Origin of the sequence: Sphingopyxis sp. 22461 (genome assembly GCF_052044915.1) — a bacterium.
In the GTDB taxonomy this organism is placed as follows: domain Bacteria; phylum Pseudomonadota; class Alphaproteobacteria; order Sphingomonadales; family Sphingomonadaceae; genus Sphingopyxis.
The window spans coordinates 52,473-280,142 of record NZ_JBQENY010000005.1 but is presented as its reverse complement, the minus strand read 5'-3'; the positions used below and the strand labels follow the sequence as shown (position 1 = coordinate 280,142).

The 227,670-nt window shown below is 65.0% G+C and carries 201 protein-coding genes, 3 tRNA genes, 1 other RNA gene and 1 pseudogene (2 of these 206 running past the window's edge); 97 read left to right on the top strand and 109 right to left on the bottom strand.

What is annotated here, in order from left to right; genetic code table 11:
- The 7 genes from ACTJI5_RS10790 to ACTJI5_RS10760 form a co-directional block, all read left to right on the top strand.
- A protein-coding gene (locus ACTJI5_RS10790) for a response regulator transcription factor (RefSeq protein ID WP_440860291.1) crosses the window boundary here: on the top strand, nt 1-193 show its final stretch. The gene continues 314 nt to the left of window position 1, outside the view; the window shows 193 of its 507 coding nt (coding positions 315-507); its start codon lies beyond the left edge, outside the window; its stop codon occupies nt 191-193.
- Nucleotides 132-530 (top strand): hypothetical protein, encoded by a 399-nt coding sequence (locus tag ACTJI5_RS10785; RefSeq protein WP_440860290.1) that lies wholly within the window; start codon nt 132-134, stop codon nt 528-530. Before ACTJI5_RS10790 ends, ACTJI5_RS10785 begins: the two co-directional genes overlap by 62 nt.
- Before the next feature lie 43 nt (nt 531-573).
- Nucleotides 574-1,026 (top strand): hypothetical protein, encoded by a 453-nt coding sequence (locus tag ACTJI5_RS10780; protein WP_440860330.1) that lies wholly within the window; start codon nt 574-576, stop codon nt 1,024-1,026.
- A gap of 223 nt (nt 1,027-1,249) precedes the next feature.
- Complete coding sequence (locus ACTJI5_RS10775; RefSeq protein ID WP_440860289.1) at nt 1,250-1,849, top strand: GntR family transcriptional regulator; 600 nt, start codon at nt 1,250-1,252, stop codon at nt 1,847-1,849.
- 134 nt (nt 1,850-1,983) lie between these two features.
- Nucleotides 1,984-2,121, top strand: coding sequence for a hypothetical protein (locus ACTJI5_RS10770; RefSeq protein ID WP_440860288.1), 138 nt, complete (start codon nt 1,984-1,986; stop codon nt 2,119-2,121).
- 48 nt (nt 2,122-2,169) lie between these two features.
- Complete coding sequence (locus ACTJI5_RS10765) at nt 2,170-2,811, top strand: lasso peptide biosynthesis B2 protein (RefSeq protein ID WP_440860287.1); 642 nt, start codon at nt 2,170-2,172, stop codon at nt 2,809-2,811.
- Nucleotides 2,808-4,559: an asparagine synthase-related protein gene (locus tag ACTJI5_RS10760; RefSeq protein WP_440860286.1), complete on the top strand. Its 1,752-nt coding sequence runs from the start codon at nt 2,808-2,810 to the stop codon at nt 4,557-4,559. The genes ACTJI5_RS10765 and ACTJI5_RS10760 overlap by 4 nt, the downstream gene beginning before the upstream one ends.
- Nucleotide 4,560: 1 nt before the next feature.
- Here ACTJI5_RS10760 and ACTJI5_RS10755 read toward each other — a convergent pair whose 3' ends face one another.
- From ACTJI5_RS10755 to ACTJI5_RS10735, 5 genes are all read right to left on the bottom strand, one after another.
- On the bottom strand, nt 4,561-6,546 hold the full coding sequence (locus tag ACTJI5_RS10755; protein WP_440860285.1) for an Atxe2 family lasso peptide isopeptidase: 1,986 nt from the start codon (nt 6,544-6,546) through the stop codon (nt 4,561-4,563).
- 80 nt (nt 6,547-6,626) lie between these two features.
- Complete coding sequence (locus ACTJI5_RS10750) at nt 6,627-9,176, bottom strand: TonB-dependent receptor domain-containing protein (RefSeq protein WP_440860284.1); 2,550 nt, start codon at nt 9,174-9,176, stop codon at nt 6,627-6,629.
- Nucleotides 9,177-9,266: 90 nt separating this feature from the next.
- Nucleotides 9,267-10,277, bottom strand: a complete 1,011-nt coding sequence (locus ACTJI5_RS10745; protein WP_440860283.1) for a FecR family protein — start codon at nt 10,275-10,277, stop codon at nt 9,267-9,269.
- A complete protein-coding gene (locus ACTJI5_RS10740; RefSeq protein WP_440860282.1) occupies nt 10,270-10,818 on the bottom strand; it encodes an RNA polymerase sigma factor in 549 nt (182 codons plus the stop codon). The genes ACTJI5_RS10745 and ACTJI5_RS10740 overlap by 8 nt, the downstream gene beginning before the upstream one ends.
- 337 nt (nt 10,819-11,155) lie before the next feature.
- Nucleotides 11,156-11,650 (bottom strand): sigma factor-like helix-turn-helix DNA-binding protein, encoded by a 495-nt coding sequence (locus ACTJI5_RS10735; protein WP_440860281.1) that lies wholly within the window; start codon nt 11,648-11,650, stop codon nt 11,156-11,158.
- Between the two features lie 208 nt (nt 11,651-11,858).
- Here ACTJI5_RS10735 and ACTJI5_RS10730 point away from each other — a divergent pair, with 208 nt between their 5' ends.
- Complete coding sequence (locus ACTJI5_RS10730; RefSeq protein WP_440860280.1) at nt 11,859-12,059, top strand: helix-turn-helix domain-containing protein; 201 nt, start codon at nt 11,859-11,861, stop codon at nt 12,057-12,059.
- On the opposite strand, the gene ACTJI5_RS10725 is transcribed toward ACTJI5_RS10730, so the two are convergent.
- Complete coding sequence (locus tag ACTJI5_RS10725; protein ID WP_440860279.1) at nt 12,056-13,291, bottom strand: tyrosine-type recombinase/integrase; 1,236 nt, start codon at nt 13,289-13,291, stop codon at nt 12,056-12,058. The genes ACTJI5_RS10730 and ACTJI5_RS10725 overlap by 4 nt on opposite strands.
- A gap of 173 nt (nt 13,292-13,464) precedes the next feature.
- Nucleotides 13,465-13,551: transfer RNA gene (locus ACTJI5_RS10720), tRNA-Leu, on the bottom strand.
- A 201-nt stretch (nt 13,552-13,752) separates the two neighbouring features.
- Between ACTJI5_RS10720 and ACTJI5_RS10715 the strand changes: the two genes are divergently transcribed.
- The 10 genes from ACTJI5_RS10715 to ACTJI5_RS10670 all read left to right on the top strand — a co-directional run bounded on the left by ACTJI5_RS10715 (nt 13,753) and on the right by ACTJI5_RS10670 (nt 25,830).
- Nucleotides 13,753-14,691: a complex I NDUFA9 subunit family protein gene (locus tag ACTJI5_RS10715; RefSeq protein ID WP_440860278.1), complete on the top strand. Its 939-nt coding sequence runs from the start codon at nt 13,753-13,755 to the stop codon at nt 14,689-14,691.
- Nucleotides 14,691-15,491 carry an undecaprenyl-diphosphate phosphatase gene (locus ACTJI5_RS10710; RefSeq protein ID WP_310255420.1) on the top strand — a complete coding sequence of 267 codons (801 nt, stop codon included), beginning with the start codon at nt 14,691-14,693 and terminating at the stop codon, nt 15,489-15,491. Before ACTJI5_RS10715 ends, ACTJI5_RS10710 begins: the two co-directional genes overlap by 1 nt.
- A 157-nt stretch (nt 15,492-15,648) precedes the next feature.
- A complete protein-coding gene (locus tag ACTJI5_RS10705) occupies nt 15,649-17,091 on the top strand; it encodes an NAD(P)-dependent oxidoreductase (protein ID WP_440860277.1) in 1,443 nt (480 codons plus the stop codon).
- A gap of 22 nt (nt 17,092-17,113) precedes the next feature.
- The gene (locus ACTJI5_RS10700) at nt 17,114-18,292 is read left to right on the top strand and encodes a DUF2059 domain-containing protein (protein ID WP_440860276.1); all 1,179 of its coding nucleotides are present in this window, start codon (nt 17,114-17,116) and stop codon (nt 18,290-18,292) included.
- Nucleotides 18,293-18,314: 22 nt separating this feature from the next.
- Nucleotides 18,315-22,844, top strand: a complete 4,530-nt coding sequence (gltB, locus tag ACTJI5_RS10695) for a glutamate synthase large subunit (RefSeq protein ID WP_440860275.1) — start codon at nt 18,315-18,317, stop codon at nt 22,842-22,844.
- Between the two features lie 212 nt (nt 22,845-23,056).
- Nucleotides 23,057-23,482 carry a hypothetical protein gene (locus tag ACTJI5_RS10690; protein ID WP_440860274.1) on the top strand — a complete coding sequence of 142 codons (426 nt, stop codon included), beginning with the start codon at nt 23,057-23,059 and terminating at the stop codon, nt 23,480-23,482.
- 77 nt (nt 23,483-23,559) lie between these two features.
- On the top strand, nt 23,560-24,231 hold the full coding sequence (locus ACTJI5_RS10685) for a glutathione S-transferase family protein (RefSeq protein ID WP_058537165.1): 672 nt from the start codon (nt 23,560-23,562) through the stop codon (nt 24,229-24,231).
- Nucleotides 24,232-24,514: 283 nt separating this feature from the next.
- Nucleotides 24,515-25,012 carry a response regulator transcription factor gene (locus tag ACTJI5_RS10680; protein ID WP_440860273.1) on the top strand — a complete coding sequence of 166 codons (498 nt, stop codon included), beginning with the start codon at nt 24,515-24,517 and terminating at the stop codon, nt 25,010-25,012.
- A 23-nt stretch (nt 25,013-25,035) separates the two neighbouring features.
- Entirely contained in the window at nt 25,036-25,380 is a 345-nt protein-coding gene (locus ACTJI5_RS10675; RefSeq protein ID WP_440860272.1) for a hypothetical protein, read from the top strand.
- Nucleotides 25,381-25,671: 291 nt separating this feature from the next.
- The gene (locus ACTJI5_RS10670; protein ID WP_156419692.1) at nt 25,672-25,830 is read left to right on the top strand and encodes a hypothetical protein; all 159 of its coding nucleotides are present in this window, start codon (nt 25,672-25,674) and stop codon (nt 25,828-25,830) included.
- Here the strand turns inward: ACTJI5_RS10670 and ACTJI5_RS10665 are convergent, their stop codons facing one another.
- Together ACTJI5_RS10665 and ubiG are read right to left on the bottom strand one after the other, a co-directional pair.
- Nucleotides 25,831-26,433 carry a YdeI/OmpD-associated family protein gene (locus ACTJI5_RS10665; protein WP_440860271.1) on the bottom strand — a complete coding sequence of 201 codons (603 nt, stop codon included), beginning with the start codon at nt 26,431-26,433 and terminating at the stop codon, nt 25,831-25,833.
- A complete protein-coding gene (ubiG, locus tag ACTJI5_RS10660; protein ID WP_440860270.1) occupies nt 26,421-27,146 on the bottom strand; it encodes a bifunctional 2-polyprenyl-6-hydroxyphenol methylase/3-demethylubiquinol 3-O-methyltransferase UbiG in 726 nt (241 codons plus the stop codon). Before ubiG ends, ACTJI5_RS10665 begins: the two co-directional genes overlap by 13 nt.
- 160 nt (nt 27,147-27,306) lie before the next feature.
- On the opposite strand from ubiG, the gene ACTJI5_RS10655 reads away from it, so the two are divergent.
- On the top strand, nt 27,307-28,554 hold the full coding sequence (locus ACTJI5_RS10655) for an aspartate kinase (RefSeq protein ID WP_310255408.1): 1,248 nt from the start codon (nt 27,307-27,309) through the stop codon (nt 28,552-28,554).
- Nucleotides 28,555-28,593: 39 nt separating this feature from the next.
- Here ACTJI5_RS10655 and ACTJI5_RS10650 read toward each other — a convergent pair whose 3' ends face one another.
- The gene (locus ACTJI5_RS10650) at nt 28,594-29,214 is read right to left on the bottom strand and encodes an inner membrane-spanning protein YciB (protein ID WP_440860269.1); all 621 of its coding nucleotides are present in this window, start codon (nt 29,212-29,214) and stop codon (nt 28,594-28,596) included.
- 246 nt (nt 29,215-29,460) lie between these two features.
- Nucleotides 29,461-31,662 carry a catalase/peroxidase HPI gene (gene katG, locus ACTJI5_RS10645; protein WP_440860268.1) on the bottom strand — a complete coding sequence of 734 codons (2,202 nt, stop codon included), beginning with the start codon at nt 31,660-31,662 and terminating at the stop codon, nt 29,461-29,463.
- Nucleotides 31,663-32,038: 376 nt separating this feature from the next.
- On the opposite strand from katG, the gene ACTJI5_RS10640 reads away from it, so the two are divergent.
- Nucleotides 32,039-32,194, top strand: coding sequence for a hypothetical protein (locus tag ACTJI5_RS10640; RefSeq protein WP_440860267.1), 156 nt, complete (start codon nt 32,039-32,041; stop codon nt 32,192-32,194).
- Nucleotides 32,195-32,263: 69 nt separating this feature from the next.
- On the opposite strand, the gene ACTJI5_RS10635 is transcribed toward ACTJI5_RS10640, so the two are convergent.
- The gene (locus ACTJI5_RS10635; protein ID WP_440860266.1) at nt 32,264-34,753 is read right to left on the bottom strand and encodes a TonB-dependent receptor; all 2,490 of its coding nucleotides are present in this window, start codon (nt 34,751-34,753) and stop codon (nt 32,264-32,266) included.
- 90 nt (nt 34,754-34,843) lie between these two features.
- On the bottom strand, nt 34,844-35,014 hold the full coding sequence (locus ACTJI5_RS10630; RefSeq protein WP_081940683.1) for a YezD family protein: 171 nt from the start codon (nt 35,012-35,014) through the stop codon (nt 34,844-34,846).
- A 204-nt stretch (nt 35,015-35,218) separates the two neighbouring features.
- Here ACTJI5_RS10630 and ACTJI5_RS10625 point away from each other — a divergent pair, with 204 nt between their 5' ends.
- The 4 genes from ACTJI5_RS10625 to ACTJI5_RS10610 all read left to right on the top strand — a co-directional run bounded on the left by ACTJI5_RS10625 (nt 35,219) and on the right by ACTJI5_RS10610 (nt 39,863).
- Entirely contained in the window at nt 35,219-36,223 is a 1,005-nt protein-coding gene (locus ACTJI5_RS10625) for an NAD(P)H-dependent flavin oxidoreductase (protein ID WP_137893436.1), read from the top strand.
- 31 nt (nt 36,224-36,254) lie between these two features.
- A complete protein-coding gene (locus ACTJI5_RS10620; RefSeq protein ID WP_440860265.1) occupies nt 36,255-36,977 on the top strand; it encodes a hypothetical protein in 723 nt (240 codons plus the stop codon).
- Between the two features lie 87 nt (nt 36,978-37,064).
- Entirely contained in the window at nt 37,065-39,365 is a 2,301-nt protein-coding gene (ptsP, locus tag ACTJI5_RS10615; RefSeq protein ID WP_058537176.1) for a phosphoenolpyruvate--protein phosphotransferase, read from the top strand.
- An 81-nt stretch (nt 39,366-39,446) separates the two neighbouring features.
- Nucleotides 39,447-39,863 (top strand): GFA family protein, encoded by a 417-nt coding sequence (locus tag ACTJI5_RS10610; RefSeq protein WP_137894325.1) that lies wholly within the window; start codon nt 39,447-39,449, stop codon nt 39,861-39,863.
- Here ACTJI5_RS10610 and ACTJI5_RS10605 read toward each other — a convergent pair whose 3' ends face one another.
- The 6 genes from ACTJI5_RS10605 to ACTJI5_RS10580 form a co-directional block, all read right to left on the bottom strand.
- On the bottom strand, nt 39,864-41,285 hold the full coding sequence (locus tag ACTJI5_RS10605) for a serine hydrolase domain-containing protein (RefSeq protein WP_440860264.1): 1,422 nt from the start codon (nt 41,283-41,285) through the stop codon (nt 39,864-39,866).
- Nucleotides 41,215-41,568 (bottom strand): MmcQ/YjbR family DNA-binding protein, encoded by a 354-nt coding sequence (locus ACTJI5_RS10600; RefSeq protein ID WP_440860263.1) that lies wholly within the window; start codon nt 41,566-41,568, stop codon nt 41,215-41,217. The genes ACTJI5_RS10605 and ACTJI5_RS10600 overlap by 71 nt, the downstream gene beginning before the upstream one ends.
- 13 nt (nt 41,569-41,581) lie before the next feature.
- On the bottom strand, nt 41,582-42,328 hold the full coding sequence (locus tag ACTJI5_RS10595) for a hypothetical protein (RefSeq protein ID WP_310255388.1): 747 nt from the start codon (nt 42,326-42,328) through the stop codon (nt 41,582-41,584).
- A 76-nt stretch (nt 42,329-42,404) separates the two neighbouring features.
- Nucleotides 42,405-43,724 carry a replication-associated recombination protein A gene (locus ACTJI5_RS10590; protein WP_156419767.1) on the bottom strand — a complete coding sequence of 440 codons (1,320 nt, stop codon included), beginning with the start codon at nt 43,722-43,724 and terminating at the stop codon, nt 42,405-42,407.
- Between the two features lie 7 nt (nt 43,725-43,731).
- Nucleotides 43,732-44,889 carry a glycosyltransferase family 4 protein gene (locus ACTJI5_RS10585; protein ID WP_058537179.1) on the bottom strand — a complete coding sequence of 386 codons (1,158 nt, stop codon included), beginning with the start codon at nt 44,887-44,889 and terminating at the stop codon, nt 43,732-43,734.
- A 44-nt stretch (nt 44,890-44,933) separates the two neighbouring features.
- Nucleotides 44,934-45,995 (bottom strand): hypothetical protein, encoded by a 1,062-nt coding sequence (locus ACTJI5_RS10580; RefSeq protein ID WP_440860262.1) that lies wholly within the window; start codon nt 45,993-45,995, stop codon nt 44,934-44,936.
- A 176-nt stretch (nt 45,996-46,171) separates the two neighbouring features.
- On the opposite strand from ACTJI5_RS10580, the gene ACTJI5_RS10575 reads away from it, so the two are divergent.
- The gene (locus ACTJI5_RS10575; RefSeq protein ID WP_058537181.1) at nt 46,172-46,891 is read left to right on the top strand and encodes a hypothetical protein; all 720 of its coding nucleotides are present in this window, start codon (nt 46,172-46,174) and stop codon (nt 46,889-46,891) included.
- Nucleotides 46,892-46,900: 9 nt separating this feature from the next.
- Here ACTJI5_RS10575 and ACTJI5_RS10570 read toward each other — a convergent pair whose 3' ends face one another.
- The 3 genes from ACTJI5_RS10570 to ACTJI5_RS10560 all read right to left on the bottom strand — a co-directional run bounded on the left by ACTJI5_RS10570 (nt 46,901) and on the right by ACTJI5_RS10560 (nt 49,469).
- Complete coding sequence (locus ACTJI5_RS10570) at nt 46,901-47,839, bottom strand: hemolysin family protein (RefSeq protein WP_058537182.1); 939 nt, start codon at nt 47,837-47,839, stop codon at nt 46,901-46,903.
- A gap of 18 nt (nt 47,840-47,857) precedes the next feature.
- Nucleotides 47,858-48,364, bottom strand: coding sequence for an rRNA maturation RNase YbeY (gene ybeY / locus ACTJI5_RS10565; protein ID WP_440860261.1), 507 nt, complete (start codon nt 48,362-48,364; stop codon nt 47,858-47,860).
- Nucleotides 48,365-48,530: 166 nt separating this feature from the next.
- On the bottom strand, nt 48,531-49,469 hold the full coding sequence (locus tag ACTJI5_RS10560; RefSeq protein ID WP_440860260.1) for a LysR substrate-binding domain-containing protein: 939 nt from the start codon (nt 49,467-49,469) through the stop codon (nt 48,531-48,533).
- An 88-nt stretch (nt 49,470-49,557) separates the two neighbouring features.
- On the opposite strand from ACTJI5_RS10560, the gene ACTJI5_RS10555 reads away from it, so the two are divergent.
- Genes ACTJI5_RS10555 through ACTJI5_RS10545 form a run of 3 tightly spaced genes read left to right on the top strand, consistent with a single transcriptional unit; the run spans nt 49,558 to nt 52,001 of the window.
- Nucleotides 49,558-50,631, top strand: a complete 1,074-nt coding sequence (locus ACTJI5_RS10555) for a hypothetical protein (RefSeq protein WP_440860259.1) — start codon at nt 49,558-49,560, stop codon at nt 50,629-50,631.
- Between the two features lies 1 nt (nt 50,632).
- Nucleotides 50,633-51,520, top strand: a complete 888-nt coding sequence (locus ACTJI5_RS10550) for a TolB family protein (RefSeq protein ID WP_440860258.1) — start codon at nt 50,633-50,635, stop codon at nt 51,518-51,520.
- Complete coding sequence (locus ACTJI5_RS10545) at nt 51,510-52,001, top strand: anthrone oxygenase family protein (protein WP_440860257.1); 492 nt, start codon at nt 51,510-51,512, stop codon at nt 51,999-52,001. The genes ACTJI5_RS10550 and ACTJI5_RS10545 overlap by 11 nt, the downstream gene beginning before the upstream one ends.
- Before the next feature lie 3 nt (nt 52,002-52,004).
- Here the strand turns inward: ACTJI5_RS10545 and ACTJI5_RS10540 are convergent, their stop codons facing one another.
- Nucleotides 52,005-52,883 carry a sigma-70 family RNA polymerase sigma factor gene (locus ACTJI5_RS10540; protein ID WP_440860256.1) on the bottom strand — a complete coding sequence of 293 codons (879 nt, stop codon included), beginning with the start codon at nt 52,881-52,883 and terminating at the stop codon, nt 52,005-52,007.
- A complete protein-coding gene (locus tag ACTJI5_RS10535; RefSeq protein ID WP_058537189.1) occupies nt 52,883-53,341 on the bottom strand; it encodes a carboxymuconolactone decarboxylase family protein in 459 nt (152 codons plus the stop codon). The genes ACTJI5_RS10540 and ACTJI5_RS10535 overlap by 1 nt, the downstream gene beginning before the upstream one ends.
- Before the next feature lie 138 nt (nt 53,342-53,479).
- On the opposite strand from ACTJI5_RS10535, the gene ACTJI5_RS10530 reads away from it, so the two are divergent.
- Nucleotides 53,480-53,857, top strand: a complete 378-nt coding sequence (locus ACTJI5_RS10530; protein ID WP_058537190.1) for a DoxX family protein — start codon at nt 53,480-53,482, stop codon at nt 53,855-53,857.
- A gap of 193 nt (nt 53,858-54,050) precedes the next feature.
- Here the strand turns inward: ACTJI5_RS10530 and ACTJI5_RS10525 are convergent, their stop codons facing one another.
- The 11 genes from ACTJI5_RS10525 to ACTJI5_RS10475 all read right to left on the bottom strand — a co-directional run bounded on the left by ACTJI5_RS10525 (nt 54,051) and on the right by ACTJI5_RS10475 (nt 64,354).
- Nucleotides 54,051-55,028, bottom strand: coding sequence for a DUF6607 family protein (locus tag ACTJI5_RS10525; protein WP_440860255.1), 978 nt, complete (start codon nt 55,026-55,028; stop codon nt 54,051-54,053).
- 22 nt (nt 55,029-55,050) lie between these two features.
- Complete coding sequence (locus ACTJI5_RS10520; protein WP_440860254.1) at nt 55,051-57,321, bottom strand: TonB-dependent hemoglobin/transferrin/lactoferrin family receptor; 2,271 nt, start codon at nt 57,319-57,321, stop codon at nt 55,051-55,053.
- Nucleotides 57,322-57,675: 354 nt separating this feature from the next.
- Nucleotides 57,676-58,683, bottom strand: coding sequence for a PhoH family protein (locus tag ACTJI5_RS10515; RefSeq protein ID WP_058537192.1), 1,008 nt, complete (start codon nt 58,681-58,683; stop codon nt 57,676-57,678).
- Nucleotides 58,684-58,813: 130 nt separating this feature from the next.
- The gene (gene miaB, locus ACTJI5_RS10510) at nt 58,814-60,163 is read right to left on the bottom strand and encodes a tRNA (N6-isopentenyl adenosine(37)-C2)-methylthiotransferase MiaB (RefSeq protein ID WP_440860253.1); all 1,350 of its coding nucleotides are present in this window, start codon (nt 60,161-60,163) and stop codon (nt 58,814-58,816) included.
- Nucleotides 60,164-60,170: 7 nt separating this feature from the next.
- Nucleotides 60,171-60,959, bottom strand: a complete 789-nt coding sequence (locus tag ACTJI5_RS10505) for a lysophospholipid acyltransferase family protein (RefSeq protein ID WP_440860252.1) — start codon at nt 60,957-60,959, stop codon at nt 60,171-60,173.
- Nucleotides 60,928-61,353 (bottom strand): Fur family transcriptional regulator, encoded by a 426-nt coding sequence (locus ACTJI5_RS10500; RefSeq protein ID WP_056369183.1) that lies wholly within the window; start codon nt 61,351-61,353, stop codon nt 60,928-60,930. Before ACTJI5_RS10500 ends, ACTJI5_RS10505 begins: the two co-directional genes overlap by 32 nt.
- 148 nt (nt 61,354-61,501) lie before the next feature.
- Nucleotides 61,502-61,936, bottom strand: a complete 435-nt coding sequence (locus tag ACTJI5_RS10495) for a MucR family transcriptional regulator (protein WP_058537193.1) — start codon at nt 61,934-61,936, stop codon at nt 61,502-61,504.
- A gap of 109 nt (nt 61,937-62,045) precedes the next feature.
- The gene (locus tag ACTJI5_RS10490) at nt 62,046-62,528 is read right to left on the bottom strand and encodes a GNAT family N-acetyltransferase (RefSeq protein WP_294048487.1); all 483 of its coding nucleotides are present in this window, start codon (nt 62,526-62,528) and stop codon (nt 62,046-62,048) included.
- Nucleotides 62,525-63,142, bottom strand: coding sequence for a tRNA (adenosine(37)-N6)-threonylcarbamoyltransferase complex dimerization subunit type 1 TsaB (tsaB, locus tag ACTJI5_RS10485; protein ID WP_058537195.1), 618 nt, complete (start codon nt 63,140-63,142; stop codon nt 62,525-62,527). Before tsaB ends, ACTJI5_RS10490 begins: the two co-directional genes overlap by 4 nt.
- 17 nt (nt 63,143-63,159) lie before the next feature.
- Nucleotides 63,160-63,753 (bottom strand): malonic semialdehyde reductase, encoded by a 594-nt coding sequence (locus tag ACTJI5_RS10480; RefSeq protein WP_058537196.1) that lies wholly within the window; start codon nt 63,751-63,753, stop codon nt 63,160-63,162.
- A gap of 25 nt (nt 63,754-63,778) precedes the next feature.
- Nucleotides 63,779-64,354, bottom strand: coding sequence for a NifU family protein (locus ACTJI5_RS10475; protein ID WP_058537197.1), 576 nt, complete (start codon nt 64,352-64,354; stop codon nt 63,779-63,781).
- A 63-nt stretch (nt 64,355-64,417) separates the two neighbouring features.
- On the opposite strand from ACTJI5_RS10475, the gene ACTJI5_RS10470 reads away from it, so the two are divergent.
- From ACTJI5_RS10470 to ACTJI5_RS10460, 3 genes are all read left to right on the top strand, one after another.
- A complete protein-coding gene (locus ACTJI5_RS10470) occupies nt 64,418-65,287 on the top strand; it encodes a hypothetical protein (RefSeq protein WP_440860251.1) in 870 nt (289 codons plus the stop codon).
- Nucleotides 65,288-65,364: 77 nt separating this feature from the next.
- Nucleotides 65,365-65,440, top strand: a tRNA-Thr gene (locus ACTJI5_RS10465).
- A 199-nt stretch (nt 65,441-65,639) separates the two neighbouring features.
- The gene (locus ACTJI5_RS10460) at nt 65,640-65,987 is read left to right on the top strand and encodes a RidA family protein (RefSeq protein ID WP_440860250.1); all 348 of its coding nucleotides are present in this window, start codon (nt 65,640-65,642) and stop codon (nt 65,985-65,987) included.
- A 79-nt stretch (nt 65,988-66,066) separates the two neighbouring features.
- Here the strand turns inward: ACTJI5_RS10460 and ACTJI5_RS10455 are convergent, their stop codons facing one another.
- Nucleotides 66,067-68,847, bottom strand: a complete 2,781-nt coding sequence (locus ACTJI5_RS10455) for a TonB-dependent receptor domain-containing protein (protein ID WP_440860249.1) — start codon at nt 68,845-68,847, stop codon at nt 66,067-66,069.
- A 324-nt stretch (nt 68,848-69,171) separates the two neighbouring features.
- Here ACTJI5_RS10455 and ACTJI5_RS10450 point away from each other — a divergent pair, with 324 nt between their 5' ends.
- From ACTJI5_RS10450 to ACTJI5_RS10435, 4 genes are read left to right on the top strand one after another with little or no spacing between them, the layout of a single operon-like run.
- The gene (locus tag ACTJI5_RS10450; protein ID WP_440860248.1) at nt 69,172-70,317 is read left to right on the top strand and encodes a dipeptidase; all 1,146 of its coding nucleotides are present in this window, start codon (nt 69,172-69,174) and stop codon (nt 70,315-70,317) included.
- Nucleotides 70,317-71,357, top strand: a complete 1,041-nt coding sequence (locus ACTJI5_RS10445) for a DUF1611 domain-containing protein (protein ID WP_440860247.1) — start codon at nt 70,317-70,319, stop codon at nt 71,355-71,357. The genes ACTJI5_RS10450 and ACTJI5_RS10445 overlap by 1 nt, the downstream gene beginning before the upstream one ends.
- Nucleotides 71,358-71,392: 35 nt before the next feature.
- The gene (locus ACTJI5_RS10440; protein WP_440860246.1) at nt 71,393-72,877 is read left to right on the top strand and encodes a serine hydrolase domain-containing protein; all 1,485 of its coding nucleotides are present in this window, start codon (nt 71,393-71,395) and stop codon (nt 72,875-72,877) included.
- A 12-nt stretch (nt 72,878-72,889) separates the two neighbouring features.
- Nucleotides 72,890-74,839, top strand: coding sequence for a serine hydrolase domain-containing protein (locus ACTJI5_RS10435; protein ID WP_440860245.1), 1,950 nt, complete (start codon nt 72,890-72,892; stop codon nt 74,837-74,839).
- 42 nt (nt 74,840-74,881) lie between these two features.
- On the opposite strand, the gene ACTJI5_RS10430 is transcribed toward ACTJI5_RS10435, so the two are convergent.
- The 11 genes from ACTJI5_RS10430 to ACTJI5_RS10380 form a co-directional block, all read right to left on the bottom strand.
- Nucleotides 74,882-77,410 carry a beta-glucosidase H gene (locus ACTJI5_RS10430; RefSeq protein WP_440860244.1) on the bottom strand — a complete coding sequence of 843 codons (2,529 nt, stop codon included), beginning with the start codon at nt 77,408-77,410 and terminating at the stop codon, nt 74,882-74,884.
- Complete coding sequence (locus ACTJI5_RS10425) at nt 77,410-77,733, bottom strand: hypothetical protein (protein WP_058537206.1); 324 nt, start codon at nt 77,731-77,733, stop codon at nt 77,410-77,412. Before ACTJI5_RS10425 ends, ACTJI5_RS10430 begins: the two co-directional genes overlap by 1 nt.
- A complete protein-coding gene (locus ACTJI5_RS10420) occupies nt 77,730-79,406 on the bottom strand; it encodes an AMP-binding protein (RefSeq protein ID WP_440860243.1) in 1,677 nt (558 codons plus the stop codon). Before ACTJI5_RS10420 ends, ACTJI5_RS10425 begins: the two co-directional genes overlap by 4 nt.
- On the bottom strand, nt 79,403-81,001 hold the full coding sequence (locus ACTJI5_RS10415) for a tannase/feruloyl esterase family alpha/beta hydrolase (RefSeq protein WP_440860242.1): 1,599 nt from the start codon (nt 80,999-81,001) through the stop codon (nt 79,403-79,405). The genes ACTJI5_RS10420 and ACTJI5_RS10415 overlap by 4 nt, the downstream gene beginning before the upstream one ends.
- Entirely contained in the window at nt 80,998-81,861 is an 864-nt protein-coding gene (locus ACTJI5_RS10410) for an alpha/beta hydrolase (RefSeq protein ID WP_440860241.1), read from the bottom strand. The genes ACTJI5_RS10415 and ACTJI5_RS10410 overlap by 4 nt, the downstream gene beginning before the upstream one ends.
- Nucleotides 81,861-83,324 carry a carboxylesterase/lipase family protein gene (locus ACTJI5_RS10405; protein ID WP_440860240.1) on the bottom strand — a complete coding sequence of 488 codons (1,464 nt, stop codon included), beginning with the start codon at nt 83,322-83,324 and terminating at the stop codon, nt 81,861-81,863. The genes ACTJI5_RS10410 and ACTJI5_RS10405 overlap by 1 nt, the downstream gene beginning before the upstream one ends.
- Complete coding sequence (locus ACTJI5_RS10400; RefSeq protein ID WP_440860239.1) at nt 83,324-86,578, bottom strand: family 78 glycoside hydrolase catalytic domain; 3,255 nt, start codon at nt 86,576-86,578, stop codon at nt 83,324-83,326. Before ACTJI5_RS10400 ends, ACTJI5_RS10405 begins: the two co-directional genes overlap by 1 nt.
- 12 nt (nt 86,579-86,590) lie before the next feature.
- Nucleotides 86,591-89,236 (bottom strand): TonB-dependent receptor domain-containing protein, encoded by a 2,646-nt coding sequence (locus ACTJI5_RS10395; protein ID WP_440860238.1) that lies wholly within the window; start codon nt 89,234-89,236, stop codon nt 86,591-86,593.
- A gap of 211 nt (nt 89,237-89,447) precedes the next feature.
- Nucleotides 89,448-90,233, bottom strand: a complete 786-nt coding sequence (locus tag ACTJI5_RS10390; RefSeq protein WP_058537213.1) for a DeoR/GlpR family DNA-binding transcription regulator — start codon at nt 90,231-90,233, stop codon at nt 89,448-89,450.
- Nucleotides 90,234-90,293: 60 nt separating this feature from the next.
- Nucleotides 90,294-91,589 (bottom strand): L-rhamnose catabolism isomerase, encoded by a 1,296-nt coding sequence (gene rhaI, locus ACTJI5_RS10385; RefSeq protein ID WP_440860237.1) that lies wholly within the window; start codon nt 91,587-91,589, stop codon nt 90,294-90,296.
- Nucleotides 91,590-91,604: 15 nt separating this feature from the next.
- Complete coding sequence (locus ACTJI5_RS10380; RefSeq protein WP_440860236.1) at nt 91,605-93,719, bottom strand: bifunctional rhamnulose-1-phosphate aldolase/short-chain dehydrogenase; 2,115 nt, start codon at nt 93,717-93,719, stop codon at nt 91,605-91,607.
- A gap of 115 nt (nt 93,720-93,834) precedes the next feature.
- Between ACTJI5_RS10380 and ACTJI5_RS10375 the strand changes: the two genes are divergently transcribed.
- The 3 genes from ACTJI5_RS10375 to rhaT are packed head-to-tail and all read left to right on the top strand — an operon-like array spanning nt 93,835 to nt 97,476.
- Complete coding sequence (locus ACTJI5_RS10375; protein WP_440860235.1) at nt 93,835-95,253, top strand: FGGY-family carbohydrate kinase; 1,419 nt, start codon at nt 93,835-93,837, stop codon at nt 95,251-95,253.
- Nucleotides 95,250-96,392, top strand: coding sequence for an FMN-dependent L-lactate dehydrogenase LldD (gene lldD, locus ACTJI5_RS10370; RefSeq protein ID WP_440860234.1), 1,143 nt, complete (start codon nt 95,250-95,252; stop codon nt 96,390-96,392). Before ACTJI5_RS10375 ends, lldD begins: the two co-directional genes overlap by 4 nt.
- 22 nt (nt 96,393-96,414) lie before the next feature.
- A complete protein-coding gene (gene rhaT / locus ACTJI5_RS10365) occupies nt 96,415-97,476 on the top strand; it encodes an L-rhamnose/proton symporter RhaT (protein WP_440860233.1) in 1,062 nt (353 codons plus the stop codon).
- A 6-nt stretch (nt 97,477-97,482) separates the two neighbouring features.
- Here rhaT and ACTJI5_RS10360 read toward each other — a convergent pair whose 3' ends face one another.
- Nucleotides 97,483-98,106, bottom strand: coding sequence for a cation transporter (locus ACTJI5_RS10360; protein ID WP_440860232.1), 624 nt, complete (start codon nt 98,104-98,106; stop codon nt 97,483-97,485).
- A gap of 68 nt (nt 98,107-98,174) precedes the next feature.
- On the opposite strand from ACTJI5_RS10360, the gene ACTJI5_RS10355 reads away from it, so the two are divergent.
- Entirely contained in the window at nt 98,175-98,585 is a 411-nt protein-coding gene (locus ACTJI5_RS10355; RefSeq protein ID WP_056369136.1) for a MerR family transcriptional regulator, read from the top strand.
- Between the two features lie 52 nt (nt 98,586-98,637).
- Here ACTJI5_RS10355 and ssrA read toward each other — a convergent pair.
- Both ssrA and mscL read right to left on the bottom strand, forming a co-directional pair.
- Nucleotides 98,638-98,994: a transfer-messenger RNA gene (ssrA, locus tag ACTJI5_RS10350) on the bottom strand.
- Nucleotides 98,995-99,019: 25 nt separating this feature from the next.
- On the bottom strand, nt 99,020-99,442 hold the full coding sequence (gene mscL / locus ACTJI5_RS10345; protein WP_310255329.1) for a large conductance mechanosensitive channel protein MscL: 423 nt from the start codon (nt 99,440-99,442) through the stop codon (nt 99,020-99,022).
- 142 nt (nt 99,443-99,584) lie between these two features.
- Between mscL and ACTJI5_RS10340 the strand changes: the two genes are divergently transcribed.
- The 4 genes from ACTJI5_RS10340 (at nt 99,585) to ACTJI5_RS10325 (ending at nt 102,382) form a co-directional block, all read left to right on the top strand.
- The gene (locus ACTJI5_RS10340) at nt 99,585-100,181 is read left to right on the top strand and encodes a LemA family protein (RefSeq protein WP_058537221.1); all 597 of its coding nucleotides are present in this window, start codon (nt 99,585-99,587) and stop codon (nt 100,179-100,181) included.
- 7 nt (nt 100,182-100,188) lie between these two features.
- Entirely contained in the window at nt 100,189-101,022 is an 834-nt protein-coding gene (locus ACTJI5_RS10335; protein WP_440860329.1) for a TPM domain-containing protein, read from the top strand.
- A 12-nt stretch (nt 101,023-101,034) separates the two neighbouring features.
- Nucleotides 101,035-101,721 (top strand): TPM domain-containing protein, encoded by a 687-nt coding sequence (locus tag ACTJI5_RS10330; RefSeq protein WP_440860231.1) that lies wholly within the window; start codon nt 101,035-101,037, stop codon nt 101,719-101,721.
- Between the two features lie 112 nt (nt 101,722-101,833).
- A complete protein-coding gene (locus ACTJI5_RS10325) occupies nt 101,834-102,382 on the top strand; it encodes an NUDIX hydrolase (RefSeq protein ID WP_440860230.1) in 549 nt (182 codons plus the stop codon).
- 99 nt (nt 102,383-102,481) lie between these two features.
- Here the strand turns inward: ACTJI5_RS10325 and ACTJI5_RS10320 are convergent, their stop codons facing one another.
- The 5 genes from ACTJI5_RS10320 to carA form a co-directional block, all read right to left on the bottom strand.
- Nucleotides 102,482-103,117 carry a rhomboid family intramembrane serine protease gene (locus tag ACTJI5_RS10320; protein ID WP_058537224.1) on the bottom strand — a complete coding sequence of 212 codons (636 nt, stop codon included), beginning with the start codon at nt 103,115-103,117 and terminating at the stop codon, nt 102,482-102,484.
- Nucleotides 103,118-103,130: 13 nt separating this feature from the next.
- A complete protein-coding gene (greA, locus tag ACTJI5_RS10315; RefSeq protein ID WP_310255326.1) occupies nt 103,131-103,607 on the bottom strand; it encodes a transcription elongation factor GreA in 477 nt (158 codons plus the stop codon).
- 95 nt (nt 103,608-103,702) lie between these two features.
- Nucleotides 103,703-107,023: a carbamoyl-phosphate synthase large subunit gene (gene carB / locus ACTJI5_RS10310; RefSeq protein ID WP_440860229.1), complete on the bottom strand. Its 3,321-nt coding sequence runs from the start codon at nt 107,021-107,023 to the stop codon at nt 103,703-103,705.
- Nucleotides 107,007-107,471, bottom strand: a complete 465-nt coding sequence (locus ACTJI5_RS10305; RefSeq protein ID WP_440860228.1) for a hypothetical protein — start codon at nt 107,469-107,471, stop codon at nt 107,007-107,009. Before ACTJI5_RS10305 ends, carB begins: the two co-directional genes overlap by 17 nt.
- Nucleotides 107,468-108,640, bottom strand: coding sequence for a glutamine-hydrolyzing carbamoyl-phosphate synthase small subunit (gene carA / locus ACTJI5_RS10300; RefSeq protein ID WP_440860227.1), 1,173 nt, complete (start codon nt 108,638-108,640; stop codon nt 107,468-107,470). Before carA ends, ACTJI5_RS10305 begins: the two co-directional genes overlap by 4 nt.
- A 131-nt stretch (nt 108,641-108,771) precedes the next feature.
- Here carA and ACTJI5_RS10295 point away from each other — a divergent pair, with 131 nt between their 5' ends.
- The 7 genes from ACTJI5_RS10295 (at nt 108,772) to ACTJI5_RS10265 (ending at nt 116,411) form a co-directional block, all read left to right on the top strand.
- Complete coding sequence (locus ACTJI5_RS10295; protein WP_037516313.1) at nt 108,772-109,224, top strand: GatB/YqeY domain-containing protein; 453 nt, start codon at nt 108,772-108,774, stop codon at nt 109,222-109,224.
- Nucleotides 109,225-109,328: 104 nt separating this feature from the next.
- Nucleotides 109,329-109,715 carry an endonuclease domain-containing protein gene (locus ACTJI5_RS10290; RefSeq protein ID WP_440860226.1) on the top strand — a complete coding sequence of 129 codons (387 nt, stop codon included), beginning with the start codon at nt 109,329-109,331 and terminating at the stop codon, nt 109,713-109,715.
- Nucleotides 109,716-111,605 carry a DNA primase gene (dnaG, locus tag ACTJI5_RS10285; protein ID WP_440860225.1) on the top strand — a complete coding sequence of 630 codons (1,890 nt, stop codon included), beginning with the start codon at nt 109,716-109,718 and terminating at the stop codon, nt 111,603-111,605.
- Nucleotides 111,606-111,634: 29 nt separating this feature from the next.
- Nucleotides 111,635-113,659: an RNA polymerase sigma factor RpoD gene (gene rpoD / locus ACTJI5_RS10280; protein WP_058537231.1), complete on the top strand. Its 2,025-nt coding sequence runs from the start codon at nt 111,635-111,637 to the stop codon at nt 113,657-113,659.
- 519 nt (nt 113,660-114,178) lie between these two features.
- Nucleotides 114,179-114,469 carry a PspC domain-containing protein gene (locus ACTJI5_RS10275; protein WP_058537232.1) on the top strand — a complete coding sequence of 97 codons (291 nt, stop codon included), beginning with the start codon at nt 114,179-114,181 and terminating at the stop codon, nt 114,467-114,469.
- Between the two features lie 299 nt (nt 114,470-114,768).
- Nucleotides 114,769-115,440 (top strand): DUF6975 family protein, encoded by a 672-nt coding sequence (locus ACTJI5_RS10270; protein ID WP_440860224.1) that lies wholly within the window; start codon nt 114,769-114,771, stop codon nt 115,438-115,440.
- A 125-nt stretch (nt 115,441-115,565) separates the two neighbouring features.
- The gene (locus ACTJI5_RS10265; protein ID WP_294047949.1) at nt 115,566-116,411 is read left to right on the top strand and encodes an AAA family ATPase; all 846 of its coding nucleotides are present in this window, start codon (nt 115,566-115,568) and stop codon (nt 116,409-116,411) included.
- 145 nt (nt 116,412-116,556) lie between these two features.
- Here ACTJI5_RS10265 and ACTJI5_RS10260 read toward each other — a convergent pair whose 3' ends face one another.
- Nucleotides 116,557-117,954, bottom strand: coding sequence for a methyl-accepting chemotaxis protein (locus tag ACTJI5_RS10260; RefSeq protein ID WP_058537234.1), 1,398 nt, complete (start codon nt 117,952-117,954; stop codon nt 116,557-116,559).
- 161 nt (nt 117,955-118,115) lie between these two features.
- Here ACTJI5_RS10260 and ACTJI5_RS10255 point away from each other — a divergent pair, with 161 nt between their 5' ends.
- From ACTJI5_RS10255 to ACTJI5_RS10240, 4 genes are all read left to right on the top strand, one after another.
- A complete protein-coding gene (locus ACTJI5_RS10255; RefSeq protein ID WP_439511137.1) occupies nt 118,116-119,129 on the top strand; it encodes a hypothetical protein in 1,014 nt (337 codons plus the stop codon).
- An 87-nt stretch (nt 119,130-119,216) separates the two neighbouring features.
- The gene (locus ACTJI5_RS10250; RefSeq protein ID WP_058537236.1) at nt 119,217-120,395 is read left to right on the top strand and encodes a vWA domain-containing protein; all 1,179 of its coding nucleotides are present in this window, start codon (nt 119,217-119,219) and stop codon (nt 120,393-120,395) included.
- 31 nt (nt 120,396-120,426) lie between these two features.
- Nucleotides 120,427-121,233 (top strand): lipid II flippase Amj family protein, encoded by an 807-nt coding sequence (locus tag ACTJI5_RS10245; RefSeq protein ID WP_440860223.1) that lies wholly within the window; start codon nt 120,427-120,429, stop codon nt 121,231-121,233.
- Nucleotides 121,226-122,074, top strand: coding sequence for a DUF817 domain-containing protein (locus tag ACTJI5_RS10240; RefSeq protein WP_440860222.1), 849 nt, complete (start codon nt 121,226-121,228; stop codon nt 122,072-122,074). Before ACTJI5_RS10245 ends, ACTJI5_RS10240 begins: the two co-directional genes overlap by 8 nt.
- Here the strand turns inward: ACTJI5_RS10240 and ACTJI5_RS10235 are convergent.
- From ACTJI5_RS10235 to ACTJI5_RS10220, 4 genes are read right to left on the bottom strand one after another with little or no spacing between them, the layout of a single operon-like run.
- Nucleotides 122,071-123,315 (bottom strand): M24 family metallopeptidase, encoded by a 1,245-nt coding sequence (locus ACTJI5_RS10235; RefSeq protein ID WP_440860328.1) that lies wholly within the window; start codon nt 123,313-123,315, stop codon nt 122,071-122,073. The genes ACTJI5_RS10240 and ACTJI5_RS10235 overlap by 4 nt on opposite strands.
- A 16-nt stretch (nt 123,316-123,331) precedes the next feature.
- On the bottom strand, nt 123,332-124,324 hold the full coding sequence (locus tag ACTJI5_RS10230; RefSeq protein ID WP_440860221.1) for a hypothetical protein: 993 nt from the start codon (nt 124,322-124,324) through the stop codon (nt 123,332-123,334).
- A gap of 11 nt (nt 124,325-124,335) precedes the next feature.
- A complete protein-coding gene (locus ACTJI5_RS10225; protein WP_440860220.1) occupies nt 124,336-125,541 on the bottom strand; it encodes an exo-beta-N-acetylmuramidase NamZ family protein in 1,206 nt (401 codons plus the stop codon).
- Nucleotides 125,538-126,086, bottom strand: a complete 549-nt coding sequence (locus tag ACTJI5_RS10220) for a DOMON-like domain-containing protein (RefSeq protein WP_058537240.1) — start codon at nt 126,084-126,086, stop codon at nt 125,538-125,540. The genes ACTJI5_RS10225 and ACTJI5_RS10220 overlap by 4 nt, the downstream gene beginning before the upstream one ends.
- Before the next feature lie 41 nt (nt 126,087-126,127).
- On the opposite strand from ACTJI5_RS10220, the gene tyrS reads away from it, so the two are divergent.
- Both tyrS and ACTJI5_RS10210 read left to right on the top strand, forming a co-directional pair.
- Nucleotides 126,128-127,354, top strand: a complete 1,227-nt coding sequence (gene tyrS / locus ACTJI5_RS10215; protein WP_440860219.1) for a tyrosine--tRNA ligase — start codon at nt 126,128-126,130, stop codon at nt 127,352-127,354.
- A 74-nt stretch (nt 127,355-127,428) separates the two neighbouring features.
- Nucleotides 127,429-127,770 carry a PilZ domain-containing protein gene (locus ACTJI5_RS10210; RefSeq protein ID WP_058537242.1) on the top strand — a complete coding sequence of 114 codons (342 nt, stop codon included), beginning with the start codon at nt 127,429-127,431 and terminating at the stop codon, nt 127,768-127,770.
- A gap of 57 nt (nt 127,771-127,827) precedes the next feature.
- On the opposite strand, the gene recG is transcribed toward ACTJI5_RS10210, so the two are convergent.
- Entirely contained in the window at nt 127,828-129,894 is a 2,067-nt protein-coding gene (gene recG / locus ACTJI5_RS10205) for an ATP-dependent DNA helicase RecG (protein WP_440860218.1), read from the bottom strand.
- Nucleotides 129,895-130,141: 247 nt separating this feature from the next.
- Between recG and ACTJI5_RS10200 the strand changes: the two genes are divergently transcribed.
- Together ACTJI5_RS10200 and mfd are read left to right on the top strand one after the other, a co-directional pair.
- Nucleotides 130,142-130,402 carry a succinate dehydrogenase assembly factor 2 gene (locus ACTJI5_RS10200; RefSeq protein ID WP_058540030.1) on the top strand — a complete coding sequence of 87 codons (261 nt, stop codon included), beginning with the start codon at nt 130,142-130,144 and terminating at the stop codon, nt 130,400-130,402.
- Entirely contained in the window at nt 130,399-133,977 is a 3,579-nt protein-coding gene (gene mfd / locus ACTJI5_RS10195) for a transcription-repair coupling factor (protein ID WP_440860217.1), read from the top strand. Before ACTJI5_RS10200 ends, mfd begins: the two co-directional genes overlap by 4 nt.
- Nucleotides 133,978-134,061: 84 nt before the next feature.
- On the opposite strand, the gene ACTJI5_RS10190 is transcribed toward mfd, so the two are convergent.
- Nucleotides 134,062-135,261 (bottom strand): GGDEF domain-containing phosphodiesterase, encoded by a 1,200-nt coding sequence (locus tag ACTJI5_RS10190; protein WP_440860216.1) that lies wholly within the window; start codon nt 135,259-135,261, stop codon nt 134,062-134,064.
- Between the two features lie 59 nt (nt 135,262-135,320).
- On the opposite strand from ACTJI5_RS10190, the gene moaA reads away from it, so the two are divergent.
- The 3 genes from moaA to ACTJI5_RS10175 all read left to right on the top strand — a co-directional run bounded on the left by moaA (nt 135,321) and on the right by ACTJI5_RS10175 (nt 137,309).
- Nucleotides 135,321-136,337, top strand: coding sequence for a GTP 3',8-cyclase MoaA (gene moaA / locus ACTJI5_RS10185; RefSeq protein WP_440860215.1), 1,017 nt, complete (start codon nt 135,321-135,323; stop codon nt 136,335-136,337).
- Nucleotides 136,338-136,380: 43 nt separating this feature from the next.
- Entirely contained in the window at nt 136,381-137,151 is a 771-nt protein-coding gene (locus tag ACTJI5_RS10180) for an NAD kinase (RefSeq protein WP_310255307.1), read from the top strand.
- An 83-nt stretch (nt 137,152-137,234) separates the two neighbouring features.
- A tRNA-Asn gene (locus tag ACTJI5_RS10175) sits at nt 137,235-137,309 on the top strand.
- Nucleotides 137,310-137,530: 221 nt separating this feature from the next.
- On the opposite strand, the gene ACTJI5_RS10170 is transcribed toward ACTJI5_RS10175, so the two are convergent.
- The 5 genes from ACTJI5_RS10170 to ACTJI5_RS10150 all read right to left on the bottom strand — a co-directional run bounded on the left by ACTJI5_RS10170 (nt 137,531) and on the right by ACTJI5_RS10150 (nt 143,012).
- Nucleotides 137,531-138,556, bottom strand: a complete 1,026-nt coding sequence (locus ACTJI5_RS10170) for an aspartyl protease family protein (protein WP_440860214.1) — start codon at nt 138,554-138,556, stop codon at nt 137,531-137,533.
- Nucleotides 138,557-138,645: 89 nt separating this feature from the next.
- On the bottom strand, nt 138,646-140,157 hold the full coding sequence (locus ACTJI5_RS10165; RefSeq protein ID WP_310255305.1) for a SulP family inorganic anion transporter: 1,512 nt from the start codon (nt 140,155-140,157) through the stop codon (nt 138,646-138,648).
- On the bottom strand, nt 140,157-140,843 hold the full coding sequence (locus tag ACTJI5_RS10160) for a carbonic anhydrase (RefSeq protein ID WP_058537251.1): 687 nt from the start codon (nt 140,841-140,843) through the stop codon (nt 140,157-140,159). The genes ACTJI5_RS10165 and ACTJI5_RS10160 overlap by 1 nt, the downstream gene beginning before the upstream one ends.
- Before the next feature lie 148 nt (nt 140,844-140,991).
- Nucleotides 140,992-142,305, bottom strand: a complete 1,314-nt coding sequence (locus ACTJI5_RS10155) for an ATP-binding protein (RefSeq protein WP_440860213.1) — start codon at nt 142,303-142,305, stop codon at nt 140,992-140,994.
- Nucleotides 142,302-143,012, bottom strand: a complete 711-nt coding sequence (locus ACTJI5_RS10150; RefSeq protein WP_058537252.1) for a response regulator — start codon at nt 143,010-143,012, stop codon at nt 142,302-142,304. Before ACTJI5_RS10150 ends, ACTJI5_RS10155 begins: the two co-directional genes overlap by 4 nt.
- Nucleotides 143,013-143,398: 386 nt before the next feature.
- Between ACTJI5_RS10150 and ACTJI5_RS10145 the strand changes: the two genes are divergently transcribed.
- On the top strand, nt 143,399-144,019 hold the full coding sequence (locus tag ACTJI5_RS10145) for a hypothetical protein (RefSeq protein WP_058800993.1): 621 nt from the start codon (nt 143,399-143,401) through the stop codon (nt 144,017-144,019).
- Between the two features lie 58 nt (nt 144,020-144,077).
- Here ACTJI5_RS10145 and ACTJI5_RS10140 read toward each other — a convergent pair whose 3' ends face one another.
- The 7 genes from ACTJI5_RS10140 to ACTJI5_RS10110 all read right to left on the bottom strand — a co-directional run bounded on the left by ACTJI5_RS10140 (nt 144,078) and on the right by ACTJI5_RS10110 (nt 152,665).
- Nucleotides 144,078-144,644 carry a MarR family winged helix-turn-helix transcriptional regulator gene (locus ACTJI5_RS10140; protein WP_310255303.1) on the bottom strand — a complete coding sequence of 189 codons (567 nt, stop codon included), beginning with the start codon at nt 144,642-144,644 and terminating at the stop codon, nt 144,078-144,080.
- Nucleotides 144,644-145,234 (bottom strand): NADPH-dependent FMN reductase, encoded by a 591-nt coding sequence (locus ACTJI5_RS10135; protein WP_440860212.1) that lies wholly within the window; start codon nt 145,232-145,234, stop codon nt 144,644-144,646. Before ACTJI5_RS10135 ends, ACTJI5_RS10140 begins: the two co-directional genes overlap by 1 nt.
- 18 nt (nt 145,235-145,252) lie before the next feature.
- Complete coding sequence (locus tag ACTJI5_RS10130; RefSeq protein WP_440860211.1) at nt 145,253-147,487, bottom strand: TonB-dependent receptor; 2,235 nt, start codon at nt 147,485-147,487, stop codon at nt 145,253-145,255.
- A gap of 28 nt (nt 147,488-147,515) precedes the next feature.
- Nucleotides 147,516-149,255 carry a sulfatase-like hydrolase/transferase gene (locus ACTJI5_RS10125; protein WP_440860210.1) on the bottom strand — a complete coding sequence of 580 codons (1,740 nt, stop codon included), beginning with the start codon at nt 149,253-149,255 and terminating at the stop codon, nt 147,516-147,518.
- Between the two features lie 102 nt (nt 149,256-149,357).
- Nucleotides 149,358-150,638 carry a hypothetical protein gene (locus tag ACTJI5_RS10120; protein ID WP_440860209.1) on the bottom strand — a complete coding sequence of 427 codons (1,281 nt, stop codon included), beginning with the start codon at nt 150,636-150,638 and terminating at the stop codon, nt 149,358-149,360.
- A gap of 93 nt (nt 150,639-150,731) precedes the next feature.
- Nucleotides 150,732-151,199: a MarR family winged helix-turn-helix transcriptional regulator gene (locus tag ACTJI5_RS10115; RefSeq protein ID WP_440860208.1), complete on the bottom strand. Its 468-nt coding sequence runs from the start codon at nt 151,197-151,199 to the stop codon at nt 150,732-150,734.
- 95 nt (nt 151,200-151,294) lie between these two features.
- Nucleotides 151,295-152,665, bottom strand: coding sequence for a spinster family MFS transporter (locus tag ACTJI5_RS10110; RefSeq protein ID WP_440860207.1), 1,371 nt, complete (start codon nt 152,663-152,665; stop codon nt 151,295-151,297).
- Between the two features lie 146 nt (nt 152,666-152,811).
- On the opposite strand from ACTJI5_RS10110, the gene ACTJI5_RS10105 reads away from it, so the two are divergent.
- Nucleotides 152,812-154,998: a TonB-dependent receptor gene (locus ACTJI5_RS10105; RefSeq protein ID WP_310255298.1), complete on the top strand. Its 2,187-nt coding sequence runs from the start codon at nt 152,812-152,814 to the stop codon at nt 154,996-154,998.
- Nucleotides 154,999-155,064: 66 nt separating this feature from the next.
- A complete protein-coding gene (locus ACTJI5_RS10100) occupies nt 155,065-155,535 on the top strand; it encodes a DUF3237 domain-containing protein (protein WP_336445542.1) in 471 nt (156 codons plus the stop codon).
- A 132-nt stretch (nt 155,536-155,667) separates the two neighbouring features.
- Here ACTJI5_RS10100 and ACTJI5_RS10095 read toward each other — a convergent pair whose 3' ends face one another.
- From ACTJI5_RS10095 to ACTJI5_RS10080, 4 genes are all read right to left on the bottom strand, one after another.
- A complete protein-coding gene (locus tag ACTJI5_RS10095; protein WP_058537262.1) occupies nt 155,668-156,897 on the bottom strand; it encodes an MFS transporter in 1,230 nt (409 codons plus the stop codon).
- Between the two features lie 71 nt (nt 156,898-156,968).
- Nucleotides 156,969-159,332: a TonB-dependent siderophore receptor gene (locus tag ACTJI5_RS10090; protein WP_310255297.1), complete on the bottom strand. Its 2,364-nt coding sequence runs from the start codon at nt 159,330-159,332 to the stop codon at nt 156,969-156,971.
- Complete coding sequence (gene pgmB / locus ACTJI5_RS10085) at nt 159,326-162,301, bottom strand: beta-phosphoglucomutase (protein ID WP_440860206.1); 2,976 nt, start codon at nt 162,299-162,301, stop codon at nt 159,326-159,328. Before pgmB ends, ACTJI5_RS10090 begins: the two co-directional genes overlap by 7 nt.
- A 121-nt stretch (nt 162,302-162,422) precedes the next feature.
- The gene (locus ACTJI5_RS10080; RefSeq protein WP_440860205.1) at nt 162,423-163,421 is read right to left on the bottom strand and encodes a LacI family DNA-binding transcriptional regulator; all 999 of its coding nucleotides are present in this window, start codon (nt 163,419-163,421) and stop codon (nt 162,423-162,425) included.
- Between the two features lie 182 nt (nt 163,422-163,603).
- On the opposite strand from ACTJI5_RS10080, the gene ACTJI5_RS10075 reads away from it, so the two are divergent.
- From ACTJI5_RS10075 to ACTJI5_RS10065, 3 genes are all read left to right on the top strand, one after another.
- Nucleotides 163,604-164,782, top strand: coding sequence for a winged helix-turn-helix domain-containing protein (locus tag ACTJI5_RS10075; RefSeq protein ID WP_440860204.1), 1,179 nt, complete (start codon nt 163,604-163,606; stop codon nt 164,780-164,782).
- Nucleotides 164,783-164,875: 93 nt separating this feature from the next.
- The gene (locus ACTJI5_RS10070; RefSeq protein ID WP_440860203.1) at nt 164,876-165,787 is read left to right on the top strand and encodes a LysR family transcriptional regulator; all 912 of its coding nucleotides are present in this window, start codon (nt 164,876-164,878) and stop codon (nt 165,785-165,787) included.
- A 95-nt stretch (nt 165,788-165,882) separates the two neighbouring features.
- Nucleotides 165,883-167,127, top strand: coding sequence for an acyl-CoA dehydrogenase family protein (locus ACTJI5_RS10065; RefSeq protein ID WP_440860202.1), 1,245 nt, complete (start codon nt 165,883-165,885; stop codon nt 167,125-167,127).
- Between the two features lie 57 nt (nt 167,128-167,184).
- Here the strand turns inward: ACTJI5_RS10065 and ACTJI5_RS10060 are convergent, their stop codons facing one another.
- Nucleotides 167,185-167,589 carry a MarR family winged helix-turn-helix transcriptional regulator gene (locus ACTJI5_RS10060; RefSeq protein WP_440860201.1) on the bottom strand — a complete coding sequence of 135 codons (405 nt, stop codon included), beginning with the start codon at nt 167,587-167,589 and terminating at the stop codon, nt 167,185-167,187.
- Nucleotides 167,590-167,657: 68 nt separating this feature from the next.
- On the opposite strand from ACTJI5_RS10060, the gene ACTJI5_RS10055 reads away from it, so the two are divergent.
- Nucleotides 167,658-169,418 (top strand): chloride channel protein, encoded by a 1,761-nt coding sequence (locus ACTJI5_RS10055; protein ID WP_440860200.1) that lies wholly within the window; start codon nt 167,658-167,660, stop codon nt 169,416-169,418.
- Nucleotides 169,419-169,457: 39 nt separating this feature from the next.
- On the opposite strand, the gene ACTJI5_RS10050 is transcribed toward ACTJI5_RS10055, so the two are convergent.
- The 5 genes from ACTJI5_RS10050 to ACTJI5_RS10030 all read right to left on the bottom strand — a co-directional run bounded on the left by ACTJI5_RS10050 (nt 169,458) and on the right by ACTJI5_RS10030 (nt 176,301).
- Nucleotides 169,458-170,816, bottom strand: coding sequence for a hypothetical protein (locus tag ACTJI5_RS10050; RefSeq protein ID WP_440860199.1), 1,359 nt, complete (start codon nt 170,814-170,816; stop codon nt 169,458-169,460).
- Between the two features lie 12 nt (nt 170,817-170,828).
- Nucleotides 170,829-173,006, bottom strand: coding sequence for a GumC family protein (locus ACTJI5_RS10045; protein WP_440860198.1), 2,178 nt, complete (start codon nt 173,004-173,006; stop codon nt 170,829-170,831).
- A gap of 1 nt (nt 173,007) precedes the next feature.
- On the bottom strand, nt 173,008-173,865 hold the full coding sequence (gene galU, locus ACTJI5_RS10040) for a UTP--glucose-1-phosphate uridylyltransferase GalU (RefSeq protein ID WP_058537270.1): 858 nt from the start codon (nt 173,863-173,865) through the stop codon (nt 173,008-173,010).
- A gap of 157 nt (nt 173,866-174,022) precedes the next feature.
- A complete protein-coding gene (locus ACTJI5_RS10035; protein WP_440860197.1) occupies nt 174,023-174,961 on the bottom strand; it encodes a hypothetical protein in 939 nt (312 codons plus the stop codon).
- Between the two features lie 68 nt (nt 174,962-175,029).
- Nucleotides 175,030-176,301, bottom strand: coding sequence for an aldehyde dehydrogenase family protein (locus ACTJI5_RS10030; protein ID WP_440860196.1), 1,272 nt, complete (start codon nt 176,299-176,301; stop codon nt 175,030-175,032).
- Between the two features lie 312 nt (nt 176,302-176,613).
- Here ACTJI5_RS10030 and ACTJI5_RS10025 point away from each other — a divergent pair, with 312 nt between their 5' ends.
- Genes ACTJI5_RS10025 through ACTJI5_RS10015 form a run of 3 tightly spaced genes read left to right on the top strand, consistent with a single transcriptional unit; the run spans nt 176,614 to nt 180,204 of the window.
- A complete protein-coding gene (locus tag ACTJI5_RS10025) occupies nt 176,614-177,966 on the top strand; it encodes a UDP-glucose dehydrogenase family protein (protein WP_440860195.1) in 1,353 nt (450 codons plus the stop codon).
- Nucleotides 177,963-178,976, top strand: a complete 1,014-nt coding sequence (locus ACTJI5_RS10020) for an NAD-dependent epimerase/dehydratase family protein (protein WP_310255284.1) — start codon at nt 177,963-177,965, stop codon at nt 178,974-178,976. The genes ACTJI5_RS10025 and ACTJI5_RS10020 overlap by 4 nt, the downstream gene beginning before the upstream one ends.
- A 37-nt stretch (nt 178,977-179,013) precedes the next feature.
- A complete protein-coding gene (locus tag ACTJI5_RS10015) occupies nt 179,014-180,204 on the top strand; it encodes a glycosyltransferase family 4 protein (protein ID WP_440860194.1) in 1,191 nt (396 codons plus the stop codon).
- Here the strand turns inward: ACTJI5_RS10015 and ACTJI5_RS10010 are convergent.
- Both ACTJI5_RS10010 and ACTJI5_RS10005 read right to left on the bottom strand, forming a co-directional pair.
- Nucleotides 180,201-180,479, bottom strand: coding sequence for a hypothetical protein (locus tag ACTJI5_RS10010; RefSeq protein WP_440860193.1), 279 nt, complete (start codon nt 180,477-180,479; stop codon nt 180,201-180,203). The two genes, ACTJI5_RS10015 and ACTJI5_RS10010, sit on opposite strands and share 4 nt — an antisense overlap.
- A gap of 15 nt (nt 180,480-180,494) precedes the next feature.
- Complete coding sequence (locus ACTJI5_RS10005; RefSeq protein WP_440860192.1) at nt 180,495-181,655, bottom strand: acyltransferase family protein; 1,161 nt, start codon at nt 181,653-181,655, stop codon at nt 180,495-180,497.
- Nucleotides 181,656-181,841: 186 nt separating this feature from the next.
- Between ACTJI5_RS10005 and ACTJI5_RS10000 the strand changes: the two genes are divergently transcribed.
- The 3 genes from ACTJI5_RS10000 to ACTJI5_RS09990 are packed head-to-tail and all read left to right on the top strand — an operon-like array spanning nt 181,842 to nt 184,308.
- On the top strand, nt 181,842-183,023 hold the full coding sequence (locus tag ACTJI5_RS10000) for a glycosyltransferase (RefSeq protein WP_440860191.1): 1,182 nt from the start codon (nt 181,842-181,844) through the stop codon (nt 183,021-183,023).
- Nucleotides 183,020-183,583, top strand: coding sequence for a polysaccharide biosynthesis/export family protein (locus ACTJI5_RS09995; protein WP_058537279.1), 564 nt, complete (start codon nt 183,020-183,022; stop codon nt 183,581-183,583). Before ACTJI5_RS10000 ends, ACTJI5_RS09995 begins: the two co-directional genes overlap by 4 nt.
- Nucleotides 183,583-184,308: a serine acetyltransferase gene (locus tag ACTJI5_RS09990; RefSeq protein WP_440860190.1), complete on the top strand. Its 726-nt coding sequence runs from the start codon at nt 183,583-183,585 to the stop codon at nt 184,306-184,308. Before ACTJI5_RS09995 ends, ACTJI5_RS09990 begins: the two co-directional genes overlap by 1 nt.
- 7 nt (nt 184,309-184,315) lie before the next feature.
- Here ACTJI5_RS09990 and ACTJI5_RS09985 read toward each other — a convergent pair whose 3' ends face one another.
- From ACTJI5_RS09985 to ACTJI5_RS09970, 4 genes are read right to left on the bottom strand one after another with little or no spacing between them, the layout of a single operon-like run.
- The gene (locus ACTJI5_RS09985) at nt 184,316-185,614 is read right to left on the bottom strand and encodes an outer membrane beta-barrel protein (RefSeq protein ID WP_440860189.1); all 1,299 of its coding nucleotides are present in this window, start codon (nt 185,612-185,614) and stop codon (nt 184,316-184,318) included.
- Nucleotides 185,611-186,528 (bottom strand): endonuclease/exonuclease/phosphatase family protein, encoded by a 918-nt coding sequence (locus ACTJI5_RS09980; RefSeq protein WP_440860188.1) that lies wholly within the window; start codon nt 186,526-186,528, stop codon nt 185,611-185,613. Before ACTJI5_RS09980 ends, ACTJI5_RS09985 begins: the two co-directional genes overlap by 4 nt.
- Nucleotides 186,525-187,490, bottom strand: coding sequence for a glycosyltransferase family 2 protein (locus ACTJI5_RS09975; RefSeq protein WP_440860187.1), 966 nt, complete (start codon nt 187,488-187,490; stop codon nt 186,525-186,527). The genes ACTJI5_RS09980 and ACTJI5_RS09975 overlap by 4 nt, the downstream gene beginning before the upstream one ends.
- Nucleotides 187,490-188,359 (bottom strand): glycosyltransferase, encoded by an 870-nt coding sequence (locus ACTJI5_RS09970; RefSeq protein WP_440860186.1) that lies wholly within the window; start codon nt 188,357-188,359, stop codon nt 187,490-187,492. The genes ACTJI5_RS09975 and ACTJI5_RS09970 overlap by 1 nt, the downstream gene beginning before the upstream one ends.
- 223 nt (nt 188,360-188,582) lie before the next feature.
- Here ACTJI5_RS09970 and ACTJI5_RS09965 point away from each other — a divergent pair, with 223 nt between their 5' ends.
- Genes ACTJI5_RS09965 through ACTJI5_RS09955 form a run of 3 tightly spaced genes read left to right on the top strand, consistent with a single transcriptional unit; the run spans nt 188,583 to nt 191,810 of the window.
- Nucleotides 188,583-189,344, top strand: coding sequence for a glycosyltransferase family 25 protein (locus ACTJI5_RS09965; RefSeq protein WP_440860185.1), 762 nt, complete (start codon nt 188,583-188,585; stop codon nt 189,342-189,344).
- Nucleotides 189,334-190,815, top strand: coding sequence for a lipopolysaccharide biosynthesis protein (locus tag ACTJI5_RS09960; protein WP_440860184.1), 1,482 nt, complete (start codon nt 189,334-189,336; stop codon nt 190,813-190,815). The genes ACTJI5_RS09965 and ACTJI5_RS09960 overlap by 11 nt, the downstream gene beginning before the upstream one ends.
- Nucleotides 190,812-191,810 carry a polysaccharide pyruvyl transferase family protein gene (locus tag ACTJI5_RS09955; protein WP_440860183.1) on the top strand — a complete coding sequence of 333 codons (999 nt, stop codon included), beginning with the start codon at nt 190,812-190,814 and terminating at the stop codon, nt 191,808-191,810. The genes ACTJI5_RS09960 and ACTJI5_RS09955 overlap by 4 nt, the downstream gene beginning before the upstream one ends.
- A 21-nt stretch (nt 191,811-191,831) precedes the next feature.
- Here ACTJI5_RS09955 and ACTJI5_RS09950 read toward each other — a convergent pair whose 3' ends face one another.
- The 9 genes from ACTJI5_RS09950 to kdpF form a co-directional block, all read right to left on the bottom strand.
- Nucleotides 191,832-193,220, bottom strand: coding sequence for an exopolysaccharide biosynthesis polyprenyl glycosylphosphotransferase (locus tag ACTJI5_RS09950; protein ID WP_310255272.1), 1,389 nt, complete (start codon nt 193,218-193,220; stop codon nt 191,832-191,834).
- A 184-nt stretch (nt 193,221-193,404) separates the two neighbouring features.
- Nucleotides 193,405-194,223, bottom strand: a complete 819-nt coding sequence (locus tag ACTJI5_RS09945) for a TorF family putative porin (RefSeq protein ID WP_440860182.1) — start codon at nt 194,221-194,223, stop codon at nt 193,405-193,407.
- Nucleotides 194,224-194,339: 116 nt separating this feature from the next.
- On the bottom strand, nt 194,340-194,684 hold the full coding sequence (locus tag ACTJI5_RS09940) for a hypothetical protein (protein WP_440860181.1): 345 nt from the start codon (nt 194,682-194,684) through the stop codon (nt 194,340-194,342).
- Nucleotides 194,685-195,027: 343 nt separating this feature from the next.
- Nucleotides 195,028-195,741 carry a response regulator gene (locus ACTJI5_RS09935; RefSeq protein ID WP_440860180.1) on the bottom strand — a complete coding sequence of 238 codons (714 nt, stop codon included), beginning with the start codon at nt 195,739-195,741 and terminating at the stop codon, nt 195,028-195,030.
- Nucleotides 195,738-198,407, bottom strand: a complete 2,670-nt coding sequence (locus tag ACTJI5_RS09930; RefSeq protein ID WP_440860179.1) for a DUF4118 domain-containing protein — start codon at nt 198,405-198,407, stop codon at nt 195,738-195,740. The genes ACTJI5_RS09935 and ACTJI5_RS09930 overlap by 4 nt, the downstream gene beginning before the upstream one ends.
- A complete protein-coding gene (gene kdpC / locus ACTJI5_RS09925) occupies nt 198,404-198,994 on the bottom strand; it encodes a potassium-transporting ATPase subunit KdpC (protein ID WP_440860178.1) in 591 nt (196 codons plus the stop codon). Before kdpC ends, ACTJI5_RS09930 begins: the two co-directional genes overlap by 4 nt.
- 10 nt (nt 198,995-199,004) lie before the next feature.
- Nucleotides 199,005-201,041 carry a potassium-transporting ATPase subunit KdpB gene (gene kdpB, locus ACTJI5_RS09920; protein WP_440860177.1) on the bottom strand — a complete coding sequence of 679 codons (2,037 nt, stop codon included), beginning with the start codon at nt 201,039-201,041 and terminating at the stop codon, nt 199,005-199,007.
- Nucleotides 201,042-201,053: 12 nt separating this feature from the next.
- Nucleotides 201,054-202,757 (bottom strand): potassium-transporting ATPase subunit KdpA, encoded by a 1,704-nt coding sequence (kdpA, locus tag ACTJI5_RS09915; protein ID WP_440860176.1) that lies wholly within the window; start codon nt 202,755-202,757, stop codon nt 201,054-201,056.
- 13 nt (nt 202,758-202,770) lie between these two features.
- Nucleotides 202,771-202,860 (bottom strand): K(+)-transporting ATPase subunit F, encoded by a 90-nt coding sequence (gene kdpF / locus ACTJI5_RS09910; protein WP_039576313.1) that lies wholly within the window; start codon nt 202,858-202,860, stop codon nt 202,771-202,773.
- Between the two features lie 387 nt (nt 202,861-203,247).
- On the opposite strand from kdpF, the gene ACTJI5_RS09905 reads away from it, so the two are divergent.
- From ACTJI5_RS09905 to lysA, 4 genes and pseudogenes are all read left to right on the top strand, one after another.
- The gene (locus ACTJI5_RS09905) at nt 203,248-203,514 is read left to right on the top strand and encodes a hypothetical protein (RefSeq protein WP_440860175.1); all 267 of its coding nucleotides are present in this window, start codon (nt 203,248-203,250) and stop codon (nt 203,512-203,514) included.
- 243 nt (nt 203,515-203,757) lie between these two features.
- Complete coding sequence (locus ACTJI5_RS09900; RefSeq protein WP_440860174.1) at nt 203,758-204,039, top strand: hypothetical protein; 282 nt, start codon at nt 203,758-203,760, stop codon at nt 204,037-204,039.
- Entirely contained in the window at nt 204,036-204,290 is a 255-nt protein-coding gene (locus tag ACTJI5_RS09895) for a hypothetical protein (protein WP_310255261.1), read from the top strand. Before ACTJI5_RS09900 ends, ACTJI5_RS09895 begins: the two co-directional genes overlap by 4 nt.
- A gap of 26 nt (nt 204,291-204,316) precedes the next feature.
- Nucleotides 204,317-205,593: pseudogene (lysA, locus tag ACTJI5_RS09890) on the top strand (diaminopimelate decarboxylase).
- 3 nt (nt 205,594-205,596) lie between these two features.
- On the opposite strand, the gene ACTJI5_RS09885 reads toward lysA, so the two are convergent.
- Both ACTJI5_RS09885 and ACTJI5_RS09880 read right to left on the bottom strand, forming a co-directional pair.
- Nucleotides 205,597-206,274 carry a UTRA domain-containing protein gene (locus ACTJI5_RS09885; RefSeq protein WP_058537297.1) on the bottom strand — a complete coding sequence of 226 codons (678 nt, stop codon included), beginning with the start codon at nt 206,272-206,274 and terminating at the stop codon, nt 205,597-205,599.
- Nucleotides 206,271-207,620 (bottom strand): formimidoylglutamate deiminase, encoded by a 1,350-nt coding sequence (locus ACTJI5_RS09880; RefSeq protein WP_440860327.1) that lies wholly within the window; start codon nt 207,618-207,620, stop codon nt 206,271-206,273. Before ACTJI5_RS09880 ends, ACTJI5_RS09885 begins: the two co-directional genes overlap by 4 nt.
- 29 nt (nt 207,621-207,649) lie before the next feature.
- Between ACTJI5_RS09880 and hutI the strand changes: the two genes are divergently transcribed.
- From hutI to ACTJI5_RS09830, 10 genes are all read left to right on the top strand, one after another.
- Nucleotides 207,650-208,861, top strand: coding sequence for an imidazolonepropionase (gene hutI / locus ACTJI5_RS09875; RefSeq protein WP_440860173.1), 1,212 nt, complete (start codon nt 207,650-207,652; stop codon nt 208,859-208,861).
- Nucleotides 208,858-210,378: a histidine ammonia-lyase gene (gene hutH / locus ACTJI5_RS09870; RefSeq protein ID WP_440860172.1), complete on the top strand. Its 1,521-nt coding sequence runs from the start codon at nt 208,858-208,860 to the stop codon at nt 210,376-210,378. Before hutI ends, hutH begins: the two co-directional genes overlap by 4 nt.
- Nucleotides 210,378-211,181 (top strand): N-formylglutamate deformylase, encoded by an 804-nt coding sequence (gene hutG / locus ACTJI5_RS09865; RefSeq protein ID WP_440860171.1) that lies wholly within the window; start codon nt 210,378-210,380, stop codon nt 211,179-211,181. Before hutH ends, hutG begins: the two co-directional genes overlap by 1 nt.
- Nucleotides 211,178-212,857: a urocanate hydratase gene (hutU, locus tag ACTJI5_RS09860; protein WP_440860170.1), complete on the top strand. Its 1,680-nt coding sequence runs from the start codon at nt 211,178-211,180 to the stop codon at nt 212,855-212,857. Before hutG ends, hutU begins: the two co-directional genes overlap by 4 nt.
- Nucleotides 212,858-212,932: 75 nt before the next feature.
- Nucleotides 212,933-214,096 carry an acyl-CoA dehydrogenase family protein gene (locus ACTJI5_RS09855; RefSeq protein ID WP_440860169.1) on the top strand — a complete coding sequence of 388 codons (1,164 nt, stop codon included), beginning with the start codon at nt 212,933-212,935 and terminating at the stop codon, nt 214,094-214,096.
- Nucleotides 214,097-214,100: 4 nt separating this feature from the next.
- Entirely contained in the window at nt 214,101-214,937 is an 837-nt protein-coding gene (locus ACTJI5_RS09850; RefSeq protein ID WP_440860168.1) for an FAS1-like dehydratase domain-containing protein, read from the top strand.
- A 202-nt stretch (nt 214,938-215,139) separates the two neighbouring features.
- Entirely contained in the window at nt 215,140-215,670 is a 531-nt protein-coding gene (locus tag ACTJI5_RS09845; protein ID WP_037516455.1) for a hypothetical protein, read from the top strand.
- An 82-nt stretch (nt 215,671-215,752) separates the two neighbouring features.
- On the top strand, nt 215,753-216,160 hold the full coding sequence (locus ACTJI5_RS09840; protein WP_440860167.1) for a hypothetical protein: 408 nt from the start codon (nt 215,753-215,755) through the stop codon (nt 216,158-216,160).
- Between the two features lie 7 nt (nt 216,161-216,167).
- A complete protein-coding gene (locus ACTJI5_RS09835; RefSeq protein ID WP_310255250.1) occupies nt 216,168-216,902 on the top strand; it encodes a C39 family peptidase in 735 nt (244 codons plus the stop codon).
- An 8-nt stretch (nt 216,903-216,910) separates the two neighbouring features.
- Nucleotides 216,911-217,477, top strand: a complete 567-nt coding sequence (locus ACTJI5_RS09830) for a hypothetical protein (RefSeq protein ID WP_058537307.1) — start codon at nt 216,911-216,913, stop codon at nt 217,475-217,477.
- 104 nt (nt 217,478-217,581) lie between these two features.
- Here ACTJI5_RS09830 and ACTJI5_RS09825 read toward each other — a convergent pair whose 3' ends face one another.
- Together ACTJI5_RS09825 and ACTJI5_RS09820 are read right to left on the bottom strand one after the other, a co-directional pair.
- Complete coding sequence (locus ACTJI5_RS09825; RefSeq protein ID WP_440860166.1) at nt 217,582-219,018, bottom strand: hypothetical protein; 1,437 nt, start codon at nt 219,016-219,018, stop codon at nt 217,582-217,584.
- Entirely contained in the window at nt 219,015-219,695 is a 681-nt protein-coding gene (locus tag ACTJI5_RS09820) for a helix-turn-helix domain-containing protein (RefSeq protein WP_058537309.1), read from the bottom strand. Before ACTJI5_RS09820 ends, ACTJI5_RS09825 begins: the two co-directional genes overlap by 4 nt.
- Nucleotides 219,696-220,053: 358 nt before the next feature.
- Between ACTJI5_RS09820 and ACTJI5_RS09815 the strand changes: the two genes are divergently transcribed.
- A complete protein-coding gene (locus ACTJI5_RS09815) occupies nt 220,054-220,320 on the top strand; it encodes a response regulator transcription factor (protein ID WP_052187702.1) in 267 nt (88 codons plus the stop codon).
- A gap of 133 nt (nt 220,321-220,453) precedes the next feature.
- On the opposite strand, the gene ACTJI5_RS09810 is transcribed toward ACTJI5_RS09815, so the two are convergent.
- From ACTJI5_RS09810 to ACTJI5_RS09800, 3 genes are all read right to left on the bottom strand, one after another.
- The gene (locus ACTJI5_RS09810; protein WP_058537310.1) at nt 220,454-220,825 is read right to left on the bottom strand and encodes a PRC-barrel domain-containing protein; all 372 of its coding nucleotides are present in this window, start codon (nt 220,823-220,825) and stop codon (nt 220,454-220,456) included.
- A gap of 269 nt (nt 220,826-221,094) precedes the next feature.
- Nucleotides 221,095-221,700: a cytochrome b gene (locus ACTJI5_RS09805; RefSeq protein WP_440860165.1), complete on the bottom strand. Its 606-nt coding sequence runs from the start codon at nt 221,698-221,700 to the stop codon at nt 221,095-221,097.
- A gap of 86 nt (nt 221,701-221,786) precedes the next feature.
- Complete coding sequence (locus ACTJI5_RS09800) at nt 221,787-222,062, bottom strand: hypothetical protein (RefSeq protein WP_310255246.1); 276 nt, start codon at nt 222,060-222,062, stop codon at nt 221,787-221,789.
- 218 nt (nt 222,063-222,280) lie between these two features.
- Between ACTJI5_RS09800 and ACTJI5_RS09795 the strand changes: the two genes are divergently transcribed.
- The 3 genes from ACTJI5_RS09795 to ACTJI5_RS09785 all read left to right on the top strand — a co-directional run bounded on the left by ACTJI5_RS09795 (nt 222,281) and on the right by ACTJI5_RS09785 (nt 224,126).
- Nucleotides 222,281-222,550, top strand: a complete 270-nt coding sequence (locus ACTJI5_RS09795) for a hypothetical protein (protein ID WP_058537314.1) — start codon at nt 222,281-222,283, stop codon at nt 222,548-222,550.
- Between the two features lie 19 nt (nt 222,551-222,569).
- A complete protein-coding gene (locus ACTJI5_RS09790) occupies nt 222,570-223,688 on the top strand; it encodes a glycosidase (protein ID WP_440860164.1) in 1,119 nt (372 codons plus the stop codon).
- Nucleotides 223,689-223,844: 156 nt separating this feature from the next.
- Nucleotides 223,845-224,126 carry a hypothetical protein gene (locus ACTJI5_RS09785; protein ID WP_440860163.1) on the top strand — a complete coding sequence of 94 codons (282 nt, stop codon included), beginning with the start codon at nt 223,845-223,847 and terminating at the stop codon, nt 224,124-224,126.
- On the opposite strand, the gene ACTJI5_RS09780 is transcribed toward ACTJI5_RS09785, so the two are convergent.
- Both ACTJI5_RS09780 and ACTJI5_RS09775 read right to left on the bottom strand, forming a co-directional pair.
- Nucleotides 224,106-225,413, bottom strand: a complete 1,308-nt coding sequence (locus ACTJI5_RS09780) for a glycoside hydrolase family 130 protein (RefSeq protein WP_440860162.1) — start codon at nt 225,411-225,413, stop codon at nt 224,106-224,108. The genes ACTJI5_RS09785 and ACTJI5_RS09780 overlap by 21 nt on opposite strands.
- On the bottom strand, nt 225,367-225,717 hold the full coding sequence (locus ACTJI5_RS09775; RefSeq protein WP_440860161.1) for a hypothetical protein: 351 nt from the start codon (nt 225,715-225,717) through the stop codon (nt 225,367-225,369). Before ACTJI5_RS09775 ends, ACTJI5_RS09780 begins: the two co-directional genes overlap by 47 nt.
- Before the next feature lie 178 nt (nt 225,718-225,895).
- On the opposite strand from ACTJI5_RS09775, the gene ACTJI5_RS09770 reads away from it, so the two are divergent.
- Entirely contained in the window at nt 225,896-227,107 is a 1,212-nt protein-coding gene (locus ACTJI5_RS09770) for a GGDEF domain-containing protein (protein ID WP_310255241.1), read from the top strand.
- 85 nt (nt 227,108-227,192) lie between these two features.
- Here the strand turns inward: ACTJI5_RS09770 and ACTJI5_RS09765 are convergent, their stop codons facing one another.
- Nucleotides 227,193-227,670, bottom strand: the 3' portion of a protein-coding gene (locus ACTJI5_RS09765; RefSeq protein ID WP_439511066.1) for a 2-dehydro-3-deoxy-6-phosphogalactonate aldolase. Its footprint extends 140 nt past the window's final position; 478 of the gene's 618 nt are visible here — the last part of the coding sequence; its start codon lies off the right edge, out of view; the stop codon is at nt 227,193-227,195.

Below are 227,670 nucleotides of genomic sequence, written 5' to 3'. Positions count from 1 at the left end.
GTCACCGGAGAAGGCGGAAAACCCGGCCCGGTCCTGGGCTAGGTTGCTTCCGCTACGAACTATGGGAGTATCTGCAAATGACCTCAGCCCGTACCTCCGCTATTTCTGGCTCGTCCTCATTGCGATCGCACTTGCAACCGGCTTCGGCATGCTCGCCGTCGGGCTCGAAGTCCTCTCCAGGTTTCTCGGATAGCGGTGCGGTCGATGACGTCCGCGTCAAGGACCTCACCGAAGCCCTCTTCGGATACGAAAAGCTGCTGCAACAGATTTTCGCCGAAGGCGGACGGCTCGCGACTGCAGCGATCGAGGCGCAAACGCATCAGAATCTGTCGCCGCTGGTAGGTCATCAAATATTGTCGGCCATCACCAACGCCCAACTGTCGGTCACCGGAGCGCTCGGCTATATGGCTGAAGGACATCGGCAGCTCGAAGTGCTCGCGCAGAAGCTGGGTATCGATCCCCAGGCATTCGGGGATGTCGTCAAGCGCCCGAACGCAAAAGGTGCGGCGCCGCTCGAACTGGCGGCCTGATCCGTAAGATGCTCGACTGCTCGTGATCGTCATATTGGCATTTATGATCCTGCTCTTCCTCGCCTCTGGCTATGCGCAGTGGCGAGGAGGCGCTCCCGAAAAGCTTGCCGCAGCCTGCATGGTTGTCGCAATGCTCGGAACCTTTTGGGCGGGATTGAGCAGTCCATCCTATCGAGACGTTCAATGGGATATGCTGTTGATTGATTTCGGCCTCTTGGTGGCGCTTTCGGTTCTTGCAGGAGTTGCCGATCGATTCTGGCCGATCTGGCTGGCCGCCTTTCAGCTAGTCGCTGTGGCGGCTCATGGCGTCAGCGCGTATAATCCTAATATATTGCCCGTGGCTTACTGGTGGATCGTAGGGAAGATATCTTATCCGATGGTCGCAATCCTGGCGATCGGGACAAGGCGACATCATCGCCGAACGCGCTACGGCCTTCAGGAATACGCTTGGACGTATCAGCGGCATCGTGCCGCATCATTACGCGTGCAAGGGTGAGCGCCATATCCCGCTTAACCTGCCCGCTATGATTTTTACGTCTCTCGAACGGCTTCATGCTGAAGGCCAATATAGATGAACCCAGCGGTGAACGGCAGGCCGGGAGTTCAGAGCGCCCCAGTCGATCACGGGGTCGCGCAATAAGCGCCGATTGAGGAAGCTCGGCTCAAAGCTTTCCACAACTCTCCGGCACCAACGGCACGCCCGAACTGGAGTTTGAAACATGAGTGCAGACCATGGGCTGAGCGAACGGGCCTATACGAGCCTCAAATTCGATCTTATCGAAGGCCGGCTCCCGGCGGGGCGGATCAACATCGGGCAGCTTGCTGATCGATATTCCACGAGCACGACACCGATCCGGGAGGCGATGCTGCGTCTGGTTGGAGAATCGCTGCTCGATATGCCATCGGCTGGCGGCTTCGAAATACGCGCGCTGGACGAGGCGGCGGTTCGGCATCTCTATGTCCTGAGCCAATATGTCATGCTGAACGCAGCCGCCTGCCGGAGCCGCGTCCTGGTCGATCATGACTTCGAGGAAGAATCTATTGCCGGCGCCCCACCGGCGATCGAGTTGCTCTTCGACTCGCTTGCCAAAGGGACGCAGAACGCGGTCCTCGCGATTTTCGTTCGCAATCTCAACGATCGAATGCGTCGAATTCGACGCGCGGAAGAAGGTAAATTGAACGGATTGGGTCGAGAGTTCAGCACGCTACGTCGCCAAATCGAACATGGAAACAGACAGTCAATCAGGCGGTCCGTGATCGCCTATCACCGCCGGCGTATCCGGAATATCACTGAAATCATGAGCGCAATTCCTTGCTGACGCCGGCATATATTCCCAGATTGATGGCTCGGTTCATATATATAGGACAAGATCAGGAACATATATGTTTGGATATATGCTCAACTCCGGAGATTCTTTCCGTGCTGCAATAGAGCGGCAGAAAGGAGACTCTCATGGAGAAGGAACTGAACTATAGCGACGACGAGATGATCGATCTCGGCGCGATCACCGACGAGACGCACGGCTCGATCGACGGCTTCGATTCCGATGGGCTGCAGAAGCGGCTCGTTCTCGGCTTCCTCATCGACTGATGCGTTGGCGGGCGGTCAATGCACCGACCGCCCGCCCTTCACCGATCGATGTCTGCGAATCTTGCCCCTTGGATTTCCTATTGCAAGGTCGAGGATTGCACGATCATTCTCGATGTCCGCGCAAATCGCTATTTCATGGCTACCGAAGCTCTAGCCCGCGCCCTCGAAAATTCTGAGCATTCGGCGTTGCCTGGCAACTTGCGAGACAATTTCTTGCGGTCGGACGAGGCACACCAAAGCTATAGCACCGCCTGCGGCAATATCCCTGCGGCATTGGAACATTCGGCAGAGGCGGGTCCGACCTCCCCGGCCATGCCATCGATACTGACGGCAATCGCTATTATCCTCTCGATGCGCTTTCAATTGCGAGCCTTTAGTCTCGATCGGAATTTACAGAAGGTACAGCGGAACAATCGAGAATGTCTCGAAGGGAAGTCGGGCGGAAATCTGGGAGATTTGATTTCCGCATTCGAATGCGCCGAACGCTTGACTGTGGAACGAGACCGCTGCCTGCTTCGTTCGCTCGCGCTGCAATCCTTTCTTGCGAAATACGGACATGTCAGCGCTCTGGTGTTCGGCGTACGTCTCCACCCATTTCGCGCGCATTGCTGGCTTCAGCAAGATGCCACTGTCCTGAACGACACGATTGAGGTGATCGGTTCATTCCAAGCGTTGCGGACCGTTGCATGACGGCCGACTATGTGGCGATCTATTCGAGCACCTGTGGCCGCCATGAGGAACTCAGGAGAGCCGCCGCGCTGCTAAAAAAGTCGGCGCTGTCGACAGTCTTCGAAAGTGACCAGTTGCATGTTCTGGCCAGCCAAAAATATGAAACAAACTTGCTGCCGGACAAATCCGGGATCGTCATCGGCGATATTTTCCGCAGGTCCTTTCCATCGAAAGCATTCGACGGTACCGCGGAGGCAGCTTCGACTATTCTGATTTCGCTGCGCGCAGGCCGCTTGATCGATGACTATTGGGGTTCCTATGTCGTTTTCGACGTGCCGGATGGGGGTGAACATGCCTGCATCCGATCGCCCTTTGGGAGCGTGAATGCCTATGCTCTCGAATCCGATGGGATGGTCTATCTGGGATCGGACGCGGCAACAATTCTAATGCTAGCTGGTAGGCAGCGATCGATCGATTGGGAGACGGTCGCAAAACACGTCATCTGGGATGATTATTCCCACGAGCGCACCTGTCTAAATGGCGTCGAAGAACTTCGCTGTGGCGAGAGTGCGGTGCTGAGCCGGCTAGCTGAGAGCAGGACTTATAATTGGAGTCCGTGGAAATTCACCGCTCTTAGCGGTGCCATCAAGGATCGATCGGAGGCCATCGACCTAGTTCGTCGAGAGATTCTCAGATGCGTCAGCAATAGAATTGAGAAAGGCCGGGCGTACGCGATGGACCTATCGGGCGGGCTGGATTCCTCGATAATCGCCGCAGCGGCAATGATATACGGCCGGGATATCTCTGCGATCACGATGTATTTCGCCAACACGGAGGGCGACGAGCGCGATTTTGCCCGAAGCGTCGCGAATCTCCATCGCATTCCTCTCAGTGAAATTTCTCCCGACCCAGAGAAATTGGATATTCGCTGCCCGGCGAAGCTCCACTTGCCGAGACCTCACGGGAGATCCTTTGTCCAGGAGACTGACAGGTTGTCGCTTGAGCTTGCTGCATCCCAATCAATATCTGCTTTCGTAAACGGTCAGGGTGGGGATGCCGTATTTTGCCATCTTCAAAGCTCTGCTCCGGCAGTAGACGCTCTGCGGTCCGGCGACGCGGGCCCCGGTTTCATCGGCACAGCCTTTGAACTCGCCAGGGCAGCACAATGCAATGTTTGGGAGGTCGTGCAGAAGAGTTTGGCGAAGATGATCCGCGGCAAGCCAATCAATCATTGGAACGGGGATGTGTCCTTTATCTCTCATGACGCGCGCGAGTTGGAGCTCGACGGTTCGGCTCCGTGGCCGAGCGCGGATTACCGTCCCATGCCTGGCAAAGTCGAACAGGTGCACGGACTATATAATAGCTGCTACAACATGAACGGATATCGACGATCGGACACGCTCAAAGGGGTGTTCCCGCTTCTTTCTCAGCCCCTCGTGGAGGCTTGCCTTCGCGTGCCGAGCTGGACTTGGATCGGGCATGGTCGCAATAGACTGGTAGCACGACAGGCAATGGCGCCGGATCTCCCGCCAAAAGTTGCTTGGCGAATTTCCAAAGGAGGCCTGGGAGCGTTGCAACGACGATTGCTACGCAGGCAACGCGTCATCGCACGCGAAATGTTGATGGACGGTTTGCTCGGCCGAAACGGAATTATCGATCGAGACTTAATCGACGCCGAACTGAAAAGCGACCTTTCCTATCAGCACACCCAAATTGTACGGCTGCTACGCCTCTGCGATGTGGAGGCATGGTGCTCGGGAGCACCGTGATTTAGGATTGGCACGAAGGCATCTTCTCGCCTTTCCAGCGGTTCAGCTCGTCGAGTGTTCGAAGATAGATAGCACTCCGATGCGCCGGCTGCCATTTGACGTGATACTCGTCGGGGAAGATATACATGGCAATATCGCGTCCGTGCTCGCGCAGCGCCGAGACTGCGGCAAGGGCGGCCCTCGCCTCCCGATCGGCCGTCTGGATGACGATGCGCGCACAAATCGCATCGGCATTCATCGCAAGGCTCACGCGCCGCCAGCTCTCCTGGTAATCAGCGGACGGGAGGGGATATTCGTTCCGCTTCAGGAAATCGATATAAGCAGGGCCGACGGCCGTCTCGAGGATCGATGGATCTTCACAGCATGTGCTCAGAAGCGCGAGACCGAAGCGACGGGAGTGAATCAAGGCATAGGTCGCCGTCGAGCCGCCGTCGCTCAAGCCCGTGATTGCCAGATGATCTGTATCGATGGGATATCGGGAGACGACCAGATCAAGACCTTTCATCAGGGCGTCGTGAACGAACGCCCGATCCTTCCATTCGACCATCAGGTCCCGCACAGAGAAGGGACGCCCTGCTCGCATCATCTGAAAACGATAGCTTGGCGGGCGATTGAAACTGAGAACTGCGAAGCCCTGTGCCGCCATAGCCTGAACCGGGTATTCGTCACCCGTTCCACCCCGGAGGAAGCCTCGGCTATTATATTGCACCACGACCAGCGGAAACTTCTCACCGCCCTTCATTGAAGTCGGCAGGATAAGATCTCCAAAGACTTCGGTCCCATGCTCATTGGTCCAGTGGAGCCTGGTGACGCCAGCTAAGACTAGGTTATCCCATTCGGGATTGAGATCGATAAGACTCGTCAGGCCTCCCGTTTCTGGGTCGACCTCGACAATATCGCGAGGATTCAGCGACGTTTCGCGACCACATATCAGCCGCGCGCCCGCATCACACCCCCCGATTGCGTCGTCGACCACGCGGAGCTTTTGAATCTGTCCGGCCTCAACATCCCAGCGATAAATAGCTGTCTGCGAGTTTGCGAAGCCTTCGCGGCGTACGAAAATTACAATATTCCCGCGCGAAAGCATCCATGCTCCCGCTATGCCCTTACATGATGGATCTACGCACGGAATGTCGCGGCCATGGATCCGCGCTCGCAATGCGCTTTGACCGCCGTACCCAGGCTCGGTTTCGATAATGACACCTGAAGCGGGCTTGGTCGAAACGAGGTCTACGATCGCCTCTGTATTCCCGTCTTCAAGAACCCGGATCTGACTTACGCGATTGTGAATCTGCCCCCGTGGATAAGGGTGCAACTCGGCAACCATCCAGAATCTATCATCGTATAGGAAGCCTTTCTTCCCTTCTTCCGCGATGCCGGCGCGAGCTGCCCGAAGTTGCTCGTCACGAGCATATTCCAGGATTGCGCTTGGCTTCCATTTGAACTCGACGACATCAGCGGCGCTATCGGTTAGGGCCCGCGCAGCGCCACCCTTTGGTGACACGATCCACAGGCGCGTGACGCCTTCATCGCGCCGAAGGAAGGCTATCCATCGTCCATCCGGCGACCATCGGGGCGTCAAAGGCACAGGCGTACCTGCCGGAAAGCCGTTGAGGCCGTATAACTCAAATGATCCGCGAGCGAACTCCCCTCCTTCGTCGAGAAGTTCCGGTGCGCTGTTTTCCGCCGCCAGCGAAAAGAGCATCAGTCCCTGACAATAAGAGTTGCTGGACGGCTCAGCTTGTCGGACTTGGACCGCAAGATGCTGACCGTCCGGCGACAATGCGAAGCCGGGAGCTCCGGACTCGAATATCTCGCTACCTCCAAAGTCGCGAAGTCGTATCAGATCATTCGTTATCACCGTGCGTTTCGGGGCGATGACCCGTTCGGGGATTTGCAGGGATTGGCAGGATGGCCGATTGACGCGGGCGACGGACGTATCAACAGTTTTACCGGCAGCCTGAACGATGCCGCCGGCAAATATCATGCATGCGAGTGCAGTCACGCGAGCTAGGCGAAGCGCCCCCGACAGGTTTTGCCGACAAAGGCCGATCGACCGGACCGGCATCAAAACACCTTTGACAGCGAGAGCGCCAGAAAACGTCCCATCGGTGAATAGTTGGTGGAATCATAAGGTTCGCTGTAGGGTGCGGCAGCGAGATAAGGCGGGCGTTCGTTGAACAGATTTTCCGCGACAAGCCCAATGCGCAGCCCATCAAGCCAAGGAGTAGAACTCCCGATCTTGTAACTGATGGAAGCGTCTGCGGTTATCATCGCGCTTCCACGAGATTCGATCGCCGTGCGTCGGTCGTCGACGCCGCCAATGTAATTGAGATAGGCGAATATCTGGAGAGCCTGCCCTTCCCATCCGACACTGCCACGTCCGCGAAAATGGGGCGGGTTCCAGATAGACCCAGCCAGATCAAAATAGCCCAGATTGGAGTTATTCTTCTGCTTGCTATGCAGCCAGCTCAGGTTGGCCGCACCGACCAGCGCACCGTCATTCAGTTCGTGCCGATATCTTACGGTGGCGTCGATCCCGGATATCTTCTGCACGGCCACGTTACGGTTGTGATTGTCGATGAAATAGAGAACCCGTGACGGATCGACCGGATTCCCCGTGTAGTTTGTGAACCCTGATCCGGCGTCCTCGATCGCCGAGCGTATCTGTCCTGTGGCAGGATTTCGCGTCACATAGTCTGCGTGAATGGAATTTAAGGCGTCGGAAAAATTGCCGATCGGGGTGATCACGCGGTCGCGATATTTGACGCGAAAAACTGTGATTTCCGCCGTCAGTCCGGGAACTGTCGCCGGATGCAAAGCCAGCGATCCTGAAACGCTCGTTGCACGCTCCGGCTTTAGAGAGTCCGACCCGCCGGAAACCACTAAGCCGGTCGCACCAGGAGAGGTACTTCCACCCGTGAAATAGCTTGCCGGCAGGAGATACGCACGCCGGGGCTGAAATTGCATCGCGAGCGCCGGTGCCTTGAATGATCGGCCCCACGAGAACTTCAGATCGACCCAGTTGTCGGGCGAATAGACGATGCCGAGCTTAGGCGTGCTCACGCTGCCGATCTGTTTGTAGTCATCCAGTCGAGCCGCTGCGGTGGCAACGAGGGAATGGATACCCGGAACCTCGTTCAGGACCGAGAAGAGAGGGATCTGGAGTTCCCCGAAGAGGAAACGGTCGGTTTGGCTTCCCCCATAGGACGACGTATCCCCGCGAACATCAAAACGATTCCGACGGTAGCCGCCTCCCAGAACGGTCCTTAGCTGGCCGCCGGGAAGCGTAAACAATGCCCCTTCCGCGTACGCTTCCACCGCCCGCAACGAGTGGCAATAGCAGGCCGTTTCGCGCGAGAGTTCCACGCCGCCGAGGAAGGCACCGGCGACCAGATCGGTCTGGGTACGTGCGTAGGTCGCGGATAGGCTCAACCTCCAATCGCCGGCGATGGGCGTCTCGAACGTCGGTGTTACGGATAGAGAGCGGTCTTCTGCATCACTGGTGCTCAGGCCACCGTAAATACCGAAGCGGGCAGCCTGACGCCGCGCGGCGAATGTCCCGTCGATGGTGAGCCGAGCGTCGCTCCCGACCTGTTGCGACGCGCTAGCGACAATGGAGTGGGTGCTTTGCCCGCGTATCAGTTGATAAGGGTCGCCCAAGTCTTCGGTATAGGATCGGTCTTTCGCCTCGACCTTGGCGTTGCGCCGATAGCCGTATGCGACGATGATGTTTCCGGTTTGCCATTCGCTTCCTGCGACCGCCTGATATTGCTGACTAAGCCCGCCACCGTCGGTCGCGCCGCCGACACGGGCATTGAGCGCCAAGCCTTCGAACGACCGGCGAAGGATGACATTCACGACGCCCGCTACGGCGTCCGAGCCATAGAGTGCCGACGAACCGTCGGGCACGACATCGATCCGCTCGATTGCCTCAATCGGGATCGCCGAAATGTCGATTCCCTGAGCAAGGCCGCCGAATGAAAGCCTGTGCCCGTTGAGCAGAGTGAGCGTGGCGTCTGCGCCGAGCCCCCGCAGATTGACGGCGGAACCGCCAGTGACGTTTTGATTTCCGATCCCGCCCGAGGATGCACCGAGACCAACGCCGGGGTTCTGGCCCCCGCTAAAATTCTGCGGCACGGATCGCAAAACCGCGCCCAGGTCGCCAAACCCCGCTTGCTGAATTTCTTCGCGTTCGATCTTGATTTCGGGCGAGGCGATGCGCGCGCCCTTGACGCGCGACCCCGTTACCGTGATGACCTGTTCCGACGTCTCGCCGTGATCACCCTCGCGAGATGCCTTGGCCCGAACGATCACAATCGCGCTTTTCGTGAACTGCGCGCGGAGACCGGAACCTTCTACTAGCCGATTGACCGCCTCCTCAGGCGTGAAATTTCCCACCAGAGGCGGTGCTTTGCGCCCTTCGACTGCTTTTCTATCGAAGACAATGGTCTTGCCAGAATTCCGGCGGACGGCGTCCAGCGAGGATCCCAGATCCTGGGCCGGCAGATCATAGTTGGCGGTGCTGACGATTTCCGCGGCGCTGACCGATGCGAATGGCGCAAAACTGGCGGTCGCGGCGAGCATGAAGCCCGCCACGCTGGAACGATACTGCATGGGCTCTCCCCCTGATGGTGGCGGGGCTTATTTCGCCGGCGCCTACAAGGGGTGAGCGTTTCGTGACATGCGAAGGGTAGTCGGGACGCACTAATTCCGAGGATGGCTCAAAATGATGTGGTTGTCCTGGCGGGTTAGCTGCAGATCATATAGCTTTGCCAGGTTGTCAGCGAGCATCTCAGGGTTGTCCGCCTCGTTTAGCCCCGACACCATACGACGCTCGATGACCGGATCTTCCAAGATGATCTGGATCGTTGACCGACTATTCGCCGCGGCGATGACATCCATTACGCGCGTATCCCGCCCCCCGATCTTGGCATCCGTCCAATCGGACTCTTGCTCGTGCTTCCGGACGGTAGCCAAGTTGCCAGAACCTTCGCTCGTATAGCGAAGCTCGTCGCCCGGTTCGAGCCGGACCGTTCCGGCTTTCCCGGACGTTTGAGGTCGTCGCACATCAACTGCGCCGCGCAGAAGATGAATCTCCACAGTAGTGGCATCACGATAGGCGACGTCGAAGACGGTCCCGACGGCGACGATCTCGCTATCGCCGGCATTGACAATAAACGGCCGGGTTTCGTGGGCGACATCGAACCGAGCGCGGCCGCGCGCTAGCCGAAGCCGACGGTCGTTCGAACGAAACCAGGCCCGGATCGAAGTGTCGCTGTCCAAGGTCAGGCGGGATCCATCTGGAAGTAAAACCTCGCGTATTTCGCCGGGGGCCGTATAATATTCCAGCGATGCCTCGGGCTGGTTCTGCGCGATTTGCGTTGCGTCAGACCAGAGGACCGGCGCCCCGCTCATCCGCCACGCAACGAAACCGATGAGCGCCACGCATCCGATGGCCGCGATCCATATCCGCTTTGCGGTACCTCGCACCGGTTTCGGCGGCGGCAGATTTTCCCAGTCGACGCGTTTTCCTGCGGAATGGAGGCTGGCGATACGATTGTAGGTCGCGCGGTGAAGCGCGCCGCGTGCGAGCCATCGCTTAAACTCCCGCTCGTCATCCTCACTCACATTCTCATCATTCATGATGACGAACCATTCGCCGGCCTCCCGGCGGAGCTGATCTTGCTCAAAGCGGTGATGGTGCGTTTCAGCCATTGGCATTCACCCTGTGGTCGAGATAAAGCAGTGCCTTCTTCATATGATATTTGACACCGTCGACGGAGATATCGAGCTTCTCCGCGATTTCCTGATAAGTCAGTTCTTCCTGGCGATGTAGCCGGAATACGTCTCGCGTCCGCGATGGAAGCTCGGAAAGCGCCTCTTCGTAGCGCCGCATAAAGTCCGACGCTTCCATCATCCATTCCTGTTCGGGATCAACGCATAGCTCGTAGGCTTCGTCGACCGGAACATGGTTTGCCCGATCATGGGCGCGGGGACGATGTGTGCGCTCCCACAGAATGCCGCGGGCGATTGTGCGGAGATAGGCTGCAGGCGTCCGTAGCCTACTCTTTGGTTGCGCCTCGACGAAGCTGACAAATGTGTCCTGAACAAGGTCGTGCACCTCATCTTGATTCCGGATCGATCGGCGTATGAAGCGTGCGAGGCGCGGCGCTTCCGACCGAAATAACCGGTCGATCAGCCTATCGTTTTCGGAAGATTCCGGCACAGGAGAGCGATCATCGTCGGATCGGTTCATGCCATGACGTCCGTTGCAGAACGCCTTGGGCGCAGAAACAAGGATTGGCTATGTCGTGACATGAGATAGAAGCCGATCAGCAAAGCATGACGCAGCATTGCCCTGTGCGGGCCAATTGCGTAGCGATGTGACGGCCGACCCGGATAGTCGGGCGCATGTAGATCAGGAGATGAAAACTCTCATCTCCTACGCCTATCATGGCGGGCCAACCGGCGGCATGCAATAGTGAACTTCCAGCGAGGAAGCGTCCTCGAACTCCGTTGGCCGAAGCTGGACCAGGCGCAGCGACAACCAGGATGAAATTCATGGCTTGTCCTTCCTGCATGACCGAGCCACGTCAGACATTGGGCGAGGCGTGATTGTTCGGCTGGATATTCAGGGCCCGGTCGAGCGTGACGAGAGCCGCGGCGAGTTCGAGGCGGACCGCGTCCTCGGAAATCGCAAGCTGCGCCGCGATCGAGGGATAATCGAGGCAATCACGGCAGTGCAATGTGAACACTTCGCGAGCTAATAGCGGCAGCTCGGCAATGGCGGCCGCGAGGTGTTCGGGGTCGATACCGGGGGGAATTTCATCGCCAATGCTCACCCCTACCTCGGGCGTCCAGCTGCGCACGAGGGTCTCCATGAGCTTTATTGGGGCGGCGCTATCGGCCTCGACGTTGAGTATCGCTTGTACGCGTGCGAGAAGTTCGCGGCGTCGCCGCCGGCGGCCGAAACCGCCAACCAATCTGGCATCGTCGATGAGTTGATGGCGCAGATCTTTGAGCAGCGCGTATAGATGGGCGGGTCCCATTGATAAATCCTTGGCTGGAGCCGAGATCCGGCGGCGCATCGCCCGCCTCCCTCAGTTCCCCCCATCCACCTCCTCTCCACAAATCTCGAATTAGGCAGCGGCACGTCGATGCCTGCCGAAGGTAAGATCATTCCCTCATCGTTGTTTGCATGACGGCGAAGGGAAATATTGATCGGGTCGGATGCACAGATAGATACCAGGCTGGGTCCACCACCGCGAAGAACGCCATCGAACGAAGGCATGATCGATGCCAGACCCGTTTCCCAATCAGCCAGAAGCGATTTCGATCGAACCATTGACGGTCCGGATTTCTACCGCCGTCCAGCTCACCGGCATCAGTAGATCCAGGATTTACGAATTGATTGAATCGGGCGACCTTGAGACCGTCAAGGTCGGCCGATCCACGCTCATTCCCTATAAGAGCCTTAAGGCGCTCACTCGAACCTAGCTGCTCGAACCGCTGCTCCTCCGAAATTCTGGGCGAAGGATTTGCGCGCCATCGCGCAATTGGTCGAGATAATCGGACCAATGCTGCATCATGCGAACCCGCTCCTCCCAATATTCGCCGCGCGTGTAAGTACGCCTCACCATCGAGGTGTCGAGATGCGCGAGCTGCCTTTCGATCGCATCCGGGTTCCAGATGCCCATCTCGTTGAGGAGCGTCGCAGCCGTTGCCCGGAACCCATGCGCGGTCATCTCGTCACGGCTATAGCCAAGCCGGCGGAGCGCGGCGCTGACGGTATTTTCCGACATGCAACGAAGAGGGGTCCGGAACGAAGGGAATAGATACTGCCCATGGCCAGTCAGCGCATGGAGTTCCTCGAGAATGCTCAGAACTTGTCGCGATAGCGGCACGCGGTGCGGACGGCGCATTTTCATCTTCTCCGCCGAGAGCGACCAGATGGCCGTTTCGGTTTCGATCTCCTTCCATTCGGCTTTGCGCAGCTCTCCAGGGCGGACGAACAGATGCGGTGACAATCGAAGCGCGATCGCGGTGATTTCGTGCCCCGCATAGCCGTCGATCGCACGCAATAACGCACCAGCATCCTTCGGAGTCGTCACCGCAGCGTGATGCTTGACCTTCGGCGTGGTCAGCGCGCCGCGCAGATCTGCCGCAACATCGCGGTCCATTCTGGCAGTAGCGATCGCGTAACGGAACACCCTGCTAAGCACGCTCCGCATTCGCCGCGCGCTCTCATAGCGTCCTGTGGCCTCTACCTTGCGTAGCACGGCCAAGGCTTCCTGCGGCGTGATCTCGGAGATCGGGCGGTTGCCGATCATCGGATTCGCTATCCCGAGCAGCCAGCGGATCTTGCGGAGCGTTACCGGCGATCGCTCCTCACGTTCATTTTTCGCTGTCCATTCTTCAGCGATCGCTTTGAAGCTGTTGTCGGCGGCAATTTTCCGCGTAATACGTGCAACGCGCTTCTCTGCCGCAGGGTCGATCCCGCCAGCCACCTTCTTGCGAGCGGCATCGCGCAAGCCGCGGGCGTCGGCAATTCCGACCTCGGGCCATGAACCGAAATAGAGAGTTTTCTGCCGGCCAAGGTGGCGGTAGTTCATTCGCCAGAGTTTTGATCCATTTGGCTGGACGACGAGGTACAAGGCTTCAGAATCGGCCATTTTATAAGCCTTTTCCATAGGCTTGGCGTTGGAAATCTGGATGTGGGTCAGCGACATGATGGTTCTACCTTCAAGGGGCTGAACGGAACCATCAAAAAGACCATCAAAGCTGATGGTATGCTGATGGTTCCGGGTGGATCAGCCCGGATTCCATTCAGCGATTCTCATCGAAAATATGCTGTAAAACCAGCCGCTTGCTGGACTTCCCCGGACGTCGCCGGAAAAGTCTCTGGTGCCCAGAAGAGGACTCGAACCTCCACGACCTTGCGATCGCCAGCACCTGAAGCTGGTGCGTCTACCAATTCCGCCATCTGGGCACGGGGTAGGAGCGGGCGCTTAGCGGCGCGTATGTCGGCTTGTCAACCGCATCGGACGAGCCGAGGTGCATTTTATCGCAAAGCCGTCGGTTTCGCGTCACAATGCCGTCCTCGCCCCTTGCTCCCCTCTCCGCTTCGCGGCATGGGGAAGGCCGTCGGCGCGCCCCGCGCCATCCAGAGAATCGATCACAGGCGGACGACATGCAGAAACTCGACGGGCAATTGATCACGGTATTGGGGGGCGGCGGCTTCCTCGGCCGCTATGTCGTGCAGCGCCTGCTCGCGCGCGGCGCACGCGTCCGCATCGCGCAGCGCGAACCGCGCGCCGCGACCTTCCTGAAACCGCTCGGCGGTCTCGGCCAGACACAGTTCGTGGCATGCGATGTCCGCGATCCCGCCAGCGCCCTCCGCGCCGTGCAGGGCAGCGACGCCGTCATCAACCTCGTCGGCGCGTTCGGCGACATGCAGGCGGTGCAGGCCGACGGCGCCGGCCATGTTGCCGCGGCCGCCAAGGCTGCGGGCGCCGGCGCGCTCGTCCATGTCTCGGCGATCGGCGCCGATCCCGAAAGCGCCTCGGCGTACGGCCGCAGCAAGGGCGACGGCGAAGCGGCGGTTCGCGCGGCCTTTGCCGACGCCGCAATCCTGCGCCCGTCGATCCTGTTCGGCCGCGAGGACCATTTCATCAACCGCTTCGCGGGGATGATGCGCATGGCGCCGGTCGTTCCGGTTATCGCGCCGAATGCGAAGTTCCAGCCGGTCTATGTCGGCGACGTCGCCGATGCGGTGGTCGCGGCGCTGGGCGATGGCGCCACGGGCAAGACTTTCGAACTCGGCGGGCCACAGGTGCTGACGATGGGTGAGCTGCTGCGCTGGGTCGCCGATGCGACCGGCCGCTCGCCCTTGTTCGTCGACGTGCCCGATTTCGTCGCCTCGTCGCTCGCGAGCGGCTTCGGCTGGGCGCCCGGCGCGCCGATCACCAAGGATCAGTGGCTGATGCTCCAGCGTGACAATATCGTTGCCGAGGGCGCCGTGGGGCTGGCCGAGCTCGGCGTCACGCCGACCTCGCTCGCCTCGGTCACCGAGGGCTGGCTCGTCCAATATCGCCGCCATGGGCGTTTCGCCGCGGTCGCTTCGCGATAATGGGCATCTGGCTGACCGCAATCATCCTCGGCATCGTCGAGGGTTTGACCGAGTTTTTGCCCGTCTCCTCGACGGGCCACCTCATCCTCGCTACCGAATTGCTCGGCTACGACGCCGCGCGCTGGGCGATCTTCAACATCGCGATCCAGCCGGGGGCGATTCTTGCGATCGTCGTCCTGTACCGGAAACTGTTCTGGGAGATGTTCACCGGGTTTTTCCGGCGCGATCCCGTGGCGATCGCCTTTGTGCGTAACCTGCTGCTCGCCTTTTTCCCCGCGGTGATCCTCGGCCTCGCCTTTGGCGATTATATCGAGCTGCTGCTCGAAAATGCCGTCGTCGTCGCCTGGGCGCTGATCATCGGCGGCTTTGCCATCCTGCTCGTCGAGCGTTTCGCCAAGACGACGGACGTCGGCGGCGTCGCGAATGTGTCGGCGCGGCAATCGATGCTCGTCGGGCTGGTCCAGTGCATCGCGATGATCCCGGGCGTCAGCCGCTCGGGCGCGACGATCCTCGGTGCGATGTCGTTCGGGGTCGACCGCAAGACCGCCGCCGAGTTCAGCTTCTTTCTCGCGCTCCCGACGCTGACCGGCGCGACCGTGCTCCAGCTGTTCAAGCACCGCGACGCGATCACGACCAACGACCTCAGCCTGATCGCGGTGGGCTCGCTCGTCTCGTTCGTCGTCGCCTGGGCGGTGATCAAGGCGTTCCTCGCGGTCGTCACGCGTTACGGCTTTGCCCCCTTCGCCTGGTATCGAATCATCGCGGGCGTCGCGGCGCTGATCTGGCTCGGCATGAGATAGGGCCGATACGGTATCAATTGACGAAAGATAATTGCGCGAACCTATTTTGGGGAAAAATCACCCTCCTTTTAGGTTAGTAATACTGTCCTAACTTGCAATTTGGTCGTGACAGGCCAATTTTGCCCATGCAATTCGCCTATCCAGAAGAGGATATTGCATGGCTTCCGATCGCATGCTCCAGTTTGTGGAGCGTGAACAATCCTATCCGGACAAGCGCTCCGCCGAAGAACGCGCGCGCGACTTTCGCGAGATCGCCGAGCGCTACGCCGCGCCCGACGCCGACGCACAGGCGGCGCGCTGCTCGCAGTGCGGCGTGCCCTATTGCTCGGTGCACTGCCCGCTCCACAATCACATTCCCGACTGGCTGCGCCTGACCGCCGAGGGGCGGCTGCGCGAAGCCTATGAGCTCAGCAACGCAACCTCGACGATGCCCGAGATCTGCGGCCGCATCTGCCCGCAGGATCGCCTGTGCGAAGGCAATTGCGTGATCGAATTCTCGGGCCATGGCGCGGTGACTATCGGCAGCGTCGAGAAATATATCACCGACACCGCCTGGGCCGAGGGCTGGGTCGAGCCGCTGCACGCGGGCGCCGCGACCGGCCAGTCGGTCGGCGTCATCGGCGCCGGGCCCGCAGGCCTCACAGCCGCCGAATATCTGCGCGCCGCGGGGCACGAGGTCCATGTCTATGATCGCCACGACCGCGCCGGCGGGCTGCTCACCTATGGCATCCCCGGCTTCAAGCTGGAGAAGGATGTCGTGATGCGCCGCATCGACCGGCTGGTCGAGGGCGGCATTCATTTCCACCTCGGCTTCGCGGTCGGCGAAGACGCGACGCTCGATGCACTGCGCCAGAAGCATGACGCGATCCTGATCGCGACCGGCGTTTACAAGGCGCGCGAGATCAACGTGCCGGGCAATGCCGCCGACGGCGTGATCGCGGCGCTCGACTATCTGATCGCGTCGAACCGCAAGAGCTTTGGCGACACCGTCCCGGCGTTCGACGACGGTCGCCTCGATGCGAAAGACAAGCATGTCGTTGTCATCGGCGGCGGCGACACCGCGATGGACTGCGTCCGCACCGCGGTGCGCCAGGGCGCGAAGTCGGTGAAGTGCCTCTATCGCCGCGACCGCGAGAATATGCCGGGGTCGCAGCGCGAGGTCGCGAACGCCGAAGAAGAAGGCGTGGAATTCGTCTGGCTCTCCGCCCCCGAAAGCTTCACCGCCGACAAGCATGTGAAAGAGGTCGCGGTTGCGGGCATGCGCCTCGGCGCGCCCGACGCGAGCGGGCGCCGCAGCCCCGAAGCCGACCCCGGCCGCAAGTTCGACGTGCCCGCCGACATGGTGATCAAGGCGCTGGGCTTCGACCCCGAGGAGCTGCCGCACCTGTTCGGCTCGCCCGACCTGTCGGTCACGCGCTGGGGCACTTTGCGCGTCGATCACCAGACGATGATGACCAGCCTGCCCGGTGTTTTCGCGGCGGGCGACATCGTGCGCGGTGCCAGCCTGGTCGTCTGGGGCATCCGCGACGGACGCGACGTCAGCGAACAGATGGCAAAGTGGTTGAAAGCCAAAGCGAAAAGCGAAAAGAAGGCGGCATGACCAACAGGGAAGGAAATATATGATGCCGTCGTTCCAATCGATCCTGCTTGCCGGTGCTGCCGCGATGCTGCCGCTGGGCGCATCCGCCCATGCCGCGCAGAAGGAAGCGCCGGTCGCCGAGGTCGTCGCGGCGCCCGTCGAGGATGAGACCGCCGCCCCGTACGACAGCGAAGCCGCTGCCGCCGAGGCCAAGGCGAAGATGCAGAAGGAAATGGACGAGGCGATCGCCCTCGTCGAAAAAATGTTCGACACGAGCAGCCTGCCGCCGATCGACCCTGCCCGCCTGACGCTCGCAGAGCAGACGACCGCCGCGCTGATCCCCGCCGGCAGCATCGAGAAGATGGTCGACAATCTCTACGGCAAGATGTTCAAGACGATCATGGGCGAGTTCGGCGGCCAGTCGGACCTGATGCTCTCGATCCAGACCGGCGTCGAAAGCGAACAGATCGCCAAGCTCGACGAAGCGACGAAGGCCAAGGTCGCCGACATGTTCGACCCGCACCGCAAGGAACGCGAAGACCAGATCACCAAGGTGATCAAGCCGCTGATCAGCGAAGTGCTGGGCGACATGGAACCGCCGATGCGGAGCGGCCTCGCCAAAGCCTATGCGCGCAAGTTCACCGGCGCGCAGCTCACCGACATCAACGGCTTCCTCGCGACGCCCACCGGCACACTCTACGCCAATGAATGGATGGCGCTGCAGGCCGATCCCGAGGTGATGCTCGCGGTAATCAAGGCGGTGCCGCCGCTGATCACCAAATTCATCGACCGCGCGCCCGAACTCGAGAAGGATTTCAAGGATCTGCCGAAGGAAAAGCAGCTCTCCGACTTCGACGACAAGGAACTCGCCAAGCTTGCCAAGCTGATGAAGGTCGATGTGAAGCTGCTGAAGGAACAGCGCGACCAGTGGAACAGCGCGACCGACGATGCCGTCGAAGCGACCGAGGCGGTCGCGGTTGAAGCTGCCGACGATTATGCTGTCGATGCGGCTGCCGATGTGGCGACTGCAGCTGCCGCCGCCGAAGCCGTGGACGCTGCGGTCGTTGACCCCGCCTACGACCGCGGCAACTGGTCGGCCGCCGACCTGAAGCGCGTCGAGGAACTCGAAACCGCTTACGAAAACGCCTCGCTCGCCGCGCAGCAAGCCGCCGAGGAAGCGGAGGCGAATGCGAGCAAGCGTTCAAAACTGCCCAACAACTAGACACCTACCCGTCAGGACGACAATGATGACCCACTATCCCACCCCCGATCACGCGCGGCTCGAAGCCGAAGGCATGTATCGCCCCGACATGGAATCCGATGCCTGCGGCGTCGGCATGGTCGCGGCGACCGACGGCAAGCCGTCGCGCCGCGTCGTCGAGGCGGCGATCGAAGCCTTGCGCGCCGTCTGGCACCGCGGCGCGGTCGACGCCGACGGCAAGACCGGGGATGGGGCGGGCATCCACGTCGACCTGCCCGTCCGCTTCTTCGACGATGCGATCGCAGCATCAGGCCACAAGGTGCGCCCGAACCGTCTCGCCGTCGGCATGGTCTTCCTGCCGCGCACCGACTTGGGCGCGCAGGAAGAATGCCGCACGATCGTCGAGGCCGAGATCATCGACGCGGGCTTCACCATCTACGGCTGGCGCCAGGTGCCCGTCGACGTCTCGGTGATCGGCGACAAGGCGCAGCGCACGCGCCCCGAGATCGAGCAGATCATGATCGCGGGCCCCCTGCCCGACGAACAGTCGATCGCCGAGTTCGAAAAGCAGCTCTATCTCGTCCGCCGCCGGATCGAGAAAAAGGTCATCGCGGCGCAGATCGCCGACTTCTATATCTGCAGCCTGTCGGCGCGCTCGATCATCTACAAGGGCCTGTTCCTCGCGGAAAGCCTTGCGGACTTTTATCCCGACCTCACGAACAAGCTGTTCGAGAGCCGCGTCGCGATCTTCCACCAGCGCTATTCGACGAACACCTTCCCGCAATGGTGGCTGGCGCAGCCGTTCCGCTGCCTTGCGCATAATGGCGAGATCAACACGATCCGCGGCAACAAGAACTGGATGAAGAGCCACGAGATCAAGATGGCGAGCCTCGCGTTCGGCGAGCATTCGGAAGACATCAAGCCGGTGATCCCTGCCGGCGCGTCGGACACCGCTGCGCTCGACGCGGTGTTCGAGGCGCTGTGCCGCGCCGGCCGCGACGCGCCGACCGCGAAGCTGATCCTCGTCCCCGAGGCGTGGACGACCGAATGCGACGTCCCCGACAACCACCGCGCGATGTACTCCTACCTCGCCAGCGTGATGGAGCCGTGGGACGGCCCTGCCGCGCTCGCGATGACCGACGGCCGCTGGGCGGTCGCGGGCATGGACCGCAACGCGCTGCGCCCGCTGCGCTATACGCTCACCGCCGACAATCTGCTCGTCGTCGGCTCCGAAAGCGGCATGGTGCTGCTCCCCGAGGCGAGCATCCGCAAGAAGGGCCGCCTCGGCCCCGGCCAGATGATCGCGGTCGATCTCGACGACGGCACGCTCTACGAAGACCTCGCGATCAAAGACAAGATCGCCGACGCGCAGGATTATCGCTCGCGCGTCAAGGGTTTCCGCACGATGGCCGACTTGCCGAAGGGCGGTAAGGCGAGCCTGCCGCAATGGGACCGGAGCGAACTGCTGCGCCGTCAGGTCGCCGCCGGGCTGACCATGGAGGACATGGAACTGATCCTCTCGCCGATGGTCGAGGACGCCAAGGAAGCGATCGGCTCGATGGGCGACGATACGCCGCTCGCGGTCATCTCCGACAAGCCGCGCCACGTCGCGCAATTCTTCCGCCAGAATTTCAGCCAGGTCACCAACCCGCCGATCGACAGCCTGCGCGAACGGCATGTGATGAGCCTGAAGACGCGCTTTGCCAACCTCGCGAACATCCTCGACGAGAAAGGCCAGAGCGACCACGTCCTCGTGATCGACAGCCCCGTGCTCGTCGGCGACGACTGGGATCGCCTCCGCGCCTATTTCGGCGATGCGGTCGCCGACATCGACTGCACCTTCGCCGCGGGCGGCGATGCGTCGACGCTGCGCGAGGCGATCGCGCGCGTTCGCCGCGAGGCCGAGGATGCGGTGCGTGCGGGACGCTCCGAACTGTTCCTGAGCGACCAGTCGATCGGCGAAGGCCGCGTCGGCATGGCGATGGTCCTCGCCGCCGCCGCAGTCCACACGCATCTCGTCCGCAAGGGACTGCGAAGCTACGCCTCGATCAACGTCCGTTCGGCCGAGGTTCTGGACACCCACGCCTTCGCGGTGCTCGTCGGCGTCGGCGCGACGACCGTCCACGCTTATCTGACCGAAGCGGCGATCGCCGACCGTCAGGCGCGCGGGCTGTTCGGCGAGCTGAGCCTCGACGACTGCCGCCTGCGTTTCCGCAAGGCGATCGACGACGGGCTGCTCAAGATCCTCGCCAAAATGGGGATCGCGGTGATCTCCTCCTATCGCGGCGGCTATAATTTCGAGGCGGTCGGCCTGTCGCGCGCGCTCGTCAACGACCTGTTCCCCGGCATGCCGGCAAAGATCTCGGGCGAGGGCTATCAGTCGCTCTTCATCAACGCGACCGACAAGCATAGCGCGGCGTTCGACAAGCGCGTCACCACGCTGCCGATCGGCGGTTTCTATCGCCAGCGCGCGGGCGGCGAGGCGCATGCCTATTCGGCGCAGCTGATGCATTTGCTCCAGACCGCGGTCGCGACCGACAGCTATTCGACCTATCTGCAATTCGCGCGCGGCGTCGCCGACCTGCCGCCGATCTATCTGCGCGACCTGATGGAGTTCAACTATCCGGCGCAAGGCGTCGCGCTCGACAGCGTCGAGGCGATCACCGAGATCCGCAAGCGCTTTGTCACCCCCGGCATGTCGCTCGGCGCATTGTCGCCCGAGGCGCATGAAACGCTCGCGATCGCGATGAACCGCATCGGCGCGAAAGCCGTGTCGGGGGAAGGCGGCGAAGCGAGCGAACGCTATCGCCCCTATGCGAACGGCGACAACGCCAACAGCAACATCAAGCAGATCGCGAGCGGCCGCTTCGGCGTCACCGCCGAATATCTCGGCGCGTGCGACGAGATCGAGATCAAGGTCGCACAAGGCGCCAAGCCCGGCGAAGGCGGCCAGCTTCCGGGCTTCAAGGTCACCGAATTCATCGCGCGCCTGCGTCATGCGACGCCGGGCGTGACGCTGATCAGCCCGCCGCCGCACCACGACATCTATTCGATCGAGGATCTGGCGCAGCTTATCTATGACCTGAAGCAGATCAACCCCAAGGCGCGCGTCTGCGTCAAGCTCGTCAGCTCGGCGGGCATCGGCACCGTCGCGGCGGGCGTCGCCAAGGCGCACGCCGACGTCATCCTCGTCGCCGGCAACACCGGCGGCACCGGCGCCTCGCCGCAAACCAGCGTCAAATACGCCGGCACGCCGTGGGAAATGGGCCTGTCCGAAGTCAATCAGGTCCTCACCCTCAACGGCCTGCGCCACCGCATCCGCCTCCGCACCGACGGCGGGCTCAAGACCGGGCGCGACATCGTGATCGCCGCGATCCTGGGCGCCGAGGAATATGGCATCGGGACGCTCAGCCTCGTCGCGATGGGCTGCATCATGGTGCGCCAGTGCCATTCGAACACCTGCCCCGTCGGCGTCTGCACGCAGGACGAGAAGCTGCGCCAGAAGTTCACCGGCTCGCCCGAGAAGGTCATCAACCTGATGACCTTCATCGCCGAGGAGGTGCGCGAAATCCTCGCGAAGCTCGGCTGCCGCAGCCTCGACGAGGTGATCGGCCGCACCGAATTGCTGCGTCAGGTCAGCCGCGGCGCCGAACATCTCGACGACCTCGACCTGAACCCGATCCTCGCCAAGGTCGACGCCCCCGACGATCAGCGCCGTTCGCAAGGCCCGAGCTTCCGCAACCCGGTGCCCGACAGCCTCGACGCGCAGATCCTCAATGACGCGAAGCCCCTGTTCGAGCGTGGCGAGCGCATGCAGCTCACCTACAACGTCCGCAACACGCACCGCGCCGTCGGCACGCGACTATCGGCCGAGGTCACCGCGCGCTTCGGAATGAAGGGGCTCGCCGACAATCATGTGCAGGTGCGCCTGCGCGGCACCGCGGGCCAGTCCTTGGGCGCTTTCCTGTGCCAGGGCATCACGCTCGAAGTGTTCGGCGACGCGAACGACTATGTCGGCAAGGGCCTCTCGGGCGGCCGCATCGTCGTGCGCCCGACCGTGTCGAGCCCGCTCGTCAGCCAGCACAACAGCATCATCGGCAACACCGTGCTCTATGGCGCGACCGCGGGGACGTTGCTCGCGGCCGGTCAGGCGGGCGAGCGCTTTGCGGTCCGCAACTCGGGCGCAAAGGTCGTCGTCGAGGGCTGCGGCGCCAATGGCTGCGAATATATGACCGGCGGCACCGCGGTGATCCTCGGCCCTGTCGGGTCGAACTTCGGCGCGGGCATGACCGGCGGTATGGCGTTCATCCTCGACACCGACGGCCAGTTCGAACGCCGCGCCAACGCCGAATCGATCGTTTGGCAACGGATCGACAGCGCGCATTGGGAAGCAACCTTGCGCGAACTCGTTGAGGATCATGCCCAGGCGACGGGCAGCAAATGGTCGAGCGAAGTCCTCGCCGACTGGGACCGCTGGCGGGACCAGTTCTGGCAGATCTGCCCGAAGGAAATGCTGACCCGCCTCGCGCATCCGCTGAGCGATGCCGAAGCTGAGGTGGTGGCGGCCGAGTAATATCCGTCGCCCCCGCGAAGGCGGGGGCCGCTGTCGGCTTGTCACGACACCGCGGTTCAGCCCCCGCCTTCGCGGGGGCGACGGATCATATTGTTTTGTCGCGCGTGCAATACGTTTCACCGCATCACCGGGCGCGTTCACCCCAGCGAAAGCGTCGCTTCCCTATAACCGCCGCTTTGCTGAACCCTTGCGTCCTTCGAAAGGATGGAGCCATGACCCGTTTCACGCTGATCGCCCTTCCCCTGCTCGCGCTCGCCGCGCCGCTGCCGGCGGCCGCCAATGAAATGCAGGGCGCCGTTGCGACGCTCAACGACCCCGTGACGCAGGACCGGATGGCCGACACGATCACGGCGATGGTGGGCGCGCTGATGCAGATGCAGGTTGGCCCGCTCGCGAAAGCCGTCGCGCAGATCGATCCCGAATCCGACGCCGCCTATATCCCGCCCGACGCCACGCTCGGCGAGGTGACCGGCCGCGACCCCGAATATGCCGAGCGCATGGGCGCCGACGTCCGCGCGAGCACGCGCATGGCCGGGCACGCCGCCTCGGCGCTCGCGGCTTATGCGCCGGTGCTCAAGGACATGGCGCGCGACTTCGCGGCGCAATGGGAACGCGAGCGCGAGGCATCGCGCCGCTGACGCTTAATCCACAATCGCTGGGCCGGCGCGCGCCATAGGCGTTGCGCGCGGCGCCCCGCTGCCGCTATGCCGGGGACATGTGGCAACTCTATCAATTCCCGCTCTGTCCCTTTTCGCGCAAGGTTCGCCTTTTGCTGGGCGAAAAGGGCGTCGGTTATGAATTGGTGCGCGAATCGCCGTGGGAGCGCCGCGACGAGTTCATCGATCTGAACCCGGCGGGGCGCACCCCGGTGATGGTCGATCAGGCGCGCGGCCAGGTGCTGATGGACAGCATGGCGATCGCCGAATATTTCGAGGAAACCGTCGAAGGCAAGGCGATGATCAACGGCACCGCGGCGAACCGCGCCGAGATCCGCCGGCTGACGTCGTGGTTCGATCATGACTTCTATTATGAAGTCACCGGCCCCCTGCTGTTCGAACGCATGCAAAAGCGCATCGTCCACCGCCAGCCGCCCGACGGCGGCGCGCTGCGCGAGGCGATGAAGGCGGCGAACAACCATCTCGATTATGTCGATTACCTCATCGACCACCGCACCTGGCTCGCCGGCGCGACGATGAGCCTCGCCGACCTGACCGCCGCGGCGCATATCTCGGTCGCCGACTATCTTGGCGGGATCGACTGGACGGGGCACGAACAGACGAAGGGCTGGTATTCGGGGCTGAAATCGCGCCCGAGTTTTCGGCCATTGCTGGCAGAGCGGATGGAGATCGTAACGCCGCCGAAATATTATGAGGATGTGGATTTTTAAATCCGCAGCTGCCCCCCTTTCTCTAACCCACATCCTGAACGACCGGGTAATGGCGGGTGCAGTCGGCGCCACCCGACTGGACAGTAAGCAGCCATTGGCACGCCCCCGCACCCAATGACCCTCCGGAGCTATGGCAAATCCGCCGTGTCGTTCTGCGTACCGAATTGACGCAACAAAGATCGTTACACCATTGGCACCAATTACCCGGCCAATCTGCCTAGGCGGCATTAAGCATAGGTACTAGGCTCGGCCATCGCCCCACGACTCAGCAATTGAATCCAAAGTGAAGCAGAATTTTCCTTTGCCGCCCGAAGCCGCCGCTCTGGCCGCGCGCCTTAGCGGACGTCAACGTGAATGCCTGATACTTGTCAGAAATGGCCTTACTTCCAAAGAGATCGGGCGCTTGCTGTCGCTTGCTCCGTCGACGGTCGACAATCATCTGAACGCGGCGACCGAAAGGCTTGGCTGTTCATCGCGCGCCATCGCAGCTCAAATCCTGGAGATGGCGGAGCAATTTGGCGATCAATCCCACATCGGGAACGAAACAAAAACCAGCAGCAATGAATCAGAACATTCCGGCGATATGACCGCTCATCCAAGGCCGCGGCGCAGCTATTTTCTACCGCCGTTTGGAGGCTCGCCGAATGAGGAAACGGCGGCGCGCCGGATTACACATATCGGCTTGATAGCAATTGCCGCCACAATGGCGTTCGCCGCCATCACAATAACCGTTGCGGGGGTAATTGAGCTGTTCAGTAGCATTTTTCGGAAGCATCCATGACCAATCGATGGAGGAGGCATGTGATGCACAAGATAGAACAAGGGGTCGGGACCGTGGTTGCAGCGGATACGCGGACAACGATGGCGTCGGTGGATGCCACCTATCTCGCCCAAGCCCGGATGGCGGCCAGCATCGTCGAAGCAGCCACGGCCTCCGATCTGCCGGCAGGCGCGACGCAAGAATTGCTGGAAGCGGTGACCGACAGCATGACACAAGTCGTGGCGGGCCGAACCAAACTGATTAAGGCTCTTAGCCAGCTTCAGCAGATACAGAGCAAGAGCAATCTGCGGGAAGTCGGCTTCGGCTGCCCCGGCGGCCTCCCGAGCCAAGCGTCCCTGGCGGCGCAGAACGAACAGATCACGCCTTAGATTCAACGGGATTCAATGATACAAGCATTATTCTACTTCTACCTTCTATCTACGCTCGCCATATCATCGATTTTCGGTGAAACTGTCGAGCGTAGATTCTGCTTATATCTATTGATTTCATCAATAATAACCCATGCCATTCAAGCAAATTTTCCCTTTCCTTCCTACCTTTATTATATCATTCCGATCGATGCTTCGATTTTCACATACTCGCTCTACCTTGCATTAACGAGAAATCGCTTTTGGCCCATTTGGTTTGCCGGCTTTCTAGTGGTCGGTATGGCGGCGTCGGTGAGCATATTGGTTTTCCGTAACCTCAACCCGTTCATCGTGTTCGCGGCCAGTGCCTTCTGGTCGCTGCCAGCGCTCGCCTGCATGGCCTATGGAACCTATCGCGACGGACAACGACGCACGAAGCCCTCCCCCGCATTCAGCAGGGTGATCGATTAACTAGCAGCCCTTATATTTCCAGTTCCGGTCCTTGCCCTCGGCGACCTGCGCGACGATCGTTTCGATGCGTTTGACGCGCGTTTCCTCGCGCTTCGCCTCGAGCACCCATTCGATATAATCGCGCCGCTTGCCGGGCGAGAAGGCGTCCCAATGGCCTTGCGCCGCGGTATTGGCCTTCAGCGCCGTGCCGAGATCGGCCGGCAGATCGAGCGCCGCCTTGGGCTTCGGCGCCGGGCGTTTCGGCTTGCCCCCGGCACAGAGCGCCGCCGCCTTGGCTATGAATGCTGCCATCTCCGTGTCGGAGGGCAGGTCGGCCAGCGAGGCCAGCCGTCCCATGCTGCCCATCGCCCCGGTATCGCGCGGCGATCCGGTGACCTCCTCGTCGCGCCAGAAACCGAAGGTCGCATGGCCCTTGAACGCCGCCATGCCCGCGAGATTTTGCCCCTTCAGCACGAAGGCCGGCACGCCCCATTTCAGCGTCTCTTCGGCGCCCGGGGCGTATTTGTGGACCAGTTCGCGAAGGTGATTGAGGATCGGCTGCGCGAAGGGCTGCGCCTTCGCGATATAGGCATCGACGCGCGGGTCGCGGGTCAGCCCGGCCACCGTGCCGCGACCAGATAGTTGAGCGCCTCGCTGCCGCCGAGCTTGAAGCCCTTGGCAGGCGACGGCGACAGGCCGGTGCGGTCGACGACCTCCAGCCCCGCGTCTTCGAGCAGCTTCGTCAGTTCCTCGGGCTTCAGAAACTGATCCCAGTCGTGCGTCCCGCGCGGCACTGCGCCGACGCGCTCCGCCGCCTCGACGAGCAGCAGCTTTGACAGCATCGTGCGATTGGGGGTCGACAGGATCATCAGCCCGCCGGGCGCGAGCCGCGCCGCGAGTTCGCCGATAAAGGCGGCCGGATCGGTGACATGCTCGACGACTTCCATCGAGGTGACGAGGTCGAAGGTCGCGGGCGCCAGCGCAGCGAGTTCGCCGGCAAAATAGCTGATCGACAGCCCCTGCCCCGTCGCATGATCGCGCGCGGCAGCGATATTTTCCGGTGCCGCATCGACACCCGTCACCTTGGCGCCCATCCGCGCCAGCGGTTCGGCAAGCAGTCCCGCTCCGCACCCGACATCAATCGCGCTGCGCCCGGCAAGCGCATAACGCTCGCGCGCATCGACATGCCAATGCGCGTCGATCTGATCGCGAATATAGGCAAGCCGCACCGGGTTGAGCTTGTGCAGCATCGCCGACGAGCCGTGCGGGTCCCACCAGTCGGCGGCGAGCGCACCGAAATGGGCGGCTTCGTGCGGGTTGATCGTGGCGGCACTCATGCCCCGCGATGTGGCACCGTGCCTCGCGCCATGCAAGAAATTCTATCGCGCGCATACGATGCCGGCCTTGCCATCGCCCGCCCCCTTGCCTAACAGCGCGAGCGCCGCAGAAATGCTCGGAAAAGTTGCGGCCGAAACCAGATTGAGAAAGCGGGGCGACATGGCGCGGATCGTGATGAAATTCGGGGGCACGTCGATGGCGGGCACCGAGCGGATTCGCACCGTGGCGAAACTCGTCGCGCGCGAAGTCGCCAACGGTAACGAGGTCGCGGTCGTCGTCTCGGCGATGGCGGGCGAAACCGACCGGCTTGTGGGTTTCTGCCGCGAGGCGAACCCGCGCTACGACCCCGCCGAATATGACGTCGTCGTCGCCGCGGGCGAACAGATCACCTCGGGGCTGCTCGCACTCACCTTGCAAGCCATGGGCACCCCCGCGCGCAGCTGGCTCGGCTGGCAGCTCCCGATCCGCACCGAAGAAGCCCACGCCCGCGCGCGCATCACCGACATCGACACCGGCGCGCTCGGCGCCGCGATGGCGAAGGGCGAGGTCGCGGTGATCCCGGGCTTCCAGGGCCTGATGGACGACGGCCGCGTCTCGACGCTCGGCCGCGGTGGGTCGGACACGAGTGCGGTCGCGGTGGCGGCGGCGCTCAAGGCCGATCGCTGCGACATCTACACCGACGTCGACGGCGTCTACACGACCGACCCGCGCATCGTCGCGCGTGCGCGCAAGCTCGACTATGTGACCTATGAGGAAATGCTCGAACTCGCGAGCGTCGGCGCCAAAGTGCTCCAGACGCGCTCGGTCGGGCTCGCGATGAAAGAGGGCGTGCGCGTGCAGGTGCTCTCGAGCTTCGTCGAGGGCGACGAGGCTCCCAAAAAAGGCACGATGATCGTCAGCGACGAGGAAATAGAGGAACATCAGATGGAACGGCAGCTGATCACCGGCATCGCCCACGACAAGAATGAAGCGAAGATCATCGTCACGCGCGTGCCCGACAAGCCGGGCGCGGTCGCGAACATCTTCGGCCCGCTCGCCGCGGCCGGGATCAACGTCGACATGATCATCCAGAACGTCGGCCGCGAAAAGGGCGAGACCGACGTGACCTTCACCGTTCCCGCCATCGACCTCATCCGCTCGATCGACCTGCTCGAAGCCGCGAAGGACAAGATCGGCTTCAACCGCATCATCAGCGACGACAAGGTCGCGAAAATCAGCGTCGTCGGCGTCGGGATGAAGAGCCACGCCGGTGTCGCGAGCACGATGTTCCGCGCGCTGGCCGACCGCGGCATCAACATCCAGGCGATCTCGACCAGCGAGATCAAGGTCAGCGTGCTGATCGACGAGGATGAAACCGAACTCGCGGTGCGCGTCCTCCACACCGCTTACGGGCTCGACGCCGAGTAATAGGTTACGTCGCCCCAGCGAAAGCGGGAGCCGCTGTCGTCATTCCACGCCGCCAGCGATCCCGGCTTTCGCTGGGATGACGGGCGAAATGTGCTGCAGCTCGCCGCCCGCGCGGCGGCGCAGCCGCGCCTGCCCGATGAAATGCACCACCGCGATGTGGACCGCGAACAGCCCGAACTTCGATGCCAGCGGGAAAATCCCGATGAACAGCGGCCACCATGCGGTGAAGAAGAGCGCGATGACGAGGTTCAGCCCCGCGCTCGTGAACATCAACGCCGCCCAGATCATTCCGAACCTGTCCATCACATCGCCGACCAGCGCCAGCTGTTCGGGCAGAATATAACGATTGAGCCAGCCCTTGCGGAGCATCACCGACCCGACGATCAGATAGACGATCGTCGGCTTGGCCATCACGAAGCGCGGGTCACCGGTAAAGAGCGTCGCCGCAGCGGTGAAGAGCACCGAGGCCAGGCTGATCCATTGCAGCGCCGCGACTTTCTTGCCACGCACCAATTCATAACCGACGACCGCGAGAGCAACGACGGTGCCCGCAATCGTCGCGGGCACGATCCCCGCACCGGCGACCAGCAGCACCGCAAAGACGAGCACGCCGAGCGAGTCGAACAGCATCGGTCCGAGAGCGTAGAGCAAGGTTTTCATCCGCCTGTCCTTTCCGACTCAATGTTATCGACGTAAACATTGGTTGCAGATCGCGTCGGCGTCAAGGATAAATTGACATTGTTAACATTGCTTGCGGTGAAACGCCGCGTTGCGTCGATCAGCTGCGGAGCCGCACCCTCACCCAAAAAAGAAAGACCCGCCCCCGGGCCCATGTCCCCGGGGGCGGGCCGCGACCCGTCGTCTTGTACGGCCGCCGCTGTCNGCGGGGACAGCGGCGCCAGAAGATCAGGCGAGGTCGAAACGGTCGGCGTTCATCACCTTGGTCCAGGCTTTGACGAAGTCCTTCACGAACTTCTCTTCATGGCCGGTCTCGGCATAGACCTCGGCGACCGCGCGCAGTTCGGCGTTGGAGCCGAAGATCAGGTCGGCGCGGGTGGCGCGCCACGTCTCGCCGCCGCCCTTGCGGTCGGTCGCGACATATTCCTGATCGTCCGAGCCGTCGACGGCCTTCCACACATTGGTCATGTCGAGCAGGTTGACGAAGAAGTCGTTCGTCAGCTGGCCCGACCGCTTGGTGAAATGGCCATGCCCGCGCTCGCCGTGATTGGCGCCGAGCACGCGCAGCCCGCCGATCAGCACGATCATTTCGGGCACTGACAGGCCGAGCAGCGAGGCGCGATCGAGCATCATCTCCTCGACCTTCACCGCCAGCTTCTTCTTGCCGAGATAGTTGCGGAAGGCGTCAGCCTCGGGCTCCATCACCGCGAAGCTGTCGGCGTCGGTCTGCTCGTCGGTCGCATCGCCGCGGCCGCCGGTGAAGGGCACCGCGACGCTAAAGCCCGCATGCTTGATCGCCTTTTCAAGCCCGACGACGCCGCCGAGCACGATCGCATCGGCGATCGACAGATTGCCGCGCAGCCCGTCGAGCGTATCCAGCACCTTGGCGAGCATGGCAGGTTCGTTGACCTCCCAATCCTTTTGCGGCGCGAGCCGGACGCGCGCGCCGTTGGCGCCGCCGCGGAAGTCGGACTTGCGATAGGTGCTCGCCGACGCCCAGGCGGTCTTGATCAGCTGGCTGACGGTCAGGCCGCTGTTGGCGATCTTGTCCTTCACCGCCGCAACATCGACGTCCGATGGACGGGTGCCCGCGGGGATCGGGTCCTGCCAGATCAGGTCCTCGGCGGGCACTTCGGGGCCGAGGTAACGGATCTTGGGTCCCATGTCGCGGTGGGTCAGCTTGAACCAGGCGCGCGCGAAGGCATCCCGGAACGCGTCATGGTCGTCGCGGAATTTTTCGCTGATCTTGCGGTACGCCGGATCGCGCTTTAGCGCCATGTCGGCGGTCGTCATCATCGTCGGGACCTTGATGTTCGGATCCCAGGCCGCGGGGGCCATATCCTCTTCCTTCTGGCCGATCGGCTGCCACTGGTTGGCGCCCGCCGGCGACTGCACCAGTTCGTAATCATAGTCGAACAGCAGGCGGAAGAAATTGTCGGTCCATTTGTCGGGCGTGTTCGTCCACGCGCCTTCGAGGCCGCTGGTGACGGTATGTTCGCCGATGCCCCCGCTCTCATGGCCGCTGACCCAGCCAAAGCCTTGCGCGGCGAGATCGCCGCCCGAGGGCGCGGCGCCGAGCAGCGACGCGTCGCCGTTGCCGTGCGCCTTGCCAAAGGTATGGCCGCCCGCGGTCAGCGCGACGGTTTCCTCGTCGTTCATCGCCATCCGCGCGAAGGTTTCCTTCATGTCGCGCGCCATGCCTTCATTGTCGTGCGAATTGCCCTGCGGCCCTTCAGGATTGACGTAGATCAGGCCCATCTGGATCGCGGCGAGCGGGCCTTCGATCTCGTGCATGCCATGTTCGGGGGAGATGCGCGTCTGCACGCCCTGGTTCACCCATTTGTCTTCGCTGCCCCAATAAATGTCGCGCTCGGGCTCGAACACGTCGGCGCGGCCGCCGCCGAAGCCGAACACCGGGCCGCCCATGCTTTCGATCGCGACATTGCCGGCGAGGATGAACAGGTCGGCCCAGCTGATCTTGTTGCCGTATTTCTGCTTGATCGGCCACAGCAAGCGGCGCGCCTTGTCGAGATTGCCATTGTCGGGCCAGCTGTCGAGCGGCGCAAAGCGCTGTTGCCCGCTGTTCGCGCCGCCGCGGCCGTCGGCGGTGCGATAGGTGCCCGCGGCGTGCCACGCCATGCGGATGAAGAAGGGTCCATAATGGCCATAGTCGGCCGGCCACCAAGGCTGGCTATCGGTCATCAGCGCGGTCAGGTCGGCCTTCAGCGCCTGATAGTCGAGCGACTTGAACGCCGCGGCATAATCGAAATCGTCGCCCAGCGGGTTCGACGAACCATTGGGGTTGAGGATCTCGGTCGCCAGCATCTCGGGCCACCAGTCCTTGTTGGTGCGGCCGAGCAGCGCACGCGCGCCGCCGGGCTGGTGAACCGGGCAGCCGCCCGCGGGATCGATGGGGGTGGGGTCGTTCATGCAGTCTCTCCTTTTATGGTTTGGGCCTTTTTGGTTTGGGAATGCTGACGCGGCCGGATGACCGGCGCATGACGAGCCGACGACTTCAAGGTCGCCGGGTGGTTTCGGCGCAGGCAAGCACCGAGTCGGTCACACCATCCTTTCGCTCTGACCAGGGGAGGATAGGCCGCGCCGGCCAATCGACCTAAACGAATAAGGTGAATTCAGTGATTGAGTGGTCCGATTACAACGCCGCAGCCGCGAAGATGTTCGCTGGCCTTGTCGCGCAACCGCCACGGCCGGGCGAAAATGCGACGAGTGGTGGAACATCGGCTTGGTGGGGCGGGTTGAACCAATGCCGCATGACTATGTTTTGCGCGGCAAAAGGAGATGGAAAGTGGCTAACACCCCCAACCAGCCGAATGAAAAGAAACCGCAGGCGGACCGCGACGAAGAGCAGCGCCGCCAGCAACAGCAGCAGGGCGGCCAAGACCGCCAGCCCGGCAGCGACCAGCGTCCCGATCAGGGCCGCCAGAACCCGCAGCAGCGCTGACACAGGCTGCATGAGAAAGGGGCGGCCCGCGGGCCGCCCCTTTTCATTTGGGCGCTGATAATTGGAGACTCAGAAGCTCGCCTTGATCGTCCCGCCCCACGTCCGCGGGTCGCCCGGCAGGCCGACGATCAAACCGGTGTTGCCCGGCCCGACGCTTAGCTGGTCGAGATATTTCTTGTCGAACGCGTTGCGGACCCAGCCAAAGATGTCGATGCCGTTCTCGGTGCGGAAACCCGCGCGGAAGTTCGACAGCGAATAGCCCTCGATCCAGGTGTAGGCCGACGGCGACGGGTTCGACGAGAAGCGCGACCGGTAGCTGCCGTCATATCCCAGATAAAATTGGCCATCCTGCCCGAACAGCTTCGATTCGGCGTTCGCTTCGGCCCCGAAAGAAAAAGCCCATTTCGACACGCCCGGCAGGCGCTGGCCCGAAATGTCGCAATTCGCGGGGCTGAGCCCCGGCCGGCCGGGCGCACCCGGCGTCTGCCCCGCGCCGACGGTGGTGCCGCCCGAAAGTTCGGGGGGGCACGGCGCGTCGACGAAGCGCTTGTATTTGGCGTCGGTGTAGGCGCCGTTGACATAGGAACGGAACCGTTCGCTCGGCCGCGCCGAAAAGTCGAACTCGACGCCTTGCGTCCGCACCTTGCCCGCATTGGCGAGATAGCCGCGCAGCACCCCGAACTGGCCATTGTTCACATTGGCCTGATAATTTTTGATGTCGGTGCGGAAGGCGGTGAGATTCAGCGTCACCTCGCGGTCGAGGAATTCGGCTTTCACGCCCGCTTCATAATGGTTGACCGATTCGGGCTTCACCGTTGCCGCGTCGAGGATCGGGTTGTTCGCGGCGTCGCTCGGTACGCCATTCTGGTTGATGCCGCCCGATTTGAACGTCTTGGCATAGGTGGCGTAAAACAGCAGATCCTGCGTCGCCTTGTACGTCGCGGTCAGGTCATAGCTGAAGTTCCAGTCGCTGAACGACGGCGATATTTCCTGCGGCGCGAATACGCCGAGCCGCGCGACGGTGATCGCGTCGGTCGGACCGAAAACGACGGGGGTGCCATCGCCCGCAAAAACGCGGCGCTGATAGAATCCGTCCTTCTTGTCATAGTTCAGGCGAACGCCCGGCTGGATCGTGAACTGGTCGGTGACCTTCCAGCTGACCTGACCGAACAGCGCCGCACTGGTGTTCTTCAGATATTGGGTGTTGATCGCGGTCAGCCCGTTCAGCACCGCCGGATTGTTGGCGAGCGCGCTGGTCGGGTTGAGCGTCCAGCGGCTCGACGCCGGGCCGTGCGCCTCGGTGCCCTGCGTGTCGATGCGCTGGTAATAATAGAAGCCGCCGAGCACGAAATCGAAGCGGTCGCCGGTGTAATTGTAACGCAATTCCTGCGTATACTGGTCCTGCTGCGACGGGTTTTGCGACTTGGTGACGATCGGCAGGCCCGTGAAATCGCGGTCGTTTTCGGGCTGCCAGTCCCAATAACGCCATGCGGTGACCGAGGTCAGCGTGCCGGGGCCGATGTCCCATTTGACGCGCAGCGCGGCGCCGCCGATCTCGTTGCCGGCATTGAGGTTCGCGTCGAGGTCGGTCAGCCGGTCATAGGGATTGGTGCTGGGCACCACATAGCCCTGCGCCGCCGCGAGCGCGGCATATTGACGGTTCAGCGGACGCTGCGTCGCGCCGGTACGGACGAATACCGAACTGCAGCACACCGCGTCCTGCTTGTTCCAGTCGCCGGAAAGGGTAACGCTGAGGTCGTCGTTCGGCTGCCACAGCAATTGCCCGCGAATGCCGATATTGTCCTGGCTCTGGGTCCAACGGTCGCTGGTGACGTTATAGATCGTGCCGCGGCGGCTGGTCGACGACACCGCGATGCGCGCCGCAAGCGTGTCCGACAGCGGGCCCGAGATCGCGGCCTTCGCCTGTTTGAAATTGAAATTGCCGATGCTGACCTCGGCCTTGCCCTCGAAATCGAAGGTCGGCTGGTTGGTCGTGATGTTGATCGCGCCGGCCGTGGTGTTCTTGCCATAAAGCGTGCCCTGCGGCCCGCGCAGCACCTCGATCTGCGCGACATCGAGGAAGTCGAAGGTCGAAGAGGCGACCCGCGAATAATAGACGTCGTCGACATAGATGCCGACGCCCTGTTCGATCCCGTCGTTGGTCAGGCCGAACGGGGCACCGATGCCGCGGATGTTGACCGCCGTGTTGCGCGGGTTCGACGAGTAGAATTGCAGGGTCGGCGCCAGCTGGGTCAGGCGGCCGACGTTGAAGCTGCCCGTATTGTCGATCTGTTCGCCCGCGACGACCGAGATGGCGATCGGGACGTCCTGCGCGGTTTCCTGGCGGCGGCGTGCGGTGACGATGATTTCGCCGCCATAGCTGCCGCCCTCGGCCTGCGCTGCGGCATCGTCAGCGGCCGCCGACGTTGCCGCCCCGGCATCGTCGGACGCCGCAGCCTCATGCGCCGCGGCGGGCGTCGCGGCGCACGCGAGCAAGAAGGACAAGGTAAGCGACGAGGCCCGCACGCGGCGGCGGACCGAAGGATATTTCGCAGTCATGGGTCATTTCCTGTTGCAAAGAAATCACCACATCCGGCGGTCCGGTCTGCGGCAAGTGGGGACGCATGTCCCCTTTGGGAGCTCAAAAATTCAGTTGGGGTAGCGGTGCCGCTCGGTCACATCGACCTGCACAAGACGGCCCTCATGCACGGTCAGCTGGATCGCACCGAACTTCAGCTTGTCGAGTGCTTCGAGCACGGTCTGAATGGCGCGCGGCACGTCTTCGGAGCCGCCTTTGGCGACTTCGTTGATAGCGCTCATGATATTTCCTTTCCCTCGTGGATTCGCCGGCCAAGCATATGCCAAGTAATTTAGTAGACAATGATTGATTTGCTTTCTGCGCCGAAAGGTTGGGTTGTTGCGCCAAACGGACCGCGGCGAACGGATTCAAGTGTGCGACAGGCGGACCGGCGCAACGACGCTAGGGATTGCGCGCGAGTCCCAGTGCTGGCAAAGGCTGGCTCAATGAGCAAAATTAACGATCTGATGGCCCGCGGAACCGAGCTTCTCGGCAGCGACTACGCCATTCTCTGCGGTGCGATGAGCTGGGTTTCCGAACGCCATCTGGTCAGCGCGATCAGCAATGCCGGCGGGTTCGGCGTGATCGCGTGCGGCGCGATGACGCCCGAGCTTCTCGACACCGAAATCGCGGCGACCAAGGCGCTGGCAAAGCGCAATTTCGGCGTCAACCTGATCACGATGCACCCGCAGCTCTTCGAACTGATCGACGTGTGCGCGAAGCATAAGGTCGGCCATGTCGTGCTCGCGGGCGGGTTGCCGCCCAAAGGCAGCCTCGAGGCGATCAAGGCATCGGGCGCGAAGGTCATCTGTTTCGCCCCGACGCTCGCGCTCGCGAAGAAGCTCGTCCGTTCGGGCGTCGATGCGCTGGTGATCGAGGGGATGGAGGCCGGCGGCCATATCGGCCCGGTGTCGACGAGCGTGCTGGCGCAGGAAATCCTGCCCACCCTGGCCGATGAGGTTCCGGTCTTTGTCGCGGGCGGGATCGGCCGCGGCGAAGCGATCGCCGCCTATCTGGAGATGGGCGCATCGGGGGTCCAGCTCGGCACACGCTTCGTCTGCGCGACCGAGAGCATCGCGCATCCCAATTTCAAAAAGGCGTTCATGCGCGCGTCGGCGCGCGAAGCCATCGCGAGCGTCCAGATCGACCCGCGCCTGCCCGTGATTCCGGTCCGCGCGCTCAAGAATGCGGGGACCGAAGCCTTCACCGCCAAGCAGCGCGAAGTCGCGAACAAGCTCGACAAGGGCGACGTCGACATGATGGAAGCGCAGCTTGAAATCGAGCATTATTGGGCGGGCGCGCTGCGCCGCGCGGTGATCGACGGCGACGTCGAAAATGGTTCGTTAATGGCAGGGCAATCTGTCGGTATGGTATCCGAAGAAGAGAGCGCCGCAGCAATCGTCGCATCTCTGGTGCAACAGGCCGAAGCGGCGTTGCACGCTCGGGGTTGATCCCGCATAATATGCGGATGGGGAGTGGGTCATGAATTTGTCGCGTAAGATCATCGTAGCCGGTCTGCTGGCGAGCGTCGCCGCCTGTGCGCCGAAGCCCCCGCCGCCTCCCCCGCCCCCGCCGCCGCCCGTCGCGGTCGTCATCCCGCCGCGGCCGATGCCGCCGGGCAATGCTGCAGTGACGCAGATACTGCCCGGCCGCGGGATCGACGGGCGCTTCGTCACCGCGAACAGCGGCGTGACCGGCGACCGTGCCTTCTGGCAGCTCAAGATCGGCCTCAACGTCGCCGCCATCGGCTGCCGCGGGCTCGAGGAAACGACGCTTATTTCGGCGTACAACAACATCATCAAGACGCACGGCAAGGTGATCAAGTCGACCGAGAAGAGCGTCATCACCCAGCTCGGCAAGGAAAATAAGAACAACGGCATCGCGCCGCGCGACCGCCTGTCGACGCAGCTGTTCAACTATTTCGCGCAGCCGCCGGCGCAGCGCGGTTTCTGCGCGCGCGCCAACGAGATCGCGCAGGTCGTGTCGTCGACCCCGACCGCGCAGCTCGTCGAACAGGCACCCGCACATCTCGCGCGGCTCGACGAGCCGTTCAACGAATTTTATCAGGCCTATGCCCAGTATCAGGTCGACGCCGTCGCGTGGGATGCGAAATATGCGCCGAGGCCGGCGATCATGAACATCCCGGCGCCAGTATCGCCGGTCGGACCGACCGCTTCCGTGACTGTTCCGCCGGGTAACCACTGACGCCGGCTTCGAACGGCATCGGAATCAATTCGACAATCGCGCGCGGGGTATTGGCGCGCACCGCATCCTTCTGTTAGCAGGATTGCGATGACCAACGCCCCGCCACCGCCCTCGTCGGCCGCCCAGTCGGCGCGCACCATCCTGACCCGGTTGCACGAGGTCATGGCATCGCGTTCCAATGCGCAGGGCAAGCTCAATCAGGTCGTCGGCATTATCGGCGAATGCCTCGATAGCGAGGTCTGTTCGATCTACCTGCTGCGCGATGGCGCGCTCGAACTTTATGCGACCCGGGGGCTGAAGCAGGAGGCGGTGCACGTCACGCGCCTCGGCCTTGGCGAAGGGCTGGTCGGCATGATCGCCGACCAGATCGAGACGCTGAACCTCGACGAAGCCGCCGCGCACCCCGACTTTTCCTATCGCCCCGAAACCGGCGAAGAATTGTTCCACAGCTTTGCCGGCGTGCCGATCATCCGCCGCGAGCGCGCGGTCGGCGTGCTGTGCGTCCAGCACAGCGATCCGCGCCGGTATGACGATATCGAGATCGAAACGCTGCAGACGGTCGCGATGGTGCTGTCCGAACTGATCGCCAACGCCGACCTGGTCGATACCGCCGCGCGCACCGACGCCGCCGCCGCCGATCAGTCGGCGCAGCGACTGAACGGCCAGAAGCTGGTCGACGGCATGGGCGCCGGGGTCGCGGTGTTCCACCAGCCGCGCATCACGATCGAGCACACCGTCGCCGACGATACCGAGGCCGAACGACACCGCGTCTATGCCGCGTTCGACAAGATGCGCGAGCAGATCGACCGCATGGCGAGCTCGGCCGATTTCGGCGTCGGCGGCGAGCATGAGGAGGTCATCGAGACCTACAAGATGTTCGCCTATGACGAGGGATGGTCGCGCCGGATCAACGAGGCGATCGACAGCGGCCTGACCGCCGAGGCGGCGATCGAACGCGTCCAGCAGCGCACCCGCATGCGGATGCGCCAGATCGACGATCCGCTGCTGCGCGACCGCATGCACGATCTGGAAGATCTGTCGAACCGGCTGATCCGCATCGTGTCGGGGCAGATGGGCACCGCGGCGCAGATGGGCGGACTGCGGCAGGATTCGATCCTGATCGCGCGCAACCTCGGCCCCGCCGAGCTGCTCGAATATGACCGCCGCCGCCTGAAGGGTGTCGTGCTCGAGGAAGGATCGCTGACGGCGCACGTGATCATCGTCGCGCGCGCGATGGGGGTGCCGGTGATCGGCCGCGTCGCCGACGTGCGCGCGTCGATCCGCGAAGGCGATCTGCTGCTGCTCGATTCGGCGGCGGGATCGGTGCACGTCCGGCCGACGCAGGCGGTGCAGGATGCGTTCGACGCCAAGCTGGAGATTTCGCAAAAGCGCCGCGCCAACCTCGCGTCGCTGCGCGATCTGCCCGCGGTCACCAAGGACGGCGTACCGATCGAGTTGATGATCAACGCGGGCCTCCGCGAAGACGTCGCCGCGCTCGACCTGACCGGCGCGCGCGGGATCGGGCTGTTCCGTACCGAATTCCAGTTCCTTGTGTCGGCAACCTTGCCCTCGCGCGACCGCCAGCAGCGGCTCTATCGCGACGTGCTCGACGCCGCCGGCGACCGGCCGGTGATCTTTCGCACCGTCGACATCGGCGGCGACAAGGCGCTGCCCTATATGAATGTCGAGGGCAGCGCGCAGGAAGAAAATCCGGCGATGGGCTGGCGCGCGCTGCGCCTGGCGCTCGAGCGCGAAGGACTGCTGAAGGTCCAGGCGCGCGCACTCATGGAGGCGGCCGCGGGGCGCACGCTCAACGTCATGTTCCCGATGGTGTCCGAACCCTGGGAATATGAGGCCGCGCGCAACCTGTTCGTCGGCCAGCGGGCGTGGCTTGCAAGCCACAACAAGAAATTGCCGGTCGCGATCCGCTATGGTGCGATGCTCGAAGTGCCGGGCCTGCTCGAAACGCTCGACCTGATGCTGCCGCACCTCGACTTCCTGTCGGTCGGCACCAACGACCTGACGCAGTTCCTGTTCGCCGCCGACCGCGCGCACCCGCGGCTCGCCGAACGCTATGACTGGCTGTCGCCAACGGTCATGCGTTACCTCGCGCGCGTCGTGCGGACGGTTTCGGGATCGAAGGTCGCGCTCGGCGTGTGCGGCGAAATGGGCGGCCGCCCGCTCGAGGCGATGGCGCTGCTCGGCGTCGGCATCGAACGCCTGTCGATCACCCCCGCCGGCGTCGGCCCGGTGAAGGCGATGATCCGCTCGCTCGACCTCGGCGCGCTGCGCGCCGACATGGCGGCGATCCTGGCCCAGCCGTCATCCGACCCGCGCGGCCAGTATCAGGCATGGGCGCAGCAGCATCAGGTCGATCTGGGCGATTAAGCCGATTTTGGCCGGCACCGCCATTGTCACGGCGCATATGTTTATGTTATGTTCTCCACTCGATTCCTCGAGGAGAGAGTGATGAGCGAGCAAGCCCCCCGTGCCAGCGGCCAATGCCATTGCGGCGCGATCCGCTATTCGATGACCACCGCGGTCCAGCATCATGCGCTGTGCCATTGCAGCGACTGCCGCCGCCATTCGGGCGCACCGCTCGTCGGCTGGGCGCTCGTCGGAAACGATGAGATCGAGATCGATGGCACGGCGAAGGTCTACGCCTCGTCCGAGCATGGCCGCCGCCATTTCTGCGCCGATTGCGGCACCGGGCTCTTCTATTCGAACGAGGCGATCTTTCCGGGCCAGATCGACGTGCAGACGGCGACGCTCGACGATCCCGACCTCATCCCCGCGCAGGCGCAGATCCAGACCGCCGAGCGCATCGGCTGGATGGAAAAGCTGAACGACCTGCCCGCGTTCGAGCGCTACCCGCCCTTCGAATAATCAGCTGTCGGCGGCGACGACCGCCTTGACGAGCTTTGCGATGTCGAGCCGGGTCTTGTCGTCGTCATAACCCTGCCGCACGATCACCAGTTCGCGCGACGGGATGACGATGACATATTGGCCGCGGTTGCCAAAGCCGCCGAAGGCATCGGCGGGCACGCCCTCCGACTTATTGAGCAGCCAGAAGCCCGCACCATAGCCGAACGCGCCGTCGGGCTGCGGCCCGCTGGGCGTCGTGACGAAGCGGCGCCAGTCGGCGGGGAGCAGGCGCTCGCCCTGCCACATCCCGTCGTTCTGATAAAGGAGGCCAAGCCGCGCGAGGTCGCGCGCCGTCGTCCACACCTGGCTCGACAGGATATAGTCGCCATCCTTGTCATGTTCGACGAAGGTGCGCGTCATGCCGAGCCGGTCGAAGAAGGCGGCGGGGTCGAGCGGCGTACCCGCCTTTTGCAGCGCCGCCTTCAGCGACAGCGTCGCGAGCAGCGTGTCGTTGTTCGCATAGCGATAATGCGTGTTCGGCGGATTGAGCAGCGGCCATTGCGTGGTCCACTGGCGCACCGAAGCGCCGCCCATATAGATGGCATCGCTGCGGTTGCCCGCGGTGTCGCTGATGAGGCCGCTCGCCATACGCATCAGCTGTTCGGTGGTGATCGCCGCGCGCGGATCGCCCGGCGACTGCCATTCGGCGATCAACGCGGGCTTCGTCACGTCGATCGCGCCTTGCTGCACCGCATGGCCGATCAAGGTCGCGGCCATCGATTTGGCGACCGAGAAAGTGCGCTGCGCGGTGTGGATATCGTGCCCGCCCCAATAATGTTCGAATGCGATCCGGCCGCTCTTGACGATCAGCAGCGAACTGGTGCGGCCGCCGAAACTGTCGATGTTTGTGGCCGTGTCGGCGAACCGGCTCTTGCCCTTCGGCGCCGGCCGGCGCGCATCCTTGTCGCCGATCGGCCACGGCCGGGCGTCGAGGTCAGCGCGGCGGTCGGTGGCGGGCATCGCCGCCGGCTGCGCGCCGATCGGCAGGGTGACGCAGCCCTCGCGCCCGCTCCATTCCGCGATCCGCGGCGGCATGTCGTCGCGATAGCGCACGCTCACCCGCTTCGCCCCGGCGTCGACATCGGCCTTCAGCGCACGGACATCGGCCTCGATCTCGGGGTAGATGCCGGTGAGTTCGTCGCGTTCGATCGCCTCGACCGGTTTGCCCGCGCCGTTCCACAAGGACGAGCAGACGAAGGCCGCGCGATAGCCCGCCGCCCATGCGCGGTTCAGCTCGGCATTGGGTTTCGGCGCCTGCGCCGCTGCGGGCACGGCACCGGCAAGGAGCGCAGCGCCGAGGACGCGCAGCAGGTCAGGGGCGATCGCCGAAAGCCTGCCGCTGCGCTTTCTTTGCGCGATCCCACCAGGCCCGGCGGATGACATCGGCGACGCGATCGGGATCGTCCGATCCGAAGCGGACGAGCAGCGCATGCCAGCCTTCATAATGGGGTGTTTGCCAGAAGGTGTCGGGATCGGTTTCAAGCAGGATTTCCTTTTCGTCGGGCTTGCACATCACGGCGAAGCTGCCGGACTCGCGCCCCGGCGAGGCGAGCGCCTTGCTGTTGAGCTTCGGACAGGGGGTGCCATAAAAGGAAAGCATTTCGACATCGGGAAGCGCACACGCGAACGCGACCACATCGTCCCAGCTGTCGAAAGTCAGCGCCATATCCCGGTGCAGATCAGTCTTCCAATGTCCCGGCGGTGACCTCTATGTCGCGCCCCAGTGGCTGCATGGGCTGGAAGCGAAGGCGCGTCAACACCAGCCGGTCGCCCTGAATATCGAGATCGTAGAAGGCGTTGCCGCCGCGCGGGCAGCACTCGCCGTCGCCGTCGCGCGCCACAGGCACCAAAGCAAACATCTCATCGAAGGCGAATTGCGCCGGACCGCGGAGCCAATAGCCCGTCGGCAGCAGCTTGCCGCCCTGCTCCGACCAGTCCGACAGGTCGACGCGGCGCCATCTGGGAGCAGCGGCGTCGCTGACGAACAGCGCATCGGCGTTGCCGCCGCCGCTGCCGGCGAGCGTGCCGCCGACATGGATCAGCCGGCGCTTGCCATCGTCCACCACCAGATCGGGCGTCCCGATCGATCCCGAGCTTTCGGCGAACCCCGCAAGCGCCGCCTTCCCTGCCTTGTCCTGCGACAGCAGCACAAGCATCCGCGCCTGCGGCCCGTCGCGCGGCGCGAGGAGCATTTTCTGCCAGAGCAAGCTGGTGCCGGGATCGCGGCCGTTGATCCGTCCGCTCGCTTCGACGCTGCATTTCCCGCCGAAGTCGTAGAGGCATCGCTGCGCGATATTGGTGACGCGCGCGCGGGTCAGCGCGATCTTCGCCGTCACCTCCGCGGCGGTGCATTTGGTTTCAATCGTGCCGCCTGGACAGGACAGGATCGGTGTCGCTGCAGCGGCAAGGACAAGCGCCAATGCCATGATGACTACCCCAGTTCCGGCGCGACCCGACTTGTCCCAAAACTATACTCATGCGCCCATCGAGGCAAGGCCGGCGTCAGCCCTTCGCGCGGCGCCGTTCGTCCCACCAGGCGAGGCGTTCGGCGATCCGCTTTTCGAAACCGCGGTCGACGGGGCGATAGAAATCGGCCGGCGCCATATCGTCGGGCCAATAATTGTCGCCCGAAAAGCCGTCGGGCGCATCATGGTCGTAGCTGTAGCCCTCACCATAACCCAAGTCTTTCATCAGCTTGGTCGGGGCGTTGAGGATATTGGCGGGCGGCGCGAGGCTGCCGGTTTCGCGTGCCGCCGCCCATGCCGCTTTCTGTGCCGCATAGGCGGCGTTCGACTTGGGCGCCGTCGCGCAATAGAGGCACGCCTGCACGATCGCGAGTTCGCCTTCGGGCGAGCCGAGGAACTGATAGGCATCCTTGGCGGCGAGGCACTGTACCAGCGCTTGCGGGTCGGCGAGGCCAATATCTTCGCTCGCGAAGCGGACGATCCGGCGCAGGACATAAAGCGGCTCCTCGCCCGCGACGAGCATGCGCGCGAGCCAATAGAGCGACGCCTGCGGGTCCGATCCGCGCAGCGCCTTATGCAGCGCCGAGATCAGATTATAATGGCCGTCGCGATCCTTGTCGTAGACGGGCATGCGGCGATGCAGGAACTGCGCGAGTTCGGCAGGGTCGAGCGGCGCATCGATCGCCGTCGCGAACAAGGTTTCGACCTGGTTGAGCAGGAAGCGGCCGTCGCCATCGGCGCTGGAGATCAACGCCGCTCTGGCGTCGTCGGTGACGGGAAGGCTGCGCCTGACCTCGGCCTCGGCGCGCTCGACCAGCGTTGCCAGCGCCTCTTCACCCAAACGGCCCAGCACCAGCACCTGCGCCCGCGACAGCAGCGCCGCATTGAGCGCGAAGCTCGGGTTCTCGGTCGTCGCGCCGACGAGCACGACGGTGCCGCGTTCGACATAGGGCAGGAAGCCGTCCTGTTGCGCGCGATTGAAGCGATGAATCTCGTCGACGAACAGCAGGGTGCGCTTGCCCGCCGCTGCCATCTTCTCTGCATCGGCAAAGGCTTGCCGGAGGTCGGCGACGCCCGAGAAGACCGCCGACAGCGGCGCAAAGCGCATACCGACGGCTTCGGCGAGCAGCCGCGCGATCGTCGTCTTACCCGTGCCCGGCGGACCCCAAAGGATGATCGACGACAATTGGCCCGCCGCGACCATACGGCCGATCGCGCCTTCGGGACCGGTCAGATGTTCCTGCCCGACGACATCGGCGAGCGTGCGGGGTCGCAGTCGCTCGGCGAGCGGCACGGGCCCGGTAGCGGCGCCTTCGCGCTGCGCCGGTGCATCCTCGCCGAACAGGTCCCCGGCCATCGGACGCTCAGCTCCGGCGCCGCTGTTTCTGGCGGATCAGGCGGATATAGGTGTCGGCGACCGCCTGGTTGATCGCATCCCACTGATAGGAGCCGCTTTCGAGCACCGCCGCCGCGCCATGTTCGGCGCGCAGCTGGATATCGCGGCAATAGCGCTCGAGATGGTCGGCGAAGCTCGTGATCGAGCCGGGCGCGACGAGGTAACCGGTCTGCCCATGCTTGACGATGCTGGCGCTGCCGGTCGCGCGCGCCGCGACGACGGGCAGGCCGCACGCCATCGCTTCGAGGGTCACATTGCCGAACGTCTCGGTCACCGACGGGTTGAAGAAAATGTCGCACGAGGCGAGCGCATGCGCGAGATCGGCGCCGCCCTGGAAGCCGACGAAATTGGCGTTGGGCAGGCGCGATTCGAACCATTCGCCGGCGGGACCCTCGCCGATCACGACAACCTTGTGCGGCACGCCGCGCCGCTGAAGCACGTCGATGGCGTCGGCAAAGACGTCGAGCCCTTTTTCCATCACCAGCCTGCCGAGGAAGGCGATCGCGGGCACATCGTCTTCGATCCCGAGCGAGCGGCGCCATGCCATGTCGCGGCGGGCGGGATTGAAAACCGACTGCTCGACGCCGCGGGTCCAGATGCCAATGTCGTAGTTCATCCGCTGTTCGCGCAGCACCTGCGCAAAGCTTTCGGACGGCGCGATCAGCGCATCGCATTTGCGGTAAAGCTTGCGCAGCCAGGCGACCATAACGGGTTCGAGGAACGACAGATTATAATAGCGGACATAGGTTTCAAAGCGCGTGTGCACCGAACAGGCGACCGGCAGCCGCCGGCGCCGCGCCCACGCCGCCGCCTGCCGCGCGACGCGGTCGGGACTGGAGATATGGACGATATTGGGCGCGAAATTGACGATGTCTTCGCGGACACGCGACGAAAAAGACACCGGAACGCGATATTCGCTGCGGCCCGGAATCGCGATCGACGGCACGCTGACCAGATCGCCCGTCGGCTCGAAAGCGGGGTGGGCGACGGTCGGCGAATAGACGCGCACCGCGGCGCCATGGTCCTGAAGATAGCCGACCAGACGGTTCAGCGCCTTGTTCGCGCCGTCGGTGGTCATATTATAATTGCCGCTGAACAGGGCGATGCGAAGGTCGGAGACGTCCATCGCGCCTGCGCTAATCCCCTTGCGGTGCAAACGCAACGCCGCCGTCAGGCCATGATGCTATAGGGTTCGCCCGGTTTCGAACGGCACATGCGTTTCGAGACGCGCGTCTCTTCGCCCTCGACAATGGCAATGTCGGTGATCGACAGGCATTTGCTGCCATTGGGCTCGGTGTTGAGCGCGGTGATCGTCGATGATCCCGCCACGCCTTCGCGCGTCGGGCTCGTCCAGTTGGCGGTCGCGCCGACCTCTTCCTTTTTCGTGACCGCCACGGTCGCCTCGGCGGCGACTTTCTGCTCTTTTTCGTCGAGCTGGCAGGCGATTTCGGCGACGAGCACTGCGCCGACCAGTCCCGACACAAGCGTACCCACGCCCTTGAGCCCCACGGCGCTGCCCGCGACGCCGCCGAGCAGCCCGCCCAGCGCGCCGCCCCGCTTGCGCGCCTTCTTGCATTTCGGATCGGGGGCGTCGCTGCTGGCGCGCTTCGTCTCGTCGCTTTTCTTTTTGGACGGCGCCCCTGTGGCTTCGGGCGCGGCGACTTTGACGGCGGAGGCGGGAACCGGATAGCCGTTGCAGCCGGTGTTGAAGCAGAACCGGTCGGCCAGATAGGCGCGATCGGTCTGATACTGCGCCTCCAGCCCGCGATAGGCGGCGAGGTTCGCGCCCTCGGGATCGGAGGCGGCGTGTTCCGCCATCACGGCTTTATAGAAACGGTCCTGGGTCGCCGGAGAATAGCGCATATTGCCCCCGACCCTGGCCGTATAAAGCGACGACAACGCATTTTGATAGACGATCATCGCCTCGCGATACGGAAGCATCTTTTGCGTATAATAGGTGTCGATCGCCGCCGTGCAGCGGTTGATCGCAGCCGCTTTGTCGAACGGCGCGTCGATCTTTTTATAATCCTCGCGGCACCTGGGGTAGCTGCGTGTGTCGAGCACAGGTCGATCGGGGAGAGCGGGCAGTGCAGGTTCGGCGACCGGCGCCGGGACAAAGGCCTTGTCGCCTTCGCTCGGCGCGCTTTGCCAGGCCGCGGCGACAGCGCTGCTCGACAGCAGCACCAAAAAAATGGCGCCGATCCCTGACCGATATCGCAGTTTTGCCCGCATATCTGACTCCCATCCCTTGTCTCCAAGGCTAAGCCCGAATGGACGGCCTCACAAGCGGGGTCAATGACGCGGATCACACCGCCAAATGCCCATGCCGTGATATTGTTTTGGCCGTGGCGATGACATAGCATGATCGCATCTGCGGTTAGGGGTCCGCCTTATGTGGGGATGATCGTATGAACCATTGGATCAAATCGGTCACAGCGCTTGTCGGGGCGCTCGTATGCACCGCCGCGACGCCGCCCGGCATGGACCCCGACAATCCGACCTGCCCCGCCAATCCCAGCTGGTCGGACTATAAGACGATGGTACTGACCCCGTTCCAGCGCAGCGGCGAAACCGTGCTGCTGGCCGAGGGCCGCGTCGATAGCGAGCTTCCGGCGCGGCTCGAAAAGGTGCTGACCGACAATCCGTCGATCAGCGAAATCTGGATCCGGTCGCCGGGCGGGGATGCGCGCGCCGGCAATGCCGCGGGATTGCTGATCCGCAAGTTCAGCAAGGAGCGCCAGATGGTGACCCGCATTCCGTCGGGGTGGACTTGTTTCAGCGCGTGCAATTTCGTCTTCATGGGCGGCCGCGCGCGCACGATCGACCCGGGCGGATATTTCATGGTCCATATGTTCACGATGACCGGCGACAAGAACGCCATTCAGTCGAGCGTCGCGATGGGCGCCGAGTCCACCACCGAGCTGATCAGCGACGTCGAGCGGGAGGCGGCGCTGATGGCGACCGAGGATAACGACCTGCTCATCCGCCTCGATGTCTCGCGCGACCTGCTGTCCGATATCATGTACCGGCAGAAAGCGATCGCGACCGGGGAAGACCGGTCGACACGGCGATGCCTGACGCGGAAAGAGGCGCTCAAATATAATGTGGTCAACATCGATCCGGATTAGCGGAAGAACCTAGTCCCCGGTTTCCGACGGCGCTTCCAGATCGACGACCACCGGCGGGTGGAGGCGCAGGCGGTGGACGCGGCGCTCGTCGGCCTCGATGACCTCGATGCGCCAGCCGCTCGGGTGGACGAGGATTTCGCCGACCTCGGGGACATGGCCCGCGAGCACGGCGGCGAGGCCGCCCAGCGTGTCGACATCTTCCTCGATCTCGGCGAGCCGCGGGTCGATCGCCTCGCCGACGTCGTCGAGCTCGGCGCGCGCGTCGGCTTCCCAGCAACCGCCCTCGCCCGGCGCGAACAGCGCGGTTGGCTCGTCGTCATGCTCGTCCTCGATCTCGCCCACGATTTCCTCGACCAGATCCTCGATCGTCAGCAGCCCCTCGGTGCCCGAATATTCGTCGATGACGATCGCCAGATGCGTACGTTTCGCGCGCATTTCGGCGAGCAGGTCGAGCACGCCCATCGATTGCGGGACGTAAAGCGGCTGGCGAATGAGGTCGAGCAAGGGCGGCGGGGTGCGCCCTTCGGCGAGCACCGCGAACACGTCCTTGACGTGGATCATGCCGACGACTTCGTCGAGATTCTCGCGGTAGACCGGCAGGCGGCTGTGCCCGGCTTCGGCGAAGGACGCGACGATCTCGGCAAAGCTCGCGCTTTCGGGGATCGCGATGATGTCGGCGCGCGGCACCGCGACATCGTCGACGGTCTGTTCGCCGAAGTGGAGCAGGTTGCGCAGCATCTTGCGCTCGATCTGCGACAGGTCGCCGACGACGCTGCTGCCGCGCCGTTCCTGCCCCTCTTCCTCGGCCTCGTCGATGACCTCTTCGATCTGCTCGCGCAGCGACGGTTCCTTGTCGCCGCCGAACAACAGATTCTTCAGCCCGGACAATAGTCCGGGTCTACTACTGTCCTCTTCCGATCGGCTCGAAGATCCCTGGTCGTCGGGCATGTGCGTGTCGTTTCCCTGCTAGTCGAGTTCCGCATATGGATTGGCGATGCCCAGCGATGCAAGCGCTTTCACCTCAAGCGCCTCCATCGCCACGGCTGAGTGATCGTCCATATGGTCGTAACCGACGAGATGCAGCGTGCCGTGGACGATCAGATGCGTCGCGTGATCGGGAAGCGAAATCCCCTTCTCCTCCGCCTCGCGCGCGCAGGTTTCGCGCGCGAGCACGATGTCGCCGAGCAGGATTTCGCCATCGTCGCTGTTCGCGAGGCTTTCGAGCAGATCCTCCTGGACCTGCGGAAAGGAGAGAACGTTGGTCGGCTTGTCCTTGCCGCGAAAATCGCGGTTGAGCGTGTGGACCTCCGCATCGTCGGTCAGCCGCACCGACACCTCGACGAGCGGCGCGGCGTCGGCAAGCTCGGCATAGGGCGTCAGCGCGAGCGCGGCGGCGACCGCCTCGCCCGCCCGCACCTCCCAGTCGAGCGGATCGGGCCACGGCGTCGCGGCGTGGGTTTCGACGCTCAGCATCGGATCGGCTCGGCGCAAAAATCGGCAGAAAACTGGGTAACTTCACACTGGAATCGCATATATTGTCCGGGAGACGGGGCGCCAACGGCGCGAATGGGGCAAGGGCGTGTCATCGCCGCCACGCTATCGCGCCACGATTTTGTAGGACAGCGATATTTGCTCATGGTCACGGCTCAAGGATGATTGCATCGCTGATATGGGTCTGCGCAGCCGCCACCTCGGCGGTCGCCGCTTCTGCTAGCCAATCGCGAAAGTGCGCGATCTTTTGGCTCTGCAGCCGCGCGACGGGATAGACGAACCAGAAGGCGCGGCCGTCGCCCGCGACGAGGTCGTGCGCGGGCACGAGGCGGCCGGCGGCGATTTCGTCGCGGAACAGGATCGGCGAGCCGATCGCGATCCCGTGCCCCGCGATCGCGGCGGCGATATCCATATGCTCGGCGGCGAGGCTGGTGCCGAAGCGGTCGGGTGGCGGCCCCGGGGCGACGCCGAGCGCGCGATACCACAGTCCCCACCAGTCGGGCCGGCCGAGCAGCGGGACAGCGAGCGCTTTGCCCGGATTCTCCAGCCCGGCGGCCGCGACCTTCAGTGCGGGCGCGCAAAGCGGCATGAACAGGACGGGGAACAATCGGACGCTTCTGAGGCCGCGCCAGTCGCCGAGACCGTGGCGGATCGCGGCGTCGAAACGGCCATCGCCGAGCGCCTGCGGCTCGGCCGAGAGTTCGAGTTCGATCGCGATGTCGGGATGGCGCGCGCGGAACAGCCCAAGCCGCGGGGTGAGCCAGCTCGTCCCGAAGGTCGGGAGCGTCGTCAGCGACAGCCGTGCCTCGTCCCGGTCCTGCGCCTTTACGAAGCTCGCATGCAGCGCCGCGAAGGCGGCCGTCGCCTCGCGCGCGATCGCGGCGCCGGCGGCGGTCAGCACGACCTTGTGCGGATGACGGACGAACAGATGCAGCCCGGTCTGCTGTTCGAGCTGGCGGACATGGTAGCTGACCGACGCGGCGGTGGTGCCGAGTTCCTGCGCGGCGCGGGCAAAGCTTTCGAGCCGCGCAGCGGCTTCGAAGGCGCGGATCGAGGGCAAGGGCGGAAGCTTGTCGGTGCGAACCATAAATATGACTTAGCCTCTACAGCCATTCTTCGCATCCTCAAAGCGTCGCGCGCGGAGCAGACCAAGCCACCCATTCGCTGGAGGCCCGATGACCCATCTTCCCACTTCGCTCGACCGCCGCCGCCTGATCGAAACGATGATCCTCGCCGGTGGCGCGGCGGCTTTCGGCGCGCCCGCATGGGGGCACGACGCGCATCATCGCGACTGGCAATGGCTGGTCGGCAATTGGGACGTCTGGCACCGGCGGCTCAAGGAACGGCTCGCGGGCAGCGACGACTGGGCCGAATTCGGCGGCAGGAGCGCGTGCTGGCTGACGCTGGGTGGGCTCGGGACGATCGACGACAATATCCTCGATTTGCCGGACGGCGAATATCGCGGCTTCACCATCCGCGCCTTCGACCCCGCGACGCGGCGATGGGCGATCTGGTGGGTCGACGGCCGCAACCCGACGCATATCGACCCGCCCGTGATCGGACGGTTCGACGGCAACGAAGGCGTCTTTACGGGGCACGACACGTTCAAGGGACAGGAGATCGCCGTCCGCTTCCGCTGGCACGAGGTCCACGGCCCGCGCCCGCATTGGGACCAGGGGTTTTCGACCGACGGCGGCAAAACGTGGGAGATCAACTGGCGCAACTATTTTACCCGCACCGGCGCAACGCCAAAGCCATTGCCGATGCTCGCGGAAAAGGCGCCAAATGCGGACGACTTCGCTTTTCTCGTCGGCGCATGGAAAGTCAGGCACCGCAAGCTGAAGACGCGGCTCGCCGGAAGCCGCGACTGGATCGATTTCGACGGGACGCTGGTGAACTGGCCCGTGCTCGGCGGGCGCGGTAACGTCGGCGACAATGTGATGAACTTTCCCGGCGCGCCGTTCCGCGGGGTCGGCATCCGCACGCTCGATCCGGCGACGGGCGAATGGCTGAGCTGGTGGCTCGACGGGCGCAGTCCGACGAGCATCGCGCCGCCGGTGCGCGGCGGCTTTGCGGGCGGGGTCGGCACCTTTATCGGCGACGACAGTTTCGAGGGGCGGCCGATCAAGACGCGCGTTTTATGGTCGCGCATCACCGCGACCTCGGCGCGCTGGGAGCAGGCATCGTCGGCCGACGGCGGCCAGAGCTGGGAGACCAACTGGATCAGCGATTTCGAACGGACGGCGTGAGATGGCGGCATTTGCCCTCGCGCTTTCGCTGCTCGCCGCGGCGCCCGCGGTCGAGATCGTCGTCGAGGCCGAGCTGTTCGCGCCGGGGATCGCCTCGACCGGTCATTCGGACATTCGCCTGACGATCAGCCCCGACGGTCGAACCGCTTTGTGGTTCAGCCGCGACCGGCCCGGCGGGCCCGGCGGCTACGACATCTGGATCGCACGCCGCGAGGGAAACGAGTGGGCGCCCGCGACGCCGGTTTCGTTCAATTCGCCGGGGCGCGATTTCGACCCCGCTTTCTCGCGCGACGGACGCTTCGTCTATTTCTGTTCGGACCGGCCCGGCGGGATGGGCAAGGATGACCTCTACCGCGTTGCCGTGACCGCAAAGGGGTTCGGCACGCCCGAAAATCTGGGGCCGCAGGTCAATAGCGCGGCGAACGAATATGCGCCGATGCTGTCGCCCGACGGCCGGCGGCTGCTGTTTTCGAGCGACCGGCCGGGCGGCGCGGGGCGCCACGACCTTTACACCGCGCAACCGAAAGCGCGCGGCTTTGCCGCCGCCGTGCCGCTGCCCGGCGCAATCAACACCCCCGCCGACGAATTCGACGCGAGCTTTCTCGCCGACAGCCGGACCTTGGTCTTCGCGCGCGCGCCGAGCATGAAGGACGATCGCATCGACCTGTTCGCCGCGACATCGCAGAGTGGCCGCTACGGTGCGGGAATGATATTACCCCTCGCGGTGAACGATCCGGTCAAGGACAGTTATGGGCCGATGCTCGACTGGTCGGCACCGGACCGGCTGACCTTTTCGAGCCAGCGGGGAGGAGCGCAATCGATGGAATTGTACCGCATCACCTATCGCCTTGTATCGAAGAAGATTTCGGGAGGGCAGCATGGCCGATAATCTTTTGACCGGCCTCAGCTTCGCCGCCGCGGGCGGCGCGGCGCTGGTCGGCGGGGTCTTCTTCGGCTTTTCCAGCTTCATCATGGCCGGGCTTGGACGGCTCGCGCCCGAGCAGGGCGCGAGTGCGATGAATTCGATCAACGTCACGGTGATCAACCCGGCCTTCATGACCGCATTGTTCGGCACCGGGCTGCTGTGCCTGATCGCGGCGGCGATGGCGCTGGGATCGCTCGGTTCGCTCGACGGCAAGCTGATCCTCGCCGCGGCGCTGCTCTATGTCATCGGCTGCGACGGGGTCACGATGGCGCTGAACGTCCCGCTCAACAATGCGCTCGCCAGGGCGCCGGTCGGCACGCCCGAGGGCGCGGCGCTGTGGACGCGTTATCTCAAGGATTGGACCTTCTGGAACTCGGTCCGCACCGCGGCGAGCTTTGCCGCCGCGATCCTGTTCGTCGCCGCGGGGGTATGCCGCGCCGCCTGAGCTTCAGTGCATGTGCTTGAGCTTGTCGGGGTTGCGCATGACATAAATGGCGGTGACCTTGCCGTCGGCAATCTCGAGCGCGGTGGTCTGGAGCTCGCCATCGGCCTCGCGCGTGACGAAGCCCGGCAGGCCGTTGATCATTCCGGCGTGGACGAGCGTCGAGCCATATTTGCCGAAGAGCACCGCAAGGCTGCGGTGCAGTTTCAGCACGATGTCGTATCCGATTACCGGTCCCATCGCGGCGGGGCGCTTGCCGCCGCCATCGGCCCACATGCCGACATCGGCGGCGAGCAGCGCGCCGAGCGCGCCCATATCGCCGCTGCGCGAGGCCGCGAAAAAGGCGTTGGCGATCTGCAGCCCCTGCTCTTTCTCGAGCTTGTAGCGCGGGCGCGCGTCGCGGACGTGGGTGCGCGCGCGCGCCGCGAGCTGGCGCGTCGCGGCGGGATCGCGGTCGATCGTCTTCGCGACCTCGTCATACTCGACGCCGAAGACGTCGTGCAGAAGGAACGCGGCGCGCTCCAAGGGGGAGAGCCGTTCGAGCGCGAGCATCAGCGGCAGTGTGACGTCGTCCGCTTCCTCCTCCTCGACCAGCGGGTCGGGGAGCCAGGGGCCGACATAGGTCTCGCGCTGGTTTCGCGCCGACTTGATCTGGTCGAGGCAGAGCCGCGTCACGGTGCGGCGGAGGAACGCCGCGGGCTCGCGCACCGCATCGCGGTCGGCGGCGAGCCAGCGGATGAAGGCATCCTGCACCACATCCTCGGCGTCGGCGACCGAGCCGAGCATGCGGTACGCGACGCGCGTGAGCAGCGGACGCAGCGGGTCGAAACTCGCCGCCGCGTCCGCCGCCGCACCGGTGTCGCCGTGGATGCCTTCGGGGGTCATCAGGCGGCCTTCGCGGGCGCGCCGCCTTCGTACCAGAGGTCGAAGCCGACCGCGATGCGGTTCCAGCCATTGATGACGTTGATCATCACGGTCAGGTTCATCTGTTCCTCCGCCGTGAAATGCTCGTCGAGCGCCGCGTGCGCTTCCTTTTGCGTGTGTGCTTGCGAAAGACGGGTCAAGGCGTCGGTCCACGCGAGCGCGGCGCGCTCGCGCGGCGTATAAACCGGGGCGTCGGCCCATGCCGCGAGCAGATAGATGCGCTGCTCGGTCTCGCCCTTCGCGCGCGCGTCGGCGGTGTGCATGTTGATGCAGTTGGCGCAGCCGTTGAGGATCGACGAGCGGATCTTCACCAGCTCGATCAGGCTCGTCTCAAGGCTTTTTTCGGCCGCGAGGCTGACCGCCATCCACTGCTTCATGAGCTGCGGCGAGGCGGCGAAGGGGTCGGTTACCTTGGTCATGTCATGTCTCCTTTAAGGGGTTGTACCGACATGACGAGACAGGATCGGCGCGTGTGACATGATATGCGAAAAAAATTCGCACCGGACGGAAAATCGGTTAGCCTGCCCGCCTCGACAATCGGAATGAGGGGGAAAATCATGAAGTTTCTCGATGGTTTCGGCGAACAGGCCTATGCATTGCTGCGCATCGTCGCGGGCCTGTTGTTCATGGCGCATGGCGTGCAGAAATTCTTCAATTTCCCGGTCAAGTTCCCGATGGAACTCACCCCGATGCTGCAAGCCGCTGGGGCGATCGAGCTGATCGCGGGCGGCCTGATCGTCATCGGCCTGTTCACTCGCCCCGCGGCCTTCATCGCGAGCGGCATGGCGGCTGTCGGCTATTGGACCGCACACGCAACGCAAGGGCTTTATCCGATCGTCAATGGCGGCGAGACGATCATCCTCTACTGCTTCATCTTCCTGTTCATCGCGACGCGCGGCGCGGGGATTTGGAGTGTCGACGGCGCGAGGAAATAGAGGTTCCATCATTATCTCGCGGCCACTAGTTGCAGATCCTATTTATCGTCACCCCGGATCAAGTCCGGGGTGACGAACGAAAATGAAGCAACGTCCGCTTCCCATCCCTTTGCTGTCTCACCGCCCACACAACAAAATAGGGGGCGGCCCTTTCGGACCGCCCCCAGTTTCGGGCTTCACATGGTGAAGGTCGTCAAAGCTTGCGTGTGTTCGTTTCGATCAGCTTCTTCGCCTCGGCGATCGCCTTGGCGGTGGTCAGCTTCTTTTCCTGGATGTCGTCGGCCATTTCGAGCAGGCGGCCGCTGATCACGGTGCCGGTATCGGCCTTTTCGTCGATCGCGATGCCGCCCTTGGCCGCCGCGACGCGGTCCCATTCGGCGCGCACGGCGGCCCAATAATCCCTGGTCGCGGCCCAATAATCGTCGGCCGCCTTCACGTCATATTGGTCATATTTGATATAGGTGTTGAGGACATATTCCTGAACGATCGGCACCAGCTTGCCGTCCTTCGTCCCCATCTTGGTGTTGTCCTGCCAGTGGACCCAGCCATCGGGCGAGGGCTGGTGGCGGTTGATCGACAGGTAGCGGTCATAGACCGGATTGCGCACGGCATCGCGGCGCGCGAGCGGGCGCCAGGTCCAGTTCGAGCGCCAGCGGCGGACACCGCCCTGCGTTTCGAACTGGCCCCAGCCGCCGTAACGCGGGCTGTCGTCGACCTGATAGACCGTCTGCGACCAGCGGCCGGTGCGCATCTTTTCAGGCACATCTTCCCACGTCCAAGCATTGCGGTCGGAGTAGATCAGCACCTTCGCGGGTTCATATTCCCAGTCCTGCCGCCAATGCTTGATGATCATGCTCTTGTCGTCGTCGCCGGTGATGACGAGCATATGCTGCAGGCTGATCTTGCGGCCGCTATCCTCGATCACGCGCACGACCTCGTTGCCGCCCGAGCGCTTGGGTTCGAGAACCTCGTACGCCGGATCCCAGCGCGTCGATTCCTGCATGTTGAAGCTGACGCGGTAGTTGCCCGCCATCGCGAGGATGTCGGCGCGGTCCTGCTCGAAATTGGCGGCGGCGGCCTCGGCGGCGATCGGCGGATGCGCCGAGGCGGCGACGGGGAGCGCGGCGGAGAGCAGCAACAGGCTGGCGGCGATCTTGCGATATGTTTTCATCGGTGCAGTCCTTCTTTCTGTTTTAAAAGCGGAAGCTCAGCGACACGCTCGCGTTGCGGCCGGGCTGGGTGTAGGCGTCGGCGCTCGCCGGGACGGTGGGCGCGGTTGCCGTTCCGCCCATCGCGAGGCCGCGCACATCGCTCCACCAGCTGTATTTCTTGTCGAGGATGTTGAAGACACCCGCGCGCAGCGTGAGCGCATCCATCACGCGCACGAACGCCGTCGCGTCGAGGATCGTGAAAGCATCGGGGCGGAAGCATGTGGGGGTGCAAAGCCCCGTCGTGCGCGACGCTTCCTTGCGGCCCGCGTGCGTCATAATGATCTGGCCGCCGAAGCGACCCGACGATTCCCGATAGCCGACGCCGGCGACGAGCTTGAGCGGATCGATTGACGACAGCGGCGACCGCACGCCGTCGGGGTCGATGATGTCCCCCTTCGCATAGGATAGGGCGAGCGTCGTATACAGGCCGGACGACGCTCGCCCCTCGAACCGCGCCTCGGCCCCTTTGACCCGGACGCGATCGAGATTCACGAATTGATAGAGGATGGGGTTGGCGATCGTGCCGGTGCCGCCGACCTGTTCCTGGCTGATGAAATCCTTGTACCGCGCCGAAAAGGCCGTGACGTCGAGGCTGACCGCATCGTTCGAGAAGCGCACACCGCCCTCGAAGCTTTCGCTACGCTCGGGTCCGAGGTCGGGGTTGGGAAGCGTGCGGTACGAGAAGAAGGGCGAAGTGAGGTTTTCGAAGAACTGGTTCACCTGCCCCGGCTCGGGCGCCTTGAAGCCGGTCGCATAATTGGCGAACAACCGGACATCGTCGGTAATTTTCCACACCGCGCCGAACTTGGGCGAGACGCGCGAGCCGTCCTGCTTGGCGCCGCGGAACGTCGGCAGCAGCGGGTCGTTGTCGGGCGACAGGTCGTACCAGTCGAAACGCAGCGCCGGGTAGAGCAGCAAGCGGCCGTCGGCGATCGCGATCTCGTCGCCGACGAACAGTCCCGCGCGCGTGAAGTCGGTGCTCGGGAAGGCGCGGGTGGGATAGGTTTCGCCCGCCGGCGGGACGGTGCCGCCGCGAAGGCCGCGCTGGCGCGTCTGGCTGATGTCGCCGCCAAAGACGAGACGGTGCGTGATCGCACCCGTCGCGAAATCGGCGCGCGCGTCGGCCGAGGCGCCAAAGACGCGGTTCTCGAAGGTGTTGAGGCGCGTGCGGTCGGCCGACGGGGTGCGGTCTTCCTCGGTATATTGGCGATCCTCGCCGTCCTGCCAGTAGAGCGCGACGCGCGCGAAATCGATCGCCCCCTCGCCTTCCCAGCTCCAGTCGAGCGAGACGCGCTTGCGCGTCCCGGTGTCGAAGCCTTCGAGGCGGTCGACGGTCGCGCCGAGCCCGTTCGGGCCGAGGCCGCTGAGCCCGTTGGTATAGAGGCGCGTGTCGAGATATTCGCCGGTCAGGCGCAGCTTGTGGCCGTTGGCGGGGTCGTAGACGATGCGCGCGAGCGCGGCGTCCGAGCGTCCGTCCTGCGGGTTGGCGCGCGTGCGCGACGCGCCGATGCCGTTCGCCGTGCCGAGGCTGCCCTGGTTCTCCAGCTCCTTGTAATCGCGGCGCGTATAGGCCGCCATCACCGACCAGTCGCGGCTGCGCCCCGCGAGGATCGCGGTTTCGCTGAATTCCTCGTCGGCGCTGTTATAGCCGGCGCGGAGCAGGCCGCCGATGCTCTTGCCGGGTTCGAGGAAGTCGGCGGGGTCGGAGGTGATGAAGCTGACCGCGCCGGCAAGGCCGTCGCTGCCATAAAGCGCCGACGACGGGCCGCGCAGGATCTCGACCGATTTGACGAGGCCGAGGTCGACATAGTCGCCGCGCCCCGATGCCTGTGCGCCGAAGCTGAAGCCGTCGGGAACGCGGACGCCGTCGACCTGGATCAGCACGCGGTTGCCGCCGATGCCGCGGATGTTGAAGCTGTCGTTACCTGCACGGCCGGTGGCGCCGAGTGCGGCGCCGAAGCGCGCGGGCTGGCGCTGGACGCTGACGCCGGGTTCGAAGCGGACGAGGTCGCGGATGTCGGTGACCATCTCGTCGGCGATCTGCTCGTCGCTCTTCACGGTGACGGTGACCGGGACGTCTTCGGCCTTCACCGCGGTGCGCGTCGCGGTGACGACGATGCGATTCTTGAGCGACACCCAATATTCGCCGTCATTGTCCTGCGCGAAGGCCGGCGAAGCCGTCGCGGCGAGCGCGAGGCCCAGCGCGCTGCCTGCGGCAAGGCGGGATATCGACGGCAAATTTCGGATGTTCAATTTTCTTCCCCTGATTGATTGCGACTGACTCGCAATAGCGGTCGTCTAGGCGGGGAATTTCAGAGGGTCAATATGCTATTGAGAATCGTTCTCGAAAATTAGCAGCAGGTGGCAGCGCGCGACGATCCGACCGCAAGTGCCGTGAACGCGGAAACAAGCTCGGAATGATGAAAGGCGGGCAGCGACCGGGAGCGCTCCATCACTCATCGTCACCCCGGACTTGATCCGGGGTCCCGCTTGAGGTCAAAGACAATGAGTGCGTCAAAAAAGCGGGATCCCGGATCAAGTCCGGGATGACGAAGGGGAATCAAGTAACGTCCGCTTCCGACCCCAAAGCCGACGCTGTTCCGCGCGCTAAGCCCCCGGCCCTTCATAGGCATCGACGATCCGCCCGACGATCGGGTGGCGAACGACGTCGGCGCTGGTGAAATAGCTGACGTTGATGCCCTCCAGCCCTTCGAGCCGGCCGACCGCGTCGGCGAGGCCCGAGGTTGCGGGGATCGGCAAGTCGACCTGCTTGGGGTCGCCGCAGACCACCATGCGGCTGTTCATGCCGAAGCGGGTGAGGAACATCTTCATCTGCGGGATCGTCGTGTTCTGCGCCTCGTCGAGGATGATGAAGGCGTCGGCGAGCGTGCGCCCGCGCATGAAGGCGAGCGGCGCGATCTCGATCTCGCCTGACGCAATACGGCGCTCGACCTGCTCGGCGGGCAGGCAGTCGTGGAGCGCGTCGTAGAGCGGGCGGAGGTACGGATCGACCTTTTCCTTCATGTCGCCGGGAAGGAAGCCGAGCTTTTCGCCCGCTTCCACCGCGGGGCGCGACAGGATGAGGCGCTGGACGCTGCCGGTAATCAGCTGCGCAACCGCCTGCGCAACCGCGAGATAGGTCTTGCCGGTGCCCGCGGGGCCGAGCGCGAAAATCACGTCGTCGCGGGCGAGCGCCTGCATATAGGGCACCTGCGACGGCGCGCGCGGGACGATCGTCTTTTTGCGCGTGCGGATCATGATCGGCGGCGCTTCGTCCTTGTCGTGGCGGATGATGCCCGCGAGCGTCGGCTGCGCCGACATCGCGATCACCCCGTCGACCAGGCCGGTGTCGACCTCCTGCCCCTGTTCGATCCGATTGTAGAGTTCGGTGAGCACGTCGCGCGCGCGCGCCGCGGCCTCGGCCTCGCCCTCGATCTGCACGCGGTTGCCGCGCGCCGAGATATAGACGCCGAGGCGGTTTTCGATCGCGACGAGGTTGCGGTCGAATTCGCCGAAGAGGATGCCCAAAAGCTGCGTTCGCTCAAATTCCGCCGTCAGTCGGACGCGGTCGCCGGGTTCGGCGGGGGCGGAGGCGGTCAGCGGGCGTTTGGACATATAAGCAAGGCTCCTTCGATCGACGACATGACTGTAGCCCCGTCAAGGCGGGAGTCCATGACTTGCGGGCTGCAAATAGGACGGAAGGAGACGGAGTGTGTCTTCGGGGAGACAGCTTCCGTCCTGCCCACTAGGCGACCTCTTCCATCAGCGCTTCGGCGCCAACGCTGTTGGCACCGGCCGACGTGATCCGCACGTCGATCATATCGCCGATCTTGAGCCCCGGCGCGATGACATGCACCGACTGGAGCCAGGGCGACTTGCCGATCAGCTGGCCGTCGAGCTTGCCCTTGCGCTCGAGGAGCAGACGCGTGGTGCGACCGACGGTCGCTTCGTTGAACGCCTGCTGCTGTTCGTTGAGCAGCGCCTGGAGGCGTTGGAGGCGCTCGTTGAGCACCGCTTCGTCGATCTGATCGTCCATCGTCGCGGCGGGGGTGCCGGGGCGGCGCGAATATTTGAAGCTGTACGCCATCGCATAATTGGTGGCGCGGACGATATCGAGCGTCGCCTCGAAATCGGCGTCGGTCTCGCCGGGGAAGCCGACGATGAAGTCGCCCGAGATCGCGATGTCGGGGCGCACCGCGCGGACGCGTTCGATGATCTTGAGATAGCTTTCGACCGAATGGCTGCGGTTCATCGCGGCGAGGATGCGGTCGCTGCCCGCCTGCACCGGCAGGTGGAGAAAGGGCATCAGCTTGTCGATCTCGCCATGCGCGGCGATCAGCCCGTCGGTCATGTCGTTGGGGTGGCTGGTCGTGTAGCGGATGCGCTCTAACCCGTCCTCGCGCGCGAGTTCGCGGATCAGCCCGTCGAGGCCGATCACCCGGCCCTTGTCGTCCTCGCCGTCCCATGCGTTGACGTTCTGGCCGAGCAAGGTGATTTCGCGCACCCCGCCCGCGACCAGCGCGCGCGCCTCGGCGATCAGGTCGGCGAACGGCCGGCTGATCTCGGCGCCGCGCGTGTAGGGCACGACGCAATAGGTGCAGAATTTGTCGCAGCCTTCCTGGACGGTCAGGAAAGCGGTCGGGCGCTGCCCGCCCGCACGTTTGGGCAGCGCGCCGAACTTGCTCTCGGCGGGCATGTCGAGGTCGACGGCTTTTTCGCCGCGCGCGGCGCGGGCGATCAGGTCGGGAAGGCGGTGATATGCCTGCGGACCGACGACGACATCGACGGTCGGAGCGCGGCGTGCGATTTCGGCGCCCTCGGCCTGTGCGACGCAGCCGGCGACCGCGATCGTCGGGCGGCTGCCGTCGGCGCGCTTCAGCCGGCCAATGTCCGAATAGACTTTCTCGGCCGCCTTTTCGCGGATGTGACAGGTGTTGAGCACGACGAGGTCGGCGTCCGCGCCGTCGGCGGCGGCGACATAGCCTTCGGCGCCCAGCATCTCGGCCATGCGCTCGCCGTCATAGACGTTCATCTGGCAGCCGAAGGATTTGACGTGAAAAGTCTTTTGAGGACTTGGGGGAGAGTCGGATTTCATCGGCGCGCTATAGGCGATGCGGCGCGCCGGCGGAAGACCGCGCAATTTCCTCCGCAATCGAGGCGCGCGCGGCCTCGGCGAGCAGCTTGCGGTCGCCCTCGACGATATCGGGCAAGGGATCGAGATAGTGGATCGTCAGGTGGACCGGGCGCTTGCGCGCGAGCAGCCGCTTGAAATTGTCGAGCCCCGATTCGGGATCGAGCCAGGCGATATCGTTCGCCTCATGCCCGTAATCGAGAAACACCGGCTGCACGCGCAGGTTCGGAGGCGTCGGGATCACCGCCTGGAACAACGAGGCGCGGAAGGGCAGCAGGCCGTCGCCCGGCCCCGTCGTGCCTTCGGGGAAGAGCGTCACCGGGCGGCCGCGCGCGAGCGCACCCCGCAGCTCGTTCGCCTGATTGTGGATTTCGCGCCGCGCCTCGCGCTGGACATAGACGGTGTGGTTCTGGTCGGCGAGCCAGCCGACGAGCGGGGTTTCACCGACCTCGGCCTTCGACACGAACGCCGAGCGCGCGGCGCCGCCGAGCGCGAGAATGTCGAGCCAGCTCACATGGTTCGACACGAACAGGACGTTGCGCCGGAGCCGCGTGCCCGTCGTGCGGATGCGCAGCCCTGCGATCCAGCCGACGGCGTTGAGGAAGGCCATCACCATCGGCGACGGGCGCCGGGCGGCGCGGTAGAGGAGGTGCGGGACGATCAGGAAAAGCAGCGTCAGCACCATCAAGGCGAGACGGGCGACCGTCCGCCAGGTGATCGAGGCGCGATCAGTCGCGCTTGCGATCGATGGCGACACCATAAAGCTCCATGCGATGGTCGACGAGGCGGAAGCCCAGCCGTTCGGCGATCACCTTTTGCAACGCCTCAAGCTCGGGATCGACGAATTCGATCACCTTGCCCGTTTCGACGTCGATCAGATGATCGTGATGCGCCTCGGGCGCGGCTTCGTAGCGCGAGCGGCCGTCGCCGAAATCGTGGCGGTCGAGGATGCCCGCCTCTTCGAACAGGCGGACGGTGCGGTAGACAGTGGCGATCGAAATGCCGCTGTCGACCTTTGACGCGCGCTCATACAGCGTCTCGACGTCGGGATGATCCTCCGAATCCGAAATGACGCGCGCAATGATGCGGCGCTGCTCGGTGATACGGAGCCCCTTTTCGTGGCACAATGCTTCGAGATCGATATTGCCGGACATGCTTGCCTTTCCTGCAGATGCAGCCGTGTCTGTCTTTGTTACAAACTGTATAGGCACGCCCCGCGGATAGGACAAGGGCGGCACCCCTACGACGCCGCCCTTCCCTGCTCCGGATGGAGCGATTTATCTTAGGCCCTGACCCTAAGGTTCAGACCTTGGGCTTGCGCTTGCGCCCGCCGCCGCGGCCCTTGGTGCCGAGGCCGATTTCCTTGGCCAGCGCGCGGCGCTTTTCGGCATAGTTCGGCGCGACCATCGGATAGTCGGCGGGCAGGCCCCACTTTGCGCGATAATCGTCGGGGGTCATGCCATAATGCGTCATCAGGTGGCGGCGCAGCATTTTGAGCTTTTTGCCGTCCTCGAGACAGACGATGAAGTCGGGCTTGACCGAGGTACGGATCGACACCGCCGGCACCAGCTTTTCCTCGACGACCGGTTCGCTGCCGAGACCCGACAAGGCGGCGTGAACATTATTTATCAAAATGGAGAGATCCGAAATCGCGACGCTGTTGTTGCTGACATGTGCGGCGACGATGTCAGCGGTAAGCGTAACGAGCATCTCGTTGGTATCGGCTTGGTCGGACATGAGACTATTCCTTGATTCTTATTACCCAGAAGACATGCCGGCGAATATTGGATTTGTTCTTCCGCCAGCCAGAATACTGCCACTTTGGATGGAATTCCGCAATGACCGATCAGTCCGCCTTTTCACCGCGTGCCGACCGGCGCATCGTAATTGCGTCGCGAACCACCCCATCATTACCGCGGTAATAGGCCGGCCGTCGGCCGCACTCTGCAAAACCTGCGCTCTCATAGAGATGAACCGCGTCATTATCGGCGCGCATTTCAAGAAAATAGTCTTCGGCACCCTGTTCGGCGGCCCATGCCCGCCAGTCGTCGATCAGTAATGCACCGATACCGCGGCCGCGAAACTGCGGGTCGACCGCGAGCAATAATAATTCGCTTTCGGGCCCGGCGATGCGCGCCGCCGAGAAACCGCACGCGTGATCGCCGTCCCACGCGAGGCACACGCGCGCCGAGGGCAGCGCGAACAAGGTCAAAAGCTGCGCGCCGCTCCACGCTTCGCCATAGGCGGGCTCGAACGCGGCCTCCATCACGCGCATCACCGCGGCGAGATCGCCGACGCGGGCGGTGGCGAGGCGGATGGCGCCACTCATGCCGGCGCCATCGGCTTGGCATCGGGCGCGCGGCCGTAAATCGGGCTGGGCCCATCGATCAGCAAAGCGGGCGGCAACCGCAGGAAGGCGCGCGCGTCGGGCAGCGCCGCCAGCGCGCGTCCGGTGCCGCGGCGCGCGACAAAGGGCTCGGCGCGATTGCCGACGACCAGTTCGTCGCCGATCAGGACGGCGTCGTCGGGCAGCAGCGAGCGAATCTCGCCGCGCGGCGTCAGGTCCGCCGCGAACGGCTGGACGAAGTATTGGCCGTGGCCGCCCTCCATCACCACCAGCGCGCCGCCGGCGGCTGCGATCTCGTCGGCGGCGCCGGCCGCAACCAGCGCGAGCGTCGAAAAGCCATGCACCGGCACCTGCCACCCGAGCGCCAGCGCACGCGCCGCCGCAACGCCGATCCGGACCCCGGCAAAGCTGCCCGGGCCGCATCCCGCGACGATGACGTCGGCGCGGCCGCCGCCTGCAAGTTCGGCGATCAGCGGAACCAGCCGTTCGGCGTGGCCGCGGCCGATCACCTCGTGACGATGGTCGACGACCGCCCCGGCCTCCAGCAGCGCCACCGAACAGGCTTCGCTCGCCGAATCGATGACCAGATACCGCATCGAGGCAGGATGCTCGCTCAGACGATGCGGTTGAAGCGGGCGAAATCGGGGCGCGGGCTGCGATCGAAGATCGTTGCCGCATCGCCATAGCCGAGGGTCGAGATGAAGTTGCTCTTCACATTCGGCTGGTCGGCAAAGAAGGCCTCGTCCACCCCGGCGTTGTTGAACCCCGACATCGGCCCGGTATCGAGCCCGAGCGCGCGCGCCGCGAGGATGAAATAGGCGCCCTGGAGGGTGGCATTGCGGAAAGCGGTCGTCTGCGCCAGCGCCTCGTTGCCCGCGAACCAGCTGCGCGCGTCGGTATGCGGGAAGAATTCGGGCAGATTTTCGTAAAATTCATTGTCGCTCGCGATGATCGCGGTGACCGGCGCCTTCCGGATCTTTTCCTCGTTCCCCGGTATCGCGTGCGCGGCGAGCTTCGCCTTCGCTTCGTCGGTCACGCACCAGACGATCCGCGCCGGCAGGCTGTTGGCGCTGGTCGGGCCGAACTTCACCAGATCCCAGATCGCATGCAGCTGCGTCTCCGAAACGGGCTTGTCGAGATAGCCGTTATAGGTGCGCGCGGTACGAAACAGCTGGTCGAGAGCGCTGTCGGAAAGCGGCTCGCTCATGGGCATCTCCTGAAATGATTTTTGATCAGACGGCGTGGACTGCCGTTACCTCAGGCACATAATGTTTCAAGAGGGACTCGATGCCATTCTTGAGCGTCGCGGTCGAGGACGGGCATCCCGCACACGCGCCCTGCATCTTCAGATACACATTGCCCTTGTCGAAACCGCGATAGACGATGTCGCCGCCGTCGTTGGCGACCGCGGGGCGGACGCGCGTTTCGATCAGTTCCTTGATCTGCTCGATGATGTCGGCGTCGGCGGGATCGTCGGCAAAACCGGCCTCATCCTCGGGCGGCACCGAAAAACCCGCGCTTGCGGCGTTGAACAGCGGCACGTCGGCGAGGAAGTGATCCATCACGATGCCGAGCACGTCGGGCTTTGCATCGGCCCATTCGGCGCCGGGCGCGATCGTCACCGACACGAAATCGCGGCCGAAAAAGACCCCCGTCACGTCGCCAAGCGAGAAAAGCGCGCTGGCGAGCGGCGACGCCTCGGCCTCTTCGGGGCTGGCAAAGTCGCGGGTTCCCGCCTCCATTACCGCCCGGCCGGGCAGGAATTTGAGCGTCGCGGGATTGGGCGTCGATTCGGTTTCGATCAGCATGGGGTGCATGTGGGGCCGAGCGAGGCTTTGTGCAAGACGACATGGATGCGCTAAGGCGCGGCGATGCGTCCTTTCACCCATTTTGCCGCGCTCGACTGGTCGGGCGCACGCGGCCCGCGCCAGCGCGGGATCGCCCTGGCGGTCGCGAGCGGCAGCGCGGCGCCCGCGCTGGTGCGGCCGGGGCATATCTGGTCGCGGAGCGAAATTCTCGAATGGCTGGAGGGTGTTGCGGCGGCGGGCGAGAATATGCTGATCGGTTTCGACTTTTCGGCCGCCTTCGCCTTTGCCGACCATGGCGCCTATTTCCCCGGCTGGGCGGAGAGCCCGGCCGACATGCGCACGCTGTGGGCACTCGTCGAACGGCTGGCGGGCGGCGATCCGCATTATGAAGCGGGGGGATTTCTGGCGCACGCCGAGGCGCGGCGGCATTTCCGGCAGCGCGGCGAGGCGGGCGACCTGTTCGAAGCGGGCGCCGGGCGGCTGCGCGTCGTCGAGCATCACCAGCGCGCGACGAAGCAGGCGGCGAGCGTCAGCAATTTCAACCTCGTCGGTGCGGCGCAGGTCGGCAAGGCCAGCCTGTCGGGCATGCGCCTGCTCCACCGGCTGTCGCGCCGCATCCCGTTGTGGCCCGGCGATCCGGTGCCGGGAGCGGGTCCGATGCTGGTCGAAATCTACACCAGCCTGGCCGCGCGCGCGGCCGGGCTGCCCCCGGGGCGCAGCAAGATCCGCGACGGCGCGGCGCTCGATGCGGCGCTCGCGGCGCTGGGCTCGCCGCCGTGCCGGTTGACAGGGCCGGTCAGCGACCATGCGAGCGACGCGCTGCTGACCGCCGCCTGGCTGCGCGCGATCGCCGGCGACGCCGCCCCCTGGTCGCCGTCGCCGCTGCCGGACCGCCTTGCGCGAACCGAGGGCTGGACCTTTGGCATCATCTGACGATTTCCTGCTTGCCGCATTTTCCCAACGTCGGATGTTTCCATCCGGCCGAAAAATGCTAAGGGGCGGTCAGCCGTGCCGGCTTAGCTCAGTTGGTAGAGCACCTGATTTGTAATCAGGGGGCCACGGGTTCGAATCCTGTAGCCGGCACCATCAGCATATTTCAGTGCCTTCAGAAGCGCCGTACAGGCGCCGCCGGTGCGCGACGCGACGGCACCGTGCGCACGATCAAATTGCCGAAGCGGCCCTGACCTGTCATCCGCCCCTCGGCGAGCTGGCGCGGAATCACTTTCCCGGCGGCCGCCTCACAGCCATGATTTCATTTTACCCGACCCCACCGAAGGAGATTTATATGAGCATCGAACGCCTGCATTCGGGCCCGCGCATGAGCCAGGCCGTGATCCATGGCGGCATCGTTTATCTTGCCGGCCAGGTTGGCGCACCGGGCGAGGACGCGACCGCGCAAACGCACGCCATTCTCGCATCGATCGACGAATTGCTCGCCGAGGCCGGCACCGACCGGTCGCACCTGCTCACGGCCATGGTCTGGTTGGCCGATATGGCCGATTTCGCCGCCATGAACGTGGTTTGGGAAGAATGGATTGGCGGCGCCAATGCGCCGACGCGGGCGACCGGCGAAGTTCGTCTGGCAACCCCCGATTACCGGGTGGAAATCATCGTCACCGCCGCCCGGCCCTGACGCAGAAACTTCTCGAGGCAGTCGAAGCAAGGCCGGGACTGCGTGGCGTTGCTTCGAACTGCCCCGAAAACGGATCCGATTAGAAATCGACCCGCGCGCCGACGGTGAAGTAGCGGCCGACGACGTCGTACAGCGTGCTGTTGACGGTGATGAGCGGGGGATCGCGGTCGAACACATTGTTCACATTGCCGAACAGCATGAAGCGATCGTCGATCTTGAACCGCGCGCCGAGGTCGACATAGGTCCGCGAGGCGATCTTGTTGTTGATCAGCGTCGTGCGCGTCCGGTCAAAATTGCCGCCATCGACGTACCGCGCGCGGATGTCGAACCCGACATTGTCATCCTCATAGGTCGCGCTGAGCGTCCCGCGCCATTTCGGCGTCGCGCGCAGCACCGAATCGCCGACATCGCCGGCGGTCTCGACGCGCGTAACGCCGGTATCGAACACCAGCTTGTCGACATAGGTCGCCAGCGCGCGGATGCGCAGGCTGCCCGGCAGGCCCGCACTGACGTTCGACAGGTTGACGACATAGGATGCCTCCATGTCGAGCCCGCTCGTCTCGAAGCTCGCGATATTCTGCTGGGTGGCGGCCACCTGCGTAACCGTCCCCGTCGCATCACGCGTGATGCTGTCGCAGGCGGATGTGACCCCGCGCGAGCACAAGAGCGTGAGGTTCGATCCGTTCAGCGCCGTGACCGCACCGTCGATCTTGATCTTGTAATAATCGACCGAAGCGCTGAAGCCGCGCAGGAAGGACGGCGAATATGTTGCGCCGATGGCCGTCGTATAGCTCACTTCGGGCACCAGATTGGGATTGCCGCCGGTGAATGTCGTCACGGTCGAGGGCTGCGGATTATAGGCGGGGTTGGCCGCGGCGCGCCCGGCCCTGTCCTGATCGTTGAGCGGCCCGATGTTGATCGCGCGGAGCGCAAACAATTCGCCGATGCCCGGCGAGCGAATGTCGCGCGAGCGCGTTGCGCGCAGCAGCAGGTCGCCAAACAGCCGCGCGGTGCCGCCGGCTTTCCACGTCCAGATGCCGCCGCTGGTGCTGTAATCCGAATAGCGTGCCGCGCCGCTCAGGTCGATTTCGACCGCATTTTCGAGTTTGAGCAGCGGGAACAGGACTTCGCCGAACGCTTCCTTGACGTTGAACCCGCCCGAGGTGGGCGTCGAAAAGACGAGAATGCCGAAGTTGCTGGCGTTCGCGATCGTGAAATCATCGCGCGACGAGATCTGTTCTTCCCAGCGTGCCTCGGCGCCGATCGCGACGGTCACCGGGCCGGCCCACAAGGAGAAGAGATCGCCCTGCACTTCGGCGCCCACCGAATCGAGCTTGGTGGTGCCGAACGATTGCTGCGCCCCCGTGACATAGTCGCGCGCTTCGGGCGACGCGTTCAATGCGCCGAAGGGGTTGAGCGGGCGGCACGCCGGATCGTCATTCGCCGGGTTGGCGTCGGCATTGATCGCGCAGACGATTTGCCCGCCGCTCGACACCGCGTTGATCGCGTTGCTGAACTGCCGGACCAGCCGAGAGTTGCCCATCGACTGTTCGCTCTCGACCTCGCCATGGCTGTACCAGGCCTTGTAGCGGAAGCCGTTGCCGAACGTGCCGTCGACGCCAATCGCGCCTTCCTTGCTGACCCGCTCGCCGCGGAACTGCAGTTGAAGGATGTCGTTGAAATAGCGGCCGAAGGTAAAGCTCGTCTCGCCCGCGGCAGCGAGCCGGTCGCGGACCGCGGTCGACAGATAGGGGTTGTTCGCCTGGATCGTCAGATACGGCAGACCAAGCGCCCCGCCGACCGTATAGTCGCCGAAGAAGGGCGCGTTCGACAGCGAGCGCGCATAGCTGCCGTCGACCCAGAAGGTCGCGTCGCCGACCTCATAGCTCAGCCGGGCGTAGGTGCTCAGCCGTTCGAAAGGCGAGGAGACGGGAATCGTATCATAGAGGTTGATGCCGTCCGCGCCGCCGACCATCCGCAGCGGGAAAGCGCCCGCGCCGACGCTCGTACCGCGACCGAAAGCGCGCAGCGTGCCGTCGGCGTTGAACGTCTGTCCCGCGAGCACGCCGCTGGTGATCAGGCCGCCCAGCGTGACATTGCCGAAGTTCACATCGCGGACCAGTTCCGACCCCGTGCCCGACGGAATGAAATCGGGGCTGTTGAGGTTCGGGCGCGTGCTGCGGTTGATTACGCCGCTGTCTTTGACATATTCGCCGCCGATGATGAAATGGCCGCGCCCGTCGGCGAAGCCGGTGCCGAATTTCGCGTCGAAACCATAGCGGAACCCATCGCCGCGCGACGAAACGCCAACATTGCCGCCGATCGACAGCCCGTCATAATCCTTGTCGAGCAGGATGTTGACGACGCCCGCGACCGCGCCGGAGCCCCAGGCGGCCGAGGCGCCGCCGGTCACGACCTCGACGCGCTCGACCAGATTTGTCGGGATGAAGTTCAGATTGCCCTCGCCGACGAAGCGGCGGCCGTCGAGCAGCACCAGCGTGCGGTTCGAACCGAGGCCGCGCATGTCGACGGGCGCGGTGCCGGTCGAGGTGTTGCCGTTCGACACGGTCGGCGTCGTGGTGGGGCGGATTTGCGGCAGGTCGTTCAGCACCTGCTGGATGTTCGGACGCGCGCCGAGGCGCAATTCATCCTCGCCGATCACCGTCGTGGGGGTCGGCTGATCGAAACCGGCGCGCGCGATACGCGATCCGGTGACGAGGATTTCCTCATCGGCGGTGGCCTCGGTCTCGGCGACGGTTTGCGCCGCGGCCGGCACCGCGAGCCATAATCCGGCCGCCAACGCCGCAATGCTGCTGCCGCGCGCGAGCCGGTAACCGAGCTTATCACTGTCCTTACGCATCTCATCCACCCCTTTGTGCTGAGCCGCTCGATGGCGGCCCTTTTTGGTTCCCCCCATGGAAGCTGCCACAATGTCCTATTTAGGACAATATATTTCTTTTGAGAGAAAATAGGCTCATAACTGCCATTCGCCCCCCTGACGCCCGTCGGCCGCGGGTGTCGAATCGGGCCGAAAATCGGGAAGACGGCGGTGCGGCTATGGCACACACGCTCGCCGCTCACTTGGAACGCGAAGAGGTTTTTCAGGATTCGAAAGCGATGGATTGACGAAGCCCTGTCAGGATAATATCGTCCTAATCAGAAAATCAAAAATAGACAGGGGATGATGATGCTATTTTCTCGACGGCAGGCGATTTGCGCCGCGGGCGCGGCGCTCGCTACTCCCCTCGCCGCGCCTTATGTCGCGCGCGCGAATATCCAGATCAGCCCCTTCACGAACCGCGCCTATTCGAAGCACGCGATCGAGCTGGTCCAGCGTGCGGTCGTCGTCGACATGCTCGCGCCGATCAAGATCGACTTCGACCCCAGCTATTACACCAAGGCGCTGAGCGAAAAGGAAACCGCTGACTTTCGCGCCAGCGGCATCAACGCCATCCACCACGCGGTCGGCATCGGCGGCCCGACGGCGAAGGAACAGGCGCTCAGCTTCTTCGCGATCTGGGGCAATTTCGTCGCGCGCAACAGCCATGTCTTCACCGGCGTCGACAAATTCGCCGACATCCTGCGCGCCAAAAAGGACGGCAAGGTCGCGGTGATCATGGGATTGCAGAACGCCGACCATTTCAACCGCCCCGCCGACGTCAAGACCTTCTACGAAATCGGCCAGCGCTGTGCGCAGCTCACCTATAATTCGCAGAACCGCATCGGATCGGGATCGACCGAGCGCGTCGATGGCGGCGTCAGCGATTTCGGCGTCGAGATCATCAAGGCGATGAACGAGGTCGGCATGCTGGTCGATGTGTCGCACAGCGGCGACCGCACCACCCTGGATGCAATCGAGATTTCGCCCAAGCCGATCGCGATCACGCACAGCAATTGCCGCGCACTGATCGATCACCCGCGCGTCAAGACCGACGAGGCGATCAAGGCGCTCGCCGCCAAGGGCGGGGTGATGGGCATCACGGGGGTGCGCAATTTCGTGAGCAAGACCGACCCGACGACGATCGTGAACTATGTCGACCATATCGACCATGTCGTGAAGCTCGTGGGGATCGACCATGTCGGCGTCGGCACCGATTCCGACCTCTATGGCTATGACGACACCTCGCCCGAAATGAACAAGATGCTGCGCGGCGCCTATAAGGACAGCTACGCCTTTCGCGAGAAGATCGACGTCGACGGGTTCGATCATCCGCTCAAGATGTTCGACCTGACCGAAGAACTGCTGCGCCGCAAATATTCCGATGCGAATATCCTTGCGGTGCTCGGCGGCAATTTCCAGCGCCTCCTGACCGCGACGTGGGGCGGTTGATGAACGCGCTGACCGACCGCCTCGCGGGCGCGCTTGTTCTGCCGCAACCCTATGTGCTGTTCCTTGGCGACACGACGATCCCGGGTTTCGCAAAGACCGCCTTCGGGCTGAAGGACTGGGCGCCCGACAAATGTGTCGGCGAGCTGCGGCTGCCGGGCGCCACGGTCACCACCGGGCTGGAGGCGCTCACCGCCGCCGAAGCCCATGCGCGCGGAGCGCGGGCGCTGGTGATCGGCGTCGCCAATCTGGGCGGCGTGATCCCCGCGAACTGGCGCGCGTCGCTGGTCGAGGCGCTGGAGGCGGGGCTCGACCTGATCGCGGGCATGCACATGCGCCTTTCCGATATCCCCGAACTCGCCGAAGCCGCGCACCGGCTCGGCCGCCAGCTGATCGACGTGCGCGTGCCGCCGCCACAGATCCCGGTTGGCACCGGGCGCAAGCGCAGCGGCAAGCGGTTGCTGACCGTCGGCACCGACTGCGCACTCGGCAAGAAATATACCGCGCTGGCGCTGCACCGCGCCTTCATGGCGCGCGGCATCGACAGCGATTTCCGCGCGAGCGGCCAGACGGGCATCATGATCGCGGGCGGCGGCATCGCGATGGACGCCGTCGTCTCCGATTTCGAAGCGGGCGCGGCCGAGCTGTTGTCGCCCGACGCGCCCGCGGACCACTGGGACGTGATCGAGGGCCAGGGCGCGCTGACCCACCCATCCTATGCCGCGGTGTCGCTCGGCCTGCTCCACGGCAGCCAGCCCGATGTCTTCGTCGTCTGCCACGAGCCGGGCCGTACCGAGATGCTCGGCACCGCGGGCTATACGCTGACCAGCGTCGAGGAGATCGTCGAGCTCACGATGTTGCTCGGCCGGCGGACCAATCCCGCGATCCGATGCGGAGGCTTTGCTTTCAACACCTCGGCGCTGGGCGAAGCGGCGGCAACCGAGCTGATGGCGCGCGAGAGCGTGCGGCTCGGCTTGCCGGTCGCCGATCCGATCCGCGGCGGACCCGCATTCGACGCACTAGTCGACAGCTGCCTCGCATGACCGGCGCGATATCCACCGATTTTACGGAGACTTGCATGACCCGTTTTCCGGCCCTGCGCCGCACCGCATTCGCCGCCGCGCTGCTCGGCTCGATCGCCCTGCCCTCCGCCGCCGTGGCGCAGGCCGCCGCCGAAACCAGCTACAGCATCCCGCAGGACCGGATCGGCGGGCTCGCCGATTTCGTCGATGGCGTGATGGCGCAGCAGATCGCGACGCGCGAGGTCGCGGGTGCGGTGGTCACCGTCGTCTATCGCGACAAGGTCCTTTTTTCCCGCGGTTACGGCTTTGCCGATATCGACAAGGGCATCGCGGTCGACGGGCAGCAGACTTTGTTCCGGCCGGGGTCGGTGTCGAAGATGTTCACCTGGAGCGCGCTGCTGCAACAGGTCGAGACGGGCCGCGTCGATCTCGACGCCGATGTGAACACATATCTCGATTTCAAAATCCCAGAGTTTGAGGGCAAGCCGATCCGCGTGCGCGACCTCTTGTCGCACACGCCGGGGATGAGCGACGTCGGCGGGCTGACTGCGCCGACGCCCGACAAGATTCAACCCTATGTCGAATGGATGAAGACGCATATCCCGGTGCGCCATTGGGCCCCGGGGACCGAGACCTCCTATTCGAACTATGGCTCGGTTCTCGCCGGCTATATCGTCGAGCGCGTGTCGGGCGAAGCCTTTCCCGACTATGTCGAAAAGCATATCTTCGCGCCGCTCGGCATGAGCTCGACCACCTTTCGCGAACCGTTGCCCGCCGCGCTCGCGCCGCGCATGGCGTCGGGCTATCAGGTCAAGGACGGGCGGCTGGTCGCCGACCCGTTCGAGCTGTTCAGCCCGGTGATGCCCGCGGGATCGGGAACGAGCAGCGGCCCCGACATGGCACGTTTCATGATGGCGATGATGAACGGCGGCGCGCTCGGCAAGGCGCGCATCCTGAAACCCGCCTCGGTTAAGCTGCTGATGACCAATTCGGTCGCCAACGCCCCCGGCCTGCCCGGCATGGCGCACGGCTTTTTCGTCGTCCGCGAAAAAGGCCCGCGCATGGTCGGGCATGGCGGCAACACCGGCGATTTCCATTCGAACATGATTTTGGCGCCCGAGGCGGGGCTGGGCTTCTTCATCTCCGAGACCGGCGGCGAGGGCAGCTATGGCGGGCGCACCGAACTGACCGAGGCACTCATCGGCCGGCTGTTCCCCGTCGCCCCAGCCCCGCGCGTCGCTGCGCCCGCGAACGAAACATTGCCGCTCGGCGCCTATCGCGTGAACCGGCGCGACTATGCGCGCGCGCCCGATCCCGAGCGCGACCTGAAGATCGCCGCGGCGGGCCCGAATGCCGTCACCGTCACCAACGACGGGAAAACCACCTATTGGGAACGTATCGGCCCGATGCGGTTCGAACAGGCGACCGGCGCCCGCGCCGGCGGCCCTTATGAGCAATTACTATTCCATGGCGCCGAGGGGCGCTGGCGCCTGTCCTTCACGTCACAACCGCATGTTCTCTATCATTTCGTTCAGCCCTGAGGAGAAGCCATCATGAAGCTGTTGATCGCCCTCGCGCTCTCCTGCGCGCCCGTCGCTGCCCTTGCACAGACCGTCGCGGCCGATACGCCCGGCAAGCTCGCCAGCGGCGTGCAATATGTCCAGCCCAAGGACTGGACCGCGTCGAAGCAGGGCCCCGCGCTCGTCTTCACCTCGCCCGAAGGTGACCTGCGCATCGTCGTCGCCGAGATCGGAACCGCCGCCGATGCCGCGGATGCGGCCGCCAAGGCGTGGGCGGTCATCCGTCCGGGCGCCGTGCCGACGCAGCGCACCAGCACCGCCGCGCCCCCGGCCGACGGCTGGGACGAACGCGTGAGCTTCGCCTATGAAACGCTGCCGACCGAGCGCGCCGCGCGCTCCGCATCCGCGCTGCGCAAGGGCAGTGCCTGGACCGTGCTGATCGTCGACGGGTCGGCGGGCACCGCCGCCAAGCGGTCCGCCGCGATGTCGGTGGTTTCGCAGGGGCTGCGCCCCGCGGGTTTCCAGAAGGAAAGCTTCGCCGGCAAGACCGCGCACGAACTCACCCCCGAGCGCGTCAAGCTGCTCACCGACTTTGTCGAGGCGAGCCGTCAGGAGCTTGAGGTTCCCGGGGTCGGCTTCGCGCTGATCGATGACGGCAAAGTGCTGTGGCAGGGCGGCTTCGGCGTCCGCGCGCTCGGCTCGCCCGAAAAGGTCGACGAGCACACCAAGTTCATGATCGCCTCGAACACCAAGGGGATGACCACGCTGCTCCTCTCGACGCTCGCCGACGAGGGCAAGCTGCGCTGGGACGAGAAGGTCGTCGATCTCTATCCCGCGTTCCGCCTCGGCAACGACGAGGTCACCAAGTCGGTGCTCGTCAAGCATCTGATCTGCGCGTGCACCGGCCTGCCGCGCAAGGACTTCAGCTTCATCCTCGCCGACAAGGGGCAGCCGGCTGCCGACACCTTCAAGCAGCTCGCCGCGACGATGCCGACGAGCAAGTTCGGCGACCTGTTCCAGTATAACAACCAGCTCGCCTCGGCGGCGGGCTATGTCGGCGGGCACATCCTCTATCCGAAGATGGAGTTCGGCGCCGCCTATGACCGCGCGATGGAAGAAAAGGTCTTCAAACCGCTCGGCATGAAGGACAGCAGCTTCGATTATGCCGAGGGCATGGCGGGCAATTGGGCGGCGCCGCACGGCCTCGACATCGACGGCAAGGTGACCTTGATGTCGAACGACTTCAACTGGTCGCCCTATCCTTATCGTCCCGCGGGCGCGGCCTTCTCAACCACCGCCGACATGGTGCGCTATGTCCAGCTCGAACTCGGCAAGGGCATGCTCGACGGCAAGCGCGTGGTGAGCGAAAAGAACCTGCTCGCGCGGCGCGAGAAGGGCGTACAGGTCGGACCCGACAGCTGGTACGGCATGGGCCTGTTCCAGCGCGACGCCTTGGGGGTGCAGGTCGTCACCCATGGCGGGACGCTTTTGGGCTATCACAGCACCTGGTTTGCGCTTCCCGAGTCGGGCGTCGGCATGGTGATCCTGACCAACAGCGATCCGGGCGCGTCGATGCTGGCGCCGACACTCCGCCGCCTGCTCGAAATACTCTATGACGGCCAGCCCGAGGCGGCGCGCGACATCACTGCGGCGGCGACGCGGATCAAGGCGCAGGCCACGGCAAAGCGCGAGCGGCTGACCTATCCGGGCGACCCCGCGGTGCTCGCCAATCTTGCAGGCCATTATCGCGATCCGTCGGTGGGTCAGATCACGGTCAGCGAGAAGAACGGCCAGAAATGGATCAAGGCGGGCTTCGTCGAGGGGCCGATCGCGACGCGCAAGAATGCCGACGGCAGCATGTCGATCATCTCGGTCGGCCCCGGCAATATCGGCGTCGATGCGCTGGTCGGCACCAAGGATGGCAAGCGCACGCTAAACATCAACGACGGCCAGCAGACCCAATATCTCTACGTTGAGGACTGACCATCAGGGAGATTTCCGCATGGCCCGGCCGCGGAAATCTCCTCAATCGGCCGTCACGTCGATCTCGCGTTGCTGGCGAATATCGGCCGAGGACGATCCGGCCATGATCCGGTAACGGCCGGGGACGACGCGCCACTGGCCGCGTTCGGCGTCGAATTGCGAAAAGGCGCGGGGGTCGAGCGTCACGTTGACCGTCCGGCGGGCGCCGGGCGCGAGATCGACCTTGGCAAAGCCGCGCAGCGCGATCGGCGGATCGCCGGCGCCGGGCGCGAGCGGTGCGACATAGATCTGCACCACTTCCTTGCCGGCGCGCTTGCCGGTGTTGCGTAGCGTGAGCTTCGCCGAAACGGCGTCGCCGCCCTTAGCGCGCGCGGGGGCCGACAGCGCCGAATAGCCGAAGCTGGTGTAGCTGAGCCCGTGGCCGAAGGCGAAAAGCGGCGTCACGCCCTTCGCGACATGGCCGCGGTAGCCGACGAGCAGCCCCTCGGAATAAGGCGTCTTGGCGCCCTTGAGGTTGATCATATCGTCCTCGGTCCGCACCGGGAAGGTGACGGGCAGCTTGCCCGACGGATTGACCTTGCCCGTCAGCACGTTCGCGAGCGCCGCTGCGCCGCCCTCGCCCGGCAACCACATGTCGACGATCGCCGGTGCCTTGTCGGACCAGGGCATCGTCATCGCGGCGCCGGCGTTGACGACGACGGCGGTCTTCGGATTGGCGGCGAGGATCGCGTCGACGAGCTTGTTCTGGTCGCCCGGCAGGTCGAGCGAGGTACGGTCATAGCCCTCGCCCTCGGTTGTCGAGGAGGAGCCGACGAACACCAGCGCCGCATCGGCGCCGCGCGCGGCGGCGACTGCCTCGTCGAACGAGGGCAGCGGCTCGCGAATGCCGAAACTCAGATATTCGTACGGGGTCTGGCCGTTCACATAATCGAGCCGGATCGGGTAGCTCCGCCCCGCTTCGAGTTGGACCGACACCGTCCGGCGCGGGATCGGGAAGCCGAGCACGTCGCGGATGTCGGGCTTCGATGCGCTCGCCTTGCTGAGCACCGTCTTGCCGTCGAGCGTGATCGTCGCATTGCCGGTGCCGCGCGTGCTGAATTCATAGGTGCCGCTCTTGTCGGGCCAGAACAGCCCTTCCCAGCGGAACGCCGCATAACCTGTCACCTGCGGCCCGGCGATGTTGCCGCTGATCCGCTTCAAAAAGCTCGTCGCGGTTTCGCGCTTCACTGGCTCGCCGCTCATATCGGCGTTGGCGTAATAGGTCGCCGCGAGGCCGGTGACGCTGCGGTCGTTGCCGGGGCTGAACAGCTTGGCGTTCGCGCCTGGCGGGGTCTCTTCATTGTCGACGCCGCGCGCATAGTCGATCTTCACACCCGGCAGTGCTGCCTTGAGCGCGGCAAGCGGCGTGCTCGTTTCGAACGGCACGACGGCTGAGCTGCCGCCGCCCTGAATGCGAACGACGTCGGCGTTGGGGCCGATCACCGCGAGCGATTTGATCGACGCCGGCAGAGGGAGGACGCCGCTGTTCTTGAGCAGGACGATCGCCTCTTCCGCAGCGCTCTGCGCGAGCGCGGCATTGCGCGGCATCTGTTCGGCGACCGGACGCGCGACACCGCGTTCGATCGCGCCGCTGCGGACGATCAGGCGCACCATGCGGCGCGCATTGTCGTCGAGCTGCGCCGCCGTGACCTTGCCCTCCTCGACCGCCTTCTTGAGCTTCGGCCCGAAATGGTTCGGCGGCCCCGGCATTTCGAGGTCCATGCCGGCGTTGACGGTGGTCGCGGTCGAATGGACCGCGCCCCAGTCGGAGACGACAAAGCCTTTATAGCCCCATTCACTCTTGAGCAGGTCGGTGAGCAGCCAGCGGTTCTCGGCCGCGTGGGTGCCGTTGATCTTGTTGTACGCCGCCATCACCGACCAGGGATCGCCCTGTTTGATCACGGTCTCGAACGCCGGGAGGTAGATTTCGCGCAGCGTGCGCGGGTCGACCACCGAATCGACGATGAAGCGGTTGGTTTCCTGATTGTTCGCGGCGAAATGCTTGAGCGAAACGCCGATGCCCGCGCCCTGCGCGCCCTTCACATAGCCGAGCCCGATCTGGCCCGCGAGATACGGGTCTTCGGAATAGGTTTCGAAATTGCGGCCCCAGCGCGGGGTGCGCACGATGTTGACCGTCGGCGCGAGCAGCACGTCGGCGCCATGCGCGAGCGTTTCCTTGCCGATCGCCGCGCCGACCTTCGCCGTAAGATCGGGGTTCCACGTCGCCGCCATCGCGACGCCGACGGGGAAGACCGTCGCGGGCTTGCCCTCGGGCGAGCGCACCCCGGTCGGCCCGTCGGTCATGCGGATCGAGGGGATGCCGAGCCGCGGAATCGGGTTCAGCGTCATCGAGCTTTCGCCCGCGAGCAGCAGGATCTTTTCGTCCTGCGTCAGCCGCGCCATCAGGTCGTCGACGCGCGCTTCGAGCGGCGCCGATTTGTCCTTGTAGATCATATCCTGCGCCTGTGCGCCGGACAGCGCCACCGTGGAAGACAGCAAGCTTGCCGCCAGATAGGCTGTCCGGCTCTTCATCACTTGATCTCCGCCAGATCCTTGGCGGTCGCGGCGAGCATCTCGTCGGTGATCTTGCCGTTCGAATAGGGCTGGAGCTGCGTCAGGCTGATCGCCTTGAACATCTCATATTCGGGCAATGCGATCATACCGGGGAAATGCTTTTCGATCACCGCCTTGCCCTTTTCGTCGGCGACGATGTCCTGCAGCGGGGTGTCGAGGTTGAATTTCGCGTCGCTTGCTGGCGCAGCCGGTGCGGGCGCTGCGGGCGCAGGCGCGGGGGTCGCCTGGGCAAAAGCGGGGGCGGCGGCCATCAGCGCCGCAACAAATATGGCAGTTTTCATTGTGCTTCTTCCTTTCCGAGATCGGCGACCATCGCCTCTCTGATCAGATATTTCTGGACTTTTCCCGTCACCGTGGTGGGGAATTCACCGACGATACGCACGTAGCGCGGGACTTTATAGTGGGCGATCTGGCCGCGGCAGAACTCGCGTATATCGTCCGGGCTGACATCCGCGCCGGGCTTCAAACGCACCCATGCGCACAGTTCCTCGCCCATGCGCTCGTCGGGGATGCCGACCACCGCGACATCCTCGACCGCGGGGTGGCGATAGAGATAATCCTCGACCTCGCGCGGGTAGATATTCTCGCCGCCGCGGATCACCATGTCCTTGAGGCGGCCGACAATATTGCCGTAACCTTCGGCATCGATCGTCGCGAGGTCGCCCGAGTGCATCCAACCGTCGGCGTCGATCGAATCCGCGGTGCGTTCGGGCTCGTCCCAATAGCCGATCATCACCGAATAGCCGCGCGTGCAAAGCTCGCCCGGTTCGCCCGAGGGGACGATGTTGCCGCCCGCATCGACGATCTTGCATTCGAGGTGCGGCTGCACCCGGCCGATCGAGCCGACGCGGCGCTCGAACGGATCGTCGGGCGCGGTCTGGAAGCTTACCGGGCTGGTTTCGGTCATCCCGTATGCGATCGTCACATCGCGCATGTTGAGCCGCTCGACGACCTGCCGCATCAGCGGCTCGGGGCAGATCGCGCCCGCCATGCAGCCGGTGCGCAGCGACGAGACGTCGAAGCGGTCGAAATCGGGATGCGCGAGCACCGCGATGAACATCGTCGGCACGCCATAGAGCGACGTACAACGCTCGGCCTCGACCGCGCGCAGCACCGCTTCGGGGTCGAAACCCTCGGACGGATAGATCATCGCGGCGCCGTGGGTGATGCTGGCGAGGTTGCCCATCACCATGCCGAAGCAGTGATAGAGCGGCACCGGGATGCAGATGCGGTCGCCCTGCCCCAGCCCCTGCGTGCGGCCGACGAAATAGCCGTTGTTGAGGATGTTGCGATGGCTGAGCGTCGCGCCCTTGGGCAGGCCGGTGGTGCCGCTGGTGAACTGGATGTTGATCGCGTCGTTGGGGTCGAGCGTCGGCCCGATCGCGGCGAGGCGCTGGCGGTCGGCGTCGGTCGCCAGCCCCGCCGCATCGTCGAAGCGCAGCCAGCCCGCACGCGCGTCCGCACCGATCAGGATCAGCGAGCGCAGCGTCGGCAGGCGCGCGGCGCGAAGCTCGCCCGGCGTGCTCGCGGCAACTTCGGGCGCGAGCTCTTCGATCATCGCCGGATAGTCGCTCGTCTTGAAGCTGGTAGCCGCGACCAGCGCCGACAGCCCGACCTTGTTGATCGTATATTCGACTTCGGAGAGGCGATAGGCGGGATTGATCGTGACGAGGATCAGCCCGGCGCGCGCCGCGGCGAACTGGGTCAGCGTCCATTCGACGCAATTGGGCGCCCATATGCCGATCCGGTCGCCGGGATTGAGACCGAGCGCGAGCAGCCCCGCCGCGAAGGCGTCGGATCGTTCGAGCAGTTCGGCGAAATTCCAGCTTATGCCCTGCGTGACCGAAACGAGCGCGTCGCGGTCGCCCCAGCGTTCGGCTGCGAGCGCGAGCGCGTCGCCGATTGTGTGTTCGATCAACGGGGGTTCGGTTGCTCCGTGAACATGGCTCGTCATTTTCCGGGTGCCTCGCATGTAAAGCTCGCCGCATCGTCGGTCGAACCCTTACTGTCCCATTTCGCGACCTTGGGGAATGCACAGAGCGGCCGCGTCCGCCCGGCCTTGGCGGGGAGGCCGATATAGGCGAACAGGTCATTGTCATATTTGGTCGCGATGATGCGTTCGGGCGCGGGTCCGCCCTGCCGCCAACCATCGAGCGCCGCCAGCGGGTCGAAGTTGTTCGGTCCCGGTCCGCCAAGACAGTGCGACATGCCGGGAACCATGAACAGGCGCACCGAGGTCGCTGCCGCGCGCGGGTTCGCCGCGACGAGACGCTCATAATAATCGACGGTGTTCTGCGCCGGAATCCCGGCGTCATTCCAGCCGTGGTACAGGATCAGCTTGCCGCCGCGCTTGTAGAAGGCGCCGAGGTCGGTGCGGTCGGCGTCGAGATCGCCGCCGACGCGCCCTTTCGCCAGCGCATAGTCGCGATCGAGGTTGAAGTCGGAGAGCTGCCACTCGGGATTGGCGTGCACGAAATAACGGAAAAAGGCGGTGCCGAACTTTACATGCTGCGACGTCTTGCCGGTCAGCCATTGCGACCAGGTGCCGGCTTCGGCCTCGGCGCCGGGCGCAAAGCCGGGGTAGAAGCTTTTGCCATCGGCGCTTTTCGCGCCCTCGTAGAACAGCTTCGCGGTCGCGACTTCGCCCGGCGTCAGGCAATCGGCGTCCTCGCCGCCCTTGCACGCGAGCTTCGCGGGATCGAAATGGCACGCGCGCGGGTCGTCGATCACACCGTCCTTCACGCCGTCGAGCGCGTCGCACTGGCCGAGCGACGCCGTTTGGAGCAGCTTGAGCTTGGCCATGGACAGGTCGCCGCCGGGCTTGCCCGCCGCGACGGCATTGTTCGCAAAGGCGCTTGCCATGCGCGTCCACGGCATCGCCGGCGCGCCGGCAATGATCGCGTCATAATCGGCGGGGTAACGTTGCGCGAGCGTCAGCGCCTGCCGCCCGCCGTCCGAACAGCCGTGGAAATAGCTCGCGGCGAGCGGGTTTTCATAAAAGGCCGCGATCACCTGCTTGGCGGTCTCCGCGCCGACATGGTTCGCGCGCCAGCCATAGTCGCGGATCTTTTCGGGCGCGTTCAGCGCCCAGCTCGCGTCGACGTCGGCTTCGCTCACATGCCCCATGTCTGTGCCGACCGCGGCATAGCCCTTTTGCACCGCGCCGCGCATCAGCAGCGACGGCAGCAGCATGTTCGCACCGAACCCGCCATTGCCCGCGCCGAGCAGCTTGCCGTTCCAGCCCGCGCGTTCGGGCAGCCAGACCTCGACCTTGATCGACGATCCGGGCACCGGCGACAGCGTCGCCTGCACGCGGCAGAACGCGGCGGGTGCAGGAAGGCCGGGTTTGCCGGCCTCCAAATTGACCATCGCGCCGCCCGCAAGCGAGGTCGCGGCATCGACCTTGCCGTCCTTCAGCGCAAGGCCGTTCAAAGCTTCGCAGCTGCCGACCTTTTGGGCGGCGGGCGTCGGCGCCGGAGCGGGTTCGTTCGCGGTGCAAGCCGCGAGCAGCGATCCGCCAGCGAGCAGGAGGAATGATGCGGCCCTCATTTGCCGACGAGTCCCTGCCCGCGCATCCAGTCGGCCATCGCGTCGGTCCACGCGTCGCTCGGTTTGCCGCTCTTCTTCATGCCGAAACCATGGCCTCCGCTCTCGTATGTGACGATCGTGCTGCTCGCGCCCGCGCCCTTCCACGCTGCCGCAAGGCGGACGCTATCGGCATATGCCAGCTTGTCGTCCTTCGCCGCCGCGACGAACAGCGGCGGCGCCTTCTTCGGCACCGCGATCGCGTCGGGCAGCAGGCCGGGATAGATGGCGATTGCGAAATCGGGGCGGCTCGCGGGCTTGTTTGCCGCGAGCGTCCACACCGTCACCGCGCCGCCCGCCGAAAACCCCATCAGCCCGACGCGATTCGGTTTGATGCCATAGCGACCGGCATTCTTGCGCACCCACTTCACCGCATTCTCGCCGTCGGCGGTCGCGAGCGGGCGCAGCGGCTCGACCGCGGTGCGCAAGGAGGGGAGATTGGCGAGGTAACGCATCATCTGGAGCGGAAAATCGGCGCCGGTTTCGAGCAGGCGATATTTGAGCACGAAGGCGGTGACGCCCTGGCTGTTCAGCCATTTGGCAACCGCCTCGCCCTCATTGTCGATCGACAGCATGTGAAAGCCGCCGCCGGGCGCGACGATCACCGCGGTGCCGTTGGGCTTTTCGGCGACATAGGGGGTGAGCGTCGCGTCGGACACATTGCGCACGATCGTGCCGAACGGCCCTGTTTCGCGCACCTCCTTCGAGGTCGCGGGCACCGGGTCCGAAGAGAGGCGGATCACCTCCCACGCGCAGGCGGGGATTGCGACGATGGCAAGCGCACCGGCGATGGCGGAGGAGAGGCGCATGGTGATGACTTTCATTATTTTCCGTCCCGTGCGGCAGCGATGGCGGTCAGCGCGGGCGTGGTTGCGGCCGCCATTGCGGTTGTCTCGATCCCCATCGACAGCAGTTGCGGCGCCGCGGGATTGAGCCGCGACCAAGTGGGCAGCCCGCTGCCGTTCGGATCGCCGGTCTTCGCGAAATTGGTCCAGTAATCGCCGAGCTGCTTCGCCGTGGCACGGTCGGCGGCAGTCGCATCGGCGGGCAGGTTGCCGAACTGGAACGCGACATCCGACGCATGCACCGCGCCGACACCGGGTTTGCGCTGGCCCTCGGCGACATAGCCGAAACGATAGAGGAAGGTCGGCACCCCGGCGCGGGCCTGCAGCAGACCAAAGGTGAGCGCGGGTTCGGCAAAGATCGCGTCGCCGCCCAGCCGCCGGTTCGCCTCGTCTTCGCTCGCATAAGCCGCCTTTACGGTTGCGGCAGCAGCACCCAGCGCCTTTTCGACCGGGCCGTTGACCATTGCGCGGAACGGCGCGGGGATGAAGCCGAGTTCGTCGTCGTTGCTGCCGATGATATAGGGGATGCGCGCCTGCTTGCCCTCGGCAAAGATCGTCTCGGCACCTGCGGGAACGATCGTCCCGTCGGTCATCGGCCCCGAATAGCGATCCTCTTCCTTGCTCATCAGAGCGAGGCTGCCGAGAACCTTGTCGGCGGGCAGCGCGCGTAACGCTGCAGCGTCCACGGCGCCCGCCCGCGTGCCGAATGCCTGCCCTTTCGCTTGTGCATCAACCAGCGTCGGCCAGTCGTCGCGGCCGCCTCCCGACGCGACGATGGCGCGTGCGAACAAGCCCTTTGCAGCGGGCGACGCCATCAGGCGCGACACCGACTCCCCGCCAGCGCTTTCACCGAAGATCGTGACCTTCGCCGGATCGCCGCCGAATGCGGCGATGTTGCGCTGAACCCATTTGAGCGCAGCGATCTGGTCCATCAGCCCCCAATTGCCGTCCTGCCCCAGCGCGGGATGCGCAAAAAAGCCGAAGCGGCCGAGGCGGTAGTTGAAGCTGACGATCACGACGTCGCGCTCCGCGAGCAGGCTGCCGTCGGTTTCAGGCAGCGTGCCCGATCCGCCGACGAAGCCGCCGCCATGAATCCAGACCATCACCGGCAGCTTGGCGCCCTTGGCGGGTTTCGGGGTCCAGACGTTGAGCGTCAGGCAATCCTCGCTCATCGGCCGCGATCCGGGCTGGATGCCCGGCAGCGGATTTTGCATGCAGTCGGGGCCGTAGCTCGCCACCTCGCGCGGTGTGCTCCACGGCTGGACCGGCGCGGGTGCGCTCCAGCGAAGGGCGCCAACCGGGGGGGCGGCATAAGGAATGCCCTGGAACGCCGCGACGCCTTCGGTAGTCGCACCCACGACGGCGCCACCATCGATCGCCACCTGCTGCGCAGCGACCGGCGACGCAAAAAGTGCAGCCGAAACCAATATGCCGCGGATCATTATTTGCCTCCGGTGGTGAAGATGAAACGGCCGGGGCCGGTGCGATAAAGAGCATAGCCCTCGTCCTCACGCAGCCGCTGGGCGCCCACAGGCGGAACCATGGTTCCGAAGCGCGTGGGCACCCAAATCTCGCCCGTCGTGTTCGCCGGCACTTCGGCGGTCAGCGTCAGCTTGCCCGCATCGACCTTCCAGCCCGAAAAGGCGCGGCCATGGATCGTGTCCATCGCGGCTTCGGCACTGGCGAGCCCGTCGGGGATCGCAGGCTTGATCAGCACGACCTTGTACCCCGGCGCGCCCGGCCGCAGCCCGGCAAGCCGCTGGCGCATCCAGTCGGCGATCGAGGCGAAATAATGATGGTCGCGCGAGCGGCTGTTCAGGCTCCACGTCTCGAACATCGTCTTGTGGCCGTTCTTGATCCACCAGCCCCAGCTCGGCTCGTCGGTGCGCGTCGCGACCCGGTAGGCGAGGTTCGCATGGCCATAATCGCTGAGGATTTCGAGCAGGTAGCGCGCGCCATAGACGCCGGTGCGCAGCCCCTGTTTGTCGACATCGCGCGCGATAGTGTCGGCGACGCCCTGCTCGCGGCCCGGCGGCACCATGCCGAACGCGAGCGGCAGGATATTCTGCACCTGCGTCGGCGGACCCGCGACGCCCTTGGTCTCGACGGTGCGATACCAGCCGTTCGTCGCATCCCAATAACGCGTGTTGTACGCGGTCCGGATATCCTCGGCGAGCTTCGTGTACCGTGCCGCATCGTCGGCCTTTCCGACGATCGCCGACGATTTGGCGAGCAGGTCGGCCTGATGGAAGAAATAGGCCGTGGTCACCGCATCGATCCCGCCGCCGCGCGCGTTGCTGTAATCCATCCCGCCCGCCGACGCCCATTCGGAGAGCCCCGCCGAACGCTGGAAATCGGGCGCCTTGATGAAGGTCGCGGTATAATCGACGAGACGGCGCTGCATGTCCTGATTGTCGGCGAGGATGCGCGTGTCGCCATAGGTGGTGTAAAGTTCCCACGGCAGGATCATGGCTGCGGCATCCCACGGCGTCGTCGGCCCCCAGATCACATTCCAGCCCGGCGTGTTTTCATAGCCATAGAAAGGCGTCGTCGGCGCGATTTCGGGCACCTCACCCTTCTCCGACTGCGCATCGCGGAAATCGGCGAGCCACTTCGTCCAGACGCGCGCGATGTCGAGGCTGCGCGCCGCCGCGCCCGCCGACGCCTGTGCATCGCCGCTCCAGCCGTTCTTCTCGTAAGTCGGCGTGTCGGTCTGGAACCCGTGGAGATTGTTGAGGATCGACGCGATCGCAGCAAAATCGATCTGATTCAGCAGCGGATCGGCGCTCGCAAAGCTGCCGGTGCGCGCGACCGCCGAATGGACGATACGGGCGGTCAGCGCGCCCTCACCCGGTGTGCCCGGGAACCCGTCGACCTGTACATAGCGAAAGCCGCGGTAGCCGAAGCGCGGTTCCCATTGCTCGGCACCCTTGCCCGCGAGCGTGTAGCGGTCGGTCTGGAGCTGCGCATCGATCAGGCCCGCGGCGGGGACGACCCTGCCGTCCTCGGCGACGCGCTCGCTCGCCACCATCGACACGGTGAGCCCGCGCGGACCGCTGACCTTGAGCACCGGCCAGCCCGCGACGATGCGGCCGAAGTCATAGACGTGGACGCCGGGGGCGACTTCCTTGACGGCCACGGGGGCGATATTCTCGACCGGTTCGATCGCTTCGGAGTTGGCGGCGACAAGCTGCCCCGCCGGTCCTGCAACAACCGGCGCAGCCTGCCATTTGCGGTCGCGGAAGCCTGCGCGGTCCCAGCCCGCCGGCACCAGTCGCGCGTCATAACGTTCGCCGCGATGGACCGAGTCACCCAGCGTCGGGCCGGACAGGGTACGCCAGCTGCCGTCGGTCGCGATCGTCTCGCGGGTGCCGTCGGTGTAGGTGACTTCGAGCTGCGCCTTGAGCGCGGGTTCGGCGTGCCAGGGCGCCGCGTGGAAATACCATTCGTTCGGATCGGTCAGCCCGTACCAGCCGCGCCCGAGTTCGGCGCCGAGCACATTCTCGCCGCGGCGCAGCAGGCTGGTGACGTCGAGGGCATAACCGAGAACGCGCTTGTCATAGGCGGTGAACCCCGCACCGAGCGACGAGCCGACGACACTGCCGTTGACCGACAGGCGCGGCATGCCCGCGCCCGCATAATAGAGCCGCGCGCTGCCCACCGGCTTCGCCAGACGAAAGGCGCGCCGGACGAGCGGCGCGGGCGCTTCGATCGGGAGCACGAGATCGACCCCCGGAACGCCGCTGGCGACGACGAGCCCGTCCCTCGACACGCTGCCGCCGGAAAAGGGATTGTCGCCGCCCGCGAAATCATAGGCGACTGCGGGGCTTTGGGTGCCCGATACCCGGACGGCGTGAATTGTAGCGGCGCCGGCCTCCTTGCCCGCAAAGCCTATCGTGCCATGCTTGTGCGCGTCATTGTCGACCGTCGCGACAACCGCGCCGTCGATGCGTGTGACGATATGCCCGCCCTCGGCGCGGATCGACAGCGCGATGCGTCGTCCTTTCAGGGGCGCCGTGAGCTTGACCTGCCCCAGCCGCTCCATCTTGATCGCCGAGCTCATCCCGCCCGGATAGCGGCGGATAGTCTGGATCAGTTCGGGCCCGTTCTTGTCGTCGGCGAGCGTCCAGACATAGGCGTCGCCATAGGTTTTGCCGTTGGGCAGCGCGCGGAACAATATGTCGACGCTCTTGCCGGTCAGCGTCAGATCGGCGTCGAGGGTCAGGTCGCCCCAGTCATGGTCGCGGCGCGCGGGTCCCGAAATCCATTGGGCCTGCCAGTCGGATGCGCCGAGCAGTCCCATTTCCCACCAGGCGGGCGCGCTCCATCCGGTGACCTTCCCATCGGCGTCCCACACCTGCACCTGCCACCAATAGCGTTGGCGCGATGCGAGCGCGGGCCCGGCATAGGCGATCTGGACATTGTCCGCCGAGGTGACCTTATCGCTGTCCCAGAGCGGCGCGCGCTCGAGATCGGCTTCCGACGTCGCGACGCGGATGCGGTATGCGCTCTGCCGCGCCACCGGCGAGCGCCACGCGAGACGCGGCGCGGCGGTGTCGAGGCCCAGCGGCGCCGCGGCATATTCGGTCCGCAGCTCCGCCGGCGCCTGATCGGCGGCATAGAGCGGTGTCGCCACCAGACCTGCCGCCGCGAGCACGCCCAATAGCAGGCTTCGCAGACTTCCGATCAGCGGCAACACCCTACTCCCTTAAAATTTGGTACGGATACCGAACGACACGAGCCGGCCCAGCGTGCTGCCATTGGTATAGCCCGCCGCATTGTTGAAGTAAGGCGGATCCTGGTCAAAGACATTGTCGACGTTCAGCGTCAGCAGCGTGTTTGCGAGCATATCGCCCAGATCATAGCTGAAGAAGAGATCGACCGTGTCGAACGCCGAGATGCGCGTCTGCGGCGGGAGGCCAATGATCGGATAGCCGCTGCGATGGTTGAGCGACGCGCGCGCGGTGAAATCGCCGACCGTCGCGCCGAGCCCCGCGGTAAAGAGGAAGCGGCCCGTCCCGTTCTTGAGATCGTCGTTGACCGGGCCGCCCTGCACCACCTGCGTCTCGCGATTGAGCAGATAGCTGCCGGTGAAATTCGCATGGATCGAGCCGAAGCCGGTCGGGCGATTATAGGCGAGGTTGAAGTCGATGCCGTCGACGTTCACTGCGCCGAGGTTCGCACGCTGCGCGAGGAAGAGCACATAGGGCGAGCTGATCGCGAACAAGGTCGCGAGGTTCGGCACGCCGTCGACGCGGAGGTTCCCCGCCGCCGCCTGCGCCTGTGCGAGCGTCGGGTTGAGGATGAAGAAATCCGCATAGGCAGGCGTCGTGAACAGCAAGGGCGACGTGAACGGCGGGACCGCGATCGCGTCCTTGAACTTCACGTTGAAATAGGTCGCGCTGGCGACGAAGCCTTCGAGCCCCGCGGGCTTGAGATCGAAGCCGAGCGACCAGGTGTCCGCGGTTTCGGGCTTCAGATTGGCATTGCCGCCGGCGATCGCGATCGTCGGGCGTAGCGCGTCGAAGGGCGAGCTGTTCGGCGCGCGGAACGGGCTGAACGGCAGCACTTGCACGCGCGCATCGACCGAATTGCCGAGGTCGGCAAGGCTCGGCGCATGGAACGACGTGCCGTAATTGCCGCGGATCGTCAGCGCCTCGAACGGGCGCCAGGTCACGCCGATCTTGGGATTGGTCGTGCTGCCGACGTCGCTGTAATCGTCGTAGCGGACCGATCCCGACAGTTCGAGGCTGTAGAAGCCCGGGGTGCGGTTGTCGGCGCCGAAGATCGGGATGAGCAATTCGCCGAACAGCGATTTGACGTTACGCGCCGCATAGGCGTTCGAGCCGGTGACCGCAGTTTCGGGGCCGCTGCCGGTGAACGAGCGGATATTCTCATAATGGTATTCGCCGCCGACCGCGAGACGCACGTCGCCGCCGGGCATCGCAAACAGCGGGCCGTCGAGCACGACGCGCCCTTCGGCGAGTTCCTGCGTCGCTTCGCCATAATTGACGAAATCGTCGATCGCCGCGAGCACCGCGGGCGACGTCGCCGAGAGATTATAGGGGTTGAGCGCGGTTGCTGTCGTTCGGCCCGCGAGCGCGATCGTCGCCGCGGTCGAATTGAACGAGCGCTCGGTCGATTCATTCTCGCTGCGTCCGAAGTTGGCCATCGTGCGCAGCTGCCAGCCGCCGCCGAGCTCGAAATCGAAGCTGGGGGTGATGCCATAGGAGGTGAAGCTCGACGGGCTGTCGTTGCTCGGCCCGAAGACATCGTCGAATGCGAAGGCGACGCTGTGCGCGAGCTCGGTCCCGATCGGGCGGAAGAAGGGGTTCGCGGCGGTGATCGCCCCGCTCATGCTGCTCTGCGCGCTGCGGTGCAGCGTGTCGCGCTTCGACCAATAGGCGGAGAGCTTGAACGCAACCGAATCGCTGAGATCCTGCGTCAGTCCGGCGAAGACGCTGTGGCGTTCCTCGCGCGGATAGATCGCCGCATAATCGGTCTGGTCGCAGCGATTGACCCCCGGCGCGCGGCCCGGAAGCGCATAGGTCGTCGTGCCCACCGTGATGTTGGCGAGCGCGCAGGCGGTGCTGCGGAAATCGCCGCCGCCGCGGTCGGTCTGGTTCGCGGTCGCATAATCGCGGTCGAGCCCGATCAAGTCGTCGTGCCACGCATAGGAATAGGAAATATAGGCCGAACCCGAACCCCAATCCTTGCCCGCAATGACGCTGGCGTCGATCGTCTGGTAATTTTTGGCAAAGCCATAGCGCGCGTTGACGCCGATGCCGTCATAACGATCGCGCGTGATGAAGTTGATCACGCCGCCGATCGCGTCGGAACCATAGATCGACGAACCGCCGTCGGGGATAACATCGACGCGCTTGATCACGTCGGGCGGGATGACCGAGGGATCGAAGCTCGTCTGCAGGATGCCCGCACCGACCATCCGGTGGCCATCGACGAGCACGAGCGTCGTCGAGCCGCCACTGTTGCCGAGGTTGCGGATATTGGGGCGCACGATCGGATTGCCGAAATTGCCGAGCCCCGCCGGGATCGTCCCGAAATTGCCGACCTGCGGGATCGAGGCGAGCAGGTCGTTTGCCGACGCGGCGCCCGAGGCGACAACATCGGCTTCGCTGACCGCGACGACATTGGTGCCGACCGGCGCGACGCCGCGCAGCAGGGTGCCGGTGACGACAATGTCGGCATCGGCCGGAGCGTCGGAATCGGCCTCCTGCGCATGGGCGCTCGCTGCGCCGAACAGCGTACCCGCGCACGCCAGTACCGAAATGCCCCGCCGCCACGCGTTCCGCCGCGCAGCAAAATCCAGACCCGCCGTCGTCATCGCCTTCATCGCATCCTCCCTGCACTCGCCCTCGCGAGTTGTCCCTTTTGACGGAGGTGCCTGTCCGGCCATCTTGTTCCTCCGATGCCACGCTTCGGTGAGCGTTTCTGCATCACTGCTCATTATTTGTCTTTATCAATCACGTCAACGATCAAATTCAATCATTCGAACCCGAACGCCACGGCGGGGCCGCGGTTTTGGTTCGGAGGCTTTGGGAATTTCAGGCGATGATGACGCGGATACCGGCGGCTTCCATCATCGCGACATGGTGCGGTTCGATTCCGGAGTCGGTGACGACGACGTCGATCTCGTCGAGCGAGCAAACGACATTGCCCGAGGGGCCCGAAAATTTGGAACTGTCGACCAGCACGATGATCTCGTCGGCGCGCTCGATCAGGCGGCGCTCGGCGGCGACGAGAATGACATCGGCCTGCATCAGCCCGGCGGGGCCCATCGACGCCGCGCCCATGAACAGCTTGGGCGCGTGAAAGCGCGGCATGCCGTCGTCGCCGGCCGCCGACAGGACGATATTCTGTTCGCGAAACACCTGCCCCGAGGGAACGAGGATGCGCGTTGTCGGCTGCGGCAGCAGCGCGCTGACGATATGGAGCGAGTTGGTCAGCACCTGCAGCGCGAGGCCGTCGAGATGCGGGCACATCTGGAGCGTCGTCGAGCCGCCGTCGATCATCACGCCCTCGCCGGGGATGCAGAGCCCCGCTGCCGCGCGTCCGATCGCTTCCTTCGCGGCGCGATTGCGGCCGATATTTTCGTGAAAGGGAATGCCCGACAGGCCGTCTTCGGACCCAGTCGGCGAAGCGCTCCCTCCTCCGATGCGCTTCGCCCCGCCGCGCACGCGCGTGATCACACCCGCTTCTTCGAGCCGGTCGAGATCGCGGCGAATGGTCGCGGGTGACGCGGCAACGCGGCTTTCGAGATCGCGGAACGAGACGAAACCGCTCTCGCCCAGGCTGTCGAGGATCATTTTTTCGCGTTCGGCTGCGTGCATTTGGGCCCCTGTCTCTATGCCTCTATTTGACGGGAGCTGCGCCGAGTTGCAATCGAATGATTAGACAATCCCCGCCGTGGTCCCCGCTGCCCGCCGTTCCTGCGCCTTGCGATCCCGCCAGCCGCTCGCACGATAAGCCGCGATCGTGTCGATCGCCCCGCCCGCTTCGGCGCGCGCCGCCGCGAGGATCGGGGTGACGTCGGTGCGGTACGCGGCACGCAGCGCCTGAAACGCCATCATCGTGTCATTCGCTTCCTGCGCGGCGAGCAAAGCCTCGCGGTCGACGAGCAGCGCCTTGGCATAGGCCGCGACGATCGCTTCGGCCGACGAAAGCATGGACTCGATCGGGTCGGTGACATTGTGCGACTGGTCGATCATGTACGCGGGGCAAAAATCGCCGCGCGGGTTCATCTCGGCCTCGATCAGCTCGTTGAAGACGAGGAACAGCTGGTGCGGGTTGATCGATCCGCTGTCGAGATCGTCGTCGCCGTACTTGCTGTCGTTGAAGTGGAATCCGCCAAGCTTGCCGAAGCGATGTAGCCGCGCGACGATCTGCTCGATGTTCACGTTCGGCGCATGATGGCCAAGATCGACGAGGCACTTCGCCTTGTCGCCAAGCTCCTGCGCGACGAGGATCGAGCTGCCCCAGTCCGAAATCACGGTCGAATAGAAGGCGGGTTCGAACATCTTGTGCTCGATCAGCATCCGCCAGTCGGCGGGCAGCGCGGCATAGACTTCCGCCGCCGCATCGAGATAGCGATCGAGGCTCCGGCCGAGATCCTGTTGCCCCGGGAAATTGGTGCCGTCGCCGACCCACACCGTCAGGTCGGTGACGCCGAGCTGCTTGCCGATCTCGATACATTCGATGTTATGCGCGACCGCCTGATCGCGCACCTCGGCGCGGGTCGAGGAGAGCGAGCCCGTGGCATAGCTCTCCGCCTGTCCCGGCTGGTCCTGGAATGTATTGCTGTTCACCGCGTCGAAACCGAGGCCAAGCGCCGCGGCTTCTTCGCGCAAACCGCGATAGTCGCTGACCTTGTCCCACGGGAAATGCGGGCTGACGCGCGGCGTGGCGCGGCCGAGCTGCTGGATCACCGCGCAATCCTCAAGCTTCTCGTGGATGTTCGTCGGCTCGCCCGGAATCGGGAATTTGGCGAAACGCGTGCCGCCGCGACCCGCGCCCCAGCTCGGCACCGCGACCGAGAAGCCCGCGACCTTCGCCTTCACACCATCGATGTCGATCCCGCGGCGGCCAAGCTGGCGGCCCAGGCTGCCATAATCATCGTCGAGCGCGTCGGTCAGACCGGCGTTCAGCCGCTCGATGTCATCCTGTGCGAGCGGCAGGTCGCCAGCCATAAAACTCTCCGTACCTTAGCGTGTGAATGCTTGCGCGTTGCCCGCGTCGACGTTGATCATGTTGCCGGTCGACTTTGCCGACATATCGCTGCTGAGGAAATAGACGGCTTCGGCGACATCCTCGGGCAGCACGTCGCGCTTGAGCATCGAGCGGTTGCGATAATGTTCCTCAAGCTCGCTGCCCGAATCAATCCCGTGCGCGCCCGCGCGCTCGCGGCGCCAGTCGCCGTCCCAGATGCGCGATCCCTTGATCACCGCGTCGGGATTGACCGTGTTGACGCGGATCCCGAACGGCGCGCCTTCGAGCGCAAGGCAGCGCGCGAGGTGCAGCGCCGCCGCCTTCGCCGAAGCATAGGCCGACGCATTGGTCGCCGCGGCAATGCCGTTCTTCGACCCGATGAAGACGATCGAACCGCTGCCTTGCGCCTTCATCAGCGGGAAGGCCGCGCGCGCGGTGAGGAAATAGCCCTGCGCGAGCACGTCGTAATTGCGCTGCCACAGCTCGAGCGTCGTGTCCTCGATCGGCGCCGACGAGGCGATCCCGGCATTGGCGACGAGAATATCGAGCCCGCCAAATTCGCGCGCGCACGCCGCGAACGCCGCCGCCACCTGCGCCTCATCGGTCACGTCGCACACCGCCGAGCGGATGCGGTCGCGGCCAAAGCGGCCTTCGAGTTCGTGCGCCGCCTTCGCCAGCGCATCGGCGTCGCGGTCGACGAGCAGCACGCACGCATCGTCGGCGGCAAGCCGCTCGGCGGTCGCTGCGCCGATGCCGCCCGCGCCGCCGGTGACGAGCGCGATGCGCCCCGCGAGCGGCTTCGGCTTGGGCATGCGCTGGAGCTTCGCTTCCTCGAGCAGCCAATATTCGATGTCGAACGCTTCCTGTTCGTCGAGCCCGACATAGGCGCCGATCGCCTCGGCGCCGCGCATCACGTTGATCGCGTTCGCGTAGAATTCGCCCGCGAGCCGCGCGGTCGTCTTGTCGCCGGCAAAGGTCATGCGGCCGATGCCGGGGACGAGCACGACCACGGGATTGGGATCGCGCATCGCGGGCGAATTGGGACGCGCGCAGCGCTGGTAATAGGCGGCATAGTCGGCGCGATATGCCTCGATCCGTTCGGCGAGATAGGCGCTGTCTTCGATCCGCGCCGGGTCGAGCACGAGCGGCGCGATCTTGGTGCGCAGGAAATGGTCGGGGCACGAGGTGCCGATCGCGGCGAGCTTCGCAAAGTCGCGGCTGCAGGTGAATTCGAGCGTTTCGGCATCGTCGGCAAAATGCCCGACGCGGCGGCCACCCATCAGCCCGCGGAGCAACGGCATCAACTTCGCCGCGGCGGATGCGCGGTCGGCGGCGGAGCGCGGCGGTGCGACCTCGCCGCCAAACGCTGGCCCCCCGGCCAGTTTTGCGTTCAGATAATTCGCCGCGTCGGTGATCAGCGCGATGGTGTTGTCATAGCAGGCCTTGGCGCTGTCGCCCCAGCAGATGATGCCATGCCCGGCGAGCATCACGCCGCGGAGGCCCGGATGCGCGGCGACATAATCGCGCAGTTTCAGCCCGAGATCGAAGCCCGGGCGCTGCCAGGGCAGCCAGCCGACCGCGCCGCCCCAGATCGCCTTGGTCGCAGCCTCGCCTTCGCTCGATGCGGCGAGCGCGATGATCGCGTCGGGATGGACATGATCGACATGCGCGAAGGGCAGATAAGAGTGGAGCGGCGTATCGATCGACGCCGCGCGCGGATTGAGCGCGAAGGTGCAATGCGGCAGATAGCCGACCATTTCGTCCTCATGGTCGAGCCCGCGATAAAGTTTTTCGAGGCCGAGCAGCCTGTCCTGATAGAGCGTCGAAAACCCGTCGAGCTTCATCGAACCGATATCGCCGCCCGAACCCTTGACCCACAGGACGGGGACGGTTTCGCCGGTCAGCGGATCGCGCGCTTCGAGCTTGGCCGAGGTGTTGCCGCCGCCGAAATTGGTGACGGTGAGGTCCGAACCAAGGCGGTTCGAGCGATAGAGGAGCAGATCTTCGGGCGCCTTCCCCCGCGCCTCTTCGTCCGACCAGCGATTCGCCGGAATGGCGAACAGCAGCGCGGCGGCGTTGGATCGGGGCGTGACGTCCATAAGATCGGGCATGAAGGAAACTCGTTGTTTCGACTATGCGAGGATGTGTATCGAAATCGCTGGCGCTCTGCAATCAGTTTCGATAAAGTTCGATCAAATTCGGTCGCAACGAAGCAAAGGGAGAGGGATGAAGGGTCGCGCAACCATAGTCCTCGATAGCGGGAAAACCTTGGCAAAGCTGAGCCTTTGGTCCGCCGATGGCGTGATGATCGAACGCCGCGTCCGCGCCAATGCGAGCATCGAAACGAGCGCCTATCTCGCGCTCGACGCCGCGGGGATCGAAGCCTGGGTCGCCGAGGTGCTGCGCGACTTTGCCAGGCTGGCCGATGTCGGCGCGGTCATCCCCGTCGGGCATGGCGCCGCGGCGGCGATCATCCGCGGCGACCGCCTCGCCTGCCCGCCGGTCGATTATGAAGATGCAATGCCCGCGGACCTGCGGGTACAGTATGAAGCCGAGCGCGGTACGTTTTCGGACAGCGGCTCGCCTTGCCTGCCTGACGGCCTGAACCTCGGCGCGCAAATCTTCCGGCTCGAGGCGCTCGACCCCGATCTTGCGCACGGCACGCAGATCCTGCCTTGGGCGCAATATTGGAGCTGGCTGCTCTGCGGCGTCGCGGCGTCGGAGGTGACCAGCCTCGGCTGTCACACCGACCTCTGGAACCCGCTGACCGGCACGGCTTCGGCGCTAGCCGAACGGCGCGGCTGGGCCGCGCGGCTCGCGCCACTGCGCGGAGCGGGCGAGGTGCTCGGCACGCTAACACCCGCATGGGTCCGGCGCACCGGCCTTCCCGCCGACACCGAAGTCCATTGCGGGCTGCACGATTCGAACGCCGCGCTGCTCGCGGCGCGCGGCTTTGCCGAGATTGCCGACAGGGAATCGACGGTGCTATCGACGGGCACCTGGTTCGTTGCGATGCGATCGCCCAAGGACGCGGCGTCGATCGATACAAGCGGCCTCGACGAGGCGCGCGACTGCCTGATCAATGTCGATGCGTTCGGCAAACCGATCCCGTCGGCGCGCTTCATGGGCGGGCGCGAGATCGAGACGCTGATCGGGCTCGACACGCGGCAGATCGATATCGCGCCCGACCAGCCCGCGCTGCTCGCGGCGCTTCCCGATGTGCTGGCAAGCGGCGCGATGGTGTTGCCGACCTTCGCGCCGGGCTTCGGCCCCTTTCCGCACGGACGCGGGCGATGGATCGCGAGGCCCGACGATCACGCCGCACGCCGCGCCGCGGTGTCGCTTTATGCCGCGCTGGTCACCGACGCGTCGCTGGGCCTGATCGGCACCCGCGAACGGCTGCTGATCGAAGGGCGCTTTGCCGAGGGTCAGGTTTTCGTGCGCGCGCTCGCGGCGCTGCGGCCTGACCTGCGCATCTATATCGGCAAGGCGCACAACGATGTGTCCTATGGTGCGCTCCGCCTGATCGATGCCGCGCTGCCGCCGGCCGAACCGCTCGAACTGGTGGCGCCGCTCGACGTCGATCTTGCGCCCTATCGCGACCGTTGGCGACGCGAAGCCGAACGGGTGGAAGAAGCCGCGTGAGACCTGCATCGATCGGCGATTATCGCGAAGCCGCGCGGCGGCGCCTGCCGCATTTCCTGTTCGAATATTTTGACGGCGGCTCCTATGCCGAGCGCACATTGCGCGCGAATATCGAGGATCTGCAGGATATTTCGCTCCGCCAGCGGGTGCTGAACGACGTCTCGGCGATCGACCTGTCGACCAGCCTGTTCGGCCAGCAACTCGCGATGCCGGTTGCGCTCGGCCCGATCGGCCTCGTCGGCATGGCGGCGCGGCGCGGCGAGGTGCAGGCGGCGCGCGCGGCGGCAGCGAAGGGCGTGCCGTTTACGCTGTCGACCGTTTCGGCCTGCTCGCTCGCCGAGGTCGCGCGGGGCTCGTCGGCGCCCTTCTGGTTCCAGCTCTATATGGTGCGCGACCGCGGCTTCATGCGGTCGCTGCTTGACGAGGCGAGCGCCGCGCACTGCCCGGTGCTGGCGTTCACCGTCGACATGCCGCTGCCCGGCGCGCGTTATCGCGATGTCCGTTCGGGGCTTTCGGGCGCCGCGAACTGGCGCGGACAGGCGCGGCGTGTGGGTCAGGCCATGGCCCGCCCCGGCTGGGCATGGGACGTGGGGCTCAACGGCCGCCCGCACCAGCTTGGCAATGTCGCGCCTTTGCTCGGTCCCAAATCGGGGCTCGAGGATTTCCTCGGCTGGATGAAGGATAATTTCGATCCGCGCGTGACGTGGGCCGACCTCGATTTCGTGCGCTCGCACTGGAAAGGGCCGATCGTCGTCAAGGGCATTCTCGACGCCGACGACGCACGCCGCGCTGCGGAGGCCGGGGTCGACGGGATCATCGTGTCGAACCATGGCGGGCGCCAACTCGACGGGGTGCCGTCGGTCGCGCGTGCGCTGCCCGCGATCGCCGATGCGGTCGGCGACCGGCTGACGGTGCTGGCCGACGGCGGGGTACGATCGGGGCTCGACGTCGTGCGCATGCTCGCGCTCGGAGCGCGAGGCGTGCTGCTCGGCCGCGCATGGGCGTTTGCGCTGGCCGCGGACGGCGAACGCGGCGTCCGTCATGTGCTCGACCTGATCGAGGCCGAAATGCGCGTCGCGATGGCGCTTACCGGGGTGACCGGGGTGGACAGGATCGGGCCGGAGACATTAGCCGCCTGACGGTTATGAGGGGAGAAGAAGGATGGATGCGAACCCGCTGCTTGGCGTGTTTTTTCACTGGCTGGGCGGGCTGTCGTCGGCGAGCTTCTATGTGCCGTACAAGCGCATCCGTGCCTGGTCGTGGGAGATTTTCTGGATCACCGGCGGCATCTTTTCGTGGCTCATCGCGCCCTGGCTGTTCGCGTCGATCCAGACGCATGACCTGATCGGCGTGCTCAGCCGCACGCCCGGCGATATCTGGTTCTGGTGCTGGTTCTGGGGCGCGATGTGGGGGCTTGGCGGGCTGACCTTCGGGCTCACGATGCGCTACCTCGGCCTCTCGCTCGGCATGGCTGTGGCGCTCGGACTGACGACGGTGATCGGCACGATGGGACCGCCGATCTTTCGCGGCACCTTGGGCGAGCTGTTCGCGACGAGCAGCGGGCAGACGGTGTTCCTTGGCATCGCGATCACGCTTGTAGGGATTGTCATTGTCGCGCAGGCGGGGCGGCGCAAGGAACGCGAGATGGGCGCGACGATCGCCGAGGCCGACAAGTCCGAGTTCAACCTGCGCAAAGGCCTCGCGATCGCGGTCTTCTCGGGCATCATGTCGGGCTGTTTCGCCTGGGGCCTCGACGCCGGCGCGCCGATCCGCGAGCTGACGCTCAAGGCCGGGACCGATCCGCTATGGCAGGGACTGCCCGTGCTCTGCGTCGTGCTGCTCGGCGGGCTGACGACCAACCTGATCTGGTGCGGCATATTGATCGCGCGCAACCGCAGCGTGCGCCAGTTCGCCGGCGAGGCCGCGCCCGGCGCGACCGAAAAGCCGCCGCTGGCGCTCAACTATGGCCTCGCCGCGCTCGGCGGCACGCTCTGGTATTTCCAGTTCTTTTTCTACACGATGGGCGAAAGCCAGATGGGGCGCTTCGGCTTTTCGAGCTGGACGCTCCACATGGCGAGCATCATCCTTTTCTCGACGCTCTGGGGCTTTGCGCTCAAGGAATGGGCGCCCGCGGGCCAGCGCACGCGCGCGCTGGTGTGGCTGGGGATCGCGGTGCTGATGGCCTCGACCGTCGTGATCGGGCTCGGCAACAGCCTCGCCTGACCCCTCCTAGGCAGGCATGGCGGCGAGTTCGCCGCGCGCCTGCCGGAACACCTCGACGCTGCCCCAGATCGCGAGCGCGGCCATGATCGCCGCGACCGCGAGATCGGGCCAGCTTTTCCCGGTGCCGAAAACGCCGAGCGCCGCGCCCATCACCGCGATATTGCCGATTGCGTCGTTGCGCGAGCATATCCACACCGAGCGCATGTTCGCGTCGCCGGTGCGGTAGCGATAGAGCATCAGCGCCACCACGACATTGGCGGCGAGCGCGAGCGCGCCGATCAGCCCCATGGTTTCGGCGTGCGGCGCCGAGCCGCTGACGAAACCCCAGACCGCCGATCCGAACACCCATAGCCCGAAGACCAGCATCGTCCCCGCCTTCAGCAACGCGGCGCGCGCGCGCCAGGCGAGCGCCATGCCAGCGACGCCGAGGCTGATCGCATAATTGGCGCTGTCGCCGAGGAAATCGAGCGCGTCGGCCTGCAGCGCGCGCGAATCCGCCGCGACGCCCGCGACGATTTCGACGCCGAACATCGCGGCGTTGATGATGAGCGCGATCCAAAGGATACGCCGCCATGTGGGGTCATTGAGTGCGGTCTTGCCGCTTTTGCCGGCACAGCATTGATCGGCCACGTCGAAAGCTCCTGTTATCTTCGAGTCGGCACCCTATATGCACCCCGTAGCAACTACAGGGTCAAGCGATGAAAATCGGCGAACTGTCGCGGGCGACCGGGACCAATATCGAAACCATCCGCTATTACGAGCGCATCGGGCTGCTTCCCGCGCCCGATCGCACCGCTGCGAATTATCGCAGCTATGGCGATGCGCACCGGTCGCGGCTCAGCTTCGTGCGCCATTCGCGCGATCTGGGGTTTACGATTGAGGAAATCCGCTCACTGCTCGACCTGTCGGACGATCCGGCGCGCGACTGCAGCGAGGCCGACCGGATCGCTACGCGGCATCTGGAACAGGTGGAGGAAAAGATCGCGCAGCTTACGCTGCTTCGCGATGAGCTCACGCGCATCGTCGGGCGCTGCCGCGGGGGTGTTGCCGCCGATTGCCGCGTGATCGAGGCGCTCGGCGACCATAGCCACTGCGAAAGCGCACACTGATTTGGGAAAATAAGGTGGGACGATTCTGTTGCCCGGCTCGTCCCCAGCCGCTGGTATCCGATTCTGTTGCCCGGTTCGGTCCGAACCGCGTTCTATTTGTCTAACCTTAGGCCGTGAGGCTTATCGGTTAGGCAGCCAGAGCGAGTGCTTCGTTATCGTTAGCACCTATTGGTTTTGAGCCTTGAACGGGTTACTCAGCCCGGGCAAAAATATCGTCTTTGAACACACGTCGATCCTGGTTCGGCCCCGTCAGAAACCCGCGCGCCCATCAAAGAAACGCGGGTTTGTGGTGGAGCCGCCGGGTACTGCCCCCGGGTCCGCTGTGTCTATTCCACGACACCATTTATCACCATAGCCGGCCGAAACCGGCACGAGTGATATAGGGTGCCCGCGCGCCGATGGAAAGGGCGCGCGTGCAATTCATCGTGGATAGGTCACGCCTTCTTTCTCAGCTCGTCGCGGATTTCGGTAAGGATATCAATCTCGGTCGGGCCGGCAGGCGCCTCCTCGGCCGGCTTGATGAATTTGGCCGCTTGCCGCACCAGCAGGAACACCACGAAGGCGAGCAGGATGAAATTGATCACCGCGGTGACGAAGCTGCCGAGCGCCATCACATTCGCGCCCGTCGCCTTCGCCGCGGCCAACGTCATGCCCGCAGCCACCTTGTCGCCGCCCGACAGCACCAGATATTGATTGGTGAAATCGACCCCGCCGCCGGTGACGAAGCCGATGAAGGGCATCAGCACATCGTCGGTCAGCGACTTGACGATCGTCCCGAACGCCGCACCGATGATCACACCGACGGCCAGCCCCATCACATTGCCCTGGTTCAGGAATGCCTTGAAATCCTTGATCATGTACCAACCCCTTTGGTCGCTGCGCCTGTCATTCCAGACTGCATGACACGATTATCCGCGTCAATGATTGCGGGGTGCGAAGCGTCTTACTATATTAAACCAGTTGGCGCGGCGCCCTGCCGCGCGGAGGGAGTGTCCGACCATGACTTTGCGTTCCGCCCGTTGGTTGATTGTGCCCGTTGCCGCGATGTCGCTGTCCGCTTGCGGCATCAACAGCGTTCCCACCAAGGAAGAAGCCGCCAAAGCCAAGTGGGCGAATGTCGAAGCCGCGTATCAGCGCCGCGCCGACCTGATCCCCAATCTCGTCGAAACCGCCAAGGGTGCCTCGCAGATCGAGCAGTCGACGCTCGAAGGCGTGATCCAGGCGCGCGCCTCGGCGACGCAGGTCAAGCTCAGCACCGACGACCTCGAAGATCCCGCGAAGGTGCAGGCGTTCCAGCAAGCGCAGGGCAATGTGTCCGGCGCGCTCGGCCGCCTTCTTGCCACGGTCGAAGCCTACCCCGACCTCAAGAGCCAGGCGCGCTTCGCCGACCTGATGACCCAGCTTGAGGGCACCGAAAACCGGATCAACGTCTCGGTTCAGGATTATAATGGCGCGGTGCAGGATTATAACACGACGATCCGCACCTTCCCCGACATCATCGGCGCCAAGATCGTCCATGGCGCGCAGCCGATGACCCCCTACAAGGCGATCACGCCGAACGCCAACCAGGCGCCGAAGGTCGATTTCGGCAAATAAGGTGGCCCTGACCGCCCTTTTGCGTCCACTGGTAACAGCGGCCCTGACCGGGCTGCTGGTACTGGCGGGACCCGCCGCCGCGCAGACCTTTCCCAAGCTCGCGGGCAATCCGGTCGTCGATCAGGCTGACATCATCCCGGCGGCCGAGGAAGCGGCGCTCAACACGCAACTCCTCGAACTCGAGAAGACGACGGGGCACCAGCTTGTCGTCGCGACGGTCAGCGACCTCGAAGGCAATGATGTTTCGGAATATGGCTACAAGCTGGGCCGCGCCTGGGGGATCGGCGACGAAGCGAAGGACGACGGCGTCGTTTTCCTGATCGCGCCGAACGAGCGGCGGATGAATATCGCGGTCGGCCTCGGGCTCGAACCGGTGCTGACCGACGCGCTGTCGGGGCGGATCATCCGTGACGTCGTGACGCCAAAATTCAAGGCGGGCGACATGCCCGGCGGCATCCAGGATGGCGTCAATGCGATCGCGCAGCAGATCCAGCTGCCGCCCGAAGAGGCCGCGGCGCGGGCGGCCGCGGCGGATTCCGCCGAACGCGACCGCGCCAACGACGGCAATTTCGGCGGGCTTTTCTTCGTCGGCTTCATCATCCTGATCTTCTTCGTCCTGCCGATGCTCTCGCGCCTCGGGCGGCGGGGCAAGAAGCGGGGCAAGGGCCGGCCATGGGATGCGCCGATCATCATCTGGGGCGGCGGCGACGACGACCATTGGGGCGGCGGTGGCTGGGGCGGTGGCGGCGGTTCGTCATGGGGCGGCGGGGGCGGCGGCTTTGGCGGCTTCTCGGGCGGCGGCGGCTCCTTCGGGGGCGGCGGCGCCTCGGGCGGCTGGTAGGGGACGCAAGATATGCCACATAAAGTCAGCCATGTGAGCGAGGCCGATCACGACATCGTGACCGCGGCGGTCGCCGCGGCCGAGGCGCACACCAGCGGTGAGATCGTCACCGTCGTCGCGGCGAAGTCGAACGATTATGACGATGTCGCGCTCGTCTGGGCGAGCGTCATCGCGTTCATCGCGATGTCGGTGATCGCGCTGTTCCCCGAATTCTACCGCGGCGTGTACGACCGCCTGACCGGCGGCTGGGGGCACGATCTCACCGCCAATCAGTGGCTTGGAACGGTGATTGCCGTCGGCGTGCTCAAATGGATCGGCATGTGGCTGATATTGCTGTGGCGCCCCTTGCGGATGGCGCTGACCCCCCGCGCGATCAAGGCGCAGCGCGTCCGCGCGCGCGCGATCGACCTGTTCAAGGTCGGCACCGAGGCCAAGACGCTCGGCCGCACCGGCGTCCTCCTCTACCTCAGCCTGAAAGAGCATCGCGCCGACATCGTCGCCGACGAAGCGATCGCCGCGAAAGTCACCCCCGAAATCTGGGGCAATGCGATGGCCGCGCTGATCGAGCGCGTGCGCGTCGGCAAGCCCGGCGAAGGCATGGCCGAGGCGGTGCGCCAGATGGGCATCGTGCTCGCCGAACATTTCCCCAAGGGCGATGAAAATCCCAACGAACTTCCCGACCGCCTGATCGAGATTTAATCCCATCGTCATTGCGAGGGCCGAAGGCGCGTGGCAATCCAGAGCGGTGCAAGGCCGCTCTGGATTGCTTCCCCCGGCCTTCGCCGGGGTCACAATGACGATAAGGACAGATATGACCCGCCCCTCCCCCGACGCCCCCATCGAGACGCGATGGGAAGGCCGCTTCATCTCCGTCAAGCAGCAGGGGACGTGGGAATATGTCTCGCGCGCCCGCGGCATCCACGCCGCGGTGATCCTCGCGATCGACGAGGGCGCCGACGGCCGCCACGTCATCCTCGTCGAACAATATCGCGTGCCGCTAAAGGTGAATTGCCTTGAGCTGCCCGCAGGGCTGGTCGGCGACGACACCGCCGGCGAGGCATCGGAGATCGCGGCGCAGCGCGAACTCGAAGAAGAGACCGGCTATCGCGCCGACCATTGGCGTGTCGTCGGCGAATTCTACAGCTCGCCAGGCATGGTCAGCGAAAGCTTCACCTTGCTGATCGCGACCGGATTGACGAAGATAAGCGAAGGCGGCGGGGTCGATGGGGAGGATATCATCGTCCACCGTGTCCCGCTGAACAGCGTCGCCGATTTCGTCGCGGCAAAGCGCGCCGAAGGCTGCGGGATCGATGTACGCGTCGCGATGCTGCTGGCGGGCGGATTGCTGGGGAACCTCTAACCCGTTCGTGTCGAGCGAAGTCGAGACACCCCTCAGCCTTGCGCTACCCCGAGGGGCATCTCGACTTCGCTCGATGCGAACGGGATCTTTTGGAGAAAGCTAGCGCGCCCCGAAACGCCAGCGCAGCAACGGGCGCGCAAGCAGCAATCCGGCAAGGAACCCGCCGACATGCGCCCAGATCGCGACCGCGCCAAAACCGCCGCCGCCGGCGAAACCAAGCAGCAGCTGAAGCCCGATCCACGCCGCAGCGAGCCATAAAGCGCGCACCCAATGCCCCGGGATCGGTCCGATCGCGGGCGCCTGCGAGCGGCTGAAGATCAGCGCGTACACCGCGATCAGCGCCGAGATCGCGCCGCTGGCGCCGATCATCGGCACCGCCGACTGCGGGTCGGAAAGAAATTGCGCGAGCGCGCCGCCATAGGCGCCGGCGAGCAGCACCACCGCCATCGCCTTCGCCCCGAGCGGCGCTTCGAGCTGGCGCCCGATGAACAGCAGCACGATGACGTTGAAGACGATGTGCAGCACCCCGCCGTGCAGCAGGGCCGACGTCAGCGGGGTCAGGATGAAGGGCACCATCGTCCCCGGCGGAAGGATCAGCTCGTTACCGAAACGCGCAGGGATAAACCCCGCGCGCACGATCGCGTCGACCTGAAATCCCGTGATCGACAGCAGGACAAAGACGATGACGCAGACGAGCGCATAGCCCGTGACCAGCGGCGCTTCGTGCGGCTTCATCGTCAAAAACCCATCAGATGAATTCGATTTTCTTCACCAGATAATATTTATCGCCCGCGGGCACGGTGACTTCGATCTCGTCGTCGACGCGGCGGCCGATCAGCGCACGGCCGAGCGGCGAATTATAGCTGATCTTGCCATCCTTGGCGTCCGCCTCGGCCTGACCGACGATCTGATACTTCACCGGCTTGTCGTCCTCGTCGGCGAGCGTGACGGTCGCGCCGAACACGATGCGGTCGCCCGACAGCATCGTCGGGTCGATCACCTGCGCGCGCGACAATTTGTCTTCGAGGTCGCCGATCGTCGCTTCGACCTGGCCCTGACGCTCCTTCGCGGCGTGATATTCGGCATTTTCCGAAAGGTCGCCATGCGCGCGCGCTTCCTCGATCGCATCGACGATCAGCGGTCGCTCGGCTTTGAGCGCGGTGAGCTGCGTGCTCAGCTTCTCATAGCCTTCTGCCAGCATCGGCACCTTTTCAACGCTTGCCATTATCCTGTTGTCCTTCGTCAATAATCCAGCGCCAGCGAAGTTTCGCCGGGCGGCTGCGCCGCTGATCCGTCAATGTCGGGGGGTGGAGCGGTGGTTCAATAATAGTCCTGAAGCGGCTTCACTTCAAGAGAGTGCGAGCGGAGCGCCCCGATCGCCTGCGTCGATGCATCACTCGCAGCAGCCGTCGTGTAGTAGGCGATATCGGCCGCCAACGCCGACGCGCGGATCGATTGCGAGTCCTGCAGGCTCTGCCAGCCTTCGGTCGTGTTGAAGATCAGCTGGACGTCGCCATCCTTGATCCGGTCGACGATATGCGGGCGGCCTTCGGCAACCTTGTTGACGCGCTCGACCTCGATGCCCTGCTCGATCAGATAGTCGGCGGTGCCGCCGGTCGCGATCACCTTCCAGCCCCAGTCGGTCAGCTGCTTCACCGCGCCGATGATGCGCGGCTTGTCGCTGTCCTTGACCGACACGAAGACGCGGCCCTCGGTCGGCAGGCGGTCGCCCGCGCCGAGCTGCGCCTTGGCAAAGGCAAGGTTGAAATTGCTGTCGATTCCCATGACTTCGCCGGTGGACTTCATCTCAGGACTCAGCACGGGATCGGTGCCGGGGAAGCGCGCGAAGGGGAAGACCGCTTCCTTCACCGCGACATGCGCGATGTCGCGGTTGATCTTCGGCAGGTCGGCGAGTTTTTCGCCCGCCATCACGCGCGCCGCGATCTTGGCGATCGGCGAACCGACGGCCTTGGCAACGAAGGGCACCGTGCGGCTGGCGCGCGGGTTGACCTCGATCAGATAAACCTCGTCGCCCTTGACCGCGAACTGGATGTTCATCAGCCCGCGGACTTCGAGCGCGCGCGCCAGCGCTTCGGTCTGGCGCTCGATTTCGGCGACGATGTCGGCCGACAGGCTGTACGGCGGGATCGAGCAGGCGCTGTCGCCCGAATGAACCCCGGCTTCCTCGATATGCTGGAGCACGCCCGCGACGACGACGTCAGTGCCGTCGCACAAAGCATCGACGTCGACCTCGATCGCGTCGCGCAGATAGCGGTCGATCAGAACGGGGCTGTCGCCCGACACCTGCACCGCGGTCTCGATATAATTTTCGAGCTGCGCCTGATCGTCGACGATCTCCATCGCGCGGCCGCCAAGCACATAGCTCGGGCGCGTCAGCACCGGATAACCGATGCGCGCCGCGACCGCCACGGCTTCCTCGCGGCTGCGCGCGATGCCGTTTTCGGGCTGTTTCAGGCCGAGCTTGTTAACCAGCGCCGCGAACCGCTCGCGGTCTTCGGCGAGGTCGATCGCGTCGGGCGAGGTGCCGAGGATCGGGATACCTGCGTCCGAAAGCGCCTGCGCGAGCTTCAGCGGCGTCTGCCCGCCGAACTGGACGATCACCCCGACGAGTTCGCCCTTCGACATTTCGACGTGGAGGATTTCGAGGACGTCCTCGGCGGTCAGCGGCTCGAAATAGAGGCGGTCCGACGTGTCATAATCGGTCGAAACCGTCTCCGGGTTGCAGTTGATCATGATCGTTTCATAGCCCGCCTCTTCGAGCGCGAAGCAGGCGTGGCAGCAGCAATAGTCGAACTCGATCCCCTGCCCGATCCGGTTCGGACCACCGCCGAGAATGACGACCTTTTTGCGGTCGCTCGGGTTCGCCTCGCACTCGGGCTCGCCGAAGGTCGGGGCTTCGTAGGTCGAATAAAGATACGGCGTCTTTGCAGCGAATTCGGCGGCGCAGGTGTCGATCGTCTTGAACACCGGACGCACGCCGAGCTTGTGGCGCAGCGCGCGCACTTCGGCCTCGGTGACGCCGCCGGTCATCGCCTTCACCGCTTCGTGGATCAGGCCCGAACCGCGCGCAGTCGCGCGCTTCGAGCCGGGGCGCAGGTTCGCCGACTGGAGCGCGAGATAGGCGAGGCGCTTGTCGGAGAAGCCCATGGCTTTGAGTTTGCGGAGCCCTTCGGCGTCGCGCGGCAGGCCGTTTTCGCACACATCCTGTTCGGCAGCCACGATCTCGGCGATGCGTTCGAGGAACCACATGTCGTAACCCGCGACGCGGTTGATCTCGGTGAGCGGAAGCCCCTCGCGGATCGCCTGCGCGGCGTTGAGCAGCCGGTCGGGGGTGCGCTTCGCGAGTTCGCTGCGGAGCTGGTCGTGCGTCGCACCCTTGAGGCGGTCGACGAAGTTGAAGCCGCTAAGACCCGTCTCCAGCCCGCGCAGCGCCTTTTGCAAAGACTCATGGATCGTGCGGCCGATCGCCATGACCTCGCCGACCGACTTCATCGCGGTCGACAGCGTCGCCTCGGCGCCCTTGAACTTTTCAAAGGCGAAGCGCGGGATCTTGGTGACGACATAGTCGATCGTCGGCTCGAACGACGCGGGGGTGACCCCGGTGATGTCGTTCATGATCTCGTCGAGCGTGTAGCCGACCGCGAGCTTCGCAGCGACCTTGGCGATCGGGAAGCCCGTCGCCTTCGACGCGAGCGCTGACGAACGCGACACGCGCGGGTTCATCTCGATCACGATCAGGCGGCCGTCCTTGGGATTGACCGCGAACTGGACGTTCGACCCGCCCGTTTCGACCCCGATCTCGCGCAGCACCGCGATGCTCGCGTTGCGCATGATCTGATATTCCTTGTCGGTCAGCGTCAGCGCCGGCGCGACGGTGATCGAATCGCCCGTGTGGACGCCCATGGGATCGACATTTTCGATCGAGCAGATGATGATGCAATTGTCCTTGCGGTCGCGCACCACCTCCATCTCATATTCTTTCCAGCCGAGGAGCGATTCCTCGATCAGGACTTCGGTGGTCGGCGAGGCGATCAGGCCGCCGCGGACGATATGTTCGAATTCCTCGCGGTTATACGCGATGCCGCCGCCGGTGCCGCCCATGGTAAAGCTGGGGCGGATGATCGACGGCAGGCCGGTGCGTTCGAGCACCGCGAACGCCTCGTCGAGCGTGTGCGCAATGCCCGAGCGCGCACTTTCCAGCCCGATCTTGTCCATCGCGTCGCGGAACTTGATCCGGTCCTCGGCCTTGTCGATCGCCTCGGCATCGGCGCCGATCATCTCGACGCCATATTTCTCCAGCGTCCCGTCGTTGAACAACGCCAGCGCGGTGTTGAGCGCGGTCTGTCCGCCCATCGTCGGCAGCACCGCGTCGGGGCGTTCCTTCGCGATGATCTTCGCGACGATCTCGGGCGTGATCGGCTCCACGTACGTCGCGTCGGCGAGGTCGGGATCGGTCATGATCGTCGCCGGGTTGGAGTTGACGAGGACGATGCGATAGCCCTCCTCCTTCAGCGCCTTGATCGCCTGCGTCCCCGAATAGTCGAACTCGCACGCCTGACCGATAACGATCGGGCCGGCGCCGATGACGAGGATGGATTGGATGTCAGTTCTTTTGGGCATACAAACTCTTAAAAGATGAGGAATCTACATCGGCAACCCGACCAATTCCGGCACCAAATGAAAATGAAACAGTTTTCCGAACGCAATCAACAAGTTCGAAATCGTTGAGCTTTCGAATTGGGTTATTCGTTTTTACGGGAACGGAAACATATTCGTGATGAGTCCAACCGTGATCGACTAAGAATCTTGCCTCGCCGCATCTCGACAAAGCCTGAAGCAGCAGATCAGCAGATCCGACTTTTAGCAAAGCATCGTCGGTCGCCACGGCTCCCTTTATTGGTCCGCCAGACAAATCCTCGATCCAAAAGGTAAGAAGGTCATTCCCGCTATCAAACGCCTTGTCGTATTTTGCGATGTTGTCGTCCCTCGTCGCCTTTTCCGCAGCCGGCGCGCAGCCAGCCAAGACGACTGGAAAAACAGCAAGCTGAAGAGGCGCAGCAAGCCTCACTTCAGCCCACCAACAAACTTCTCGAACAGATAGAAGCTGTCCTGCGGCCCCGGGCTCGCCTCGGGGTGATATTGCACACTGAATGCGTTCTTGCCCGTGATCGCGATGCCGCAGTTCGATCCGTCGAACAGGCTCTTGTGCGTCTCGACCACGCCGGCGGGCAGCGTCGCGGCGTCGACCGCGAAGCCGTGGTTCATGCTGGTGATCTCGACGACGCCATCTTCCGCACGCTGCACCGGATGGTTCGCGCCGCGATGGCCCTGATGCATCTTCACCGTCTTCGCGCCCGCCGCGATGCCCAGCATCTGGTGACCGAGGCAGATGCCGAAGATCGGCACGTCGCGCTCGAGCAGCCCCCGGATCACCGGCACCGCATAGTCGCCCGTCGCCGCGGGGTCGCCGGGACCGTTCGAGAGGAACACGCCCGCGGGTTTGTGCCCCAGCACCTCGTCGAGGCTCGCGGTCGCGGGCACCACGGTGACGCGCGCGCCGGCTTTCACGAGGTTGCGGAAGATATTGTCCTTCGCGCCATAGTCGATCGCGACGACATGCGGCCGCTCGCCGCCTTCTTCGGTCGCATAGCCATGGCCCAGCGTCCACGCGCCGCCGGTCCAGTCGCCGGTGTCGGTGCGGCTGACCGCCTTCGCAAGGTCCATGCCCTCAAGCCCCGCCCACCCGCGCGCCTTGGCGAGCAGCTCGTCCACGTCGAACTTGCCGTCGGGGCTATGCGCGATCACGCCGTTCGGCGCACCCGCATCGCGGATGCGGCGCGTCAGCGCGCGCGTGTCGATGCCCGCAAGCCCGATGACTCCCTGTTCGATCATCCACTCGGGCAAGGTCTGCACACTGCGGAAGTTGCTGGGTTGCGTCGGCAGCTCGCGCGTGATGGCGCCAAGCGCGCCATGCACGCCGCGCTCCATATCCTCGGGGTTCGCGCCGACATTGCCGATGTGCGGGAAGGTGAAGGTGACGATCTGCCCCGCGTAGGAGGGGTCGGTCAGGATTTCCTGATAGCCCGTCATCGACGTGTTGAAACAAATCTCGCCCACCGCGGCGCCCGCAGCGCCATAGCCGACGCCCCACAGGATCGTGCCATCGGCAAGGACGAGGACGCCAGTCGCGCCAGATGGCTGGCTTTTGGGCGCGGCAGAGGGGTTGGCAGGTGCCATTCAACATGCTCCGGACGGGGGGCTAAACGGCCGACCAAGTAGGAGGCAAAAAAGTGATTCACAAGCTATCGGATTAGGAAACTTCTCGCTAGAGAGGGCCTTTCCGAAATTTGCAGCGCATGGGGACACGCATGATTCGTGACGACATCAAGGCTGCGCAGGTCGCCGCGATGAAAGCCGGCGACAAGGCGCGGCTCGGCACCATCCGGCTGATGCTGGCCAAGATCAAGGACAAGGACATCGAGCTCCGCACCGGCACCGCGCCGGCCGACGACGATGTGCTCGTCACCGACGTGCTCCAGAAAATGGTCAAGCAGCGCCGCGAATCGATCACCATGTACGAACAGGGCGGCCGCCAGGAACTCGCCGACATCGAGGCGGCCGAAGTCGTCGTGATCGAGGATTTCCTGCCCGCGCAGCTTAGCGACGATGAGGCGACGGCGGCGATCAAGGCGATCGTGGTGGAGCTTGGCGCCGAGAGCCTGAAGGATATGGGCAAGGTAATGGCGGCGGTGAAGGACCGGCTTGGGAGCCAGCTCGATATGAGCAAGGCGAGCGGGTGGGTTAAGGCGGCGCTCTCCTGAGACATGCCCTCCCCTAACCCCTCCCGCAAGCGGGAGGGGGACTGGTCGGCCGCGAGCGTATATTTTCCCCTCCCGCTTGCGGGAGGGGTCGGGGGAGGGTCTGTTTGGACAAGGGCTACAAACGACCGACGATGCGCTCCCGCGAGCTGAGGCTGAACGCCACTGACGCGGAACGGAAGCTTTGGGCCCAGCTCAGCGCTCGCAAGATAGCCGGTGTCCGCTTCAATCGCCAATTTCCGATCGGCCCGTTCATTTGCGATTTCGTCTCGCGGTCGGTCAAACTCGTCATCGAAGTCGATGGCGGGCAACACGCGGTTGATGTAGAAAAAGACCAAGCCCGCACGGCCTATTTGGAAGCACAGGGATATCGAGTGATCCGGTTCTGGAACAATGATGTGCTGGACCGGATCGAGGGCGTCGTGAGCGAGATCGAGGCTGATCTGGAAACATGCCCTCCCCCGACCCCTCCCATAAATGGGAGGGGAGTTTAAGTGACCCTCACCCCGCAATGGCTGGACGAATTGCGATCGCGGATCACGCTGTCGACCCTCATCGGGCGGACGGTGAAGGTCACGCGTGCGGGCCGCGAATACAAAGCCTGCTGCCCCTTCCATAACGAGAAGACCCCCAGCTTCACGATCAACGACGAAAAGGGCTTCTATCACTGCTTCGGCTGCTCGGCGCATGGCGATGCGATCCGCTGGATGACCGACCAGCGCGGCCTCAGCTTCATGGACGCGGTGAAGGAGCTTGCCGCCGAGGCCGGGATGGAGGTCCCCGCCGCCGACCCGCGCGCCGCGAAAAAGGCCGAGGAGGCTGCCAGCCTGCGCGATGTCGTGCAGGGCGCCGCCGACTGGTTCACGCAGCAGCTCGGCAGCAGCAACGGCGCCCCCGCGCGCGAATATCTGGCCAAGCGCGGGATTTCGGAGACGACGCGCAAAGCCTTCGGTTTCGGCCTCGCGCCCGAGAGCCGCAGCGCGCTGAAAGAGGCGCTCAAGAAATTTCCGACCGCGATGCTCGTCGAATCGGGGATGCTGATCGCGGTCGACGACAAGGAACCCTACGACCGTTTCCGTGGCCGCCTGATGATCCCGATCCGCGATGCGCGCGGGCGCGTGATCGCGTTCGGCGGGCGCATATTGGGCGACGGCGAGCCCAAATATCTGAACTCGCCCGACACGCCGCTCTTCGACAAGGGCCGCGTCCTCTATAATCTCGACAAAGCGAGCCCGGCGTCACGGCAGACGAACCGGATCATAGTCGTCGAAGGCTATATGGACGTGATCGCACTCGCCGAGGCGGGGATCGCCGACGCCGTCGCACCGCTCGGCACCGCGCTGACCGAGGCGCAGCTTGGGCTGATCTGGCGGATGGTGCCGGTGCCGGTGCTGTGTTTCGACGGCGATGCCGCGGGGCAGAAGGCGGCGATGCGCGCCGCGATGCGCGCGCTGCCCCTGCTCCGCCCGGGCTTCAGCCTTGCCTTCGCAACGCTGCCGGCGGGGCAGGATCCCGACGATATCGTGCGTGCGCGCGGTGCGGAGGGGTTCAACGCGATCCTGAGCGAAACGCAGCCGCTCGTCGAGCGCCTCTGGGCGCATGAGGTCGCGGCGGGGCCGCTCGCGACCCCCGAGGAACGCGCCGCGCTCAAGACGCGCCTCCTCGCGCATGCCGATGCAATCGAGGACGCCGACGTCCGCCACCATTATCGCGAGGCGTTCCGCGAGCGGCTCGATATGCTGTTCGCGCGCAAACAGCCCGAGCGCGCGCAGCGCCAGCCATGGACGCCGAATCCGCCGCGCGGGGGCGGCAATCGCCGCTTTGGTCCCGACCCGCGATTGCAACCTCCGGCCGACGAGACGCGTTCCATCGGGCAGGCCGGGATTTCGGCGCCTTATGTCGCGGCGTTGATCGGCGGATTGCTGCGTTACCCCGAAGCGCTTCGGCGCAACGAGGAGGCGCTGACGCGGCTGCCGGTGAGCGATTCAGGCGACGCCGAACTGCTCGGCGTAATGCTTGACAGCGCAATGCGTCAGGAAGGGCTTGATTGCGAGGGGTTGCTTGCCATATTGGAGCCAATGAAAGTGTATAATAGGGCGATGACATTGCTCAGAGCCGACGGAATGCACTTCTCGTTCAATCGCAGGCTGGAAAGCAAGGAAGAGGCCGCAGCGGCGCGGGAAACGGCGCTTCGCGACCTTGACGAATATATCGGCGTGCTGGTGACCCAGCCCGAAATCCGGGAGCGGCTTGCCGAAGCCACCGCGGATTTCCAGCGCACGATGGACGACGAAGGATTCGCGCGGCAGCAGAAGCTGTCCGCCATGGATAAAGAATTGACCCGCCGCCTGGCTGCGCTGTCCGAAGACAGCAACCAGAGCTGAACGATTACGCCCTTAGGCAGGAACCACGAATGGCCACCAAAAGCACCGCCGACACCGATACCGACACCGACAGCCCGCTGATCGACCTCAACGAGGCCGACGTCAAAAAGCTGATCGCGCGCGGCAAGAAGCGCGGTTACCTGACCTATGACGAGCTGAATGCGGCGCTGCCGCAGGACGAGATGTCGTCCGAGCAGATCGAGGATATCATGTCGGCGATCTCCGACATGGGCATCAACATCGTCGAAAGCGACGAGGATGTGCAGGAAGAGGCCGACCAGGAGCCCGACGACGAAGTCGACGTCAGCGCCGGCACCGGTTCGGTTTCGAACCCCGCGATCGAAAAGAAGAAGGAAACGGTCGATCGCACCGACGATCCCGTTCGCATGTACCTGCGCGAAATGGGCGCGGTCGAATTGCTCAGCCGCGAAGGCGAAATCGCGATCGCGAAGCGCATCGAGGCCGGCCGCGACACGATGATCCTCGGGCTTTGCGAAAGCCCGCTGACCTTCAACGCGATCATCGACTGGTCGACCGCGCTGAACAATGGCGACATGCAGCTGCGCGAGATCGTCGACCTCGAAGCGATGCTGTCGAAGGACCCGGCGCCCGAGAATCTTGAGGAAGAAGGCGCCGACGACAACGGCGAAATCAGTGAGAAGACCGCCGGCGTTTCGTTCAAGGACGAGGACGAGGTCGAGGAAGAACCCGCGGCCGACGGCGACGACGAGGATGGCGAAGGCTCATCGGGCAAGCGCGAAAGCTTCGAAGAGGATGAGGAAGACAACACCCTCAGCCTCGCGGCGATGGAAGAGCTGCTGAAGCCCGACGCGCTCGAAAAGTTCGCGAACATCACCAAGAGCTTCAAGGCCTTCTCGAAGCTGCAGGAAGCGCGCCTCGAAGCGCTCTCGGGCGGCGAGGAATTCCCCGCGGCGTCGGAAAAGAAGTACCACAAGCTGCGCGAGGAACTCACCGCGCAGGTCGAGAGCGTGCAGTTCCACGGCACCAAGATCGAATATCTCGTCGACCAGCTCTACAGCTATAACCGCCGTCTGACCGCACTCGGCGGCCAGATGCTGCGCCTCGCCGAGCGCCACAAGGTGCCGCGCAAGTCGTTCCTCGACAATTATGTCGGGCGCGAGCTCGAAGAAAACTGGATCGAGAGCGTCAGCGGGCTCGACAAGAAATGGGCCGCCTTCGCCGAGAATGAAGCCGGCGCGGTCGACCGCATTCGCATCGAGATTTCGGAAATCGCGCAAGCCGCGGGCATGAGCCTGACCGAATTCCGCCGCGTCGTGAACATGGTCCAGAAGGGCGAGCGCGAAGCGCGCATCGCCAAGAAGGAAATGGTCGAGGCGAATTTGCGCCTCGTGATTTCGATCGCCAAGAAGTACACGAACCGCGGCCTGCAGTTCCTCGACCTGATCCAGGAAGGCAATATCGGCCTGATGAAGGCGGTCGATAAGTTCGAGTATCGCCGCGGCTACAAATTCTCGACCTATGCGACCTGGTGGATTCGTCAGGCGATCACCCGCTCGATCGCCGATCAGGCGCGCACGATCCGCATCCCGGTCCATATGATCGAGACGATCAACAAGCTGGTCCGGTGCAGCCGCCAGTTCCTCCATGAGAGCGGCCGCGAGCCGACCCCGGAGGAAATGGCCGAGCGTCTGTCGATGCCGCTCGAAAAGGTCCGCAAGGTGATGAAGATCGCCAAGGAGCCGATCAGCCTCGAAACGCCGATCGGCGACGAGGAAGACAGCCACCTCGGCGATTTCATCGAGGACAAAAATGCGGTCATCCCCGTCGACGCCGCGGTGCAGTCGAACCTCAAGGAAACGGTCACGCGAGTTCTGGCGTCGCTTACGCCGCGTGAGGAGCGCGTGCTTCGCATGCGCTTCGGCATCGGGATGAACACCGATCACACGCTGGAGGAAGTCGGCCAGCAGTTCAGCGTGACGCGCGAACGCATCCGCCAGATCGAGGCGAAGGCGCTCCGCAAGCTGAAGCACCCGTCGCGCAGCCGCAAGATGCGCAGCTTCCTCGACCAGTAAGGCCGAAGACGGCGAAATTTGAGGGGCGGTCCGGTAACGGGCCGCCCCTTTTCCATGCCTTTGCGAGATTGGAAGCCGTCGCTGCTTCACCTCCTTCGTCATCCCGGACTTGATCCGGGATCCCGCTTTTTGAGCCACCGACTGGCTTCGACTTCAAGCTGGACCCCGGATCAAGTCCGGGGTGACGATGATTGATAAGTCCCTTCAGGTTGAGACCAGCCACGCCCAAATGCTGCGCTGCACAATTTTTTTGCTCCTTGATCTTTTAATCTTCATATTTGCCCACCAGATAGCGCTCGTTACGCGATGCGGGGGCTTCATCAGCCGTTCAGGCGCCACCCATCAAATGGCAATCATTCCCACAAGATGGGATTGATTCACGATCCAGAGCAGGCCGCCCAACGCGGCTGATATAAAAAAGCTCGGAAATCTGGGGCTCGCAAAAATTGGCACGACCTTTGCGATGCATTCGGCATCGGCGCGGGGCAGTGCCTGCAGCCAAAGGGAAAGACAAAAAAGATGGAAAACGAAACCACCAACCTCTTCCGCCGCCGCGATACCTTCTTCGGTATCTGCGAGGCCGTTGGCCAGGATTTTGGCTTCAACCCGCTGTGGCTGCGCCTCGCCTTCGTCGCGCCGCTCTTCTTCTTCCCGGTCCAGACCTTCATCGGCTATTTCGCCCTTGGCCTGGTCGTCCTTGCATCGCGCCTGATCTTCCCCGCCAAGGCGGCGGTCCAGCCCGCGCCGAACGCGATCGACGTCGCCGCGCCGCAGGCTGAAAAAGCCGGGGAACTCGCCCTCGCAGCTTAAGCGGAACGGCCGGACGCTCTCTCCCTCCAAGTCCGGCCAACCCCGTCCTTTATGGCGTCCACTGGCGCCATAGATGGGACCGGCAAGCTTCTCCCCGGGGCTTGCCGGTCCCTTTGCTTTTTTGTTCCCGATTGCCTTGATCCCCGAGCGCTTTTGTCCCCGGCTGGAACAAACATGGGCAAATCGGAGGCAAATCAATCGCCGCGCATAAACGCGTCGTTTACGACGTTGATCTATGACCGATCGCTGTAATTCCATTGGCTTGGGCTCCGGCGCCCCGCCACAGCGAGGATCAAGCCTTGAGCCAGTCGCCCCAGCCCAAAGCACAGACGCGCGGCGTCGCCGAATTGCTCGATGCGCTGGTCGCCAGCGACGGCACCGGCGCGCATCCGCACGTCCGCTCGGGCGCACTGTCGAGCGGGCCCGAAGCGATGCGCAACCTCGCCGACGCGGTGCATTTTCTCTGCCTGCTCCACGGCCGTTATCCCGGCGTGATCGACAATGCCGCGCGCAAGGCGGTCGACCCCGCGTCGCGCCGGTGGATGGGCGAAGCGGCCGACGCTTTCGTCCAGGAACGCGCCTTCCTGACCAAGATCGCCTCGGCGGTCGGCCCGGTGCCGAGCACCCAGGGGCAGGCGCAGTGCGAAGCCGCGGTCGCCGCGCAGCGCAAGGCGATCGACATGCTCGCCGAGTCGGACCGCCACGGCTGCGCGCTGGGCGCCGCGATCGCGCTGACGCTCGACTGGCGGACGATCCGCGTCCTGCTCGACATCAGCGCGCTGCGGCTCGACCTCAGCCCACCGACCTGCACCCTCCCCGACCTCCGCGACACCGCGCGGCTCGCGGCCACGGTCGCCGATACCCCAGCGGTCGAGCGCGCAATGGTGTTCGGTGCGCAGCAGCTGATCACCCAGCACAGCGGCCTGTGGGACCTGATGGCCGTGCGGGCGGCAAGCCGGGCGCATCCGTAAATAACGAGCAACTCGACGCGATAAGTCCCCCCTCCCGCAAGCGGGAGGGGAGAAGAAGCGTCCGCTTGCACCCTCCCCCTCGCCCCGCTATGCCAGCTTGACGTTCACGTTAAGGGAAAGAGCCGATGCGTTTCGAAGGCACCAGCGCCTATATCGCCACCGACGACCTGAAGGTCGCGGTCAACGCCGCGACCTTGCTGCGCCGCCCCTTGCTCGTGAAGGGCGAACCCGGCACCGGCAAGACCGTGCTCGCCGAAGAAATCGCCAAGGCCTTCGACGCGCCGCTGATCACCTGGAACATCAAGTCGACCACCAAGGCGCAGCAGGGCCTGTACGAATATGACGCGGTCGCGCGCCTGCGCGACGGCCAGCTCGGCGAAGAGCGCGTCCACGACATCCGCAACTATATCCGCAAGGGCAAATTGTGGGAGGCATTCACGTCGCCCAAGCTCCCCGTGCTGCTGATCGACGAGATCGACAAGGCCGACATCGAATTCCCGAACGACCTGCTCCAGGAACTCGATCGCATGGCCTTCCATGTCTATGAGACCGACGAGACGGTGACCGCGAAGGAACGCCCGATCGTCGTCATCACCTCGAACAATGAAAAGGAACTGCCCGACGCTTTCCTGCGCCGCTGTTTCTTCCACTATATCAAATTCCCCGACCGCGACACGATGGCCGAAATCGTCGACGTCCATTTCCCGGGCATCCAGAAGACGCTGGTCAGCCGCGCGATGGACATCTTCTACGAAGTCCGCGACGTCCCGGGGCTCAAGAAAAAGCCGTCGACGAGCGAGCTGATCGACTGGCTGAAGCTGCTGCTCAACGAGGATATGCCGCTCGAAGTCCTGCAGAACCGCGACGTCGGCAAGGCGATCCCGCCGCTCCATGGCGCGCTGCTCAAGAATGAGCAGGATGTCATGCTGTTCGAAAAGCTGGCGTTTATGGCGCGCCGTCAGGGTAGCTGATTCTTGTCCTCCCTGTGGCGAAGCCATGGGGAGGTGGCAGCGCGAAGCGCTGACGGAGGGGCCAATGGCGCACCGTCGCGGCCCCTCCACCATCCGCTTCGCGGACGGTCCCCCTCCCCATCGCTTCGCGACAGGGAGGATCTAATTAAAGCTGATACGCCACCTCGACGTCGCCCCAGCGGCGGCCGTTGATGATCGCGGGCATATAGACGTTGCGCACGGTCACATAATTGATGCCGTCGCCTTCCTGCCGATAGACCGTCATGAAAAAGGGCGCGGTGCTGCGCTTCGCCGCGGCGTCGACCCCGTCATAGAGGATGCGGCCGTTGCGGCAATGCGCGGTGTCATGCTCAAGTTCGCCGGTCGGCGCGCGCGAGCATTCGGTGATATGCGTCGGCAGAAAGCCGTTCATGTCGCCCGCCGACGACATCTTGATCTCGGGATGCTGCGCCACGATGCGGTCGAACAGCGGGCGCCAGTGCGCGTCGGCCCAGTCGCAGAGTGACGTGCGAAAACGTTCGGGGTTCGAATTCGGCACGCGCACATAATCGGTGTCGAACAGCTGCTCCATCGACAGTTCGCCATGTGCGACCGCACGTTCGGCCAGCCCGACGAATTCGTCGCGCACCTTCGCCGCCAGGGCGACGATCGCCGAATCCTGAGGGGAGACGCCCGCCGAGATCACCGCGTTGAACATGCGGTTCGACACATGCTCCATCGACAGGATCGAATCGCGCGTGCCGACCAAAGTCGAACTGTTATCGCGCACCGAGGTGACGACGCCGTCGAGCGCCTCGCGCACCTTCGCGCCATTCGCATGCACCATCGCGCTCGATTGCGCGATACGGTCGCTCTGGTCGTCGAGCAGCGCGACGAGGTGCGTCGCGTCGTGGAGCGCGTCGGTGATCGTCTCGAACTGCGCCTCGGCGCGGCTCGACTGTTCGACCCCCGACTGGATTTCGGTCACGAGCCCGCTCGCTTCAGCGGCGAGGCTGCCGATGCTGCGGCGGATCTCGTCGGTCGCGCCGCGCGTGTTCTGCGCCAGCTTCTTCACCTCGGCGGCAACGACCGCAAAGGTGCGGCCGGCATCGCCGGCGCGCTCGGCCTCGATCGCGGCGTTCAAAGCGAGCATGTTCGTGGTCTTGGCGATCTGTTCGATCGACTGGCTGACCTGCTGCACCTGTTCCATCACCGCGGCGAAATTGGTGACATGCGTGCCAAGCCGCGCGACAAGGTCGATCACCGAACGGAATTCGGAGACCGCGGCGTTGACGCGCTCGGCGCCGGTGTCGAGCTGTTCGCACGCGCGCGCCGAGAGCAATTTGGCCTCGTCGGTCGAATCGGCGATCTGGCGCTGGTCGGCCTCGAGGCTGACGACATATTCCTCGAGCCGGCCGAGTTCGGCGATCTGGCGATCCATCTGATCGGTCGCCCGCTCGATGCGCCCCGCGGCGTCGCTGCACCCGACGGCAAGCTCGCCGCAGTCGCTTGCGACCGACTGGTCGAGTATCTGCGCCGCCGGATTGATCGGATCATATTTCATTGGCTTGCCCACGTCCCTGAATGATCGAGGAGATATGGCGGACAATGGTTAACGCGGCGTCAATTTCGCGGCCCCGATCGCGGGATCGAAGGCGCATTGCACACCGCCCGGCGACGCGTTACGCCTTCGGACGGGCTGTTGGGGAATACGGGGGGAATATCATGCGTCTTTGGCCGGTTCTGGCGGCGGTCGCCGCAATATCCGCGCTGCCCGCAGGGGCGCAGGAAATGGTCGGCGGACATCGCATCATCCGTACCGCGGACCCCGCAATCTGGTCGGGCAGCGAAACGAGCGGGCCGATCACCCATATCGCGACGGGCACCGTCTTTTCCGAAAGCATCGACGGCTTTCAGCGCACCAGCCTTATGGCGGTCGACAATGGCAATGACGTCATGCTGCATTATCGGCTGAAGCGCGAAGCGGCCTCGACCGAGATTTCGGCGTTCCTGTTCCAGCGTGGCGATCTTGCCGAGCATCGGCTGAAGGGGGCGATTGCCTCGCTCGGCCATGGCCGCGACGTGATGACATTTCTGTGGGCCGATGGCCCCTTCGATATCGAAGCACCGCAGAAGCTGCGGGGCTTCAAGGCCACCTACAAGGTCGGCATCGGCGGCGACACCCTGCTCGAATATCTCTATTTCTTCGAATTGGGGAAATGGACCGCGAAAGTGCGAGCGACGCTCCCGGCATCGAAGGAACCCGCCGAGGAGGGCCAGATCGACGCCTTCGTCCGCGCGCTTCCCTGGGCATCGATCCTCGCCGCGAACGGCGCCTGCAACGGTTCGGCCTGCGACGGTGAGCAGGCAATGCCCTTCAACAACCATATGGCAGAGATGTTCCTGACGAAGATCGTCGCGAGCGGTCAGGGCAAGGCGTTGCTGGGCGATGCGGCGGAGCCCATTTATGCGCGCGAAGCGGGCGGTAAACGCTGGACGCTCTATCCGCTCGACGAAAAGATAGCACCGTTGTTCGCGGAGGCATTCGGCCGGATTTCCGCGCGCGCGCCGCTTTATAGCCTGTCGTGGTCGGCGAAGAAGGAAAGCGGCGTCGTCCGCTTCTTTGCTGGCAAACCCAACGAAGAAGCATTCGCCGCGACGGTCGACGGCCTCGTCGCGCATCCCGAGACATCGGCCTTCATCGCGCCGGCCGATGCGGCCGCCTACGCGCCCGATTGAGGTTCGGGCCGATATTCATCGGCGGGGACAGCTTTACGTTCACGTAAAGTGATTGCACGCGCCGCGCGAACGCGATACGCCTACCCCATGTTTTTCGGCTTTCTCGACGAGCTTCGCGCCGCGGGCATTCCCGCCAGCCTGAAAGAGCATCTGATGCTGCTGGAGGCGCTCGACCGCGAGGTGATCGATCGCAGCCCCGAGCAATTCTATTACCTCAGCCGCGCGATCTATGTGAAGGACGAGGGCCTGCTCGACCGTTTCGACCAGGTGTTCAACAAGGTCTTCAAGGGCATCATCTCGGACTATGGCCAGAACCCGGTCGACGTCCCCGCCGACTGGCTGAAAGCGGTTGCCGAGAAATTCCTGACGCCCGAGGAAATGGCCGCGATCGAGTCGCTCGGCGACTGGGACAAGATCATGGAGACGCTGAAAGAGCGGCTCGAAGAACAGCAGAAGCGCCACGAAGGCGGCAGCAAGTGGATCGGCACCGGCGGCACCTCGCCCTTCGGCAATTCGGGCTATAACCCCGAGGGCGTCCGCATCGGCGGCGAGAGCAAGCACAAGCGCGCACTGAAGGTCTGGGAAAAGCGCGAGTTCCAGAATCTCGACAACACCAAGGAGCTCGGCACCCGCAACATCAAGATCGCGCTGCGCCGCCTGCGCAAATTCGCGCGCGAGGGCGCGGCGGACGAGCTCGACATCCCGGGCACGATCGACGGCACCGCGCGGCAGGGCTGGCTCGACATCAAGATGCGCCCCGAACGGCGCAATGCGGTCAAACTGCTGCTCTTCCTCGACGTCGGCGGATCGATGGACCCGTTCATCAAGCTCTGCGAGGAATTGTTCAGCGCCGCGACCACCGAATTCAAGAATCTCGAATTCTTCTATTTCCACAACTGCCCGTACGAAGGCGTGTGGAAGGATAACAAGCGCCGCTGGTCCGAACGCCATCAGATGTGGGATATCCTCCACAAATATGGCCATGATTATAAAGTGATCTTCGTCGGCGACGCGTCGATGAGCGCTTATGAGATCACCCATCCGGGCGGCAGCGTCGAACATTTCAACGAGGAATCGGGCGCGGTCTGGCTCCAGCGGATCACCCATGTCTATCCGGCCGCGGTGTGGCTGAACCCGGTGCCCGAGGCGCATTGGGGATACACCCAGTCGGTGAAGCTGATCAAACAGCTGATGAACGACCGCATGTACCCGCTCAGCCTCGCCGGGCTGGACGATGCGATGCGCGAGCTGACGCGAAAGCATTGACGCGGCGTGGGCGGGGTGTAGGGGCGCGAAGATGATCGATCTCCCCCTCGTCACCATCCTGCTCCTCACCGGCTTCATCAACCTGATCGGCGCGCTTGCCTATGCCGCGCGCATTGCCGGGGTCCGCACGCGGCGCATCGCGATGTCGTTCGCGCTGTTCAACATCCTCGTGCTCTTCTCGCGCACCTCGAACAGCTTCCTCGGCCCTTTCCTCGCCAAGCGCATCGAGACGCGCATCCACGACGGCAGCGGCGCCCAGCTCTTCATCGACATGCAGCTCGTGCTCGCGGCGGCGAGCGTCGCGACCTTGGTCGGCATCCTGCTGGTGCCCACCGGGCAGCGGATGTTTGCGGTGGCGATCGGCTGGTATCAGAACAACCGATCAACGACGAAGCTTGCGCTCAAGGCCGCGAGCCCGAGCGGCCTGCGCACATTGGGCCGCTCGCTGACCCTCCCCAGCCTGTCGCACCTCAAGAGCTGGCGCATGCCCAAGGGGATTGGCTGGGGCGTCCTCATCGCGAACTGCCTCGCGCAATCCTTGCTCGCGGTCGGCGTCGTCGCGTCGCTTTACGCCGGCTATCTCGCTCCCGAATTTCGCGTCACCGCGTCGCAGCTCTCGGCGCTGATCAACGGCTTTGCGACGATCCTTCTGTTTGCCTTCATCGACCCGCAATTGTCGGTGATGACCGACGATGCGGTCGAGGGCAAAGTCGACGAGGCCGATTTCCGCCGCGCGATCACGCTGATCTCGCTGAGCCGCCTCGCGGGCACGGTCCTGGCGCAGGCGCTGCTGCTGCCCGCCGCGCTGCTGATCGCTTACGTCGCCGTGCATGTCTGACACGCAGCGCGGCCACAGCCGCTTCCATGCCGTCCGAGCGCGGCTGGAGGCGTTGGCGGTCACACCGGGGCCGCGCGGCTGGTTTCTCGAATTTCTCGTCTTCGGCTTCAAGCAGGGATGGGCATGCCTGTTCGGCGCGCTGATGCTTGCGCTGCTGCTCGGCACGCATCTTTTCTGGCCCGATGACGCGCCGCTCCACCGCTATGACGCGATCACGATCGGCGCCGTGCTGATCCAGCTCGGCATGCTCGCCTTCCGGCTCGAGACGCCGAAGGAAGCGCTCGTCATTCTGATCTTCCACATCGTCGGCACGGTGATGGAATTGTTCAAGACCGCCGCGGGATCGTGGCAATATCCCGAGGCGAGCCTGCTCCACATCGGCGCCGTCCCGCTCTTCTCGGGCTTCATGTATGCCGCGGTCGGCAGCTATATCGCGCGCGTCTGGCGCATCTTCGATTTCCGCTACACCGGCTATCCGCCCGTTTGGGCGAGCTATGCGCTGGCGGCGGCGATCTACGTCAATTTCTTCGCGCACCATTGGGTATACGACATCCGCTGGTTCCTTTTCGCCGCGACCGCGCTGCTATTCTGGCGCTGTCAGGTGTGGTTCCGCCCGCTCCACATCCACCGCCGCATGCCGTTGCTCGTCGGCTGGGGGCTCGTCGCGCTGTTCATCTGGTTCGCCGAAAATATCGGCACCTTCGCGCGCGCCTGGACCTATCCGAGCCAGAACGACGGCTGGCACATGGTCGGCGTCGAAAAGCTCGGCAGCTGGTATCTGCTGATGATCATTTCGTTCGTGCTCGTCAGCCTCGTCCAGCGGCCGAGGGCGCCCGATTAACCGAACGGCTTGTCGATCGACGGCGGCGGCTCGCTGAACCACTTGGGTCCGCTGTCGGTCATATAGAAACAGTCCTCGAGCCGGATGCCGAACTCGCCGGGGATATAGATGCCGGGCTCGTTCGAGAAACACATGCCGGGCGCGAGCTTTGTCGTCTCGCCGCGCACCAGATTGACCGGCTCGTGCCCGTCGAGCCCGATCCCGTGACCGGTGCGGTGCGAGGTGCCCGGAAGCTTATAGCCGGGGCCCCAGCCGAGGCTCTCATAATAGGCGCGCACCGCGTCATCGACCTGCCCCGCGGGCGTGCCGAGCTTTGCTGCGGCGAAGGCGACGTCCTGCCCCTTGCGCATCTGGTCCCATACCTGCCGCTGGCGCGCGCTCGCCTTGCCGTAAACGAAGCTGCGCGAGATGTCGGATTGATAGCCATGGACGGTGGCGCCGCAGTCCATCAGCACGACCTCGCCGTTCTTCACCGCCTGCGGCTTGCCCGACCCGTGCGGATAGGCACTCGCCTCGCCGAGCAGGATCAGCTCGAACTCGCTCTTGCCGCCAAGCGCGATGGTCGCGGCCTTCATGATCGCCCCGATGTCGGACGGCGTCATCCCCGCCTCGACGCGCGGCGCGGTGTGGCGATAGGCGGCGAGCGTGATGTCGGCGGCGATCTGCATCAGCGCGATTTCGGCGGGCGACTTGTGCATCCGGCATCCGCGCACGACGGGCGCGCCGTTGACGACGGTCGCCTGCGGCATCGCTTTCTCGAGGCCATCGACGGCGAAATAGCGCACCGTTTCCTCGACGCCGATCTTTCCTTTGGCCAGCCCGCGCTTGCCGAGCCAGGCGGCGACCGCGGCGAGCGGATTCTCATCCTCGTTCCACGTCAGCACCTCGGCCTCAACGCCCAGGCTCTCACGCACCGACGGTTCTTCGAAAAAGGGCGTCACGATCGCGACCTCACCCTCGCGCGTCAGCACCGCGGCGGTCAGCCGCTCGCTGCGCCACCATTCGACCCCGGTGAAATAGATGAGGCTCGACCCCGGCTCGATCAACAGCGCGCCGATGTCGTTCGCGCGCATCAACTCCTTCGCCTTGGCGATCCGCGCCACACGCTCGGCCTTGCCGATCGGCACTGCCTTGGCGGCGAGATTGGGAAGGCCGGCCGTATCGGCGGCGAACGCCGGCGCGGGCAAAGTCGCCGCCAGTCCGCCGATCGCCGCGGTGCCCAGAAATTGCCGTCGCTGCATCATTGCTTTCTCTCCGTCAGTTTCGGGGCGTCATGGGTATACTTAAGGGCGGCGGCAATTTTTCATTGATGCGCTGCATCTCTTCGCTGCGGCTATCACTATATTGCCTCATCAGGTCTTGGCAGAACCGCCGGGCGGTCTCCGTCCCGAGCAGGCCCGGCTCTGCCACGATATCGGCCCATGACAGTCCATCGGCAACGCACATCAGGTCCTGGAAGTCCCGCGCGTAAATTCCGTCGGAAAAATAGGCAAACAATCGTCCGCGCCGCGTCGCAACGACCGATGCGGTCTCGTTATCCTCGATCAACGGTATCGCCCACGTCACAACATCCCCGGCTTTCATCATCTTCGCCGACGCCGCAACGGCATCGTAGGGCCGATATGCCGAGCCTTTCGGCCGAACTTCCCGGATCAGCGTAACGCTGACACCGCCTGCCGAAACCTTGTCTTCGACGATATAGTCCGGCCTTGCCTTGCGGTTTTTCCACTCATCCAGCAGGGCCAACTGGTCGGCCGGCGGCAACTTGCAATCGAGGTCCGGCATATACATACGCGCCCAGACGAACCCCGGCGCGATCGGCCCGCCCGGAAGCCGGTCCCATCGCATTTCCATTCGGCACACATCGATCTCGATCCGGCCATTATTGTAATCGTCCAGCGATACATAATGGCCATAAGGCACGGCGTAGAACACACCCTTGCGGGGTGTCACCGCGCCAATGATGGTCCGCGGGCGCGCAGGGTTGGCAGGAAAAACGGTATAAACGCCGACATGAGGCTGATATTTTGAGTCGCGCGCTTCTTCTGCTGCCCGTTTCCGCAGCAGGCCGACGACATCACGATGGGATTGCTTCAGACGCTCGATATCGGTCCCGCCGGGGAACGGCAGCGTAATGATCTCACGCTCGACGAAGGATGCGGCTGACGGCTCGGCCGCGCAGCTTGCGATCGGGAATGCAAGGGCAATGCTGATCGCAGCCGCCAAGCTTCGCCGCCAGATCGTCAGCATTTGTTCGCCCCTCAATAAATCAGCAAATCCGCGATCTCTTCGCGCCACGCCGCCTCGTCGGGCAGCGCCAGCGCGTCGAGATCGCCCGCATCTGCACCCGCATCGTCGACCCACTCGCGCAGGCCCGGTCCGCCGTTGATCACGTCGATCGCGAGCACATCGTCGGTATATTCATATTTGAAATCCTTGCCACGCCAGATCGGATAGTCCGGATAGAGGCTGCGGATCGCCTTGAATCCCAGCGCCTGCACGCGCCACGGCTGGAACGCATCGTCATCGTACCACGGCCCGTCGGCATGGATATGCACGCCGCTATTGAGCTGGCCGACATGCTTGTGAAAGGTTGGCTGGAACCAGATGTCGCGCAGCTTGCATCCGCCGAGCCATTGCGGCGCGAGGCGCTGCATTTCGGCAATCACCGCCTTGGCGTCGATATCGGGCGCGCCGAACAGCTCGAGCGGACGGGTCGTGCCCCTGCCCTCGCTCAAGGTCGCGCCCTCGACCATCACCGTGCCGGCATAGGCGCGCGCCATGTTGACGTTCGCGGCGTTCGGGCTGGGGTTGATCCACACGCGGTCGGTGGGCCAGCCGAAGCCGGGGCCTTTCGGGTCCCACCCCTCCATCTCGATGACGCGATAATCGACATCGAGCCCGAAGTGGCGGATGAACCAGTGCCCGATCTCGCCCATCGTGAGGCCATGACGCATCACCATCGGCCCCGCGCCGACGAAGCTTTCCCAGCCGGGCAGAAGCCGCGTGCCTTCGACCGGGCGCCCCGCGGGGTTCGGCCGGTCGAGCACCCACACCGCCTTGCCATGCTGCGCCGCGGCTTCGAGGATGTAGAGCAAGGTCGTTACATAGGTGTAGATGCGGCAGCCGAGATCCTGCAGGTCGACGAGCATCACGTCGAACGTGTGCATCGACTGACCCGACGGGCGCCGCACCTCGCCATAGAGGCTGAACACCGGCATGCCATAGGTCGGATCGGTGAAGTCGGGCGACTCCATCATATTGTCTTGAAGGTCGCCGCGAACGCCATGCTGCGGCCCGAACACTGCGGTGATGTCGAGCCCCGAGGCAACGAGCGCATCGACGCTGTGCGTCAGGTCGGCGGTGACCGAAGCGGGGTGCGCGAGCAGCGCGACGCGCTGGCCTTCGAGCGGTTTGCGAAGCGCCGGATCGGCGAGCAGGCGGTCGATACCGAAGTGAACAGTCATGCCGCGTCGGGTGCCCCAAGCGTGAGCGCAAAGCAATCGGGATGATGGAAGTCGGGCTTGCCCGGCGGATGCGCGAGCGCCCAATAGCTTTTGGTGCCGTCAAGCTCCTCGATCACTGCCGACAGCGCCAATTTTGCGCCATTGTCGGGAAAAATGCCGGGCTCGACGCGCAGCGCATAGCTTTGATCGCCCTTCTCGGCCGCCATTTCCCAGGGCGCAAGGTCGTCGGTGCGGAGCAGCGAGCGATAATCGTCGAACTGGTAACAGGCCCAGCGGCCGTCGGGCGAATAGTTGAACTCGGTATAATCGGGCTCGCCCTCTTCGGTCAGGAATGCCTCGAAGCAAGTGCTTTCCCACAGGCCATCGGTCGCGCTGTCGGCGATGACGAGTTCGCCCTGCCCGTCGGGCAGCACCAGCGCGGCGATCGCGCCATCGACGATGAAGCGCAGCGCAAAACCGTCCTCGAACGACAGCGAGACCTCGACCGCGACGGCGCGCACGGCCTTTCCCGGGGTGCCGGGGTGACAGATCAATTCCCTGCGCATGCTATCCAAATATCAAACCCCATGCTAAGCGCCCGCCCGCTATGACCAGTTACAAATCCGACCTGCTGCGCCTGCTCGACGAGCGAGGCTATATCCATCAGACGACCGACGCGGAAGGGCTCGATGCGCTCGCCGCCAAACAAGTCGTCCCGGGATATATCGGCTTCGACGCGACGGCGCCCAGCCTGCATGTCGGCAGCCTCGTCCAGATCATGATGCTGCGCCGCCTGCAACAGACGGGGCACAAGCCCGTCGTGCTGATGGGCGGCGGGACGACGCGGATCGGCGACCCCACGGGCCGCGACGAAAGCCGCAAGATGCTGTCGGACGAAACGATCGCGGCGAACATCGCGTCGATCTTCAGCATCTTTCAGCAATTCCTCAGCTTCGGCGACGGGCCGACCGACGCGGTGATGGTCGACAATCAGGACTGGCTCGGCCAGCTCGGCTATATCGAGCTGCTGCAGGAAGTCGGCACCCACTTCACGATCAACCGCATGATGACCTTCGATTCGGTCAAGCTGCGGCTCGAGCGCGAACAGCCGATGACCTTCCTCGAATTCAATTACATGATCCTGCAGGGCTATGATTTCCGTCATCTGTCGAAGGACAGGGGCGTGCGGCTGCAGATGGGCGGATCCGACCAGTGGGGCAATATCGTCAACGGCATGGAGCTGGGCCGCCGCATGGATGGCGCCGACCTTTACGGCCTGACGACTCCGCTGCTGACCACCGCGGCGGGCGCCAAAATGGGCAAAACCGCCGCCGGCGCGGTGTGGCTTAATCCCGAACAACTGTCCCATTTTGACTATTGGCAATATTGGCGCAACTGCGACGACCGCGACGTCGGCAAGTTCCTCAAGCTCTTCACCGACCTGCCGCTCGACGAGATCGCGCGGCTCGAAGCGCTCGAGGGCGCGGAGATCAACGAGGCCAAGAAGATCCTCGCGAACGAAGCGACCGCGATGTGCCGCGGCACCGACGCCGCAAAGGCCGCCGCCGAGACAGCGACGCAAACCTTTGAAAAGGGGCAGATCGGCGGCGACCTTCCGCAAGCCGTCGCGCCCGCCGAGGGGATCAGCGTCGTCGATGCGCTGCGCGAACTGGGCTTCGCCGGCTCGAACAAGGAAGCGCGCCGCAAGCTCGACGAAGGCGCGGTGAAGGTCGATGGCGTCGTCATTCGCGACCCGCAGCACCTGATCGTGCCCAGCGCGGACCCCGTTCCGCTGAGCCTCGGATCAAAAAGACATGGCCTTGTGACCCGCTAGGGCGCAGGGAAGCGTTTACGACTTCTTCAGCAATCGGATGGATCGTCATGGCCAAATCAACAAGGTCCACGAATATGCGCAAGATTGACACGAGCAAGGCCCATTATGTCGGCCTCGACCAGCGGATCGCTCCGCGTAGCGACGTCTATTGCCGCCTGCCCTTCGTCATGCCCGACGGACGGCAGGAAATGTGCACCTGCGTCAACATCAGCGCCGACGGTATGCTGATGCGCTTCGAACGCGGACTGGAGATCGGCGATCTCGTCGTTTTCCGCATGCCGATCATCGGCCGCACCTCGGCGAAGGTCGTCTGGTCGCTCGCCGGCAAGACGGGTGTGCAGTTCGACAAGTCGATCTCGGTCGAAGATTATCTGCCGATGATCCGCGCCATGGGTGCACGGGGCGACGTCAACTAAGAACATTGCAAGCAGCGGCACGTTCTTCCCCCCCTCCCGCAAGCGGGAGGGGGGCCATCAACCACTCCGCAGCAGCGGCACCGCCGCGTCGCGCTCGAACAGATAGAGGCAGAGCCGCACCGCTTCCGCGCGCGCGCCATCCATCCCGCCGTCGCGTTCGACGAACAGCCGCGCGTCGTCGTGCGCGACGGGCAGCAGCCGCACCAGCTGTTCGGGGGTTGCCAGCCGGTAGTCGGCATCGCCCGACTGTTTGAGCCCGAGCAGTTCGCCGCCGCCGCGCAGCTCGAGATCCTTTTCGGCAATCACGAAACCGTCGTTCGTATCGCGCATCAACGCGAGCCGCTCGCGCGCGGTTTCGGACAGATTTTGCGAGCGCAGCAGCAGGCACACCGATTTCGCGGTGCCGCGCCCGACCCGGCCGCGCAGCTGATGGAGCTGCGCGAGCCCGAAATTCTCGGCATGCTCGACGATCATCAGGCTGGCGGCGGGCACATCGACCCCGACCTCGATCACTGTGGTCGCAACGAGGACGCCGATTTCGCCCGCCTGGAAACGCGCCATGACGGCATCCTTTTCGGGCCCCTTCATCCTCCCATGGACGAGTCCGACGCGATGCTCGCCGAGCCGCGCGCACAACAAGGCGGCGCGCTCCTCGGCCGCCGCGAGTTCGCTGACCTCGCTCTCGGCGACGAGCGGACACACCCAATAGGCCTGCGCGCCGCTCGCGAGATGGCGGTCGAGGCCGTCGACGACGTCGTCGAGCCGGTCGAGCGAAATGACGCGCGTATCGACCGGGGTGCGCCCCGGTGGCATCTCGTCGATCTGTGACACGTCCATCTCGCCATGATTTGCGAGCTGCAGCGTGCGCGGGATCGGCGTCGCGGTCATCACCAGCAGATGCGGCGGACGCGCCGCCTTTTGCGTGAGCATCAGCCGCTGCGCGACGCCGAAGCGATGCTGTTCGTCGACGACGACGAGCGCGAGATCCCTGTAGGTCACCGCCTGCTGGAAGATCGCGTGGGTGCCAACGAGGATATCGATGCTGCCGTCGGCGAGGCCCATCAACGTCGATTCGCGCGCCTTGCCCTTGTCCCGCCCGGTGAGGATCGCGAGGTTGACGGGCAAGCCGCCAAGCATCCGCTGCAACGTCGCAAAATGCTGGCGCGCCAAAATCTCCGTCGGCGCGAGCAGTGCCGCCTGCGTCCCCGCCTCGACCGCCGCGAGCATCGCGCGCAGCGCGACGAGCGTCTTGCCCGACCCGACATCGCCCTGCAGCATGCGCAGCATCGGCGTGTCCTGCGCCATATCGCCCGCAATCTCGCGCCCGACGCGCTCCTGCGCGCCCGTAAGCCCAAAGGGCAGCTTCAGCGCATCGGTCAGCCTGCCATCGCCGACGATCGGGCGGCCCTTGCGCGTCCTGAGGCCCTGGCGGATCAGCATCAGCGCGACCTGGCTTGCGAAAATCTCGTCATAGGCGAGCCGGTCGCGCGCCGCCTCGTCGCGCGGGCTCGCGTGCGCACGCTCCATCGCTTCTCGCCACGCGGGCCAATTCCGGCTGGCAAGCAAGGGCGTGTCGATCCATTCGGCGAGTTCAGGCCGTCGTTCGAGCGCGACCTGCCCCAGCTGCGACAGCCGCGCGTTGGTGAGGCCCTCTGTCAATGGATAGACGGGCTCGTGCTCGGCGATGCCCGCCTCGTCGCCGGGCTCGACGACCTGATCGGGATGCACGATCTGACGCATCTCGCCATAAAGGTCGAGCCGGCCCGACACCCGGCGCTTCTCGCCCAAGGGAAAGAGCTTGCGCGCGAGCCCCGACGTGCGCCCGAAATAGACGAGGCGGACATGATCGCCCGCATCGTCGAACGCTTCGACCCCGAACGGCGCGCGCGGGCTACGGCCGGCGCGGTAATCCTGCGCGGTCAGCTCGACGATGATCGTCTGCCCCGCCTGCGCCTGATCGAGCCGATCGACCGGAAAGCGCGAGATCAATCCCGTCGGCAAATGGAACAGCACATCGACGACGCGCTCCAGCCCCAGCCGCGTCAGCGGCTTGGCAAGCTGCGGCCCGACGCCTTTCAGGTCGGTGAGCGCGGCAAAGAGCGGATTGAGTATCTCGGGTCGCATGATCGTGCAGGGTATCTAGCGCGAGCCTTTCCAACTTGCACCTCTCCTCTCCCCTTGCGGGAGAGGAAAGCGAGACTTGCCCCGGACCTGTCCGGGGCTTAGTCGCAGCCGGAGAGGGGTATGCGCTTGCAAAGCAAGCGCGCGCTCGCCATGCGAGCGCTTCACCCTCTTCCAACTTCGCCTAGCCGCTATCGCGACAAGGCTCCGTATCCTTCTCCCGTCAAGGGAGAAGGGAAAAGAGAACCAGATGCAAGACCGCCTCAAACGCTTGAAATTCCGTGCCTGGCACCGTGGCACGCGCGAGGCCGATTATATGATCGGCGGCTTTTTCGACCGCTATTCGGCCGAATGGAGCGAAGCGGAACTCAGCTGGTACGAAGCCGTTGTCGAGGAAGACGACGTCGACATCATGGCGTGGGCGCTCGGCACGGGTCAGCCGCCCGCGCATCTCGACCGACCGGAGATGATCGCCGCGATGCGCCGCCTGGACTATATCCCGCTGCCATGACGATGCCCGCCGCCGACATTTTTGCCGCCATCGGATCGGCGTCGGCGCCGCTGACACTGGCGCGCGCGGCCGACGGCTTCCTGCCGCTGCTGCTCGCCGATCTGGCGCGGGCAAGTGATAAACGCGTCCTCTATGTCGCGACCGACGATACCGCGATGCAGGCGATTGCCGACGCCGCGCCCTTCTTTGCGCCCGACCTGATCGTCCATCGCTTTCCGGCATGGGATTGCCTTCCCTACGACCGCGCGGGGCCGTCGATGCGCGTCAGCGCCGACCGGCTTGCGACGCTGTCCGCGCTGCAACAGCCCGCCAAGCGCGGCGAACTGATCCTCACTACCGTCGCCGCGATCACCCAGCGCACCCTCACCCCCTTCCGTATCCGCCAGCTCGCGACGACGCTCGCCGCGGGGCAGCGGATCGACCGCGACGCGCTCGCCGAACTGCTCGTCTCGAACGGCTTCAGCCGCGTCGACACCGTCGCCGACCAGGGCGAGTTCGCGGTGCGCGGCGGCATCCTCGACCTGTTTCCCGCGGGCGAAGAGACAGGGCTCCGCGTCGATTTCTTCGGCGACGAGATCGAGAGCATCCGCCGCTTCGACCCCGCCGACCAGCGCAGCCTCGGCCCCGCCAAGGCGCTGCAACTGCTCCCCGCGTCCGAAACCCTGCTCGACGAGGCGACGATCAAGCGTTTCCGCTCGGCGTATCGCGACCTGTTCGGCGGGCAGTCGACGGGCGATCCGCTCTATCAGGCGGTCAGCGACGGGCGGCGGCAGGCGGGGATGGACCATTGGCTGCCGCTGTTCGAGGAACGGCTCGCGACCTTGTTCGATCATATCGATCCCGCGACCCCCGTCCTTCGCGGCCACCGCACCGAGGCCACCGCCGAGACACGCTTCGCGGCGATCGCGGACTATCATGCGAACCGCGTCGCCGCCGAACGCGAGTCGCCGGGCAGCTATCGCCCGCTGGCGCCCGAGACGCTGTATCTGACCGAGGAGGAATGGGCCGGGGCCTCTTCGGACCGGCCGATCCATATCGTCACCCCCTTCGATGTCCCGCCCGCCGCGACGGTCGTCGATCTCGAAACCTTTGCCGCGCGCGATTTCACCCCCGAGCGCACTGCCGATCTCAACGTCTACGACAAGGTCGCCGATCATCTGTCGGACGAGCGCCGCAAGGGGCGGCGCACGATCATCGCCAGCTATTCGGGCGGCGCGCGCGAACGCCTGTCGGGGTTGCTGCGCGACCATGGCGTCACTTCGCTGGTCCAGGTCGAAACGTGGCAGGAGGCGCTGGGCGTATCTTCTCCCCTCCCGCTTGCGGGAGGGGTCGGGGGAGGGCCTGTTGCGAAGCGCGCCGACGAAACAAGCCCTCCCCTAGCCCCTCCCGCAAGCGGGAGGGGAACAAGTGTCGCGATGGTCGTCCTCCCCCTCGATCACGGTTTCGCATCGGACGCGATCAGCCTGCTCACCGAACAGGACATTCTCGGCGAACGCCTCGTCCGCCGTCAGAAACGCCGCAAGAGCGCCGACGCCTTCCTCGCCGAACTCGCGACGCTCAGCGTGGGCGACCTTGTCGTCCACCTCGACCACGGCATCGGGCGCTACGAGGGACTGACCCAGATCCCCGTCGGGAGCAGCCCGCACGATTGCGTCGCGCTCACTTATTCGGGCGGCGACAAGCTCTACGTCCCGGTAGAAAATCTCGACGTCCTCTCGCGCTACGGCGGCGAGAGCGACGGCGTCGGCCTCGACAAGCTCGGCGGCGAGGCGTGGCAGCGCCGCAAGGCGCGGATGAAGGAGCGTATCCGCGAGATCGCGGGCGAACTGCTCGCGACCGCGGCGCAGCGCGCGCTACGCTCGGGCGAATTGCTCGCGCAGGACGCCGCCTATCCCGCCTTCGCCGACCGCTTCCCCTATCAGGAAACCGACGATCAGGACCGCGCGATCGGCGACGTGCTCGCCGACATGGCGTCTGGCCGCCCGATGGACCGGCTCGTCTGCGGCGATGTCGGGTTCGGCAAGACCGAGGTTGCGCTCCGCGCCGCGTTCGTCGCGGCGATGGCGGGGGTGCAGGTCGCGGTGGTCGTGCCGACGACGTTGCTCGCGCGCCAGCATTACACCAATTTCTGCGAGCGCTTCAAAGGCTTCCCGGTCAACATCGGCCGCCTCTCGCGCCTCGTTCCAGCGGGTGAAGCGCAGAAGACGCGCGACGGGCTCGAAAGCGGTCATATCGACATCGTCGTCGGCACCCATGCGGTGATCGCGAAATCGGTCGAGTTCAAGAATCTCGGCCTCGTCATCGTCGACGAGGAACAGCGCTTCGGCGTCGTTCACAAGGAGCGGCTGAAGCAGCTCAAGACCGACGTCCATGTCCTGACCCTCACCGCGACCCCGATCCCGCGCACGCTGCAGATGGCAATGTCGGGCCTTCGCGAACTCAGCGTGATCCAGACCCCGCCGGTCGACCGCCTCGCGGTGCGTACCTATGTCGCACCGTGGGATCCGGTCGTGCTCCGCGAAGCCTTGCTGCGCGAACATGACCGCGGCGGACAGAGCTTCTTCGTCGTCCCGCGGATCAAGGATCTGCCCGATATCGAGGAATTTTTGCGCAACCGGGTGCCCGAAATCAAATATGTCGTTGCGCATGGCCAGATGACACCGACCGAGGTCGAGGACCGGATGAGCGCCTTTTACGACCGCAAATATGATGTCTTGCTGTCGACCACGATCGTCGAAAGCGGGCTCGACATCCCGAGTGCCAACACGCTGATCATCCACCGCGCCGACCGCTTTGGTCTCGCGCAGCTCTATCAGCTGCGCGGGCGCGTCGGACGGGCGAAGACGCGCGCCTATGCCTATCTCACGACCCCCGAACATGGCGCGATCACCGACACCGCCGAAAAGCGGCTCAAGCTGCTTGGCGATCTCGACACCCTCGGCGCGGGCTTCCAGCTCGCGAGCCACGATCTCGACATTCGCGGCGCGGGCAATCTCGTCGGCGACGAACAGTCGGGGCATATTCGCGAGGTCGGCTTCGAACTCTATCAATCGATGCTCGAAGAGGCGATCCTCGTCGCCAAGGCCGAGGGCGCCGGAAAGCTGCCGCCGCGTGAAGCGCTGTCGCCGGTCATCACCGTCGATGCCCCGATCCTGATCCCCGAGGATTATGTCCCCGACCTGCCGCTGCGCATGGCGCTCTATCGCCGCCTGAACGATGCGCAGGATCGCCCGGCGCTCGATGCGTTCGCGGCCGAGATGATCGACCGCTTCGGCCCGCTGCCGCCCGAGACCGCGAACCTCGTCCAGCTGATGGAAATCAAGGCGAACGCCAAGCTCGCGGGCATCGCCAAGCTCGACGTGGGCACCAAGGGCGCGCTCGTCAGCTTCCACGGCGACCAGTTCGCCAACGTCCCGGGGCTGATCGCCTATGTCGAGCGGCTGAAGGGCCGTGCGCGCATCCGCCCCGACAACAAGCTGTCGATCAGCGGCGATTGGGTCAGCACCGGCGCACGCCTCAACGGCGCGCTGCAGCTATCGAAAGGTTTGGGGAAACTGGCGAGACAAGTGGCTTGATCGTCGCCCCTGCGAAGGCAGGGGCCGCTGGCAACCTTGCGCCAAGCCGGTAGCGGCCCCTGCCTTCGCAGGGGCGACGTGTTTCTATGCTTCCATCAACTCCAGCAACTGATCCGCCGGCACCGGCCCCGACTTCAAAAATCCCTGCCAGGTCGCAACCCCCAACTCGGTCAATCGGGCGAGCTGGCGCTCATTCTCGATCCCCTCGGCGACCACGAGCAGCCCCAGCGCGCGCGCAAGGTCGACAATCGCGCGCACGACGATGCGGTCGCGGTCGCTGCCGTCGATCGTGCGGGTAAAGCCGCTGTCGATCTTGAGATAATCGATCGGCAGCCGCGCGAGCAGCGACAGGCTGGAATAGCCGGTGCCGAAATCGTCGATCGCGACCGCGACGCCCAGCGCACGGATCTGCGCCAGCTGGTCGGCGGCGCTGGCGGGGTCGCTCAGCATCGCCTGTTCGGTCAGTTCGAGCGTCAGCCGGTCGGGGTCGATCTTTGCCGCCTTTGCCATCGCGGCGAAGCGGCCGGCAAATTCGGGGTCGCCGAGATCGGCGGCGGTGATGTTGAGCGACACGCGCAGCTTCGCGAGCGCCTTGGGCCACGCCGCCATTTCGGCGAGCGCAACGCGGTGCGCATGTTCGGTAAGCTCGCATTCGAGCCGCGCCGCGCGTGCGGCAGTCACCAGCGGCCCGGCGCCGAGCAGGCCGAGTTCGGGATGCTGCCAGCGCAGCAACGCCTCGACCCCGGTCATCTCCCCGGTCGCGACGTCATATTGCGGCTGGTAATGGATCACGACCTCGTTCTGCGACAGCGCGGCGTGGACCATCACCCCGTCACGGGCGGACGCCGGCCGCGCCAGCTGGTCGCCCGCAGCACGCAATTGTTCGGCGACCGAATCATCGCGCGTGATCAGCGCCGCGGCGATGCGGATCGACAGGCGGCCGTTCGGATCGCCGACGATCGGTTCGGCCAGCGCGACGTGGAGCGCGCGCTCCTGCGCGCGGAGGGCGCCGAGCGACATCGGTGTCGACGGGACGATCAGGAAGCGCGGGCCGTCGAGCCGGTCGACGCACGACCCCTGCCCGAATTCGTCGCTCGCGAAATTTTCGAGCCGCCGCCCGATCTCGTCGAGCACCGAATCGCCCGTTGCCGTCCCCGCGCTGTTGTTGATGCGCGCCATCTGGTCGACCTGGACCAGGATGACGCCCGCGTCGGCATCATAGCGCGTGTGCAGGGCTTCGAGTTTGCGGGCGCAGGCGGAAAGGGAGTCGGACAGGCGATTCATCGCATTCCTCTAGCAGGCTTTGCTTGCCAAGTTCCTGCCTTTTGCATCAATATAGGCGCGTGGCTGCCACATTTTCCCATAGCGCTGCGCCCGCGGCGCCGCTCATCGACGGACATGGCCGTCGGATCAGCTATTTACGGCTTTCGGTCACCGATCGCTGCGACCTGCGCTGCCGTTATTGCATGGCCGAGGACATGACCTTCCTGCCCAAATCGGCGGTGCTCAGCATAGAGGAAATGGGCGAAATCGCCGAGCGCTTCGTTGCGCGGGGCATCCGCCGCATCCGCCTGACCGGCGGCGAGCCGCTGGTTCGGCGCGGGATCGATACGCTCGCGATGCGATTGGGGGCGATGATCGGCCACGGCCTCGACGAACTGACGCTCACCACCAACGCGATGCGGCTCGCCGAGCATGCGCCGATGCTGGCCGCGGCGGGGGTGCGCCGCATCAATGTCAGTCTCGACACGCTCGACCCCGCCGCCTTTCGCCACATCACCCGCGTTGGCGACCTTGCCGTCGCGCTCGGCGGGATCGATGCGGCGCGCGCCGCGGGGCTGGCGGTCAAGATCAACATGGTCGCGCTCGCCGGACTCAACGAAGATCATCTCGTCCCCATGCTCGATTATTGCGCCGCGACCGGCTGCGACCTGACGCTGATCGAAACGATGCCGCTCGGCGAGGTCGAGGGCGACCGCAGCGATCATTATATCCCGCTTCACCAGTTCATCGCGCCGCTTCGCGAAGCGCGCGCCATCTATCCGGTCGACAAGCGCACCGGCGGTCCCGCGCGCTATTTCGCGGTCGAGAACAGCCCCGTGACCCTCGGGCTGATCACGCCGCTCAGCGACAATTTCTGCGCGACGTGCAACCGCATCCGCCTGACCGTTGAGGGCCGCGTCTATATGTGCCTTGGCCAGGACGATCATGTCGACCTGCGCGCCGCCTTGCGCGACGGCGGCGACGTCGATGGGTTGATTGATGCGGCATTGGCTGGCAAACCCCGCGCGCATGACTTCCATATCGATGGAAAGTCCAAACCGGCGGTCGCGCGTCATATGAGTGCAACGGGCGGCTGACAGGCAGCCCCGTTTTCTGAAGACACGGGGGAACCGGACCAATATGCATCGCAAGATTGCGCTCGTCGCATCGAACGCGCCCGCCGCCATGGAAGCGGAAGCCGAGCTGCGTCCGCTCTACGACTTTGTGGAGCTAGCCGAGGCCGACCTGCTGATCGCGCTCGGCGGCGACGGCTTCCTGCTCCACATGCTGCACCAGCTGCTCGACCAGCGCCGCAGCATGCCCGTTTTCGGCATGAACCGCGGCACGATCGGGTTCCTGATGAACGAGTTCCGGATCGAGGGGCTGGTCGACCGCCTCGCCGCCGCGCGCCCCTTCCTGATTCATCCCTTGTCGGGCGACATCACGACGATCAGCGGCGAGCGCCACATATTGCCCGCGATCAACGAGATTTCGCTGCTGCGCGAAACGCGCCAGGCGGCGAAGCTCGAGGTGATGATCAACGAAAAGACGATGTTGGAGGAACTGGCGTGCGACGGCGTGCTCGTGGCGACCCCGGCGGGATCGACCGCCTATAACCTCAGCGCCAACGGCCCCATCCTGCCGCTCGAATCCGAAATGCTGGCGCTGACGCCGATCAGCCCCTTCCGTCCGCGGCGCTGGCGCGGTGCGCTGGTCCCCGAATCGACGAGCATCCGCTTCAACGTCCGCGAAGCCGCGAAACGCCCGGTCAGCGCGGTCGCCGACCAGCGCGAGATCCGCGATGTGAAGACGGTTTTGGTCACCACCGACCGCAGCCGGCCGCTGACTTTGCTGTTCGATCCCGACCAGGGCCTCGACGAACGCATCGCGATGGAACAATTTATCGTCTGAGAGTCACAAAAGGCCATAAAAGCCCCTTGATAAAGTTGTCGGTTGGCGGCAAAGGGGCCGCCTTGTCCGCTTCGGCGGCGTGTTCCTCGGTAGCTCAGCGGTAGAGCAATCGACTGTTAATCGATCGGTCGTAGGTTCGAATCCTACCCGGGGAGCCATTTCTTTCCAGACATACGAAAGCCTACGCCAAAGCACTCTTGCTTTGCGCGACGTTCGCCGACAGCCCCCCGTACTCCGGGGCAGCGATGAAAAGAGCCTCAACTCTTATCGCAGAGCAAAATATCGTAGGTCGCCTCCGCACCGTAAGGGAAAATCGACTTCGCATAACCGCCAGCGCGCCCGCGATTTCGGCCCGCCGGGAAGAAAGCGGCGCGGCCAATCAATAATAATCCTCGAGAACCAATTCCACGTCGTCTTTGGCAAGCATCGAGAGCGCATAGCGTGTCCCTGGCGGTCGCTTGCCGAGATTGCGGTGGCTCTGGACGCTGCCCGGGCCGACCTGCTCGTCGTTGATTGCGACAATGCTGTCTCCTTCATGGAGGCCTGCTTTTGCTGCCGGGCTGTCTTTGGCCACGTGGATGACTTGCAGGTGATCGCCCGCGTGAAGCACGCTGAGCCCGGACGCGTCTCGCACAAATGGCCTCTTCGATCGGCTTGCCCGAACCAGCTGCATCCGGGCGCGCCCGAAAGCCAGACGACAACGAAAGCGCATGAGAAGCGGAAGGCCCATTATCATGGGCGCAGCGAAACGCCAGACGGGTGGAACCGCGAAGGGCACGTCATGGAGAACGACGTCGCCCACACGCAAGCTTTCCAAACGGCCGAGCTGGCTGATAGCGACGCCTTCGACCCCGAGGCTTGCGCTGGAACCTCGCCTCATGCCGCCGAACAGATCATTTGCCTCGACATATTCGGGGTCGACGTAGAGCGGCGTCGAGCAGCCCAGATCGATGATCGCTGCGGCCTCCAAACCCTCCTTCGGCGAGATGGTGGTGCAGAACAGCCCGTCGGCCGTCTGCACCACCGGCAGCCAGTGATTTATGTTATCGCCGCCATTGGTCCAAAACCGGAGCGCGGCCCGATCGGGGTCTATCTCGACCATGTTGCGTACAAAGAATTCTTGCCCGAGCACCAGTTCGATCGACATTCGTGCCGCGCGCGCCATCGGTGCCAGATCGAGTATCAAGGCTGACGTCGTGAGCAAATGCTCGGCGCCAGCCTCGATGCGTAACGGTCCGGTCACTCTGGCTACGGTCTCTCGTGTGAGCGCCGTAACGCGATGATCCCGCACGCCATGCAGCCGATGGCGAGCCGCAAAGCCAGCATCCACCGCGGAGCGGGTGGCGCCGCTGTCAAGAACCGCTCTCGTTTCGACGCCGCGGATCTTAACCGGGAGAGTCAGCAACGAATCCTCCCCGTTCCCGCATGCTACCCATTTTCCAGGGGGTGCCTCGCCTTCTCGCTCCGGTACGGCACGCGCTGGCGAGGCACCGATCATGCCGCGGCCGCCAGTCGTTCGAGCCTTCCCGTTGCACCCTGGAGTTCGACAATGAGGCCCGAGCTACGCCGCCGCTTGATCCACTCTTCGAGCATTTCGGCGCAGGTATGGTCGATGTGCTTCAGCCGTTCGACATTGAGTTTCAGTCGTCCCGCCGCCGGGAGGTCATCGAGGAGCGCGGTCAGCTTGGGCAGCGCAACGAAGGTCGCTGTGCCGTCGAGCACGATCTCCCGCGTCTCACCCTCTTGCCGCTGATCGGTGCGCAGGCGCAGCCTCCGGACGTGCGGCGCGAGTTCGAGCGTCGACAGCGCCAGACCCACGAGCACGCCGGTCAGCAGATCGGTCGTCACGACCATCAGGAACGTGCCCGCCCAGATCAGCGCGGGAAGCGGGCCATAGCGGTCGAACAGATGCCTTACATGATCGAGGCTGACGAGCTTGACGCCGGTGACGACGAGCACACCGGCAAGCGCCGCCATCGGGATTTCGCGCAGAAGCCAGGGCAGCAGCGCGACGAACCCGAGGATCCACACACCGTGCAGGATCGTCGAAAGCCGCGTGACGCCGCCAGCCTGCACATTGGCCGAGCTGCGCACGATCACGCCGGTCATCGGAAGCGCGCCAGCGACGCCGCAGAGCAGATTGCCGATACCTTGCGCGCGCAGTTCCTTGTTGTAGTTTGTCCGCACGCCGTCGTGCATCCGATCCACCGCCGCTGCGGAGAGCAATGTCTCGGCGCTTGCGATAAAGGCGATCGCAACCGCCGTGGCGATCAGCGTGGGCTCGGCAAAACGCTGCAGCATGCCCGCATCGGGTAGAGCAATCGCGCCGACGATCGATTGCGGAACATCGACGCGGATAACCTCGAGCCCGAAACCATAGGCGACCAGAGTGGCAGCCACCACGCCAATGAGTGCGCCGGGCACGAGGCGCAGGCTCTGCGGACGCACGCGTTCCCACCCCAGCATCGCCGCTATCGTCAGCACGCCCACAGCGAAGGCGGCCAGCGCTCCGCCACCGGGCGTGAGCCCAAGGATGCGGCCGGGCATCGCCACGAGATTGTCGATCCCACCGGGAAGCGGCTTGGCATCGAACAGAACATGGAATTGGCCGAGCACGATCAACAGGCCAATGCCCGCGAGCATTCCGTGAACGACGGCGGGCGAGATTGCGCGAAACCAGCCGCCGAGCCGGAAAACGCCGGCCGCGATCTGGATGAGCCCGGCGAGAACGAGGATCGGACCAAGGGCCGAAAGCCCCTGGTCGCGCACGATTTCGAAGACGATAACGGCCAGTCCGGCCGCCGGCCCGCTCACCTGAAGCGGAGATCCGGCAAGCGCACCGACGACAATACCGCCGATAATTCCGGTTATCAGCCCTTTCTCGGGCGGCACTCCCGAGGCGATCGCGATCCCCATGCACAATGGCATCGCAACCAGAAATACGACGATCGACGCGGTCAAATCGCGCGAAAAGGTCTTGCCGAGTGACGGCACGGCGACGTTCATCACACCGCTTCCGCGAAATCGGCGGCGCGCCGCGAGGCATGCGGCAGAGCGACGGGCAGCGGAGCGTCCTCGCGCAGCGGCATGAAACGGCCGGTCGCTCCGTCCAGGCCGAGTATGCAGCCGGCATGAATATCGACGAACCAGCCGTGCAGCGCGATTTCCCCGCGCGCGAGACCCGCCGCCACCGCGGGATGCGTGCGCAGATGGGCAAGCTGAATGACCACATTTTCGAGCGAGACCGCGCGGATTCGCTGGATGTCGTTCATCGCCGGATAACTATCGGTCACAACCTTGTGCGCGGCGTGCGAATGACGCAGCCATGCCGCGACATTCGGCATGCTACTCAGGTCCTGATTGACGGCCAGCGCCTTCATCGCGCCGCAATCCGAGTGCCCGCACACGATGATGTCTCGAACGCCAAGCGCGGCGACCGCATATTCGACGGTCGAAGAGACACCGCCATTTTGCGTGGCGAAGGGAGGCACGATGTTGCCCGCGTTGCGGCACACGAACAGATCGCCAGGCTCGGCCTGCATGATATGCTCCGGGACGATGCGCGAGTCCGCGCAGGATATCATCAGCGCCTTCGGACTTTGTCCGTCGCTGGCGAGACGTCCATAGAGTGTGCTTTGATTGGGAAAAGTTTGCTTTTCGAAAGAAAAGACGCGACCGATCAGCTCGTTCACCGAGGGGACTCCTTGATTGGCGCCGAAGGGAGAGGCGGCGCGAACCCGGAGTTAGGCCCCGAACTTTGCTGCGACGCAGCAATTGTGTAAGCAAATGTTTCCGCTTGTAAGGAAGTGTTTCCGCTTGTAAGGAAGTGTTTCCGCCCGCTCAGCCTAGCGGAATATCAATCTCGGCGCGCAGCCCGCCTGTTGGCCGGTTCGACAGACGCAGCATGCCGCCCTCCCGGTGCGCAACGCGCCGCGCGATCGGGATTCCCAATCCCAACCCGAGCGTATCGCGGCTCCGCGCAAGGTCCAGCCGGACGAAGGGTTCGAGCACATGCTCCAGTTCATCTTCGGGAATGCCCGGGCCGTCGTCCTCGACGCAGAGGACGACCCGGCCATCCTCCGTTCGAATACTGACCTGCGCCCCGCCGGCATATTTGATCGCATTCTCAACGAGATTGGACAGAGCGCGTTTGAGCGCCAACGGACGCACGACGATCTCGAGATGGTCCGGTCCTTGATAGGCCGCCAGATCGCCCATGTCCGAAGCATCGTCGACGATTGTCGCCGCCAAGACCGCTATGTCCGTCTGTACGGGCTTTTCAGGATCGCTGTCGCCGCCATAGAAAGCGAGGAGCGAAGCCACCATCGCTTCCATTTCGCCGACGTCCTTCTCGATCGAAAGGCGCAAAAACGGATCGTCGATTGCCTCGGTGCGAAGCTGCAACCTTGCGAGCGGCGTGCGCAAGTCGTGGCCGACAGAGGCCAGCGCCTCCGTGCGATCGGTGATCAGCTGATGGATGCGCGCCTGCATTTCGTTGAAGGCGGCGATCACGCGCCGGATTTCCGATACGCCGACCTCGGGAAGAACCACGGCGTCGCCTTCGCCGATCCGTACCGCGGCGCGCGCGAGCATTCGCATCGGGGAGAGCACGCGGCGCATGAGCAGTCCGCCGATGAGGATCAGTGCGATCGCGGGCACCAGCGCCAACAGGAACCGGTTGATCCGCAGCCGCGAGGGATCGACGAGCTGCGTCGCCTTGAACTCCAGCGAGCTTCCGTCGGCAAGCGACAGCTGGCCGGTGACCTTGCCGTTACGTCCCGGCTCCTTCAGATGCAGGCGCAAATTCTCATGCCCCAGAGCTGGCTCCCATCCGATGATCTGCATGCGCATTTCGTTCAGCGGCGCCGCCATTGGCATGAGCGGGAGGCTGGTAGGATGCCATTCGACGATGAAGGTTTCGCTCGACAGGCGGGCCGCGAGGGCCGGGCGTTCGCTGCGCGGGCTCGCGTTCAGCAAACGGCTGGCAGCGGCGAGATGCTCGGCCACGCGGTGCGCCTCATCCTCTTCGACGCGCAACTGCCCCGCGCGCTCGTGAAGGAAGGTGCTGACGATGAATTCGATCGTAATCGCCAATAGCAGGATCAGAAAGATCCGCCCGACCAGCCCGAGCGACGGCCGCATGGCGTCGGTCACCGACGCGACACTTCGACGTTGAACATATAGCCGACGCCGCGAACAGTGATGATCGGCGCGCTCGCATCCTTGTGCGAAAGCTTGCGCCGCAAGCGGCTGACCAGCACATCGACGCTGCGATCCGAAGCGTCGCCGAGCCGCGTTCGCGACAGTTCGATCAACCGTTCACGGGCAATCACACGTTGAGGGTTCTCCAGAAAGCTAGACAACAGATCAAACTCTGCACCCGTCAACTCGACGATCGCGCCCGTCGGAGAATGCAGCTCGCGCCTCGAAAAATTGACTATCCAGCCAGCAAATTCAGCGACCTGCTGCCCGCCTTTTCCATGCTGACGGTCCAGACGCCCACGGCGAAGCACGGCACGCACGCGAGCGGTCAGCTCGCGGGTGCTGAATGGCTTGGCGAGATAATCGTCGGCACCCAGTTCGAGCCCGACGATTCGATCGGTCTCGCCGCCTTTTGCGCTCACGAAGATGATAGGCACTTCGCTCTGCTGGCGAAGCTGACGGCAGAGATCGAGGCCGCTGGTCCCGGGCAGCATGACGTCGAGCAGCACAAGATCGACGGCCCCGACATCCAGCGCCAGCCACATTTCGGGAGCGGAAGCTGCAGGCCGGACTTGATAGCCATTTTGCTGAAGCGCGCGAGCCGTAAGCGTGCGCAAGGCGGGATCGTCCTCAACGATCAAAATTGTGGAGGCAGTCATTGGGAAATATACGCCGTTCGTTCGTAGTCTCTGGTGATGAAAGCCCGGAGGGCAAATGGTCAGGCGACCCGCCAGCTCCAGATAGGGACGACGCGCCGCCCTTCCAGTGCGCGCGTGAGCGCAGAAACATTTTCTTACAACATACCCGGCACGCGCCCGTGCTTCGCGACAACGAGATTTGGGCCTGTTGACAAGACAGACGGTCGGCAGCGGGAGAGCAGAGGTTGCGGAAAAATTCGATCGAGCTGCTTGATGGCTGAGACCACCCGCGCAGTTCAGCAATGTTTCCTTACGTTGGCGACACCTGAGTGCATTGTTCGGCCGGTATTTGCTCGAGCCATGGCGGCGTCCCCCGCCGGTTTCATGGTTTTCAAGGAGTTTCACTCGTGCGTTTTTCCAGCCTGACCCTTGGCGTGGTCGCAGTTGTCCTGGCTTCGCCCGCGGTGGCGAACGCTCCCGCGGTGCCGAGACAGCTCGCGAAGATGGATGCGGAAGCGTTCCGCTCCAAAGCCACGATCGACGATGACGATCTGGAGTTCGCAACAATTATCTCGACCCGTAACGGTTTTCGCAAAGAACGGCGCTTGAATGGCTCGACCTCGTTCGACAGCCATGTCGAAGCCCATGTCGACAAACGCACCGGCGAAACCCGGTTCGAGGTGCACCAGTCCCTGCGCTATTGGGGCTCGCAGCGTCTCTATGATACGGTCCACTTCGCGGATCGCGATGGCAACCTCGTGGCACAGCGGCTCGATCACGCGCGGCGCGGCGACGACACCATGTGCCCGAACAGCGACTTCAACGGCGATTGCGCGCTGACGATGAAGCTGGTCTTCTCGGTCGACGAGACCCAGCTCAGGGCCGCCATGACCCGCGCGGAAGGCTGGGATCTCAAATTCAAGGGGCGGCCGAATGGCCGAGACGACCTCCGGATCCGGATCGTTCCGGCCGAGATCGAAGGGCTATTGCTTGCCGTCGACGACTATCGCGCGACGTTGTCGGCTTAGGTCAGCGATTGATCGGCAAGCCGATCCCTCCACCGCACGGGCGTTCCGCCGAATAAGATTAACTCGGCAGCGCTTCCCGCGAAGTTATCACTTCGTGCGCACTTCGCGATTGCCCTCTGTCGATCTGCTTGGGGTGAGGAACGATTCGCCGACTGTCTTGAAGCTCGGGATCGGCGGAAGCGAGATTGTCGATCACATGGAACAGCAGTCGCCTGAGGGTCTCGACTTCGGTATCCGATAAATTTTGGGTGGCAAGCGCCTGGATTTCGGCGGTCCTCGGCATGAGCAGCTTTTCCAGACGCCTGGCATGCGGAGTCAGATGAACCAGTATTTCACGCCGGTCGCGGCGGTTGACGGCGCGGCGCACCAAACCCGCCCGTTCCAGCGCGCGGAGCGTAACCGCAGTCGTCGCATCGCGCATCGCGAGCCGGCGGCTGAGTTCGCGCTGACTGATCCCGTCGTCGCTCCAAAGTTGGCGGAGGAACGTCCATTGACCCGAGGATATGTCATATTCGCGGGTGTGCTGCTCGCGTAGCCGGGAAAAGGAGCGGAAGATCAGGCGAGCGAGATAGCCGAGGCTGTCATCGAAAGCCCAGTAATTCCCGGCAGGCAGCCGCTCGCTCATCATTTCCCTTCGACCGCTTCGTGGCGGACCGCACCTGCCACCGTGTCGACCAGTTCATCCAGCAGGGTCCGAAGGAGGGGATCGGCGAGCTTGCCGGTCGCGTCGAACGCGCGATGGGCGTGCGGCACGCTGAGCTGTTCGGGCACCACCCAGGCGTTCACGGTGGTCAGAATCTGGCGAAGCTGGGACAGGCCACGCAACCCTCCGAACGGGCTCGATGACGCCGACAGCAGCGCGAAAGGCTTGCGGCGAAAGGCGCCATAGGCCTGCGCCGCCTCGCCTTCCCCCGGACAGGAAATCCAGTCGAGCGCGTTCTTCAGCATCGCGGTGACCGAGCCATTATGCTCGGGGCTCGCGATGATCACGGCGTCATGGCGCCGGAACATCGCCTTGAGCGCCAACGCCTCGGGCACCTCGTCGATCGACAGCGCTTCGGCGCCGAACAGCGGCAGGCGATAGTCCGCCAGCGACAGGCGCGTCGCGGGCAGCCCGCGATCGCGCGCCGCCTGCACCGCGCAGCCGATCAGCTTCTCGTTGAGCGAGCCCGGGCGAATGCCCCCGGCGAGCAGCAAGAGTTCGGGCCGGCCCATCCTGCCCCCTCCCTGCGATCAGAAATCGAGCGACAATTGCAGGGTCACCGTCCGCGGCGATCCGACGAGCGCCATGTGGCTGTTGCCGCCGAATACCGGAGTATTGAATCCCTGGCTGGTGGTGACCTTGTTGGTGAGGTTGCGGCCCACCAGCGCGAGTTCCCATCGGCCGTCTTCGCGGCCCACCGCCAGCCGAGCGTCATATTTGGTGAAAGCGGGCTGCGAGTTGAGCGGACTCATGTCAGGCTGGAAGAAGGAACGCGACTGATAGTTCGCCGAGACATTGCCGAGCACATATAGGCTGCCGGACACCGGATATTTGGCCTCGATGAACGCATTACCCGTCCATTCGGGCGCGCGGACAAGGCGAACCCCCGCCAGATTATTGGTTCGCGGGTTACACGTCGCCGGTGCATTATAGAGGCAGGCGCCGCCCGGATAATCCTTGTAGTGGGCATCCAGATACCCAAAACTGCCGCCGACGCGCCAATGGTCGCCGAGGCCGATATTCGCGTCCATCTCGACCCCTTGGGCGATCGCCGACGCGGCGTTGCCGGTGATGAAGGCGGTGCCATTATATTCGGACACCTGCAGGTCGGCGAAATTGGTGCGGAACAGCGCGACGTTGAATTGCCCCTTGCCGCCCAGGAAGCGGAATTTCCCGCCGAGCTCCCATGACCTCGCCCGTTCGGAATCATATTGGAAGGTCGCGACGCCGCTTTGGATGTTGAAAAGGAGCAGCGCATCGTTCGACACGAAACCGCCGCCCTTGGTGCCCGTCGCATAGCTGAGGTACACATAGGCATCGCGCGAAAATTCGTACCGGATGCGCGCCGAATAATCCCACAGGCTCTCCTTGCGCGTTTCGGTCAGATCATAGGGCAGATAGGTCGGCGGAAAGACGCCGATATTGCTCGAGATCGCGTTGCCCACGCGGCGTTCCTTCGAATAGCGCAGGCTGCCGCTGAGCATGATCCGCTCGCTGACCGGCACCTCGACCGACACAAAGGGCGACCAGGATTCGCCGGTCTGGTTGAACTGACGGAGCGACAGGCCGTTGAGCGGGGCGGGAAATCCCGCGCTTGCTGCGTTGAAGGTCGACGCCTGCTGGATGTGCAAATCGGTGTCGATATAGGTCAGCCCGGCGATAAAGGCGCCATCGTCGCCGATCGGGTGCTGCGCGCGCACTTCCTGAAACAGCGAATTGGACTGTTCGGTGATGTCCGATTCCAAAAAGGTCAGCGGACCGTCATAGTCCATATTCACGCCGCCCTTCAGCTCCTGCCAGGCGGTAACCGACGTAAAGCGCCAGTCGCCGGCATCGAGGTTCATCGTCAGCTGCGCCATCGTCGTTTTGGTGTCGTCATATTCGGGATTGGTCCCCGCGGACGCGCGGCGGAACGACGGATATTCGGGGACGTTGGCACCCGAATTGCGCACCTTGTTGCAAAGGAAGCAGCTCGCATCGCCGATATAATTGAACACCAGCGCGCCGCCATCGACGCGGTTCGACGAATGCTCGACCTTGACCAGCGCCTCGAAATCGTCGCTCGGCTCCCACAGGATCTGGCCGCGCACCGCTTCATAGCGGGATCCGAATTCGTCGCGGCCGGTCAGCGTATTTTTCATATAGTCGCCGATCGCGCCGGCGCGTCCGGTCAGGCGGACACTGATCGTGTCCGATACGGGTCCCGACACCGCGCCGTCGAGGTTCCAGCCGCCTTGCTCGACCTCACCGCTCGCGCGGGCGAAGCCCTCGAACTCGCGCGTCGGGCGGCGCGTGACGACGCTGATCGCACCCGCGTTGGTATTCTTGCCGAACAGCGCGCCTTGCGGCCCGCGCACGATCTCGACGCGCTGGATATCGAGCAGCGGGTTTTGGAAGGCGCGCGAACGGCTGAGATAGACCCCGTCGATGAACAGCCCGACCGACTGCTCGAACGACAGATTGCCCGTCCCGGCGCCAAGGCCGCGCATCGTGATCGCGAAATTGCCATTGGTGCGGTCGATCTGGAGGTTGGGGACGCTATCGGCGACATCGTCGAACAACAGCGTGCCCTTTTCCTCGAGCTGTTTACCACCGACCACCGCGACCGATATCGGCACTTCCTGCAGCGTCTGCTCGCGGCGGGTCGCGGTGACGATGATCGTCTGGTCATCGCGCGCGCTGGCGCCGTCTGCCGCCGCCTCCTGCGCAAAGGCCGGTGTTCCGAGGGCGAGCGCCATCGCGCCGCCGCAAAGCAGTGTTTTCATTTTCATAGTCCCTCTCCCAAGGTGACGGTCAGGCGAGTTTCAGCGTCTCATATTGTGTGGCCGGACCCGGATATTCGGCGCCCTTGTCCTCGCCAACCTCGGCTTCGATCAGCTTGTTGGTCTTGGCATTCAGGCGTTCGATGAGCGATTTGTGGGCGTCCGGTCGCCAGGCGAGATTGTCGATCTCGTCGGGGTCGGCCGCCGTGTCATAGAGTTCGAGGTCGTTATGGGCGACGAGGTCGTCCCAGCGCTTCGGCATATGATGCTGCGCGGGCGCGAAATAGCGTGCGAATTTGTAGCGGCCGTCGTGGACGCCGCGGTGCAGGCGGCGCAACATCAGGTCGTTTTCGGGCAGCGGTTTCGTCTCGGCGACGCCGGACGGCACGTCGGGGGCGTTCCACCCGTAGCGCACGGCATAGTTGAAGAGGATCCCGGCCTCGTCACGTCTTGTCCGCGCGGTGGACGCAGCGATCGCCGCCGACAGGTCGTGACCGACGAGCTTCGGTTGCATGTCGCGCCGCGCGCCCTCGTCGACCCCCGCGAGCGACAGCATCGTCGGGACCAGGTCGACCGCGCTGCCCAGCGCATGCGTCGAACGCCCGCCGGGAAGGTCGGGGTGGACGACGATCAACGGGACACCGACATCCTCCTTGTAGATCGTACCGCCCTTCTGCCGCATCCCGTGCGCGCCCGCGCGTTCGCCATGATCGGACGTGAAGACGATGACCGTATTATCCAGCTGGCCCGTGGCGACGAGGGCGTCGAACACCGTCTGCATGTGGCGGTCGACGTCGCGGATGCAGTTGAAATAATAATTCTGGTTGCGGCGCCAGACGTCCTCGTCCGAATGCCGCATCCGGCCATAGAAGGCCCCCGAACTGGCGTTGATCGCGGCGTGGGCGCGCGGCTTGCGCGACAGGTCGTCGGCATGGAAGCTGCGCGGCAGCGGGAAGTTCCAGTCGCGACCATAGATCGGGTCGCCCGGCGCGGCGAGCAGCGGCGCGACAAGGTTCGGCCGTACTCGCGTCGCCTCCCCCTCGCCGCTCGGATCATAGAACATGATGTCGTGCGGATTGACGAAATTGACCGCCATGAACCAGGGCGCGTCGCCCTCATCATCGGCAAAGCTACGAAGCTGGCCGGCGGCCTCGGCGGCGGTCACCCCGTCGCTCATAAAGCCTTCCCACGACAGCCCCTCGCGCTCGCCGTTGAAATTATAGCCCGAAAAACCGAAGGGCTCGAGGACGTCGCTGGTGTTCGGGAATATCCCGCCGGCGACGCCGCGCAGGTTCAGCCCTTCGTTGATGTTCGAAAGGTGCCATTTGCCCTTGTAGGTCGTGCGATAACCGGCGCGGCGCAACATCGTCCCGATCGTCGGGATTTGCGGACTGAGCTCTGGGTGCGGGGGCGAGTTGGGGTTGGCATAGACGCCGCTATGCTGCGTGTGCAGCCCGGTATAGATGTTCGAGCGCGACGGGCCGCACGGCGTCGTGTTCACATGGAAGCGATCGAAGAGAATGCCGCGTTCGCGCAACCAGTCGTGCGCGGGCAGCGGCAGGCCGGCGGGAATGTCGGCGAGCGCCCGTTCCTGGTCGTTGACCACCAAGAGGATGTTCGGGCGGCCGCCGCGCCGCTTCGGGTCCGCCCGCACCGGCGCGGCGCGTTCGGCGGCGGCAGCCCCCGTCGCGCTTGCGCCCTGCACCGCCGCCAGGGCCGCAGCGCCTGCGGCGAGCAATGTCCGCCGGTCGATCTCTCCCATATCGCGCATCCCGCACCTCCCATAGCCGGTCGTGCCGAAGTTTCTTAGTATACTAAGATCATGGCAGGCGAAAAATATTTGTCAAGTTGCTTGCGCAAATTTTCACCGATTTCAAAAGACCGGGGTGTTGGGAGGCAAGCCGATCAGCGACCGTCCGAGCAGTTCGGTCGCGCCGTCGAAGTCGTAGACGACGTGGCTGGCCATCACATTGACGTCGCGTAGCGCGCGCTGGAGCGGGCTGCTGGTCATATGCGCGCTCGACCCCGCGCCTTCGACCAGCAGCCGGATCGCGTCGCGGCACAGATCCATCGCGAGCGCGACCTGTGCGCGGAGCGCGATGCGGTCCTCGTTGCTCACCAGCCCGTCTCCGGCCGCTTCGGTCAGTGCGACATTGCGCCGCCCGACCTCGCGCAGGATCATTTCGGCGGTCTGCGTCTTCGCCGCGGCTTCGCCGAGCCGCATATGCGCCGAAGCCTTTTCGTTCTGCTTGACGGTGGTGCCGAGCATGGTGCGAACCCCGATGCGTTCGCGGAAATGATCGACCGCCGACCGGGCGACGCCGACCGCGCCGATGGCCGCGGTGATCGCGAGGAAGGGCGTCATCGGCATCCGGTAAACCGGATTGTGCGCGTGGATCTTTGCGCCGGGCGCGCAGCCCATGCGCATTTCGCCCATGTCCATCACGCGATGTTCGGGGACGAAGACGTCTTCGCAGCGGATGTCGTTGCTGCCCGTGCCGATCATCCCGTCGACATGCCAGGTGTCGAGCACCTCGATCTCGTCCGCCGGCAACGCCAGGAAAAGCTGGCGCGGTGGGTTTTCGCCGGGAATCATGCCGGTCACCATCACCCAGTCGGCGTGCATGACGCCCGTACCCCATTTCCACCGGCCCGTCAGGCGATAGCCGCCGTCGACGGGCTGGGCGACGCCCGGCGGGTTGGTCGCGCCCGGTGCGATGACATAGGGAAAGGCGCCGCCGAAAGTCTCTTCCTGCAGCTTTTCGGGGAATTGCGCGAGCATCCAGTTATGCTCGACGCAAAAAGCGGTGACCCAGCCGGTCGAACCGCAGCCCTCGGCGATCGGCAGCATCGCGTCGATGAAACTGTCGATGTCGAACTCCAGCCCACCGTAGCGCCGCGGCACGAAGTGATAGAAGACGCCGGTCCGGCGGATCGCGTCCCAGACCGCATCGACGGGACGACGCAACTGCTCGCATTCGAGCGCGTGCGCCGCGACGAGCGGCTTGAGCGCGGTCGTGCGGCGCACCAGTTCCCCGGGCGTCAGTGCCGCGAGTTCCTCGCGCGACAGCCAGTCGCCGCCTTTCGGAATCCGGCGATCGGCGAAAGACTCGGCGGCGTCCTCCGCCCGGCGCGTTTGAACGGCGATATTCATGACATCCTTTCTCCCGGCAGCCGGAATCGGCTTATGCGGCCAGAGTAGACCGCTGAGAAATAATGTCAAGAAACTTAACTAAATTGACAAGACCTAGGCTGTAGGCCCCTCGGGCCCTTCGAGCGCTCCGGGCGGCACGCGCGGCGGATCGCCCCAGTCCATGCGCATCGCGTCGCGAAGGCCGTGATAGGCGGGCAGGCCGATCCGTTCGACGAGTTTGACTTCGAGATATTGCAAGGCCTTGGCGGCGGCGCGGCGGGTGTCGTTCGCCTGTTCGGCGAAACGGACGATCCGCGCGCGCCGGTCGGCGGGATCGGGGACGAGTTCGACGATGCCACGCGCCTCAAGCTCGCTGAGCATCAGGCTGATCGCCTGCCGTGTGACGCCGAGATTGCGGGCGATGCGCGTCGCGCGATGTTCGCCCGCCGATATGTTCGCGATCAACATCGACTGCGCGCGGCTGACATTGGGAATGCCGGCCTCCTTGAGCGCCGCCTGCAGCGCCTCGTCAAACCAGTAGACGGCGCTCAGCAGGTTCATCATCAGGAACGGGCTATCCATCGTCGTCTTCCTTTTGGCCGCGGGGCGGGCCTGTCATAAGGTCCGCCACGATCTCCGCGCAATCCGCAGCGGCATGGAGCCCGGTCCGGTCAGGGTCAACCGGCGTCCGTCATTTTGGCGAGATCGCGCGCGAAAGCCGAAAAGCCCGCAGTGAGGATGATCGCCGCGAGCGGCAGCGCGATGCCCGTCACCAGCGCAATCGAATAGCGCAGTGCGCCGTCGTCGCCGAACAGATGATCGGTGAGCAAAGCCATCAGCATCGGCCCGAAACCGAGCCCGACAAGGTTGACGACAAAGAAATAGAGCGCGGTGACGCGCGCGCGATATTCGTTCGGCGTGATGAACTGCAACGCCACCGTTCCGACGCCGTGCATCGTCAGCATCGGAAAGGCGAGCGCGAGCATGACGAAGGCAAGCGTCGCATCCGGCATCAGCGTCGCCGCGAGCAAGGGCGGCCCGCCAAGCAGGATCGACAGCCGCATCACGCGCAGATGCGCATCGGCGACCCCTTTTGCGAACAGCCGGTCGGCGAGCGTCCCACCCGCCACCAGCCCCGCCGCGCCGCCTGTTGCCATGATGATACCAAACCACAGGCCGGCTTGCGCCACGTCCATGCCATAGGTGCGGGCGAAGAAGGTCGGCACCCATGCGATCACACCGTACATGACGAGCCCGATCAGCGACATGCCCGCAAACAGCGCCCCGAGCGCGGCACGATGTGCCTTCAGATGCGCGAGGAAGCCGGGCGCCGCGGCACCCTGCGATCCGGCCTGCACCAGCCCCCGCCGCAGCGGCTCGCGGATCGTCAGGAGCAGCAGACAGATCAGCAGTCCCGGCGCCGCGACCCACATGAAGATCGTCCGCCACGCCTCGACCGGGCCGAACAGCGGCAGCTCTATCATCGGCTCCGCGAGCACCGCCTGGACGACAAAGGCGCCGAGGATCATCGCGACTCCCGAGCCGAGCGGCACACCAATCGAATAGACGGCCATCGCGCGAGCGAGCCGGTCGCGCGGGAAGGTGTCGCTGAGCATCGAATAGGCGGCGGGCGAAAGCGCCGCTTCGCCGACCCCGACCCCCATGCGCGTGAGGAACAAGGTCGCATAGCTTCCGGCGAAGCCGCACGCTGCGGTCATAACGCTCCACAGCGCCACGCCCGACACAATCAGGTTCCGGCGGTTCCACCGGTCGGCGATCCACGCGATCGGAAGGCCTAGCACGGTATAGAAGAGCGCGAAGGCGAGCCCGATGAGCAGGCTGACTTCGGTATCCGAAATGTTCAGTGCGGCACGGATCGGCGCGACGAGCAGGCTGAGGATCATCCGGTCGACGAAGGACAGCGTATAGGCGAGCAGCAGGACGCCGACGACGTACCAGCTATAGGCGGGGCGCGGCCAGCCCGGCTCTGCATCCGCTTCCCCGCCCAGTTCGCCTTGCGGCGCGCCTGTCGCGATCTTCGTCGCCATCGATCCTGTCCTCCCGATCGCCGCTCGCTCTTGCACCGCAAGCCGGCCTGTTATATAGAAACAGTTACTTAGTAAACTAAGTAAATTGCCGACCGAGTCAAGCATGATCGGGACGCACGAAAAAACAACGTGTTGGGAGACGCGATATGACAAATTTCGGAAGGAAGCAGTCCATCCTCTTCTTGGCCGGCGCGGCGATCGCCGCGCTGCCCGCGGCCGCCGCGGCGCAGGACGCCACCGATGACACGAGCGGCGACATCATCGTCACCGCGCAGCGACAGGAACAGCGGCTTCAGGACGTCCCGGTCTCGGTCACCGCGTTCGGCGCCGAGCAGCTTCGCGACAACAGCATCGAAACGGTGCAGGACATCGCGATCCGCACTCCGGGCCTTGCGGTCAGCGCGGTCGACCCGATCAACACCAACTTCGCGATGCGCGGCATCGGCAGCGCGCCGGGCATCAGCCAGAACGCCGGCGGCGATCCCTCGGTCGTCGTCTTCATCGACGGCGTCTATGCGGGACGCGGCGGCACCCCCGACCTCGACGCGCTCGACCTCGAACGCGTCGAGGTGCTGCGCGGACCGCAGGGCACCTTGTTCGGCAAGAATGCGATCGGCGGCCTGGTCCAGTTCATCAGCCGCAAGCCGACCGATGAGGAAAGCTTCTTTTTCGAGGGCACCTACGGCAATTACGACCGCGTCGGCGTGATCGCGCGCGGCAATATGGCGCTGACCGATAAGGTGTATCTGTCGGCAGGGCTGTCGCACAAGCAGCGCGACGGCTTCGAATATAATGAGACGACGGGCAATGACGTCAACGACCTCAACCTGACGACGGGCCGCGTTGCGCTGCGTTTCGTGCCCACCGACACGCTCGACATCATCCTGCGCGCCGACATCGCGCGTCAGGACCAGAAGGGCAATCCACGCCACAATAATTGCGACACCAGCTTTCAGGGCGGCATCCACTGCGTCGGCATCAACCCCGATCCACGCGTCGTGAACGCCTATATCGACGGCGAGGTCAAACGGACGATCCAGACCTATTCGGCCGAAGCTAACCTCGACCTGCCGTTCGGGACGCTGACCTCGCTCACTGCGCTCCGCAAGGTGAAGTTCAATTTCGTCACCCCCTTCTTCAGCAACCCGGTCAACCCGCCGGCGCAGATCGAATCGACGAGTTTCGGCGAGGAGGACAACAGCCAGTTCAGCCAGGAACTGCGCCTGTCCTTCGACGCTTGGGGCGGACGCCTGAAGGGCCAGACGGGCGTCTATTTCCTGAAGGAGAATAACGACCGCGTCGAAGGGCAGATTCAGGATTTCCCGAGCCCCGCCAATTCGGGGATCGGCATCTATCCGCAGTCGGTCAATGCGCGCAGCGTCGCGATTTTCGGGCAGGTCGATGTCGAGATCGTCCCCTCGCTGACCGCAACGGTCGGCGCGCGCATGACATGGGAGCGCAAGAGCGGCCGTTTCGCGGGCTTCAAGGCCGACAGTGGACCCGGCCTGCCGCCGCCGCTCGGATCGCTCGCCGGCTATGACGTGACCGGCAAGAAGAGCTGGAAAGCTTTCACGCCGCGTTTCGCGCTCAACTGGAAGGCGACCGACGACGTGCTGCTCTATGCCTCGGTCGCGCGCGGCTACAAGAGCGGCGGCTTTCAGGGGTTGTCGGGCACCGCCGCGGGCGCCTCGACTCCTTATGATCCCGAATTCGCCTGGGGCTATGAGGTCGGCGCAAAGACCGATTGGCTCGACCGGCGCCTGCGGCTCAACGTCGCGGCGTTCCGTACCGACTATTCGGACCTCCAGGTCTCGCAGCTCGTCCCGCTGTGCTGCGTCGTCGTCAGCAACGCGGCGAAGGCGCGGATCAAGGGGATCGAGGTCGAAGCCGTCGCGCGGCCGTTCGAGGGATTCCAAATCGACGGCAGCTATGCGTATCTCGATGCGAAGTTCACCGAATATACGATTCCGGGTCTGAACTATACCGGCAACCAGCTGCCGCGCTCGCCGAAGAACAAGTTCAACATCGGCGGCCAGTTCGAAACCCCGGTCGGCGACCTGTCGGCGAAGCTGCGCGTCGATTACAGCTGGGTCGACGACGCGTTTTTCGAGGCATCGAACATTCCGCAGCAGCTCTGGCCTTCGCACGATAATCTGGATGCGCGCCTTTCGCTTTCGGGGCCGGGCGATCGCTGGGAAGTCTCGCTGTGGGGCAAGAATCTGACCGACGAGCTGACGCCGACTTACGTCACCTATTTCGGCCCCTTCCGCCAGATTCTGACGCCTTACGCGCCGCCGCGCACCTATGGCGTAACGGTCGCATTCAAGATCTGACCCGCGGGCGCGGCGGCACCCCTTTCNCGCCGCGCCCGCTCGCCTGCACTAGAGAGAGGATGACCGATGGAAGAACCCCGTTTCCGCTACCTCTGTTCGTACAGAGCCAGCTTCACCGAGCCGCAGCAGATGATCGGCAAGGCGCATTTCGGGCGCCGGATGATCGCCGCGCTGACCGGCGGCGAAGTCGAGGGCGAGCGGCTGCACGGCCGCGTGATGCCAAGCGGCGGCGACTGGGCGACGATCGACGACAATGACACGCTGCGGCTCGACGCGCGCATCACGATGGAAACGCACGATGGCGCCTTGATCTATGTCTCCTATCGCGGCGTGCTGCGCCCGCTTTCGGCCGCGCACAAACATGCGCGGAACGGCGGCCCGCGGACGCCGGAGGAAAAGGCCGAAGTCTATTTCCGCACCACCCCGATGTTCGAGACCGGGGACGAGCGCTATCTATGGCTCAACGACATCGTCGCCGTCGGGCTCGGCGCCAGCATCGGCGGCGCGGTACGCTACGATGTGTTCGAGCTGCTTTAAGAGGGTCCGATCGCCGGCGAACCGGACTTCCGGGAGCGCATAGCGGACATCGGAATCGCTCGCAGGAAAACGCAGGCCGCCGCTCTCGGTGTACCCAATCGGTTGGCGACCATGGCTCGCCTTCCTCTGGAATCAGGCTTCTATGACCTGGATCCTGCGGCGGAGCAAAAAGAGCCCGCCAGCAAGCATCGCCGTCGGGACAAGCATCAGCGTGAACGCGGTGCGCCCGTCGAGATGCGCGAAGATGGCGCCGGTAATGACCGATCCGGTCGTCCCGCCGAGCGCCGAGAAGACGACGACGAGCCCCATCAGCGACGGGTGCTGGCGATTGGGCATGGCGCTCAGCATCACCGAGATGATCGTTGGATAGACCGGCGCCAGCGCGATGCCGATCAGCGGAAAGAGGAAGGCCGCGATCGGCGCGTCGCCCCACCTATGGATCGCCCCGGGAGCGAGGCCGTCGGCAAGCGGCAGCACGAGGATGATCAGCGCCGCAAGCGATGCGAGGCAGACGTTCAGTACCGGATACCAGTCGAAGCGCGCCATCACCGCGCCCGCGCCGAAGCGTCCGATCGCCAGGCACGCGGCGAACAGGCTCGCCGCCTGCACGCTCATCTGCGCGGGCAGATGCAGCACCTCGTTGTTGAAGGTCGGGAGCCAGCTCTGGATTCCCTGCTCGATCAGCACGAACAGAAAGGCGCAGGCGACGAAGACCAGCACCAGCGGCAGCGCCGCGAGCTTGAGCATCGCGACGAACGGTGGCCCCTCGCTTGCGGCCGCTTCTTCGCCCTCGTGCGTGCGATGTTCGTCGACCCGCGCTGTGAGTAACAGCGCGAGCGCCAGTGCCGTAATCGCGCCGAGCACCCAATAGGCGTTCAGCCAGCGGAGGCCGGTCGGATCGATGAAGGCGCTGAACACCCAATAGGAGGAGAGAACGCCGACCATGAACATGCCTTCGATCAGGCTGGTCAGGCTGGCGTGCTTTCGCGGGCTGTCGGTGACGAGGCCGATCATCGAGTAGACGACGACCTTGGCAACCGCAAAGGCCGCGCCGACCATCGCGAAGTGGAGCTGCGCGGCGCCGAAGCTGCCGACCAGCGGCATGACGATACAGCCGGCGATCGCGAGGATGAGCGCGCCGATCAGCGCGTTGCGAAGGCCAAGACGCGGCAGATAGCTCGCGGTCACGAACGACACGACCGCGATCGTGATGTCCTTGAACCCCTCTAGCGTGCTCGCCTGCGGCTTGGTGACATCGAAACTGGAAATCGACTGAAGGATCACGGTCCCGACGCTGTTGAGCAGCATCGCAAAGGCGACGTAAGTCAGGATCAGTGCTGCGATCAGTCGAGTGCGCGCCATCAGCCGTCCTTAGCAGAAAAAAGGGGGGTGGCCGCGAAGAGGCCGCGGCCACCCAGGGAGGGATGATCCTTTTAGAATTTATACGCGGCGCTGAAGCGGAACGACCGGCCGAGGATCGGGCGCGCGTTGACGACTTCGCCCCCCGCCTGCCCCAGGGTGCGCGGATCGCCTTCGGTCAGCCCGACCTTGTCGGTCAGATTGTCGGCGGTCACGGCGAACTGCAACGCCTCGTTGACGTCGACCGTCACCCCCGCATCGATCTTGAAATAATGCGGCAGCGACTGGGTGTTCGCGGTGTCGGAGAAGCGGTCGCCGACATAGCTGAAGGTCGAATAGAGCGAGACCTTGCTATTGTCGCCGAACTCGATGTCGTACGACGGCGTCACGCGCCACTGCCACTTCGGCTGGCGTTGCACGCGATTGCCGCTGAGGTCGATCGTCCCGCCGCCCGCGAAGAAATCGCGGTATTTCGCATCGAGCCAGGTGCCCGAGAAGGCGATGGCGAAATTGTCGATCGGACGGATCTGCCCTTCGAGTTCGATCCCGGTGCTGCGCGCGCCGCCGATGTCGGCAACCGGCGCGCCATTCTGGATCACCGTCGTCACCAGCCCCTTGAACTTGGTATGGAACAGCGTGGCATAGAGCGACACGAGGTCGGTGCGGACCTTTACCCCGCCCTCGAAATTATCGACGCGCGGCGACACGAAAATCCCGTCGCGCAGATTGTCGAAGAAGGGGTTCGTGTTGCCGCGGTTGTAGCGGGCATAGACGCCGACCGACGACGAGACGTCATAGTTGAGTCCCGCGGTCCACGACCAGGCGCCCTTCTTGTACGCGATGTTGCGGAAGGTGCCGTTGAGCACCGCCGTGCCGTTGTTATACAGCGTATTGGGGTTGTTATCGGTGTCGACCGAGCTGTTGTTCTCGATCGTGCCCGTCGCCTTGTAATTCTGGTAGCGCAGCCCGGCGTCGAAGCGCAGTTCGGGCGTGATCTGGAATTCGTCGACCGCATAAAAGGCATATTCGCGGCCGTCATAGGCGGCGTTGACGTTGAAGAACGACCCTTGGGTAAAGCCGTTGCTCGACGCGACCTGGCCGTTGGCGAGCGTCAGGTTGAGCAGACGGCCGTGATTTTCGGCGGTCAGCAGGTGGACGTTGCCGAGGTTCCACTGATCGTCCGACGAGAAGTCCGAATAATAGGCGCCAACGGTGAACTTGTTGTTGCCGCTTTCCCATTCGACCGCGAGGTCGTTGGTGAAATCCTCGATCTGCTTGCGCACGATCCACGTGCCTGCGCGGATCACCTGCTGCGTGCCGGCGACCGCCTGCCCGCCGTTGACATAGGTCAGGCTGCCCACCGTGCTGCCGAGCGAGGCGGCATAGGCGTTCGCCGTCGTCGCGGTGCTGGCGGGGACGAGGCCGGTCGTGTCGGCATCGCCCTTCAGATAGCTCGCGCGGTAGCGCAGCTGGAAACCCTCACCGATCTCGTAATCGAAATTGGTGCCGAGGTTGATCAGCTTTGCGCCGCGGCCGTCGGCAAGGTCTGCGCGCGTCCCGTCGGGAAGCGTGCTGAGCCGCGTTTCGGGACCCGCGAGCACCCCGGTGCCGGGATCGATATTGCCGAATTGGCGCACCTTGTTGCCGTCGCGGATCACCGGGATCGGCAGCAGCCATTGGCCGCGATCATTGAGGTAGCGCGCGAAGACGAGGATCGAACCCTTGTCGAGATCGTGGCGGATATTGCCGGTGATCTGGCCGCCCTTTTCGGCGGTGAAGCCCGGGCTGCGAATACCCTCGCCACTCGAATAATAGCCGCCGACCATGAAGCTGGTATTTTCGCCGAGCGGTCCCGACAGCAGCATGTCGCCGCGCAGGTCGCCATAGTCGGTGATGCTCGCCTTCACGAGCCCCTCGAAATCGCGCCCGCCTTCCTTCTGGACGAAGTTGACGGTGAGGCCGGGCTGGCCGCTGCCGAACAGCGCGCCGGTGCCGCCGCGAACCGCCTCGACGCGCTCGATCGTCTCGTCGATGCGGATCAGCTGGGTGTTTTCGAGGAACGACAAGGTCGGGGGCGAGAAGAAGGGAACGCCCTGCACCATCAGCGTGACGAATTCGGCGTCGCCACCCGACGGATAGCCGCGCACGAAGATGTTGGCGCCATTCTGGCCGCCCGAGCTTTCGGCCGACACGCCGGGGATGACCTTGAACAGGTCGGCGGTGCTGTTCGGCGCGGCGCGATCGATCGCGTCCGAATTGATGCTGGTGATCGCGAACGCCGCATCCTGGCGATTGACCCCGCCGCCGGCGGTGCCGGTGACGATGATCTCTTCATTGGCCGCAGCCGCGTCGTCGGGTTGAGGCGCTTCCTGGGCGAAAGCCGTGGCCGGCAGCGCGATCAGCGCAATCGACGATAGCAAATAGGTTCGTTTCAACATGGCATATCCTCCACTTTACCTGTTCTGATTGAAAGGCGTCCGCGCGCCGCCGCTTCCTGTTCTGCTGACAGGATCCGGCCGGGCGTCAGATCGCCTATGGCGGTGACGTTGATCTCGGCATCGGGCAGCGCCTCTTCCGACCCGATGCCAATGGCCACCATGCCCGCCGCATGGATGGCCGAAATTCCCGCTTGGGCGTCTTCGATCCCGACGCATTGGTTCGCGGCGAGGCCCATGCCGTCGGCGCAGGCCAGAAAGATGTCGGGCGCCGGCTTGCCGTGCGCGACCGCACCCGCGTCGGCGATGAAATCGAACTGGTCGGCAATACCAAGCAGTCGCACGACGTCACCGGCGTTGCGGCTCGCCGACGCAAGGCCGATTTTCAGCCCGGCGCCGCGCAGCTCGGCGAGCAGGCCGGTGACGCCCGCGAAAAGATTCGCGGGCGAATAATCGGCCAGCCGCGCACGATAGAGCGCATTCTTTTCCGCCAGCATCGCGTCGAACACCCCGGCGTCGACCGCGGCGCCGGCTTGATCAAGGATCAGCCGCAGCGACCCCGCGCGGTCGACCCCCTTCAATCGCTCGTTCACCGCGCGATCGAAAGCAAAGCCATATGTGTCGGCGAGCGCTTGCCACGCCTGATAATGATCCTCGGCGGTGTCGGTCAGCACGCCATCGAGGTCGAAGATCGCACCTTTCACCGTCGGCCGCGCCAGCGTCGAGGGGGCCGCGCCGACGCGCAGCGGGCGCCCGTGATCGAGAATGTCGAGCGGCGCCCCCGACAACAGACGATAGGTGCAGCCCACAGCGTCGACCGCAAGCTCGATCACGCTGCCGCGCCATTGCAGGCGGAAGCGGTATCCTTTCCAGGCCGACGGAAGCGTTGGCGCAAAAGCCGGCACCGGTCCGTCGAGCCGCAATCCGCCCCATCCCTGCGCCAAGACCAGCCAACTTCCCGCCAGCGCGGCCATATGGAGGCCGTGCGAGGTGTTGCCGTGGCGATCCTCGAGATCGACGAACGCGCATTCGCGCATGAAATCGAGCGCCGCCGCCTCTTCACCGAGCCGTGCCGCGCTGATCGCGAAAGACACCGACGAGAGCGTCGAATCATGCGTCGTGACGCGGCCATAATAGTCGAGGTTGCGCCGCTGCCGCGACACCGGCATCGACAGGAGGTCCATCGCCATCGCCTGGACGACATTGCCCTGCTTCGCCACCTGATGCCGGAACAGGATCATCGGATGATATCGCATCAGCAGCGGTCCGTCGTGACCGCGCGTTTTCAGCCCGGGCAATTCGGGGCGCCCCAGAAAGGCGTCGTCCTGCGGATTGATCCCGAGCATCGCGTCGACCGGCAGCCACATCGCGTCCGCCGCCTTGCGCCACGTCGCGATCTCGTCGTCGTCGAGACCGATCGCGCCCGCCAGCGCCGCGAGATCGTTCCGCGCACGCAGCCAGTCCGCCGTTTCGGCGGCATAGCCGAGGTGCCGGCGCGCGATCGCGTTGGTGTAGAAATCATTGTCGACGAGCGCCGAATATTCGTCGGGCCCGGTCACGCCATGGATGCAGAAGGCGCCGCCGCGCCGCGCATCGAACGCGCCGATCTCGATCCACATGCGCGCGGTTTCGAACAGCATTTCGGCCGCGCGCGCGCGAAATTCCTCATCGCCCGTCGCCGCGACATAGAGCGCGAGCGCATAGGCGATGTCGCCATTGATATGATATTGCGCCGATCCCGTCGGATAGTGCGACGAACATTCGTCACCCGCGATCGTCCGCCACGGATAGAGCGCGCCGCGCGCATGGCCGAGCGCCTTTGCATGCGCCCGCGCGCGGTCGAGCTTGCCGATGCGATAGGCGAGCAAGGTCCGCGCCTTGCCCGGCGCCTGCAGCGCGAGCACCGGCAGCATGAAGGTTTCGGCGTCCCAAAAATAATGGCCCTCATAGCCCTCGCCGGTCAGCCCCTTGGCGCCGATGCTATGGCCCGGATCGCGGCTCGCCGACTGATGGAGCTGGAACAGGTCGAACCGCAGCGCCGCGGTCATCGCCTCGTCGCCGTCGATCGCCAACGCAGCGCCGTCCCACAGCACGCGAACAGCATCGCGCTGCGCTTTGGCGATCGTGTCGAAATCGGCCTCCGTGCTGTCCAACGCGGCCAGATCGACCGAGCGGCCGCGCGCCGAAGCGAGCGCAACCACCCGGTCGATGGTCAGGGTGCCGCCGGCGACCAGCGCGCCGCGCACTTCATGCCCCATATCGACCGCCGCAACGTCGGCGGCGGGACAGGCGACATGCTGGCGATAGGCGAGCTCGACGGCATCCTGCGCGAACCGCGTGACCGAGGGCGGGTCGCCCGGCAGCGAAGGCATAGTGCGCCAAGCCGGCCGCAGCCGCGCCGAAATGCGCGGGTCGTCGGCTTCGGCGCCGCCCGTTCCCGCGCTTTCGATACCGTAGGTCAGCGACAGTTCGAACGCGCCGCCGAAATCGAGCGGCCGGATGCGGATGCGCGAGGCGACGGCGGCGGCGCCGGCGAGCGGGACGATGCGATCGGCCGCGATTTCGAGGGTTCGGCCATTTTCAAGGCGCCAGCGCGACGCGCGGCGCAGCTGGCCCGAAGCGAAATCAAGCGCGCTTTCGGTGTCGACGAGTTCGGCCGTACCGAAATCGACCGGCGCGCCATCGATATGGAGGCGCAGCAGCACCGGGCTGGGGCATGCGATCCGCGTATCGGTCGCGGTCGCGTAACCGGGAAAGCTTTCATGATAGGCGATCGGCCGGCGGACATAGGCGTCCGGAAGATAGGCGCAGGGCATCGCCGCGCATTCGTCGATCACCCCTTCGACGCCGACCAGCCCGTTGGCGAGCGCGAAGAGCGCATGCGCCTGCGCACCGGTCGCCGACGCACCGCGCCGGACGAGCCGCATCGCTTCGGGGGAATGTTCGATAGTCGCCACGCCGTCCTCACCCATGGCGAAGACTCCTCGGCCCTCGCTCTCGATCGTTGGTTTCCCTCAAAATGGTATCGATGTCAAGATATCGATACCATTTTGAGGGAAACCGACGGCGTATCGCAATGGAAGCGCGGTTATCCTAGCTTTCGCGGATGATCAGCGCGACGGGCATCGCGCGCGACGCAACGGCCTTCCCGGCCACTTTGTCGAGAACCTTTTGCGCCAGCAATTCGCCCCCGACGCCCCAGTCCTGTCGGATGCTCGTGAGGCGCGGCGAAAAAAGAGCCGCGCCCGGCGAATCGTCGAATCCGACGACCGACACATCGCCGGGAACCGCATGGCCCCGCGCCTGCAACGCCTCGATCGCGCCCATCGCAATCGCGTCGCTGCTTGCAAAGATGCCATCGAAATCGAGGCTTTGCCCATCGAGCAGCGGCGCCACCGCCTCGCGGCCGGCCGTGAGCGTGAAGGCGCAGGGAATATTGCCGGCGATGATCGCGTCCGAACCCGCGAGCCCCGCTTCGAACCCTCTCAGCCGATCCTCGGCCTCGCCATGTTCGGCATCGCCGAGGAACAGGAGGCGGCGGCATCCGCGGCCAAGCAGATATTCGGCCGCCAGGCGCCCGCCCTCGCGATTGTCGCTGCCGACGACGATCCGTTCGGGCGGGCCATGTTCGGCGCCCCAGACCACATAGGGCAGCCCGGTCGCCTCGATGACGGCCGCGGCGTCGTCATGCACCCCCTGCCCGAGCAGGATCACGCCGTCGGCCGACGGCGGCGCTTCCGAAAACAGGTCGATGGTGGTGAGCACCATATTCTGCCCCGCCGCGGTCAGTTCCTGGAGGATGCCGCCGAGCAGCAACAACGGATAGGGCTCGCTCATCAGTCGCTCGTGCGACGGCGTCATTTCGATCACGACCGCGATCGTCCGCGTGCGCTGTTGCCGCAGGTTGCGCGCCGACACATTGAGCCGGTACCCCATGCGCTCGGCCGTCTCGCGGATCAGCGTGCGCGTGCTGTCTTTGACCGTCGAATGGTTCGACAGCGCGCGCGAAACGGTGATTTTCGCGACACCCAGTTCGCGAGCCACATCCGCCATCGTCGGCCGCGCGCCGTCGTTGGGCTTTCCTTTACTCACCCGCAGCATCGCATGGTGACGGATGGCGAGAATCGATGCGCTGAGCCATAGCGCACCCCTAACGCCCGACGGCCGGCTTTCACAAGCCGCTTCGCAGTCGGGGGCATCTGTGTCGGGTCGCCATCCCGGCTGTGCATCCATGACGGTTGACGCTCCCCGCAGCTGGCGCCAAGCCTCCGCAAGTGACGATCACCTTCTCTCTCAAGGAAGCGCGCCGGATCGCGCTCGCCGCGCAGGGTTTCGGCGTCCGTCGCCCCGAACAGCCGACGGCCCTCCATTTGCGCAAATCGCTGGGCCGCCTGGGGCTCTTCCAGATCGATAGCGTCAACGTTCTGGCGCGCGCGCACTATCTTCCCGCCTTCTCGCGGCTCGGCGGCTATGATCGGACTTTGCTCGAGCGCGATGCCTGGGGCCCGACCCGCGAGCGGCGCCTGTTCGAATATTGGGCGCATGAGGCCTCGCTGCTTCCGCTCGACCTTCATCCGCTGCTGCGTTGGCGGATGGCGCGCGCCGAGCGGGGCGAGATCGGCTATCAGGCCTTGAAGCGTTTTGCGACCGAGCACCGCCCCGAAGCACGGGCCGTGCTCGACCGGATCACCGCCGAAGGGCCGCTGGCGGCCGCCGATTTCGAGAATGGGTCGAGCAAAAGTGGCTGGTGGGAATGGAGCCACACCAAGCACGCCCTAGAATTTCTGTTCTGGTCGGGCAGCATCACCACCGCGACGCGCCGCGGCAGCTTTGCGCGGGTCTATGACCTGCCCGAGCGCGTGTTGCCCAAAGCGGTTCTCGACCTGCCCACCCCCGATGCCGCAGGCGCGCAGCGCGCATTGATCGAACGGAGCGCCCGCGCGCTCGGCGTCGCGACCGCTTCGGATTTGCGCGACTATTATCGCCTGAAGCCCGACGAAGCCGATCATGCGATCGCTGCCGAGGCTGAGGAGGGCGTCCTGATCCCCACGCGGATCGAAGGCTGGAGCCAGAAGGTCTGGCTACACCGCGACGCCCGCCTTCCCCGCCGCGTGAGCGGCGCAGCGCTGCTCGCCCCGTTCGACCCGCTGATCTGGGAGCGCAGCCGCACCGAGCGCCTGTTCGGCTTCCGCTACCGCATCGAAATCTATGTTCCGCAGGACAAGCGCACCCACGGCTATTACGTCCTGCCCTTCCTGATGGACGACGCGCTGGTGGCGCGCGTCGATCTCAAGGCCGACCGCCAGGCCGGCGTCCTGCTTGCGCACCGCATCACCCTCGAACCGGGCGCTCCCGCCGAAACCCTCGAGCGTCTCGCGATCGAACTCGACCGGATGGCGGCATGGCTTGGCCTGGACGGCGTCCGGATAGGCATGACGGTCGCATCATCCTGAGCAGGAGGGCGGCCGCACCCGCGGGTTCACTTCCGCATCATTAGTGATTAGGCCGATAATCCGTCACACGCCGATTTCGCAGAGGAGGACGTCTTGCGGCAGCTCGCCAGATTCGATCTCAACCTGCTGCGGATATTCGACGCGATCTTCGTCAAGGGCGGCGTGTCGGCGGCGGCGCGCCACCTGAACCTGTCGCAGCCGGCGATCAGCCATGCGCTGACGCGGTTACGAGCGCAGTTCGACGACCCGCTGTTCGTGCGGCAAGGCAATGGGCTGGTCCCCACCCCGGCAGCGCGCGCGATCGCGGGGCCGGTGCGCGAGGCGTTGCGCGGGCTCGACGCCGCGCTCGATGCCGCCGCGTCGTTCGACCCCGCCGAGGCGACGCGCGAGTTCCGCATCGGGGTGCGCCTGTCGGGCGAGATGCCGCGCTTCTCCTCGCTCGTCGCGCGCGTGCGGCGCGAAGCCCCGCATGTCGCACTCGCGAGCGTGACCTTCCGCCGCCGCGACCTCGTGATGATGCTCGCGAGCGGCGATCTCGACCTCGCGCTCGACGTCGCGCTACCCGCCGACGACCGGCTCCAGCGCCATTATCTCGGGACCGAGCCCATCGTTGTCGTCGCGCGCAAGGGGCATCCGCGCGTCGACGGTGCGATCGACCTCGATACCTATCTCGCGCTCGAACATATCATCGCGACCTCGCGGCCCTACGGCCCGGGGATCGAGGACATCGCGCTCGGCCGCATGGGCCTCGCCCGGCGCGTCGCGGTGCGCTGCCAGCACGCGATCACCGCGTGGCAGATCGTCGCCACATCCGACATGCTGTTTTCGCTGCCGCGCTCGCACGCCGAAGTGCTGGGCGCGATGTGGCCGATGCAGCTCGTCGATCTGCCGCTGCCGGTCGAGCAAGGCGGAAGTTATCTTTACTGGCATCAGGCGGCGCAGGTCGATCCGGGGCTTGGCTGGCTGCGTATAATCATCGCCGACGAGCTCGCGCAGCCCGCATAGTCATTCGTCTTGCGAATATCCCATATTCGATCCTATCATTTTCCTTGATGACATGGCGCGGCTAGACTGCGGGCGAAACCCAGCGGAGGATTGCCATGACCGAGATCGAACTCGAAGCCGAACTCAACGACCTCAGGATGTCGAAGGAAGCGCAGCCGCTGTTCGACGCGGTCAAGCGCCATATCGCCGAGAATGTCGATCCGATCACCGAGGAATTCTTCCGCCTCGGCGAAGGCCGCGCCGATCGCTGGAGCTGGGCGCCGGGCCAGCTCGAACTGCTCGAAGGCGCGAAGGACAAGGCGAAGGCCGCGGGCCTGTGGAACTTCTTCCTCCCGCACGGCGACACCGGCACCCCGCTCAGCAACCTCGACTATGCCTATATCGCCGCCGAACTCGGCAAGTCGCCGCTCGCATCGGAATCATTGAACTGCTCGGCACCCGACACGGGCAATATGGAAGTGCTCGAAATGGTCGGCACGCCCGAGCAGAAGGAGCGCTGGCTGAAACCGCTTTTGAATGGCGAAATCCGTTCGGCCTATGTGATGACCGAGCCCGACGTTGCCTCATCCGACGCGAGCAACCTCGAAACGAGCGCGGTGCTCGACGGCGATGAATGGGTCATCAACGGCGAGAAATATTTCATCAGCGGTGCCGGCGATCCGCGCTGCAAGATATTGATCTGCATGGTGAACACCAACCCCGAAGCGGCGCGGAAGGCGCAGCATTCGCAGATTCTCGTGCCGATGGACACGCCCGGCGTACAGGTGCTCGGCCCGATGCACGTCTTCGGTGCCGACCACGCGCCGCAGGGGCATATGCACATGCGCTTCGACAATGTCCGCGTGCCCAAGGACAATATCCTGCTCGGCGAGGGCCGCGGGTTCGAGATCTCGCAGATGCGCCTCGGGCCGGGTCGTATCCATCACTGCATGCGCACGATCGGCAAGGCCGAACGCGCGCTCGATCTGATGGTCAAGCGCGGCAATTCACGCACCGCCTTTGGCCGCCAGATCTCGCAGCTCGGCAAGAATCTGGAAGTGATCGCGCGCGCGCGGATCGAGATCGAGGCGATGCGCCTGATCGTGCTCAAGGCGGCGAAGGCGATGGACCTGCTTGGCAACCGCGAAGCGCGCGTCTGGGTGAGCATGGCGAAGGCGATGGTGCCCGAACGGACGTGCCAGATCATCGATCAGGCGATCCAGATCCACGGCGCGACCGGCATCTCGCAATGGACCCCGCTCGCCGATCTTTACGCCGATGTGCGCCACCTGCGCTTCGCCGACGGTCCTGACGAGGTTCATTATATGGTGGTCGGCCGCGAGGAACTGGGGCGGCACTGACGAACGGACATTCGCCGGACGCCTGCCGATGTCATGCATCGGCAGGCGTTTCCATGCTCATGTCAATCGCGTGAGATGCTCGACGAGCAAGGGCTGGAGTCGGCGAATCTCTTCGCGGTGCACCGCGGACAGATCGGACAATATTCCGGTTGCGTGCGCCGTGAGCCTGAGCAGCGCGCGCCGCCGATCCGACGGCGCGGCCTCGCGCCGAACCAGCCCGAGCGTTTCGAGCCGATCGATCAGTCCCGACGCCGTATGCGGCTTCACGATCAGGCGCTGCGCCACATATCCCACCGTCGTATCATCGGGATCGGCCGCGCGGATCGCCAGCAACGCCTGATGCTGTTGCGGCGTCAGCCCCGCTTCCGCCGCTTTCGCTTCGCTGAAAACCTGGAAGCGCCGTAGCGCAAACCGGAATTCGGCGAGCGCAGCATAGTCGGTGTCGCTCAAGTCGGACGTCATGAAATCCTCGGGTTGAATTATATCGCGTTGCGATATAATTGGCCATCCCCAATCGAATGAGGCATTGTGTGAACCTTCACCCTGCACGAGCGATCGCCGGCCATCAACTGGCCGACCACAGCGTCGATCGCCGAATGATCCTTCTATCCTGCATGGCGCCGGTCGTCGGGACGGGCGGCGCGTTCGGCGCCTGGCTTTTGCTGAAGTCGATTGCGATCGCCACGAACGCCTTCTGGTTCGGCCGCCTTTCGGCGCAGGAAACCGAAATATCGGATTCAACGGTCGGCTTGGCGATCGTGCTGATTCCCGTGATCGGCAGCCTGATCATCGGCGTGATGGCACGCTTCGGCTCCGAAAAGATCAGGGGGCACGGCATTCCCGAAGCGATCGAGACGATCTTGTTCGGCGACAGCCGGCTGTCGCCGAAGGTCGCGGTCCTCAAACCGGTATCGGCGGCGATCTCGATCGGAAGCGGCGGGCCGTTCGGTGCCGAGGGGCCGATCATCATGACGGGGGGCGCCATCGGCTCGCTGTTTGCGCAATGCTTCCGGCTGAGCGCGGCGGAACGCAAGACGCTGCTCGTGGCCGGCGCCGCCGCCGGGATGACCGCCATATTCGGCACGCCGATGGCGGCGATCCTGCTGGCGGTCGAGATTCTCCTGTTTGAATGGAAGCCAAGAAGCTTTGTCCCGGTCGTCGTCAGCGTGCTGGTCGCCGCGGCATGGAGACCCGAGCTGATCGGCGACGGCCCGATGTTTCCGGCCACCTGGCCGCTGCCCGGGTCCGGGTGGACTGTCGCTGCCGCCGCCGGAATCGGCGTGGTCGTGGGATTGCAGGCGGCGCTCCTGTCGAGCCTCCTCTACCGGATCGAGGATCTGTTTCATCGCCTTCCCGTCCACTGGATGTGGTGGCCGGCGATCGGCGCGGTCGTCGTCGGCGTCGGCGGACTGATCGATTCGCGGGTTCTGGGCGCAGGCTATTCCAACATCCAGTCGCTCGTCGATGGCACGATGGTCGTGCGGGCCGCGATCATATTGCTGGTCGTCAAGGCGGCCGTCTGGCTCGTCGCCCTGGGCTCCGGAACATCGGGCGGGGTCCTTGCCCCGCTTCTCATCCTCGGCGGCGCCACGGGCTATATCGCGGGCTTCTGGCTGCCGGGCCCGGCCGGATTCTGGGCGATGATCGGCATGGCGGGGATCATGAGCGGCGCGATGCGCGCGCCGATTACCGGCGCATTGTTCGCGGCCGAACTGACCGGACGGTTCGACGCGCTTCCCGCCGTGATCGCGGCATCGGGATTGGCCTATGCGGTCAGCGTCCTCTGCATGCGGCGCTCGATCCTCACCGAGAAGATCGCCCGCCGCGGCCGGCATATATTGCAGGAATATACGGTCGATCCGCTCGATTCGCAGCAGGCGCGCGAGCTCATGACGCCCGAGCCCGCAACCTTGCCCGCGGATATGACGGTCGAGGCGGCCTTGCGCTTTTTCACCGAAAAGGCGGTCCACCGCAGTTACCCGGTCGTTGACGCCGATGGGCGGCTGGTCGGGCTGGCATCGCGATCGGACGCGCTGCGATGGAAAATCGGCGCATTCGACGAAGAGGTCACGCTTGCCGAAACCCTTTCCGACGCGTCCCAGACCGTCGCCTACCCCGAGACGCCCTGCGGCGCGATCGCCGACCTCATCGTCGAAACGGGCGTCGCGCGCGTGCCGATCGTCGATCCCGAAACGCACAAGGTCGTCGGCATCCTCTCGCGGCAGGATCTCTTGAAAGCCCGAAGGGCACAGCGAACCTCCGAAACCCGGCGGACGCGGTTCGGCCGATAAAGGCCGCCTGACGGCTCCAACGTAGCGGTGGTGCTGCCTTTAGGGGCCGGCCGACAGCGGTCGCCGCGCCTCGGCGGCGCGCAGCGGCCGTGGTCGCGGCGCCGCACGGGCGGCATAGATGGTGTAGCCGCAGAGCAGCCCGTAGAGCGCCAGTCCCTCGACCTGCCAGAAGGGCATCGTCGCCATGTTGAGCAGGAAGAAGGCGAAATGCGCCGCGAGCAGCTTGAAGCGCTCGCCGTGCGCCGAAGCCGCCGCGGCGAACATCACCGTCCACAGCGCGATCATCGCCGCCACGCCGAACCAGCCAAGTTCGTAGAGCGTCGCGATCAGCGTGTTGTGCGGATAGACTTTGAACACGCCTTCCCAGCTCTCCGGCCCGAGGCCGAACAGATGCTGGAGCGGCGTGCCCGCGGCCCAGGCATAGATATAGCTGCTCCAGATCAGCGGCCGGCCGGACATCACCTGCCGTTCGAGCAGGTCGAAATCGCGCGGTGGTTTGATCAGCCCGGCAGGGTCCGCGAGGAAGGCGGCGAGGTCCGCGAAGCTCGCGCTGTACGACAAGGCCGCGACCGAGACGAGCAGCACGCCCGCAACCATCGCGGTCACCGCCATCGATGCGCGCTGGTCGCGCCGCACGCTCAGCGTCAGCCCGCTCAGGAAGGCGGCCAGCGCAAGCGGTGCGAACGCGAGGATCGTCGTGCGGTAACCCGCGAGCAGGATGCCGACCAATGTCGCGAGCAGGAAGGCCACGCGCACCGCACGCGGCGCCGATTTGGCGAAGCAACCGACCAGAAACCCCGTCATCATCGCGACCGAGAAGGCCGCCTCGTGGTTATAGCCGCCGATCCACACCAGCCCGTCGCCATCCTCCGACCCTTTGGGCAGATTGAGCGCCAGCGACAGCGCCTGAAAGACGAGCAAGGGCAGGAACGAAACCATCGCCCAGCTCAGGAACCGCGCGTCGGGATCGCTGCGCAGCGCCTGGAACACCGCGATCATGATGACGATCATATAGGCATATTTGACCGCCACGTTGATCCCGCCGGCCGCATCGCCATTGAGCGCGGCGCTGAACAGCGCGAGCACGACCAGCGCGTAGACGGGCAGCAGCCATTTGAGCGCCAGATTGGCCGGCCGCACCACAAAGAGCAGCCCGAACCCGGTCACCCCGATCGACAGCAGGGCATTGCCCGAAAGCCCGCCCGCGATCGGCTGGAACATATAAAGGTGATAGGCGCCGGCGGTGTAGCGCATCCACAGCGCCACCACGACGAACGCACCCGCGACGCTGCCCGCCCGCCGCGCCGCGATGACGAGCGCGACGAGCAGCACCGCCGTCACCGGCAGCAAAATGCCGAGCCCGAACGCCGGGCCGTAAGGTAGCGCCTGCGCGGTCACGGCGCCGCCTGATCAATCCGCATAATAAGGACGGTATGCCTTCAGGAAGGTGCCGCCATCTTCATAACCGGCCCGCTCCTGCTCGCCCACGTCGACCAGCGTCAGCACCGCGCCCAGCATCTCGGCGTGGACATCGTACAGCCGCCGCAGCGCGACCGACGCCGCCTTGGTCGGCGTCTTGCGCCAGCGCACGAGGAACACCACACCGTCGGCCATGCTCGCGATCACGCGCGCCTCGTCGACCGGCAGCACCGGCGGCGTGTCGAGGATCACGAGGTCGTAGCGCCCGCGCACTTCCTCGATCAGCTCGGCGAGCCGCGGACTCTCGGTCAGCCCGACGCCCTTGGAATCGAGCCGCTGCGGCAACAGGAAGGCGCCCGACATGCTATCCTTGACGATCGCCTGTTCCAGCGTCGCCTGCCCCGCCAGCACCTCGTCGAGCCCCAGCTTTACATTGTCGGTGAACTGCCGGCTGGACGCGCGCCGCCGTGCGTCGGCGTCGATCAGCAGCACCTTGCCGCCCGCCGCCGCGACCGCACGGGCCAGCCCCATCGCGGTGGTGGTCTTGCCTTCGCCCGGCACCGCCGAGGTGATCGCGACGACGCGGATCGGGCCCGCCGCCTCGGCGAACTGGATCGAGGTGCGGAGCGTGCGGAAGGCTTCGGCATAGGTCGATTGCGGCCGCTTGAGTAGGAGTTCCGCCGGCGGCGCCGGCGGACCCAGCTTGCGATAGCCGGGCAGCGTGTTCGCGTCGGGGATCGATGCAAGCGTCGACAGCCCCAGCGACTCCTCGATCGCATCGCTCGTCTCGATGCCGCGTTCGAGCAGCTGGAGCAGGACAACGAGCAGCACGCCGATACCCAGCCCGCCGACCACGGCCATCGCCGCATAGATCAGCATGTTGGGCGAACTCGGCGCGCCGGGAACGCGCGCGCGGCTGACGATATAGGCATCGCTGCGCTCCAGCCCCGATTGCGCGACCGTCTGGCGATAGCGATCGAGGAACGCCTGATAGAGCGTCCGCGCCGATTCGGCGTTACGCTCCAGCTCGTTCAGCCGCACCGACGCCGCATTGTCGCTGGCGAGCTTGCCCTCGGACTGCGCCACCGAACCCGCGAGCGATCCCGCGCGCTGGTTGGCGATGCTCGCCTGGATCGCAACGTTGGAGACGATGCGCTGCACCTCGGCCGCGATTTGCTGATCGGCGACGCGGAGCTGGCTCTGCGCGCGGACGAGATCGGGATGCCGCGGGCCATAGCGTTTTTCCAGCGCCCCAACCTCGCGCGCCACCTCGGCGCGCTGGGCGCGCAGCTGGCTGACCACCGGTGAATCGAGCGAATCGCCAAGCTCCTCGCCGGTTCGGCCGCCGCTCAGCTGCGCGCGCGCGGCCGAAAGGCGCGCCTGCGCCGCGGCATTTTCGGCCTTGGCTTGGGCAAGCTGGGTCGACAGCCCCGACAGCTCCTGCTGCGTCACGCTGCTCGCTTCGGAGACCGCGAAAAGATTGTGCGCGGCGCGATAATCGGCGACTGCGCGCTCGGCACCGACCACTTGCGCGCGAAGATCCTGAAGCCGTTGCTCCAGAAACCCGCGCGCGCGATGCGTCGCCTCGGTCTTCGATCCGACTTGCCCCGATACGTAATCGTCGACCAGCGCATTGGCGATCTGCGCCGACTGCACCGGCGTGGCGCCCTCGAACGAAACGCTGATCGCATAGGAGAGCCCGTCGCGCTTCACCGTCAGCCCGTTCAGCAGCGTACCGATCGCGCGCTGGCGCCCGATCAGGTCGGGCTGCGCCGTCGGCTGGCCCTGTCCGGCCGCCTCGTTGAACGCCGGGTCGCGTTCGAGCTTCAGCCGATCGACCACCCGCCCGATGAGTTCGGGCGAGCGCAAGACCTGCACCTCGGTATCGACCGCCGCCGAATCGGGATCGGTCGTCGGGATCACCGAATCGACCTTGATCACCTGCTCGGCCGTCCGCTCAAGCGCGACCTGCGCGGTGGCGAGGTAGCGCGGTTCGGCGGCGAGATAGGCGGCCGCGGCGATGACGATCGCCGCGGCCATCGCCGCACATAAGATCATCCATCGCCGGCGCAGCACGCCGCCGACCCGGCGCAGGTCGATCAGTGCGCCGCGATCGACCTCAGGGTCCGCTTCCCGGCCGCGCGGTATGTGCCGTGACACTGCGTCCATATTATGCGGCAGCCAGGAACGCGCGCACCGCGGGCGCGATGTCGGGACGGGCGAGCGCGAGCGCGAGCGTCGCGGTCACAAAGCCGCTCTTGTCGCCGCAATCATAGCGCTTGCCCTGAAAGGTGACGCCGTGGAACGGCTGCTGGCCGATCATCCGCGCCAGCGCATCGGTGAGCTGGATCTCGCCGCCCGCGCCTTCCTCCTGATTGCTGAGGACGTTCATCACCTCGGGCTGGAGGATGTAGCGGCCGATGACGGCAAGCCGCGACGGCGCGACGTCCGGAGCCGGCTTCTCGACCAGCCCCCGGACCTCGGTGATCGCTCCCGAGCTCGTGCCCGGCGTGACGATGCCATATTTATGCGTGTCCTCCGCCGCGACTTCCTCGGTGCAGATCAGATTGCCGCCGAGGTCGGCATAGGCCTCGACCATCTGCTTGAGGCAGCCGGGTTCGCCGACCATCAGATCGTCGGGCAGCAGCACCGCGAAGGGCTCGTCGCCGACGAGGCGGCGGGCGCACCATACGGCATGGCCCAGCCCGAGGGGCTCCTGCTGCCGCACGATGTTGATGTCGCCCGGCGGGGGGCGGGTGCCGTCCAGCGCGGCGAGCGACTTGCCGCGCCGGGCCATCGCTTCCTCAAGCTCGAAGGCATGATCGAAATGATCCTCGATCAGGCTCTTGCCGCGGCTGGTCACGAAAATGAACTGCTCGATGCCCGCCTCGCGGGCCTCATCGACCGCATATTGGATGAGCGGCCGATCGACGACCGGCAGCATTTCCTTGGGCATCGACTTGGTCGCCGGAAGGAACCGGGTTCCAAGGCCGCCGATGGGGAACACGGCCTTGCGTATTTTTCGCATCTTTTCACCCTTTTCTGGTCGCTGGGTTCCCCCCCAATTAACCAGCATTGGATCGGCGGGCACGATCGCCGCGTGCTGCCGAGGAGCGACCTGCGCCTTTACGCTGCATTGCAGCAAGAGCCCGGCGTCGAAACGTGTCCAAAGTGCGCCAAGCCATTCAGAGCTTGGGCGGTGTCCCGGCAAAGGACACTCCGCCCGGCACCGATCCCCCGCCACGCGAGCGGACCAGCGGTGTGCCCGGCGGCACCTGGATATCGTGCGAACCGATGATGATTTTCGCTGGCCCGTGGTGCACGTCAAATATCGGCCAGCCCCGGTCGCTCTTCACCACCAGATGCTCGATATGGATGACCAGCGGCTCTCCCGCGCCTTTCGCCGCCATGATCGTGAAATGGTTGGTGTCGCCGATCCCGCCGATCTTGACCGGATCGAGACTGCTGAGCCGCGTCGCGCGGATGCTCGACCAGAGCCGGAAGTTACGCGCGTTGCGGCCGCTGACGCAGTCGTCGAGCAAAGTCTCGGTCGACTTCAGGTCGAATCCGCCGTCGCTATTGTCCCACGCGGCGCATTGGCGAAACAACATCCGCGCATTGCCCCGCTCGGTCGAGAAACCGTCGCCATTCCAATATTGCCTGGCCTTGCGCTGCCATTGAAAACCACGCATCGAGCAGCGCTCGACCCGGAAGTCGTGCGCGGTGCCGTCGAAGGCGATGCCGACCGGCAGGTCGGTCGCGCCTGTCGTCAGCATGCCGCTCGCGCTGACATCCTCGATCACCCCGTCATGGCTGTCATACCGAATGCGGGCGAAGCTGCGTTGGAGATCGGTCGCCCGCGCCCCGCGCACGCGGAGCCCGACGCTTCCCGCCCCCGCCAGTTCCGGCGCCGCCTTGTTCTCGATCACCCGGTAGCCGCCCGCCACGCTGATATTGGCGATCTGCACATTGTGGACCGGCTCGCGGATCACGAACAGGCCGTTGCCGACATCGCGCGCGCGCACGCCGCGATAGACGGCGCCCGACTCCACGAAATAGACCGGCTCGCCCCCTGCCTTGATCTGAACCGGCTTGGCGGCGAAGCGAGAGGATGGATCGTCCATGCGGCCGCGCTAATCGGCGCGCAGCGATCAAGGCCAGCGCGATGCGGCGCGGCGTGGCGCGTCCGGGGTCAGTGCAGCGCGGGCGCAGCTCCCCCCAAATCGTCGCCGCCGTCGCGCGCGGATGCCCGCGCGAAGCCGGCCAAAGGCTGACGACAGACGTGCCTCGTCCGGCTGAACCGGCGGAAGCCGGCTTCGCCATGGTCGATGTTGAGCGTCATGCCCGCATCGGCCTTCGCCGCCGACGGAATGCGCCCGTCGATCGCAATCGCCGAAGACAGCGTGTGTTCGAGCACGTGGCGGCGCTCGGCGGCATTGCGGCCGAAATAAGTGATGGCGAGCGGCGGCGGTCGCCGGTGAATCGTGGCGATCGCATCCTCGATCCGCGCATAATTGCGCAGCGGCAGGATCGGCCCCCGAAACTCTTCCTGCATCACCAGCATGTCCTCGCTGGCGTGTCGAATGATGTGGATCGGCACTCGCGTCCCGCGCGGCTCCGCCGTTATCACCTCGCCTCCGCGCGCGCGCGCGTCATCCAATAGCCGCGTCAGCCGTTGCTGTTCGGCGTCGGGCAGCGCCGCTTCGTTCGCCCCGGGCTGCATCGCCGCGCGCCACAGCCAGGAAGCGATCGCCTCTTCCTGCTCTTCGGGCACGAGCAGATAGTCGGGCGCGAGCGGTGCGCGTCCGCCCTTGAGGCGCTTGCGTGCGATCACATTGTCGGCGGCCTTGGCAAAATCGGCCGAGCGCCCCAGGATGACCGGCGACTTGTCCGAACGCGCAAGCATCGCCGCATCGCCTTCCTGCGGTTCGCTGGTCACCAGCAGGTCGAACGCCTGCTGTGCAAAGTCACCGTCGGACGCCACCGCCAGTTCGAGCGGATCGAAAAAGTCGGGTGCGAGTTCGCCGATCAGCCGGCCCAGCTGCACCGAGGCCGCGTCGAATTTCAGCGTCACCCGGTTGCCCGCGGCGAGTGCACCCGCGAGGATGCCCGCCGTCCGGAGCAGCGGCAACGACGCCGGCGCCGCTATGCCGATCACCCCGACCGGCTGATATTCCACATAGTCGCTATCCCCGCGCAGCCGCGCGAGCAGTCCGCCCCTGCTTTCGGCGCGCATCCAGCGCCCCACCCCGCCGATCGACGCCCGCAGCGCCGCCAGCGCCGGCACCACTTCGATAAGCCTGGCGGAGTCCGAATCCTGATTCGGCTGGTCGGCGGCGAGCGCGTTGCAGAGCGCGTCGGCGTTTTTTTCGATCATCAGCACCGCGCGCCGCAGCCGGTCGCGGCGAATGGCCAACGACACCGGCAAGTCGGCGAAAAATGCCCCACGTTGCGCTTCCAGCATCTCACCCTTCCCCGCATTTTATCCTGTCCAGCTTCTACTCCGACGCCGACCCGTGGCAAGATCAAGTCGAAGCGTTTCGTCGCATTGCAGCCAATTCGCCTGGCCGTCGTTTAGGCAAAGCCCCGAATTATCCACTTCTTATATATCGCATTTTTTCACCCTGTCCCGTTCTGGGTCGGGATTTTGGGAACGATCATTTCGCCTTTCAATTGCCTCCGCTCAAAGCTGGCAAGTTGACCGTTAACCGTTGCGACGCGATTGTTCGCATGTGCAGCAAAAAGCCGACTTCATATAAAAAGGGAGCAACGCGTAATGCGTATCGTAATGATCGGGTCCGGCTATGTCGGTCTCGTTTCGGGCGCGTGTTTTGCCGATTTCGGCCATCATGTGACCTGCGTCGACAAGGACGCGAACAAGATCGCCCGTCTTCAGGCCGGCGGCATTCCCATCTATGAGCCCGGTCTCGACGACCTGGTCGCGCGCAACGTCGCGGCGGGCAATCTCGCCTTCACCACCGAGCTGTCCGAGGCCGTCGGCGCCGCCGATGTCGTGTTCATCGCGGTCGGCACCCCCAGCCGCCGCGGCGACGGCCATGCCGACCTCTCCTATGTCCATGACGCGGCGCGCGAGATCGCCGGAGCACTCTCCGGCTTCACCGTGATCGTCACCAAATCGACCGTGCCCGTCGGCACCGGCGACGAGGTCGAGCGCATCGTCCGCGAGTGCAACCCCGCCGCCGAGTTCGCGGTCGCCTCCAACCCCGAATTCCTGCGCGAAGGCGCCGCGATTGAGGATTTCAAGCGCCCCGACCGCGTCGTGATCGGCATTGAGGACGAACGCGCGCGCGCGCCGATGAAAGAGGTTTATCGCCCGCTTTCGCTCAACAAGGCGCCGATCGTCTTCACCAGCCGCCGCACCAGCGAGCTGATCAAATATGCCGCCAACGCCTTCCTCGCGATGAAGATCACTTACATCAACGAGATGGCGGACCTGTGCGAACAGGTCGGTGCCGACGTCCAGGAGGTCGCCAGCGGCATCGGGCTCGACAACCGGATCGGGGCCAAATTCCTGAACGCCGGCCCCGGCTATGGCGGCTCCTGCTTCCCCAAGGACACGCTCGCGCTGATGAAGACGGCGCAGGATCATGACGCGCCGCTGCGGCTGATCGAGGCGACCGTCGCGGTGAACGATCAGCGCAAGCGCGCGATGGGCCGCAAGGTCATCGCCGCGATGGACGGACAGGTGCGCGGCCGCACCGTCGCGGTGCTCGGCCTGACCTTCAAACCCAATACCGACGACATGCGCGACGCGCCGTCGATCGCGATCATCCAGACGCTGCAGGATGCCGGCGCCAAGGTCCGCGCCTATGACCCCGAGGGTATGGACGCAGCCAAGGCGGTGCTGAGCGACGTCGAATATGCATCCTCCGCCTATGCCGCCGCCGAAGGCGCGGCGGCGACGGTGATCGTCACCGAATGGGACGCGTTCCGCGCGCTCGACCTTCAGCGCCTCAAGGCCGCTATGGCCGACCCGGTGCTCGTGGACCTCCGCAACATCTATCCGCCCGCGCGGGCCGAGGAAGCGGGCCTGCGCTACGTCGGCATCGGGCGGCCGGACCAGCCCGCCGACGATGCCGAAGCCGCGAACGAAAGGCACGCCGCGTGACCGACGAGAGCCCCATCCTGGTAACCGGCGCCGCGGGCTTCATCGGCCATGCGGTGTCCGAACGGCTCCTCGCGCGCGGCGAACGCGTGCTCGGGCTCGACAATTTCACCGACTATTACGACGTCGCGCTCAAGAAGGCGCGCATCGCGCGGCTGACGGACAATTTCAACTTCCGGCTGATCGACGGCGACATCGCGAGCCCCGGGCTAATCAGCGAACTGGTCGAGGCGAACGGCATCCGCCGGATCGTCCATCTCGCCGCGCAGGCGGGCGTGCGCTACAGCCTCGAAAACCCCTTCGCTTATGAGCACAGCAACCTCAAAGGGCATCTCGCGGTGCTCGAGGCGGCGCGCCACGCGGGCAATATCGAACATCTTGTCTATGCCTCGTCGAGTTCGGTCTATGGCGACCGCCCGCTCGGCGGCACCGGCTTTCGCGAGGACGAGCCCTGCACCGCGCCGGTCTCGCTCTATGCCGCGACCAAGCGCAGCTGCGAGCTGATGAGCGAAAGCTATGCCAAGCTCTATCATCTGCCGCTCAGCGGGCTGCGCTTCTTCACCGTCTATGGCCCCTGGGGCCGGCCCGATATGGCCTATTATGGTTTCGCGCAGAAGATCCTGCTCGGCCAGCCGATCGAGGTCTACGGCGAAGGCCGGATGGCGCGCGATTTCACCTATATCGACGACATCGTCGACGGCGTGGTCGGTGTGCTCGACCGGCCGCCGGCGGGCGGTGAAAACCGGCTGCTCAACATCGGCGACTGCAATCCCGTCGGGCTGATGGACATGATCGCGGTGCTCGAACGCGCGCTCGGCCGGCCAGCGATCAAGCTGATGCGGCCGATGCAGCCGGGCGACGTGACCGCGACCTACGCCGACATCTCGGCGATCAACGCGCTCACCGGATACAGCCCCAAGGTCCCGCTTGCGCGGGGGATCGAGCGGTTCGTCGACTGGTATCTGGGCGAAATAGAAAATGGTGGAAGAGGGCCGATGGCAGCGGTGGCCTGAGCCGGAAAATCCGGCCGGGCGCTAATGGAGTTTAACAATGCTGCAACGGACAAGTCTGTCTTCCAGCGCCCCCGCGGGCGCGCCCGTCATCTGCGTGACCGGCCTTCGCGGCTTCCCGCATGTGATGGGCGGGATCGAAAGCCATTGCGAGGAGCTTCTCCCGCGGATCAAGGCGATCTGGCCCGATCACCGTTCGGTGGTGCTCGGCCGCGCACCCTATCTGCCCGAGCCGGTGGGCGAGCATCGCGGCGTCGAGATTATCGGCATCCCTTGCCCGCGCTCGCAAAATCTCGAAGCGGTGGTGTCGACCCTGCTCGCGGTCCTTTCCGCCCGCAAGCGCGGCGCCGGGCTGATCCATATCCATGCGATCGGCCCCGGCTTGCTGGCGCCGCTGGCCCGGATGCTCGGTTTGAAAGTGGTCGTCACGCACCACGGCACCGATTATCACCGCGCCAAATGGGGCCTCGTCGCGCGCACCGCGCTGCGCGCCGGCGAATGGCTGGCGCTCAGCTTTGCCAATCGCGTCATCGCCGTCTCGCCCTCGCTCGCCGCGCAGCTGCGGCAGAGCTTCCCGAAACGCGCGCACGCGATCTCCTATATTCCCAACGGCACATCGGACCTGCCCGGCGATGCCGACCCGGCGCTCGTGCTCGAACGGTTGGGGCTCAAGGACGGCGACTTCCTCCTCGCCGTCGCCCGCCTCGTTCCCGAAAAAGGCCTGCACGACCTGATCGACGCCTATGAGCGGTCGAATTGCACCGCCAAGCTGGTGATCGCCGGCTCGGCCGATCACGAGAGCGAATATGCCCGCGAACTGCTCGCGCGCACCAGCGATCGCGTGATCTTTGCCGGCGTCCAGTCGCGCGCGACGCTGAAGTGCCTCTACGAGCATTGCGCGCTATTCGTGATGCCCTCCTATCACGAAGGCCTGCCGATCGCGGCGCTCGAGGCGGCGAGCTGCGGCGCGCGGATGCTGCTGAGCGACATCCCCGCCAACCTCGACATCGGGCTCGACGCGCCGAACTATTTTCCGGTCGGCGATGTCGTGGCGCTCACCGAGCGGTTGAACGCCGATTGCGCCGACTTTCAGGTCGACCGCGACGCCGTACGCGCGCGCTTCAGCTGGGACAAGGCGGCGGAGGACACGCTCGACGTCTATCGCGCGACGCTCGCGCCGGGCCGCACGGCGCCGCGCACTTCGACCTATACCGACGCGGTGGAAGCTTAGGCGCCGAGCCGGGCGACGACTTTCGCCCGGTCCGCCGCATCGATCGGCCCACTGACTTCGATTCCCGCACCGGTCCGCGTCGCGCGCGCGATCCGCGGGTGCCACGCATTTTCCCGCAGCTCCCAGCTGCGGATCCGCCAGCGCCCCGGCCCGTCGGAATCGATCGCCAGCGTCGGCCGTCCGGCCTTTTCGGACCCGGAACCGGCATCTTTTGCGGTACATGCACTGCCCGCGGCCGCGGCGGCCATCGAAGTCAGAAGCGTTCGTCGATCCATTGCCATATCCTATAGCTAGGGCGCCGCGATCTTTTCGGGCACGGTCTGAAGCGCGCGCGGCGTGCTGCCCCCGGCCACGCGCTTGATCATCGCCTTGCCCAGCCGCTGTCCGGGCAGCTCGACCAGCTTGTAAGTCACGAAAGCAAGGGCGTAAGTCGCCGGCACCACAATCGCTCCGGTCAGCGCGAACCGCCCGGCGGCGCCGAGCCCGATGCCGAATTGCCCGATGACCGCCGCCGCGACCGGCTGCAGGATCAGCAGATGGATCAGATAGGTGCCATAGGAAAGCTCGCCCAGCCAATAAAAGGGCTGGCTGCCGAGCAGGCGCGAAACCCAGCCGATCACACCGAGCGAACGCCAATGAACCAGCGCGAAAAATCCGAACACGAGCAGTTCGCGCACCGCGAAATGGAGCAAATCCTGGTCGCCCCCGATCGGGATCGCTGCGAGCAGCATCGCGGCGCCAAGCCGCCACCATAGCCGCGCGCGGCTCTCCCCCGGATCGGCGGCGATCAGCATGCCGGCGAGGAAAAGCTGGAGCTTCAACGGCAGGAAGGACGGCATCGGATAATCGAGCCCCGCCGCCCCGGCGAGCAGGGCGATGGCCACACCGCCCCCCGCCGCGACCAGCGCCGCGGGGATCCAGCCGATCCGCCGCCCGAGCAGGATGAGGAAGGGAAAGACCAGGTAGAATTGCATTTCGAGCCCGAGGCTCCAGTCGGGCAGCGGGGTACGAAAGGCGTATTCGGGCAGCAATCCGAACAGGAAGGTCAAGTGCATCACGATATTGGTGAGGCTCGCGTCGGTATAGCGATCGGCCGGCTGGAGCGCCTGCCCGAGGAAGCTGTCGATCGCGACGCGGTCGGCGTAGATCGACGGCCCCGCGATCAGCGCCGCCGCAAGCGTCACATAGAAAAGCGGCGCCAGCCGGAAAAAGCGGCGCGTCCAGAACGCCGCCCAGGTGCCGGGCGCATCCCAGTCTTCGCTGCCCGCGCGCAGCCGGTACTGGTACATCATCAGGAAGCCCGAGAGCAGGATGAACAGGTCGACGCCGAGGTCCGGCTTGCCGATCAGCGGCAAGCGGAAACCGGTCAGGATCATCATATGCCCGATGAGCACCCAGAGGGCCGCGACGCCGCGCAGGCCGTCCAGACACTCGACTCGCCGAATGTCCATTAAATACCTCCGCAAAATCGTCCGTCGATGTTCGCTCTGATAGACGCCTCGCGGCGTGAAACCCCTTTAAATCGGCCAGTTGCCCCTGCGGGACGATGAAGCGGGCGGACCTGTGTGCACTGCAACAAATGCCCGTGGTAAGCGTTCTCCAGAGGCGAATTCCGCCCGAAACTCCAGCGAGGAACCATGCTGCACCGAAAGCGGATTTTATTCGCGATCAACTCGCTCGCGGGGGGCGGCGCCGAGCGCGTCCTCGCCACGCTGCTGGCCGGATCCGTGCCCTGGCGCGCGCGCTACGACATCCATCTCGCGCTGCTCGACGACGAGCCGCGCGCCTATGATGTGCCCGAATGGGTCGAGGTTCATCAGCTGGGTGCCCGGCACAAATTGCTGCCGAGCCTGACCCAGCTTCGCGCGCTCGTCGGGCGCGTATCGCCCGATGCGACGCTCAGCTTCCTGACCCGCGCCAATATCGCCAACGCCTGGGCGATGGCGGGCCGCGGCCGGCCCTGGCTGATCAGCGAGCGGGTCAACACCAGCGCCCATCTGGGCGACGCGTTCGCAGCCAAAGCGATGGTCCGCATCGTCTATCCGCGCGCCGCGCATGTCATCGCGGTGTCCGACGGCGTCGTCGACGATCTTGCCGCCAATTTCCGCGTCGAGCGCGCGCGCATGTCGGCGATCGCCAACCCGGTCGACCATCGGCGCATCGCCGAGCTTGCGGCCGAGCCGCCTGCCTTCGTGCCTGCCGATCCCTATATCGTCTCGGCCGGGCGGCTCATGCCGAACAAGAATTTTCCGCTCCTTCTGCGCGCCTATGCGCAGGCTTCGCCGCACGAACGTCTCGTCATGCTCGGCGAAGGGCCCGAGCGCGGCGCGCTTCAAGCACTCGCCGCCTCGCTTGGAATCGCCGACCGGGTCGACATGCCCGGCTTCGTCGCCAACCCCTTCGCAGTGGTTGCGCGCGCGCAAGCTTACGCGATGCCCTCCAACGCCGAGGGCTTCCCCAACGGGCTGGTCGAGGCGATGGCGTGCGGCGTCCCCGTCGTCGCGACCAATTGCGCGTCGGGTCCGTCCGAAATTCTGGCCGGCCGGTCGCGCGATGCGATCAGCGGCAGGATCGATGTCGATTCCGGTGCGTTGGTGCCGACCGATGACGTGGAAGCCTTTGCCGCGGCATTGGTCGACGTGCTCGCCGAGCCGCGCCGCAGCGCCTGCGGCGCGAAGGCGCGCGAGCGCTCGCTGGCTTATGGCGTCGAGCAGGCGGCCGCAAATTACTGGGCGCGGATCGAGGCGGCGCTGCGCGCGCTGTCCGCCGCGTCCGAAATCGAAGACATATCAGCCTATCGTCCGGGAGTAAGTTCATGAAATGGCACATGCAGATCGCACTGGCGGGGGCGCTGATCGCTCTTGGCGGATGCGCCGGGCAAACCCCGCTCGCGGGCAGCGGCGCCGCGCCACCCCCCGCGACGGCTTTCGTCCTTTCGCCGGGCGACAAGATCAAGGTCGCAACCTATGGCGAAGAGAAACTCACCGGCGATTTCGAGGTTTCGCCCGCCGGCACGATCGCCTTCCCGCTGATCGGCGAGGTCAAGGCGGCGGGGCTCCAGACCGAGGAACTGTCCAAAGCGATCGAGGCAAAGCTCGGCGACGGCTATCTGCTCGAACCGCAGGTTTCGGTCCAGGTCGCCAATTTCCGCCCCGTCTACATACTCGGCGAAGTGAACAAGCCGGGTGAATATCCCTATACGCAGGGCCTCACCATCCGCGGCGCGGTCGCGAAGGCCGACGGCTTCACCTATCGCGCAAACGAAAAGCGCGTCTTCCTGAAGCGCGCGGGCGAAGCCGGCGAGCAGGAATATCCGATGAGCGCCGATTTCGCGGTGCTTCCCGGCGATACGATCCGCTTCGGCGAACGCTATTTCTGATGGATATGGCGACCGCATCGCTGACGCCCGTTCCGGCGTTCGAAGAACCCGTGTCCGACGAGACCGGAAAGCCGCATCTTCGCGGCTGTCCGGTGAGCTTCGCCAAGCTCAAGGCACTGCTCGCCGCCGATCTTTATCGCTATGCGGGACGCGTCAGCTTCGGCGCCTTCGCGAAGCATTATGCCTTCACCCCGGGCTATAAATATACGGTGCTGATGCGCACGACGGGCTGGCTCAAACTCAAGCCCGCCAAGGCGTTCGGCCTCTATCCCTTTGCCAAATGGCTGCTGCTGCGCGCGCGCTATAAATATGGCTTCGCGATCCCCGAATATATGGAGATCGGGCCCGGCCTGTTCCTCAACCGTTTCGGCGGCTTCTATTTCCACGGCGACACGGTGCTCGGCAGCAACGTCAACATCACCCACGGCGTCGTGCTCGGCTATATGAACCGCGGCAGCCGGCGCGGTGCGCCGGTGATCGGCGATCGCACCTTTCTGGGGTCGGGCGCCAAGGTAATCGGCGGCATTCATGTCGGCGCCGAGGCCGCGATCGGCGCCAACGCCGTGGTGACGAAAGACGTACCCGCGCGCGGCGTCGTCGGCGGCATCCCCGCGAAGCTGCTCTCCGATCAGGGGTCCGACGGCTATATCAACCGCCTCGCGCCGCCCGAACTGCTCGCAGCATGCGAGGGTGCGCTTTACGGATCTCGGACAAAGCCCGGCTGACCGGGCCTTACAGGCCCGAGAAGGTCAGCCCCACCGAAACGCGATTGTCCGCGAATTCGCGGCCCGCCGTCGCGCCCCAGCTCGACTGGGTGCGCCGCTGGACGTCGAAGCGCAGCGCCATCCGCTTGCTCACGAGGTACGACGCGCTGCCGCGCCAGGTCCAGCGATCATCCTTGCGGTCGATATTGTTGAAGTCGCGCTTTTCCAGCTCACCGCCGGCGCTGATGATCAGGTTGCGCAGCAGCTCGTAATCGGCGCGCAGCGTCATGTTGGTCGCGAGATAGCCCGTCGCGCCATTGACGCCCGTTTCCTTGATGCCGCGGTCGACCGTGCCGGTGATCGTCACCAGCGGCGTCAGGAAATAGGCCAGCTCGCCGCGCACGAGGAGGCCCGAGACGTCCTCGAACTCGACCGGCCGGTAATCCTGCTGGAAATAGCCGAGCCGCAGCGCCCCGCGCGCCTTGCGGCCCAGTTCGAAACTCGCGCCGCCGGCAAGCTCGAAACCCTTGGAATCGCGCGCCGCCACCGGCCCGATGCGCTCGCGATAATCGCGCTTGTTGAGCGAGCCCGCGACGAACAGCGCGATGCTCGGGCTCAGCGCATATTCGCCGACCGCCGTGCCGGTGTAAGTCGTGTGGTCGCGAAAATCTTGGTCGATCGGATCGCCGAGCGGCGTCACGCTGTTGCTGTAATTGCGGTTTTCGACATCGACCACGCCGCGCACACGCAGGCGGTTGAAGAGATGCGTATAGGTCGCCGTCCCCCCGCTCAGCGTGAAGCGGACCGGCCGCGACGCCTGCGTCGGACTATCGGGCGAGACGCGTTCCTGGCTGTAGCGCCCGTTGCGCAGCGTCAGGTTCAGCGTGTCCGACTTGCTGATCGTGTAGAGCGCGCCCGCGTTCACCGAATATTGGGTGGCGTTCTCGCTCGCCCGGTCGGCGTAGCGCAGCAGGTCGAGCTCGCCGTCGAGCGACAGCTTGAGCGTCGGCGAAGGCCGCACCAGCGAGACGCGCGGGCGAATGCGCAGATAGGCATCGCCGATGCGGTCGTCCTCCTGCGCATAGAGATTATCGTCATAGCCCGCGCCGATCGCCATGCGCGGCAGCAGTTCGAGGACGCCGACATGGATTGGCTCGGGCGTGTAATCGGGCCGGCGGCGCTCGAGCACGCCGATATTGCGGTCGCGCCCGAAACTGTTCTCGCTCGACACCGATCCAAGCCCGTCGGTCGCATCCGATTGCTGCGCATGCGCGGGCATCGCAACGCCGCAGCTGCCGAGCAGCGCAAAGGTGATCGCGCGCTTCATCGGCGGGCCAGCGTTACGAGCAGCGGCAGATGGTCCGATCCGGTGGCGGGAAACCGCCGCGCCGACACCAGTCCCCAGTCGGGTCCGGCATAAAGCTGGTCGATCGGCAGCACGGGAAAGGCGCGCGGCCAGCTAGGCAGCGCGCGCGTCATGCGGGTGAGCGGAGCGAAGGCGCGGTCCTGCTCACGCATCGCCGCGGCCCAGGGGGTGAGGTTCATGTCGCCTCCAACGATCAAGGACCCGCGTTCGATCCGTGCCAATGCACGCGCTACATCTTGTCTGCGCACCGCCTGATCGCGCGATGTCGGCCACGGATAGTGGAGCGTCGCCACGGTGAAGGCGCGTCCGTCGGGTCCTGCAATCCGAGCCCAGAGCAGCGGCGGACCGAATTTTCGCCCTTTTCCGTCCTTCAGGAAATAGTCGCTGTCGGCGATCGGCCAGCGCGAGAAGATGGCAAGGTCACAGCCCGGCGGGCATTTGGTTGCATGGGCGAAATGCTGGTTCAGCGCCGCCAACATGGGCGCGAAGCTGCCATCGACCTCCTGCAGCATCACGACATCGGGCTTAGCGTCGATGATCGCCTGCGCGGTATCGGCGGGATCGCGATTGCTCTGCCAGACATTGTGGGTGAGCAGCCGGATCCGGGTCGTGCTCTTTTGCGCGGCCGGAATCGCGCGCGTCAGTTCGGGCATCACGCCAATCGCGACCGGCGTGAGGCCAACCAGGGCTGCGACGACAGCCCTGCGCAGGCGCGGCCGGACGAGCAGCAATCCTACCAGCACCGCCACGCCAAATAGCGGCAGGAACGACGCCAGCACATCGAGCATCGGTAGCAACCCGCCAGCGAGCGACAGCCACGCGGCGAGGCTCGCCCCGCCGGCCAGCAGGGTGCCAAAGATGCGTACCAGCTTCACGCGCGGGCGCGCAGCCGGTTGCGCAGGGCATAGCTCGATTGCCGGACCGATGCGGGGATCAGCTTCGCGGCGAGCAGCAGCGCCGCGGTGCCCGCCCCCTCGGGCAGATACAGATCGCCGACCCGGATCGCCGTGCGGCCTGGATATTTCATCGCATAACGCGCATAATGCGCGATTTCCTGGTTCACGAGCCGCCGCAGCAACGCCGTCTCGCGCGCCGTCGCGCCGGCAAGCATCCCGCGCGCGGTCTCGACCAGGCAGGGCACGTCGAGCGTCGTCGTCGACTTGCTGACCTTGTTGTCGCTGTCGCGGTGAAAGACCGCGGTGACGCGCGGATCGTATCGCAGCGCTCCCTTGGCGAGCACACGCAACCACAAATCCTTGTCGCCGCCGCGCACCGCGCGCCCTTCGGGGAACAGCCCTGCCTCGAACAACGTATCGCGCCGGATCGCGATCGCGCCGGTCCACATCGGGCATTCGCGCACTGCCAGCCAGGCGGCAAGAAAGCCGGCTAGGTCCAAGCTTTGCGGCCGCTCCAGTTCCGGCGCGATCCGCTGCGGCTGCGAACGATTCTCGAACACATGATCGAACCGCGTCGCCGCCGCACGCGCGCTCGGGTCGGCGCCTATGCCCTCGGCCAGCACCGCAAGATGGTCGGGCTGCCACAAGTCGTCGGCGTCGAGAAAAGCGATCCAGTCGCCGCGCGCCGCGCGGATGCCGATGTTGCGTCCGGCATAGCCGCCCGGCCCCGGCGTCGAGAGGTCGAGCAGCTGGATCCGCGCGTCGCCGATCGCGGCAACGATCTCGCGCCCGCTGTCGGTCGAACGATTGTCGACCACCAATATTTCGTGCGGCGGAAACGTTTGGGCAAATACGCTTTCGATCGCGGCGCGCACATGCGCGGCCTTATTATAGAGCGGCATCACCACGGAAAATCGTGGAGCGTCATGGGGAGGAGTCATCAGTCGCGTGCTGCCTTTCGTCCCCCCGCCAGATTGAGATATTCGCTCACCGCCACCCCGGCGAGTTCCAATGTCAGCCACATCACGGCCAGCCGGCGCCGGAACGACAATTCGCGTGAGATCGCCGCGCGGCGCAGCCGCCGGATTGTATCGACCGCCGTAATCCCGAGCACATGGGCAAGGCGCGGGCGCCGCCGGGTGCGATCCCAGCGCCCACCGCTCAATCGCTGCCGCTTGCGCACCAGCTCGGCGCGGCTCGCGCGCACCGGATGGCGCACCACCATCGCCGGCACATAGACAAGCGGATGACCGCTTTCGCGAATGCGCAGCGCCATCTGGCGGTCGCCGCCCGATTTGAGCGCCGCGTCGAACCCGCCGAGCGCCTTCAGCAACGCAGTCTCGCTCGCCCAATTGGCGGTCGCGCAATTGCCGCGCGCGGCGTGCGCCTGCGGAAAGCTGAACAGCCGCTCGTAATCGCCGAACACTTCGCGCTCCTGCGCGATTTCGTCGAACAGCTCGATCTTGCCGGCGAGCACGCCGAACCCTGGATTCGCTGCCGCGGCGCGCAGCACTTGCTCGAGCCAGTCGGGCGCGGGCTCGCAATCGGCGTCGGTAAACGCGATGATCGGCGCGCGGACGCGCCCGATCGCGAGGTTGCGCGCCGCATAAGAGCCCGGGCGGCGCTCTTCGAGCAGCTCGACACCCAGGTAGCTGCGCGCAATCTCGCGCGTTGAGTCACTCGATCCGTTGTCGACGACGATGACCTGATAGGCCGCGCGTGGGAGCGTCTGGCGCGCGAGCGCGGCGAGACAACGGCCCAGTACGGCTTCGCCGTTCCATACGGGTATGACGACTGCGACTTGAAACATAGATACGCCTGTCCAGTGCCCCCGCGACGGTCCAATCGGCTGCCGACGGCATGCCGGTCAACAATATGCTGCACCTGCGAAGACGAGTTGCCCCGTTGACCGGACGACCGGAGCGCCGGTGCCTTCGCTCTCAAATAATTGCCCGCTACCAAGGATCGCGTCGGCCCGTCGTTGGTTCTGAACCGCGCAGCCATGCGCAACCGCAAGCAAAAAGGCGATCCAAGTGGGTGATTCTCTACCCGAATCGGGCAAAACCACCGAAGTCCTGGTGGTGTCCCTCGAATCAGCCTCGGCGCGCCGCGCGGCCTTTGCCGCGCGCGCGGCAGACACCTCGCTTGCGTGGCGTTTCTTCGATGCCTGCACCGGCCCGGCGCCGGGGATGACGATCGACGAGCCTGCGATCCGCAGCAACAAGGGCCGGCCAATGAGCAAGGGCGAGATCGGCTGCTATGCCAGCCATTTCTCGATCTGGCAGGACATGATCGCGCGCGGCGTGCGGCAGGCGATCGTCCTCGAGGATGATACGGTGGTCGACTGGGCCTATCTCGAACCGCTCGCGCACACCGATCTTCACGCCGAGGGTATCGATTACCTCCGCCTCTACGCCAAGCGGCCGACCTGGCAGCGCGTCGTGCGGCGCGACTTCCTCCAGCATTCGCGCGCGATCGTCGAGCTGGTCGGGCTCGCTTATGGCACGCAGGGCTATGCGATCACGCTCGAAGGGGCGCGGCGGCTCGCCGGGCATTGCCGCATCGTCCGCCGCCCGATCGATGACGAAATGGATCGGTCGTGGGCGCACGGCCTGCCCAATCTCGCGCTCTATCCCGCGCCGATCCTCGAAGCCGCGATCGTCTCGGACATTGGAAATTCGCGCTTCGGGCCGAAGGCCGATCCGCTCTATCATTCGATAAGGCAAAAGGCCTGGCGCGCTCTCGAACGCGCACGCATGCGGATGCTGAAAGCGAGACGCCTGCTTGAGCGCTGATCTTCCTGCCCGCTTCGACGACGGGTTACGCGCACGCAGCCGCAGCTCGATCGGCTGGACGATCACGCGTTTCCTGTCGGACCAGATCTTCTCGTTCGTCGTCTTCGTGATCCTCGCGCGCCTGCTGACGCGCGCCGACATCGGCGCCTTTGCGGTGATGGCGGTGACCGCCGAAGCCTTCCGTATCATCGCGACCGCGGGCCTCGTGCAGACGATCGCCCGCAAGCGCGAGATCACTCCTGCCTTCCTCGACACCATCTATCGCTCGCAGCAGGCTTTCTCCTTCCTCTCCGCCCTCTTGATCATGGCGCTCGCGCAGCCGATCGCGAACTGGATGGGCGCGCCCGATATCGCGCTGCCGCTCGCGGTGATGAGCCTCGCGCTGCCGATCTCCTCCTTCGGCGCCACGCATATGGCGCTGCGCCTGCGCGAGTTCGGGCATCGCACCACCGCGCTCCGCTCGGTGGTCGGCGGACTGATCGGCGGCACCTGCGCGGTCGCCGCCGCCTTTGCCGGGCTCGGCCTCTGGAGCCTCGTCATCCAGCGCCTCGTGACCGAGATCGTCGGGGTCGTGCTCTCGCGCGCCTCCTATGACTGGAAGCCCGGCTGGCAATTCGACTGGGTTATCCTGCGCGGCAACATCATGCTCAACGCCAGCCTGATCTATGTCCAGCTCGCTTTCCTCGCGACGGTGCGCGTGCAGGAGATGGCGATCGGCGCCGGGATCGGGCTCGCCGCGGTGGGCGTCTATCGCACCGCGTGGCGCACCGTCGAGCTGATCGGCCGCGGTGCGATCCAGCCCTTCACGCAGGTCGCGGTGCAGACGCTCGCGCGGGTCAAGGACGACCCCGCCGAACTGCGCAAAGCCTATCGCTGGATGATTGCGCGTGCGTCGGCGCTGTCCTTCCCGGCGCTCGTCGGTTTCGGTGCGCTTGCGCCGGTCGCGATCCCCACCGTGTTCGGCGCCAAATGGGCCGAAGCCGGCCAGCTCGCGCAGATCTTCGCCTTCATGGCGGTGCCCTTCACGCTCAACTTCTTCGCCTCGCCCTCGCTCAGCGTGCTCGGCGCGTCGCGCAGCCTGATCTCGCTCTCGACGACGCAGCTGGTCCTCGGCGTGATCCTGACGCTCGCGGCGCTCCCTTACGGCCTCTTTGCGGTCGCAATTTCCTATGTCGGGCGCGCCTATCTCACCTTGCCGCTGCAGATCTGGCTGCTCCGCCGCGCCTCGGGCATCCGTCCGGTCGACAGCTTGCGCGCGGTTGGCGCGCCGCTGGTCGCCTCGTCGGTGATGGGCATCGCGCTCGCGATCGCGATGCGGCTGCTCGATACACATCTGGCCGGCTGGCAATCGCTGCTGCTGCTCACCGCCATCGGCGCGCTCTTTTACGCAATCGCGCTGCTCTCGATCTCGGGCGCGTGGCGCGGCCGTTTCCTGTTCCTGTTCAAACGCTTCAGAAAGAGCCCGATATGACCAAGAAGACCGCCGACCAGCTCGTCGGCGAACTCGCCCAGCGTTTCACGCGCACGCTCGATGCCGTCATCCCTGCGGGCCAACTCGCGCTGGTCGACTTCCCCGACCACTCCAATGTCGGCGATTCGGCGATCTGGCTCGGCGAGATGGCGTATCTGCGCAAATCCGGCCGCCTTCCGGCCTATTATTCGGCGATCGCCGATTTCGACGACGCGGCGTGCCGCGCGGCGATTGGCGACGGGCCGATCCTGATCCACGGCGGCGGCAATATGGGGACGCTCTGGCCCAAGCACGAAGCGTTCCGGCTTCACCTTCTCCGCACGCACCGCGGCCACCCGATCGTCCAGATGCCGCAGTCGCTCCACTATGCCGATCCCGCCGCCGCGGCCGAAATGGCCGAGGCGATCCGCGCGCACGGGCAATTCACCCTGCTCGTCCGCGATGCGCGCTCGCTCGCCTTTGCCGAGCAGCATTTCGATTGCGATATCCGCCTCTGTCCCGATGCCGCGCTGATGCTCGGCCGCCAGCGCCGCGACCCCGCCACCGCGCCGGTCTTCGCGCTGCTCCGCACCGATCATGAACGCGCCGCCGGCGATGCCGCGCTGCCCGCGGGGGTCGTCGCCGACGACTGGCTCGAGGAGGATGCCGGCCAGAAACGCCGCCTGCGCCTGTCGCTGGGGCTCGGCCGCCTCCTAACCCGCGATCCGATGGCGCAGCGCGCCGCGCGGCAGCAGCGTCTGGCCGACTGGCGATTCCAGCGCGGCCTTGCGATGCTGTCCACCGGCGAGCTGGTCGTCACCGACCGGCTGCACGCGCACATTCTCTCGCTACTGCTCGACATCCCGCACGTGCTCCTCGACAACAGCTATGGCAAGGTCGCGGGCTTCGCCGATCAATGGACGGGCGATTATGCGGGGCTGATGCGCGCGACAAATCGCGCCGAAGCTTTCGACACCGCGCTGGCCTGCCGCGCCCCGCAAATCGTGGACGGCTAAGCGCCGTCCAAAGGGCGCCGCTCAATAGGCGTTGCGGTGCACGAGCACTTGCGCAGTGCGCGCGAGGATCGAAACATCGCGCAGCAACGACCAGCCGTGCTGATATTCCAGATCGGATTCGAGCCGGTCCAGAATATCGCGCCGGGTATTGGTCGCGCCGCGAAAGCCGCGGATCTGGGCGAGGCCGGTAATCCCGGGCTTGAGCGCATGGCGGTGCCAATATTGCCGGTCGACGCGCCAGAACAGCTCGTTCCCGGCGGTCGAGCCCAGCGCATGCGGGCGCGGCCCGACGAGGCTCATCTCGCCCGACAATACGTTGATCAGCTGCGGCAGCTCGTCGATGCTCGTCGCGCGGATGAAGCGGCCGACGCGCGTGATCCGGTCGTCGTCGCGGCTCGCCGAACGCGCGCCGTTGGCGTCGGTCGTCTCGGCGCGCATGCTGCGGAATTTCAGGATCCGGAAGATGCGGTTGCCGCGCCCCATCCGCTCCTGACGGAAAAAGACCGGGCCCGGCGAATCGAGCTTGATCGCCAGCGCCACAATCAACAGCAGCGGCGACAGCAGGATCAGCGCCGGAATCGTCACCGCGAGGTCGAGCGCGCGCTTCTTCACCCGGTTGGCGCGGTTGAGCGGCCCCCAGGACACCACCAGCGTCGTCACCCCGCCGCGCTGGCGCGTCGTCAACGGCCCCAGCTCGGCAATCTCGGGCATCACGATCTCGCCGACGATGTTGACGCCTTTCAGCGCGCGGGCCCATTCGACCTTACGCCCGGGCGCGCAAACGATCGTCACCCGGTCGTAATCCTGCAGCACGGTGCCGAGGCGATCGAGCATATAGGGGTCGTCGAGATCGGTACGGAGCCCCGACTCGCGCGCGTCGATGATCTCGCGATCGAGGTAGGACGCGGGCAGGTTCGCATCGTCGACAATGACCAGTTCGGCGGTCATATCGCCGAAAGCCCGGCGCACGATGCGGCAGATCAATAGCCGCTGCGCCACCAATAGCGTCACCGCGGTCACCATGCCCATGCCGATCGCCAAACGCGGCACCTTGCCGGTGATCCGCAGCGAGAAAGCGACGAGCAGGAAGACGAACAGGGTCGTCGCGAACGACAGCAATGTCTGGCGAACGCTTTTGACCGGACGGGTCAGACAGCGCGGATTATAGGCCTGATTCTGAAAGGCGATCGCGAAATGGACGAACAGTGCGCCCAGCATCGCAGTCAACAATCCTTCCGAAATGATCCGGGGCTGCTCGATCATCAACGTCACGGCGAAGCCCACCGCGAGCGCCGCCGCGTCCAAGGCGATCAGTCCCAAACAGAGCCATATCTTGGCATCGCGCCGTGCCGCCTTCGCGAGCGGCGTTCGAATGGGTGCGCCTTGGAGCGCCAAGTCGATCTTGGTCATGGGATGGGGAGCTCCCTGGGGTTGGCTATATTGTTGCAATGCAACATGTCTTGGACGCCAGGGAATACAAGCGGGCCGCGCGGGCACGTGCCGGATACAGGATGATCCGTGTGGATACCAATAGGTACGCCGCAATGCGGACGAAACGGCCCGGGCGGCGCGAACCGCCCGGGCCGTGTCTTTATCAGAAGGCTGCGGTCAGGCTGGCCACCACCGCGGCGTCGGCAATCGAACCGGTCCCGTCACCGCCCTTGCTGAAATTGGGCTGCAGGCGCGCCGCTTCGGACTTGCTGATGTTCGTATCGATATAAGACACGCCCAGCGTCAGGTTGCGCCAGCTGGCGTCCATGCCGAGCGACCAGTCCCAGTAGCTCCCCGTCGGGGCGACGCTGGTGCCGTTGGGGCCGAGTCCGGGATTGCCGTCCGAATGGCCGATATGCGCCTTTGCGGTGAAGGGCGTGCCGGGGATGGCGACCGCGCCGTCGCCCCACAGATAGAGATTATCGTCGCTCTGCCCGCGACTGTTCGGCGCGTTCGAAACATTGGCGAGCGCATGTTGCTTGGGCGCATAGGCGGCCCCGGCGGTCAAAGTCGCCGGTCCGGCCGTTCCCGACAGCTTCACATAAGGTTCGGCGAAATCCGATTCATCGGCGCCGCCCGGGTACATGTACCAGACGAGCCCGACATCGAGCGCGGCCTTGTCGCTCAGCGGCAATTTATAACCGCCGATCAGGTCGAGTTCCATGTTCGCGCCGCCGAAAGTGCCCCAGCCGGCGAGGTTGGACGCCCAGACGCCCGCATAAAGGCCGCTTTGATGGGTCAGCGTCAGGCCGCCCTGAACGGCCATTTCCTTGTCGGACTGCGACACACCGCGGAAACGGTAATCGGACGCGATGGTCGCGGATCCCGTGATCGTGACGGATTTTGCTTCCTCGTCCTGTGCGAAAGCGGCGGCCGGAGAAAGTCCCGCGAGAAGCGCGGCGGCTGAGATAATGGTCTTCATATTGTCCTCTTGAACTGGCCTCTTTCCGGAGTGGGGAGGCTGGCGAGGACGCCCAACTAGATCAGCGCGGCATTGGAAATCGAGAGTGGCGGGCGATCAATTGCATAGTGTTTTCGTTATGCGGCGGATCGACTGTGCATCGCCGGCTCGACGTCATTCCCCGGATCGCGTTCGACGGCAAACGACGCGTTGGAAGCGAGCGGAGGCACGCGTTTCCATCGCGCCGAAACCTCGACACTCTCCCAAAGACCCGCGCCGACAAACAGCAGCGCGCTGCCCGCGCTCGCACAGAGAAAGGTCACCGCCGACAACAGCATCATCAGCGAACCCGCATCGCGCGGTCCGGTCGTCTGGGCCATATGATGGAGCCTCAGCGCAAGCAGCCAGCCGATACCGAGCAGGGCGGCGCCCCCGGCGCGCAGGCCGATATCGGCGGCGCGGTTTTCATGCCATTTCTTCATCGTGCAACCTCCGGCAGGGAGGCCGACCAATTACGCATCATCGCGTAGGAATTCGAGATCGGGAAATGGCGTGGCGCATTGAGATTGCGTATAATTTTGGCGAGCCGGGCTCAGCTCATCTTGTCGACAACAAAGGCGACCAGAGCCACTATGGCGCACATATAGATTGTGAGTGCCGAGGGCCCTTGCGCGCCCAGCCAGTCGATGACCCGGTCGTGCCTCGAAGTACCCGACGGGTTTTTGAAATCGTCGCCTGTCATCGCGATTAGATAGGCGCTCACGCCGTTTGAAATCGAGAGCAGGTCCGACCCGACTTCATATGATCGGCATAGTATTTGCGCGATTATTGTCCCTGCCCGGCCTCTTCGCCCACCGACCGCAACCGATAGCCGATACCGAGTTCGTTGCTGATGATTTGTGGTTGTTGCGGATCGCTCTCCAGCTTCTGGCGCAGGGTGCGGACGAGGACGCGCAGATATTCGACATGATGCTCGACCTCGTGCGGCCAGACCTGTGCCATGATCTGGTTGTGCGTGATGACGCGCCCCGGGTGCCGCGCGAGCTGGGCCAGCACCGCATATTCCTTGGGCGTCAGATGGACCTCGCGGCCCGCCTTGACGACGGTGCGCGCGATCAGGTCGATCGTCACGTCGCCCGCGGTCACTGCCAGCATTCCGCCGTCGCGGGTCATGCGGTTGCGCAGGGCGACCCGCACGCGCGCGAGCAATTCGTCGGTGTCGAAGGGTTTGGTCAGATAGTCGTCGGCGCCCAGATCGAGCGCGGCAACCTTCTGGTCGGTCGCGTCGCGCGCCGAGACGACGATCAAGGTCGTGTCCGACTGTTGCTTGACGAGCGGCACGAGCTCCAGCCCGTCGCGATCGGGCAGCCCCAGATCGAGCAGCACGATATCGGGGCGCTCGTCGCGAAGCATTTCGAGCGCTTCGCGGGCGCTCTCGGCTTCGACGATCGCATAGTCGGCGCGCGCCAGCGCGGCATGGATCAGGCGGCGAATGTGCAGCTCGTCGTCCACGACCAATACCTTGTGACGCACTTTCATGGTTGTTCCTTGTCGTCCAGATGCGTGATGATCAGCCGCTCGGGGATCCGAATGGTGAAGCAGGCGCCGTGCGGATCTTCATTGTTGCTCGCCTCGACCGACAGGCCCATCGCCTCGGCAAATCCCTTGACGATGGCGAGCCCGAGGCCGGTGCCATGCTTCGCGCGATCGCTGCCCTCGAGCCGGGTGAAGGTTTCGAAGACGCGCTTCTCGTTTCCGGGTGCGATTCCCGGCCCCTGATCGATGATCGACATCGATATGGCATCGGCTGCGCGCCGCGCGCGAATAGTGATCGGGGTGCCGGGGTCGGCATAGCGCCCCGCATTGTCGAGCAGATTGATCAGGCAATGGTGGAGCAGCACCGGATCGACGCGCACCAGCGGAATATTGGGCGAGATATCGACCTTGACTTCATGCCCCAGCAGCGATGCCCGCGTATCATGCGCGGCACTGGCGGCGGCGTCAAAAAGGTCAGTGGCCTCGACCTTCATCGGCAGCGCGCCCGCTTCGACGCGCGCCATGTCGAGCAGGTTTGACACGAAGCGGTTGAGCCGCAGCGCCTCGGTCTCGACCGTCTCGGCAAGGCTTTCCGACGGATGGCGCCGCATCTCTTGCGCGGCCGACAGGATCGTTGTGAGCGGAGTGCGAAGGTCGTGACTGACCGACGACAGCAAGGCCGAGCGCAGCCGATCGCGTTCGTCGACCTGCCGCGTGCGAAGCGAGGCCTCTTCGAGTTCCATGCGGTCGAGCGCGATCGACGCCTGATCGAGCAGGCTCATCAAGAGCGGCACCTGATCCGAGCGGACGGGTTCGCGCGCATCATCGCGGGTCAGGCCGAGCACGCCGAGCACGCCGCGCGTCGTGCGCAGCGGATGGAACAGCCAGTCCGACGCGGTGAGTGTCGACGACCCGCGCCCCGCGGGCTGTTCATTGTCCATCGCCCATTGTGCCGCGGCGCGCTCGATCTGTTCGAGCCGGTCCTCCGGCGGCACCGCGGCGCGCAGCATCGGGCCATCGGCGGACGGCAGCAGCAACGCGGTGCGGACGTCGAGCAGCCGGCCGACCTCGGCACAGATGGCGTGCATCAGGGTTTCCTGATCGGGCGCCGCAATCAGCAGCCGCGAGAAGCTGGCCAGCGCCGCATTCTGCCGCGCGCTCGATTGCGCAAGATCGGCCTGCGCGCGCACGCGCGCGGCGAACTGGCTGGTGACGACGGCGACGCCAAGCAGCACGAGGATGCTGACGACATTTTCCGGATTGTTGACGGTCAACGTGCCGGTCGGCGGCAGGAAGAAGAAATTATAGGCAAGGCTGGATGCAAGACCCGCGAACAGGCCCGCGCGCACCCCGAAAGTCGCCGCGGCGAACATGACGGGGACGAGATAGAGCAGCGAGACATTGCCGAGATCGATGACTTCGAGCAGCAGACGGCCAAGCGCCGTCATCAGGGCCACCATGGCGAGCGCCAGCAGATAATCCGACGGTTTGCCCCAGCGGCCGGGAACGACGGCCGCGCTGCGCGGGGCCGTCTTCGTGTCGGGCTCGCCGGGAAGCACATGGACCGCGACATCGTCGATCGTCCGCACGAGCTGGTCGACGACCGAACCGTGGCGCATCTCGAACCACCAGGGACGGCTCGATTTGCCGATGACGATCTGCGTCGCGCGCGCATCGGCGGCAAACGCCCGCAGCCCTTCGACGACACTCGCTGCCGGGACCGTCGCGGTCGAGGCGCCGAGCCGCGAGGCGAGCGCAAGCGTATCAGCGAGCTGGCGGCGATCCTCGTCGGTCATGCCCTGACTGCGCCGCGTCTCGATATAGACGGCGCTCCACGGCGCTTTCAGCGCATCGGCGAGGCGCTTGCCCGCGCGGACGAGCTCGGCGGCGACGGGCAATTCGCTCACCGCGACGACAATCCGTTCGCCGACCGCGAAGCTGCCCGCGAGCGCATGGCTGCGCACATGGTCAAGCATCTGCGCATCGACCGCCTGCGCCGCACGGCGCAGCGCGAGTTCGCGCAGCGCCGTCAGGTTCGATTTCGAGAAGAAATGGGTAAGCGCGCGCGTGGCTTCCTGCGGAATATAGACCTTGCCGTCGCGCAGCCGCTCGATCAGCTCGTCGGGCGGGATGTCGACGACCTCGATCTCGGCATTTTCGAGGATCGAGTCGGGCACTGTTTCGCGGACGCGGACGCGCGTGAACGACGCGACGACATCGTTGAGGCTTTCGACATGCTGGATATTGATGGTCGAATAGACGTCGATGCCCGCACCCAGCAGTTCCTCGACATCCTGATAGCGTTTGGGATGACGGCTGCCCGGCGCGTTCGTATGCGCAAGCTCGTCGACGAGCGCGAGGCCGGGGCGACGTTCGAGAATCGCATCGATGTCCATTTCGCCCAGACTATGACCCTGATGGTCGACGTCGCGGCGCGGGATGATCTCGTGCCCATGGACGAGCGCCTCGGTTTCGCGCCGGCCGTGGGTTTCGACGACGCCGATCACGACATCGACCCCGGCCTCGCGGCGTTGCCGTCCGTCGGTGAGCATTTCCCACGTTTTGCCGACGCCCGGCGCGGCGCCGAGAAACACCTTCAGACGGCCACGGCCTTCCTGCGCCGCCTGACGCAGGAAGGCCTCTGGTGATGGTCGATCCTTGTCTGTCACGCGGCGGGTTTAGCCCCAAAAGCATCGAGCCGTCGATTGAGCTTGAACACATTGACACGTGGTTCGCCAAGAAAGCCGAGCAGCGGTCTGTCGACGCTCTGTTCGACCAGTCCGCGGACGGCATCGGGAGCGAGCCCGCGCGCCTTTGCGACGCGATCGGCCTGATAGAAGGCCGCTTCGGGGGTGATGTCGGGGTCGAGGCCCGAACCCGAGGCGGTGACCAGATCGGCCGGCACGGCCTTGCCGGGTTCGGCGGCCTTCAACTTGTCGACATCGCCCTTCACGCGATCGACGAGCGCCTGCGATGTTGGCCCGAGGTTCGAGCCCGACGAGGCCAGCCCGTCATAGCCCTTGCCGGCCGCCGACGGGCGCGTGTTGAAATAGCGTTCGGACGTGAAGGCCTGACCGACGACGGTCGAACCGACGACCTTGCCATTCTCCTCGACGAGGCTGCCGTTCGCCTGGCTCGGGAAGAACGCCTGCCCGATGCCGGTGAGCGCCAGCGGATAAGCAAGCCCGAGAAGCAGCGCGAAGAGCAGCGTCATGACGAGCGCCGGACGCAGCGAGGTGATGAGATCCTTGTTCATTGTCATTTCCTCAGACGAGACCCAGGCCACCGACCGCGAGGTCGATCAGCTTGATGCCGACAAAAGGTGCCACAAGGCCGCCAAGGCCATAGACGGCGAGGTTGCGTGCAAGCAGCGGCCCCGCGCCCATCGGGCGATAGGTGACGCCCTTGAGCGCGAGCGGCACGAGCAGCGGGATGATCAGCGCGTTGAAGATGATCGCCGACAGGATCGCGCTCTCGGGGCTGGTCAGCCCCATCACGTTGAGCACGCCCAACCCGGGATACAGCACGATGAACATCGCGGGGATGATCGCGAAATATTTGGCGACGTCGTTGGCGACCGAGAAGGTCGTCAGCGCCCCCCGCGTCATCAGCAACTGCTTGCCGAGGCCGACGACCTCGATCAGCTTGGTCGGGTCGCTGTCGAGGTCGACCATATTGCCCGCCTCGCGCGCCGCCTGCGTCCCGGTGTTCATCGCGACGCCGACGTTGGCCTGCGCGAGCGCCGGCGCGTCGTTGGTGCCGTCGCCGCACATCGCGACGAGCCGCCCGCCCTGCTGTTCCTTGCGGATCAGCTCGAGCTTGTCCTCGGGCGTCGCCTGCGCGAGGAAATCGTCGACTCCGGCCTCTGCTGCGATTGCCGCCGCGGTGAGCGGATTGTCGCCGGTGATCATCACCGTGCGGATGCCCATCGCGCGCAGCTCGCCAAAGCGTTCGCGAATGCCCGCCTTCACGATGTCCTTGAGGAAAATCGCGCCGAGCAGCTGCCCGTCCTTCGCGACCGCGAGCGGCGTGCCGCCCGCGCGCGCGATTTCGTCGGTGATACGGCGGAGTTCGGTCGCGGCGGCGGTCGCCTCCGCACCCGGATTGGCCTTCAGCACCGAGTCCACCGCGCCCTTCTGGATCACGCTGCCCGCGAGCTTGATGCCCGAGATGCGCGTCTGCGCGGTGAAGGGAATGATCTCGGCGCCCCCGGGCAAGTCGGTCATCGTCTGGCCGAACTTCTCGCGCGCCAGTGCGACGATCGAGCGGCCCTCGGGGGTTTCGTCGGCGAGGCTCGCCAGCAACGCGGCCTCCGAAAGCACCGTTATCGACTGGCCGCCGACCGGGCGGAACTCGGTCGCCTGACGGTCGCCGACGGTGATCGTGCCGGTCTTGTCGAGCAGCAGGACATCGACGTCGCCCGCCGCCTCGACCGCGCGCCCCGACTTGGCGAGCACATTGAAGCGCACGAGGCGGTCCATCCCTGCGATGCCGATGGCGGAGAGCAAAGCCGCGATCGTCGTCGGAATGAGCGTGATCAACAGCGCCGCGAGGATCGCAACGGGAATGCTGCCGCCCGCATAGCTTGCAAAGCTGGGGATCGTGCCGACCGCGATCAGGAAGATGATCGTGAGGCCGACGAGCAGCAGGGTCAGCGCGATTTCGTTCGGCGTCTTCTGCCGCTCGGCGCCCTCGACAAGCGCGATCATCCGGTCGAGGAAGCCCTGTCCCGGATTGACCGTCACCTGGACGCGGATCTCGTCGGAGATGACGCGCGTGCCCGCAGTGACCGCCGAGCGGTCGCCACCGGCTTCGCGGATCACCGGCGCGCTTTCGCCGGTGATCGCCGCTTCGTTGACCGACGCGACGCCGCCGACGACTTCGCCGTCCGACGGGATCAGGTCGCCCGTCTCGACGAGCACGATGTCGCCGACCCGTAACGCGCTGGCGAGAACGCTTTCATACGCCTTCCCTTCGCCCTTCAGCTTCTTGGCGGTCAGTTCGGCCTTGGTGGCGCGCAGCGAGGCGGCCTGCGCCTTGCCGCGCCCTTCGGCGAGCGCTTCGGCGAAGGTGCCGAAAAGCACCGTCAGCCAGAGCCAGATCACCAGCTGCAGCTTGAAGCCCGTCGCGAGGCTGTCCTGACCGACGACGAGCAGCACCGTCAGCAAGGTCGCCACGACCGCGGTGGTGAACATCACCGGGTTGCGGATCAGCTCTTTGGGATTGAGTTTGCGGAAGGCGTCACCGATCGCCGGAACGATCAGCTCTGCGGTGAACAGGGATTTGGTTTCGGACCGAGCCATTTGCATGGATCCTTAAAAGAGCTGGCCGTTGATCATCGCGAGATGATCGGCGATGGGGCCGAGCGCGAGGCTGGGCAGGAAGGTCAGGCCGCCGACGATCAGCACGATGCCGACGAGCAGGCCCGTCCACAGCGGCCCCGTCGTCGGGAAGCTGCCCGCCGACTCCGGCGTATATTTCTTCGCCGCCAGGCCGCCCGCGATGGCCAGCATGGGGATGATGATGAAGAAACGGCCGATCCACATCGCGGCGCCCAGCATGCCATTATAGAAAGGCGTGTTGGCGGTGAGGCCCGCAAAGGCCGACCCGTTGTTCGCGACGGCGCTGGTGAAGGCGTAGAGGATTTCCGAGAAACCATGCGGCCCCTTGTTCAGCGGCCCCGCCAACCCCGCCTCGGTGACCGACGCGATCGCCGTGAAGCCGAGGATGATGAGCGGCAAGACCGCGATCGCGAGCACCGCGAGCTTGACCTCGCGCGCCTCGATCTTCTTGCCGACATATTCGGGGGTGCGCCCGACCATCAGCCCCGCGACGAAGATCGCGAGGATCGCGAAGAGCAGGAAGCCATAGATGCCCGCGCCGACGCCGCCGATCACGACTTCGCCGAGCTGCATGTTGAACAGCGGGATCATCCCGCCAAGCGCGGTAAAGCTGTCGTGCATGCCGTTGACCGCCCCGCACGAGGCGGCGGTGGTGACGACCGCGAACAGCGCCGTCTGCGCGATGCCGAAGCGAACCTCCTTGCCTTCCATATTGCCGCCCATGGCGCCAAGGTTGTGGAGGATCGGATTGCCCGCAGCTTCCTGCCAATAGGTGATGGCGGTGCCCGCAACGAACAGCGTCATCATCGCGGCAAGGATCGCCCAGCCCTGGCGCTGATTTCCGACGGCCTTGCCGAAGGTCCAGGTGAGCCCGACGCCGATCGCGAAGATCGACAGCATCTGGACGAGGTTGGTGAGCGCGGTGGGATTTTCGAACGGGTGCGCGCTGTTCGCGTTGAAGAAGCCGCCGCCGTTGGTGCCGAGCAGCTTGATCGCTTCCTGCGAAGCAACCGGACCCAATGCCAGCGTCTGCTTGACCCCCTCGAGCGTCGTCACGTCGACCGATCCCGCCAGCGTCTGCGGCACGCCGCTCGCGATATAGAAGATCGCGATGGCGACGCAGACCGGGAGCAGCAGATAGAGCGTCACGCGCGTCATATCGGCCCAGAAGTTGCCGATCGTCTTCATCTCGCGCCGCGCGAAACCGCGGAACAGTGCGAAAGCGAGCGCGATGCCCGTCGCCGCCGACAGGAAGTTGTGGATGGTCAGGCCCAGCATCTGGCTGAGGTTCGACATCGTCGATTCGCCGCCATAGCTTTGCCAGTTGGTGTTGGCGGTGAAGCTGATCGTCGTGTTGAACGCGAGATGCTCGCTGACCCCGTCATAACCGAGCGGATTGAGCGGCAGCACGCCCTGCAGGCGCAGGATCGCATAGGTGAAGAGCGCGAGCGCCGCGTTGAAGATCAGCATGTGGACCGCGTAACGGCGCCATCCCTGCTCTTCCTTGGGGTCGATCCCCGACAGGCGATAAAAGCCCGCCTCGACCGGGCCGAGCACGCGATGTAGCGGCGTCCGCCGCCCTTCGTAGAGCGCGAAGAGCCACTGGCCCATCGGCTTGCAGAGCAGGAGCAGGATTGCGACGAACGCGATGATGAGAAACCATCCCTGAAAGGTCATGGGTTCGCCTCCCTTAGAAGCGTTCGGGCCGTGCGAGCACGGCGACGAGATAGATGAGAAGGCCGAGCGCGGTGGCACCCGCGAGCCAGAGGTCGAGAGTCATGGACATCATTCCTTATGCGTCGTCGCACAGGCGCGCGTAGCCGAGGCTCGCGGCGAGCAGGGCGAGGATGATGCCGACCCAGATTAGATCCTGCATGGGTTTGCTCCAGCAAGGCGCCGGCCACGGGAGGTGGCACGAGTCGTCTGCGGACTCCCAAATAGGTGAAGCGCGCGTTTGAATTCGAGAGACCCAAAGTGCGGCTCGCATAGTATTTTCATATGATTTTGCCGATTTTCGGGCAGGCGAGTGCGCGCCGCGAAAACAAATGAAAATACAATGGCCCGCGCCATTCCTCGATCTCGAATCCCTATGCGCAGCTCAATAGATTGCGGGCATCGAGTCCCGGTCTTCGGGGCATCGATTTGAGTAGCCAAGGAGCATCTCACCATGATTTCTGCGATTTCCGCGGAGCCCGACCCAGCCGGGTCGATATTATTCGTCGGCCGCGATGCGGCCGGCCACTGGCTCGTTCAAGGCTGTAAAGGACAGCTCGAAGGCCGGTTCATTTCGCACGCCGCCGCCTGGGCCTTTGCCCGCGCCGAGTGCCGCGGTCTCCCGGGCGCGCGGATCGTCGCCGCGCTGCGGCCGCTGATCCCCGCCGTTTCGTTCGAGCCCTTGCGGCCCGACGAATGCGCAATCGACCGCGCGGCTTGAGGAGGCTCGTCATGCATTATCCCTATATCGCCCCTGCCGGCATCGTCTGGATGGCACCCGCCACAAGCGGGTGGGGAGCGCTGGTGCAAGGCGCGCAAGACCGCGCCGAGAAGGACCGACGCTGGCCCGCGATGCTGCGCAAGCTCAGGGGTCTGCGCAAGCGCGGGCGCCGCAGCATCCGCATCGTCGATGCCGATTGCGGCGCCGGCGAGCTGCTGATCCACGCCGTCCGGCGCGCGCGCGATGGGTTTCGTCGCGATCGAAGGCCGCGGCATCGACGCCGATCCGCGCCTGATCGCCAGCGCGCGCCGCGCCGCCGCGCGGCAGAGCGATCCGGCCATCGGCCTCGTCTTCGAACAGGGCGACCCGGACGACGCGATGCGCGAAGAGGCCGAATATCCGGCCGACCTGCTGCTCTGCCCGGCGTCCGATGCCGACACGCGCGAACGCGCGGCGCTCGCACGAACCGCCGCCGACACCGTCCTGTGGGACCGCAAGGCGAAACAGGAGCGCGGACGGTCATGACCCAGCGCGATCTCCTCTGGCGCACCGCCGGGACCGCCCTCATCGGCGCGGGCTATGTCCTGACGCGTCTCGCCACCGAGGCCGGCGCCGACCTTGTCGGCATCACCGGCCTGCTCGTCGCCGCAGCCGGCCTGCTTCTCGTGCTCGCAGGAAAGAAGGCCGTGCTCGCGCTGCGCGTCGAGCGGAGCCGCCACCGCGAACTGCCGGGCGCGATCCGCGCCTCGCGCCGGGCTCGTCGGGAAGAACCCTGACCCCTCACCATCCAAGGATTAGCTTCATGTCGTCTTTCCATTTGCTCGGCGGCGAAATGCATGCCGAGGCGGTTCCCCTCGCCTCGATCGCCGCAGCGGTCGGCACACCCGCCTATGTCTATTCGGCGCGGAAGCGCTGCGCCACGCGGCGCNCGCCGCGCTCGGCAAGGTGCCGCGCAAGCAGCTGATGTTCGCGGTCAAGGCCAACCCGTCGCCCGCGGTGCTTCGCGTCCTCGCCGATCAGAATTTCGGCGCCGACATCGTATCGGGGGGCGAGCTCGATTGCGCGCTCAGCGCGGGGATTACCGCGAACCACATCGTCTATTCGGGGGTCGGCAAGACCGCGCCCGAACTCATCGCGGCGCTCGATGCCGGGATCGGACGCTTCAATCTGGAACTCGAGCGCGAGGGACAGCTGCTGTCGGCGCTCGCGTCGCAGCGCGGACGACGGGCGCCCGCCCTGCTGCGCATCAACCCCGACGTCGATGCCAGCACGCATGCCAAGATCACGACCGGCCGTCTCGACAGCAAATTCGGCATCCCGATCGACGACGCGCGGGCCATGTATGACCGGCTCGCGGCGCTTCCCGGCCTCGATCTCCACGGCCTCGCGGTTCATATCGGCAGCCAGATCATCGACCTCGCGCCGCTGGAAGCCGCCTATCGCAAGATCGGCGATCTCATCCGCGCGCTGCGCCAGAAGGGGCATCGCGTCTATCATGTCGACCTCGGCGGCGGGCTGGGCGTCTCCTATCGCCCCGGCCTGCCCGGCGCGGATGTCGAAGCCTATGGCGCGATGGTCGCCGAGGTCACGCGCGACTGGGACGCGACATTGCTGTTCGAGCCCGGGCGCTTCATCGCGGCCGAGGCAGGCATCCTCCTGACGCGCGTGTTGTGGGTGAAGCCGGGTGCCCGCCATCCGTTTGTCGTGGTCGACGCGGCGATGAACGACCTCGCGCGTCCCGCGATGTATGACGCGTGGCACGAATTCGCGGCGGTTCGTCCCACCGGCGAAAAGTTCGTGGCCAATATCGTCGGGCCGATCTGCGAAAGCGGCGACACCTTTGCGCGAGAGCGCGAGATTGATCGGGTCCAGGAGGGCGATCTTGCGATGTTCCAGACCGCCGGCGCTTATGGCGCGTCGATGGCATCGACGTATAATTGCCGGGCGATCGCGCCCGAAGTGCTGGTCGATGACAATCGATACGCAACGGTCAGCGAGCGAATGGCCGCGCATCAGGTCCGACGGCAGCGGCTCGCCCCGTGGATGGACGACGGCGCCCCCTCAACCCGCGCCGCGTAACGGTCACGGGCCGGCGTTGAATTCCGCCACCAGGTCGAAGCGGTCGCCGCGAAACAGCTGCCGCACATGCGTCACGACGCGACCCGCGCGCCATGTCGTGCGATCGAGTTCGAGGCAGGCGGCGCCCACACCGGTCGTCAATAGCGCCGCCTCCTTGCGCGTCGGGTTCACAGCGCGGATCACATGGCGCGCCTGGGTCCAGGGGATATGGCCGAGCAGCCACGTTCCCGGCGCCACCCTGGCAAAGTCCGCGTCCGCCGCCTCAGGCACCTCGCCGAGCGCGATGAAGCGGCGCTCGAGCGCAAAGGCTTCGCCTGCCGCCATATGCACACCCTCGATGCGCAGCGCCGGTCCCGCAAGGTCGTCGCCCGCGTCGGCGGTTTCGAGCGACGCCAGCTCCCAGCGATAGGCCTCGCCGCGCGCTGCGATCAGTTCGGCAAGGTCGGGCACGGTCATCACCGCCGAATGAACCGGCGGATGCGCGACGAACGTCCCCGCCTTGCGGCGGCGTTCGACCAGCCCCGACGCCGCAAGTTCGCCGAGCGCCTTGCTCACCGTCGCGCGCGCGCAGCCGTAGCGGGCCGCGAGTTCCTGTTCGGTCGGCACGCGGTCGCCGGGACGCCATTCGCCCGACTGGATCGAGGCGGCGATTTCTTCGCGGATGCGCCGTGCGGGGTTCACGCGAGCAGCCGCGCGACGCACGCGCGATAGGCGGCGTCAATGACATCGGCGTCGACATGGCGTCCGTTCGCGACGCGCTTGACCCCGGCGCGCCAGACGCTGTCGATCGCGCCCGCGCGTGCAGCGAAGATCCAGCGGTCGAGCAGCGTCGCATCGTCGGTTCCGGCAAAGGCAGGGTGATCGAGGTCGAGCGAGACGATGTCGGCGGCGTGGCCGACGGCCAGCCCCGCCGATACACCCAGCGCCTGCGCTCCGCCCTGCACCGCGCGTGCAAACAGATTCGCGCCGACGAAGGGCGCGGCCTCGTCCGCCAGCAACGCCCGCGCCCGCTGCGCCAAACGCTGCGAATATTCGAGCGCGCGGAGCTCCTGCGCCGCGTCGACGAGAATATTGCTGTCGGTGCCGATCCCGAAGTGACCGCCCGCGGCGAGGTAATCGACCGCGGGGAAAATGCCATCGCCCAGATTGCCCTCGGTGATCGGGCACAGCCCCGCGACCGCGCCGCTCGCGGCGAGCCGCTGGACTTCATTCGCATCGAGGTGGGTCGAATGGATCAGGCACCATCGTTCGTCGACCCCGGCGTTATCGAGCAACCACTCGACCGGTCTTGCGCCGCTCCACGCGACGCAGTCGGCAACCTCCTTCACCTGTTCGGCGGCGTGGATATGCACCGGACCCGTCGGCGAGAGCGCCAACAGTGCCGCGAGTTCGTCAGGCGTCACCGCGCGCAGCGAATGCGGCGCAACGCCGATATTGGCGTCGCCCGAGAGCTTGGGCCGCGATGCGTCGAGCAGCGCCGCAAAGCCGTCGACGTCGTTGAGGAAGCGCCGCTGCCCCGGGCTCGGCGCAGCGGCACCAAAATTGCCGTGCGCATAGAAAACCGGGAGCAGCGTCAAACCGATGCCGGTCGCCGCAGTCGCCTGCGCAATCGCACCCGCCATCTCGGCGCGATCGGCATAGGCCGCGCCTGCCGGGTCATGGTGCAGATAGTGAAACTCGCCGACGCGGGTGAAACCCGTTTCGAGCATCTCGGCATAGGCCTGCGCGGTGATAGCCGCGACATCCTCGGGCGTCAGCCGATCGAGGAAGCGGTACATGATTTCGCGCCAGCTCCAGAAATTGTCGTCGGGACGGCTGCGCCGCTCCGACAGCCCCGCCATGCCGCGCTGGAACCCGTGGCTGTGGACGTTGCAGAGACCCGGCAAGCCGACGCGGTGACGATCGTCCTCACGTTCGGCCGCGACGCCGGTCTCGATCGACGCGATCCGGCCGTCGACCAGGCGCACCCGCACGTCCTTTTCCCAGCGATTTTCGATCCATGCGCGTTCGAACCAGAGAGAAGTCATCATCCGTCCTCATATTATGTCTAGACATAATGGCGCATCGGCGCGAGACTGTCCAGATGGAGCAGCTCTGGACGAACGCCCGAATCGCAACGATGGCCGATGACACCCTCGGCCTGATCGACAATGGCGTCGTCGCGGCAAAGGACGGCCGGATCGTCTATGCTGGACCGGCCGATGGCGCTCCTGCGACCGCGCACAAGGTCACCGATTGCAAGGGCCGGCTAATCACCCCCGGCCTGATCGACTGCCACACCCACCTCGTGCACGGCGGCAACCGCGCCAATGAATGGGCGATGCGATTGGCCGGTGCGAGCTATGAGGAGATCGCGCGCGCTGGCGGCGGCATCGTCTCGACGATGCGTGCGACGCGCGAGGCGAGCGAGGAGCAATTGGTTGCCAGCGCCCTTTCCCGCCTCGACGCGCTGATCGCCGAAGGCGTCACCACGATCGAGATCAAGTCGGGTTACGGCCTGTCGACCGGCGACGAACTCAAGATGCTCCGCGCCGCGCGCGCGCTTGGCGAGCGCCGCAATGTCCGCGTCGAGCCAACCTTCCTCGGCGCGCATGCCCTGCCCCCCGAATTTAAGGGCGACAGCGACGCCTATATCGACCTCGTCGTGGGCGAGATGATCCCCGCCGCCGCGCCGCTCGCGACCGCAGTCGACGCCTTTTGCGAGGGCATCGGCTTCTCGCCCGAGCAATGCACGCGCGTGATCGAAACCGCGAAGGCGCACGGTCTCGCGGTCAAGCTTCACGCCGAACAATTGTCGGCGCTCCACGGCAGCGCGCTCGCCGCGCTGCACGGCGCGCTCTCGGCCGACCATCTCGAACATGCGACCGACGACGATGTCCGCGCGATGGCCGCGGCGGGCACCGTCGCGGTGCTGCTTCCCGGCGCCTATTATTTCATGCGCGAAACCAAATTGCCGCCGGTCGAGGCGATGCGCCGCCACGGCACGCGCATCGCGCTCGCGACCGACAACAACCCCGGCACCTCGCCGACCACCTCGCTGCTGCTGATGCTCAACATGGGCGCGACTTTGTTCGGGCTGACGGTGGTCGAAGCGCTGCGCGGCGTCACGGTCAATGCCGCCGCCGCGCTCGGCCTGTCCGCCGAGGTCGGCACACTCGAAGCAGGGAAGGCGTGCGACCTCGCGATCTGGGACGTCACCGACCCCGCCGAGCTCGTCTACCGCATCGGCTTCAACCCGCTTCACCAACGCATCAAGGACGGACAATGATCATCACCCCAGGCGCCATGACGCTCGCAGACTGGCGCGAAATCTATGAGGGCGCGAGCGCCGAACTGAGTGCCGATGCATGGGATGCGATCGACGCGAGCACCGCCGCGGTCGCGCGCATCGTCGCCAAGGGTGCGCCCGTCTATGGCATCAACACCGGCTTCGGAAAGCTCGCGAGCGTGCGCATTGCCGACGACGAGCTTTCGATCCTCCAGCGCAATATCGTGCTCAGCCACGCCGCGGGCACCGGCGCGCCGTCGCCCGCCCCGATCGTGCGGTTGATGATGGCATTGAAGCTCGCGAGCTTCGGCATGGGCGCGTCGGGCGTGAAGCGCGAGACCGTCGCAATGCTCGAAGCGATGCTCGCGAAGGGGCTGACTCCGGTCGTCCCGTCGCAGGGCTCGGTCGGCGCCAGCGGCGACCTTGCGCCGCTATCGCATATGGCGGCGGCGATGATCGGCGTCGGCGCGATCGAGGTCGGCGGCAAGGTGGTTCCGGCAGCCGACGCGCTCGCACAGGCCGGCCTCACCCCGCTCGATCTCGGCCCCAAGGAAGGCCTCGCGCTCCTCAACGGCACGCAATTCTCTACCGCCAATGCGCTCGCGGGCCTGTTCCGCGCCGAAACCGTGTTCCGCTCGGCGCTGATCACCGGCGCGCTTTCGACCGAAGCCGCCAAAGGCTCGGACGCGCCGTTCGATGCGCGCATCCATGCGCTGCGCGGCCATGCGGGCCAGCGCGAGGTCGGCGATACGCTGCGCAATCTGATGGCGGGATCGGCGATCCGCGCCTCGCACGCGGTCGACGATCCGCGCGTGCAGGACCCATACTGCCTCCGCTGCCAGCCGCAGGTGATGGGCGCGGTGCTCGACCTGCTGCGTCAGGCCGCGACGACGCTCGGCATCGAGGCGAATGGCGTCTCGGACAATCCGCTGATCTTCGCCGACACCGACGAGGCGCTGTCGGGGGGCAATTTCCACGCCGAGCCCGTCGCCTTCGCCGCCGACATGATCGCGATGGCCTTGTGCGAGATCGGGTCGATTTCGGAGCGCCGCATCGCGATGCTCGTCGATCCGGCGCTCTCGGGTCTCCCCGCCTTCCTGACCCCGCGCCCCGGGCTCAACTCGGGCTTCATGATCCCGCAGGTGACCGCCGCCGCGCTGGTCAGCGAGAACAAGCAGCGCGCGTACCCCGCAAGCGTCGATTCGATCCCGACCTCGGCGAACCAGGAGGATCATGTGTCGATGGCCGCGCACGGCGCGCGCCGCCTGCTCGAAATGGCCGACAATGTCAGCGCGGTGATCGGCATCGAACTGCTCGCCGCGTGTCAGGGCATCGACTTCCACGCGCCGCTGAAATCGAGCGACGCGCTCGAAGCCGCGCACAAGCATCTGCGCGCGGAGGTGCCCACGCTCGAAGACGACCGCCATTTCCACCCCGACATGGAGGCCGCGACCGCGCTGGTCCGCACGGGCAGCCTCGTCGCCGCGGTGCCCGCCAGCCTGCCGGGCCTCGGCTGATGGACTGGCTGCGCGTCCATCGCGGCGACGCGCCGCTCGTCATCGCCTTCCCGCATGGCGGCACCGACCTTGCGGGTCTCGACGAACAGTATGTCTCGCGCTGGCATGCGCAGATCGACACCGACTGGTGGATCGCCGAACTTTACGCCTTCGCCGCCGATCGGGGCGCGACGCTGGTCGCGACCGACATCTCACGCAGCGTGATCGACATGAACCGCGATCCGTCGGGCGCCTCGCTCTATCCGGGGCAGGCGACGACCGAGCTGTGCCCGACGACGACCTTCGACGGCGATCCGCTCTATCGCTTTGATGTACCGGACGAGGCCGAGATCTTGCAACGGCTGAACTCCTACCACCGGCCCTATCACGAGGCACTGGCCGAAGAACTCGACCGCCTGAAATCGGCGCACGGTAAAGTCGTCCTCTACGACGCGCATTCGATCCGTAGCCATGTCCCCCGCCTGTTCGACGGCGAGCTGCCGCAGTTCAACATCGGCACCAACGGCGGTGCGACCTCAGCCCCCGAACTCGAAACCATCGTCGCGAACATCTGCGCCGCGAGCGGCAAGAGCCATGTCGTCAACGGCCGCTTCAAGGGCGGCTGGACGACACGCCATTACGGCCAGCCCGACGACGGCATCCACGCGATCCAGATGGAGCTGGCGCAGCGCGGTTACATGGCCGAGCCCGCCGAAATCACCCACGCCAACTGGCCGTCCCCTCTCGACTCCAATCCCGCGATCCGGCCCGTGCTGGAGCAAGTGATCGCCGCGACCCTCGATTTTGCGAAAGGAAAAGCATGACCACCCGCCCCCTCAATCAGAGGCTCGACAACAGCCGCGTGATCCGCCCCGCGACGGGCACCGAGATCAGCGCGAAAAGCTGGCTCACCGAAGCGCCGATGCGGATGCTGATGAACAATCTCCACCCCGACGTCGCCGAGGCGCCGCACGAACTCGTCGTCTATGGCGGCATCGGCCGCGCCGCGCGCGATTGGGAAAGCTATGACCGGATCGTCGAGACGCTGAAGCGGCTCGAAGGCGACGAAACCCTGCTCATCCAGTCGGGCAAGCCCGTCGGCGTTTTCCGCACGCACGAGAATGCGCCGCGCGTGTTGCTCGCCAATTCGAACCTCGTCCCCGAATGGGCGAACTGGGACCATTTCCACGAGCTCGATAAAAAGGGCCTGATGATGTACGGCCAGATGACCGCGGGCAGCTGGATCTACATCGGCAGCCAGGGCATCGTTCAGGGAACTTACGAAACCTTCGTCGAAATGGGCCGCCAGCATTATGGCGGCAGCCTTGCCGGCCGCTGGCTGCTCACCGCCGGGCTCGGCGGCATGGGCGGCGCGCAGCCGCTCGCGGCGGTGATGGCGGGCGCCAGCTGCCTCGCGATCGAATGCCAGCCGAGCCGCATCGAGATGCGCCTGCGCACCGGCTACCTCGACAAGCAGGCCTCGAGCATCGACGAGGCGATCGCGATGATCGAGGCAGCCCACGCCGAGGGCAAGCCCGTATCGGTCGGCTTGCTCGGCAACGCCGCCGAAATCCTGCCCGAGATCGTCCGCCGCGGCATCCGCCCCGACCTGCTCACCGACCAGACGTCCGCGCACGATCCGGTCAACGGCTATCTCCCCGCGGGCTGGACCCTCGACGAGTGGTTTTCGAAGCGCGAGAGCGACCCCGCTGCGGTCGCCAAGGCCGCGAAGGCATCGATGGCGGTGCATGTGCAGGCGATGCTCGACCTGCAGGCCGCGGGCGTGCCGACCACCGACTATGGCAATAATATCCGCCAGGTGGCGAAGGACGAGGGCGTCGAGAATGCGTTCGACTTCCCGGGGTTCGTCCCCGCCTATGTCCGTCCTCTCTTCTGCCGCGGTATCGGCCCCTTCCGCTGGGTCGCGCTCTCGGGCGATCCCGAGGACATCTACAAGACCGACGCCAAGGTGAAGGAACTGCTCCCCGACAACAAGCATCTCCACAACTGGCTCGACATGGCGCGCGAGAAGATCCGGTTTCAGGGCCTGCCCGCGCGCATCTGCTGGGTCGGGCTCGGCGACCGCCACCGGCTCGGCCTTGCTTTCAACGAGATGGTTGCGTCGGGCGAACTCAAAGCCCCCGTCGTTATCGGCCGCGACCATCTGGACTCGGGCTCGGTCGCCTCGCCCAACCGCGAGACCGAAGCGATGCGCGACGGGTCGGATGCAGTTTCGGACTGGCCGCTACTCAACGCCCTCCTCAACACCGCGTCGGGCGCGACGTGGGTGTCGCTCCACCACGGCGGCGGCGTCGGCATGGGCTATTCGCAGCATAGCGGCATGGTAATCGTCGCCGACGGCACCCCCGAAGCGGCGAAACGCCTCGAGCGCGTGCTGTGGAACGACCCGGGCACCGGCGTGATGCGCCACGCCGACGCGGGTTACGACATCGCGATCGACTGCGCGCGCGAGAAGGGTCTCGACCTGCCGAGCATCTAGCGCTTGTTTCAGTTGCACCGAAACAGCTTCGCATCCTAAGGCTCTCCCCGACGATCAGGGGAGAGCCAGACGCCGATGTCCGAAGCCCAGCCGCAGAGCCATCCCGAAATCCGCGACGCGGTACGCCGCCTGTGCGCCGATTTTCCCGGCGAATATTGGCAAAGGCTCGACCGCGACCGCATCTATCCGACCGAGTTCGTCCGCACGCTCACCGAGGCGGGTTTCCTGTCGGTCCTGATCCCCGAAGCCTATGGCGGGTCGGGCCTCGGCCTCGGCGCGGCGACCGCAGTGCTCGAGGAAATCCACCGTTCGGGCTGCAACGGCGGCGCTTGCCACGCGCAGATGTACACGATGGGCACCTTGCTGAAACACGGGTCGGAGGCGCAGAAGCAAGCCTATCTGCCCGCCATCGCCCGCGGCGAGCTCCGCCTGCAGGCGTTCGGTGTCACCGAACCGACCGCGGGCACCGACACGACGCGCATCCGCACCTTCGCCAAGCGGGTCGGCGACAAATATATCGTCAACGGACAGAAGATCTGGATCAGCCGCGCCGAACATTCGGACCTGATGGTCCTGCTCTGCCGCACCACGCCGCGCGAGGAATGCGCCAAGCCCTCCGACGGGATGAGCGTCCTCCTCGTCGACATGCGCGAGGCAGAGGGTAACGGCCTGACGATCCGCCCGGTGCGCACGATGCTCAACCATGCAACGACCGAGCTGTTCTTCGACGATCTCGAGGTCCCCGTCGCGAACCTCATCGGCGAGGAGGGCAAGGGCTTTCGCTACATCCTCTCGGGCATGAACGCCGAGCGCATCCTCATCGCCTCCGAATGCATCGGCGACGGGCGCTTCTTCATCGACCGCGCCACCGCCTATGCCAAGGACCGCGAGGTCTTCGGCCGCGCGATTGGCACCAATCAGGGCATCCAGTTCCCGATCGCGCGCGCTTATGTGCAGATCGCCGCCGCCGCCGAGATGGTCGACAAGGCCGCGCGCCTGTTCGACGCCGGGCAGGATGGCGGAACCGAGGCGAATATGGCCAAGATGCTGGCGTCCGAGGCGAGCTGGTATGCCGCCGACATGTGCGTGCAGACGCACGGCGGCTTCGGCTTTGCCGAGGAATATGACATCGAGCGCAAATTCCGCGAGACGCGGCTCTATCAGGTCGCGCCGATCAGCACGAATTTGATCCTGAGCCATGTCGCGACGCACGCGCTCGGCCTGCCCAAGAGCTTCTGAGCCGGTGGACGATTATTCCGCCTGGGTCGGCCGCAGCGAAACGCGCGAGGATGTCGCGGCTGCGGCACCGCTCGCCGGCCTTGCCGCATTGCTCGACCATGACATTTCACCTTGGGCGCCCGGCACCGTGCCGCCGCTGGCCCATTGGCTCTATTTCCTGCCCACCGCGCGCCAGTCGGCGATCGGCGACGACGGTCACCCGCGCCGCGACGGCGCGGGCCTGCTCCCGCCCGTCCCGCTCCCGCGCCGCATGTGGGCGGGCAGCCGCATCGAGTTCCTCGCACCGATCGCGGTCGGTGCGGCGCTGACCCGTGTCACCACGATCGACGCGATCAAGCCCAAGCGCGGCGCGAGCGGCGACCTGCTCTTCGTGACGCTGCGCCACGACATCGCAGCGGATGGCGTCGCCGCGATCCGCGAGGAGCAGGACATCGTCTTTCGCGAACCCGCGACAACAGCGCCCGCGCCCACGCCGGCCGCAGCAATCGAACCCGAGCCCGCCGACGCGGTGCGCAGCCTATCGCCCGATCCGGTACTCCTGTTCCGCTATTCGGCGCTCACCTTCAACGCCCACCGCATCCACTACGACCGCGACTATGCGCAGCGTGTCGAGGGCTATGCGGGGCTCGTCGTCCACGGCCCGCTGATCGCAACCTTGCTGATGGATCACTTCCTGCGCACCGCGCCCGATGCGAACCCCCGCCGTTTCAGCTTCCGCGCCGAGGCACCGCTGATCGACGGCGCGCCCTTCGACCTCTGCCTCGCCCGCGATGGCGATGCGACGCGATTGTGGGCACGCGACGCGGCGGGACGCACGACGATGCGTGCCGACGTCGCATAGCGGGACCCGGCCCAAGCAAATCCACCCACCGAGATCATCTGGGTATTTCTCCGCCCCCGACATTGCCAATTCGCAAAGCGGGTCATGCCGCGGCGGACCATGATCGCCTTGTTCGCACCGATGCGGACGGAGTCGGGGAGGATCCGCATCAGCCATGCCGATCGGCATCGCGCGCCATCCCCTTTTTGTAAGGAGAGTAGCCATGATCAAGAAAGTCATGCTGGCGGTGTCGACGCTGGCGCTTGCCGTCTCGGCCGCACCTGCGATCGCGCAGGGTCAAGACCAGGACAATGACAACACCACGACCGGTGCCTCTGGCAACAACAGCGACACCGTCGTCGTCAACGACCTGATCGACCTGTTCGTCCAGGACAATGCCGCCGACACCTTCTCGGATGACGATCAGGACAATGACGGCAATGGTTCGTTCAACGGCAACAGCTTCGTTGTTGCGACCCAGTCATTGAGCGCGACCAACACCAACCAGAATCTCGACGAAGTCGTCGACATGGATGGTGAAGACGACAGCGACACGAATGTCGGCTATCAGAGCGGCAACAACTCGGTGACCGGCAGCGCCTTCGCGGCCTATGCCGGCATTCTGAACGCCGCCTGGAACACGGGCATCAACGCCAACACCCAAGCAGCGACCAACATCGCGGCGAGCGGCACTGTCAGCTTCGGCGACAGCGGCGGCAACGGTGGTGCCGGCGGCGGCGCTGGCGGCGACTAAGAGTCCCCCCCGGATGGCCGGCCCGGCACCACTGGCGGGCCGGCCATTTCCCGAATTTTCGCTTTCAAGGAGCGCCCGCGTCATGAAACCCCCGATCGTCCCGGCCCTGCTGGTCCTGGCAGGCCTGTCCGTGCCCGTATCGGCGCAGCTGCCCCCGCCCGAAGCTGCGACCCCGCACGTGGTCGAGGCCGTCCCGGCCGAAGCCTATGCAGCCCCGGCGATCGCGGTGCGGTCCGAACGCAAATCGCCGATGCTGAAAGACAAAGAGCTCGACACGCTGCGCGGCGGCCAGTCGCTCGTCATCACCAATCAGACGATGGACTCGATCGTCAGCGGCAACGTCCTCAAGGGCGACTATACCGCGGGTGCCGTCACGCTGAGCGATTTCGCGCTTTCCAATTTCAACGGTGTCGGCAATCTGCTGATCAACACCGGTGCGCAGGTCAGTGCCCAGAGCGGCATGAACCTGACCATCAACCTCGGCGATTGAATTCGCCATGCGGCCCATGCGCGCCTTGATCGCGGGCATGCTCTGCGCCCTTGCTGCGGCGCCCGCCGCCGCCGAGGTCCGGCTGACCGGACCCGAAACGGGCGGCAATTACCAGCTTCAGGTGATGACCTGGTGGGATATTCCTTTCCGCTCGGTCGTTCGCCAGCGCTATGATTTCAGCTGCGGTTCCGCCGCGATCGCGACCTTGCTCACCTATCATTATGGCGCGCCGACATCGGAGGCGATGCCTTTCCGCGCGATGTGGAAAACGGGCGACCGCGAGGCGATCCGCAAGGTCGGCTTCTCGATGCTCGACATGAAAAACTATCTCGCCTCGCGCGGCTTTCGCGCCGAGGGCTTCCGGATCACCGCCGAGCAATTGAAGCAGGTGAAGCGCCCGACGATCGTCCTGATGGACCTCAAGGGCTTCAAGCATTTCGTGGTCGTCAAAGGCGTCCGCGGCGACCGCGTGCTCACCGGCGATTCGGTCCTCGGCCTCAACGAATATTCGCTCAGCGATTTCGAGAAGCATTGGAACGGCATCGCGCTGGCGATCGTCGAGGGCGGCAAGAAGCGCCCGTCCTTCAACCTTGCCGGCGACTGGGGCCCCTGGTCGCAGGCGCCGCTCGAAGATGAGGGCGCGCTTCGCGTTTCGATCAGCGATCTGACGACCAACCTTCCCCCGCAATATCAGCTGACGCCGCAGATCCTGCTCGACGTGCGCGTCGGCACCGTGAAATGAGGCCGACCATGTCCCCCCGCATCCTCCTGCTCGCCTTCGCGCCCGTGCTCCTCGCGGCGAGCGAGCCCGCGGCCGACGATCCGCTTGTGGACGCCGAGACGGTATCGGACGAGGTGCTTGCGACGCAGCGCGGCGGTTTTGCCTTTCAGGGCATGGTGATCGCCTTCGGTGCGGATATTCGCAGCTTCGTGAACGACGAACTTGCGCTCCGCACGATCGTCAGCTGGACCCCCCAGGGATCCTCGATCGAACGCTTCGTGTCGCCGGCGCTGACCGCGGTCGACGCGGCGCAGATCCAGGGCGGCATCTTGACCAGCGGCGGCATCACCATGCGCGTGGGCGATGAACCGGTATTCCTCGCGAACAATGGCCAGACCGCGCTGATCCAGCGCACCGACGCGATCCAGAATGTCCTGATCAACACCGCCAGCAACGTCTCGCTGAACCAGCAGGTCGACGCCGTACTCGACATCAGCGGCTATGAAGGGTTCCGCGACGCGCTGGCGTCGACGCGGATGAGCGATGCGATCGGCGCTGTGATGGGCGCGCAGACGGTCGGCGCGCTCGGCAACTGAACGACCCCCCGCCCCTGTTTCGACAGGGACGGTTCACCTCGCCCCGCCTCTTTTGGCGGGGCTTCTTTATGTGGTTCTTATCGGGTTGGGCTCGACCGCCCGGATCATAGTTTCCCGCCGAACGGCATGCGCAGCGTGATCGACACGTCGGGCGCATCCTCGGTCACGCCGATCTCGAAACCCATGTTCAGAACGTCGCGCTCGGTCAGGCGGTACGACATGCCGAAATTGAGCGAACCGACGTGGATATAGTTGGATTTCTGATGCGTATCGCCGATCTCGGTCTTGGTCGGGAAGATATAATTGTGCCGGTAACCCAGCGAGAAGGAGAAGCGCGGGTTGAGCGCGAAACCGAAGCCGATATTGGCCGAAACCGCATCGCCCGGATCGACGCGCCCGATCAGCACCTCGCCGACCAGTTTGTTCACGTCGCGCGGGATATGATAGAGATAGGCCGCGCCCCCGTAGATCACCGCGGGATCCGACGGCATCAAGAAATTGAGCCCCGGCTGCACCGCCCAGAAACCCGACCCGGTGGCGAGTCCCGTCGCGACACCGAATTCGTCGTAGCCGACCTCGAACGGCCCCTTGCCCGTGTCCGACTTCACACGCAGCGTCCCGACGAAGATCGGCTTTTGCCCGACCGGGCGATTGAATTGATAGCGCAGCGAGAATTCGGCGTCGCCGACCCCGTCCTCGCGCAGCGCGATCGACCGGACGATGCCTTCGTCGCGCTGCTGGACGACCTCGATCCGGTCGTTGCGATAGAGATAGGGAATGCGCACCTCAGCCTCGAGCCGGTCGCTGATGCCGTAGCGCAGCGAGGCCGTGCCGACGAGCGTGTCGCGGTCGGCGTCGGTCGCCTCGATCAGCCCGATCTGGATCCCCGGGATCAGCTCGATCCCGCGAAAGACGAGACGGTTGGTGGACGAACGCGTATATTCGAACGAGGGTTCGAAAATGAGGTTGCCGGCGCGCGTCAGCACGCCCTGTCCTTCGGGAACTGCGGCGACGCGTTCGGCGGTCGACTCGCTCGGCGGCGGCGCCTCGCCGACCGGCGCATCGGGCAGCGCGACCGCGTCGCTGCCGGGGCCCGGAAGCGCGGGGCCGGCAATGCCTTGCCCCATGCCGGTCCCGCGGAACATGTCGAGCTGCGCCTCGGCGAGCGCGAAGGACGAGAGCCGGTCGATCTGCGCCTGCTGGGTGATAAGCTGTCCCTGCATTTTCACGATATGCTGCCGCTGCTCGGCGAGCATCACATTCTGCTGGTCGATCAGCGCGCGCTGCTCGGCGATGATCCGGCGCTGCGCGTCGATCTCGCTCTCGACGCTCGCGGCGGGCGGGTTTTCGGGGGCGCCGTCCGGGGCCGCAGCCGCCGCGTTCCACGTCGGCGCGGTATCGAGAAAGGGAAGCGCATCGCACAGGCATTCGAGCGGCGGCGCTTCATACGCCTTCGCTTGCGAGGGCGCAAAAACGGCCGACAGGCCAACAGCTGCCACACCCATATGGCGCAGCACGGGCGGCGCTGACAGATTGGTCATGCGCCTGCCCCCTGCCCGGTGAAGGTTCGCCGCGGCTGCATCGCGCGCATATTGTCGATCGCGACGCCCATTTCTTCGCCGGCTATGGCGCGCAGCCCGTCGAGGTCGACCAGCCGGCACAATTGTGGCCCCTCCAGCTCGATCAGGCCCTGGCGAACAAAGCCCGAGATCGTCCGGCTGACCGTATGGATCGTCAGACCCAGATGGTCGGCAATATCGCCGCGCGTCATCGGCAAGGGAATGCTGCCGAGCGCCGACAGCCGCTTCGCCGCGATCAACAGGAACGCCGCGACGCGTTCATTGGCGTTGCGGCGGCCGAGCAGGAATATACATTGGTTCGCGCTGTCCAGCGCGCGTTCGAGCGCCCGGTTCTGCCCGAGCGAATCGGGATCGCCATTGAGCGCCGGGCGGCGGGTCAGGATCGTGTTGGTGACCGCTTCGGCCGCCGCGTCGCGCGCGCCATATCCGACGCCGAACACATCGCCCTGATAGAAAAACCCCGTCAGCTGACGGTGCCCGTCGACATGGAAATGACAGGTCCTGACGGTGCCCGAGATGACTTCGAACCAGCAATCGCCGGGATCCCCCTGCGAGAAAATAATCTCGCCTTTCCGGAATTTTAGGATGGTGTCCTGCGGAATCGCCCCGCGTTGAAATTCTGCCGACAGACCTTGCACGCCACGTCTCCAATCTGGAATTGGTATTTGCGGCGACCCCGTTTGCGAGTCTCATCTGCCTTTGCGGGTGCTGAATCCATCCGCATAAAAACCAAGGAATTCGTGTGTATGAACAGCCTAGGAAAATCACTTACGTAAATTTCCTTAGCATTTCAGGATATATTAGTGCTGAATTTCAGTATCATAGCTATATTGGCATGCGCCGTGCCGTTATATGCTTAATTAGCTTCGGTTAATTGATAAACAGCGCACAAACATATATCATCGAAGGCAGAGCAGGTGGGTTGCGGCAATTGCCGCGCAAAAGATGCTCGTCGGTCGCACTGTGTCTACGCCTTGGGTGTCAGGGGATTGCGCCGTGCATCAAAACGCTTTGAACGTCGAACCGCATTTGACCTTTCGCGAGCATCAGATACTCGAACTGGTCGCCGTCGGCTGCTCGGCCAAGCAGATCGCGATCGAGATCAACATCGCTCCACGAACCGTCGAACGGCACATCGAAAATGTGCGGCTGAAACTCAATGCGCGCAACCGCGCGCATCTGATAACCCAGGCCATGCACCTGGGCCTGCTGGTCATCGAAACACCGTCGCCCGACGAACCGACGCTCTTCGAACTCAAATGATGGTGCATCCGGCGTGAACGCTTCTGGGCACCGATAGCGAAAGCAGATGCTGACCATCGATCAGACCGGTGAATGCTGATGAAGGCCGGGAACAAGCGCCTCGCCCGGTCCCGGCCCTCATTCCTATCAGCTGTCAAATAAACGGATAGGTCACGCCATAATAGCCATAGACGCCGCGGCCGTAGTCGTCGGTATATTCGGGCACATTGTCGGTGCCATAGCGCGGCGCATCGACGAGCTGTTCCTTGGCGACGTCGACCACATAGCCGCCCTGGTCGATATCATAGGTCAGCATGTCCCATGGCAGCGGATAATGGTCGCTGCCGAGGCCGAACAGGCCGCCGAACTCCAGCACCGCATATTCGCTTTTGCCCGATCTTTTGTCGATCATGACATTTGCCACCGTTCCCAGCTTCTCGCCTTCCGGGTTATAGACTTTCGTCCCTTCGACCTTGTCCGAAGCGATGAGACGATGCGTTTCGTTTGTTTCGAGGGTGTCGGCCATGACAATCTCTCCTTGATCCATTGAGGCTGCGCACACGGCCGATCGGGATCGGCCGCGCCCTCCCACTTCCCGATCAACGGAGCGCGATACCGCATGTTCCACCGTTCATCGCAATTCGCGCCGGCTCGCCCGTTTCGATGCCGCCGTGCCCGAACGACGATTCGAGCGCGCCCATATCGTGGGGCGTGTCTGTATGCGCCGCGACCCCGGCGGCGATGACCGTACCGGTCGGGCAAGCCGCGCCCGCGCGCTGACGCGACAGAAAATTGTCAGGGCGAAGCGACGGGGTGTTCGCCCGCTGCTTGAAAGGGCGGCATCCGGCCCGTCGCTCGATGGCGCGCGATCTGGTGCTTGAACGCGGCCGCGACATGCAGGACGAGGAGTGCGAGCGTGACGAACACCAAGAGTTCGTGAACGCCGCCAAGCCGTTCGCCGGCTTCTTCGGAAATTCCGGGGATCAGCGGGAGCGGTATGCCGCCAAGCATCGGCGTCACCGATTTGCCCTCCGCGCTCGCACCGCCCGACACGGCCATCAGGCCGGTAAGCGGCAGGGCGATTAGAAGCACGTAAAATGCCCGATGCGTCCAGACGCTCGCCAGACGTTCCCAGCGCGGCAGTTCGACCGGAAAGGGCGGCGGCGGATGCGCCAGGCGCCAGGCAAGGCGGACAAACGCAAGCAAGAGGATTGTTGCCCCGAGCGTCTTGTGCATGGTGAAGAGGTCGCCGCGCGCCGGACCGCGGTCCATGCCGGAAAAGGTGAAGCCGACGACCACCTGCGCCACAATGATCAGCGCCATCAGCCAATGCAGGAGAACCGCGCCATTATTATAGCGCAACAGCCGTTCCTGCGGCGTGGCTTCGGGGACGCTCGCCATTTCGGTTCAACGCATCGTAAATACAAACGATCCATCGAGCGGGGAGTCCATCTTCCGGACAGACTGGCGCCCGCGGCGCTATTCGATCAAAATTCCGAGATCGTTTCATCCTCGATCGCCGCACGGATCATCCGGTCCCAGACATCGGCGTCGCCGACCGCGAGCATCCGCCCGCTCGGCTCGCGCAGTGTACGGAGCGCGGCGAGCGCGGCATCGGTATAGTCGGGCCATAATGCATCGACCGCCGGACCCGCCGACGTTAGTTCGCCTTCAGCATTTTTGCTCAGTGCATGACCGGCGAGCGCGCGCGCGACACGCTCGACGGGAGCGGTCGCTGCATGGTCGAGGTTGCCGTGCGACATGGTGGATCTCCTTTTCGTGACATGAGCTCAACGTCCGCATTGCCGCCGGGTTGCAGGTCGGCGCCGTTCGTAATCGAAACTGCTTTGTTCCGCCGCCTGCAACCGCCGACGGACACAATTCTTGATAAAAATTGCCGGCCCCACCTGCCGTCACGGAAACCTCGCGGCGCGCCGTTCGTTGCTCATTGCGTGAACGATGGGACGCGAAAGGAGTCGACGTGATTACCTATGCGCTTCGTTACGAGGACGACGGGATCGGCATCGAAAAACGGGTCGAATTCGAGGCCGATACGCCGGCGCAGGCGTTGTTGATCGCGCAAGGCGAGGCAGAGGGACGCTGGGCGGAACTCAGCGCGGACGGTCGGCCGATCTGCCTGCTCGGGCGCGAAAACCTGGGCGCCGGCAACTATTGGGTCATCCGGCATCAGCAGCATAGCGAGATTGTCACCCGCGCCAGCGCGCCACAGACCCCGGAGCGCGCGGTGTAGCAGACCGGAGCGCCGCCATATGGACTTTGCGACAGATCACCTCATCTTCGGCCCCGACGACGTCGATCTCGGACGCTCGCCGCTCGCCGGCGCGTTCGATGCCGAAACCTATGCGCTCGGCGCCTTCAACCCCGGCCTTACCCGGCTCGAAAACGGCAATCTGCTGATGATGGTGCGCGTCGCCGAAGCATTGCGCAATCCGACCGCCGATGGCCATGTGCGCGCCATCCGCTGGACCGAGGGCGGCTATCGGCTCGACGCCTGGCCGCTCGATCTTTGCGATACCGCCGATCCGCGCAAATTCATGGTGCACGGCGGCGCGTGGCGGGTGATGGCGCTGACCTCGCTCTCCTGGCTCCTCCCCGTCGAACTTTCGCCCGACGGGCTCGAGCGCGTCGCGATCCACTATGACAAGGCGGTGGCGCCGCAGGGCAGCTACCAATGCTATGGCGTCGAGGATGCCCGCATTTCGCGGGTGGATGGCCGCTGGCTGATGACGACCTGCTCGGTAAGCCCCGAACGGCATTCGACAACACTCTACAGCTCAACGAACGGGATCGACTGGCGCTTCGAGGACATCGTCCTCGATCACCAGAACAAGGACATGCTCATTTTCGAAGGCCGCATCGACGGGCGCTACTGGGCACAGACGCGCCCGCTGGGTGACCTCTATTTCGCCTATCCGCCGGGCTCGGAGTGGCGCGCGGGGCCGTCGATCAACCTGGCGACCTCGCCCGACGCCCTTCACTGGAAACCGCATCTCGCGCCGGGCATCCGTCCGCATGCCGATACGCTCGCAACCGCGCGGATCGGCGGCGGCACCCCGCCGATCCTCACCGATGATGGCTGGCTGACGCTCTGGCACGGGGTCGAACCCAAGGAAATCGTCGGTATCTACCGCACCTATTGGTCGCTGCTCGACCGGCGCGATCCGTCCAAAATCCTGCGAACCGGCGACCGGCCGTTGATCGAAGCCAATGCCGAGCTCACGCGCCCGCTGGAAGACCGGCTCTACGTCCGCGACGTCGTGTTCACGACGGGGATCGCCGACGGAGGCGACCATTATGTCGTCGCCTCGGGTGAAGCCGACCTCGCCTGCCGCATTACCCATATTCCGAAGGCGATTTTCGCCGCCTGAGGTGCGAGGGTCGGGCTGGCATCGAAAAAGTCCGGACACCATCACCGGCCTGCAACTATCGCCGCGTCGCGCCGTTGCCTTCTTCGAGAGGAAAAACATATGGCAAAGGTAGCGGCATCGCACCCGGGCGCACCCCGGCTCCGGGGCTTCGCCGGAATGCTCGGCGGCATCGCGCTCATGTGGTTCGCAGCACGCGCGATACGCAGGCGGGCCGGGCCGGCGAAGGCCGACCGCCATTCGGCCGCTTTTCGCGACCGCGAGACCGATGCTGAAAATTTCGATCAGACACGATCGGCCGGCCCCGACGCGATGCGCGACGGGATCCGCCGGCCATGGGAGGCGATCGATCAGGCAATCGATGAGTCCTTTCCGGCGAGCGACCCGCCGGCAACTTACGGATCCGGGAACGCCCGCCCCTCAGGCGAGGTGGCGAAGTAGGTCGTCGATCGAGGCAGTCGCGAAGCCGATCGCGCTGTCCGATATGCCGAACGGAATGAAAAGCTCGTCGCCGACGCGCATCGCGCCGCAGGTATAGACGACATTGGGCACATAGCCTTCGCGATCGCTCTCGGCGGCGGCGAGGATCGGGCAGGACGTGCGCCCGAGGATGCGCGATGGGTCGTCGCGATCGAGGAGCGCCGCCCCCAGGCTGTATTTGCGCATCGCCCCGACGCCATGGGTGAGGAGGAGCCAACCCGCATCGCACTCGATCGGGCTGCCGCAATTTCCCATCTGGATGAATTCCCAGGGAAATTCTGGGCGCATCAGGATCGACCCTTCCTCGTCCCAGCGCGTTAGCGTATCGGACGCGAGCAGGGTGATATTCTTGCCGTCCTGCCGCCCGATCATCAGATAGCGTCCGTCGATCTTGCGCGGGAACAGCGCCATGCCCTTGTGCCGCGCGGCCCGTCCGGTGAGCGGGGCGAGGCTGAAGCTTGTGAAGTCGCGGGTGCGCAGCAGTTCGGAGCGGATCGCCTGCCCCGAATAGGCGGTGTAGGTTCCGATATATTCGGTGCTGCCATCGTCGTGAACGAAGCGCACGAGGCGGAGATCCTCGAGCCCGTTACGCTGCGCCTCGGTCACGGGAAAGAGGACGCTGTTCGAGATCGCGCTGTCGGGCTGGCGGTGCACGGTCACGGCATCGTCGGGACCGATATGATGGCGGTCGTCGGCAACCGCCGCCATCGCCGGCCCCGATTGCGGCCAGAGATGGAAATCGCCGCCGGGGCCGATGATGCCCTCTCGAAAGGCCACCGAGCTGATATGCCCCTCGCCCACCGCGCGCATCGACATCAGAAAGCGCTGCTGGTGCGCGGCGAGCCCCGTCTGGTCGGGATGCGGCACGACGCTCGGGTTCATCAGCGCCGCCGCGGCATAACTATATTCGTGACAGAAATAGGCACCAATCAGGCGCCGCTTGACCGGCGAGACGCTGCTGACGTCAAGCGCCAGATCCTCGGCGATCTCGGCGAAGCGTTCGTCGAAAATGCGGCCGATCTGCCAGTGCCGCTCGGAAAAATCCTTCCAGATCAGCCCAAGCTCGAGCTCCGCCTGGTCCTCGTCGAGCGCGACGACGTCGGCGACGAGTTGCGCGGCGCGCGGCGGTTCGGAAACATTCGACGCCCAAGCAAGGTGGAAGGGTCGCAAGACGACCCGCGCGGGATCGGCGCTGAGCTTTTCATTGAGTATGTGCAGCGGCGACTGGTCGGGTCTGCAGATCAGCATCGATAAGGCCCGCCTTTTCTTTGATCCCTGCCTGCCAGAATAGGTCGTCCATCGCGTGATAGGCAAGGTGAAATGCCAGCACCGACTCGGCGCCGACATTCGTATTGACGCCCCGCGGGGTCAGTCCGTCGCAGCAGCGCCCGGTCGCGGCGTTCGCGAGCGCGAGCCGGTCGTTGTCACCGTGGAACCAGCGCCAGGCCATATCGGCGCGCGCGCTCCAGCGCGGCAGCCCGGTCGAGACGAAAGCTTCGCCGCAAGCGGCAATCGTCGCCCACGCCTCGAGCGGCTGCTGGTCGAAGGGCAAGGTTTCGCCGGCGAGACCGAAACCCTCGGACCCCGCCGGGCGGAACCATCCGCCCGCGCCCGTCTGGCGGTCGCAAAGCCAGTCGAGCGCCGCAAGCCCCGCCGTTCGGCAGCCAAACGCAACCTATGAGGAAGTCTCGAATTACGAGACGTTAACGATATTGGGACATGATCTCGACATGAAACGATCGGACACCCCCACACCGATCGAGTCGCCGTGGCGCTTGCGGATTTTCCCAAGCCCGGCGACTCTTCCGCTATCGGTCTATCGCGACTTCGTCGACATGCTGTTCAGCATGCGGCTTCCCATATTCGGCCTCGGCGCGGTGTTCGTCGGTGTGTGCATCCTTGTCGGCCGCGAGCTAGGCAGCAACTTTCTTCTCGCCCTCGGAGCGCTGGGGATGCTGACGACGTTTCTGCGGCTCGCCACGCTTCGCGCTTATTCCCGGGCTCGTCCGGTCCGCGATTTCGACGAACTGAGGCGCTGGGAGCGCCGCTATGCGATCGGCAATTATGCATCGGCCGTGCTGCTTGCGCTCCTCAATCTGGTAGCCATCGCCGCCCATTATCCCTTGCTCCACCTCATCACCGTCAGCCTCGTCTTCGGCTTTGGCGCGGGCATCGTTTCGCGGACCTCGATCCGGCCGAAAATCTGCGTAACCAGCCTGCTGATCGCGACCGTGCCGACCGTCGCCGCGCTGGCCTGGCACCCGATGCAGCCGCATGCGATGCCCCTCCATGCCGAGCTGTTTCTGATCGAGGCCTTCATCGTCGCCATGATAACCGGGCTCAGCCTCCAGACCGTTGCCCACCTCTATCGCTCGGCGGTCGAGCACCACACGGCGCGGCACGACATGGCGAAGCTCGCCCGGACCGATGCCCTCACCGGCCTGTCGAACCGCCTGCTGCTGCGCGAACTTTTCCAGGATCGCGCCGCGACGGCGATGCGCGCGAAGAATCTAGTCGCGCTGCATTTTCTCGATCTCGACGGCTTCAAGGCGATCAACGATCGCTACGGCCACCCGGCGGGCGATGCGCTGCTCGAACAGGTCGCGCGCCGGCTCGAAGGGATGGTGCGCAGCGACGATGTCGTCGCCCGGCTCGGCGGCGACGAATTCGTCGTGCTGCAGGTCGACCTGAGCGACGAAAGCGAAGCCGAACTCCTGGCCCGCCGGATCATCCGCGAGATCAGCAAACCCTATCTCGTGGACGATATATCGATGTCGGTATCGGTCAGCGTCGGGATCGCCACCGCCCCGAAACTCGGCGTCGAACTGGAACGGCTCCTCTCGTGCGCCGATGCCGCGCTCTATCGCGCGAAGGCCGGAGGGAAAGCGCGAGCCCTCTTCTGCGTCGAGGAAGACGCCGCGATCGCCAATATCGCGGCGTGACGCGGAGAGTGAAATGGGCTTGCCGCGATCATTGGTATCGATGTTTCGGCGCGGCCCATTGACAGGGCGTCGTCGAAGTCTGCGCTTACCGGCTCGCCAGGACGAAATCGCCGGCATGCCGTTTCAGCTCGCCGAGCGCGATGCCGGGGCGATAGAGCGCGCCGCCCAGCCCGAACCCGGACGCGCCCGACGCTCTCCACAGCGCCAGTTTATCGGGGGTGATGCCCCCCGTGACGATCACGGGGACACCGGAAGGCAAGACCGTTTTCAACGCTTTCAAGATAGGCGGAGACGAGGCTTCGGCGGGGAAATATTTCAGCGCCGTCGCCCCGGCTGCGTGCGCCGCGAACGCCTCCGACGGGGTCAGGAAGCCCGGGACCGACGCGAGGCCCGCTTCCACTGTCGCGGCGATGACGGCGGGGTCGGTGTTGGGTGACACGACGAGCCGCCCGCCCGCCGCGGCGACATCGGCCACCTGGCTGCACGACAAGACAGTCCCCGCACCAACAACCGCCCGGTCGCCCACCGCACCGGCCAGAATAGCGATGCTGCGCAGCGGGTCG

Excerpts from the sequence above, each read along its gene's own strand:
- ACTJI5_RS10780 (WP_440860330.1), top strand. The coding sequence starts at position 574 with ATGATCCTGCTCTTCCTCGCCTCTGGCTATGCGCAGTGGCGAGGAGGC.
- ACTJI5_RS10775 (WP_440860289.1), top strand. The coding sequence starts at position 1,250 with ATGAGTGCAGACCATGGGCTGAGCGAACGGGCCTATACGAGCCTCAAA.
- ACTJI5_RS10770 (WP_440860288.1), top strand. The coding sequence starts at position 1,984 with ATGGAGAAGGAACTGAACTATAGCGACGACGAGATGATCGATCTCGGC.
- ACTJI5_RS10765 (WP_440860287.1), top strand. The coding sequence starts at position 2,170 with ATGTCTGCGAATCTTGCCCCTTGGATTTCCTATTGCAAGGTCGAGGAT.
- ACTJI5_RS10760 (WP_440860286.1), top strand. The coding sequence starts at position 2,808 with ATGACGGCCGACTATGTGGCGATCTATTCGAGCACCTGTGGCCGCCAT.
- ACTJI5_RS10755 (WP_440860285.1), bottom strand. The coding sequence starts at position 6,546 with ATGATATTTGCCGGCGGCATCGTTCAGGCTGCCGGTAAAACTGTTGAT.
- ACTJI5_RS10750 (WP_440860284.1), bottom strand. The coding sequence starts at position 9,176 with ATGCAGTATCGTTCCAGCGTGGCGGGCTTCATGCTCGCCGCGACCGCC.
- ACTJI5_RS10745 (WP_440860283.1), bottom strand. The coding sequence starts at position 10,277 with ATGGCTGAAACGCACCATCACCGCTTTGAGCAAGATCAGCTCCGCCGG.
- ACTJI5_RS10740 (WP_440860282.1), bottom strand. The coding sequence starts at position 10,818 with ATGAACCGATCCGACGATGATCGCTCTCCTGTGCCGGAATCTTCCGAA.
- ACTJI5_RS10735 (WP_440860281.1), bottom strand. The coding sequence starts at position 11,650 with ATGCGCCGCCGGATCTCGGCTCCAGCCAAGGATTTATCAATGGGACCC.
- ACTJI5_RS10730 (WP_440860280.1), top strand. The coding sequence starts at position 11,859 with ATGCCAGACCCGTTTCCCAATCAGCCAGAAGCGATTTCGATCGAACCA.
- ACTJI5_RS10725 (WP_440860279.1), bottom strand. The coding sequence starts at position 13,291 with ATGTCGCTGACCCACATCCAGATTTCCAACGCCAAGCCTATGGAAAAG.
- ACTJI5_RS10715 (WP_440860278.1), top strand. The coding sequence starts at position 13,753 with ATGCAGAAACTCGACGGGCAATTGATCACGGTATTGGGGGGCGGCGGC.
- ACTJI5_RS10710 (WP_310255420.1), top strand. The coding sequence starts at position 14,691 with ATGGGCATCTGGCTGACCGCAATCATCCTCGGCATCGTCGAGGGTTTG.
- ACTJI5_RS10705 (WP_440860277.1), top strand. The coding sequence starts at position 15,649 with ATGGCTTCCGATCGCATGCTCCAGTTTGTGGAGCGTGAACAATCCTAT.
- ACTJI5_RS10700 (WP_440860276.1), top strand. The coding sequence starts at position 17,114 with ATGCCGTCGTTCCAATCGATCCTGCTTGCCGGTGCTGCCGCGATGCTG.
- gltB (WP_440860275.1), top strand. The coding sequence starts at position 18,315 with ATGATGACCCACTATCCCACCCCCGATCACGCGCGGCTCGAAGCCGAA.
- ACTJI5_RS10690 (WP_440860274.1), top strand. The coding sequence starts at position 23,057 with ATGACCCGTTTCACGCTGATCGCCCTTCCCCTGCTCGCGCTCGCCGCG.
- ACTJI5_RS10685 (WP_058537165.1), top strand. The coding sequence starts at position 23,560 with ATGTGGCAACTCTATCAATTCCCGCTCTGTCCCTTTTCGCGCAAGGTT.
- ACTJI5_RS10675 (WP_440860272.1), top strand. The coding sequence starts at position 25,036 with ATGCACAAGATAGAACAAGGGGTCGGGACCGTGGTTGCAGCGGATACG.
- ubiG (WP_440860270.1), bottom strand. The coding sequence starts at position 27,146 with ATGAGTGCCGCCACGATCAACCCGCACGAAGCCGCCCATTTCGGTGCG.
- ACTJI5_RS10655 (WP_310255408.1), top strand. The coding sequence starts at position 27,307 with ATGGCGCGGATCGTGATGAAATTCGGGGGCACGTCGATGGCGGGCACC.
- ACTJI5_RS10650 (WP_440860269.1), bottom strand. The coding sequence starts at position 29,214 with ATGAAAACCTTGCTCTACGCTCTCGGACCGATGCTGTTCGACTCGCTC.
- katG (WP_440860268.1), bottom strand. The coding sequence starts at position 31,662 with ATGAACGACCCCACCCCCATCGATCCCGCGGGCGGCTGCCCGGTTCAC.
- ACTJI5_RS10635 (WP_440860266.1), bottom strand. The coding sequence starts at position 34,753 with ATGACTGCGAAATATCCTTCGGTCCGCCGCCGCGTGCGGGCCTCGTCG.
- ACTJI5_RS10630 (WP_081940683.1), bottom strand. The coding sequence starts at position 35,014 with ATGAGCGCTATCAACGAAGTCGCCAAAGGCGGCTCCGAAGACGTGCCG.
- ACTJI5_RS10625 (WP_137893436.1), top strand. The coding sequence starts at position 35,219 with ATGAGCAAAATTAACGATCTGATGGCCCGCGGAACCGAGCTTCTCGGC.
- ACTJI5_RS10620 (WP_440860265.1), top strand. The coding sequence starts at position 36,255 with ATGAATTTGTCGCGTAAGATCATCGTAGCCGGTCTGCTGGCGAGCGTC.
- ptsP (WP_058537176.1), top strand. The coding sequence starts at position 37,065 with ATGACCAACGCCCCGCCACCGCCCTCGTCGGCCGCCCAGTCGGCGCGC.
- ACTJI5_RS10610 (WP_137894325.1), top strand. The coding sequence starts at position 39,447 with ATGAGCGAGCAAGCCCCCCGTGCCAGCGGCCAATGCCATTGCGGCGCG.
- ACTJI5_RS10605 (WP_440860264.1), bottom strand. The coding sequence starts at position 41,285 with ATGTCATCCGCCGGGCCTGGTGGGATCGCGCAAAGAAAGCGCAGCGGC.
- ACTJI5_RS10600 (WP_440860263.1), bottom strand. The coding sequence starts at position 41,568 with ATGGCGCTGACTTTCGACAGCTGGGACGATGTGGTCGCGTTCGCGTGT.
- ACTJI5_RS10595 (WP_310255388.1), bottom strand. The coding sequence starts at position 42,328 with ATGGCATTGGCGCTTGTCCTTGCCGCTGCAGCGACACCGATCCTGTCC.
- ACTJI5_RS10590 (WP_156419767.1), bottom strand. The coding sequence starts at position 43,724 with ATGGCCGGGGACCTGTTCGGCGAGGATGCACCGGCGCAGCGCGAAGGC.
- ACTJI5_RS10585 (WP_058537179.1), bottom strand. The coding sequence starts at position 44,889 with ATGGACGTCTCCGACCTTCGCATCGCCCTGTTCAGCGGCAATTATAAT.
- ACTJI5_RS10580 (WP_440860262.1), bottom strand. The coding sequence starts at position 45,995 with ATGCGGGCAAAACTGCGATATCGGTCAGGGATCGGCGCCATTTTTTTG.
- ACTJI5_RS10575 (WP_058537181.1), top strand. The coding sequence starts at position 46,172 with ATGAACCATTGGATCAAATCGGTCACAGCGCTTGTCGGGGCGCTCGTA.
- ACTJI5_RS10570 (WP_058537182.1), bottom strand. The coding sequence starts at position 47,839 with ATGCCCGACGACCAGGGATCTTCGAGCCGATCGGAAGAGGACAGTAGT.
- ybeY (WP_440860261.1), bottom strand. The coding sequence starts at position 48,364 with ATGCTGAGCGTCGAAACCCACGCCGCGACGCCGTGGCCCGATCCGCTC.
- ACTJI5_RS10560 (WP_440860260.1), bottom strand. The coding sequence starts at position 49,469 with ATGGTTCGCACCGACAAGCTTCCGCCCTTGCCCTCGATCCGCGCCTTC.
- ACTJI5_RS10555 (WP_440860259.1), top strand. The coding sequence starts at position 49,558 with ATGACCCATCTTCCCACTTCGCTCGACCGCCGCCGCCTGATCGAAACG.
- ACTJI5_RS10550 (WP_440860258.1), top strand. The coding sequence starts at position 50,633 with ATGGCGGCATTTGCCCTCGCGCTTTCGCTGCTCGCCGCGGCGCCCGCG.
- ACTJI5_RS10545 (WP_440860257.1), top strand. The coding sequence starts at position 51,510 with ATGGCCGATAATCTTTTGACCGGCCTCAGCTTCGCCGCCGCGGGCGGC.
- ACTJI5_RS10540 (WP_440860256.1), bottom strand. The coding sequence starts at position 52,883 with ATGACCCCCGAAGGCATCCACGGCGACACCGGTGCGGCGGCGGACGCG.
- ACTJI5_RS10535 (WP_058537189.1), bottom strand. The coding sequence starts at position 53,341 with ATGACCAAGGTAACCGACCCCTTCGCCGCCTCGCCGCAGCTCATGAAG.
- ACTJI5_RS10530 (WP_058537190.1), top strand. The coding sequence starts at position 53,480 with ATGAAGTTTCTCGATGGTTTCGGCGAACAGGCCTATGCATTGCTGCGC.
- ACTJI5_RS10525 (WP_440860255.1), bottom strand. The coding sequence starts at position 55,028 with ATGAAAACATATCGCAAGATCGCCGCCAGCCTGTTGCTGCTCTCCGCC.
- ACTJI5_RS10515 (WP_058537192.1), bottom strand. The coding sequence starts at position 58,683 with ATGTCCAAACGCCCGCTGACCGCCTCCGCCCCCGCCGAACCCGGCGAC.
- miaB (WP_440860253.1), bottom strand. The coding sequence starts at position 60,163 with ATGAAATCCGACTCTCCCCCAAGTCCTCAAAAGACTTTTCACGTCAAA.
- ACTJI5_RS10505 (WP_440860252.1), bottom strand. The coding sequence starts at position 60,959 with ATGGTGTCGCCATCGATCGCAAGCGCGACTGATCGCGCCTCGATCACC.
- ACTJI5_RS10500 (WP_056369183.1), bottom strand. The coding sequence starts at position 61,353 with ATGTCCGGCAATATCGATCTCGAAGCATTGTGCCACGAAAAGGGGCTC.
- ACTJI5_RS10495 (WP_058537193.1), bottom strand. The coding sequence starts at position 61,936 with ATGTCCGACCAAGCCGATACCAACGAGATGCTCGTTACGCTTACCGCT.
- ACTJI5_RS10490 (WP_294048487.1), bottom strand. The coding sequence starts at position 62,528 with ATGAGTGGCGCCATCCGCCTCGCCACCGCCCGCGTCGGCGATCTCGCC.
- tsaB (WP_058537195.1), bottom strand. The coding sequence starts at position 63,142 with ATGCGGTATCTGGTCATCGATTCGGCGAGCGAAGCCTGTTCGGTGGCG.
- ACTJI5_RS10480 (WP_058537196.1), bottom strand. The coding sequence starts at position 63,753 with ATGAGCGAGCCGCTTTCCGACAGCGCTCTCGACCAGCTGTTTCGTACC.
- ACTJI5_RS10475 (WP_058537197.1), bottom strand. The coding sequence starts at position 64,354 with ATGCTGATCGAAACCGAATCGACGCCCAATCCCGCGACGCTCAAATTC.
- ACTJI5_RS10470 (WP_440860251.1), top strand. The coding sequence starts at position 64,418 with ATGCGTCCTTTCACCCATTTTGCCGCGCTCGACTGGTCGGGCGCACGC.
- ACTJI5_RS10460 (WP_440860250.1), top strand. The coding sequence starts at position 65,640 with ATGAGCATCGAACGCCTGCATTCGGGCCCGCGCATGAGCCAGGCCGTG.
- ACTJI5_RS10455 (WP_440860249.1), bottom strand. The coding sequence starts at position 68,847 with ATGCGTAAGGACAGTGATAAGCTCGGTTACCGGCTCGCGCGCGGCAGC.
- ACTJI5_RS10450 (WP_440860248.1), top strand. The coding sequence starts at position 69,172 with ATGATGCTATTTTCTCGACGGCAGGCGATTTGCGCCGCGGGCGCGGCG.
- ACTJI5_RS10445 (WP_440860247.1), top strand. The coding sequence starts at position 70,317 with ATGAACGCGCTGACCGACCGCCTCGCGGGCGCGCTTGTTCTGCCGCAA.
- ACTJI5_RS10440 (WP_440860246.1), top strand. The coding sequence starts at position 71,393 with ATGACCCGTTTTCCGGCCCTGCGCCGCACCGCATTCGCCGCCGCGCTG.
- ACTJI5_RS10435 (WP_440860245.1), top strand. The coding sequence starts at position 72,890 with ATGAAGCTGTTGATCGCCCTCGCGCTCTCCTGCGCGCCCGTCGCTGCC.
- ACTJI5_RS10430 (WP_440860244.1), bottom strand. The coding sequence starts at position 77,410 with ATGAAGAGCCGGACAGCCTATCTGGCGGCAAGCTTGCTGTCTTCCACG.
- ACTJI5_RS10425 (WP_058537206.1), bottom strand. The coding sequence starts at position 77,733 with ATGAAAACTGCCATATTTGTTGCGGCGCTGATGGCCGCCGCCCCCGCT.
- ACTJI5_RS10420 (WP_440860243.1), bottom strand. The coding sequence starts at position 79,406 with ATGACGAGCCATGTTCACGGAGCAACCGAACCCCCGTTGATCGAACAC.
- ACTJI5_RS10415 (WP_440860242.1), bottom strand. The coding sequence starts at position 81,001 with ATGAGGGCCGCATCATTCCTCCTGCTCGCTGGCGGATCGCTGCTCGCG.
- ACTJI5_RS10410 (WP_440860241.1), bottom strand. The coding sequence starts at position 81,861 with ATGAAAGTCATCACCATGCGCCTCTCCTCCGCCATCGCCGGTGCGCTT.
- ACTJI5_RS10405 (WP_440860240.1), bottom strand. The coding sequence starts at position 83,324 with ATGATCCGCGGCATATTGGTTTCGGCTGCACTTTTTGCGTCGCCGGTC.
- ACTJI5_RS10395 (WP_440860238.1), bottom strand. The coding sequence starts at position 89,236 with ATGAAGGCGATGACGACGGCGGGTCTGGATTTTGCTGCGCGGCGGAAC.
- ACTJI5_RS10390 (WP_058537213.1), bottom strand. The coding sequence starts at position 90,233 with ATGCACGCAGCCGAACGCGAAAAAATGATCCTCGACAGCCTGGGCGAG.
- rhaI (WP_440860237.1), bottom strand. The coding sequence starts at position 91,589 with ATGGCTGGCGACCTGCCGCTCGCACAGGATGACATCGAGCGGCTGAAC.
- ACTJI5_RS10380 (WP_440860236.1), bottom strand. The coding sequence starts at position 93,719 with ATGCCCGATCTTATGGACGTCACGCCCCGATCCAACGCCGCCGCGCTG.
- ACTJI5_RS10375 (WP_440860235.1), top strand. The coding sequence starts at position 93,835 with ATGAAGGGTCGCGCAACCATAGTCCTCGATAGCGGGAAAACCTTGGCA.
- rhaT (WP_440860233.1), top strand. The coding sequence starts at position 96,415 with ATGGATGCGAACCCGCTGCTTGGCGTGTTTTTTCACTGGCTGGGCGGG.
- ACTJI5_RS10355 (WP_056369136.1), top strand. The coding sequence starts at position 98,175 with ATGAAAATCGGCGAACTGTCGCGGGCGACCGGGACCAATATCGAAACC.
- mscL (WP_310255329.1), bottom strand. The coding sequence starts at position 99,442 with ATGATCAAGGATTTCAAGGCATTCCTGAACCAGGGCAATGTGATGGGG.
- ACTJI5_RS10340 (WP_058537221.1), top strand. The coding sequence starts at position 99,585 with ATGACTTTGCGTTCCGCCCGTTGGTTGATTGTGCCCGTTGCCGCGATG.
- ACTJI5_RS10330 (WP_440860231.1), top strand. The coding sequence starts at position 101,035 with ATGCCACATAAAGTCAGCCATGTGAGCGAGGCCGATCACGACATCGTG.
- ACTJI5_RS10325 (WP_440860230.1), top strand. The coding sequence starts at position 101,834 with ATGACCCGCCCCTCCCCCGACGCCCCCATCGAGACGCGATGGGAAGGC.
- ACTJI5_RS10320 (WP_058537224.1), bottom strand. The coding sequence starts at position 103,117 with ATGAAGCCGCACGAAGCGCCGCTGGTCACGGGCTATGCGCTCGTCTGC.
- greA (WP_310255326.1), bottom strand. The coding sequence starts at position 103,607 with ATGGCAAGCGTTGAAAAGGTGCCGATGCTGGCAGAAGGCTATGAGAAG.
- carB (WP_440860229.1), bottom strand. The coding sequence starts at position 107,023 with ATGCCCAAAAGAACTGACATCCAATCCATCCTCGTCATCGGCGCCGGC.
- carA (WP_440860227.1), bottom strand. The coding sequence starts at position 108,640 with ATGGCACCTGCCAACCCCTCTGCCGCGCCCAAAAGCCAGCCATCTGGC.
- ACTJI5_RS10295 (WP_037516313.1), top strand. The coding sequence starts at position 108,772 with ATGATTCGTGACGACATCAAGGCTGCGCAGGTCGCCGCGATGAAAGCC.
- rpoD (WP_058537231.1), top strand. The coding sequence starts at position 111,635 with ATGGCCACCAAAAGCACCGCCGACACCGATACCGACACCGACAGCCCG.
- ACTJI5_RS10275 (WP_058537232.1), top strand. The coding sequence starts at position 114,179 with ATGGAAAACGAAACCACCAACCTCTTCCGCCGCCGCGATACCTTCTTC.
- ACTJI5_RS10265 (WP_294047949.1), top strand. The coding sequence starts at position 115,566 with ATGCGTTTCGAAGGCACCAGCGCCTATATCGCCACCGACGACCTGAAG.
- ACTJI5_RS10260 (WP_058537234.1), bottom strand. The coding sequence starts at position 117,954 with ATGAAATATGATCCGATCAATCCGGCGGCGCAGATACTCGACCAGTCG.
- ACTJI5_RS10255 (WP_439511137.1), top strand. The coding sequence starts at position 118,116 with ATGCGTCTTTGGCCGGTTCTGGCGGCGGTCGCCGCAATATCCGCGCTG.
- ACTJI5_RS10250 (WP_058537236.1), top strand. The coding sequence starts at position 119,217 with ATGTTTTTCGGCTTTCTCGACGAGCTTCGCGCCGCGGGCATTCCCGCC.
- ACTJI5_RS10245 (WP_440860223.1), top strand. The coding sequence starts at position 120,427 with ATGATCGATCTCCCCCTCGTCACCATCCTGCTCCTCACCGGCTTCATC.
- ACTJI5_RS10240 (WP_440860222.1), top strand. The coding sequence starts at position 121,226 with ATGTCTGACACGCAGCGCGGCCACAGCCGCTTCCATGCCGTCCGAGCG.
- ACTJI5_RS10235 (WP_440860328.1), bottom strand. The coding sequence starts at position 123,315 with ATGCAGCGACGGCAATTTCTGGGCACCGCGGCGATCGGCGGACTGGCG.
- ACTJI5_RS10230 (WP_440860221.1), bottom strand. The coding sequence starts at position 124,324 with ATGCTGACGATCTGGCGGCGAAGCTTGGCGGCTGCGATCAGCATTGCC.
- ACTJI5_RS10225 (WP_440860220.1), bottom strand. The coding sequence starts at position 125,541 with ATGACTGTTCACTTCGGTATCGACCGCCTGCTCGCCGATCCGGCGCTT.
- ACTJI5_RS10220 (WP_058537240.1), bottom strand. The coding sequence starts at position 126,086 with ATGCGCAGGGAATTGATCTGTCACCCCGGCACCCCGGGAAAGGCCGTG.
- tyrS (WP_440860219.1), top strand. The coding sequence starts at position 126,128 with ATGACCAGTTACAAATCCGACCTGCTGCGCCTGCTCGACGAGCGAGGC.
- ACTJI5_RS10210 (WP_058537242.1), top strand. The coding sequence starts at position 127,429 with ATGCGCAAGATTGACACGAGCAAGGCCCATTATGTCGGCCTCGACCAG.
- recG (WP_440860218.1), bottom strand. The coding sequence starts at position 129,894 with ATGCGACCCGAGATACTCAATCCGCTCTTTGCCGCGCTCACCGACCTG.
- ACTJI5_RS10200 (WP_058540030.1), top strand. The coding sequence starts at position 130,142 with ATGCAAGACCGCCTCAAACGCTTGAAATTCCGTGCCTGGCACCGTGGC.
- mfd (WP_440860217.1), top strand. The coding sequence starts at position 130,399 with ATGACGATGCCCGCCGCCGACATTTTTGCCGCCATCGGATCGGCGTCG.
- ACTJI5_RS10190 (WP_440860216.1), bottom strand. The coding sequence starts at position 135,261 with ATGAATCGCCTGTCCGACTCCCTTTCCGCCTGCGCCCGCAAACTCGAA.
- ACTJI5_RS10180 (WP_310255307.1), top strand. The coding sequence starts at position 136,381 with ATGCATCGCAAGATTGCGCTCGTCGCATCGAACGCGCCCGCCGCCATG.
- ACTJI5_RS10165 (WP_310255305.1), bottom strand. The coding sequence starts at position 140,157 with ATGAACGTCGCCGTGCCGTCACTCGGCAAGACCTTTTCGCGCGATTTG.
- ACTJI5_RS10150 (WP_058537252.1), bottom strand. The coding sequence starts at position 143,012 with ATGACTGCCTCCACAATTTTGATCGTTGAGGACGATCCCGCCTTGCGC.
- ACTJI5_RS10140 (WP_310255303.1), bottom strand. The coding sequence starts at position 144,644 with ATGAGCGAGCGGCTGCCTGCCGGGAATTACTGGGCTTTCGATGACAGC.
- ACTJI5_RS10135 (WP_440860212.1), bottom strand. The coding sequence starts at position 145,234 with ATGGGCCGGCCCGAACTCTTGCTGCTCGCCGGGGGCATTCGCCCGGGC.
- ACTJI5_RS10130 (WP_440860211.1), bottom strand. The coding sequence starts at position 147,487 with ATGAAAACACTGCTTTGCGGCGGCGCGATGGCGCTCGCCCTCGGAACA.
- ACTJI5_RS10125 (WP_440860210.1), bottom strand. The coding sequence starts at position 149,255 with ATGCGCGATATGGGAGAGATCGACCGGCGGACATTGCTCGCCGCAGGC.
- ACTJI5_RS10120 (WP_440860209.1), bottom strand. The coding sequence starts at position 150,638 with ATGAATATCGCCGTTCAAACGCGCCGGGCGGAGGACGCCGCCGAGTCT.
- ACTJI5_RS10115 (WP_440860208.1), bottom strand. The coding sequence starts at position 151,199 with ATGGATAGCCCGTTCCTGATGATGAACCTGCTGAGCGCCGTCTACTGG.
- ACTJI5_RS10110 (WP_440860207.1), bottom strand. The coding sequence starts at position 152,665 with ATGGCGACGAAGATCGCGACAGGCGCGCCGCAAGGCGAACTGGGCGGG.
- ACTJI5_RS10105 (WP_310255298.1), top strand. The coding sequence starts at position 152,812 with ATGACAAATTTCGGAAGGAAGCAGTCCATCCTCTTCTTGGCCGGCGCG.
- ACTJI5_RS10100 (WP_336445542.1), top strand. The coding sequence starts at position 155,065 with ATGGAAGAACCCCGTTTCCGCTACCTCTGTTCGTACAGAGCCAGCTTC.
- ACTJI5_RS10095 (WP_058537262.1), bottom strand. The coding sequence starts at position 156,897 with ATGGCGCGCACTCGACTGATCGCAGCACTGATCCTGACTTACGTCGCC.
- ACTJI5_RS10090 (WP_310255297.1), bottom strand. The coding sequence starts at position 159,332 with ATGTTGAAACGAACCTATTTGCTATCGTCGATTGCGCTGATCGCGCTG.
- pgmB (WP_440860206.1), bottom strand. The coding sequence starts at position 162,301 with ATGGGTGAGGACGGCGTGGCGACTATCGAACATTCCCCCGAAGCGATG.
- ACTJI5_RS10065 (WP_440860202.1), top strand. The coding sequence starts at position 165,883 with ATGACCGAGATCGAACTCGAAGCCGAACTCAACGACCTCAGGATGTCG.
- ACTJI5_RS10060 (WP_440860201.1), bottom strand. The coding sequence starts at position 167,589 with ATGACGTCCGACTTGAGCGACACCGACTATGCTGCGCTCGCCGAATTC.
- ACTJI5_RS10045 (WP_440860198.1), bottom strand. The coding sequence starts at position 173,006 with ATGGACGCAGTGTCACGGCACATACCGCGCGGCCGGGAAGCGGACCCT.
- galU (WP_058537270.1), bottom strand. The coding sequence starts at position 173,865 with ATGCGAAAAATACGCAAGGCCGTGTTCCCCATCGGCGGCCTTGGAACC.
- ACTJI5_RS10035 (WP_440860197.1), bottom strand. The coding sequence starts at position 174,961 with ATGGACGATCCATCCTCTCGCTTCGCCGCCAAGCCGGTTCAGATCAAG.
- ACTJI5_RS10030 (WP_440860196.1), bottom strand. The coding sequence starts at position 176,301 with ATGCTGGAAGCGCAACGTGGGGCATTTTTCGCCGACTTGCCGGTGTCG.
- ACTJI5_RS10025 (WP_440860195.1), top strand. The coding sequence starts at position 176,614 with ATGCGTATCGTAATGATCGGGTCCGGCTATGTCGGTCTCGTTTCGGGC.
- ACTJI5_RS10015 (WP_440860194.1), top strand. The coding sequence starts at position 179,014 with ATGCTGCAACGGACAAGTCTGTCTTCCAGCGCCCCCGCGGGCGCGCCC.
- ACTJI5_RS10010 (WP_440860193.1), bottom strand. The coding sequence starts at position 180,479 with ATGGATCGACGAACGCTTCTGACTTCGATGGCCGCCGCGGCCGCGGGC.
- ACTJI5_RS10005 (WP_440860192.1), bottom strand. The coding sequence starts at position 181,655 with ATGGACATTCGGCGAGTCGAGTGTCTGGACGGCCTGCGCGGCGTCGCG.
- ACTJI5_RS10000 (WP_440860191.1), top strand. The coding sequence starts at position 181,842 with ATGCTGCACCGAAAGCGGATTTTATTCGCGATCAACTCGCTCGCGGGG.
- ACTJI5_RS09995 (WP_058537279.1), top strand. The coding sequence starts at position 183,020 with ATGAAATGGCACATGCAGATCGCACTGGCGGGGGCGCTGATCGCTCTT.
- ACTJI5_RS09990 (WP_440860190.1), top strand. The coding sequence starts at position 183,583 with ATGGATATGGCGACCGCATCGCTGACGCCCGTTCCGGCGTTCGAAGAA.
- ACTJI5_RS09985 (WP_440860189.1), bottom strand. The coding sequence starts at position 185,614 with ATGAAGCGCGCGATCACCTTTGCGCTGCTCGGCAGCTGCGGCGTTGCG.
- ACTJI5_RS09975 (WP_440860187.1), bottom strand. The coding sequence starts at position 187,490 with ATGACTCCTCCCCATGACGCTCCACGATTTTCCGTGGTGATGCCGCTC.
- ACTJI5_RS09970 (WP_440860186.1), bottom strand. The coding sequence starts at position 188,359 with ATGTTTCAAGTCGCAGTCGTCATACCCGTATGGAACGGCGAAGCCGTA.
- ACTJI5_RS09955 (WP_440860183.1), top strand. The coding sequence starts at position 190,812 with ATGACCAAGAAGACCGCCGACCAGCTCGTCGGCGAACTCGCCCAGCGT.
- ACTJI5_RS09950 (WP_310255272.1), bottom strand. The coding sequence starts at position 193,220 with ATGACCAAGATCGACTTGGCGCTCCAAGGCGCACCCATTCGAACGCCG.
- ACTJI5_RS09945 (WP_440860182.1), bottom strand. The coding sequence starts at position 194,223 with ATGAAGACCATTATCTCAGCCGCCGCGCTTCTCGCGGGACTTTCTCCG.
- ACTJI5_RS09940 (WP_440860181.1), bottom strand. The coding sequence starts at position 194,684 with ATGAAGAAATGGCATGAAAACCGCGCCGCCGATATCGGCCTGCGCGCC.
- ACTJI5_RS09935 (WP_440860180.1), bottom strand. The coding sequence starts at position 195,741 with ATGAAAGTGCGTCACAAGGTATTGGTCGTGGACGACGAGCTGCACATT.
- kdpC (WP_440860178.1), bottom strand. The coding sequence starts at position 198,994 with ATGAACAAGGATCTCATCACCTCGCTGCGTCCGGCGCTCGTCATGACG.
- kdpB (WP_440860177.1), bottom strand. The coding sequence starts at position 201,041 with ATGGCTCGGTCCGAAACCAAATCCCTGTTCACCGCAGAGCTGATCGTT.
- kdpA (WP_440860176.1), bottom strand. The coding sequence starts at position 202,757 with ATGACCTTTCAGGGATGGTTTCTCATCATCGCGTTCGTCGCAATCCTG.
- kdpF (WP_039576313.1), bottom strand. The coding sequence starts at position 202,860 with ATGACTCTCGACCTCTGGCTCGCGGGTGCCACCGCGCTCGGCCTTCTC.
- ACTJI5_RS09905 (WP_440860175.1), top strand. The coding sequence starts at position 203,248 with ATGATTTCTGCGATTTCCGCGGAGCCCGACCCAGCCGGGTCGATATTA.
- ACTJI5_RS09900 (WP_440860174.1), top strand. The coding sequence starts at position 203,758 with ATGGGTTTCGTCGCGATCGAAGGCCGCGGCATCGACGCCGATCCGCGC.
- ACTJI5_RS09895 (WP_310255261.1), top strand. The coding sequence starts at position 204,036 with ATGACCCAGCGCGATCTCCTCTGGCGCACCGCCGGGACCGCCCTCATC.
- ACTJI5_RS09880 (WP_440860327.1), bottom strand. The coding sequence starts at position 207,620 with ATGACTTCTCTCTGGTTCGAACGCGCATGGATCGAAAATCGCTGGGAA.
- hutI (WP_440860173.1), top strand. The coding sequence starts at position 207,650 with ATGGCGCATCGGCGCGAGACTGTCCAGATGGAGCAGCTCTGGACGAAC.
- hutH (WP_440860172.1), top strand. The coding sequence starts at position 208,858 with ATGATCATCACCCCAGGCGCCATGACGCTCGCAGACTGGCGCGAAATC.
- hutG (WP_440860171.1), top strand. The coding sequence starts at position 210,378 with ATGGACTGGCTGCGCGTCCATCGCGGCGACGCGCCGCTCGTCATCGCC.
- hutU (WP_440860170.1), top strand. The coding sequence starts at position 211,178 with ATGACCACCCGCCCCCTCAATCAGAGGCTCGACAACAGCCGCGTGATC.
- ACTJI5_RS09855 (WP_440860169.1), top strand. The coding sequence starts at position 212,933 with ATGTCCGAAGCCCAGCCGCAGAGCCATCCCGAAATCCGCGACGCGGTA.
- ACTJI5_RS09845 (WP_037516455.1), top strand. The coding sequence starts at position 215,140 with ATGATCAAGAAAGTCATGCTGGCGGTGTCGACGCTGGCGCTTGCCGTC.
- ACTJI5_RS09840 (WP_440860167.1), top strand. The coding sequence starts at position 215,753 with ATGAAACCCCCGATCGTCCCGGCCCTGCTGGTCCTGGCAGGCCTGTCC.
- ACTJI5_RS09835 (WP_310255250.1), top strand. The coding sequence starts at position 216,168 with ATGCGGCCCATGCGCGCCTTGATCGCGGGCATGCTCTGCGCCCTTGCT.
- ACTJI5_RS09830 (WP_058537307.1), top strand. The coding sequence starts at position 216,911 with ATGTCCCCCCGCATCCTCCTGCTCGCCTTCGCGCCCGTGCTCCTCGCG.
- ACTJI5_RS09825 (WP_440860166.1), bottom strand. The coding sequence starts at position 219,018 with ATGACCAATCTGTCAGCGCCGCCCGTGCTGCGCCATATGGGTGTGGCA.
- ACTJI5_RS09810 (WP_058537310.1), bottom strand. The coding sequence starts at position 220,825 with ATGGCCGACACCCTCGAAACAAACGAAACGCATCGTCTCATCGCTTCG.
- ACTJI5_RS09805 (WP_440860165.1), bottom strand. The coding sequence starts at position 221,700 with ATGGCGAGCGTCCCCGAAGCCACGCCGCAGGAACGGCTGTTGCGCTAT.
- ACTJI5_RS09800 (WP_310255246.1), bottom strand. The coding sequence starts at position 222,062 with ATGTCGCACGGCAACCTCGACCATGCAGCGACCGCTCCCGTCGAGCGT.
- ACTJI5_RS09790 (WP_440860164.1), top strand. The coding sequence starts at position 222,570 with ATGGACTTTGCGACAGATCACCTCATCTTCGGCCCCGACGACGTCGAT.
- ACTJI5_RS09785 (WP_440860163.1), top strand. The coding sequence starts at position 223,845 with ATGCTCGGCGGCATCGCGCTCATGTGGTTCGCAGCACGCGCGATACGC.
- ACTJI5_RS09780 (WP_440860162.1), bottom strand. The coding sequence starts at position 225,413 with ATGCTGATCTGCAGACCCGACCAGTCGCCGCTGCACATACTCAATGAA.
- ACTJI5_RS09770 (WP_310255241.1), top strand. The coding sequence starts at position 225,896 with ATGAAACGATCGGACACCCCCACACCGATCGAGTCGCCGTGGCGCTTG.